Source organism: Spongisporangium articulatum, from assembly GCF_044465595.1.
Taxonomy (GTDB): Bacteria; Actinomycetota; Actinomycetes; order Actinomycetales; family Kineosporiaceae; genus Spongisporangium; species Spongisporangium articulatum.
Genome location: NZ_JBITLV010000005.1, coordinates 228,390 through 448,558, shown reverse-complemented (window position 1 = coordinate 448,558; position 220,169 = coordinate 228,390). Strand labels below are relative to the sequence as shown.

The window sequence follows — 220,169 nt, the reverse complement described above, 5'->3', positions numbered from 1 at the left end:
CACACGCACTGCCCCCCCGCCCTGCCGGTTTTTGGGTTGGTTCCCGACAAGTTGGTTCTCTCGGCCGCGGGGTTTTTGTTTTGGGTTAAACCCCGGGGGGGCGGGGGGGCCCCCCCCCCCCCCCGCCACCACGTCGTGCTGAGAGTTCAGGCGGTCAGGTCAGGAGAGACCCGCGGCCCAGCTGTAACCCTTGAGGTACGGGTCCGGCTTGATCGGCTTGCCCGAGTCCCACACCGAGTAGATGAGCCCGTCGGCGTTGACCTTGCCGATGTAGGCCGTCTTGTAGATGTGCTGGGTGGCGCCGTCGATCGTGACCTTGCCCTCGGGGGCGTCGAAGGTGACGCCGTCGGAGGCGGCCTTGACCTTGGCGACGTCGAACGAACCGGCCTTCTCGACCATGGCCTTCCAGAGGTAGACCGACGTGTAGGCGGCCTCCATCGGGTCGGAGGTCGGGCTGGCCTCGCCGTACTTGGCCTTGTACGCCTCGACGAACTTCTTGTTCTCCGGGGAGTCGATGGTCTGGTAGTAGTTCCAGGCCGTCAGCTGGTCCTTCAGGTACTGGGTACCGATGGCCTTGACCTCCTCCTCCGCGATGGAGACGGAGACGGTCGGCAGCGACGCGGCGGTCAGACCGGCCGACTTGTACTCCTTGAAGAAGGCGACGTTCGAGTCACCGTTCAGGGTGTTGAAGACCGCGTCGGACTTCGAGGCCTTCAGCTTGTTGACGATGGTCCCGAACTCGACCGAACCCAGGGGCTGGTACTCCTCGCCGGTGATCGTCATGCCGTTCGCCTTGGCGTAGGCCTTGATCTCCTTGTTGGCGGTGCGCGGGAAGACGTAGTCCGAGCCCACCAGGAAGATCTTCTTCTTGCCCTGCGACTTCAGGTAGTCGAGGCCCGGGATGATCTGCTGGTTGGTCGTCGCGCCGGTGTAGAAGATGTACGGCGACGTCTCCAGGCCCTCGTACTGGACCGGGTAGAACAGCAGCGCCTTGTTCTTCTCGAAGACCGGCAGCATCTGCTTGCGGCTGGAGGAGGTCCACCCGCCGAACACGGCCGCGACGCGGTCCTGGGTGATGAGCTTCTCGGCCTTCTCGGCGAAGGTCGGCCAGTCGGACGCGCCGTCCTCCTGGATCGGCTCGATCTTCTTGCCGAGGACACCGCCGTCAGCGTTGATCTGGTCGATCGCGAGCTTGAGCGACTTGCTGACGGTCACCTCGCTGATGGCCATGGTGCCGGACAGCGAGTTCAGCAGGCCGACCTTGACGGTCGGACCGGACGTGTCAGCGGTCACCACAGCGGTGGCCGTGTCGTCGCCGGTCTTGCTGCCACACGCAGCAAGGGCCAGGACGGCGACGAGGACGGCTGCGGACGCCCCAAGGCGCCGCCCTCTCGGAATCGACATGGATCCTCCAGGCTCACAGGTATGAGGGCGCACGCCGGTTCGGAGTGCGCCCTCGATGGCCCGGCAACCGTAGGTTTCACGCTTTGCGATCAAGGGCCCGCCGTGTTTCGGCTGTGAGTTGTTGGTGAGTTGGCTGTGACGCGCAGGTAAATCGCGTAATCCGTTCAAAGCGAACAATTTCTGGCGCGATTGTTTGACAACGAGAGACAAGGGGAACTCTCCGCGTGACGTCGCTACGGCACTCGAGCGACCATGCCTCCAAGACCCCCGTACCGAGGAGGCCGCCGTGTCCGTCGATGAGCCCAACGAGACCCCCGTCGAGATCGTGGCCTTCCAATCCGGTGGTGCGTTGAGGGGTTTCGTGGTGAGCGGACGCTGGCCCGACTCGACCCGGGAGTGGACGCAGTTCCTCACCCTCGCCGTCCGCCTGGCGACCGTGCCCGGGCTCGTGCCCACCACCACCGTCTACCGCGCCGTCGAGGACCTGCCCGACGACCCGCGGCCCGACACCGTCGGCCTGGTCACCGCCGCCGGTCCGGTGCTCGGTGAGGGGGCGCCTGGCCCCGGTGCGTTCCAGCTGCCGCCGCCCGCGCTCCTGCTGCTCCACCCGCCGTCCGAGAGCCGGCCCTCGACCCCCGAGGTGCAGGGGGCCGCGTCCGGCTGCGTGCTGCTGCCCGGCGTCCCGCACCTCGGGCTGGAGCACCGCGCCGCGTGGGTCGAGGCCGAACGCGACGGCACGGTCACCCGGCTGGTCAGCCAGGTCGGCATCGACCCGGCGCTCGACCCGGACACCGCCGTCCTGGCGATGCTGCTCGCCGCCTGAAGAGAGGACTGCTCCGGCGCACGGTGTGTGCTCCCGGGGCGGGAGGGGCCGCGCGGTTAGCCTCGGGACGTGCCCGAGCAGTCCGCCGGCGGCTCGCTCGCCCAGAGCGCCGCTACGCCCCGCGCCGCCACGCCCCGCGTCGAGCGCCCGGCGGAGGACTCTGCCCAGGGTGCCCTCGACTCGTGGCGCCGTGCCCTCGCCGGGACCGACCTGCCCGACACGCTCGTGGTCAGCGGTCCGGGCGCGACCAGTTCGTGGCTGGACCTCACCCACGCCCACCCGTCGGGCTTGGCCCAATTGTTCGCGGGCCGGCAGACCCGGTTGTCCAGCCTCTTCCGGGAACAGGCCGCCCACGCCGCCGCCTGGCGTCAGGCCCGCGCGATCCGTAGCTCGGCGGTCGTGCTCTCCGCGCAGCGCGGGGTGCAGGGCTGCTGCCTGTCGGTCGGTGTCGCGTCCTGGCTGCCGGCCGGCGAGAAGGACGGCCCGGTCAAGGCGCCCGTCGTGCTGCGCGGCTGCGCCGTCCGCCCGCGGGGGGCGGGCAACGAGGACTTCGACCTCGAGCTCGACGACGCCGTGCTGATCAACCCGGAACTGGTCCGCTCCCTGGTCGAGACCTACGGGGTGCCGGCCGACGGCACGTACCTGGCCGGGTTGGCCCACGGGGCCAAGGGTTTCGACCCGCGTCCGGTCTACGCCTGGCTCGAGGAGCACTGCGCGGACGTCCCCGGGTTCACGATCGAACGCAGCCTCGTGCTGGCCACCTTCGCCGCCGGTTCGGGCGCGGTGATCGCGGACCTGGAGGCCGCCGTCCCGGCGATCCGCGAGCACCGGCTGCTCGGCCGGGTCGCCCGGTCGCTGGCCCCGGCCGTCGTCGACCTCGCCACGGCTGGTGAGCGGGCCGGTGAGCGGGCCGGTGAGCGGGTCGCTGAGCCCGCCGCCGAGGAGCCGGCCCCGGCTCCGCCCGCCGACCTGACGGTCGAGACGCTCGAGGTGCGCCCGGACGACGAACGCCCGGCTCCCGTCGTCCCCGCGCCCGTCGTCCCCGCGCCCGTCGTCCCCGCGCCCGTCGCCCCCGTGCCGGGGGAGAACCGCCGGCTGGCGATGGTCGGCCGGTTGGGGCCGCGTGGCGTCCTACCGGTCAAACCGCCCGCCGAACCGGACCCGGCCGAAGACCTGCTGGTCCTCGACCTCGACCCGTCGCAGCGGGCGGCGGTCGACGCGGTGCTGCGCGGCGACGACGTGCTGGTCGAGGGCCCGCCCGGGGCCGGGGTCACCCACACGCTGGCCGCGGCGACGGCCCGCCTGGTCGCCGCCGGGCGCAGCGTGCTGGTGCTCAGCCCCCGGCGGGCCAGCACCGAGGCGCTGCTGGCCCGGCTGCGCGCGGCGGGTATCGACGACCTGGTCCTCGACCTGCGCGAGAGTCTCGGCGGCCCGGCCACCCCCCGGCACCTGCTGAGCGCGTTGCAGGCGGTGACCGGGCCGATGGCCGCGCTGCCCCGGCCGGGTCGGGCCGGCGACGACGACGGGGCGGTGGAGACGCTGCGCCGGGTCCGGCGGGCCCTGGACGACGAGGTGGAGGCGCTGCACGAGGTCCGCGACCCGTGGGGCGTCAGTCTGTACGACGCGATGGTGGCCCTCGCCGAACTGTCCGGGCGGCCCGAACCGCCGCAGACGCCGGTGCGGTTGGAGACCGGCCTGCTCAAGGGGCTGGACGGCGTCACCCGCGAGCGCCTGCGCACGCACCTGCAGGCCGCCGCGCAGGCCGGGGCCTTCACGCTGAGCCGGGCCGACACCCGCTGGTTCGACGCGGCCGTGACCACCGCCGTCCAGGCCCGCGCCGCGCTCGAGGCCGCGCTCATCCTGCGCTCGGGGCTCGACCGGGCCCGCACCGCGATGGACGGTGTGACCTCGGCCGCCGGCCTCCACCCCGCCCATCACGCGAGCGGCTGGCTGCCGTTGCTCGACCTGCTGCTCGGCGTCCGGTTGACCGTCGACGTGATGCAGCCGCAGGTCTACGAGCACGACCTCGACCTGCTGGCCGAGGCGCTGGCCCCGCGGGCGGAACGCTCCGAGGCGGGTTCCGACCTGGGCCGCGGTGACCGGCGCCGGTTGCGCAAGGCCGCCCAGGCGCTGGTCCGCCCGGGCGTGCACGTGCCCGACCTGTACAAGGTGCTGTGCGACGCGCGCGACCAGAAGCGGCGCTGGGCGCAGTTCGCCGTCCTGCCCGAGCTGCCCCGCGTCGTGGTCGGCCTCTCGGAGGCGGAAGCCGCTGTCCGGCGGGCCATGTCGGCGCTCGACGTGCTGGCCGACGCGTTCGCCGGCAGCTCCAACGCCGACCCCCGGGTGATCCCGCTCGACGACCTCCAGTACCGCGTGCACGACCTGGCGGGCGACCAGGAGGGCATCCTCGGGCAGCCGCGGCGGGCCACGCTCGTCGACGGGCTGCGCCAGGCCGGGCTCGGTGCGGTGGTCGACGACTTCCGCGAACGCCGGGTCGGCCTCGAGCGGGTCGACGCCGAGCTCGACCAGCTGTGGTGGGCCTCGGTGCGCGAGAGCATCGTGGCCGCCGACCCCCGGCTGAACCGGCGCGACGCCGCGCAGTCGCGGCGGTTCACCGAGGAACTGCGGGTGGCGCAGGCCGAGCAGATCGCCGGTGGGGCCCGGGCGGTCCGTTCCGCGGTGGCCGCGCGGGCCGCGAAAACCGTTGCCCGGCATGCCGATCAGGTGCAGACCCTGCGCACCGAACTGGCCGTCGAGGAGGCCCGGCCGCGGCTGGTCGACCTCGTCCGGGCCTGCGGGGACGTGCTCGGCGGGCTGGCGCCGGTGTGGGTGATGACCCCCGACACGGTGGCCGCCTCGCTCGCGCCGGCCGACCCCGAGCTGGGCCCGCTGGTCGACACCGTGCTGGTCGACGACGCGGGGTACATCGGCATCGCCGAGGTCGTCGCGGCGCTGGCCCGCGGTGCGCAGGTGGTCGTCGGCGGTGACCGGCGGCGGCAGACGACGCCCGCGGGCGGTGGGCCGTCGCTGGCCGAGGCGGTCGGCCGGTTCGCCACGGTCTGCCGGCTGGAGCGCGACCACCGGGCCGCCGACGGCCGGATGCTGCTGCCGTTGGTCGCGCACTACCGCGAAGGGTGGCAGCTCACCCCCGGTATCGAGGCGCTGCCGCCGCTCACGCTCGAACCGGTCACCGACGGGATGGCCGTCCCGCCGCCCGGTGAGGAGCTGCCGATCAGCGCCGACGCCGAGGTGAACCGCGTGGTCGACCTGGTCGAGGAGCACGCGGTGAACCGGCCCGAGGAGTCGCTGGTCGTCGTCACCCTGAGCGAACGGCACGCCGAACGGATCGACGAGGCGCTGCGCGCGCACGTCCTCGAGCGGCCGGCGCTGGCCCGCTGGCTGGAGGCCCGCCGCCGCGGCGACGCGGCGGAGCGGTTCCTCGTCCGTCCGGTCGAGCGGGCGCTGGGGGTGGAACGCGACGCGGCGATCCTGTCGGTGGGCATCGCGCGGACCATGCACGGCCGGGTGCTGCACCGGTTCGGGGTTCTGGACGGCGAGCACGGTGCGGCCGGGCTGATCGCCGGGCTGAGCCGGGCCCGGCTGCGGACGACCGTGGTGTGCTGCTTCACCGCCGCCGACCTGGTGGTCGACCGGTTGCGGACGCCGGGGGCCCGGCTCCTGCGGGACGTCCTGCTGGCCGCGGCGGGCCGGACGTCGGCGCGCTCCGGTCGCTCGACCGCGGGGGTCGACGGCTTGGTCGCCGACCTGCGCTCGCGGTTGTCGGCGGCGGGCCTGCCGGTGCAGTCGCGGGTCGGGGACCGGAGCTGGCCGCTGGACCTGGCTCTGGCCGACCCCCGCGTACCGGGCCGGATGCTGGTCGGCGTCGACGTGGACGGGCCCGCGTTCTCGGGGCGTTCGTGCGGTGAGCGCGAGCGCCTGCGTCCCGACCGCTGGCAGCGCGCGGGCTGGTCGTACCTGAAGGTCAGCTCGATCGACTACTTCACCGACCCGGCGCTGGAGGTGGAGCGGGTCCGCCTCGCCTACGAGGAGGCCCTGGCCCGGCCGGTGGCCGACGACTTCGGCCCGCCGCCGGTGCCGGCCGAGGACGAGGGGGCGCTGGTCGTCCCCGAGGCGCTGGAGGACGAGGACGACGAGGAGCCCGGCCTCGACGACGCGGAACTCCCGGAGCCGGTCGCCGAGGAGCCGGTCGCCGAGGAGCCGGTCGCCGAGGAGCCGGTCGCCGAGGAGCCGGTCGCCGAGGAGCCGGTCGCCGCCCCCGATCCGGGCGACGACCTCGACCTGGGGCCGATGATCGACCCGGATCCCCCGGAGCTGGAACCCGAGCTACCGTCGTCCACCATGAGCACCGGCAGCCCGACCAGTACCGGCCCTGAGGACGAGCAGACTCGCGACGACACCGACGAGGGCTGGGGCGAGGCGCCGCAGGGCGATCGCGACGAGGAACTCCAGCGCGAGCGGCCCCCGCACTGGGAGTAGCCCGAACGACTGGTCCTCGGCGGCTCAAGCCGGGGGCGGCGCCGGACGAAGATCCTTCAGGTTCTCTTCCCGAAACAGCCGGGTCCCGGGACCAGAAGGGCCCCGTCGTGTCTCAGCTCGCTCAGTCTCTGCCGCCGGCTCGTACCGCCCGTTCGGGGCGGCGTTCCTCCGGCCTCGGGTCACTCCTCGACGACCGCATGCACCCGCTGCGCGCAGCGTTGGACAGCCTGAACACCAACTGCTTCATCGCCGACCTCGACCTGAACATCGTGTTCGTCAACGAGTTGGGCCTGCAGACCCTGAAGGGCATCGCCCCGACCATCCGCTCGGTGTTCGGCCTCGAGCTGAAGGACCTGCTCGGCGGCTCGATCCACCGATTCCACCGGGATCCGGCGCGGATCGAGAAGATCCTGGCCGATCCGAACCAGTTGCCGCGGACCTCCGTGTTCACCTTCGGGGACATCACGCTGCGCACGCAGATCAACGCGATCGCCGACGGCGCCGGCGTCCGGCACGGCTACATCGTCACGTGGGACAACGTGAGCGAGCGCAACGTGCGGGCGATGAGCGCGCTGGATATCTCGCGGGATCGGATGGGTTCGCTCGGCGAGGTCGCCAGCCAGATCGAGAACGCGGCCTCCACCACCGCGGGGCAGGCCGACGCCTCGGCGCAGGCCACCAACGAGCTGCGGTCCGCCGTCCAGGAGATCGCCCGGATCTCCAGCGAGGTCTCCGACACCGTGCGGCAGGCGGTGGCCGCGACCGCCCAGGGCGTGGAGCGGCTCGCGCAGCTGCAGACCGCGGGCGCCGAGATCGCCGAGTTCCTGCGCCTGATCACCAGCGTCGCCGCGCAGACCCGGTTGCTGGCGCTGAACGCGACCATCGAGGCCGCGCGCGCCGGTGAGGCGGGCAAGGGCTTCGCGGTCGTCGCCGACGAGGTGAAGCAGCTGGCCGGGACGACGTCCAGCAGCATCGGCGACATCGAGAGCCGGATCGAGGCGATCCAGGACGCTGCGGCGGGCAGCGCCGAGGCGCTGCGCGAGATCGAGCGCCTGGTCGAGGCCGTCAGCTCGTCGCAGGGCACGGTCGCCTCGGCGGTCGAGGAGCAGTCGGCCGTGGTCAGCCAGATCGCCTCGGGCATCGAGGGGATGGCGGGCAACGCGCGGACCACGGCTGAGCAGAGCAACAAGATCGGCCCGGTCGTGGCCGACGTGCTGACCGAGGTCGAGTCGCTCGGTCAGATCATCGCCAACAGCTGAGCGACGGCGTCTACGAGAGCGGCCGGTCGCGCAGCAGGTCGCGGATCTCCTGCAGCAGAGCGATGTCCTCCGGGGTGGCCGCCACCTCGGGGACCTCGCCGCGCTTGCGCAGCTCCATGAGCTTGTTCATCGGCATGACCACCGCGAAGTAGACGACGGCCGCGACGATGACGAAGTTGATGAACGCGGTCAGCGTCGTCCCGATGACGACCTTGCTGCCGTTGATCGTCACGCCGGCGTCGCCGAAATCTGGACTACCGCCGATGGCACCGATCAGACCGCCGATGAAGCCGTCGCTGAACGCCTTCACGACGAGGCCGAACGCTGTGCCGATCACCACGGCGACGGCCAGGTCGACGACGTTGCCTCGCATCAGGAAGTCGCGGAAACCCTTGATCATCTCTACCTCCACATCACGGAGCCGGTGAGGGTGCCCCGCCGAGCGTAGTCGCGATGATCGCCGGGGGCAGCAGTGCGACGCTCAGCAACTGGTCGGCCTGCGCGGCGGCCAACCGGGCCGCGGTGGCCCGGTCGACGGCGAGCAGCAGGACGGCGGATGCGCCCTCAGCGGCGGAGGCACCCGAGGCTCGGGTCAGGCCCAGTACCCCGCCGCCCTCCGCGGCCGAGTCCGACTGCGCCGCAGGGACGTTCAGCACGAGCGCCGCGCTGGCCACCGGGTCGGCGGAGGCGGCGGCCGACTCACCGTCGGCCCGGGCCGCCAGGACGTCGACCCGGTCGCCCGGCCGGACGAGCGCGGCCCCGGCGGCGTCGGCCAGCCGCACCGCCACCGCCACCGACCCGCCGGGCTGGCCGAGCAGCAGCGACCGGCCGACGAGCCGGGCGTCGGTCACCGGTTCCCCCGCGCGCATCGCTCCGGCCAGGACCCGCCCGGTGGTCGCCGGTACGAGGCCGCCGGGTTCCGTTCCCGCGGGCCACGCCACCGGCCGCACGTCGTCCGCCCCGAGCACGGCCCCGGCCGCCAGGTCGTGGGTGACCACCGGCACGAGCACCGTTGCCTCCCCCGGGACCAGCGACCGCAGCACCACCCAGGCCAGCAGGGCCACGGGTACGGCGAGAACCGTGCGCCGGTGCCGCCACCAGGCCAGCTGCAGCGCCCGCCGTCGTTGCGCGTCCACCCCCGTGCCCCGTCGTTCGCGAAGCCGGGCGTCAGGGCAGCTCGAACGGCAGCTCGAGGCCGTCGAGGCTGTGCCGGCAGCTGCACTCGTCGTCGGCGGGCAGGTCGGAGATGACCTGCGCGACGACGGCCTTCAACGCCTCGATGCTCTTGGCGAAGGTCTCCATCACCTCGGCGTGGGTGACCCCGTCACCCGCGTCGACCCCGGCGTCGAGGTCGGTCACGACGGCCAGCGAGGTGTAGCAGACGGCCAGTTCGCGGGCGATCGACGCCTCGGGCACGCCCGTCATGCCGACGATCGAACCGCCGGCCGCGGCGTGCCAGCGCGACTCGGCCCGGCTGGAGAACCGTGGACCGTTGATCACGACCAGCGTGCCGTCGGGCTTCGCCTCCCGTCCGGTGGCCCGCGCGGCCGCGAGGGCGACGGACCGGCCGCGCGGGCAGTACGGGTCGGCGAACGACACGTGCGCGACGCCGACCGGCTCGTCGTACACCGTGTGGGCGCGCCCCCACGTGCGGTCGATGACCTGGTCGGGGACGACGAGCGACCCGGGCCCCCAGTCGGCGCGCAACGAACCGACCGCGCACGGCCCGAGCACCTGCCGCACGCCGAGCGCGCGCAACGCCCAGAGGTTCGCCCGGTAGTTCACCCGGTGCGGCGGGAACCGGTGGTCGCGCCCGTGCCGGGGGATGAACGCGACCCGGCGGCCCGCGACCTCGCCGACGAGCGGCGGTTCGCTGGGCGCGCCGAAGGGGGTCTCGACGGCGACCTCGGTGGGGTTCTCGAGGAACGTGTAGAAGCCGGAGCCGCCGATGACGGCGATCTCGGCGCGGGGTGCATCAGGCATGCGCCAGAAGCTACGAGATCGAGGCCGGGTCCGCTGCGTCGCGGGCCACACCTGTGTACAACCGGCCCGTCCTGCCGGGTGTGGACGACGGGACCGCTGAGTACGGTGTGACACCGTGCTCACCTGGTGGGCGTGGTGTCACACCGTGCTCACCAGGCCGGGCTGAGCGACAGGGTCAGGTGGCGGAGGACGACGTGCTCGCCTTGGATTCGCTCTTGGCCGCGGGCTTCGACTCGGACTTCGATTCCGTCTTGGTCTCGGACTTCGTCTCGGTCTTGCTCTCGGACTTGGTCTCCGACCTGGTCTCCGAGGAGGTCGACGACGAGTTCTTGTCGCGCGAGTCGGTGCGGTAGAAGCCGGACCCCTTGAAGACGATTCCGACCGAGTTGAACACCTTGCGCAGCTTGCCGGAGCAGTTCGGGCACTCGGTCAGCGAGGCGTCGCTGAAGGACTGCACGGCCTCGAACTGGTGACCACACTCGGTGCACGCATAGACGTACGTGGGCACGTCATCCTCCTGAACCTGGCACTCTCTGACGTCGAGTGCCAATGGTAAGGCACGCGAGAGGATGCTCAGCATGACGGCCGTGGACGAGACCCGGGCGGGGCAACGGGCGATGCGGCGGGCGGTCGAGCTGGCCGCCCGCGGGGCGGGCACGGTGCTGCCGAACCCGGTGGTGGGCTGCGTGATCACCGCCGGCGACGGCACCGTGGTCGGCGAGGGCTGGCACGAGCGGGCGGGCGGCCCGCACGCGGAGGTCAACGCGCTGGCCCAGGCGGGGGACCGGGCCCGGGGCGCCACCGCCTACGTCACGCTCGAACCCTGCAACCACACCGGCCGCACGGGGCCCTGCACCGAGGCACTGATCGAGGCGGGGGTGGGCCGGGTGGTGGCCGCCGTGCGCGACCCCTGGGCCCCCGCCGCCGGTGGGCTCGAGCGCCTGGCCGCCGCGGGCGTCGTCACCGAGGCCGGCCTGCTGGCGGCGGAGGCCGAGGGGGTCAACGAGGTCTGGCTGACCGCCACCCGGTTGCGCCGCCCCTTCGTGACGTGGAAGTTCGCCGCCACCCTCGACGGCCGCAGCGCCGCCGCCGACGGCACCAGCCGGTGGATCACCGGCGAGGCGGCCCGCCGCGACGTGCACCGGCTGCGTGCGCAGGTCGACACGATGCTGGTCGGGGTGGGCACCGTGCTCGCCGACGACCCGGCCCTCACCGCGCGGGACGACGCGGGCGGGCTGCTCGAGCGGCAGCCGTTGCGCGTCGTGGCCGACACCCACGGCCGGACGCCGCCGCTCGCCCGGGTGCGCGACGGCCAGGCCCCGCACTGGGTCGCCACCGCGGCGGAGCTCGGGCGGGACGACGCCGGTCACCTCGATCTCGCCGCTCTCCTGGGTGCGCTGTACGAGCGCGACCGGCGGCACGTGATGCTCGAGGGCGGGCCGACGCTGGCGGGCGCGATGATCGCGCAGGGGCTGGTCGACCGGGTCGTGGCCTACCTGGCCCCGGCCCTGCTGGGCGACGGCCCGAACGCGCTGGCCGGCGCCGGCGTCACGACGATCGGCGAGGCGGTTCGGTTGCGGCCACGAGAGGTTGTCCAGCTCGGCGACGACGTCCGCGTGACCGCCGTACCGGAGGCTCGTCGACCAGCCAGCGGGCCAGCTTCCCGCCCGTAGACACGGCCTTCAGCCGGGCCTCGGTCCGGTCGCGGACGGCGGTCGTGGTCACCACGATCAGTGAGTCCTCGTGCCGCAGCATCGTGCGCTGGGTCGGGACCAGCGCCTCCCCGTCGCGCAGCACGAGGGTCACGTTCGCGCCGACCGGCAGCCGCAGCTCGAAGATCTCCACGCCGTGCAACCGCGACTCCGGGCCGACGTGGACCTGCAGCACCTCGGCGCCGTGGGCGCCCAGCGGCGAGCTCTCGACGTCCAGCCCCACCGCCCGCACCCGTTCGGTCAGCCCGAGCCACTTGGCCACCAGCGGCAGCGTCGGCGCCTGGACCAGCGTGAAGATCACGACCAGGACGAACACCAGGTCGAAGGCCTTGCCGCTCGGGTCGACCCCGGCCGCGATCGGGATGGTGGTCAGGACGACGGGCACGGCACCGCGCAACCCCGCCCAGGACAGGAACACCTGGTCGCGCAGGGACACCCCGAACCAGCTGACCGAGGCCAGCACGGACAGCGGCCGGGCCACCAGCAGCAGGACCAGGCCGATGACCAGCGCCGGCCCCAGCTGTTCGGGCAGCCGGGCCGGGTCGGCCAGCAGGCCGAGCAGGACGAACAGGCCGATCTGCGCGATCCAGCCCAGCCCCTCGGCGAACCCGCGGACGGCGGCGCCGTGCGGCAGCCGGGCGTTGCCCAGCACCAGCGAGGCCAGGTACACGGCGATGAACCCCGAACCGTGCAGCTGGGTGGCGGCCCCGTACGCGCCGACGGCCAGGCCGAGCACGGCGATCGGGTAGAGACCGGCCGCGGGCAGCGCGATGCCGCGCATCATCCGGCCGCCGAGCCAGCCGACGCCCAGTCCGATCGCCGACCCGACGACCAGTTCGACCACGGCCTCCAGCAGGAGCCCGTGGACCGAGTAGTGCCCGCCGTGCGCGACCTCGGTCAGCGCGATCACGATGATCACGACCGGCGCGTCGTTGAAGCCCGACTCCGCCTCGAGCATGCCGACCAGCCGCCCAGGCAGCGGCACCCGGCGCAGCACCGAGAAGACGGCCGCCGCGTCGGTGGACGAGATCGCGGCGCCCAGCAGCAGGGCCTCGGGCCAGTCCTGCCCCAGGACGACGTGCGCGGCCGAACCCGCGACGGCCACCGAGACGGCCGTACCCAGGGTGGCGAGCAGGGCGGCGGGTGCGACCGAGGCGCGGACCGTCGTCCACCGGGTCGTGAGCCCGCCCTCGGCGAGGATCAGCACGAGCGCGGCGTAGCCGAGCGCGGCGGTGAGGTCGACGTCGTCGAACTGCACGCCCAGCCCGCGCTCGCCGATGCCGAGCCCGAGGGCCAGGTAGAGCAGGAGGGAGGGAAAGCCGCTGCCGACGGAGACCCGCACGGCGGCGACGGCGGCGAGCAGGACGACGGGGCCCGCGAGCAGCGCGATGTTGAGCTGCTCGACCGTCAACCGTCACCTCTCCCGCACGTCAGACTGTGAATCTTATCGTTCCCCTAACGGTCGACCGGACGTGCACGCCCGAGTGGCTAGAGTCTCCCGCGTGACTCGTCGCCGGGCTGTCCGTGTCACCGCCCTGGTCGCGGTGGCGGTCGTCGTGGCCGCGGTCCTGGTCGTCGGCGGGGGTGCGCTGGTCCTCGTCCGGCGGCCGCTGCCCGACCGCGGCGGCGACGTGAAGCTGCCCGGGATGACGGGCACGGCCACCGTGTACCGCGACGCGCGCGGCGTCCCGCAGGTGTACGCGAGCAACCCGCAGGACCTGTTCCGCGTGCAGGGCTACGTGCAGGCCGAGGACCGGTTCTTCGAGATGGACCTGCGCCGGCACGTCACCGCGGGCCGGCTCAGCGAGTTGGTCGGCAGGAACGACGACGCGCTCAGGGCGGACGCGCTGATCCGGACGATGGGCTGGCGGGACGTCGCCGAGCAGGAGCTGGCCAAGCTGCCGGCCACCACCCGCGGCTACCTGCAGGCGTACTCGGACGGCGTGAACGCCTACATCAAGGACCGCTCGCCGTCGGAGCTGTCGGTCAGCTACACGGTGCTGGCGCGGGCCAACGACCTGGAACCGATCGAGGCCTGGACGCCGCTGGACTCCGTGTCCTGGTTGAAGGCGATGGCCTGGGACCTGCGTAGCAACTACGACGAGGAACTGGCCCGGGCCCGCGCCGTCTCCACCGTGCGGGACATCAAGCGGGTCAACCAGCTGTTCCCCGCGTACGACTACGCGCAGCACTCGCCGATCATCCAGACCGCGGGCTCCGCGGGGACGTCGAGCGGGACCGCGCAGCTGTCGTCGTCCCTCGCCAACCCCGCGCTGGCCGGCCCGACCCTGGCGAGCCACCCCCCGACCTCACCGGCCGAGCCGGCGGACACCTCGGAGTGGAAGACGTCCTCGCTCGAGGACGCCGGGGTGCAGCGGGCGTTCGCCGCCGCGGACGCCGCGGTCGACGCGATCCCTGACCTGCTCGGCGCGAACAGTGACGGGATCGGCTCGAACTCGTGGGTCGTCGGCGGTGCGCTGACCTCGACGGGGCTGCCGCTGCTGGCCAACGACCCGCACCTGGCCACATCGATGCCGGGGGTCTGGGTGCAGGTCGGCCTGCACTGCACCACGGTGACCACGTCCTGTCCGTTCGACGTATCGGGGTACACGTTCGCCGGGCTGCCCGGGGTCGTCATCGGTCACAACGACCGGATCGCCTGGGGGATGACCAATCTCGCGCCGGACGTCACCGACTTCTACCTGGAGAAGGTCACCGGCAACTCGGTCGAGTACGACGGCAAGCTCGAACCGATGAGCGTGCACCAGGAGCAGATCAAGGTGGCCGGCGGCGACCCGGTGACCATCACGGTGCGCAGGACGCGGCACGGGCCGCTGCTGTCCGACGTCCTGACCAGTCTCGGTGACGCGGGGCGGTCCGCGCCCGTGCCCGGGGAGGACGACGACCGGAACACCGACTACGCGGTGAGCCTGGCCTGGACGGCGCTCACGCCGGGGACGTCGATGGAGGGGCTGTTCGCGGTCGACGTCGCGCACGACTTCACCAGCTTCCGCGCCGCCGTCCTGAAACTGCAGGCGCCCGGCCAGAACTTCGTCTACGGCGACGTGGACGGGCACATCGGCTACCAGTCGACCGGCACCGTGCCGGTGCGCGGGCCCGGTCGCGCGTCGTCCACGGTGCCCGTCGACGGCACCTGGCCGCACCCGGGCTGGGACTCCGCCTACGACTGGACCGGCACCGTGCCCGCCAAGAACATGCCGTGGGAGGAGGACCCGCCGCAGAACTACATCGTGGCGGCCAACCAGGCGGTGACCGGCCCGGACGGGACGCCGGTGCTGACCAAGGACTGGGACTACGGCTACCGGTCGCAGCGGATCGAGGACCTGCTGACCACGGCGGCCAAGCGCAGCCCGGGTGGCCTGACCGTGGCGGACATGCAGGCGGTCCAGGGCGACACCCGCAACGGGATCGCCGCCGTGCTCGTGCCGCTCCTGCTGAAGATCAAGGTGACGGACCCCTTCTACCGTGAGGCCGTCGATCTGCTGAAGGGCTGGGACTACACCCAGCCCACGGATTCCGCGGCCGCCGCCTACTTCAACGTGGTCTGGACGAACATCCTCGACCTGGCCTTCGCCGACGAGTTGCCCGAGGGGTTCCGGCCGGACGGCGGGGACCGCTGGTTCGCGGTCGTCTCCTCGTTACTCGACAACCCGCGCAACCAGTGGTGGGACGACCGTAAGACGCCCGACGTCACCGAGACCCGCGACGAGGTGCTGCGCCGGTCCCTGGTGGAGGCCCGGCTGGAGCTGACGGCGACGCTGGGCAAGGAGCCGAAACGGTGGCAGTGGGGGCGGCTGCACCGGCTGGAGCTGAAGCAGACGCCGTTGGGTGCGGACGGGACGCCGGGCCTGCTGCAGAAGCTGGTCAACCGCGGGCCCTACGAGGCGCCGGGCGGGTCGTCGATCGTCGACGCCTTCGCCTGGGACGCGTCGTCCGGCACGTTCGACGTGGTGGCCGCGCCATCGATGCGGATGGTCGTCGACCTGGACAACTTCGACCACTCCCGGTGGGTGAACCAGACGGGCGAGTCGGGTCACCCGGGCGACAAGCACTACGACGACCAGATCGAGACCTGGCTCGCCAACAAGGATTTCGCGTGGCCGGCGAGCCAGCAGGCGGTGCAGGAGGCCAGCCGCGAGGAACAGCGGTTCAGCAAGGGCTGAGCCGCCGGACTACTGCAGGTACAACCAGCGGGTGGGCGTGATCACGGCCTGCACCGGATGGTCGTGCGCCTCCCGGGCGACCGGCGTCGTGGTGGCGTCGAGCAGCTCGTCGTCGTGGATCAGGGCGGCCACCAGTGCGCCCCGGGCCGCGTGCGCCAGGGCCCGGTCGTAGTAGCCCCGCCCGCGCCCGAGCCGGGTCCCGCTGGTGTCGACGGCCTGGGCGGGCACGATGACGACGTCCGCCGCGCCCAGCCCCTCCGGCCCCAGCCGCGGGCCGGAGGGTTCGGCGATCGAGCGCACGCTGTTCACCACGGCGGCGGTGGCCAGCCGCCCGTCGTCCTCGGCCCAGTCGAGCGTGGTCGCGTCGGCGATCACGGGCAGCAGCACGCGGGTGCCGCGCCGGCGCAGCTCGTGGCGCAGCAGGACGGTGTCGGGTTCGTCGCTCATCGAGGCGTACAGCGCGACGCAGGTCGCGGCCCGCAGCCGGGGCAGCTCGAGCGCCACCGCGGTCAGCCGCCGGGCCAGCGCGGCCTGTTCGTCGGCGGTGCGGCGGCTGCGCTGGGCCTGCACGGTCCGGCGCAACGCGAGCTTGCTCGGTGTCAGCTCCGAGTCGGACATTCACGCTACTCTCGGTGTGTAACCGGATACATATGGTTGTCTTCTCTGGTCCGTCGACTGTGGCAGCCCGGGGAGAACGACGGCAAGACCACCGCAAGATCCACGGAAGGAGGCCGCGGGCCGTGCAGAGCGTCGTGCAGAGGGTGAAGTGGGTCGTGGCCGCCGCGATCGTCGTGCCCCTGGTGCTGGCCGCGCTCGCGGTCGGCGTGCTCGGCCCGCGCGCGGCCCGCGACGCCGCGCAGGCGACCGCCCGCCGCGACGCCGACGCGGCCGTCCTGGCCCTGCGGACCAAGTGCGAGGCGGTCGGTGACGCGGTGACCGCGCTGGCCCGCGAGGTGGCCGCCTACGCCACCGCCTACGACGGTGTGAACCAGCTCGGCGCGGACGCCGCCGCCCAGCGCGCCGCCGCCCGCCGCCCCGACAGCGCGGTCGCGGTCTTCGACACCGACGGCACCGAACCCGTCTCCGTCGCCGGAGCCGCGGCCGGCCGGGCCCCCGCCGCGGCGGCCGGCTACGGCGGCTCGTGCTCCCTCGGCCGCGCCGGCCAGCCCGGCAAGCCGTTCGGCCTGACCGAGTCGGCCCCCGTGAACACCGCCGACGACGGCCTGGTCGGCAGCGTCACGGTCTGGGTGCCGCTGGACGACGCGGCGCTGCGGGCACTGCGCTCCGGTATCGGCTCCAGCGGCTCGCTCTCCCTGCTGGACAAGGGTTCCCGGGCCGTCGGAGTCCGCTCCGGGACGGCCTTCGCGGTCCGCCCGCCTGCCGCCGGGGTGCCCTACGCCGTGCGCGCGCAGGACCCGGTCCCCGACCGGCACACCACGGCGCTCGTCCTCGGCCTCCTGGCCCTGGCGCTGCTCGGCGGCACCCTGCCGCTGCTCCTGCGCCGGTCCCGCCGGGGCGACGAGCCCGAGGTCGCGTTGCGCCGGCTGGAACAGCAGGAGGCCGAACTCGCGGCCAGCTTCGACCGGTTCTCACTGGCCCTGGCCAGCACCCACGACCTCGACGGACTGCTCGACACCGTCACCTCGGCGTCCCTGCACGGCACCCGCTCGGCGGCGGCCCTGATCCTGCTGGCCGAGCACCCCGGCGACACGGTCGCCCTGCCGGACGCCGCCACGCTGGTCGAGCGCGGACGTTGCGTCGCAGGGGGAGGAGGCCAGGCTCTGGCCGACGGGTTGGTGCCCTTCGCCACCGCCGCCTACGCCGCCCCGCAGTTCGAGACCGTCGACGTCCAGGAGCTGTCGCTCGCCGACGAGCCCCACGCGGCGGTCGCGGTGCCGCTGCGTGCGGCCGGTGAGCTGGTCGGCGTCCTGGCGCTGGCCCGCCCCGGCCGGGACGGCGGATTCGACGCCCGCGCGCTCGAACGGGTCCGGGCCCTGGCCGAGCACGCGGGGACGGCGATCGCCAACGTGCGCCAGCACGAGGAGGCCCGGCGGCTGTCGGTGACCGACCCCCTGACCGGTGTCGGCAACGTCCGCCTGCTGTCGACCACGCTGTCCCGCGAGGTCGAGCGGGCCACCCGGTTCGACCGCGCACTCACCGTCCTCATGCTCGACCTCGACCACTTCAAGCAGGTCAACGACACCCTCGGGCACGCGTTCGGCGACGCCGTGCTGCGCGAGATCGCGCACCGGCTGCAGCGCTGCGTGCGCGAGGTCGACACCGTGACCCGCTACGGCGGGGAGGAGTTCGCCGTCGTCCTGCCCGAGACCGACACCGACGGCGGGTGCCGGGTCGCGGCCCGGGTGCTGAGCGCCGTCCGGGACGAACCCGTGCGGGTCGGCGACGTGACCCGCCCGGTCACGGTCTCGATCGGGGTGGCCTCGTTCCCGCGGCAGGGCCGCACCGCGGCCGAGGTGCTGGAGGCGGCCGACGCCGCGCTCTACGTGGCCAAGCGCGAGGGCCGCAACCGTTGGGTGGCGGCCGACGCCGTCCCGCCGTCCGCCGCCGGTACGGGGTCGGCCTCCGTGCCCCCCGCGCGCAGATCACACGACACCGACCTGACCACTGGGCCGAGCGGAGTGCCCCAAGCTGGGTAACCTCACTGACATGACCTCCTCGGACATCGCCGCCGACCTCGCCGCCCTGGCCGGGCTCAACCCGGCCGGCGCCGGCGAGGCGGGCCCCCCGGTCACCAAGGCCGTGATCCCGGCCGCCGGGCTGGGCACCCGCTTCCTGCCCGCCACGAAGGCCACGCCGAAGGAGATGCTGCCGGTCGTCGACCGCCCGGCCATCCAGTACGTGGTCGAGGAGGCGGTGCGGGCCGGGCTGGACGACGTCCTGATGATCACCGGCCGGAACAAGCAGTCTCTGGAGAACCACTTCGACCGGGCCTGGGAGCTCGAGGCCGCACTCGAGGCCAAGGGTGACCGGCACCGGCTCGAGAAGGTGCAGGAGAGCAACGTTCTCGCCGACCTGCACTACACCCGGCAGGGCGACCCGCGCGGCCTCGGGCACGCCGTGCTGTGCGGGGCCCTGCACGTCGGTCGGCACCCGTTCGCGGTGCTGCTCGGCGACGACCTCATCGACGAGCGCGACGAGCTGCTGACCCGGATGATCGGCGTCCAGCGGGTCACCGGTGGCAGCGTCGTCGCGCTGATGGAGGTCGACCCCTCGCAGGTGCACATGTACGGGTGCGCGGCGATCGAGCGCACCTCCGTCGACGACGTCGTGCGGATCACCGGCATGGTCGAGAAGCCCGACCCGGCCGACGCGCCCAGCAACCTGGCCGTGATCGGCCGGTACGTGCTGCACCCCCGGGTCTTCGACGTGCTGAAGGAGACGAAGCCCGGCCGGGGCAACGAGATCCAGCTGACGGACGCGCTGCAGGAGCTCGCGCAGGTGCCGCAGGAGGTCGGCGGCGGCATGTTCGGCGTCGTGTTCTCGGGCCGCCGCTACGACACCGGCGACCGGCTCGACTACCTGAAGGCCGTCGTCCAGCTGGCCGCCGAGCGCGAGGACCTCGGGCCCGACCTGCGCAAGTGGTTGCGCGACTTCGTGCCCGGCCTGCCCGACTGACCGTGGTGCAGCCGGGTATGCAGTCGGTCGACGCTCACCTCGAGCAGTGCCTGGCGGCGCTGATGCCGCCGGCCCCGCACGCGCTGCCGCTGCTCGAGGCGGCCGGTTGCGTGCTGGCCGAGGACGTCGAGTCCCCGCTCGACATACCGCTCTTCGACAACTCGTCGATGGACGGGTACGCCGTGCGGCTGGCCGATCTCGGCACCCTGCCGGTGGTTCTGCCGGTGGACGGCGACCTGCCCGCGGGCGCCTCGGCCGCATCGGCGCTGGCGCCGGGGACCGCCGTGCGCATCATGACCGGCGCGCCGGTGCCGGCCGGTGCCGAGGCGATCGTCCCCGTGGAGTGGACCGACCCGGGCGTCGATCACGTGGTGGTGCACCGGGCGCCCACCCCGGGCCAGTACGTCCGGCTGCGCGGGGACGACGTGAGCGCGGGTCAGGTGGTGCTGCGCGCCGGGGCCCGGCTCACCTCCTCGCAGGTCGCGCTGCTGGCCTCCGTGGGCCGCGACCGGGTGCGGGTGCACCCGCGGCCGCGGGTCGTCGTCCTGCCCAGCGGTGATGAACTGGTGCCTCCGGGAAAGCCGTTGGGGCCCGGGCAGATCCACGACTCGAACGGGTACGGGCTGGTCGCCGCGGCCCGGTCGGCCGGCGCCGAGGCCGAGCACGGCGGCATCGTCACGGACTCGGCCCCCGCCGTCCTCGAGGCTCTGCGTTCGGCCGCCGCCCGGGCCGACCTGCTCATCACCAGCGGTGGCGTCTCGGCCGGCGCGTACGACGTGGTCAAGGAGGTCCTGTCGGGCCTGGGCACCGTCTCGTTCCAGAAGGTGGGGATGCAGCCGGGCATGCCGCAGGGCTTCGGAACCGTGGACGGCACACCGATCTTCACGCTGCCCGGCAACCCGGTCAGCTCGCTCGTCTCGTTCGAGCTGTTCGTCCGGCCGGCGCTGCAGGTGCTGTCGGGCGGGGTGCCCCGGCGCCGGGTCGTGACGGCTCGGGCGGCCGGCGCGTGGTCGTCGCCGGCCGGGAAGCGGCAGTTCACCCGCGGCGTGCTGAGTGCCGACGGCGCGCACGGGTACTCGGTGACCCCGGTGGGCGGGCCGGGCTCGCACCTGCTGGCCTCGCTGGCGTCGGCCGACTGCCTCGCCGTGGTGCCCGAGGACGTCACGTCCGTCGAACTCGGTGACGAGCTGGAGTGTTACCTCCTCGAGGGTTCCGATGTCTGAGTTCACGCACCTGGACGCGACCGGGGCGGCCCACATGGTGGACGTGTCGGCGAAACCGGTCACGGCGCGCGAGGCGTCGGCGGCGGGCTTCGTGACCTGCGCGCCCGCGACCGTGGCGTTGCTGCGCTCCGGCGACGTGCCCAAGGGGGACGCGCTGGCGGTGGCCCGGATCGCCGGGCTGCAGGCCGCCAAGAAGACCCCCGACCTCGTGCCGCTCGCGCACCCCGTCGCCGTGCACGCGGCCGCCGTCGACCTCACCGTGTCCGATGCGGGCGTGGCGATCACCGCGACGGTGCGCACCGCCGACCGGACGGGCGTGGAGATGGAGGCGCTGACCTGCGTGGCGGTCGCCGGGCTCGCGCTGATCGACATGATCAAGGGCGTCGATCGGCTCGCGGCGCTCACCGACGTCCGGGTGACGGCCAAGAGCGGCGGCCGGTCGGGGGACTGGACCCGTGACTGAACCGGCTGCGACACCGGCTGAACCCGTGGGCCGGGCGTTGGTGATCACCTCGTCCACCCGCGCGGCGGCGGGCGTCTACCCCGACCGGGGCGGGCCGATCCTGGCCGCGGGGCTGGCCGACCTGGGCTTCACGGTGGACGGTCCGGTCGTCGTCGCGGACGGTGAACCCTTCGCCGAGGCATTGCGCGCGGGCGTCGCGGCAGGGTACGACGTCATACTGACCACGGGCGGCACCGGACTGTCGCCCACCGACTCGACCCCGGAGGCGACCGCAGCAGTGCTCGATCGACCGGTTCCGGGGCTGGCTGACGCCGTCCGGCAGCGTGGCCTCGCCGCGGGAGTCCCGACGGCGGCGCTGTCGCGCGGGCTCGCCGGGGTCGCCGGGTCGTCGCTGATCGTGAACCTGCCCGGGTCGACGGGCGGCTGCCGGGACGGGATGTCCGTGCTGCGTGATGTTCTCGTGCATGCCGTGGCCCAGCTGCGCGGGGTCGACCATGGTTGAGGTCGGCATCGGCGCGGGGTGGCCGGTGGAGCTGCGCGACGGCCCGATGACGCTGCGGCCCCTCGCGCGCCGGGACGGTCGGCCCTGGGCGTCGATCCGCTCGGCCAACGTCGACTGGCTGGCGCCCTGGGAGGCCACCCACCCGGAGGGTGTCGGGCGCTCCCTGACCTTCGGCGCGATGCTGCGCGGCTTCGACCGGGAGGCCCGCGCCGGGCGCATGCTGCCGCTGGCCATCGACGTCGACGGCCGCCTCGTCGGCCAGGTGACGGTGAGCGGAATCGTCTGGGGCTCACTGCGTTCCGGCCAGATCGGGTACTGGATCGACCGGGCCGCGGCCGGGCACGGCTACACCCCGAACGCCGTCGCGATGATGGTCGACCACTGTTTCTTCGGGCTGGGCATGCACCGGCTCGAGGTGAACATCCGGCCCGAGAACACCGCGTCGTTGCGGGTGGTGGAGAAGCTCGGGTTCCGGCCCGAGGGCATCCGGCGGAAGTACCTGCACATCGACGGCGCCTGGCGCGACCACGCCACGTTCGCACTGACTCCCGAGGACGTGCCCGGCGGACTGCTCACGCGCTGGAGACGGGCCCAGAGGGTGATCGCCACGCGGGGAAATCCGGACTCTGCTTGAGTTGTACGTGACTCGTACGCTGCGTGGTCACAATCGTTACGTACGACCCTGGGGCGACACGCCGTGAACGGTGCGTGATCGGTTCCGCCGCTGCTCATACCGTTTACCGTGTGGAGCCGAGCAGCCTTGCCCTGATCGCCATCGTGGGGGTGTGGGCTGCCTATCTCGTGCCGCATTGGGTCCGCCGGCGGGATGTCCTGGCCGACTCGCGCACGGGCGACCGTGACTCCGCGCGCCTGCGGCTGCTCTCGCCTCGCCGCCGAACCGCGCGCCGACCGCACCGGTCCGGCGGTCCGGTGCTCGCCTCGCCGAAGCTCGTCGTCGACACCGACGGGCAGCTGCTGTTCATCCCCGGTGAGCGGCCGCACCTGTCCCGCGCCGCGCGGACGGCGGCCAGCACCTCGCGGGTCTCGCCCGCAGCGACCGCGGTGGTCGAGAAGGCCGAGCCGCCCGCCGTCGACGAGACGCCGGCACCCGTCGAGGCGCCGGCCACGACACCCGTCGTGGAGCGGCCCAAGCCCGAGGCGCTGCCGGTGGCGGCCCGTCCCGCCGCGGCGGCCGCTGAACTGCACTTCGCCATGGCTTCCTCGCACCGCGCCGCCGGTCGCCGGGTCCGCGTGCTCGGCCTCCTCGCTGCGGTCACGGCCGTGGCCGGGTCGCTCTCGCTGACCGGGTACGCGCCGTCCTGGGCCGCCGCCCCCGTGGGGGTGCTCCTCGCCCTGCACCTGATCGCCGGGCGGGTCGCCGCCGTGCGCAGCCACGAGCACATCACCCTGCTGGCCGAGCGCGTCCGCACCGCCGAGGCCCTCGCCGCCCGCCCCTCGCGGGTCCCCGCCAAGCGCCCCGCGGCCAAGCCTGCGGCCGCAACCAAGCCGGCTGTCCGTCGTCCCGCCGCGGCCGCCGCCACCGGCACGTGGGACCCGGTGCCCGTGCCGCCGCCCACCTACACGCTCAAGCCCGCCGTCCGGCGTCCGCTGCCCGCCCCCTACGAGGCCCCGGCGGCCCCCGCCGCGTCCGCCGCGTCCGCCTCGGCCCGGGGCTCGCTGCCGCGCACCGCCGCCGACATCGAGCGCATCCTCGCCATGGAGGAGCCGCGCCGGGTGGTCAACGGCTGAAGCAAGATCGCCGTCGCTGCCGCATCTCAACGAGTTTCACTCGGTCGAATCCGGCACTACCGCCGATCAGCGAGCCGATTCGGTTGCGGTGGAGGGTCGATGGTAGATTCGTCGGGCTTCAAGGGGCTGTAGCGCAGCTGGTAGCGCACCTCGTTCGCAACGAGGGGGTCAGGGGTTCGAGTCCCCTCAGCTCCACAAACTTCCACCGCAGGTCAGGGCCGGTTCCGACGGTCCTGACCTGCGGTGGTTTGGCGGAATCACTCGTCGTTCGTCAGCGGATCGTCAGCGAAAGCATCCCGGACCCGCTCATCGGCCTGCCCCGACTGGTGGGTGTAGAGCGCGAGAGTGGTGCTCGGGTTCTCGTGGCCCATGACCCGCTGGACGTCGTTGACGGGCAGCCCACGGGAGACCAGCCACGTGGCGTAGGAGTGCCGCAGGTCGTGGAACCTGAGCCCTCCGTCGGCTTCCCGGACGACGTGAGCCACGGCCTGCCGCTCGCTCGGGAACGAAGCGGTCCCGGTGCTGCCGTCGGCGCGCGGCCAGGCGGCTGACCAGCTCTCCGCCGTGCCGGTCTGCTCGACGCGGCCGAGGAGCCCGGCCCTCACGAGCGCGGGCCGCCAGGTTCGGCGTCGGAACATCGACCGACGCAGTGGCCCCGCCGCTTGGTTGGTGAACACCTCACCTCCGGGTCCAGGCGGATAAGCGGTCTGGTGCTCGACCAAGGCGTCATAGACGAACCCCGGAATCGGAACCGAACGCCGACCGGCACGGGATTTCGGGTACGGCTTGGCGGTGACGTGTCCGGATACTTCGATCATCACCCGGACCACGGAAATGGTTCGGGATTCCATGTCGATCGCTGACCACCGCAGGCCGAGGCATTCACCCCACCTGAGTCCTGTTCCTCCGGCGACAGCGACTAAGGCTCGATAACGGTGCGGGATTTCCGGAAGCAACGCATTTCGTAGAACGGTGGGGGTGATGATGCTTCCCTCATGGTCCTGCTTGCGGCGCTTGGGAATTCGCACCCCCTCACAGGGATTCTGTCCGATGATCCGGTCCCGAACCGCCGACCGTAGAACGCCGGACAACAAGCGCACGCATTCCGTGACGGTGGCCGGCGCCCGCTTGGTCGCCAATTCACCTGCCCATTGCTGCACGGAAGAGTGGTCGATCTTTCCGAGCGGTGTTTCCTGCCAACGCGGCAGGATGTGCGTACGCATCATGGAAAGGTCACGGTTTGCGGTGGTCATTTCGGTGGAACGTGCGCTCAGCCACTTTTCGGCATACGGGCCGAATAGCTGTCGACCGGCATGTGGGTCGACGTACAGGCCACGGTGAATGGCACTTTCGACCTGGGCGAGAAATCCTGCTGCCTCTTTCTTGGTGCGGAAGTTCTTGGCCTTCTGGCGGCCGGTGTCGTCGCGCCAGTTGGCCCGGAAGGTTCCGGCTGGCGTCTTGACGATGTGCCCCATCAGGCGCCCCGCCCGGTGTGCTTGTCGTCGTCCTCGGCCACCTCGAGAACCTTGATCGGCCGCCGCGCCAGGAACTCGCGCGCGATGTCCTCGAGGCTGGCCTCGGGCAGGTCGTTGAGCCAGGCGTGGAAGCGGGCCTTGGGGATGACCCACCGGGTGCCGATCTTCTTGGCCGGGATCTCGCCGTTCTGGACCATCGCGTAGGCGGCGCCCCGGGCGATCCGGAGCAGGTCCTTGACCTCTTCGACGGTGTACACGGCGCTGTTGTTGTTCATCGGGACGACGTTGGTCATTGCGGGTTCCTTTCGTTGGGGGAGTGAGGTTTTCGAGCTGACCGCTAGGCGGCCGGGAGCTGGTTGACGATGGCGTCGCAGGGCGGGCAGAGGCCGTAGGTCAGGAGCAGGGGGCCGCCCGCGATGGCGCCTGGGTGGAGGCGGTCGGACAGCTGGTGGCAGCGGTCGCAGATGTCGTCCTCGATCGGGTCGGGCATCAGGAGCTCGGGCACGCAGTCGGTGCACGTGATGAGGCCGGGTGCCCACACGGCGGCGTGGACGATGCGCGGGTGGTGGGCGTCGATGTGCGGGCAGTAGGTGGCCGTCCCGGCCCGGACGGCGGTGTAGACGTTGGCGAGCTGGGCGGCGACCCACAGCGGAGCGCGGCCTGAGCTGTAGGTGATGTGCGGGTCGGCGAGCGCGGCGTCTCGCAGGGCCTGGCTGGCCTGCCGGGCGGCGGCCTCGGCCTGGTCCTGGAGAGCGGTCGCGGTGGTGGCCTGGTCGTGGTGGCGCATCGTGGCGGGTCCTTTCCGGAGAGCGGCTGAAACAGTGGGGAGTGGGCGGGCGGTTGGGCCAGTCGGGCCAGTTGGGCCAGTTGGGCAGGGTCGCCAGAGAGGTGGCCTCCCTGGCCCGACTGCTGCGTCACGGAGGCGTCAGGTCACCCGCCGGGAGTCCTCGGGCGGCGCCTGCCGGGCCACGGTTGGGCCGTGCCCTGCCTCCGTGCCCAACTGGCCCGACTGGCCCAACTGGCCCGACTGGATGGGCTGGCCGGACGGCTCGGTGAGGGTGAGCTGACCGTCGCTGACCTCCGAACCCGCCCCGCCAACTCCCGGGTGTTTCAGCCATCGCCAGACCGCGCGGGCGGGGAACCCGGCGACGTCGGAGGCCAGGTCGCCGCGCTGCCCGGCCCGGTTGGCAGCACGCTTCAGCGTTCGTTCAGGGATGCCGTCGGCCTTGGCGGCCCTGATGACGTCGGCGCGGGCGGCCTGCCCGGCCTGGCCGAGGTAGTCGGCCAGCCAGGCGTCGGCCTCACCACCGTCGGAACGGCTGCCACCGGAGGCGGCGGGGTCGTTGGTCTCGGCGAGGATGTCGGCGACGTTGCGGGTCGTTTCGCCGGTGAAGGTGAGGCGGCCGACGTAGGCCGGCCCTTCGTCGGTGGCGACTTCGGCGGTCTCCACTCGGTAGGTCAGGGACGGTAGGTCGAGGCGGCCGAGGTTGTTCTTGGCCTGGGACAGGACGCATGTGCCGTCTTCGGCTTCGGGGTCGCGGGCCACGGCGATGACTGCGCGGGCCACGGCGGAGAACGCCCGGGAGCCGGTGATCAGGGTCAGCGGGTCGGCAGAGCTGGACTTGTTGAAGTGCGCCAGGCCGACGACGGCGCATCCGGTCGAGTCGGCCAGCCGGGCCAGCGGCTCCAGCGCCGACCTGAGCTTGTGGTCGTTGTGGGTGTCGATCGCGCCGTGGATGAGGGACAGCAGCGGGTCGGCCACGAGCAGCGCGACGCCGAGCCGGTGCATCTCGACGGCCAGGGCCTCGCAGTCGGTCGGCAGCGTCAAAGCGGTCTGTCCGGCGACGGTTTCGACCTCGGCCCGATACACCATGTCCAGGTCGGCACCGGCCGCGATAAGGCGGGGCGCGATGGTGTGCGCCCATGAGTCCTCGGTCGCGGCGTAGATGACTGCGCGGGGTCGGCCGAGGTGCGCGCCGGGCAGCTCGCCCCGGGTGATGCAGGCGGCCAGCCATGCCATGAGCAGGCTCTTACCGATGCCCTCCCGGCCGGGGACGACGGTGATCGATCCGGCCGGAATGCGTCCGTCCCAGAACCAGCGAACCGGCCGCAGCTTGACCGCGCTGGCCGGGGTCAACACCACCCGACGACCGGCCGCCACGTCCGCTCCGCTGTCCGGGGCGGTGGCCGAGTTTCTGTCCACCTCGTGACCGGCACGGGTGTCGGCTGTGTCGTGGTCGGCGTGGAGTCGGTCGAGCACGTCCCGGGCGTCCAGGGCGTGCAGGATGTCCGCTCCGGTTGGTGTGCCCGTGGGCAGGTTCGTGGTCCGGTCGCTCACGACCCGCAGCGGCGGAACCTGCGGCCCAGTCGCGTCTTTCGACGTCGCTGCCACGTCGGCTGCGACGGGTCCGGTCTCGGTCCTCATCGGGTCGTAACCTCCTTCGGCCGGGCCGCCTTGCGGCGCCCGCCCTGGTCCGTGGTCTGGTCCGTGGTCTGGTCCGCCGCGACGGCGGTCCGGTCTGGGGCGGCTCCCACCGGTGCGAGCTGCCCGGGCGGTCGGACTGGTGTGCGTTGCGCGGAGGCGGTGACCGAAAGGGCGGGTGCCGGGTGACGACGCGCGTCCGGCGCGGCCCCTAGAGCTAGACCCGTGCCGGGCGCGGGAACCCGTGCCCAGAGCCGGTTTCCGGCGTCAGCGGGGTCGGCGGCTCTAGGTCCTAGGCGCCTGCTCAGGGCACGATCGGTCGTCCTAGACCGGCCTCTATGCCTAGGAGCACACACGGCGGTGATCGGGGCAGCCTCTAGGCCGCCGGGCATCACGGTGTGTGAGCGGTTCCGGCCCTCGGGGCGGGCGGTAGTAGGTGCCGGGCTGGTGTCCACGAAGGAGCCTCCGCAGGGGGTCAGGCGAGTTGAGGGGGTGAGGCCGCTAGCCGCTACAGGCCAGGCCAGGGATGAGGTGGGCTGCTAGCGCGGGTGCTAGCGCTAGCAGTGCCCAGCCGCTAGCCGGACCGGCCTGCTAACGCCGTTGCTAACGACTCGACGCGCTACAGCCAGTGACGGGCTGGCCCGAGGCTTGGGTCAGGCCGGGACGGCGACCGGAGAACGGCGTCGGGACCGACCGGAGCGGGCGTCGTGTCGCGCGGACTCGGGCCGCTGGGGTGCGGGCGGCACGACGGCGGGGACACCGGCCGTCGGCGGTGCGAACCCGAACGCCTCATCGATCCGGGCAGCCACAACCGCGAAGAACTCCACCTCGCCCGGGTCACGGCTAAGCCGGTAGCCGGACCGGAACGCCTCCGTGTCGATCTCCCGGCGGGCAGCTCGGGCCTCGGCCAGCACGGCGCCGACCGCCCACTCCCGAACCTCGTCGTCGCTCATCGCCGCGAACGACTCCGCCGTCTCGCCTCCGGCCTCCACGAAGCACGCCGCGATCAGCACGTCACGCTCGATCGGGACCGCGACCCACGCCGACACGTTCGGGGTCCGGGTCTGCCAGTCCTGGCCCTCGAAATCCATCGTGTGCGACGCCACGTTGCGGCTTGTCGACACGAAGAACCCCGACGACGGGAACCCGGAGCTACGCGCCTCCTGCGGCGCGGGGATAGCCTTGACCTGCATCACTGTCTCCTTCCAGACGGCCGATGCGCTGGCCTCGGCGGGTTGCCGCCCGCCGGGGCCATCAACACACGACCGTACTAACTGAGTTAGTAGAAGGTCAACCGGTGCCGCGTCGTGTCGCCGGAACCCTCGACCTGCCGTCTGGTGTCGATGGAAGTGCCCCGATGCCGTGTGCGGTCAGGGTGAGGCAGACTCGCTCACGAGTCACTCACACTCACGGAGGAGTTCGCCGGGAAATGCAGCGCGACGAAAGCGGAGACGCATTTATCAGCGAGTTCAAATATTGGCGAGACATTCGTGGGCACTCGCAAACCCGGCTCGCTTCGCTCATGGGGTTTGACCGGAGTTACATATCCAAGATCGAGACCGGTGGCGAGAAGGCAACCCGCAGCTTCGCCGAGCGCGCAGAGCAGATCCTGAATTCGGGCGGTGCGTTGATGCGGGCCTGGCGCACGACGTCGCGGACGTCCGGGACGGAGCAGCTGGCAGAACCCCGACGGCCGGCGCCTGCCCTGTCCGACGTCCCTTCCGTCGTCACGGTCGAGCATGACCACGCCGAACTTCGTTACGACGACGGGGTTTACACGGCCACCCAACGTCGCCGCATCCTTAACGGCGGCACGGAGCCTCTGACCCGCTACCTCATCAGGATCAGCGTGGATCGTTTCCCGGGCGACCCTGAGCGTTCAAACGCCCACTACCGGCGCGACCCGCTGACCTGGGATGAGTTGCAGCTCGTGGCGCACAACGCCGACGGCGACCCGATGCGCTGGACGGTGCAGCACGACCGGGACGCCTTCAAAGAAATCTGGCTGCTATTCGAGAATGACTATGGCAAATTCCCTCTCTATCCCGGGGAGTCTGCTGAGATCGTCTACTCGTACAGCGTTGCCGATACGAAATGGGGACAGTGGTTCCAGAGAGCCGTTCGTTTGCCGACTCGGCGGCTAAGCGTCGGGCTCGATTTTCCGGAGGAGCTCTCGCCGGTCGTATGGGGTCAGGAAACGACGATGGCTAGTGCGTCGGTCGCATTCAGAACCGCAATCGTCAGGAACGTCGATGACGGACGTGCGTTGTTCTCGTGGAGCACGGAAGACCCGCCGCTGCACGCTCGGTATCGCTTGGAATGGTCGTTTAAGGCAACACCAACGGAGGCCCCGGTGTCGGCACGGAAATCACCTAGCGAGCAGATGGCGGCGTTAGGGATTGTCCAGGACGGAGATCCCATCCTGGCCGAGCAGTCGACCGATTTCGACTTGCCGCGTGAATCTGAGGACGCCCGTCGGGTTATCGCGCAATTGCGGTCCAGCATGGATCGGGTTGCGGCCGTTCATGAGTTCAAGAAGGGCATGGGTATTGCGGCCCCACAAATAGGCATCGGTCGCTCTGCCGCGATAGTTCAAACGCCCGAGGGTGATCACATCGTCTTGATAAACCCTCGGGTTATTGATGAATCGCGGACCACCGATAAGCAATACGAGGGCTGTCTAAGCTTTTTCGACGTGCGCGGGCTGGTACCTCGTCCGACGTCTATTGAGGTTCAGCATCAGGATTTCGACGGGTCTATGCACATCACGACTTTTGATGCCGGAACCGCACGGCTGGTGATGCACGAGATTGACCACCTGGGCGGCCAGCTCTACCGCGAGCGGATGGACGACGGCGACGCGCCTATTCCGGTCTCCGAGTACAAGGGAACGGGGCAGCCCTGGCGCTACTGATCGGTGCTTGCCTTCTGCCTCGGGCGCGGCCTGGCCGACTGCCACTCCACGATCCGGCCGGGCTTCCACATGTGGGTGCGGCCCACCGTCTGATCCGGCTGAGGCATCTGGTCGCGCCGTCGGTAGCTGCTGACCGTGGCGACACTGACGCCTAGGAACCGCGCGACGTCGGTCGTGGTCCACCACTCGGCAGCGGTATCGGGCTCCATGCCCCACATCCTTCCCTACGACGCTCGCGGCGGCGTCAACGCTACTCGGCGGCGGGGTGTGTCTTCCGTGGCCGCAGAACGGCTCTGAGCGGCTCTGTGGGCTCGCCCGGCTAGCGGCCTAGCATCGCTAGGCCCCTGATGAGGCGGGCTGCGCTCACCCGGGCGCCGGGCTAGCGGAGGGCTATCGCTAGGGGTGCCGCTAGGGGCAGCCCGGCGTCAGTGGATCGTCAGCAGACCCCCCGACCCCGTCCGGCCCCCGGCGGTACCTCATGGCAGCGTTACCGCACTACACGACATCGTCTGAACCTCGGCGGGAAGGGCGCCGAGCGGGATGACGACGTTCGCAACGAGGGGGTCAGGGGTTCGAGTCCCCTCAGCTCCACCATCGACGGAAGACCCGGGCACCTATTCGCCCGGGTCTTCCGTCGTTGGTCGAACAGTGTGATTCGAGGAGTCGCCGGAGCGAGGACGGCGGGTCTTGACGCCGGAACCCCTTGCCGATCCAGTTGTCCCAATTACAACTGCGGGGGGCAATTGTGAGGATCATCCATTTCCCGCGACGCGCTGCCGTCGCTCTGGTGGCCGGTACAAGCTTGCTGGCCGGCCTTCTTGTCGTCGGCGACGGGACCGCGAATGCCGCTGAGCCCACTCCGGCGGCCACTGTGAAGTCTCTAGCCCAGGCCGTCCTTCCCTGCGACTACGTCAAGAAGGATCCGGGCGCGTGGATCGCAACCGATGGAAACGGCAAGACGTTCGCCAACGACCCGTACAACGTGAAGACGCAGTTGGCCGTGGAGCGCCCAGCGGTCGGTGCGGAGGCGGCGGTCGACGCGAACGGGCAGATCACCCTCTCAGGCGTCCTGGCCTTCAAAGCCAAGTTCCTGAATGCTTCGGTCGGCCGCGTCACCGCCGCCAAGGCCGACGTGACCGTTGGCGGACTCGGCTCCACCGGCGACTACCGGGTATGGCTCAAGAGCTGGAAGGCCAAGCTGCGACCTACTCGGCTCGGAACCCAGGATCTGTGCGTACAGGCCCAGGAGACCGACCTCATTCGGGGGCATGTCTACCGGCCCGTGACCGTGGCCGATCACATCGCGCCGGGCAACGTGCGAGGGCTGGGTATATCCGGGGTGACGGACGCCCGAGCGGTCGCCTCGTGGGATGCCGCCACCGACAACTTCGGCCTGGCCGGATACGACGTCAGCATCTCAGTTCCGCACGGACACCGTGACACCGCCGGTTTCCGAGGACACGGCCGAGCAGATCGCCAGTGAGAGCAGACAGTGTGCCGGGGCCGGTGGTTCGGTCTACATTTCGCCTAGTCAGCGAGGGCTGGTGCCGGTACCGGCCGGTTCCCGCACCATTTTCACCGGCTGCTACGAGCCGGCCGACACCCGGTGCGTCGACAAGGTTCTCCCGGCGCAGGAGGACGGCAGAATCGATTGCGAGGACGACGTCACCGACCTGGCCGCCAAGGTTGCGCCACCCGGTCAGGGTCCGCAGATCGACAACGTGACTGGTCGCAAGTCTCTCTCGCCCACCTCGACCTGCCAAGGGGGTGCCTGCACCGTTGCCTTCCTGGCGGCCGGGGAACTCACGGCGTCGACTCCGGCGCTGCTCACAGCCGGCGCGGCGTTGGCGACGTTGGCCTGGGTAGGTGGCGCGCTCCTCCTCGCGGTCGCCGTCTACAACACCGTGAAGTCGATCTTCCTCGGCGAGCCGACGGCGATCCTGGGAATCCTCGAATACAACATCGACTACCGCACCGACTTCACAACCTATGAGGAGTGGTATGACCAGAAGGGGTTGTACTACAACAGTCTTCAGATCTACGCGCAGATCATCACGGCCACGCGCCAGTTCGCGACGAACGCGACGCCGTTCGCCTGGAACGACTCGACCGACGCGGACCTGCGGCGGACCATCGACCAGGCGTGCAACGCCCAGCAGAAGTTGTCGAGCACCAGTACCAGCACGGGCTGCGGCAACGGCTTCGCCATCTACGTGCCCGGAGCCACGAGCGTGTCGAAGAACGGGCTTCGCCTCATGCCCCAGACCGGCAAGCACATCACCGAAACCATCTATCCCACGGTCGGGCTCGATCACCCTGAGCGCGTGCCGTGGTTCTATCCCGCTCGTAGCGCCAAGCATCGGGCGTTGACCGGCGCGGGATTCTCGGCCGCCTGGTACGACGCGCCCCCGTTCGTCCCGAACGAGTGCACAGGACGGGTGCTGCAGGCTTGCGACGAGTTCCCCTTCAAGAGCACGAACCAGGCGGCCAACCTCTCGGGTGCTCGCGCCAGCCTCCGGCCGGTCCCCAACAATGAAGCCTCGGTCCAAGGTACGGACATCTCCAGCTTCTACAGGAAGTGCGAGGTGGACGACAACGACGAGTTCCTGATCATCCCGATACCGTCCTGGGTGGCGGCTGGCGGACCCAGCTTCGGCTTCCGGGTGGGCGACGACAACGCCACCGAGATGTGCCACGGGCCGGGTGTCTGATTAGGCAGGTTAGGCAGGAGGTTTGGGGGATGGGTGACCTGCAGGCTCTACAGGGCGCTGCGGACGGTTGGCGGCGCATCGTGGAGGCCCTGGGGGTGGACTGGCCGGTGCCCGGCTCCGACGATGTCGTCCCCGCCGAGCGCCTGGCGCGCTACTACGATGGCCCGTCGGTGCCGGCCGAGGTCGCCTGGTTGCACTCGTACGTCAGGTCTGGGCAACTTGTACTGCCTGAGGGTACGTACCTGATGGACTGGCCTTCGACAGCCAAGGAGGCCTTCTTCGGCCTGGAACTGGCCTGGCCGGCCCCCTTCCCCTGGCGGGCCCAGATCCCCGTGATCACGAACAATGTGCTGGTCTTCACTGTCGTCCTGGCCGAATCGCACGCGGGGGAAGTGTGGCGCTACGAGATCGGGGAGGAGGCGTTCGCCGCTGTCCGCGCCGCAACCGACTTGGCCACCCTGTTCGAGACCTGGGTCCAGGTGGGCCGGGCCGACGGGCTGATGCTCAACGAGGTGAACCGCTTCGTCCAGCTGAAGGCCGACCGCTTCCAGGAGCAGTACGTGCGCGGGCTCGGGGTTGACCCGTTCGCCTACCCCACGGCGCCTCTCGATGAGGAGGCGACGCGGCGACGACAGCGCGAGTGCGGCGTGGACATGGACCTCGTCGAGGACGTCGATGCCTGGGTGGACCTCTTCGACGAGGTCGACGCGACGGCGGAGCGACTCGACGCCCAGCATCGCCGGGCGCGCCGTTGACTGGGTCCATGCAGACGTCGGACGGGTACTCCCTCACGACGGATCCGCAGCGGGTCGACGTCGATCTCCTGCACGAATGGCTCTCCACCGACGCCTACTGGGCCCTGGGCCGCACCCGGGACAAGGTCGAGGCGGCGATCGCGGGGTCGCTGAACTTCACGGTGCTGGGGCCGGACGGCGGGCCGGCGGCGTACGCCCGGATCGTCACCGACCGCGCGACGTTCGCCTGGCTGTGCGACGTGTACGTGGGCCGGGCGCACCGTGGCCGGGGCGTCGGCACCTGGCTGGTCGCGGCCGTGCTGGACGAGCTGCGCCCCTACGGCCTGAATCGCGTGCTCCTGGCCACCGGCGACGCGCACGAGGTCTACCGCCGGGTGGGGTTCACCGAACTGACGAACCCCGGGGCGGTTCATGATCGCCGAAGGCTGATCTGCACCCGCTTGGCGCCTCAACAACGAAGAACCACAACCGACAGGCGTGTCGACAGGCCTGCACGTGTGGGCACGGACGGGTCGGAAGCGGGCGGATCGGGTGATGGCGGCTACGGCACGGCGGGTGCGCCCGGCGCTGGTGCTGTGCCTGGTCAGTGCCCTTTTCGCCACCGTCGTCCCCATGGCCAACCTGGCCGACCACCGCCCCGACCGGCTGATCGCCCTGCTGACGCTGCCGATGGCGGGTGCCGTCGCGGTGGTGGCCGTCCGGCTCCTGCGGGACCTGCGGGGAGCCGACGGCGAGGCCGGCGTGTGGCGGTTCCAGCTGACGGGCGTCCTGGTCATCCTGGCCGGGGTTTTCGGATCGCTCGTCCCGGTCGGGCTGCTCGGGGCCACCCCGTCGGTCCTGCGGGCCGGCGTGCTCGTCTTCGGCGCCAGCACCCTGGTGGCGGCGCATTTCGTCTACCAGGGCATCTGTCGCTGGAGCAAGATCCACACCACCGGTTTCAATGCCGACGACTGGCTCAACGGCCTGAGCGCCGTGCTGGTGCTGATGGCGATCATCGACCTGGCCCTACCGGACGGGCGCCGTGCCGAGACCCTCATCGACCAGCTCCAGCACCAGGCGGCCGTCGGAGGCTTCTCCGTGGCCATCATCCTCGTGCTCAGCCTGCTCACCGTCGCCAACCTGGCGGACCTGTTCGGCGACGCGCGCATGTGGCTCCTCCTCACGGGCCTGCTGCTGATGTTCGGGCCGATCAGTGCGTGCCTGTTCGGCCCGGCCGGCACCCACGTCCCGGCCGCGTCCACCGCCCTCCTGGCGGTCTCGCTGATGGTGCTGGCCGCGGCGAGGCCGATCCGCGTCCACCGGACGCAGCAGGCGGCGCGGAACACGCCCACGGATGCGGCGCTCGGTGTGGTCGCGCTCGCCGTCGGGCTCCTCGTCCTGGCCGGCTTCGGGTCGGGTGGCCATCGCCTGACCACCGCCTACGCGGCACTGGCGGTGATCGGGTCGAGTTCCCGGATGTTCCGCACCGTGCGCGACCTCGAGCAGTTGCAGACCACGCGCACGCAGGCGATGACCGACGAGCTGACGGGTATCGCCAACCGTCGCGCCCTCCTGGCCGACCTGGAACGGGTCGTCGGCCGCGGTACCCCGGCCAGCCTGATGATCATCGATCTCGACGACTTCAAGCTGATCAACGACCGGTTCGGACATTCGGTGGGCGACGAACTGCTGCGCCAGGTCACGCAGATCTTCCGGGCCGCCCTGCCGAAGCAGGCCCGGCTGGCCCGGCTGGGCGGTGACGAGTTCGCCGTCCTGCTGCCGGGTTCCAGCGGGGAACGCGCGCTGGAGGTGGGGCGCCGGCTGGTCGTGGCCTCGGCCCCCTACCGGGACTTCGAGGGGCGACCGCTGCGGGTGCGGGCCTCCGTGGGCATCGCCGCCTCCGACGGTGCCCGGCTCGACCCGACGGAGCTGATGCGGCGCGCGGACACTGCGATGTACCGGGCCAAGTCGTCGGGCGAGGGGGTGGCCCGCTTCGACGAGAGCGTCGACGCGCTCGCCCAGGAGCAGCTGCAGCTGCTGGAGGACCTGCGCGAGGTGCTCGACCTCGACTCACCGCTGCTGGAGCAGATGCAGGTGTACTTCCAGCCGCAGGTCGAGCTCGGCTCGGGTGCGGTGGTCGGCGCCGAGGCGCTGGTCCGCTGGCTGCACCCGCGGCACGGGCTGATCCCGCCCGACCGGTTCCTCGACCTGGTCGAGCGCAACGGCCTGATGGGGGCGCTCACCACCCGGGTGGTGCACGAGTCGGCCCGGCGCTGGTACGCCCTGCGGGAAGCCGGTCTCTCGCTGCGGATCTCGGTGAACCTGTCGACCAGCTGCCTCGCCCAACCGGGGTTGCTGAACCTGCTGGACGACGTGGTGGCGCAGGGCGTCGACCCGGCCTCGTTCGTCCTGGAGATCACCGAGACGTCGGTGATGGCCGATCCGGAACTGGCCATCGCCACGATGCGGGCCATGCGGGCCCGCGGCTTCGCGATCAGCATCGACGACTACGGCACCGGCTACTCGTCGTTGAGCTACCTGAACGACCTGCCCGCCTGCGAGCTGAAGCTCGACAAGTCCTTCGTGGCCAGGCTTCTCGCGGACGACCGGACGACGGCGATCGTGGCCGGGACCGTCGAGCTCGCCCACCGGCTCGGCATGCGGCTCGTCGCGGAGGGCGTCGAGGACGTCGCCACACTGGCCATCCTGCGCGACCTCGGCTGCGACGAGTCGCAGGGTTACCTGCACGCGCGACCGATGCCCGCCGCCGACTTCGAGTCCTGGTTGAGTGCCGGGAGCGGGACGACGGTGCTCGCCCACGCGTCCTGAACGTCAGGCCAGACCCTCGGGCAGGAGCCCGAACTGGTCGTACACGTCGAGCCCGTCCCACATCGACCAGCACTCGACGATCCGTTCCCCCTCGACCCGGAACACGTCGACGCCGCGCATCGTGATCCGCTTGCCGCTGGCCGGGACGTCGCCGTAGGGGCCGACGTGGTCGCCGGCGGTGGCCCAGCGCAGCGCCACCTTGTCGCCGTCGCCGAGCAGGTCCTCGATGGACGTGTCGATGTTGGTGAAGGCGCCGAAGTAGCGGGTGACGTCCTCGTGCACGACATCGACGGCGGTGCCCTCGAAGCCGGTCATGTGCACCTTCGCGTCGGGGGCCCAGAAGCGTTCGACGGCGCCGAGGTCGCCGTCGCGCCACAGCGCCTCGTGGTAGCTGCGGACGACGTCCTTCGGGCTCACTGCGTGGCCTCCTCGAAGACTTCCCGGTCGACGCCGAGCAGATCGCCCACCTCGTCGACCAGGGTGTGGAACTCGGGCGAGTGCAGATGCGCTGCGCGCCGGGGCCTCTCGATCGGCACCGACACCCGGGCCGCGACCCGACCGGGCCGGTCGCTCATCACGACGACCTCGTCGGCGAGCAGCACGGCCTCCGGGATCGAGTGCGTGACGAGCAGCGCCGTGGTCGGGCTCCTCGCCCACAGCGGCGGCAGCTCGACGTTCAGCCGCCGCCGGGTCAGCTCGTCCACCGCCCCGAATGGTTCGTCGAGCAGCAGCAGCTTCGGTTCCGTGACCAGGGCGCGGGCGATCGCCGCCCGCTGCCGCATGCCACCGGAAAGCTCTGCGGGCCGGGCGGTCTCGAACCCGGCCAGACCGACGGTCCGGATCAGCTCGTCGACCCGGTCGGGTGCCGCCGGTCGCCGGGCCAGTTTGAGGGCCAGGGCGACGTTCGAGCGCACGCTGCGCCAGGGCAGCAGCGACGCGTCCTGGAAGGCCACCGCGATGTCCCCGCGGGCCCGTAGTGCCTCGGGCTCGGCGCCGTCGATACGTACCGTGCCACTGGTCACGTCCTCCAGGCCGGCGATCATCCGCAGCAGCGTCGACTTGCCGCAGCCCGACGGACCGACCAGGGCCGTCAGCGTGCCCGGACGCAGGGTGAGGCTGACGTCGTCCAGGGCCCGGACCCGTCCGTACGTCTTTCCGACTCCGGACACGACCACCTCGGGTGCCGTCACCTGACCTCCTGAATGTTGATGTGCTCAACACTGAGGGATGGTTGTTTCGGTGCCGTGAAGTGAGCCGTGACGTCAGTCGTGCGGCTCGCTCGGACCGCCGCCCTGCTGCACGAACAGGGCCCGGACCTGCTCCTCGCCGACGCCACGCCACCGGTGCGCCAGTGAGCCCGGGTAGTAGAGCGTGTCCCCGGTGGCGACGGTGAACAGGCCTTGCCCCTCGACCTCGACCTCGATCGTGCCGGCCAACACGTAGATCAGTTCGTCGCCCTCGTGCGCGTAGCTCGGTCCGAACGTGCCCAGTGCCCCTTCGAAGAGGATCGGGTACATCGCGCGCGATCCCGCCACCAGCGAACGGGCCGAGCCGCCGGGGTTCTCGACCGGGATGCCTTCACCCGCCGGCACCAGCCCGACCTGGGCGCCCGTCCCGCCCAGGGTGAGGGACATCAGGGCCGGTTGCGTCGTCCCGAGGGCCTGGGCGATGCGGTGCAGCGAGGCCATGCTCGGCCGGGCCAGCCCCCGCTCCAGCTGGGACAGGAACGGGTGCGAGAGGGCGGCCGCCGCGGCCAGCTGGACCAGGGTCAGCCCGTGCTGCTTGCGCCGGGCGCGGATCACCGCGCCGAGGCGCCGGCGCAGCTCGGTCTCGTCCACCCGCGGCTCCCTGTCTGCCTGATTCGGTCCGCTCCGAGTTTCTACGGACGTAACCCCAGCCACATTCCTGTGCAATGGACCAGGTCGATGTTGCTGTCATCAACATTATCTGGTCTCCGGGAAAGGTCGTCCCGCCATGGCACCGCAGCTGAGTTCACTGTCCCGCTCCGGCCGCCTGCGCCGGACCGCCACGGCTGCGGCGTTGGCCACAGCCGTCGCCCTGGTCGCCGCCTGCGGTGGGGGGAGTGCCGACGAGCCGGCCGCTTCCGGCGGCACCACGACGGTCCGGTTCGGCTTCAACTGGGTGGACGACGTCGAGTGGGCCGGCTACTACCTCGCCGACCAGAAGGGCTACTTCGCGGCCAACGGGGTCAAGGCCGAACTCGTGCCTGGTGGTGAGAACACCCCCGCCGTCACACAACTCATCGCGGCCGGCAAGGTCGACATGGGCGTCTCCAGCGACGAGCTGCAGATCATCAACGCCAACAAGGAGGGTGGCGACTACGTCGTGATCGCGGCCACCTACGCCAAGTCCCCGTACGGCCTGACCTGGCTGGCCAAGACCCCGATCAACTCCCCGGCCGACCTGAAGGGCAAGAAGATCGGCGGCCACCAGGGCGAACAGCCCCGCTTGGACGCCGTTTTCACCGCCAACGGGATGAAGCCCGACTACACGTTCGTGCCGATGAGCTACGACCCCCAGCCGTTGGTGAAGGGCGACATGGACGTCATCACGTCCTACTCGACCAACCAGCCGATCTCCCTGGGGCAGGAGGGCGTCCAGACGAAGGCCGTCACGTTCTCGGACTTCGGCCTGCCCTCGTACGGTGACCTGATCTTCGCCAGCCGGTCCTACCTCGACTCCCATCAGGAGGCCGTCAGCGGGTTCCTGAAGGCGCTGTTGCAGGGCATCGACGACAACGTCGCCGACCCGGCGGCCGGGGTGTCGGCCACCGTGAAGGGCGCCGGTCCGGACGCGAAGATCGATGAGAAGTACGCCACCGCGGCCAATCCTGCGTACATCGAGCTGCTCGCCCCCGAGGCCGACCGGCTGGCCGTGGACCCGACGTTCATGCAGGACAAGGTGTTCAAGGGGTACGAGGCGGCCGGGGAGAAGGACCTGCCGCCGGTGAGCGAGTTCGTCGACATGTCCTTCCTGCAGGCGGCCAAGGCCTGATGGTGTCGTCCCGGTCGACCACGATCGCCGCGGTGGAGCCCGTCATCCTGGGCTACCGCAAGAGCGACCCGCCGATGCAGCGCTCGTTCGCGCTGGTCCGGGTCACCACCGAGGGCGGCCTGGTCGGCTGGGGCGAGGCCAGCACCAACTGGGGGTACAGCTACCCGACCGTGTTCGCCGCCGTGGTGCGGGACGTCGTGGCCGGCGCCCTGATCGGGGCGGACGCGCGGGACATCCGGGCCCGCACCCTCGACCTGCACACGCACCTCGACGGCTACCTCGGCCGCGACGGCCTGAGCGCCCAGGCCGTGGGGGCCGTGGAGATCGCGCTGTGGGACCTGGCCGGGAAGGCCCTCGACGCGCCGGTCTGCGAACTGCTCGGTGCCGTGGCCCGCCCGATCGAGCTGTACGGCACCGGCACCACGATGTTCGAGGCCACCCCGCAGTGGCACGCGCACTACTTCGGCCAGGCGGTCGCGGCCGGCTTCCGGGGCGTCAAAGTGCGCCTCGGACGTTCGGTTCCGGACGACGTCGCCACCGTGGAGGCGGTCCGGGACCACCTCGGGGAGGGGGTCGCGATCGGCGTCGACTCCTACTGGTTCCACGACGCCCGCACCGCGCTGCGGGTGGCCGAGGCGCTGGCCCCGCTCGGGGTCTGGTTCTTCGAGGAGCCGCTGCCGCAGCACCGCGAGGACGACCTGGTGTGGCTGAACGCGCGCAGCCCGGTCCCCGTGGCCGTCGGCGAACGCGTGTACACCCCCGAGACCTTCGCCCGTCTGGCCCGCACCCGCGCCGCCTCGATCTTCCAGCCCGACGCCACCATCTGCGGCGGGCTGCGCGCCTGCCTCGACGTGGCCGCCGGCGCGGACGGGTTCGGGGTGCGGGTCGTACCCCACGTCGGCGGGCCCACGGCGGTCGGCCTGGCCGCCAACCTGCACTGGACCACGGCCGCCGGACTGGACCTGATGGAGTGGGACATCGACCCGCACCAGCCGCTCATCGATGCCGTGGAACCCGCGCTGGCCCTGGCCGCGATCACCGACGGCACCGCGAGGGTGCCCGACGGCCCGGGCCTCGGCGTCGACGTCCCGGACGACCTGGCCGAGCGGTTCCCCTACGTGGCCGGTGAGACCTACGCCGACGTGTTCCCCGAGCACGAGCGCGGCAAGGCGGTGGTCGCGTGAGGTTCGCGGGCGAGAAGCCCACCCGACAGCGGTTTTCCGTGCTGGCCGGCGTCATGCTGCTGCTGACCCTGTGGGAGCTGGCCGGGCGGGCGCACCTGGCCGACGGGTTCGTCCTGACCCCGGCCGAGGCGGTGCGGCCGTTGCTGGACGATCCCCGGGTGTACCGGCGCGCGGCCGAGGCCACGTTCACGGCGGCGGCCAAGGGACTGCTGTACGGCGGGGGACTCGCGGTGCTCGCGGCGCTGATCGCCGACCAGGTGCCGCCGTTGCGGGCCTCCGCGGATCGCGTTGCGGCCCTGGCCAACTCGGCTCCGTGGGTGGCGGTCGGGCCGGTCGTCCTGCTCGTGGCCGGCAGCGGGGCCGGGCCGGTGGCGATCGCGGCCATCGCCGTCTTCTTCCTCATCTTCGTCGGAACGGCCCGCGGACTGGCCGCCTCGCCGCGGGCCGCGCACGAGTGGTTCACGTCCCTGGGGGCCGGGCGCTTCCGGCGCCTGCTGACGCTCCAGGTGCCCCGGTCGCTGCCGCTCGTGGTCGAGGGGCTGAAGCTCGCGGCGCCCGCCGCCCTGGCCGGGGCCGTGTTCGGCGAGTGGTACGGCGCCGAGCGCGGTCTCGGCGTGCTGCTGGTCGGCGGCATGCGCAACGCCCGTCCGGAGCCGCTCTGGGCCGCCGCCCTCCTCTGCGCGGCCGGTGGCCTCGCGGCCTACGGCGCCCTCGCCCTGATCGGTCTCCTGCTGCGCCGGTGGTTCGGCTCGACCATCGCCGGTCACGAGCCGCCCTCGCGCCCCCACCCGGTCCGGACGGTCGTGGAGGCGACCCTCTTCGTCGTCGTGCTGGTCGGCGCGTGGCAGGCCTGGATCACCCTGGGCGAGGTCTCGCCCCTGGTCGCGCCGGGCCCGCAGCGCGTGTTCGACGACCTGCGCGGCGACCCCGGTGCGTACCTCGCCGCCGTCGGGCACACCGGCGTCACCGCCGGGCTCGGGCTGGCGATCGGTGGCGGCCTGGCCGTCCTGCTCGCCGTGCTGTGCTGGTGGTCGGCGGTCGTCGCCGGGATCGCGGTACCCGGCCTGGTGCTGATGGCCGCGACCCCGCTGGTCGCGCTGTTCCCCCTCTTCGCACGGGTCTTCGGCTACTCCGGTGGCACCGTGGTGGTGATCACCTCGGTGATGGTGCTGCTGCCCGGGTTCGTCTACACCCGGGCCGGGTTGGCGGCCGCGGTGGCCGGGCACCGCGACATGGCCCGCGCCTTCGGCGCCGACCGGCGCAGCCTGTTCACCTCCGTCGTCGTGCCGAGCGCGTTGCCGCACCTGGCGACCGGACTGCGGATCGCCGCGGGCTCCTCGGTCGTGGCCGCCGTCGTCGCCGAGTCGCTCATCGGTCGCGCCGGTCTGGGCGTCGACTTCACCTACGCCTACTCGCTGCTGAAGATGCCGCGCGCCTTCGGGTCGGCGCTGGTGATCGTCGCCGTCTCGCTCGTGGTCTTCGCCCTGTTCGGTCGCCTCGAGCGGCTCGTCCACCGCCGGTTCTCGCCCGCCCCCTGACGCCGTCCATGACCCGAGGAGGCCGCCCATGCCCGCCACCGTCCCTCTGATCGACCTCACCGGCTGGTACTCCGGCGACGAGGCCGCCCGCGCCGGGGTCGTGGCCGCCGTCGACCGGGCGCTGAGCGAGATCGGCTTCCTGCTGGTCACCGGCCACCGGGTCCCGGCCGAGGTGCTCAGAGGACTGCGGGCGGCCGGGAAGGCGTTCTTCCGGGCGGACGACGACGCCAAGCGGCCGTACGCCGCGCCGGTCGGGGTCCGCGGGTGGTCGCCGCCCGGGAACGAGTCGCACGCCGGGGCGACCGGGGTCGAGGCACCACCGGACCTGAAGGAGGTCTACCGCTTCGGGGCCACGTTCGAACCGCCGGTCCCGGGTCACGACGAGTGGTACGGCCCGAACGTCTGGCCGGCCGAGGTGCCCGAGTTCGAGCGCTACGGCGAGGCTTTCGCCGCGGCGGCCCGGGAGCTGTCCGACGACCTGCTGGAGATCTTCGCGCTGGCCGCCGGTCTCGAACCGGGCTTCTTCACGGAACGCTCGGCCTGTCCGCCCTACTCGGTGGTGGTGAACTGGTACCCCTCCCTGGCCGCCGTGGGCGAGCCCGCCGAGGGCCAGTTCCGGATCGGCCAGCACACCGACTTCGGGTCCCTGACCGTGCTCGACCGCGAACCCGGGTACGGCGGCCTGCAGGTGCAGACCCTGGACGGCGAGTGGATCGACGCGCCCTACGTACCCGGTGCGCTGACCGTCAACACCGGTGACCTTCTGGCCCGCTGGTCCGGCGACCGCTGGCGTTCGACCATGCACCGGGTGCTGCCGCCCGATCCCCGCGACGCCGACGAGGAACTCGTCTCCCTGGTCTTCTTCCACGAGGCCGACCCGTGGACCGTCGTCGAGACGCTCCCGTCGGAGCTGGCCGGCCCCACCGTGTACCCGCCGGTCGGTGCGGGTGACTTCCTCAAGGAGCGGCTCGCCTCGATCACGGTCTGAACTCAGGCCCGGCGTGCGACGAGCGCTCCGTGCGGGCGCTGCCCGGCGTCGTCCCGCCGGTGCTTCTCCAGGACGGCGAAGCCGGCCTCCTCGAGGCGGCCGGCCAGCTCGTCGGGCGGCCAGAACCAGGCCTCGGTCACCTTGTGGGCGAACGGTTCCAGCCGCTCGCCGCGACAGAAACCGACGACGAGCCCACCACCCGGCGCGAGCGCCGCGCGGAACCCGGCCAGGACGTCGGGCAGCTCGGGCGGGGGCAGGTGGATCAGGCTGTACCAGGCCAGCACGCCGGCCAACGACCCGGGCGGGACGCCGGGCGCCTGCAGGGTGCCGAGCCGGAACCTGGTGTCGGGGTGGGCCTTCCGGGCGTGGCGCAGGAAGTCCGAGACCTGGTCCAGTCCCTCGACGTCGACGCCCAGCCCCTGCAGGTGGGCGGTCCAGTGACCGGGCCCGCACCCGGCGTCCAGCACCGGCCCGTCGAGCTCGGTGGCCCAGCGGGTGATGAGCGCACGGTCGTCGTCGTGCACGGCATCCATCGAACCCAGGAGCGCCACGTATTCGGCCGCGCGCTGTGAGTAGGCGAGGAGCGCGTCGTCGGGCACGGAACGACCTTAGATCGTGGAACTTTCGCACCAAATGGCGACACGTAACCTCCCCATAGGGAATGCTGTGCCGCCATGCGGACTCGTGAGCTCCAGACACCCCCGGCCTCGACCATCGTCGGCCTGGTCCTGGTCGTCCTCCTGGTCCTGCCGCACCTGCTGGAACTGCTGACCCTGGTGCTCGGCCTCGGCTCGTTCCTGCACTTCGTGATGGTCGTCCTCTTCGCCGCTGCCGGGGCGTTCCACCTGTGGGCGGCCCGCAACCTGTGGTGGGACCCGGCGCCGCGGTCCTGGCTGCTGGTCGTCGCGCTGCTCGCCGTGTGGCCGTTGGCCGCCTGGGAGAACGCCGCGATCGACGGCGGCACGACGAGCCTCATGGGCGCGCTGCTGATCCCGGTCGCGGCGGCCGGGCTGTTCCTCACCACACCGTCGCGCCGGTTCGCGAACGTGGCTCCGCCCACGGGTACCCGCGTGGCGTGACGTCCGGCCCGGCCTGAGCCGAGTCCGAGGCCGGGCTCAGCCCGTCAGGGCCTCGCTCACCAGCCGGGCGGCGGCCGCCACGAGGGCGTCGTCGTAGCCGGCGTCCGCGTCGGGCTTGCGGGTCATCACCGCCAGGACGACGGGCGCCCCGGACGGCGGCCGCAGCACGGCCACGTCGTTGCGGGTGCCGTACCGACCGGCACCGGTCTTGTCCTCGACGCGCCAGCCCTCGGGCGCTCCGGCCCGGATCAGTGCGTCACCGGTCGTGTTCCGAGCCATCCAGTCGTTGAGCAGGGCCCGCCGGTCGGCGGGTAGGGCGTCGTCGACGGCGAAGGCCCGCAGAGACGCAGCTAGCGCGCGGGGCGTCGTCGTGTCCCGGATGTCGCCCGGCCGCGCCTCGTTCAACTCCGTTTCGCGGCGGTCGACGTGCGTCACGTCGTCGCCGATCGCCCGGAGCCCCGCCTGTACCGCCGCCGGCCCGCCCAGCTGGTCGAAGAGCAGGTTGGCGGCCGTGTTGTCGCTGAACCGCAGTGCCGCGTCGAGGGTCTCGCGCACCGTCAGGCCCGTACGGACACGCTTCTCGGTGACCGGTGAGTAGTCGACGAGGTCCGCGCGCCGGTACCGGAGGCGCCGGTCGAGTGGCAGGTCCGCTCGTTGCAGCACCAGCCCGGCCAGCAACGACTTGAGCGTCGAGCAGTAGGCGAACCGCTCGTCGGCCCGATACGCCAGATCGACCCCCGACGCGGTGTTCACGGCGTACACGCCGAGCCGGGCGTCGTGCTTCTGCTCCAGGTCGGCGAAGCCCGTCGGGTCGAGCGACGGCCCGGTCGACGACGCGACGCTGCCCGTCGGGCCGGTCGACTTCCGGGTCGAGGGGGCGGCGCACGCTGCGAGCGGAGCCGAGGAGAGGAGCGCGAGGGCGGCGCGGCGGGTCAGGGTGTGGGCCACCCATCGATCCAACCGGTCCTGCCGGGACCCGCATCCGGAAACCTCAGGGCGTCTCCGGCACGCCCCCGACGCGACCGCCGTCGGCGTCACGCGGGCCGGGCACGTTGCGGAATGCGAAGGGGGCCGGGGCACGCCCCGGCTGGACGAACCACGCCTCGCCCGTGCCTTCTCCGGCCAGGATCGCCTCGACCGCGGCGGCCACGTCGTCGGGGGTCAGCAGCGGGATGCCCGCCGCCGCGATCATCCCCTCGATCGGGCCGATGATCGCCGTCTCCGCGTATCCCGGGCACACGGCGTTGACCCGAACGCCGTCCTTGGCCAGCACCGGCCCGAGGGCCCGTACGAGCCCGACCACCGCGTGCTTGTTCGCGCAGTACACCGGGTCGGCCGGTGCCGCGGTCAGCCCGGCCAGGCTCGCGGTCGCGACGATCGCGCCGCCGCGCCGCTTCAGGGCGGGCAGGGCTGCGTGCACGCCGAACACCACGCCGTCGATGTTGACGGACATCGCCCGGCGGTAGGCGAGCAGGTCGAAGCCCTCGCCGAGGTCGCTGCCCAGCGCGACGCCCGCGTTCAGGAAGGCCACGTCCAGCCCGCCGAACCGTTCCTCGGCGGCCGCGACCGCGGCCGTGCACGAGTCCAGATCGGTCACGTCGCAGGCTACGAACGCGCCCCCGACCGCCCCCGCCACCTCGGCACCGGCGCGAGCGTCGACGTCCGCCACCAGCACGTGCGCGCCCGCCCGCGCGAACCGCTCGGCGCTGGCCCGGCCGATGCCGTTGGCGCCGCCGGTGACCAGGACGACCTTGTCGCGCAGCTCCACCTGGCGGAGGCTACTCAGGAACCGGCGATGTTGACCATCCACTCGATGCCGAACCGGTCGGTGACCGAGCCGAACTGGTCGCCCCACGGCGCCTTGGCCAGCGGCACGGCGACCGTGCCGCCCTCGGACAGCTTCTCGAAGTAGCCCGCCAGCTCCGCCTCGTCGGACGCCGGGCCGCTCAGGGACACCGCGATGTTGCTGGCCTCGGGCAGTTCCATGTAGTTCGGCCGGTCCGACGCCATCAGCGTGAAGCCGCTCGGCGTCTCCAGCTGCGAGTGCATGACCTTGCCCGACTCGGCCTCGTCGACCGGCATGCCGAAGTCGCCGAACGTGTTGACGGTCAGCTCGCCGCCGAAGACCGACTGGTAGAACTCGATGGCCTCGCGGGCGTTGTCCCGGAAGCCCAGGTACGGGTTGAGAGTGCTCATGACATTCCCCTCTGACGATGAGGCCCCCGAGTAGACCACCGGCCCCCGACAAAGTCAGCGCGCTGCGTAGGGGCCGCAGTGCCGAGCCTCCTGCGCGATGCTGTGCGGGTGCTGATCTCACTGCTGGCCGCGGCCGGTGCCCTGGCCTTGTTGACGCTCGCTCCGGGGCCCGACGTAGCCATGGTCACCCGGGCCGTCGTGACCGGGGGCCGGCGGACGGCCTTCGCGGCCTCCCTGGGCATCGTCACCGGGTGCCTGACCTGGGGAGCGCTGACCGTGGTCGGCCTGGCCGGGCTGCTCGCCGCGTCGGACCGGGCGTACCAGGTGGTGAAGCTGGCCGGCGCGGCGTACCTGATCGCTCTCGGCCTGCAGGCGTTCTGGCACGCCTACCGCGGGCACCCCGCCGACGTCCCCACTGATGTCGTCGTTACCCAGCCGACCGGTAGGGCCGCGCACCCGTTCCCGACCGCCTACGTGGGCAACCTCCTGAACCCGAAGATCGGCGTCTTCTACACCAGCCCCCTGCCGCAGCTGGTGCCGCCCGGAGCGCCGGCCACGGCGACGCTGATTGGGTTGATCCTGCTGCACGCCGTGTTCGGCATCGCGTGGCTGAACAGCTACGCCGCCCTGCTCGGCAGCGCCGGGCGGCTGCTCGCGAAACGCTGGTTCCGGGCCATGCTCGACAGCCTGACCGGCGTCGCTCTGATCGGGTTCGGGGTTCGGGTGGCGACCGAGCGCGGTTGATCCTGCGTTTGCGCATGATCGGCGGCCCGATGCTGCGTTTGCGCATGATCAACGGGGGGGGTGGGCGTCAGACCGTCGTATGACAGCGGTCGCCCAGCGGGTCCGCAGGATCGGACCGCAGGCTGATGCCCACCTGACACCCGAACCGGTTCCATGGGCGGTGCCCGGGTCGAGGAGGGTCGACCCGGGCGCCAAGGCTCGTCGGACGAGGTACGTCGGACAGGCACATCGGAGGGGACCGCCATGACCGTCACCGCGCACCTCGCGCCGGCCCCGCCGGAACCACGCAGCCGCGGGGCCGGTCATGGCGGCAGGTGGCTGGTGCTGGCGACTGTGGTGGTCGTGGGCGGGCTCGGCGGCGGGGCGTTCACGCAGCTGGTCCGGGACACCCTCGGCTACAACTGGATGTTCTGGATCAACAGCGTCGCCGGCTGGTGTCTGCCCGCCTTCGCGGTCGGGGTGCTCGCGGCCTGGGCCAGCGGTCGCCGGTTCCCGGTGGAACTGGCCGCCGTGCTGGCGGGCGTCACGATCGAGCTGCTGATGGTGGCCGCCTACTACGTGGTGCGGCACGAGCAGGGTCTGCACGTGAACGCGCTCGTCGTGACGCTCTGGTCGATGACGGCGGTGGCCGCCGGGGTCGTGTTCGGCGTCGGGGGCGCCTGGTGGTTCGCCGCCTCCGGCTGGCGGCAGGGCGTCGGGCTGGCCGTGATCGCGGCCATGCTGATCGGGCAGGGCGTGCGGGACGCCGTCCTCTCACCCGGGCGGCCCGGTCACCCCGGTCTCGTGATGGCTCTCGTCGGTCTGGCCGCCGCGGTGGTGCTGGCCCGCACGTGGTGGCAGCGGATCGCGGTGCCGACGCTGGCCGTCGCGCTGCTGCCCGTGGTGGCCGTCGGCTGGCTGTTCACCTACAGCGCGCGCTACGGCAGCCTCGCCGACGTCCTGCACCGCGTGTACGCGCTGGTGCAGTAGCTCACTCGGCGAACAGCTCGACGAAGTTCGCGACCAGCCGGGCCGGGTGCACGACCTCGGCCGCGCTCACCGCCTCGATCAGCACGTCGATCGTCTCGGGGACGAAGTAGCCCAGGTGCTGGTAGGCGAGGATGCGCTCGACGATGCCCGGCACGTCGAGCTCGGGGTGGAACTGGGTCGCGTACTGCCGGGTGCCGACCCGGAACATCTGCACCGGGCAGGCGGCGCCGGTGGCGAGAAGCGTCGCCCCGGGCGGGGTCTCACGCAACGCCTCCTTGTGCCCCACGTAGGCGAGAAACGTCTCGGGCAGGCCCGCCAGCAGCGGGTCGCGCCGCCCGTCCTCCGTGAGGGTGATCTCGACCGCGCTGGCCTCCTCGGGGTAGGTCGTGTCGACCACCCCGCCCTGGTGCAGCCCGAGCGTCGCGATGCCGTAACAGGCGCCCAGGAAAGGGATGTCGAGCTTCAGGATGTCGTCCAGCAGCGCCGCCAACTCGCGCTCCACCCGGTGCTGCACGGGCGACTTCTCGGCGGCCGGGTCGGACGACGTGAACGGGCTGCCGCCCACGATCACCCCGCTGTAGCGGGTCAGGTCGAGCCCGGGCAGCAGGTCGCCGAGCGGCGCCGACTCCAGCCGGACCCGGACCAGCTGCTCGGGCTCCAGCGAACCGAAGCGCAGGAACTGCCGGTACTCGGAGTCGGCGACGGCGTCCTCGGCGCGGGTGGCCAGCAGCAGGAACGGTTTCACCCGCCCAAGCATGCTCCTGAATACGCTCTGGTGGCATGACCTTGGTGCGCTCGGTTCCCCTGTTCGCCCTCGCCGCGCTCGCCGAGATCGGCGGCTGCTGGTTGATCTGGCAGGGCGTGCGCGAGCACCGGGGGCTCGTCTGGACGGGTGCGGGGGCGGTGGCGCTCGGGTTGTACGGGTTCGTCGCCACGCTGCAGCCCGATCCGCACTTCGGGCGGGTGCTGGCCGCGTACGGCGGGGTGTTCGTGGCCGGGTCGCTGGCCTGGGGGATGGTCGCCGACGGGTTCCGGCCCGGGCGCTACGACTACCTCGGTGCGGCGATCTGCCTGGTCGGGGTGGCCGTGATCATGTACGCGCCGCGCGGCGGGTGAGGGTCTCCGCTCACCCGTACCCGCCGCGCGACGCGAGTTCGAGGGCTACCAGTCGGACCCTTCGCGCTCGACCGACGTCAGCTCGATGCCGGACGGCGTGCGGGCGTAGCGGCGCATCACGCTCAGCGTGGGGGAGTAGACGTGCAGGGTCGCGGCCGGGCCCTCGCCCGCCCCGACCACGTCGTGGACGTGCTCGGGCCCGAAGGCGCGCAGGTCGGGCGCGTTCAGGGTGCGGCCCACCGGGTCGTGCGGGGTCTCCTCGCGGACGGTGCCGAGCAGCACGGTGAATGCGCCGGCCGAGCCGCCGTGGTCGTGCAGGCCGGTGCGCTGCCCGGGTAGCCAGGTCAGCAGCCAGGCCTCCCAGCCCTCGCCGCCACCGAACCGGGTGAACCACCGGTTCTGCGCGTCGAACTGCAGCAGCGGCCCCCACAGGTCGCTGCGGCTGGCCAGGACCGTCGCCAGCTTGCCCAGCTCGGCGGGGGTGGACAGGGGCTGCACGGGAGGCAGCGCGGGGTAGGTGACGCTCATGGTGACTCCTTGCGAGATCTGCGGGACGACGAGTGCTCGGGTCTCGGCCGCAGGCTCGGTGCCGCGCTAGGGGAGCGTGGGCGCGACGGGGCCTGCGGCCCGGCTACAGCCGGCCCACCGCATCCGCATCGCTGTTCTCACCATGTCGATTAGTTTGCCACAGAAACCGGGCGAGCGGTACCCACCTCTTCGTGGCCGACATCGTGTTCTTCGCCTACGGGTCCCGGGGGGACGTCCAGCCGCCGGCCGCCCTGGGTGCGGAGTTGGTGGCCCGCGGACACACCGTGCGCATGCTCGCGCCCGCCCGGTACGCCGGTCTCGTCGAGGCGGCCGGGCTGCGGGTGGAGCCGCTGCGGTTCGACCCGATCGAGGTCCTGGCCAGCGACGCCGGCCAGCGGTGGCAGGCGGCGCGCGACCCCTTCACGTTCTACCGGCGGTTCCGCGAGGTCACCGACCCGCTGCTGCGCGGGGTGCTGGACGACGCAGCGGCCGCCGGTGAGGGCGCCGACCTGGTGCTCGCGCCGGTGATGGGCGGCGTGGGAGCGCACGTGGCCGAGGCGGTCGGCGCGGCGAACATCGTGTTCCACCTCCAACCCGGGGAGCGGACGACGGCCTTCTGCGACCCGCTGCTCGGGTCCGGCCGCCGGTTGGGGCCTTTCGTGAACGCGGCTACCCATGACGTGTATGCGCAGGCGTCCTGGGCCCTGTTCCGGCCCACCGTGACCGCCTGGCGGCGCGAACGGCTCGGCCTGCCCGACCTGCCTCGCGGAGTCGTGAACCGTTATCTGGAGAGGGTTTCCGGACCGATGCTGGGTGGGTTCAGCCCGTCGGTGGTCCCGCCGCCGCGGGACTGGGCCGGGCGGCTCGACGTCACCGGCTTCTGGTTCGACGCCGAGAACCCGGCGCCGGCGCCAGAACTCGTGTCGTTCGTGGCGGGTGGCCCGCCGCCGGTCTACGTCGGGTTCGGCAGCATGGTGCCCGCGCAGGTGCGCGCCGTGGCCCGGGCCGTGGGGGTCGCGCTGTCCCGGTTGCGCCGGCGGGTGGTGATGCTGCGCCCGCCCACCGCGACGGACGCGGACCTCGAATGGCTGGGGGTGCTGGGCGACGACGTGCTCGTCGTGGACGAGGCACCGCACGCCTGGTTGTTCCCCCGGTGCGTCGCGGCCGTCCACCACGGCGGCGCCGGCACGCTCGCGCAGGCGGTGCGGGGCGGCGTCCCCCAGGTCCTGTGCCCGCAGGGCGCGGACCAGTGGTTCTGGGCGCGCGCGCTGGAGCGGCTCGGGGTCGCCGTCGGCGGGATGCCGCTGGCCCGGATCTCGAGCGAGGGCCTGGCGGCCCGGCTGCGCCTGCTGCTGGACGACGACCGCCCGGCCCGGCTGGCCCGGCACCTGGCGGTACGGGTCGGCTCGGAGGACGGCGTGCGCGTGGCGGCCGACCGGGTCGAGCGGGACCTGGCCGGACGGCGTACCCCAGCGCGCCGCGGGTAACCCCCTTCTTACGGTGGGTTACCGTGGAGGAACCGGGTACGTGACGGGGGAGTTCGTCCCGGTTCTTCCGACAGAGGTGACCCGTGCTGACCGACTACCCAGCGGCCGTCGACGCCGCGCGCGCCGGCGCGGTGGGCCGACCCCGGTTCACCCCGCCCCGGGAGACGCTGCTGCTGGCCGCGGTCGCGCTGGGCTACGGGCTCGCGCAGATCGGCTCGTGGCGGCTCGATCTCGGCTGGGACGAGACGATCTACGTCAGCCAGGTCGACCCCGACGTGCCGACCGCGTTCTTCAGTGCGCCCCGGGCCCGCGGCGTCACCCTGCTGGCCGCGCCCGTCGCGTCGGTCACCTCCGACGTCACGGCGCTGCGGATCTGGTTCACCCTGCTGTCGGCCGTCGCGCTGTTCTGCGTGTTCCGGCTCTGGTTCCGGGTGATCGCCCCGGCCGCCGCCGTGGTGGCCGGGCTGCTGTTCGCCTGCCTGTGGGTGGCCGTCTACTACGGCCCGCAGGTGATGCCCAACCTGTGGGTCGCGTTCAGCGCCGTGGCGGCCGTCGCCGGACTGCTGCGGGTCACGGCCGGTTCCGAGAGACACGACCTGGACCGGACCGGCCTGCTCGCGCTCGTCCTCGGCGCGGCGACCATGACCCTGATGCGGCCCAGCGACGCCGCCTGGCTGTCGCTGCCGCTGGTGCTCGGCGTGCTGGTCGTGCGGTCGTGGCGGACGTGGACCGCCGCCGCCGGGTTGTTCGGCGGGCTGGCGCTCGGGGCGTTGCCGTGGGTCGTCGAGGCGTACGTCCGGTTCGGCGGGATGCTGGAGCGGCTGCACCAGGCGTCGGAGATCCAGGGGGGTACGGGGTTCAACCCGTGGTTGCTGCGGCGCACCGTGCAGACGCTCGACGGGCCGCTGCTGTGCCGGCCGTGCGCGCCGGACCCGGTGTCGCCGCTGCACGTGTGGTGGGTCTTCGTGCTGCCGGTCGCGGTGCTCGTCGGGGTCTTCGTCGCGGTCCGGCACGGGCGCACCGGGGCCGCCCTGCTGCCCACCCTCGCGGCGGCGTCCATCGCCCTGCCCTACCTCTTCCTGCTGGAGTACACCGCGCCGCGGTTCCTGCTGCCGAGCTACGCGCTGGCCGCCGTCCCGTCGGGCCTCGCCGCGCATCACCTGCTGGTGAGGGCCGGGCGCTGGCGACCCGTCGCGATCGGGGTCGTCGCGGCCCTGCTGGTGGTGCACGTCGCGAGCCAGGGGGCGGTGCTGCGCAACCGGGTCGACGCCGCGGCGCGCAACGGGAACGGGTACACCGCCGTCGCCGAGCGGTTGCACGCGCTCGGGATCGACGGCGACTGCGTGGTCAGCGGGTACCGGGCCGCGCCCATCGCGTTCTACGCGCGGTGCCGGTCCCGGATGGTCGGCGGGCACGACGGGTCCATCGATGCGGCCGGGTTGGTGGCCCTGTCGCGTCGGCAGCCCACGGTGGTGATCGTGCGCGGCTCCCGGACGCCGCCGCCCTACGCGCAGTCGTGGGCCGAGCATCCGTTGCCGCGGGTCGGGCACACCCGGCTGCGCGCGTTCGTGGCGCCGCGGAGCTGAATTCGCGCGACGGTGTCGGCCCTCCTCAGTAGGTTCTTCGGCATGGTCGATGTGTTGCCCTCCACCGCCGTCCGTCTGCTCGCCCGTGTCGCCCGCGCGCAGCGCGACGGGCGCATCCCGTCGGTGGTGGCCGGCGTGTTCCGGGACGGCGCCCTGGCCTGGTCGGGCGCCCGCGGCGCCGTGCCGGGCCGTGAGTCGGGGCATCCGGCCGTCGACGTGCAGTACCGGCTCGGGTCGATCTCCAAGACGGTGACGGCGATCGCCGTGCTGCGACTGCGCGACGAGGGCCTCGTCTCGCTCACCGACCGGCTGGAGCAGCACCTGCCCGGGACGCCGCTGGGCGAGCGCACCCTGGCCGAGCTGCTGACCCACCTCGGTGGGCTCGCGTCGGAGACCCCGGTCCCGTGGTGGGAGCGGATCCCGGGTGGCGACCTGGCCGAGCTGGGGCTGTCCGACGCCGAGGCCGTGCTGCCCGCGGGCCGCCGGTTCCACTACTCCAACCTGGGTTTCGGGCTCCTCGGCACCATGGTGGCCCGGCTGCGCGGCGCGGCCTGGATCGACGTCGTCACGGCGGAGGTGTTGCAACCGCTCGGCATGACCCGCACGACCGCACGGCCGTCGGGGGTCGCCGCCCAGGGTTGGGCCCGGCACCCGTGGGCCGACGTGCTGCAGCCGGAGCCCGAGTACGACGCCGGTGACCTGGCCCCGGCCGGTCAGCTATGGGCGACCGCCGCGGACCTGTCCGCGCTCGGCCGGTTCCTCTTGGGGGACACCGGTTCCGTCCTGTCGCCCGACACGGTCGAGGAGATGGTGACGCCGTTCGACGGGGACTCCCGGGACGCCGGGTGGTCGTCGTACGGCTTGGGCGTGCAGGTGTCGCACGCCGGCGGCGTCACGCTGGTGGGGCACGGCGGGTCGATGCCTGGCTTCCTGGCCGGGCTGTGGGTCGACCGGTCGGCGCAGGCCGGGGCGCTCGTGCTCGCGAATGTGACCCAGGGTCTGGACCATTCGATCACCCGCGACCTGCTGGCCACCCTCGCCGAGTGCGAGCCGCACGTCGGCGACGAGTGGGTGCCCGCCGAACCGCCCGTACCGTTGTCGTTGCTCGGCCCCTGGTACTGGGGGCCCGCGCCGTTCGTGCTGAAGGCGTTGCCCGGTGGGCTGCTCGCCCTCGACGCGATCGGCCCCAGCGGTCGCGAGTCGCGGTTCGGGCCGCACCCGACGATCGAGGGCGCCTGGATCGGCCTGGACGCCTACTACGCCGGGGAGACCCTGCGGTTCAGCGAGAACTCCTTCAACCTGTCCAGTTTCATCTTCACCCGCGAGCCGTACGACCCGGCCGCCCCTGTCCCCGGCGGGGTGTCCGACGCGGGTTGGACCGTCTGACCCGTCAGCTGCGATCGGGCCTGCAGGGCGATCTCGTAGTGCCCCGGCCTCGTGTACGGCGATGACCCTCCCGGTCTCCCCACGCATCAACGATCGTTGAGGTGCGTCGCACGGACCCCGGCCCAGCCGGGATCACGACCAGCCGGGCAACCAGAGCCGCTCGGACCACGACGTCCGCGGGATCAACTCCGCCGTGTAGATCGGGTACATGAACCAGAACACGAGCACGGCCAGCACCACGAACGTCCCGACGGCGATCACCCCGTACCGGTGTCGCCGCACCGAGACCGACTCCGGCCCCACCACGAGCCCGAGCGCGTAGGTCAACCCGAGCACCACCCAGGGCAGGAACGCGATCGAGTAGAAGTCGAAGATCGTGCGGTGCTGGTAGTGGAACCACGGGAGATACCCGGCGGCCAGCCCGCACAGGATCGCCCCGGCCCGCCAGTCGCGCGACAGCGCCCACCGGAACAGCAGGACGAACACGGCGAGCAGCCCGCCCCACCAGATCAGCGGGTTGCCGATCGGGTTGATGATCCGCCCGCAGCCACCGGCGACGGTGCAGCCGCCCTTCCCGAAGTCGAGCCACTCGTAGTAGAAGGCGGTCGGCCGGCCCAGCACCATCCACGACCACGGGTTCGACTGGAACGGGTGCGGGGTGTCCAGGCCGACGTGGAACGAGTACATCTCGGAGTGGTAGTGCCACAGCGACCGCAACGCGTCGGGCACGAAACCGAAATGCCGGGAGGGGTTGTCGGCGCCCCACTGCCGGTCGTAGCCGCCCGAGCTGACGAACCAGCCGGTCCACGAGGCCAGGTAGACCACGACGATGGTCGGGACGAAGATCAGGACCCCGAGCACGCCGTCCCGCAGCACCGCCCCGCCGAACGGGTTCCAGACCCCGGCCCGGCGCCGCGCTCCGGCGTCCCAGCACGTCATCAGCACGCCGAACGCGAAGGCGACGAAGATGCCCGACCACTTGGTGCCGGTGCACAGCCCCAGGCAGACCGCCGCGGCCCAGCGCCAGGGTCGGAACCCGAGGCCCGGCCCCAACCCGTCCAGGGACGCCCCGGCGGCGATCCGTTCCACCAACCGGATCCGGCCCCACTCGCGGTCGAGCAGCAGACAACCGAAAGCGGCCAGCGCCCAGAACATCACGAACGTGTCCAGCAGCCCGGTCCGCGACATCACGAACTGCACGCCGTCCACGCTGAACAGCAGACCGGCGGTCACGCCGAGCACGGTCGAACCGAGCAGCCGCCGCGCGATCAGGCACATCATCAGGATCGACAGCGTCCCGACGACGGCCACCGAGAACCGCCAGCCCCACGAACTCTCGGGCCCGAAGATCCACTCCCCGAACGCGATCATCCACTTGCCGACCGGCGGGTGGACGACGTAGTCGGGGCTGTCCTTGAAGACGTTCATGTCCCCGGCGGCGAACTTCGGGTCGATGTCCTTCGCCTCGCCGATCCAGGCCAGCTCGTAGCCCGCGCGCAGGTAGGAGACGCCCTGCTTGACGTAGTAGGTCTCGTCGAAGACCAGGGTGTGCGGCTGGTCGAGTCGCCAGAACCGCAGCAGCCCGCCGAGCGTGGTCACGGCGAGGACCGCCGTCCACGCCCAGCGGGTGAGGGGTTCCAGCGGGCTCAGCAGCCCGGCGTCCACGGCCGCCTGCCGCCGGTCCGAACGCTGCGGCGCCGAGGCCGTCGCGGGTGGAGCATCCTCGGCCGTGGCGGTCACGCGGGTCATCGTAGGTGCAGCCGCTGTGCCCCACGGGCCGACCGGCAGACGCGCGACCTGCAAGACTCCGGTGGTGCTCGACGACATCCGACGCCGGAAGCCGCGCCTGCTGTCCCGACCCGGCCTGCCGGTGGTGGTCGTCGCGAGCCTGGCCCTGCTCATCGGGCTGGCGGCCTCGGCGGGGCTGTGGCTCGACCCCGCGGCGCGGGTGTTCGCGGGCAACGTCCCCGACGCCACGCACTACCAGTGGTGGCTCGGGCACACGCCGCACGCGCTCGGCGAGGGTCGGTCGCCGCTGTTCACCACGGACATGAACTGGCCCACCGGCGTCAGCGCGATGAACAACACCACCCTGATGCTGCCCGCCGTCCTGCTCTGGCCGGTGACCGCGGCCTGGGGTTCGCTGGCCGCGCTGAACGTGCTCAACCTGCTCTCCGTGCCGACCTGCGCACTGGCCGCGTACTGGTCGCTGCGCCGCCTGCCCGGCCCGCCGCTGAGCCGGCCGGCGTCGCTGGCGGGCGCGACGGCGTTCGCGATCAGCCCGGCCGTCGTGAACTCCCTCGTGGGCCACGTGACCATGTCCTTCGCCCCGGCCCTGCCGGTGCTCGTGCTGCTCTCGGTGCGCGCGTGGTCCGGGCCCGACGAGCAGGAGCAGGGGGACGACGCCGCTCCCGCGGGTGCCGCGCGCGGGCTCCGTGCGTGGGCGTCGTGGCGCGTCGGGGTGGCCCTCGGACTGGTGGCGGCCGTCCAGGTGCTGGTCGGCGAGGAGGTGCTGTTCCAGTCGGCGATGGGTGGGCTGTTCGTGCTGATCGTCGCCGCGGCCTCGCGCCCGGCCCAGCTCGTGGCGGGCGCCCGACGGCTGGCGGTGTCGGTCGCGGTGGCGCTGCTGGTGTTCCTGCCGCTCACGGTCTACCCGCTGTACCAGCAGTTCTTCGGTCGGCTGCACCAGCACGGCAACCCCTTCCTGGACGACTACTACGGCACCGACCTGCTGTCCTTCCTCGTCCCGACCGACCAGCTGCTGGTGCACTTCTCGTGGAGCTCGCCGATCGCGGCCCGGTTCCCCGGCGGCATCGAGGAGCACCTGGCCTACATCGGGCTGCCCCTGCTCGTGACCGCCCTGGTGCTGGTGGTCGTGCAACGCCGGTCGCTGCCGGTGCGGGCCGCGTTCGTCGGGCTCGTCGTGGCGGCGGTGCTGGCCGTAGGCGGCCGGGTCTGGATCAACGGCGACTGGACGACGACCCGCGGCCCCTACGCCCTGCTGCACAAGCTCCCGGTCACCGAGGCGTCGCTGGCCACCCGGTTCGGCATGCTGGTGGCCCTCTTCGGCGCCTCGTTGCTGGCCTTCGCGGTGCACGCGCTGCTCGCCGTCCCGCGCCGGGAGCGTCGCCCGTGGCGGCCGGTCCTGGCCACGCTCGTGGCCCTGGCCTGCCTGGCGTCGTGGGCGCCGCGGCCGCTCGCGGTGACGCCGGCCGCCGCGATCCCCAGCTACTTCACGAAGAACGTGCCGTCGCAGCCGGCCGGTGAGGTGCTGATGGTGCTGCCCTACCCGGTGCCGATCGAACCCGTGGCGATGCGCTGGCAGTCGGCGGCCGGGTACCGGTTCGCTATGCCGGGCGGGTACTTCCTCGGCCCGGCCGGTGACGGGCACGCCTACGTGGGCGGCGACGCCGACCCGGTGACGGCGCAGCTGCTCAGCCAGGTCTACGCCGAGAACCGTTCCGCCACGGTGAACGTCGCCGAGCGGCAGCAGGCCCGCGAGGATCTCCAGACGCTCGGGATCGACAAGATCGTCCTCGGGCCGAACTTCTCGTTCGACGCGCTGAGCCGCACGGTGCGCGACCTGCTCGGCTACTCGCCCGTCGTCCAGGGCGGCGTGTACGTCTGGGACGACCCGTTGGCGAACGGGGTGTGGCCCGCCGATGGTTGATCCCACCGCCGGTCGGCTCGTCCTGGCCGCCACCCCGATCGGGGACCCGCAGGACGCCTCGCTGCGGCTCGTGCACCTGCTGACCACGGCCGACCTGATCGCCGCCGAGGACACCCGCCGGTTGCGGCGCCTCGCCGCGGCGCTGGGCGTCGAACCACGCGGCCGGATCGTGGCCCACCACGAGTACAACGAGGTCGCCGGCGCCGCCGGGCTCGTCGACGTGATCCGCACCGGCGGAACGGTTCTGCTGGTCACGGACGCCGGGACGCCGGGGGTCGCCGACCCGGGCTGGCGTGCGGCGTCCGCGGTGCTCGAGGCCGGTCTGCCGGTCACCGCGTTGCCCGGCCCGTCGGCCGCGCTGACCGGACTGCTGCTGTCGGGGCTGCCGTCGGACCGGTTCTGTTTCGAGGGCTTCCTGCCCCGCACCGGCGGCAAACTGGCCTCGGCCCTGGCCGCGCTGGCCACCGAGCCGCGCACGATGATCTTCTTCGAGTCCCCCCGCCGTACGGCCGCCACGCTGGCCGCGATGGCCGCCGCGTTCGGCGCCGAGCGGCCCGCCGCGCTGTGCCGCGAGCTGACCAAGACCTACGAGCAGGTCCTGCGGGAACCATTGGGGGAGTTGGCCCGTCACGCCGCGGAGACCGAGGTGCTCGGCGAGGTCACCATCGTCGTCGGCGGTGCGGTCGGCGGGGACGTGCCCGTCGAGTCGCTCGTCGGGGCCGTCCAGGAGCTGGTGGCCGACGGTGCGCGGCTCAAGGATGCGGTGGCGCAGGTCGCCACGGCCGCCGGGGTGTCGAAGCGCGAGTTGTACGAGGCGACGCTGCGCGCGCGGTGACCTGTGACCGTGTGGCATCGGTGGCTTCATACGTCACCAAAGCCACACGGCAACGGATAGCTGGAGTTATCCACAGGCGGTCAGCGCATGGTTCGGTGATCGTTGCCATGCTGCGCTCGTGTTCGTGCCCGGCACCCACCTCAGCGAGTTGATCTCCCTGCAGGAAGGGTTGATCAGTCGATCTCAGTTATTGGCGACGGGTCTGAGTGTCGCCCAGGCCAGGCAGAACGCGCGGACCGGTCGATGGACCATCGTTTCTCCCGGGGTGTATTCGACGTTCACCGGCCCGTTGAGCGATCGCATGAGGGTATGGGCAGCCCTTCTGGCGGTGGGCGCTCCGGTGGCGGCGAGTCATCGCACGGCCTTGTGGCTCGACGGCCTGCTCGAGAGCCCGCCGGATGCAGTGCGTCTGGCGGTGCCGGCCCGTCGCACCGTCACCGCGCTGCCGGGAGCGAAGGTGATGAGGCGTCGTGACTTCGAGAGGCTGATCAGGCGTGCGGCGAACCCACCGCGCCTTCGTCTGGAGGTCAGTGTGCTCGATGCAGCGGACGAGGTGACCTCTGCGGACGCCGTGCTGCGCCTGGTCTTCGCGGCCACCCACGGTCGGTTCACGACCGTCGAGCGGCTGCGGTCCGAGTTGGCGTCGCGTCCGAGACACCGCTGGCGACGGCTGCTCGAGGAAGTCATGTGCGACGTGGAGGTGGGAGTCGCCTCCACTCTCGAACTCCGTTATGCCCGTGACGTCGAGAGACCTCACGGACTCCCGCGAGGTGAGCGCAACCGGACCGAGAGATCGGGCGCGACGTCTCGCTACCGCGATGTCCGGTACAAGGAGTGGCACGTCTTGGTCGAGCTGGACGGTCGCGGTGCACACCCGGACGATCTGCGGTTCCGCGACTGGCGGCGGGACAACCTCTCGACCCTGGCCGACGACGACACGCTGCGCTACGGGTGGCACGACGTCACGACCGTGCCCTGCGAGGTGGCGCACCAGGTCGTGACTCTCCTCAGACGGAACGGATGGCCCGGCTCGTTCCGGACCTGCGGTCGGTGCCGGCGATGATCGTGTGGCATCGGTGGCTTATGACGTCACCGATCCCACACGATCAGGTCGTAGATGGCGCACGCAGGCGGTAGAGGACCGAGAAACGTTCCGGCCAGTCGGCGGGCACCCGGGTGCTGACGAAGTCGCCGTCCGGGTCGCGGGTCATCCCGATCCGCCGCATCACCGCCTGGGAGCGCTCGTTCTTGAACGTCGTGAACGACACCAGCTCGTCGAGACCGGCCTCCTCGAAGGCGAACTCCACCACCCGGAGCGCGCCTTCGGTCGCGTAGCCGTGACCCCAGGCGAAAGAGGCCAGGCGCCAGCCGATCTCGGTGGCCGGGGCGCACGGGTACTCGGCGGGCGCCGGGTTCAGGCCGATGAAGCCGATGAAACGGCCGTCCAACGGCCCGCCGTCGCGGACCTCGGTGGCCCACAGGCCCCAGCCGTTGGTCACCCAACGCTCCTGGATCGTGTCGACCAGCGCGTCGCTCTCGGCCCGGGACAGCGCGGCCGGGAAGTGGTGCATCACGTCAGGATCGGCATTCAGCGCCGCGAACGCCTCACGGTCCGCGTCGGTCCACCCGCGCAGCAGGAGGCGGGAAGTGCGCAACGACGGGATGTTCACCGGGGTGAGAGTACGCAGAACTCGTTGTCCTCGGGGTCGGCCAGGACGACCCAGGTGATGTCCTCGACGGCCTGTCCGACGTCCACGGCCCGCGCCCCGAGCGCGTGCAGCCGGGCCACCTCCACGCCCTGGTCGTCGTCCGGGCCCGGCGCGACGTCCAGGTGCAGGCGGTTCTTGGCCAGCCGGGGCCGGTCCGACGCCACGAAGGCCAGCCACGGGCCGAGCCCGTCGGGCCGGATCAGCGCCGTGGTCCGGTCCGACTGATGGCCGACCTTCCAGCCTGAGGCGGACACCCAAAACCGGCCGAGCGACGCCGGGTCGCTCGCCTCCACGACGATGCCGGCCACGGCACCGGTGGACTCGGACGCCGCGCGCGGCTCGAGCACGCAGAACACGTTGCCCTCCGGGTCCTCCAGGACCTCCCACGGCACGTCACCCTGGCCGATGTCGGCACGCTTCGCCCCGGCGTCCAGGAGGCGGGCGACCAGGGCCGGCTGTTCTTCCGGCGACGACGTCCGCAGATCCAGGTGCACCCGGTTGCGCTCCACCCGCGGGTCGTCGACCTTCACGAAGACCAGGTCGATGCCGGGTTCACCGGCCGGCGGTGTGGCCTCGCTCTCGCCGTCCTCGTGCGAGACGGGCCAGCCGAGGGCCGCGCCCCACCACGCGGCGAGCCCGGCCGGGTCGGGGGTGTCGATGACGACGCTCACGAGTCGGGTGGCCACCGGCCAATTGTCCCCGAATGGCTACCGACCGCGCGAGCACGCGATGGTTACGCTCGGGCGGGTGGAATTCCGACGCATCCCCGGCCTGCCGCCCTACGTCTTCACGATCATCGACACCTTGAAGCTCGAGGCCCGCCGAGCCGGTCGGGACATCGTCGACCTGGGGTTCGGCAACCCCGACATCCCCAGCCCCGCGGTCGCCGTGGAGAAGCTCGCCGAGGCCGCCCACAACGAGCGCAACCACCGGTACTCCTCCAGCCGCGGCATCCCCAACCTGCGCGCGGCGATCGCCCGCCGCTACGCCGAGCAGTACAAGGTCGAGCTCGACCCCGACAGGAACGTGATCACCACGATCGGTGCGAAGGAGGGTTTCAGCCACCTGATGTGGGTGCTGCTGCAGCCCGGGGACGTGGCGCTGGTGCCCTCGCCCTCGTACCCGATCCACATCTGGGGCCCGTACTTCGCGGGCGCCGACGCCCGCCAGGTCCCCGTCGGGCCGGGCGTCGACTACATCGAGAACGTGATGGCGGCCTGGGACTACGGCTGGCCGAAGCCGCGGGTCGTCGTCCTGTCGTTCCCGCACAACCCGACGACGGCGACGGTCGAGAAGGAGGACCTGCAGCGTCTGGTCGACTGGGCTCGCGAGCGCGACGTCGTCCTGGTGCACGACTTCGCCTACGCAGACGTGAGTTTCGACGGGTGGCGACCGCCGTCCATCCTTGAATGTGAAGGCGCTCTCGAGGTAGCGGTCGAGCTGTACTCGATGACCAAGAGCTTCTCGATGGCGGGCTGGCGGATGGCCTTCATGCTCGGCAACGCCGAGGTCGTCGCCGCGCTGGCCAAGCTCAAGAGCTACCTCGACTACGGCGCCTTCCAGCCGGTCCAGATCGCGGCCACGGTGACCCTGAACGAGGCGAGCGACTACCCGCTGGAGATCAACGAGATCTACGAGCGCCGGCGCAACGCCCTGATCGACGGGCTGAACCGGATCGGCTGGGAGGTCCCGCATCCGAAGGGGACGATGTTCGTCTGGGCGCCCATCCCGCCCGCCTACCGGCACCTCGGCTCGATCGACTTCGCCAAGAAGCTCGTCACCGACTGCGACGTGGCGGTCAGCCCCGGCGTCGGGTTCGGGCCCGACGGTGACGGTTTCGTGCGGTTCGCGCTGATCGAGAACGAGCACCGGATCGCCCAGGCGGTGCGCCAGATCCGCCGCGGGCTGCCCGAACTGGGCTGAGCCGCACCGCGCAGCCCGCGCTCGTCGAAACCCGGTTTGCCGCCGGGGCTCAACCTCGGGGCCTCTTCCTGCCGAGAAGCAGCACGGGAGGTCCGATGAAGTCCGAGGCACGCGCGCCGATCACGCCACTGACGTACGTGGCGCTCCTCGGCCTGCCCGTAGGGACCCTGCTCGCGGCCGTCTCGGCCTTTCTGCCCGGCGTCTACCGGCCGGAGGGGCGGCCGTGGCTGGTGGGTGCGTGCGTCCTGCTGATGCTGCCGGTGCCGGTGATCCACCGGCGCCGCGAGGCCGACTCCACGGCGCCGATCTACCTGACCGTGGCCCTGGTGACGCTGGCCCTGTGCGGGTACTTCGCCGTGGACGAGTCCTACGCGGTCGCTCTCCTGAACGTCTTCGGGATCATCGGCCTGACCGCGGCCGTGCGCCTGTCGGTGCGTTCGACCTGGAAGTTCCTGGTGCTCGCGGTGGGCCTGGCCACCCCGGTCACCGTGATCCGGGTGGGCGTCGACACGGCCGGGCTCACGCTCCTGGCGCTGATCGTGACCATGACCGTCCTGCCGGGGCTCACGGTCCTCTACTTCCGACGTCAGCTCGAAAGCGCCGTGCAGGCCGCCCAGCGGGCCGCCGAGACCGACCCGCTCACCGGGCTGCTGAACCGGCGCGGCCTGGCCGAACGCGTCCCCGCCCTGCTGGACCAGGCCACCGCGGCCGGCGGGAACGTCGCCGTCCTGGCCATCGACCTGGACCACTTCAAGCGTGTGAACGACGCCTACGGGCATGCCGTGGGCGACGACGTGCTGCGCCGGGTCGCCCACACGGTCCGGGGCTCCGTGCGGGACGGCGACGTGGTGGCCCGGATCGGCGGTGAGGAGTTCTGCGTCCTGGCCGTGCTGCCCACCACCGAGGGTGCCGACCACCTGGCCGAGCGGATCCGGCGGACCGTCGAGCACGACGCCGGGGCCTGGGGCATGACCGTGAGCGCCGGGGGCGTGCAGGTCCGGCCCGACCGGCTGGGGCCCGCCCCGGGTGGCGATCCGGTGGAACGGATCTGGACGTTGCTCGACCGGGCCGACGTGCTGCTCTACGAGGCGAAGGACGCCGGTCGTAACGTGGCCCGGGTCGTGGTGGCCGTATGAGCGAGCCGGCCGGCGACCGGTTCCGGGCCGGCACGCTCGAGGAACTGGTGCCCCTGATCGTGTGGGGCAGTTCGGTCGCCGCGGTGATGCTGGCCGTGCAGGCGCTCGTCCCGGGGCTGTTCGGGCCCGGCCGCGCGCTGTGGGTACTGGCCCTGATCCCGGCCCACGTGCTCTTCGTCGGCCTGACCCTGGCCCGTCGCACGGCGACGCCGTTCCAGGTGCTGGTGATGAACACGTACGGCATCGCGGTCGGTCTCGTCCTGGCGGTGCTGGCCGTGAACCAGCTCGTGCTGCTGCTGAGTGTGATCTCCGTGGTGCTGGTGCCGCTCAGCACCGCGATGACCCAGTCCCGCGCGGCCGTGCACCTGATGGTCGGGGCGTCGTCGGCCGGGGTGGCCGGGCTGGCCCTGCTGCTCGAGGGGTCGTGGGCCTGGCGGATGCCGGCCGCGCTGCTGCTGGCCGGGATGTGCGCCGCCCCGGGCATGACGGTGCTGGACTACCGCACCCGGTTGGAGGAGGCCCGCCGCGAGGCCGAGGCTCTGGCCACCAGCGACCCCCTCACGGGTCTGGCCAACCGTCGCGGGTTGGCCGAGAAGGCCCCGCTGCTGATCGCCCGCGCGGCCCGCGACGGCCGGGCGCTCGCCGTCCTGGTGGCCGACCTGGACCACTTCAAGCGCACGAACGACGGCTACGGGCACAAGGTCGGCGACGAGGTGCTGTGCCAGGTCGCCGCGGTCGTGGCGGGCACGGTCCGGCTCACCGACGTGGCCGCCCGCATCGGCGGCGAGGAGTTCTGCGTGCTCGCCGTGATGGAGCGGGCCGAGGACCTGGACGTCCTGGCCGAGCGGCTGCGGGCCGCCGTGGAGGACGCGCTCGTCTCGTGGGGGACGACGGTGAGCGTCGGCGGGGTGACGCTGGCCCCCGAGGCGCTGTACGGGGTCGACGCGTCGTCGACCGAGCTGGTGTGGTCGATGATCGACCGGGCCGACGGCCTGATGTACGAGGCGAAGAGCGCGGGCCGCAACGCCGTCCGCGTGCTCGCGGCCTGAGGTGCGCGCCGGGGGAAAAGCCCCTGGCGGTCCGTGACAGGATCGGACCCATGACGCACGTTCTCTCCGCGGTGGCCTGGCCCTACGCCAACGGCCCACGGCACATCGGTCACGTCGCCGGCTTCGGCGTCCCCTCCGACGTGTACTCCCGCTACATGCGGATGGCGGGTCACGACGTGCTCATGGTCAGCGGCACGGACGAGCACGGGACGCCGATCCTGGTCCAGGCCGAGCAGGAGGGCGTCACGCCGCGCCAGCTCGCCGACCGGTACAACCGGGTCATCGTCGAGGACCTCGCGGGCCTGGGGCTCAGCTACGACCTCTTCACCCGGACGACGACCCGTAACCACTACGCGGTCGCGCAGGAGCTGTTCCGCACCATCCACAAGAACGGCTACATGATCGAGCAGACGACCACGGGCGCGATCTCGCCGTCCACCGGTCGCACGCTGCCCGACCGCTACATCGAGGGCACCTGCCCGATCTGCGGGTACGGACAGGCCCGCGGCGACCAGTGCGACAACTGCGGCAACCAGCTCGACGCGGCCGACCTGATCGAACCGCGCAGCCGGATCAACGGCGAGACACCAGTGTTCGTCGAGACCGAGCACTTCTTCCTCGACCTGCCGGCGCTGGTCGAGACGCTCGGCAGCTGGCTGCAGACGCGCACCGACTGGCGTCCGAACGTGCTGAAGTTCAGCCTCAACCTGCTGGACGACGTCCGCCCGCGGGCCATGACGCGCGACATCGACTGGGGCATCCCCGTCCCCCTGGACGGCTGGTCCGACAACCCGAACAAGCGCCTGTACGTGTGGTTCGACGCGGTCGTGGGCTACCTGTCGGCCTCCATCGAGTGGGCCCGGCGCAGCGGCGACCCGGACGCCTGGCGCCGCTGGTGGAACGACCCGGCCGCTCTGTCGTCCTACTTCATGGGCAAGGACAACATCACCTTCCACTCCCAGATCTGGCCGGCCGAGCTGCTGGCCTACGCCGGGAAGGGCGACAAGGGCGGCGCCCCAGGCGTTTACGGCGAACTGAACCTGCCCACCGAGGTGGTCAGCTCGGAGTTCCTGACGATGGAGGGCAAGCAGTTCTCGTCGTCGCGGGGCGTCGTCATCTACGTGCGGGACATGTTGGCCCGCTACCAGCCCGACGCCCTGCGGTACTTCATCGCGACCGCGGGTCCGGAGAACCAGGACACGGACTTCACCTGGTCGGAGTTCGTCCGCCGCACCAACGACGAGCTGGTCGCCGGCTGGGGCAACCTGGTGAACCGCACCGCGTCGCTGATCCACAAGAACGTCGGTGCCATCCCGGAGAAGGGCGACCTGCTGCCGATCGACCACGAGCTGCTGGCCACGACCCGCACCGGGTTCGAGACGGTCGGCGACCTGCTGCGCACGCACCGGCAGAAGGCCGCCGTGACCGAGGCGATGCGGGTCGTCGGCGAGGCGAACAAGTACCTGTCCGACACGGCACCCTGGAAGCTGAAGAACGAGGACCCGGAGCGGATGAGGACCGTCCTGCACGTCGCCGCCCAGGCGATCAGCGACTGCCGCACCCAGCTGTCGCCGTTCCTGCCGCACTCCGCGCAGGCCGTGCACGAGACCTTCGGCGGGACGGGCACGGTCTCGCCGTTGCCGGAGATCCGGGAGGTCGACGACCTGGACGGCGGTCCGGGCTACCCGATCCTTGCGGGTGACTACCGGGTCGGGTCGACGGTCGCGGCCTGGGAGTCGACGCCCGTCGTCCCCGGGACGCCGGTCGGCGCTCCGACGCCGGTCTTCCGCAAGCTCGACGACGCGATCGTCGAGGAGGAGTTGGAGCGCCTGCGCTCGTAGGGCTCGACACGGGTGCTCCTGTCAAGAGCACTTCTGCAGGGGAGATCCCGACCGGTTGTCTTCCGCCCGGCATTCACGACCGGGAGGTTTCGACGATGAAGCGGTTCGCCCTGTCCCGCACCGCCTGCCTGCTCACCGTCGCCGCACTCACGGCGGCCTCCGCCGTCGTCGCTGCTCCCGCCCAGGCGGCCGCGGTGTGTGCGGCCGACGGCAGTTGCCTGCAGAGCGCCACCCTCGACCGCGGCACCGTCGACCTCACCGCCAACGCCTACGTGCCCGTCAAGGTCTCGGTGCGGGTGACCTCGCCGCGGACCCTGATCAGCGTGAGCGCCGGGTTGTCGGTGACGTCGGCGACCCAGGGGACCATCGAACTGTCCGCCGCGCTCGTGCGGGTCTCGGGCACCGCGCAGGACGGCGTGTGGGAGGGCACCTTCCGCCTGCGGCCCGGCGTGATCGGCACCTGGCGCCTCACGGACGTCGGCGGCGCCGACGGCGTGACGGACGGCTGGCACGTGACGCCGGGGGCTCTGGCGCCCGGCGTGCAGAGCGTGGTCACCGCCGCACCGGCCAAGCCGACGGGTCTGAGAGCCACCACGGTCTGGTCGCCGCTGTCGGGGGTGAACGCCGTGTTCACCTGGAAGGGGATCCCGGCCACGGCGGTCGCGGCCCTCTACCAGCTGCAGCTCGGCGGGGTGTGCTCGGGGACGTCGTCGGCCGCCCCGGGCAGCCCCGAGCAGCCGAACAGCCTGAACGCGCTGCGCCGGGCGCCTCTGCCCGGCCCGTGCACCGGCAAGCTGCGGGCGGTCAACGACCGGGGCGCGTCGGAGTGGACCGCCCAGGCGATGGCCGTCATCTGAGGACTCGGCAGACACGCTCTACAGCGCGGGAGGTTTCGATGGGAAGGCGTTTCATCAGGACGACGGCGGCCGCCGCGGCTCTGATCCTGACCGGTGGCGTGGGGGTGGCCGTGGCCGGCCCGGCCGCCGCGGCCGACGGCCCGCTCCTGACCGGGCTGTCCTTCCCGACCGCGACGCAGGACGTCACCTACAAGGCCGGATCGGTCACGCTGACCGCTACGGCCCGCAACACCGACCAGATCACGGTGAGCTTCGAGGTCGTCCGCGACCCGTCGGCACCGGTCGGGCCGGTGGGCACGGACACCCTGATGCTGCCCGCGATGCAGCGCACCGCGGGCACGGCCGCCGACGGCACCTACTCGCTGACCGTCCCGCTGACCGGCGGCACCCGCTCGACGTGGAGGTTCAGCCTCGTGCTCACCCACGTCGTCGACGGCGACAACGCGGTGTCGGAGGTCTGGCCGACGTCCCGGCTGGTCGGGGCGGGCCTGCCGAGCCAGGTGAGCACCTCGACCGCGCCCGGCGTCGTCCCGCCGGCCCCCCGGGGCCTGAGCGTGCGCAGCGAGTGGTTCGTCGGCGGGGAGCTGAGCGCCTACCAGCGCTGGCGGGCGACCTGGTCGCAGTCGGCGACCGGGCGGCCGGTGGCCGCGGACTGGGTGACGACGTCCACCGGCAAGTGCCGTCCCACGACGGGGGACGTCTGGTGGTCCGTGACGGCCTTCGGCGTTCACCAGGGCGGGACGGGCACCTGCACGATCACCGTCCGGGCCCGGAACGCCAACGGCACCTCGGCCGCCGTCACCGGCAGCACGTTCTTCATCGGCTGAGGCGCCCTGAGCCGCCCGCTCCTACAGTTCGGGGCATGGTCGGGCTCAGGGTGCTGGTGGACGGTCGGGACGCGACGGCCGAGGAGCTGGCCGGCGCGGCGGTCACCAACTACGGCCACTACACGACGATGCAGGTGCGCGACGGCGCCGTCCGCGGGCTGGACTCGCACTTCGAGCGGCTGCGCCGCCAGCAGGCCGAGCTGTTCGACGAGCCGCTCGACGAGGCACGGCTGCGGGCCTGGATGCGCGCCGCCGTCGCCGAGCAGCCGGACGGTCAGCTGCGGGTCACGGTCGTCGGCCCCGCGCCGGGCGAGGTCCGGGTGCTGATCTCGCTGCGCCCGCCGTCCGAGCCGTCCCGCGACGCGCTGGCCCTCCTGCCCGTCGACTACGCGCGCCCGCTCGCGCACGTCAAGCACGTCGGGTCGTTCGCCCAGAGCTTCCACGCGCGCGAGGCCCGCCGCCGGGGGTTCGACGACGCGCTGCTGATCACGCCCGGCGGCCTGGTCACCGAGACCAGCATCGCCAACGTCGGGTTCCTGGACGACGCGGGGCGGGTCGTCTGGCCCGACGCGCCGGTGCTGCGGGGGACGACCTGGCAACTGCTGGACGCGCGGCTCGTCGCGACCGGGCACCCGGCCGTGCAGCGACCGGTGCCCCTGGCCGACGTCGGGCGCCATCCGGTCGCGTTCGTGGCCAACTCCACGGGCCTGGCGCCGGTGGGCCGGATCGGCGAGGTCGGGTTCGACGCCGCGGCCGGGCCGGTCGGCGAACTCGCGGCCCTCCTGGACGACGTCGCCTGGGACCGCATCTAGGCACGCCCTAGAGTGCCGAGCGTGGTGATCCGCGACTACCGAGATGACGACTGGGCGCCGGTCTGGGGGTTCCTGCGGCGCATCGTCGCTGCGGGGGCCACCTACTGCTGGCCCGTCGACACGACCGAGGCCGCCGCCCGCGTGTGGTGGACGGGCAAGCCCGGCGGTCGGGTGTTCGTGGCCGAGGCGGACGGCGTCGTGCTGGGGACGGCCGAGCTGCACCCCAACCAGCCGGCCGCCGGATCGCACGTGGCGAACGCGGGCTTCATGGTGGCTCCCGAGGCCGCCGGCCGGGGAACGGGTCGCGCGCTGGCCGAGCACGTCCTCGCCGCCGCCCGGGACCAGGGGTTCCGGGCGATGCAGTTCAATGCGGTGGTCGAGACCAACGTGCACGCCGTGAAACTCTGGCAATCAATGGGTTTCGACATCATGACGACGATCCCCGAGGCCTTCGACCATCCGACCCACGGCCCGGTCGGCCTGCACGTGATGTGGCGGAACCTGTCATGAACGAGCTCTTGTCCGCGTATCCGCCTGCCCCGGAACGGCTTCCGTCGCCAGTCACGGACAATCACACCCACCTCGACCACGTGCGAGGCGAGGGGGAGGGTGTGTTCCCCGACGAGTCGACCGTGGCCGAGCTGATCGAACGGGCGAAGTCCGTCAACGTGCACCGCATGGTGCAGATCGGCTGCGACCTGGCCGCGGCCCGCTGGACGGTGCAGGCCGTCGACCGGCACGAGGAGCTGCTCGGTGGGGTCGCCCTGCACCCTACGGAGGCCACGAAACACCACGAGGCAGGCACTTTCGAGTCGGCCTGGCAGGAGATCGAGGAACTCGCTGGGCACGAGCGGGTCCGCGTCGTCGGTGAGACCGGGCTCGACCACTACTGGGTCGATGACGCGAAAGGCCGCCTGGCTCAGGAGGAGTCGTTCCGAAGGCATATCGACCTGGCCAAGCGGACCGGCAAGGTGCTGCAGATCCACGACCGCGACGCGCATGACGACGTCATCCGTATCCTCAACGACGAGAAGGCGCCCGAGAAAACGGTTTTCCACTGCTTCTCCGGTGACGAGCCGATGGCCCGGTACTGCGTGGAACAGGGGTGGTACCTGAGTTTCGCCGGGACCGTCACGTTCAAGAACGCTCACGCGTCGCGGGCGGCGCTCGCCGCCGTCCCGCCGGAGTTCGTGCTGATCGAGACCGATGCGCCGTACCTCACGCCGGTGCCGTTCCGTGGAAAACCCAATGCCAGCTACCTGATTCCGCATTCCTTACGCGTCGTAGCCGATGTCACGCAGCGCGACGTGGCTCAGGTGTGCGCGCAACTCGAGGCCACCACGCAGGCTGTGTACGGAGCGTGGTGAGTCTTAAGCGGATGCTTGACTCGTGTGCGAGGTGTGCTAACGGTGACGCCCGAAACGCCTGATACGTCAGAGGTGACCGGCTCCACACTCACTTCGCTGACCTGCTGAAACGAGACACTTTTCAAGATCCACGACGCGCCGGACACGGATCAAAACTTTGTGACCGATCTCGATTCGGTTACGGTCGTTCGTCGACAGCCGGGATCGGAGAGATTCCGGGAGGTACGCAGGCAACCAGGACGGCACGGCCCGCAGTAGTGCGCGCAACTCCGCAGTCGCGGCGCGACGAACTGCCAGGGTGAAGCAGAGGCCGTCCTCGACGCTGGTGCGCACAGCACCGCGTCGGCCCGAGCAGGGATGCCGGGCAGGTCGAAGCCACCCGAGCACGATGCGACCTTCCGAGCCGTGCCCGGGTATCTCGAGGTCAGGAGCGCAGTGCGCGCACTCGTCATGGGCACGCCCGGCAGAATCGCCGTACAGGCCGCCCTGTTGACCGCCGTGATCGGCGGCAGCGTGATCTACGCATCAGCCCACAAGGACGTCACCCTCACCGTCGACGGCCGCGTCACGCATGTACGGTCGATGTCCGGGACCGTCGGAGACTTCCTCCGCGACCAGGACATCCGCGTCGGCGCCCGGGACATCGTCGCCCCCGCCCAGAACACTCCGCTCGGTGACGGCGGCACCGTCGTCGTCCGGTACGCCCGCCCGCTGACCCTCACGGTCGACGGCAAGAAGCAGACGTTCTGGACGACCGACCTGAACGTCGACTCGGCCCTCAACTCGCTGGGCGTGCGCGCCCTCGGGGCGCAGATGTCGGCCTCGCGCTCGCAGCCGATCGGTCGCGGCGGCCTCACGATGTGGGTCTCCACGCCGAAGAAGGTCAAGCTGGTCGTCGGCGGCAAGAAGCAGTGGCTCACCACCACCGCCCCGAACGTCAGCGCGCTGCTGACCCAGAAGGCCGTCGTGGTCAACCCGCTGGACAAGCTCTCCGCCGTCCCGTCGGCGCCGCTGGTCGAGGGGCAGACGGTCTCGTTGACCCGGATCGAGCGCAAGCGCGTCACCCGCGCCGAGACGGTCGCGTTCCCGGTCGTGAAGAAGAAGAACAACAAGCTCTACACCGACCAGACCAAGATCCTGAAAAAGGGCAAGGCCGGTAAGCGGACCGCGACCTACATCGTGGTCACCGCCAACGGCAAGGTCGACAAGAAGACCCTCGTGACGGCCAAGGTGCTGAAGAAGCCGGTCACCCAGGTGATGCAGGTCGGCACCAAGTCCCGTCCGTTCAGCGGGGGCAGCGTCGGTGGCGACGTCGACTCGCTGAACTGGAAGGCCCTGGCCAAGTGCGAGTCGGGCGGCAACCCGAAGGCGGTCAACCCGGCCGGCTACTACGGGCTGTACCAGTTCTCGCTGTCCACCTGGCGGTCGGTCGGCGGCTCCGGCAACCCGGTCGACGCCGGCTCCGACGAGCAGACCTACCGCGCCAAGCTGCTCTACAAGAAGGCCGGCTCCGGGCAGTGGGGTTGCGGCGCCCACCTGTACGACTGAGGTGTCCGCGCCGACATACTGAACATCGTGACCAAGCTGCTGGAGTGGACCCACCCCCGCCGATGTGCGGGTTGGGGAGCACTCCGGTGACCACCCGACTGCTGGGGCCCGCCGATGTGCGGGCCCTAGCGGCATCTCTGGGGGTCCGCCCGACCAAGCAGCTGGGCCAGAACTTCGTCCACGACGCGAACACGGTGCGCCGCATCGCCCGCCTCGCCGAGGTCGGCTCCGGGGACACGGTGCTCGAGGTCGGCCCGGGGCTCGGCTCGCTCACGCTCGCCCTGCTGGAGACGGGGGCGAGCGTGGTCGCCGTCGAGATCGACCCCGTTCTGGCCGCGGCCCTGCCGGGCACGCTGCAGGACCGGGTGGACGACGGGAGCCCGGCCTTCCGGGTCGTCGGCGCCGACGCGCTGCGCGTCACCGGGGCCGACCTGCCCGAGCGCCCGGTCTCCCTGGTCGCCAACCTGCCCTACAACGTCGCCGTCCCGGTGCTGCTGACCCTGCTGGAGCGGCTGCCGTCGCTGCAGCGGGGGCTGGTCATGGTCCAGGCCGAGGTGGCCGAGCGGTTGGCGGCCCGCGCCGGTGAGCCCGCGTACGGCGTCCCGTCGGCGAAGGCCGCCTGGTACGCGGACGTGCGACGCGCGGGCGCCGTCCCTCGACAGGTGTTCTGGCCCGTCCCGCAGGTGGAGTCGGGGCTCGTGCAGTTCACCGTGCGGGAGGCCCCGGTCACGAGCGCGTCGCGCGAGCAGGTGTTCGCCTGCATCGACGCGGCCTTCGCGCAGCGCCGCAAGACCCTGCGGGCGGCGCTGGCCGGCTGGGCCGGCTCTCCCGTCGAGGCCGAACGCGCGCTGCGGGCCGCAGGCGTCGACCCCCAGGCCCGGGGCGAAACTCTCGACGTCACGCAGTTCGCCGCGGTCGCCGCAGCCCGAGGCTGAGGCGAATTCCCGAAACGGGCTGTGCAGGTGTGGCGGGCTGCGCAGGACCGACAACACCTGCGCACTTCCTGATCGCTCCGGTGCAGAACCCTTCCGGTGCGGCGTCCGGTGTCGCCTACCCTGCGCCGAGCCTCGCACGGTGGCGGGGCCCGACCAGGGGGTTCCCGCGTGCCTGACCGAACTGTCCTCCGGACGTTGGCGACCGCCGTGCTCGGCGCGGTCCTGATCGGGCCGGCGCTGAGCGCGGTCCCGGCCGGCGCCGCCAGCCAGGCCTGCACGGACGACGCCGTGGTGTGCTTCGACAGCGTGACGATCACCCCGTCGTCGGTGGCCAACACCGCGGCCGCCACGGTGACGATCTCGGTGCACGTGGCCAAGGGCAGCCCCGGCTGCGTGTACGTGTACATGAACGACCTGCGCACCACCCCCGTCGTGGGCGCCACACAGATGAGCAAGAAGTCCGGTGGGAACTACTCGTACTCGTTCTCGGTCAACGCCTTCAACCCGCCGGGCCAGTACCCGTTCCTGTCCCTCAACACGTGCAACCACGGCTACGTCCAAGCCCCCACGCTGACCGCGGCCGGGCTGCCGTTCGCGGTGACCGTCACCGGGACGCCGGACACCACGGCGCCGGTGGCGCAGTCGTTCGGCCTGGGCGCCACCTCCGTCGACGTGACCACCCAGAACGCCGCCGTTCCCGTGACCGTGACGGCGACCGACGACGTCACGGGGGTGGCCGGTGTCTCGGTGGCCGGGTTCCCGGCGGGTCGGCCGACGAACCTCGACGGCGGCCTCGGGTACAACACGACCGGCGGCACGCTGACCCGCACCGGCGGGACCGGCGTGAACGGCACCTGGACCGGCACGGTCGTGATTCCGGGCGGCACGAACACCACCTGGGGAATGACCGTGACGGTGAAGGACCAGATGGGGAATGCGAGGACGTACACCACCGCCGACCTGACCGCCCGCGGCTTCACCGCGCAGGTGCAGAGCCGGACCACGGCCGCCCCACCCACCCCGACGGGCGTGCGGGCCGTCACCGGCAATGCCCTCCTCTTCGGTGCCTATGTGGCGATCACGGGCCCGGCCCAGGTGTCCGGCCGAGCGATGGCCACCGACTGGGTGGTCGACGTCCCGGCCGGCTGTGGGGAGCAGGGCTGGGCGTTGCCCGGGCGGGCGCTCGTGTACGACGGCGCCCCTGGCCTGAAGCTGTGCACGTACACGGTGCGGGCGGTCAACGCCTTCGGATCATCGGCGGGCGCGAAGGTCTCGGCCCTGATCTGATCGGCCCGGACCATCGGCGAGGGGTCACTCCTCGCCGATGTCCTCGTTCCACAGCGCCGGGAACTCGGCGACGAAGTCGCCCAGCAGCTGCACGCACGCCTCGTCGTCCAGGACCGTGACGCGCACCCCGAGCTCGGCCAGCCAGTCGTGCCCGCCGGTGAAGGTGCGGGTCTCGCCGACGACGACGTTCGAGATGCCGAACTGACGGACCAGCCCCGAGCAGTACCAGCACGGCGAGAGCGTGGTGACCATCGTCGTCCCGCGGTAGCTGCGCTGCCGCCCGGCCGCCCGGAAGGCGTCGGTCTCGGCGTGCACCGAGGGGTCGCCGTCCTGCACCCGGCGGTTGTGCCCGCGACCGAGCAGGGTGCCGTCCGCCCCGAACAGGGCCGCCCCGATGGGGATGCCGCCCTCGGCCAGCCCGGCGCGGGCCTCGGCGAGCGCGACGGTGAGCATGTCGGCCGGTTCGAGGGTCGGGGGCAAGATCAGCGACTCGGTCATGGCACCACTCTGCGGGCCGGGCGCGGCCCGCGGCAACGGACGATCCAGCCGCCTGGACCGGGTGTGAGACGTGCAGAACGTCTGTCGTCGTTTGTTGGGTCAGTGGACAATGAGGCCCGTGGCCTTCACCCTGCGCGACCTCCTCGCCTTCGAGGAGCTGCGCGCCGCGGGCCCCGAGGTGCTGACCGGTGGGGCCGGTCTGGACCGGCCGGTCCGCTGGGTGCACTCCAGCGAGATCTACGAGATCTGGCCGCTGCTTTCGGGTGGAGAGCTGCTGCTCACCACGGGGTTGGGCCTGGCGGGCCCGGACGCCGGGGCGCGGCGCCACTACGTGCGGCGCCTCGCCGAGGTGGGGGTCGCCGGGCTCGCGCTGGAGCTGGGGCGCACCTTCTCGGAGCCGCCGGTCGAGCTGGTCGAGGAGGCTCGGACGCACGGGTTGCCGCTGATCGGGCTGACCCGGGTGGTGCCGTTCATCCGGATCAGCCAGGCCGCGAACACCGCGATCGTGGACGCCGAGTCGGCCCGGATGCGGCTCGGCGAACGCACCAGCCGGGCCCTGAACGCCTCGCTGACCGCGGGCGCCGGGCTCAGCGGGGTGCTGTCGACCGCGGGTGACCTGGTCGGGTGCCCGCTGGTGGTGCTGTCGGCCGCGGGGGCGCTGGTGGCGGTGAACGGGGTGCGTGACCACCGGGCGGCGTGGACGGTGGTCGACGCGGCCCGGTTGATCACGCCGATCGTGGTGCACGGCCAGGTCTGGGGCCGGGTCCTGGCGGGGGCCGGGTCGCCGCTGCCCGAGGCCGACCTCACCGACGTGTTGGAGCGGGTCGCGGTGGCGCTCGGGTTGGCCGTCCTCATGACCGGCAGTCCGCCCAGCCAGCAGGACCGGCAGGCCGGGGCGCTGCTCGCCGACCTGCTCGAGGGCAAGCCCGGTGACGCCGACTTCCGGCTGCGGGCGGGCATGCTCGGCTTCCACCCGCGGGTCGGGCAGTCGGTGCTGGCCGCGGCGGTGGACGGGCCCGAGACCGGGCCGGCGCAGGCCGTGCTGGAGCGCGCGGGCCGGGAGCTGGACGGGCCCCGACTGGTGGGTCGGGTCGGGGGCGGGGTGCACGGGCTGCTCGTGGTGCCCGCGCCCGAGGACGGCGACCCGCGGCACGACGCGGTCGGCCGGGCGGCCGCCGTGCTCGAGTCGGTCCGCAGCCGGTTCGGCGTCCCGGAGCTGACGGTCGCGCTGGGGCACGCGGTGCCGGCCGAGGCGGGCGCGAGGCCGGTGTCGTCGTCGTTGCGGGCCGCGCGGGCGGCGTTGCGGCTGGCGGTGGGGGAGCGGGCCGGACGTCCGGGAGGTGCGCCCGCGGTGGTGACCGCGCGCGAGCTGGCCCTCGAGCTGCAGCTGACCGGCAGCACCGACACCGACGCCCTGCGCGCGATGGCCCGTTCGACGCTGGCGGCCCTGATCGACTGGGACGCCGCGCACCGCAGTGAACTGGTGCACACGTTGGAAGTGCTTCTGCAGAATGGGAACTCACCGACGAAGACGGCCGCCGCCCTGCACCTGGGCCGGCAGTCGCTGTACCAGCGGATCGAGCGGATCGAGGCCCTGCTCGGCCACGACGTCGACGAACCCCGCCTGCACGCGGCCCTGCTCATGGCCGCGATCGCCCACCGGTTGACGCGCTAGCGGCAACCCCGTTCGTGATCAAGGAATTCTTTGCTTCGTCGGTCGGCGAGGTCACCGCCCACGCCCGCAGAGAATTCCTTGATCACGAATTACTCACTCGGGGGCGTGGTGGGCGGGGACGTAGTGCTCCTTCGGGGCGGCCGGCTTCAGCAGCTTGAACAGGACGTAGTAGATGCCGGCGGCCAGGGCGATGCCCACCAGCGGGGTGATGTCGCCGACGCTCCCGCCGGCCAGCGGGCCCGAGTACTCCGTCTGATAGGAGAACAGGTAGATCGAGACCACCATGCTGACCAGCATCGCGATGGGCCCGGCCCAGTTCGTGTACCTCGTGTCCTCGATGATGTCGTCGATCACCGTGCCGCGGCGCAGCCAGCGGTCGACCAGGACGACGCCGAGCCAGGGGGCGATCCAGTAGGCGATCACCAGCAGGAAGTTCTCATACTTCTCACCGGCGTCGGCCAGCGACGTCCAGGCCAGGATGAAACCGATCAGGCCGAAACCGATGGCGACGATCGCGCGGCGCAGATTCAACGGCAGCTTGACGCCCAGGGCGAGGAACGACATGGCCGCGGAGTAGACGTTCACGGCGTTCGCCGATACGGCGCCGAGAGCGATGCCGAACAGCACCAGGTTACCGATCCACGTAGGCATCGGCCCGGTGAAGTTCTCCGTCGGGTTTTCGCCGATTGCGGGGATGGTGGCCGAGGCGGCGCCCACGACGGTCAGCACGGCGCAGGAGAAGAAATTGCCGAAGCCCGCGTAGAAGCCGGTGAGCGTGGGGCTGGTGTCTTCGGGGAGGTAGCGCGTGTAGTCGGTGCCGTAGGGGTTCCACCCGGCCGCGTAGCCGAAGGCCGTGCTGAAGGTCACGGTGAAGCCGGCCAGGACGCTGCCGTCACCCGTGGCCGCGGCGCCCAGGTTGGCACTGCTGAAGACCGAGACGGCGCCGAGGGCGAACGCGACCACCAGGACCGGCAGGGCGATCCGCTCGAAGGCGTGCACCAGGTTGTGCCCCATGAAGCCGATGGCGAGTTCGGCGATCACAATGATCACGAGGCAGAGCTTGCCGGACAGCCCGGTCAACGCCGAGAGGGCGAGGGCGCCGCTCACGCTGTTGACCGCGAACCAACCGGCGCCGGCCATGACGGCGTTCAGCCCGGCGGGCAGCAGGTTCCCGAGGAAACCGAACCCGGTGCGCGAGAGCACCATCTGCGGCAGTCCGGCCCTCGGCCCCCACGAGGAGAGGACGCCGTGGGTCAGGCCGCCGACGGCGGAGCCGAGTACCAGGGCGGCGGCGGCCTGCCAGAAGGACAGGCCGAAGACCGCCACTCCGAGGACGCCGACGAAGACGGTGGCGAACTCGAGGTTCGGAGAGGACCAGGTCCAGAGGAGCTGGATCGGCGAACCGTGCCGCTCGGAGGCCGGCACGCGTTCGATGCCACCCGGCTCCACAGCGGTGACGCTGGAGCCGTAGTGGGATGCGGAGGAGGAGCCCAGGGTCGCTTCGGCGGTCATGCCTCCACTGTCCGGTGCGGCCCGCCGCGCGACAACGGACGGACAGTCCGCTGCACCGGGGGCCTCGACGTGCAATGCGTCCGCACCCTGCGAGTGCACAAGGAAGACCCTGAGTCGTGCCGTCCGGGTGCGCTGCGTACTGTGACCCCGATGAGCACGCCAGGAGCGACGAACCTGATCACGGTGCGCGTGCCCGCGAAGGTCAACCTGGAGCTGCGGGTCGGCCCTCCGCGCGAGGACGGCTTCCACGAGCTGGCCACGGTCTTCCACGCCGTCGCCCTGTTCGACGACCTCACGGTCGAGCTCGCGGACGACGTCAGCATCGTGGTCGACGGCCCCGAGGCCGAACTCGTCCCGACCGACGGGACCAACCTGGCGGTCCGGGCCGCGCACCTGCTGGCCGAACGCGCCGGGGTGACCGACGGCGTCCGGATGCACCTGGTCAAGGGCATCCCGGTGGCCGGCGGGATGGCCGGCGGCTCGGCCGACGCCGCGGCCGCGCTGGTCGCCTGCGACCACCTGTGGAACACCGGGCTCGACCGCGAGGAGCTGCACGCGCTGGCCGCGGAGCTGGGCTCCGACGTCCCGTTCGCCCTGCTGGGCGGCACGGCGATCGGCACCGGCCGCGGCGAGGTGCTGAGCCCGGCGCTGGCCCGGGGCGAGTACCACTGGGTGGTCGCGATGGCCGGGCGCGGCCTGTCCACCCCCGAGGTCTACCGCGAGATCGACCGCCTGCGGGACGCCGGGCAGGCGCCCGAGCCGCCCACCGACCTGTCGGTCTCGCCGCAGCTCATGCAGGCCCTGCGGGCCGGGGACGCCGACGGGCTGGGGGCCGCGCTCAGCAACGACCTGCAGGCGGCGGCCGTCTCGCTCGACCCGGCCCTGGAGCGCACCCTCTCGATCGGCCGCAAGGTCGGGGCGCTGGGCGCACTGGTCTCCGGGTCGGGCCCCACGGTCGTCTTCCTGGCCCGGGACAACGGCCACGCCCTCGACATCGCCGTCGCGTTGACCGCCTCGGGCGGGGTGTCCGAGGTGCGCCGCACCATCGGTCCGGTCGGCGGGGCCCGGCTGGTCGAGCCGGTCCGCGGCTGAGACCTCCGGACGACGCGATGGCGCACCTGCTCGGGGCCGAGGCCCTGCACCTGGAGTTCCCGACGAAGGTCGTGTTCGACTCCGTCTCGCTCGGGGTGAACGAGGGCGACCGGATCGGCATCGTCGGGCGTAACGGCGACGGCAAGTCCAGTCTGCTCGCGATGCTCGCCGGGCGGCTCGAACCGGACGGCGGACGCGTCACCGTCCGCAGCGGGGTGCGGGTCGGCGTCCTGGACCAGGCCGACACCCTGCTCGACGCGCACACGGTGCGCGAGGCGGTGGTCGCAGACGCGGCCGACCACGAGTGGGCGGGCGACGCGAAGGTCCGGGACGTGATCGCCGGGCTGCTCGGCGACCTGCCGTTCGAGGCGGTCGTCGGTGAGCTGTCGGGTGGGCAGCGGCGGCGGGTGGCGCTCGCGGCGCTGCTGGCCGGCGATCACGACGTCCTGGCGCTGGACGAGCCGACCAACCACCTGGACGTCGAGGCCATCACCTGGCTGGCGGCCCACCTGAAGCGGCGCTGGCCGGCGAACTCCGCTGGCCTGCTGGTGGTCACGCACGACCGGTGGTTCCTCGACGAGGTCTGCACCACCACGTGGGAGGTGCACGACCGGATCGTCGAACCCTTCGAGGGCGGCTACGCCGCGTACATCCTGCAGCGGGTCGAGCGGGACCGGCAGGCCGCGGTACGCGAGGAGCGGCGGCAGAACCTGGCCCGCAAGGAGCTGGCCTGGCTGCGGCGGGGCCCGCCCGCGCGCACGTCGAAGCCCCGGTTCCGGATCGACGCCGCCAACGCGCTGATCGCCGACGTGCCGCCGCTGCGGGACCCGACGACGCTGCAGTCGCTGGCCGTCGGGCGACTGGGCAAGGACGTCGTGGACCTGGAGGACGCCTCGGTCTCCTACGGCGACAAGCAGGTGCTGCGCGACGTCGAGTGGCGGATCGCCCCCGGCGAGCGGACCGGCATCCTCGGCGTGAACGGGTCGGGCAAGTCGACGCTGCTCGGGCTGGTCGCGGGCACGGTGACGCCGACCGGCGGACGGGTGAAGCGCGGGAAGACCGTGCAGGTGGCGACCCTCTCGCAGCGGATGGACGACCTCGAGCCGTTCCTCGGTGACCCGGTGCGGGTCGTGCTGGCCGGGTTGCGCACGACGTACACGATGGGCACCGGCTCGAAGGCGCGTGACATGACGCCGGGCCAGCTGCTGGAGCGGCTCGGGTTCTCGAACGCCCAGCTCTCGACCCCGGTGAAGGATCTGTCCGGTGGCCAGAAACGGCGCCTGCAGCTGCTTCTCGTGCTGCTCTCGCAGCCGAACGTGCTGATCCTCGACGAGCCGACCAACGACGTCGACACCGACATGCTGGCCGCGATGGAGGACCTGCTCGACTCCTGGCCCGGCACGCTGGTGGTGGTCTCGCACGACCGGTACTTCCTGGAGCGCGTCACCGACCAGCAGTACGCGATCCTCGGCGGCCGGCTGCGGCACCTGCCCGGCGGGGTCGACGAGTACCTGCGCCTGCGCGCCCAATCCCCCGTCGATCATGCACGAACGCAGACTTCTCCCGTCGACTTGGGAGGAGGCGCCTCCGGCGCCGACGGAGCGCAAACGCAGCAACCGGCGGCCAGCGCGGCCGACGTGCGCGCGGCCCGCAAGGACATGCAGCGGATCGAACGCCAGATGGCGAAACTCAGCGCGGCGGAGGAGAAGCTGCACGCCCGGATGGCCGAGCAGGCCACCGATCACGAGGCCGTCCTGAAACTCGACGCCGAACTGCGCGACACCGTCGCCCAGCGCGAGCAGCTCGAGGAGGAGTGGCTGGCCGCCGCCGAGCTGGCGGACTAGTACCCGTCGGTGGCCACGGGGTACTGGACCCCGAAGTGGCCGGCGATGATCTCCATCGTCTCGCAGCCCCAGCCGACGGGCACGGACTCGCCGTCGTACTCCTCGACGTCGTCACACTCGCCGACCCCGGACCCGCAGTCGATGTGCAGGCGGACCAGCCGGCGGGCGAGCGGGTCCTCGATGCGGTTGAGCCGACGCATCGCCTCGACCCACGTGGAGCGCGACGGCGGTGCGTCGACCTCGTGCACGACGTCCATGTGCAGGGCCGCGCTGGCCTCTTCGTCGTAGACGTACTCGGTCATCGCTACCCCCAGAACACAGTCGGTGTGGTTCTGGTTTTGCCCACGCGACAGTCGGGTCAAACGTGTTCCCCGTCGGTCACGCGAAGGCCGACCAGGGCGACGAGCGCCGCGACCACGGTGAGGGCCGACGTCGTCCACCAGGCCCGGTGGAAGCCGGTGACCGGCGCCGCGGCCGACGCGAGGATCGCGACGACGATCGCGACACCCAGGGCCATCCCGGTCTGCCGGATCATGTTGACGACGGCGGAACCGGTCGAGAATGCCGACGGCGGAAGGGATCCCGCGGCGGCGGCCATGATGGTCGGCAGGGAGAGACCGACGCCGACCCCGGTGGCCAGCATGCCGGGCAGGATCGCGGTCGCATAGTGCGGCTCGGCCGTGACGTGCAGGGCGAACCAGGCCGTGCCTGCGCCGATGCTCAGGCAGCCGGCCGCAATCACCGGGCCGGGACCGAAGCGGGCGATCAGCCGGCCGGCCACGCCGAACGCCACGATCGGCACCATCAGCGGGCCGACCGCCACGGCGAACCCGGTGCGCAGCGGGCTCCAGCCCCAGACCTCCTGGGGGACCAGGACGGCCGAGAAGATCATCGCCGCGAACGCCGTGCCGTGCAGCAGGGTGATCACCGAGGCGACCGAGAACCCTTGTGTCGAGAACAGTTCCGGGGTCACCAGGGGTGACCGGGCGCGCAGGCAGTGGGCGACGAACCCGGCCAGCAGCAGGGCCGCGGCGGCCAGCGCGCCGAGCGTGGCGGCGTCCGACCAGCCCCAGGTCGAGCCCTCGACGAGGGCGAGCGTCAGCGCCCCCACGCCGCCCGTGACGAGCACGGCGCCGAGGGCGTCGGGGGCCTCGATGTCGTGCCCCGGGACGGCGGGCAGCCGCCGCCACCCGACGGCCAGGGCCAGCAGGCCGATCGGGACGTTGACCAGGAAGACCCAGCGCCAGTCCACCGAGACCAGCAGGCCGCCCACGACCGGGCCGAGCGCGGCCGCGGCGCCGCCGGTCGCCGTCCAGGCGCGGACCGCCCCGGCGCGGCGTTCGGCCGGGAAGCTCGCCAGCACGAGCCCCAGCGACGTCGGGGTGAGCAGGGCCGCCCCCGCGGCCTGGAGAACCCGCAGCCCGACGAGCATCTCGAGGTTCACCGAGAGGGCGCAGCCGGCCGAGGCGGCCGTGAAGATCGCGACGCCGAGCAGGAAGCCGCGGTCGCGCCGGTAGCGGTCGGCCAACCGCCCGAAGAAGACCAGGAGCGCGGCGTAGACGATCGCGTAGGCATTCAGCACCCAGGACAGCCGCCCCAGGTCGGGTTCGTGCAGGTCGACCGCGATCCGCGGCAGGGCCACGTTGACGATGAACAGGTCGAGGCTGGCCAGGACGACGCCCGCACAGACGATGACCAGGACCTCACCGGGGGCGGCCGTCGCCCGGGGCGTCTGCGCCAGCTGACTAGTGGATGCCATAGCCAGGGAGGGTGGCGGGCTGGCTTCTGCTTTGTCAAGCCAGCTAGGCTGACGGGTATGAGTGAGGCGACCATCCACCTGACCGGGGCTCTCGACCCGCGCAGCGGCTGGGAGGCGACGGACTGCCCGGTGGCCTCCGCGCTGGGCCTGGTCGGTAACCGGTCCGCGTTCCTGCTGCTGCGCGAGGCCTTCTACGGCACCACCCGGTTCGACGACTTCGCCCACCGCGTCGGCGTGAGCGAGTCGGTCGCCGCGGCGCGGCTGAAGGACCTGGTGGACGCCGGTCTCCTCGCCCGCCGCCCCTACCGCGAGCCGGGCGCGCGCACCCGCTACGAGTACGGCCTGACCGAGATGGGCCGCGAGTTCTTCCCGGTGCTGGCCGCGTTGATGACGTGGGGCGACCGGTGGGTCCGCCCGGCGCGCGTTGAGCTGCGCCACCACGACTGCGGTGCACCGGTGCACGTCGAACTGCTCTGCGCGGCAGGCCATCCGGTCGAGGACGTCGACCTCGGCGCCCGGGGGAAGGTCAGCTGAGCCGCGGGTCGACCAGCACCTTGCGCCCGATGCCCCGTCGGACCTGGTCGAGCGCGGCGGGGTAGGCGGCCAGCGGGTAGCGGTCGCTGATGAAGACGTCGGGGTCGAGCAGGCCGCCGAAGAACAACGCGGCGGCCCGCTCGTAGCTGCGCTGCACCGCGAAGGAACCGACGATCGTGATCTCCTCGCGGAACACCCGGTACGGGTTGAACCGGGCCACGGCCTGCATGTCGGCGACGCCGAACTGCAGGAAATGGCCGCCCTGGGCCACTCTCGACAGCCCGTCCTCGATCGCGGCGACCACGCCCGTGCAGTCGATCACGACGTCCCAGCCGCGCGGCCGCTCCAGCTCGGCCGCGTCGGTCGCGGCGCTCGAGCAACCGAGCAGGCGGGCGGTACCGAGACGTTCGCCGTTGGGCTCGACGACGTCGACGGACCCCGCCCCGGCCCGCTTGGCCAGCTCGAGGTTCATCAGGCCCATCGTGCCCGCGCCGTAGATCAGGTACGAGGCCCCGAGGTCGCGGGGCAGGACGTCGAAACCGTGCACCGAGCAGGACAGGGGCTCGATCAGTGCCGCGTCCGAGACTGCCAGCCCCTCGGGCAGTTTCACGCAGTTCGCGGCGGCCGCCACGACGTACTCGGCGGCCGCCCCGGGCAGGGTGACGCCTACCGCGGCGAAGTTCTCGCACAGGTTCCCCCGCCCGCGCCGGCACTGGTAGCACTCACCGCAGTACTGGTTCGGGTCGGCGGCCACCCGGTCACCGACTGCCAGCCCGAACCGGGCCCGCACCTCGGCACCGACGGCCACGATCTCCCCGGCGAACTCGTGGCCGGGCACGATCGGCAGCGACGGGGCGAACTGCCCACCCAGGATGTGCAGGTCGGTCCCGCAGATGCCGCACCCCGCGACGGAGATGACGACGTCCCGCGGGCCCGGGGTGGGGTCGGGCACCGTCTCGACCGAGACGGTCCCGACCCCCGTGACGACAGCGGCGCGCACCCGTCGTCCCCTGGCTCCTACTTGACCGCGCCGAGCGAGAGGCCGCGGACCAGCTTGTCCTGGGCCGCGAACCCGGCGATCAGCACCGGCAGCGACAGCAGGGTCGCGGCCGCGCAGAGCTTGGCCAGGAACAACCCCTCGCTGGTGATGAACCCGACCAGGAACACGGGTGCCGTGGAACTGACCGTCGCCGTGAGGTTCACGGCGAACATGAACTCGTTCCAACTGAAGATGAAGCAGATCAGCGCCGTGGCGGCCAGGCCCGGGGTGGCGATCGGCCGGACGATGTACCACAGCGACCGGAACAGCCCGGCGCCGTCGACCTCGGCGGCCTCGAGGATCTCCTTCGGCACCTCGGCCAGGAACGACTGCATCATCCAGACCGCAATGGGCAGGTTCATCGCCGTGTAGAGGATGACCAGCGTGTAGATGTTGTCGAGCATCCCGATCCGCTTGACGATCAGGTAGATCGGCAGCAGGGCACCGATGGCGGGCAGGAACTTGGTGGACAGGAAGAAGAACATCACGTCGGTCCACTTCTCCACCGGCTTGATGGAGAGGGCGTAGGCGGCCGGGACGGCCAGCACCAGGACGAGGATCGTCGAGACGATGCTCGCCGTGGCCGAGTTGATCAGATAGGGCGTCACGCCCCGGTCGAACAGCTCGCGGTAGTTCGAGAACGTGATGCCGGCGAACGGGGACGGCGGGTTGGTGGCCGCGTCGGCCTCCTGGTGGAAGGAGGTCAGCACCATCCAGCCCACCGGGAAGAAGAACAGGATGGTCAGCGACCACGCGAGCAGGGTCCAGATCGGCCCGCCGCGCTGGGCGATGTCCTCGTCGACCTTGGGCTTGCGCCGCCGGCCCCGGACCCGCGACGGGGCCGGATCGGTGACGGCGGTGGGTGTCTCGCGATCTGAGCTGGTGGTGGTCATCGGCCGACCTCCTCGCGGAACAGGGACGAGACGACGCGCAGGGCGAAGGTGGCCACGATGATCGTGCCGACCACGACCACCACCCCGGCCGCCGCGGCCTGCCCGTACTCGTACTTGCGGAACATGGTCAGGTAGATCTCGTACGGCAGGTTCGTCGTCGCCGAGCCGGGACCGCCCTGGGTGATGGAGAAGACCGCGTCGAAGGTCTGCACGATGTAGATCGAACCGAGCAGCGTCGACAGCTCCAGGTACTGCCGCATGTGCGGCAGCGTGATGAACCGGAAGGTCTGCACCCCGCCGGCCCCGTCCACCTTGGCGGCTTCGAGGATGTCGGTCGGCTGGGACTGCAGGCCCGCCAGCAGGATCAGCATCATGAACGGCGTCCACTGCCACACCAACGCCACGATGACGGCGGCCATCGGGGTGTTGGAGATCCAGTCGACCGCCGGGCCCTGATCGGCCCCGAACAGCTGCCAGATCCAGTTCAGGACGCCGTCGAAGAGGCCGTAGGTCGGGTTGTAGAGCACGTGTTTCCAGACCAGCGCCGAGGCGACGGGCATGATCAGGAACGGCGCGATCAGCAGCGTGCGGGCCACGCCCCGGCCCGGGAACTTGCGGTCCAGCAGGACGGCCAGGAGCAGCCCGATCAGGACGCTGATGATGACCGTGCCCGCGGTGAGGACCACCGTGTTGATCACGGCGGCCCGCAGCCGGCTGTCGGTGAAGACGGTCTTGTAGTTGTCGATCCCGGCGAAGCTGGAGTAGTTGCCCAGCCCCAGGAAGTCCTTGTCACCGGGTTGCAGCACGTTCCAGTTCAGGGACGAGACCACCAGTGTGACCAGGAACGGGATCTGGGTGACGACGATCGTGAAGATCAGGGCGGGCAGCAGGGGTGCGCGGCGCACCCAGCGGGCGCGGCTCGAGGGCTTGGGCGGTGTGCGGGACTCCGTCTCCGGCGCCGCCTCGGCGAGTGTGGTCATGGCCTCTCCTGGGTGGATCGAGGTCCGTCAGTGCTCGAAAGATGACCCGGCGAAGGGTTTCGAGCCGGGCGGCCCGGCGGCGGATCACCGCCGGGCCGCCCGGTGGAGGCGTTACTTGTACTTGGCTGCGACCTTCTCGGCCGCCGCCTGTCCTGCGTCCAGCGCTTCCTTGACGCTCTTCTTGCCCGTCAGAGCGGCGCTGAGGTCCTGGGTGACCGTGGTCCCCAGGTCCTGGAACTCAGGGATGGCGACGAACTGGACGCCGGTCGTCGGCCGGGGCTGGACGCCCGGGTTGGCCGGGTCGGTGCCCTCGATCGACTGCAGGGTCAGCGGCCCGAACGCGCTGGCCACCTTCGTGTAGTCGGGGTTGCTGTAGGTGCTCTCCCGCTTGCCGGCGGGAACCCGCGACCAGCCGAGCTTCGAGCCGACCAGGTTCTCGTAGTCCTTGCTCGAGGCCCACAGCATGAACTTCGAGGCCGCGTCGGCCTTCTTGGTGGTCTTGGGCATCGCCCACGCCCAGGCCCACAGCCAGCCGCTCGACTTCGTCTCCTTGACCGGCGCCAGCGCGTAGCCGACCTTGCCGGACACCTTGCTCGCCGACGGGTCCTCGAGCGAGCCCGCGGCCGACGTGGCGTCGTACCACATGGCGACCTTGCTCTGGCTCATCGCGTTGAGGCACTCGGTGAAACCGGCCTGCGCCGCGCCGGGCTCACCGTGCTTGCGGACCAGGTTCACGTAGAAGTTCGTCGCGTCGACGAACGGCTGCGAGTTCACCTGCGCCTGCCAGTCCTTCGTGAACCAGGTGCCGCCGAACGTGTTCACCACCGTGGTCAGCGGGGCACCCATCTCGCCCCAGCCCGGCAGGCCACGCAGGCAGATGCCCTTCATGCCCGGCTGGGCGCCGTCGAGCTTCGCGGCCAGCGAGGCGACCTGGTCCCACGTCGGGTTGTCCGGCATGGTCAGGCCCTCCTTCTTGAAGATGTCCTTGCGGTACATCAGGAAGGAGGACTCGCCGTAGAACGGCAGCGCGTAGAGCTTGCCGTCCTCACCCGACAGGCCGGTGACGATCGGCTTGATCAGGTCGTTGTAGTCGAACTTGCTGTCGGCCTGCGCGTAGCTGCCCACCTCGTGCAGCCAGCTGTTCTTGGCCCAGATCGGCACCTCGTACATCCCGATGGTGGCCACGTCGTACTGGCCGGCCTGGGTCGCGATGTCCTGAGTCACCTTGTCCCGCAACTCGTTCTCGGGAAGGATCGTGTAGTTGACCTTGATGCCGGTGTCCTTCGTGAAGGAGTCGGCGGTCAGCTTCTGGATGTCCTGCATCTGCGGGTTGTTGACCATCAGCACGTTGATGGACTGCGCGTCCGAATCGCCGCCACCGCCCCCGCCGCCGGCGCCGGCGCACGCGGTCGTGACCATGACCGCCGCGGCCATGCCGAGGACGAGAAGCTTGCGACCTCTCAGATTGGCTTGGGGCACCGTTCCTCCTCGAACGTGAAGCGGACCCACCTCGGCCCGCTCTGCCTCGACTGCCCACTTCAGGCAGTCGGTGGAACCTGCTCCGGCGGTGAGACTCTCACCGTCGAATGTCTGTAACCGTTTTCAGGGCAACGGTTTTCGCCCGCATTCACGAGTCATGCCGTCAGTACCTCGACACCGAGCGAGCGCACGCGCGCCAGCGAGGTCTCGTCGGCCCCCCGGTCGGTGACCACCACGTGCAGGTCCCGGACCCGGGCGAACCGGTAGGAGGAGTCGACGCCGAACTTCGCGGAGTCGGTGAGCAGGACGCGGCGCCGGCTGGCCGCGACCGCGCGGGCCTTCAGGGCCCCCACACCGGGGTGCGGGCAGCTGAGGCCCCGTTCGGCGGTGATGCCGTTGGCGCCCAGGAAGCAGATGTCGAACACGAAGTCCTCGAGCATCCGCCCGGCCCACGAGTCGGTGGTCGACAGCGTGGCGGTGCGGATCCGCCCGCCGACCATGATCACGTTGACGTGCTGGCGCTGGGCCATCATCAGCGCGATCGGCAGGGCGTTGGTGACGACGGTCAGCTCGCGGTGCGGGTGCAGCTGCTCGGCGAACTCCTGCGTGGTGGAGCCCTCGTCGATGTAGATGATCTCGGCCGAGCCCAGCAGGCCCAGCGCGGCGCGGGCGATGCGCGACTTCTCCGCCTGGCGGTCGCCGCTGCGCAACGTGAGGGCGCCTTCGAACCCGGCCCGCTCGATCGGGACGGCGCCGCCGTGAACCCGGCGCAGCAGCCCCTCGGCCTCCAGGGCGCTGAGGTCCCGGCGGACGGTCTCCTTGGCGACGGTCAGCTCGCGGGCGACCTCGCTGACCTCGATCCGACCGGCGGATCGTGCCTGGTCAACCAGCCAGCGGCGACGTTCGATCGCGTAGAGCTCCATCGCTCCGCCTCCACCCGTTATCAGCCGGGTCGGTCCGCATTGACCGATGACATCGTTGTACGCGGCGCCCGAGGCGGACACAAGAGGGGCACAGAAACGGACATGCGGAAGGCGGCAGTCGGACGGAAGCGGGCGCCCGTCGTTATCGAACCGTGTCTCAACCCTGGCGCTTGTCGATCATGCGCAAACGCATGGTCAGCGCCGTTGAGCTGGCCGCTCGGCACGTATCGATCCTGCGTTTGTGCATGATCAACGCGGGGGTTAGAAGCGGGCGAGCAGGTCCCGCAGAAGAGAACTGAGCGACGAGCGCTCGGGGGCACTCAGCCCGGACAGCAGGTCACGCTCCACGGCCACCAGGTCGGCGATGGCCGCGTCGACCAGCTCGCGCCCCGCCCCGGCGAGCTCCACGATCACCCCGCGCCCGTCGTCCGGGTCCGGAAGGCGGCGCAGCAGCGCCCGCGCCTCCAGCCGGTCGAGCCGGTTGGTCATCGTCCCGCTGGTGACCAGGGTCAGCGCGACCAGCCGGCCGGGGGAGAGGCGGTAGGGGGTGCCGGCCCGGCGCAACGCGGCCAGCACGTCGAACTCCCACAGCTCCAGGCCGTGCGCGGCGAACGTGGCGGCCCGGGTGCGGTCGAGGTGCCGGGCCAGGCGGGACACCCGGGAGAGCACCTCGAGCGGGCTCGCGTCGAGGTCGGGCAGCTCGCGCCGCCAGGCGTCGACGATCGCGTCGACCTCGTCGGGACCGCCCGGCCGAGAAGCCGTCTCAGCGGGCACGCCGCGCCTTCGCGTCGGCGACGTAGGTCTTCGCGGCGTCGGTCAGCTGCGGGTCGCTCTCCAGCCCGGTCAACCCGTTCCAGGCCAGGTTCACGATGTGGGCGGCCACGTCGGCCTTGTCCGGACGGCGGGTGTCGAGCCAGTACTGGCCGGTCAGTGCGACGCTGCCGACCAGCATCTGCGCGTAGAGCGGCGCGACCCCCGCGTCGAGGCCACGGGCGGTGAACGCGGCGGCCAGGATGTGCTCGACCCGGCCCGCGGCGTCGCTCATCAGGCTGGCGAACCCCCCGTCGGAGCCGCCCTCGACGGGGGAGTCGCGGACCAGGATGCGGAACCCGTCGGTCGAGCTCTCGATGTAGTCGAGCAAGGTGAGGGCCGCGATCTCGAGGATCTCGCGGGGGTGCGCGGGGGTGGTGAGCGCGCCGGTCATGGCGGCCTGCAGGGTCTGCATCTCCCGGTCGACGACGACCGCGTACAGCCCTTCCTTGCCGCCGAAGTGCTCGTAGACCACGGGTTTCGAGACTCCGGCCGAGGCTGCGATCTCCTCGACACTGGTGCCCTCGACGCCTTTCTCGGCGAAGAGGGAGCGACCGACGTCCAGCAGCTGCTCACGGCGCTGCTGTCCGGTCATGCGTGCCCGCGCCCGGCGCCCCGCCGAGGCCGGGGTCGCCGTCGCGGTCGAGCCGACTGACGGGCCTTCACTGCTCACCCCTCCATCATGCCGAACATCAGGCGGACTCGGGCCCGGTCCGTGGGGGCGCTGATGGATGGCAGACTGATCCGCCCGTGCCGATCCGCCTTGGTGTAACGGCAGCACGCAGGCCTTTGGAGCCTTGAGGTCCCGGTTCGAATCCGGGGGGCGGAGCACTCGCGGCGACGATTCTGGGAGGAATCACGTGTCCGACCGACCCTCCGCCCCCTCCGGCGCCCTGGCCGTCGTCCTGCTGGCCGCCGGTGAGGGCAAACGGATGCGCTCGTCGTTACCCAAGGTCCTGCACGAGATCGGCGGGCGCAGCCTGGTCGGGCACGCCCTGGCCGCCGCCCGGGGCCTGTCGCCCGACCACCTGGCGGTCGTCGTCCGGCACGGCCGCGACCAGGTCGTCGAGCGGGTCACCCGGCTCGACCCGGCCGCGGTGATCGCCGACCAGGACGACGTGCCCGGTACCGGCCGGGCCGTGGCCTGCGGGCTGGCCGCGCTGCCCGCCGCGGCGCTGGCCGGCGGCACCGTCGTGGTCACCTACGGGGACGTGCCCCTGCTGACCACGGCGACGCTGAAGCGGCTGGTCGCGGTGCACGGGCAGGAGCGCAACGCGGTCACCGTGCTGACCGCGCACGTGGCCGACCCGACCGGCTACGGGCGCGTGCTGCGCGACCCCGAGGGCCTGGTCCGGGGCATCGTCGAGCACCGGGACGCCGCCCCGCACGAGCTGGAGATCACCGAGATCAACTCCGGCATCTACGTGTTCGCCGCCGACGTGCTGACCTCGGCGCTGAAGCGGGTGGGCTCGGCGAACGACCAGGGCGAGGTGTACCTGACCGACACCATCGGCATCGCCCGGGCCGACGGGCACCGGGTCGGGGCGGTGGTGACCGACGACGTCGCGCAGGTCGAGGGGGTCAACGACCGGGTACAGCTGGCCGCCCTGGGGGCGGAGCTGAACCGGCGGGTCGTCGAGGGCTGGATGCGCTCCGGGGTCACCGTGGTCGACCCGGCCACGACCTGGGTGGACGTCGACGCGCGGCTCGCGCCGGACGTCACCCTCCGGCCGGGGACCCAGGTGCTGGCCGGGACGACGGTCGCCACCGGGGCCGTGGTCGGCCCCGACACCACGTTGGAGGCCTGCGAGGTCGGGGCCGGGGCCGAGGTGGTCCGCAGCCACGGCCGGTCCGCCGTGATCGGGGCGGGGGCCGACGTGGGGCCGTTCAGCTACCTGCGGCCCGGCACCGTGCTCGGCGCGGAGGGCAAGATCGGTGCCTTCGTGGAGACGAAGAACGTCACGATCGGCGAGCGCTCGAAGGTGCCGCACCTGTCCTACGTCGGCGACGCGACCATCGGTCGGGACGCGAACATCGGTGCCGCAACGGTTTTCGTCAACTACGACGGCGTGGCCAAGCATCGCACCACGGTCGGGGACGGCGCCCGGGTGGGTAGCGACACGATGCTGGTCGCACCCGTGGTGATCGGCGACGGCGCCTACACCGCGGCGGGGTCCGTGATCACCGAGGACGTGCCGTCGGGAGCGCTCGGGGTGGCCCGCGGGCGGCAGCGGAACATCCCCGGGTGGGTGGGCGCCCGCCGTCCGGGCAGTGTGTCCGCGAAGGCCGCCGAGGCGGCCGGCGACGCGGGAGAAGGACCCGCCGGGCCCTGACCCGCCGGTCGATTTCGTCGGGCACAGCGTCGCGGACTACCATTGCGCAGTTGCCTCGGCGAGGACCGCTCACGCGGTCGTGATCGACGCGGACCTCTCTCACGTGCCTTCGGGCCCGTCGCGGAGGGTCGGTGAGTCCCGTCCTGGCCGCAGACGCACGAAGTGACCTTTTGAGTACTGAGATCTGAAGGAGTTCCACCGTGTCCGAGGTAAAGCTCAGCGCCCAGCCGCGTTCGGAGTTCGGCAAGGGTGCTGCGCGCCGGCTGCGCCAGGCCAACCAGGTGCCCGCCGTGCTCTACGGCCACGGCACCGACCCCGTCCACGTCGCCCTGCCGGGCCACGACACGATGCTCGCGCTGAAGCAGTCGAACGTGCTGCTGAGCATCGACCTGGCCGGCAAGAGCACCCTGGCCCTGGCCAAGGACGTGCAGCGCAACGCGCTGAAGGGCTGGATCGAGCACGTCGACCTGCTGATCGTGCGCCGCGGCGAGAAGGTGACGGTCGAGGTCCCGCTGACCGTGGTCGGTGACGCCGCCCCCGGCACGCTGGTGACCAGCGAGCTGAACACGCTGAGCGTCGAGGCCGAGGCGACCCACATCCCGCAGGGCTTCGAGGTCAACGTCGAGGGTCTGGAGGCCGGCCAGCACGTGACCGCCGGCCAGATCGAGCTGCCCCAGGGCGCGACGCTGGTGACCGACGCCGACGCGATCGTCGTCGTGGTCGCCGAGCCGCGCGCCACGGTCGCCGAGGAGGCCGCCGAGGGTGAGGGCGGCGAGGCCGCCGCCGAGGCCCCGGCCGAGGAGTCCTGACCCTCCTCCAGGGGACCGTTCTCCCGTGAGTGACGCCTGGTTGGTGGTCGGCCTGGGTAACCCCGGGCCGACCTACGCCCGCAACCGGCACAACGCCGGGTTCCAGGTCGCCGACCGGCTCGCCGAGACCCTCGGCGAGCGATTCGGCAGCCGGTCGCGGGCGCAGGTCGCCGAGACGCGCCTGCCTCCCCTCGGTGGGGTGCCCGGGCCGCGGCTGGTGATCGCCAAGCCCGCCGTGTTCATGAACGAGTCCGGGGGGCCGGTGGCCGCGCTGACCCAGTTCTTCGGGGTCGAGCCGGCCCGCCTGCTGGTGGTCCACGACGAACTGGAACTGCCCCTGGGGGAGATCCGGTTGAAGTTCGGCGGCGGCGAGGGCGGGCACAACGGCCTGCGGTCGATCAGCAAATCCGTGAAGACTCGCGACTACCTTCGGTTACGGCTCGGCATCGGCCGTCCGCCGGGCCGGCAGGACCCGGCCGATTTCGTGCTGCGGGATGTCCCGAACGCGGAGAAGGCCGACTGGGGCGTGATGATCGAGTCCGCGGTCGACGACGTCGAACGCGTGGTTCGGGGGGAATTGTCCGCTCTGTGAAGGGGTGACCGGCGCGTAGGGTCACCGTGGGGTACGGATCGTATTCAATTCCGCCCGAACCGGCGGGACCTCACTGTGGGTCATCGTTGATTCGGGCAATCAACGCCTGTGCTCCGCCGGACGGGTTTACTGTGGAGCAGCGCTCCACCCCTGAGACCCGGTACGGTGACTCTTCGTAGAAGCTGCGTCGCTGGTCGTGCGGGGGTTCGCTACCCGGGCGACCCGGGTCTACCACCTGCTGGATACCGACGTCGGGAGGCCTCGTGACCCTCTCCACCGAGCGCGGGCACGACGGAGGCACCGCCCCCGCCGTGCTGCCGGTGGCCCCGGTCGGCGAGCCCACGCAGAACCCGCACGCGCCCCGGCACGTCGGCACCGGCGGCGACCCGCGCAGCCTGTTGCGGCGCTACCAGCGGCTGGCCCTCGTCGGCGACTCGGGGTCGGCCCTGATCGCGGCGACCACCGCCCTGCTGTTCCGCTTCGGTCCGGAGCCCCCCGGCTCCTACCTGGCCATCACGCTCGGCCTGCCTGTCCTGTGGCTGCTGGTCGTCGGCCTGCAGCGAGGCTACGAGCAGCGCTTCCTGGGCACCGGGCCCGAGGAGTACCGGCGCATCGCCGACGCAGGCCTGCTGATGTTCGCGGGCATCGCCGTCGTCTCCTACGCCCTGCGCAGCGAGCTGGCCCGCGGCTACGTCTTCGTGGCCATCCCCGCGACGCTCGTCCTGAGCCTCCTGGCCCGGCGCCAGCTGCGCTCCTGGATCTACCGGCTGCGCCGCCGGGGCATCGGCCTGCAGCGGGTGCTGGTCGTGGGTCGCGCCGACGCCGTCGTCTCGGTCATCGAGAAGCTCGACCACGAGCCGCAGCACGGCCTGGTCCCGGTCGGGGCCTGTGTGCCCTTCGTCGGGGTCGCCGTCTCCCACGTGCACGACGTCCCGGTGGTCGGTGATCCGAGCCGGGTGCTGCAGGCCGTCGACGAGACCGGCGCGCACGTCGTCGCCGTGGTCTCGCACCCCGACATGTCCGGCCAGGCGCTGCGCCGGCTGTCCTGGGCGCTGGAGGAGCGCGGCGTCGAGCTGATCGTCTCGCCGGGCATCATCGAGGTGGCCGGCCCCCGGTTGTCGATCCGCCCGGTCGCCGGCCTGTCCCTGCTGCACCTGGAGCGTCCGTCGGCCAGCGGCGGCCGGATGCTCGGCAAGACGCTGCTGGACAAGGTCGCCGGCCTGACGATGCTGGCCCTGGCCTCCCCGCTGTTCCTGGCCATCGGGGCCGCCGTCCGGCTGACCTCGACGGGGCCGGCGCTGTACCGCCAGACCCGGGTCGGCGTCGACGGCAAGACGTTCACGATGCTGAAGTTCCGCTCGATGGTGGCCGACGCGGACGCCCAGCGGGCCGCTCTGCTGGCCTCGAGCGACGGCAACGGCGTCCTGTTCAAGATGAAGGACGACCCGCGCGTCACCCGGGTCGGGGCCTTCATCCGCCGGTTCTCCCTCGACGAGCTGCCCCAACTGATCAACGTCGTGCGCGGCGACATGTCGCTCGTCGGCCCGCGTCCGCCGCTGCCGGAGGAGGTGGCCGGCTACAACGACGACGCGGTGCGCCGGCTCAAGGTCAAGCCCGGCGTCACCGGTCTCTGGCAGGTCAGCGGGCGCAGCGACCTGAGCTGGGAGGAGTCGCTGCGGCTCGACCTGCGCTACACCGACAACTGGTCGCTCGCCCTCGACCTGTCGATCCTGTGGCGCACCCTGCGGGCCGTCACCCGCGGTTCCGGGGCGTACTGACCTCCTGACCAGCAGCAAGATCGTTCCGCCGGGTAGGGGTTGTCGGGTGACCGTGCGCACACCTGCGGTTCGAAGTCGACCGCGCGGGTGAGGTACGGTCGGGGGGCTCCGCGAGGCACGCCCCGAAAGGCCCCTGATGACCCCCTCGACCGACCACGCGCTGGCGCGTGCCCTGGCCGAACAGGCCGGTCGGGCGCTGCTGGAGGTCCGGGCGTCCGCCGCCTCGACCGGGCTCGCGGGCAAGGACCTGAAGGACGCCGGTGACGCGCGGGCCCAGGAGGTCCTCGCGGTCCTGCTCGCGCAGCACCGTCCCGGTGACGCCGTGCTCAGCGAAGAGGCCGCCGACTCCGCCGCCCGCCTCTCGGCCGACCGGGTCTGGATCATCGACCCCCTCGACGGCACCCGCGAGTTCTCCGAACCGCCGCGCGACGACTGGGCCGTGCACGTCGCCCTCTGGGAGCGGGGCTCGTCGGACGACGGGAGCCTGGTTGCCGGGGCCGTCGCCCTTCCGGCGCGTGGGGTGACGTACGCGACCGACGCCGCGCCCGTCGTCCCGGCGAAGCCCGAAGGTCCCCTGCGCCTGGCGGTCAGCCGCACGCGCCCGCCGTCCTTCGTGGTCGCCCTCGCCGAAGCGCTCGGTGCCGAGTTGGTGCCGATGGGTTCGGCCGGTGTGAAGTGCGCGAGCGTGTGGCGCGGCGAGGCCGACGCCTACGTGCACGGCGGCGGCCAGTACGAGTGGGACTCGGCCGCCCCGGTGGCCGTGGCCCGCGCGGCGGGTCTCCACACGAGCCGGCTGGACGGCGCCCCGCTGGTCTACAACCGGCCCGACCCGAAGCTGCCTGACCTGGTGGTCTGCCGCCCTGACCTGGCGACCACCCTGCTGACGGCCATCGCGGCCCAGCTCGAGCAAGAGGTGAGTGCTCCATGACCGACAACACCGGGACCTACCGGCTGTCGCAGCTGGCGACGCTGGAGGCCGAGTCGATCCACATCATCCGCGAGGTGGTCGCGGAGCTGGAACGGCCGGTGCTGCTGTTCAGTGGCGGCAAGGACTCGATCGTCATGCTGCGGCTGGCGGAGAAGGCGTTCTGGCCCGCGCGCATCCCGTTCCCGGTGCTGCACGTCGACACGGGCCACAACTTCGCCGAGGTCCTCGACTACCGCGACCGCCGGGTGGTCGAGCTGGGCATCCAGCTGCTGGTGGCCAGCGTCCCCGAGGCGATCGACAGTGGGCTGGTGCAGGAGCTGCCCGACGGCACCCGCAACCGGATCCAGACCCCGGTTCTGCTCGACGCGCTCGAGAAGTACCGGTTCACGGCCGCTTTCGGCGGGGCCCGGCGCGACGAGGACAAGGCGCGGGCCAAGGAGCGGGTGTTCAGCTTCCGCGACGACTTCGGCCAGTGGGACCCGAAGAACCAGCGCCCCGAGTTGTGGAACCTCTACAACGGGCGCATCCACAGCGGCGAGAGCATCCGCGTGTTCCCGCTCTCGAACTGGACCGAGCTCGACATCTGGCAGTACGTCGAGCGCGAGGGCATCGAGCTGCCCAGCATCTACTTCGCCCACGACCGTGAGGTCTTCGACCGCGACGGCATGCTCTACGCGGTGCACGAGTACTGCCGCCCGCGCGAGGGCGAGACCGTCTTCACCGAGCGGGTCCGCTACCGGACGGTCGGCGACGCCAGCCTGACGGCCGCCGTCCGCAGCGACGCCGACACCGTCGCGAAGATCATCGACGAGGTCGCCTCCACCCGGATCACCGAGCGCGGGGCCACCCGCGGTGACGACAAGTTCAGCGAGGCGGCCATGGAAGACCGCAAGCGCGAGGGGTACTTCTGATGGACATCCTGCGGTTCGCCACCGCCGGTTCGGTGGACGACGGGAAGAGCACCCTCATCGGGCGGCTGCTGTACGACTCGAAGTCGATCTTCAGTGACCAGCTGGAGGCGGTCGAGGCGGCCAGCCAGGCCAAGGGCGACGAGTACGTGAACCTCGCGCTGCTCACCGACGGCCTGCGGGCCGAGCGCGAGCAGGGCATCACGATCGACGTCGCGTACCGCTACTTCGCCACCCCCAAGCGGAAATTCATCATCGCCGACACCCCGGGGCACATCCAGTACACCCGGAACATGGTCACCGGTGCCTCCACCGCCGACCTGGCCATCGTGCTGGTCGACGCGCGCAAGGGCCTGGTCGAGCAGAGCCGGCGGCACGCCTTCATCGCCACCCTGCTGCGGGTGCCGCACGTCGTGCTGGCCGTCAACAAGATGGACCTCGTCGACTACTCGCAGGAGGTCTTCGAGTCCATCAAGGACGAGTTCGTCCAGTTCGCCACCAAGCTGGAACTGCCCGACCTGACGGTCATCCCGATCGCCGCGCTGCACGGCGACAACATCGTCAGCCGCTCGGAGAACACGCCCTGGTACGACGGCCCGTCGCTGCTGCACCACCTGGAGAACGTGCACGTCTCCAGCGACCGGAACCTGATCGACGTCCGGTTCCCCGTGCAGTACGTGATCCGCCCGCAGTCGTCCGAGTACCCCGACTACCGCGGCTACGCGGGCACGGTGGCGGGTGGTGTGCTGAAGCCCGGGGACGACGTCCTGGTGCTGCCCTCGGGCCTGCCGAGCCGGATCGAGGCCATCGAGACCGCCGACGGGCCCGTGGCCGAGGCGTTCCCGCCCATGTCCGTGACCGTGCGGCTGACCGACGAGATCGACATCTCGCGCGGCGACCTGATCTGCCGCCCGCACAACGCGCCCAAGGTCACCCAGGACCTCGACGCGACGATCTGCTGGATGACCGACCAGCCGCTGACCACCGGCCGCAAGCTGGCCATCAAGCACACCACCCGCACGGCGCGCGTGCTGGTCAAGGAGCTGCAGTACCGGCTCGACATCAACACGCTGCACCGCGACGAGGCCGCGACGTCGCTGGGGCTGAACGACATCGGCCGGGTGCGGCTGCGCTCGACCCAGCCGCTGCTGGCCGACGAGTACCGGCGCAACCGGGCCACGGGCGCGTTCATCCTGGTCGACGAAGCGACGAACGCGACGGTGGCCGCGGGCATCATCACCGGAACCGCTTGAGCCCGTAGGGCTCTCGGGTCAGGCCTCCGTGGAGGCCAGGTACGCGCCGAACTCCTCGAGGGTGATCTGACCGTCGCCGTCGGCGTCAAGGACCTCGAAGGCGTGCTCGACGCCCTCCGGCGTCCGGGCCCCGCCCAGGGCCTCGAGGAGGTTCGTGAACTCCTCGTGGCTGATCCGGCCGTCGTGGTCGGTGTCGATCAGGTCGAACGTGGCCGCGTACTCGCTCAGGTCAGCCATGGTGTCCTCCGTGTCGTCGGGCCCCACCCTCCGGATCGTGCGGAGCAGCCCGCAACGTAGCAAGGGGGACGGCGGTCCGCGCGTCGGTCCGGCCCGCCCCGCTACGGCCTACACCCCGGCGGTCTCACGCTCCGGCCGGGGTTCCTGCGGCTCGCGCCACGGGAGCGGGGTGAAGCCGTGCCGGTGCCGGATCAGCATCCAGATCAGCGGGGTGATCAGCAGGGCGGCGATCAGGATGATGCCGGTGGTGGCGTTGTCGACGTCCAGCAGCTTCAGCGCCGAGGCGCAGAGCACGAAAGCCAGGGCGCGGCGGATCAGACCGCCCGGGGCGCGGGACGAGAGCTGGGCCCCCAACCAGGTGCCGGGCACGGCGCCGACCACCAGCGCCGTGGTCAGGTCGAGCTGGAAGTCGCCGAACAGGATGTGGCCGACCGCGGCCGAGAAGACCAGGGGTACGGCCTGCAGCAGGTCGGTGCCGACCAGGCGGGACGCCGTCAGCCCGGGGTAGAGGGCCATCAACGCGATGATGATCAGGGAGCCCGAACCGACCGAGGTGACCCCGACGACCAGGCCGCCGACCGCGCCGACCAGCACCGTCGGCAGGGGCCGGACGGCGACGTCCGGGCGGTCCTGCGGCAGCGGCTCGAGGCGGCCGTCGCGCACGCGGGCCCGTTCGAGGAGTCGGGTGTAGCCCCGGATCGCCAGGCCGGCGGCGGCGATCAGCAGGGCGATGCCCAGGGCCACCTTGATGCCCGACTGCACGGCCTCGTCGTTGCCGAGGGCGCGGGCTATGAGCACCCCGGCGAACGCCGAGGGTACCGAGCCGATGCACAGCCACTTCACCAGCGGCAGGGCGACCGTGCCCCGGCGCAGGTGGACGAACGAGCCCACCGGCTTCATGACGGCGCTCGCGACCAGGTCGGACGAGACGGCGGTCAGCGGGGCCACGCCGAAGAACAGGACGAGTACGGGGGTCATCAGGGCACCGCCACCCATGCCGGTCAGACCGACGACGATGCCGATGCCGAAGGCGGCCAGCGCCAGCGTCGGGTCGAAATGCACCGAACGAGTCTAGGTGGTCGACATGGTCAGGGATAGAGCCCGGACGTGCGGGTTTCGCGGACCGGACGGAAGCTGGCGGCATGGCCTCCTCCACCACCACCGCCTACGTCAGCGGGCAGGGATCCTTCGAGCGCGACACCCGGTACATCACGACGCGGATCACCCGGGACGGTGCCGACGGTTACCCCGTGGAACCGGGGCGTTACCGGTTGATCGCCGCCCGGGCCTGCCCGTGGGCCAACCGGGCGATCATTGTCCGCCGGCTCCTCGGCCTGGAGGGCGTCATCTCGATGGGGCTGTGCGGGCCGACCCACGACGAGCGGTCGTGGACCTTCGACCTCGACCCGGGCGGCGTCGACCCGGTGCTCGGCATCGAGCGGCTGCAGGAGGCGTACTTCAGGCGCGTCCCCGACTATCCGCGCGGCATCACCGTGCCGGCGATCGTCGACGTGCCGTCCGGGGCCGTGGTGACCAACGACTTCGCGCAGATGACGATCGACCTGTCGCTGGAGTGGGGCGAGTACCACCGGGACGGGGCGCCCGAGCTCTACCCGCAACGGCTGCGCGACGAGATCGACGCCATCAACGCGGTCGTCTACAAGGACGTCAACAACGGCGTCTACCGGTGCGGCTTCGCCGGTGATCAGCGCGCCTACGAGCGTTCGTACGAGCGGCTCTTCGCGCGGCTGGACGAGCTGGAGGAGCGGTTGACGACCAGGCGGTACCTGGTGGGGGACACCATCACCGAGGCCGACGTCCGGCTGTTCACCACGCTGGCCCGCTTCGACCCCGTCTACCACGGGCACTTCAAGTGCAACCGGCAGAAGCTCACGGAGTTCCCGGCCTTGTGGGCCTATGCGCGAGACCTGTTCCAGACCCCCGGTTTCGGCGACACGGTCGACTTCGCACAGATCAAGAGGCACTACTACGTGGTGCACCGCGACATCAACCCGACGCAGATCGTGCCGGCCGGGCCGGCCCTCGCGAACTGGCTCACGCCGCACCACCGCGAGCAGTTGGGCGGGCGTCCCTTCGGCGACGGCACCCCGCCCGGTCCGGTCGCGGCCGGTGAAGAGGTGGCCGCGACCGGGCGCGCTACTTCGACGTGATCGAGAACCCGCTGCCCGGCGCGAAGGTCGTGACGTTCGGCGGGATGGTCTTAGGCTCGCCGATCCGCACAGGCCGGGCCGCCCGCAGGCGAACCCGTCAGACGGTGCCGGGCGAACGGCTCAGACCGTGAACCGCCCGACGACCTCCCGCAGTTCCGAGGCCAGCCCGGCGAGCTCGGTGCTCGCCTGCCGGGCCCGTTCGATCCCCGCGCTGGACGCCTGCGCCGCGCGGGCGACGTCGTCGATGTTCTCGGCGATCTGCCGCGAGCCGTCGGCGGCCCCGGTCACGTTGCGCGAGATCTCCGACGTGGTCGCCGACTGCTCCTCGACCGCCGCGGAGATCGTCGTCTGGAACGTGTTGACGTCCACGATGGTCTGGGAGATGCGTTCGATGGCGGCCATCGCGGCGGTGGTGTCGCCCTGGATGGCTTCGACCCGCTGGGAGATGTCCTCGGTCGCGCGGGCGGTCTCCTGCGCCAGCTGCTTGACCTCCTCGGCGACGACGGCGAAGCCCTTGCCGGCCTCCCCGGCCCGCGCCGCCTCGATCGTGGCGTTCAGCGCCAGCAGGTTCGTCTGCTCCGCGATCGAGGTGATCACCTTGACCACGTTGCCGATCTCCGCGCTCGAGGCGCCCAGCTTCCCGACCGTCTGGGTGGCGGTCCCGGCCTCCTCGACGGCGGCCGCGGCGACCCGCAGCGCATCGGTGGACGAGGCCGAGATCTCCTGGATGCTGGAGCCCATCTGCTCGGTGGCGGCCGCGACGGTCTGCACGTTGCGGGACACCTCGTCGGCGGCCGAGGCCGCGGTCGTCGAACGCCCGGTGGTCTGCTCGGCGCTGGAGGCCACCTCGGCGCTCACCGCGGCCAACTCCTCGGAGCTGGCGGACAGGGCCGAGGTCGACGACGTGATGACCGCGAACGCCTGGCGGAGGGAGTCCTGGGCGGCGCGCAGGGAGGAGGCCATGCGGCCCACCTCGCTGCGTCCGTGCACCTCGATGGTGGCGCGCAGGTCGCCGCGGGCCAGCGCGTCGAGGCTGGTCTGCACCTGGCGGATGGGGTGCACGATGCCGCGCGCGGTCCACAGCGCGAAACCGAGCAGCAGCGCCAGGAGTGCGACCAGGGTGATCGAGATGTCCCGCACCGACGCGCGGTAGGCGGCCCGCCCGTCCGCGGCGGTGTCCACGGCGTCCTTCTTCTCCGCCTGGGTGAGCGCCGTGAGCCGGGTGTCCATCTGACTGACGAGCGGCCCGAGGTCCCCGATGGGCGGCGTCTTGACGCCCTGGAGGGGCGACTCCTGGAGCAGGTAGACCCGCAGCCCGGCGTAGAAACTGCGCCAGGTCCCCCGCAGCTGCTCGAAGGGGCCGTCGGCCGACGTGCCGTGGACCAGCTCCTCGTAGGCCGCCATCTCGGCGTCCTGACGGGCCGCGGCCTGCGAGGTCGTCTTCACGGCGTCGGCCACGGCCTTCTTCGTCGCGCCCGGCACGAAGATCCCGATCACGCCGCCGTTCACCTGGGACTGGGTGCCGCGCATGTCGGCCAGGGCGCTGAGGCGGGCCACGTTCTGCGAGCTCAACCGGTCGAGCTCGTCGTTCAGGCTGGCCACCCGGGCCAGGGCGAGACCGGCCACGAGCACCGCGACGACGGCGGCCCCGGCGACGAGGGCGAAGATCTTGGTCCGGATGCTGAGGTTCTGAGCCCACGTGCTCACTGCGGTGTCCGACACGACAGATGCGTCTCCGTACTCGTGGTCCGCGGACCCGGTCCCCGGGCCTCGGGGCGTTTCATCGGCACCTTCCGGGGGCGGGTTGAGGGCCTCGGGACGGTTCGGCGGCGGCTGTCGGTGCCCCCGCATAGACTCGGGACCGTCATGAGCCTGACCGGAATCCTCGAATCCCTCCTGCGTGACCCGGCCCTCACGGGCCTGGTCGAAGCTGCCCGTGAGGGCCACGAACCCCTGGTGGAGGTCACCGCTCCCGCGGGCCTGCGGGCCCCGCTGCTGGCGGCCCTGGCCTCGCCGGCGCACGGGGCCCGGCCGGTCCTGGCCGTCACCGCCACCGGCCGCGAGGCGGAGGACCTGGCCCAGGCCCTCGCCTGCTTCCTCCCGGCCGAGCGGATCGCCGAGTTCCCGGCCTGGGAGACGCTGCCGCACGAGCGGCTGAGCCCGCGCAGCGACACCGTCGGCCGCCGGCTGGCCGTGCTGCGCCGGCTCGCCCACCCCGAGGCCGACGGGCAGGGGGGGCCGGTGGACGTCGTCGTCGCGCCGGTGCGGGCGGTCATGCAGCCGCTGGTCCGGGGGCTGGCCGACCTGGAGCCGGTCGCGCTGCACGCGGGTGACGAGGTCGACCTGGAGGACGTCGTCCGCCGGTTGGCCGCCGCGGCCTACAGCCGGGTGGATCTCGTGGAGCGCCGGGGCGAGTTCGCCGTCCGCGGTGGCATCCTCGACGTGTTCCCGGCCACCGAGGAGCACCCGCTGCGGGTGGAGTTCTGGGGCGACACGGTCGAGGAGATCCGCTGGTTCGCGGTCGCCGACCAGCGCAGCCTGGAGATCGCGGGCGAGGGGCTGTGGGCGCCGCCGTGTCGTGAGTTGCTGCTCACCGACGAGGTCCGGGCGCGGGCCGCCGAGCTGGCCGAGCGCCTGCCCGGGGTCGCCGACATGCTCGGCAAGGTCGCCGCCGGGGTCGCGGTCGAGGGCATGGAGTCACTCACTCCGGCCCTGGTCGACGGCATGCAGCCGGTGCTGGACGTCCTGCCGAAGGGGGCCCACGTCGTCCTGTGCGACCCCGAGCGGGTCCGGGCCCGGGCGCACGACCTGGTCGAGACCAGCCGCGAGTTCCTGGAGGCGAGCTGGGCGGGGGCCGCCGCGGGCGCCGCCGTCCCCGTCGACCTGGAGTCGGTGCTGGGTACGGCGTCCTTCTGGTCGCTCGCGCAGGTGCGCGAGCACGCGCTCACGCACGGGGTGCCGTGGTGGTCGGTCTCACCGTTCGGCGCGGACGAGGAGCTGGCCCAGTTCACCGAGGGGGACGACGACGCCCGCGTCTTCACGCCGACCGCGCGCGAACCGGAGGCCTACCGGGGCGACACCGAGCGGGCGGTCAAGGACGTCGCGGCCTGGCTGACCGAGGGCTGGCAGGTCGCGGTCATCACCGACGGGGCCGGCCTGGCCCGGCGCGTGGTCGAGGTGCTGGGCGAGAACGACGTCGCGTCGCGGCTGGTCGAGGGCCTGCCGGAACCGCCGGAACCCGGCGTTGCGGCCGTCGGGACCGGTTGCCTGCTCACGGGTTTCGTGTCCAGCGAGCTGAAGCTGGCGGTGCTCACCGAGACCGACCTGACCGGCGGCACGGGCACCGGCTCCACCACCCGGGACATGCGCCGGATGCCGGCCAAGCGGCGCAACGTCGTCGACCCGCTGCAGCTGCGCACGGGCGACCTGGTGGTGCACGAGCAGCACGGGGTGGGCCGCTACGTCGAGATGGTGCAGCGGACCATCGGCGGGGCGACCCGCGAGTACCTGGTGATCGAGTACGCGCCGAGCAAGCGCGGCCAGCCGGGCGACCGGCTGTTCGTGCCCAGCGACGCGCTCGACCAGGTGACCCGCTACGTGGGTGGCGAGCAGCCGACGCTGAACAAGCTCGGCGGCTCCGACTGGGCCAAGACGAAGGGCCGGGCGCGCAAGGCGGTCAAGGAGATCGCCGCCGAGCTGATCCAGCTGTACTCGGCGCGAATGGCCACGAAGGGGCACGCGTTCGCGCCCGACACCCCGTGGCAGCGCGAACTGGAGGATGCGTTCGCCTACGTCGAGACGCCCGACCAGCTGGCCAGCATCGACGAGGTCAAGGCCGACATGGAGAAGCCGATCCCGATGGACCGGCTGATCTGCGGCGACGTCGGCTACGGCAAGACGGAGATCGCGGTGCGGGCCGCCTTCAAGGCCGTGCAGGACGGCAAGCAGGTGGCCGTGCTGGTGCCGACCACGCTGCTCGTCCAGCAGCACCTCGACACGTTCACCGAGCGGTACGCGAACTTCCCGGTCACCGTGAAGCCGCTGTCCCGGTTCTCCACCGACAAGGAGGCCGAGGCGGTCAAGGCGGGCATCACCGACGGCTCGGTCGACGTGGTGATCGGTACGCACCGCCTGCTGACCGGCGAGGTCCGGTTCAAGGATCTCGGGCTGGTCGTCGTCGACGAGGAGCAGCGGTTCGGCGTCGAGCACAAGGAACGCCTGAAGCAGCTGCGCACCGACGTCGACGTGCTCTCGATGAGCGCCACGCCGATCCCGCGCACGCTGGAGCTGGCCGTCACCGGCATCCGCGAGATGTCCACGCTCGCAACGCCTCCCGAGGAGCGGCACCCGGTCCTGACGTTCGTCGGCGGGTACGAGGAGAAGCAGATCACCGCGGCGATCCGGCGGGAGTTGCTGCGCGAGGGCCAGGTCTTCTACGTGCACAACCGGGTCGAGTCGATCGAACGGGCGGCGAGCCGCATCCGCGAGCTGGTGCCCGAAGCCCGGGTGGCCACCGCGCACGGGAAGATGGGCGAGCACCAGCTGGAGCAGGTCATCGTCGACTTCTGGGAGAAGCGCTTCGACGTCCTGGTCTGCACCACGATCGTGGAGACCGGGCTCGACATCTCCAACGCCAACACGTTGATCCTGGAACGGGCCGACCTGATGGGCCTCTCACAGCTGCACCAGCTGCGGGGCCGGGTCGGGCGCGGTCGCGAACGGGCCTACGCCTACTTCCTCTACCCGCCCGAGAAGCCGCTCACCGAGACGGCGCACGACCGGCTCCAGACCATCGCCGCCAACACCGACCTGGGCGCCGGCATGGCCGTGGCGATGAAGGACCTCGAGATCCGCGGGGCCGGAAACCTGTTGGGCGGTGAGCAGTCCGGGCACATCGCGGGGGTCGGGTTCGACCTCTACGTACGGCTGGTCGGGGAGGCCGTGGCCGACTTCCGCGGTGAGACGGGCGAGCAGTTGCAGGAGGTCAAGATCGACCTGCCGGTCGACGCGCACCTGCCGCACGACTACGTCCCGGGGGAGCGGTTGCGGCTCGAGGCGTACCGGAAGATCGCCGAGGCGGCCTCGGACGAGGCGATCGAGGAGGTGCGGGCCGAACTCGTCGACCGCTACGGCCCGCTGCCGCAGCCCGTCGAGAACCTGCTCGCCGTGGCCCGGTTCCGGGTGCTGGCGCGCCAGGCCGGGCTGCGCGAGATGTCGGCGCAGGGGAACGTCATCCGGGTGTCGCCGGTCGAACTGCGCGACTCGCAGACCGTGCGGCTCAACCGGCTGTACCCGAAGACGACCGCGAAGCCCGCCACCTCCGCCCTGCTCGTGCCGCGACCGATGACCGCCCGGATCGGCGGCCAGCCCCTGCGCGACCAGGAGGTCCTCGCCTGGGCCTCGGAGTTCGTCCGCAGCGTGCTGCTCGACGACATCGGCACGGCCGCCTCCGTGGGCACCCGTCGGTGACCCGGTCGTAAGGACTACGATGCCGCGCGTGGGTCTCAGCACGCGCACCTCGAGCGCGCTCACCAGCCTTGCCGCCCTGCTCGTCGCGGGTCTCGTCCTGTCCGGGTGCTCCGGGCAGGAGGCGGGCGCCGCGGCCGTCGTCGGCGACCGGCGCATCACCATCGCGCAGGTCCAGTCCGCGTACACCGACGTCGTCCCGCTCGTCGGGCAGGACGCGCAGTTCACCCAGTCCGACATCCTGAACTGGCTGATCCTCGAGCCGTACCTGACGCAGGAGGCGGCGCACGAGGGCAAGGGCGTCTCCGTGCAGGACGCGAAGCTGGAGTTCACCAAGGTCGAGGGTGCCCCGCGCGACCCCAGCCCGGCCGCGCTGGCGGTGGTCCGGGCGATCCTCGCGCGTGGCGCGGTCTTCGCCAACGACAAGAGCACCGAGGAACTGACCGCCCTGCTCAACCAGATCACGGGCCGGCTGAAGGCCGACGGGGTCAAGCTCAACCCGCGCTACGGCTCCTCGATGGACTACACGCAGGCGAACATCGTCAAGGGTCAGCCGAACTGGCTGAAGCCGGTGGCCACGCCGTCGGCCACGCCCGCCCAGTGAGTGGAACCGTCCCCGAAGAAGCTGCGACTCCTGGGACGGGGCGGGTCACCCTCGTACTGACGAGCCCGCGCGTGGCCGCGGGTCTGCTGTCGGCGTCCGCCTGGCAGCGCCTCCAGGCGGCCGACGTGCTGCTGGCCGTGGCCCCCGAACCCGAGTGGCTCGAGGCGTTCGAGATCGTCGGCGTCGAACCCCGCGACGTCGCCGACCTGCCGGTCGGCCAGCGGGCCGGGCTCCTCGTCGAGGAGGCGGCCGCCGGTCGGGAGGTGGTCTGGTGGGGCAGCCCGGACGGCGACCCCGGGCTGACCGACGCCCTCGCCGAGCACCTCTCCCGCCGGGCGGTGGCGGGGTACCCGCCCGAGGTCGAGGTGATCACCGCCTCGCACGACGTCCCCGGGGCCCGGCTGATCGATCTGGTCCGGGTGATGGACGTGCTGCGCTCACCCGGCGGCTGCCCGTGGGACGCCGAGCAGACCCACGAGTCGTTGCTGCCCTTCCTGCTGGAGGAGGCCCACGAGGTGATCGAGGCCGTCGAGCATCTCGACGGCCCCGGCGGCCGGGACCACCTGCAGGAGGAGCTCGGAGACCTGTTGCTGCAGGTGGCCTTTCACGCCCGGGTCGCCGAGGAGCACACGGGCGAACCGTTCGACATCGACGACGTGGCCGCGGGCATCGTCGCCAAGCTGGTCCGCCGGCACCCGCACGTGTTCGGCGACGCGCAGGTCGACAGCGTCGCGGAGCAGGAGGCGGCGTGGGAACAGCTGAAGGCGCAGGAGAAGCCCACCCGAGCCGGTTTCGAGGGCATCCCCACCACGCTGCCGGCGCTGGCCCGGGCCCAGAAGATGCTCGGCCGGGTGGTGAAGGCGGGCGACGACCCCGCGCTCGCCGTCCCGGCCGCTGCGCAGGGCGACGAGGTCGCGGAGGCGCTGCTGGCCGCCGTCCTGGCCGCCCGCGAGGCCGGGGTCGACGCCGAGGCCACCCTGCGCGCCGCGCTCTCCCGCCTCGAGCCGCCTACCTGATCGTCGTCGCTGCCGGGTCTCGCCGAGTTCCACTCGCAAGACCCCGGCTGCGACAGTGATCTTGATCAGGGACGGGCGGCGTGGAAGGCCACCGTGGGATCGGTCGGTAGCGGGACGTGCCGGTGCCGGGTCGCCACTCTGAAGGCCGCGACCAGGAGGGGCAGACCCCACGTCAGGAGTATCGGGACGAAGATCAGTCGCCACCACCGCCCGTCCACGGGCGCACCCTGCCCTCGCGGGCGCGCCCGTGAGGCACCATTGACCGGGTGAGTGACCTGTTCGGTGACCCCGGGACGACCCACCGCTTCCGTGGGGTGGCCGAGAACGTGCTCGACGCGCTGCTGAGCGCCCGCCCCGAGTGGGCCACCGACCTCGGTGACCACCGGTTCGACGACCGGCTCACCGACTGGTCACCGGACGCCGTCGCGACCCACACCGGCACGCTGGCCGACGCGCTGTCGGCGCTGGACGACGTCGACGACACCGCGCTGGCCCCGGACGACCGCGTCGACCTCGAGATCCTCCGCACCGCCGTCACCCGCGAGGTGTGGGAGCTGGCCGAGCTGCGCGCGCACGAGTGGGATCCGCTGTTGCACCTGCCCGGTGACGCGCTCTACCCGCTGATCGCCAAGGAGACGGGCACCCCGGCCGAACGGCTGCGGGCTCTCGGCGCCCGGCTGACCGCCGTCCCCGAAGTCCTCGAGGTCGCTCGCGACACCTTGCGGAACATGCCGAGAGTGCATGTGGAGACGGCGATCTCACGCACCACCGGGGTACTGAACCTGATCGACGCCGACCTCGAACCCCTCCTGGCGGCCGACCCGGCCGCGGCGCGGACCGTCGTGGCGGCCCGCGAACCGGCCGCCGCGGCGCTGCTGGAGCACCGCGCCTGGCTGGAGGACCGGCTGCCGCGCAGCGACCGGGACCCGGCGCTCGGCGAGCAGGCCTACGCGGCCCGGCTCTGGTACACGCTCGACACCGAGACCGGCCCCGACGCGTTGCTCACCCGGGCGGAGTCGGACCTGCAGGCGATCGAGGAGCGCATCGCCGAGGAGGCCGCGACGTTCGCCCGCGTCCCGCCGCGGCCCGGGCTCGTCCGCGAGGTGCTCGACGGGCTCGCGCACGGGGCGCCGGTGACCGACGCCAGCATCCTCGACCTGTGCCGCGACGCGCTGGCCGCGGCCACGGCCCGGGTCCGCGAGCTCGACCTGGTCACGGTGCCGGACGTCGGGGTGGTCGTCGAGGAGATGCCCGAGATCCGGCGCGGGGTGGCCGTCGCCTACTGCGACGCGCCGGGCCCGCTGGAACCCCGGGCGGCCGACGTCCCGATGATCTTCGCGGTGTCACCGACCCCGGCGGGCTGGTCGCCCGAGCGGGTCGGGTCGTTCTACCGCGAGTACAACGGCCACATGCTGCGCGACCTGTCCGTGCACGAGGGTGTGCCCGGGCACGTGCTGCAGCTGGCCCACGCCGCGCGGCACCGGGCCGGCACCCGGGTGCGGGCCGCGTTCCGGTCCGGCCCGTTCGTCGAGGGCTGGGCCGTCTACGCCGAGGAGATGCTGGCCGAGGCCGGGCTCGGCCTGGGCCCGGAGGTGGACGCCGGGCTGCGCATGCAGCAGCTGAAGATGCAGCTGCGCAGCACGATCAACGCGATCCTGGACATCCGGGTGCACGCCCACGGCATGACCGAGGAGGAGGCGCGGCGGCTGATGGTCGAACGCGGCCACCAGGAGGAGGGCGAGGCCGCCGGCAAGTGGCGGCGGGCCCAGCTCACCTCGGCGCAACTGGCCACCTACTACGTCGGCTACCGCGAGGTGAGCGAGTTGGCGGTCGACCTGGCCCAGGCGCGACCGGGCTGCGACCGCCGCCAGGTGCACGACGAGATGCTCTCGCACGGCTCGCCACCGCCCCGCCACCTTCGAGGGCTGCTGGCGCTCGACTAGGTTTGTCCCGACATCCCTGAGCGGCCGGGACCCGGCTGACCAGGCACCCGACGGCAGGAGCGAACTGATGGCAAGCATCGAGGCGGTAGCGGGTCGGGAGATCCTCGACTCGCGGGGCAACCCCACCGTCGAGGTCGAGGTGGCGCTGGACGACGGCACGATCGCCCGCGCGGCGGTCCCGTCGGGTGCGTCCACGGGTGCGTTCGAGGCGGTCGAGCGCCGCGACGGCGGCTCCCGCTACCTGGGCAAGGGCGTGCAGGACGCGGCCCAGGCCGTGACCGAGCAGATCATGCCCGAGATCATCGGCTTCGACGCCGCCGACCAGCGGCTGATCGACCAGGCGATGCTGGACCTGGACGGCACCGACAACAAGGGCAGCCTGGGCGCGAACGCGATCCTCGGCGTCAGCCTCGCCGTGGCCAAGGCCGCCGCCGACAGCGCCGACCTTCCCCTGTTCCGCTACGTCGGCGGCCCGAACGCGCACGTGCTGCCGGTGCCGATGATGAACATCCTCAACGGTGGCGCCCACGCCGACAGCGGCGTCGACGTCCAGGAGTTCATGATCGCGCCGCTCGGCGCGCCCTCCTTCAAGGAGGCGCTGCGCTCCGGCGCCGAGATCTACCACTCGCTGAAGTCGGTGCTGAAGGCCCAGGGCCTGTCGACCGGGCTCGGCGACGAGGGCGGGTTCGCCCCGAGCGTGGCCGGTACCAAGGAGGCGCTCGAGCTGATCGCCACCGCCATCGACAAGGCCGGCTACAGCCTCGGCTCCGACGTGGCGCTCGCGCTGGACGTCGCGGCCACCGAGTTCTACGCCGACGGCTCCTACTCGTTCGAGGGCAGCAAGCGCAGCTCCGGCGAGATGATCGACTTCTACACGCAGCTGGTCAGCGACTTCCCGCTGGTCTCCATCGAGGACCCGCTGTCCGAGGACGACTGGGAGGGCTGGACCGGCCTGACCGCCGCCGTCGGCAACCGGGTGCAGATCGTCGGCGACGACCTGTTCGTGACCAACCCGACCCGCCTGGCCCGCGGCATCGCCGAGGGCGCGGCCAACGCGCTGCTGGTCAAGGTCAACCAGATCGGCACGCTGACCGAGACCCTCGACGCCGTCGCCCTGGCCCACCGCAACGGCTACCGCTGCATGATGAGCCACCGCTCGGGCGAGACCGAGGACACCACGATCGCCGACCTCGCGGTCGCGACCGACTGCGGCCAGATCAAGACCGGCGCCCCGGCCCGGTCCGACCGGGTGGCCAAGTACAACCAGCTGCTGCGCATCGAGGAGGAGCTGGACGACGCCGCGGTGTACGCGGGCGCCGGCGCCTTCCCGCGGTTCACGCGGAGCTGATGTCCAGGTGAGCCCTCGTCGACCTCCGGCCCCCGGTCGCGCTCCCGGTTCGGGAGACGACCGGGAGCCGGGCGTCGGCATGCGCCCGACTCAAGGGACGACCCCCGCCACCGCGGCGGGTTCACGGGCGGTCACGCGGGGCGCACCCGGGACGACACCCAGGACGGCACCCAAGGCGCCGGCGAAGAGTCCGACCGCGCGCCCGTCGTCCGGGGGCCGTTCGCGACCCGCGCGCCAGCGGTCGGTGACCGCCCCGGCGAACCGGCAGGCGTCGTCCCGCCCGCCGTCGGCCGCTCCCGGCCGCGGGGAGGGACGCGCGGGGGTCCGGGCCGGGACGGGCCGGCCGCTGTGGGTGGTCGGGGCGGTCGCGATCCTGCTGGCGGTGCTCATCCTCCCGTACTTCCAGAAGTGGCTGGTGCAGCGCTCGCAGATCGAGACCGCGCGCAGCCAGGTCGCGCAGGCCCAGAAGGACGTCGCGTCGCTGGAGGCGCAGCGTCGCCGCTGGCAGGACGACGACTACGTGAAGGCGCAGGCCCGGTTGCGGCTGCACTACGTGCTGCCCGGGGAGACCGCCTACGTGGTGCAGGACCGGGCCGCGGACGAGAAGGCGAGCGACCCGAAGTCGCAGGCGGCCGACGTCCCGCAGGCCCGGTCGCCCTGGTACGCGAACGTGTGGACGTCGGCGCAGGTCGCCGGGGGCACCCCGGGTGGCTGAACCGCAGGATCTGGAGGCCGTCCACCGGCAGCTCGGCCGGCCCCCGCGGGGGGTGCACGCGGTGGCCCACCGCTGCCCGTGCGGCAACCCCGACGTGGTGGCCACCGAGCCGCGGCTGGACGACGGCACGCCGTTCCCGACGACGTACTACCTGACCTGCCCGAAGGCGGCGGGGGCGATCGGCACCCTCGAGGCGTCGGGGCTGATGCGCGAGATGACTCAGCGCCTCGAGTCGGACGAGGAGCTCGCCGCGGCGTACCGGGCGGCGCACGAGGACTACCTGGCCCGGCGGGCGGCGATCGGGGCCGAGGTCGGCGCCCAGGTGCCGGAGATCGAGGGGGTCTCGGCCGGGGGGATGCCGACGCGGGTCAAGTGCCTGCACGTCCTCGTCGGGCACGCGCTGGCCGCCGGTCGGGGCGTGAACCCGCTGGGCGACGAGGCCCTGGACGCGCTGCCCGACTGGTGGGCGTCCGGACCCTGCGTCTGACCTGGCATATCAGTCCTACACCAGGAAGGCGTACGCGTGAGTGTGCAACGTGTGGCGGCGGTCGACTGCGGGACCAACTCGATCCGGCTGCTGATCGCCGACGTCGACGCGGACGCCGGGACGCTCGTCGACGTCGAGCGCACGATGGAGGTCGTGCGACTCGGGCAGGGGGTCGACCGCACCGGGCGGCTCGCCCCCGAGGCGCTGGAGCGCACCCTCGAGGTGGCCCGCCGCTACGGGGCCGCGTGCACGGCCGCCGGGGTCACGGCGCTGCGGTTCGTGGCGACCTCGGCGACCCGCGATGCGTCGAACCGCGACGAGTTCGTGGCGGGGGTGCACGACGCGCTCGGCGTCACGCCTGAGGTGATCCCGGGGGCGGAGGAGGCGGCGCTCTCCTTCGCCGGGGCCGTCGGTGAGCTGCGGGGCAGGCACCCGGCGCCCTACTGCGTCGTCGACCTCGGCGGCGGCTCGACCGAGGTGGTGCTGGGGACGGACGGCGTGAGCGCGGCGTTGTCGGTCGACATCGGGTGCGTCCGGTTGACCGAGCGCCACGACCTCGCCGGCCCCGGTGCGGACTGGGCCGCGGCCACCGCGGACGTCGAGGCCGCGCTCGAGAAGGTGGCGGGCGTCGTCCCGCTGGAGTCGTCCCGGAGTCTGGTCGGCCTGGCCGGTTCGGTCACGACCATCACGGCGCACGCGCTGGGGTTGCCCTCGTATCAGCCGGAGCGGATCCACGCCTCCGTGCTGCCCGTGGCGGACGTGCGGGCCGCGGCCGACTCGCTGATCGCGATGTCGCGGGACGAGCGGGCGGCGCTGCCCTACATGCACCCGGGCCGGGTCGACGTGATCGGCGCCGGCGCGCTGATCTGGCGGACGCTCGTCGCCCGGGTCGCGTCGGAGGCCGGGGTGGACAGCGTCGTGACGTCCGAGCGGGACATCCTCGACGGCATCGCCTGGTCCCTGGTGCCTACCTCGTGAACAGCTGATTCCCGCCGGGTTCGGGAAGCGGGATCCCGACGTCGCTGGTCTCGTACCAGGTGCCCTGGGCGTTCGCGGCGACCACGCGGTAACGCTCGGCGAGCAGGTCGAACACCGGAGCCCCCGCGCCCTGGCGGACGGAACTCCAGTCGCGGGCGTCCACGTAGACGAACCGCGGCCGGGTGCGGTTCAGCTCGCGCCCCAGTTCGGCCCAGACGCCGTCCGGCAGGCCGATCGTCCAGCCGCTGATCTCGGTCGCCGGAACGGTCTGCAGGAGGGTCGCGATCCGGGGGTCGCCGAGGATGAAGACCGGCGTGCCCGGGGGGATCCGGCCGGCCATCAGGGCGGCGGCGGCCACGGGGCGGGTGGCCATCGGCGGCAGGCCCTGGCCGCGCACGATGCGGGCCCGTTCGCTCACGCCGAACCGGTCGCCGGCCGGCGCGTTCAGGATGTCGAGCGGGACGTGCGCCGTCGGGACGATCAGCGCCAGAGCGCCGAGCCCGGCCAGCGCCCGCACGAAAAGCCTTCTCTGCGAGGGGGTCCGGTCCAGGAAGGTGAGAACGCGCTCCAGGCCGAGCGCCGCCAGCAGCCCGAGCGGGACCGCCTCCATCAGCCAGCGGTACGGCGTGGGCACCTGGGGGAGGGCGAGCGCGAACTCGAGGACCGCCGTCCCGGCCAGTGGGAGCACGAGCAGGCGCCCGTCGTCCCGGCGCAGGCCGCTGAGGAACCCGACGAGGGCGAGGGGCCCGACCAGGGCGAACATCGTCACGAGGGCGGTCGCCACGGTGTGCACGCTGCCCGGGGCGGTCGGGTCGGCGGTGACCTGGGCGGGCAGCTGGAAGGTGGTCCGCAGCGCCAGGTCGAGCGCGCCGTGGGCGGCGAAGTAGGCCAGCGTGACGAGGCCCGGCAGCACCGCCCCGAGGACACCCCAGCCGACGCGGCCGCGCGTCCGGCGGGCGTCGATGCGGTGGCTGAGCAGCAGCGCCGGGACGACGAGCAGCAACGGCACCGGCCCGTACACCGTCTTCAGAACCGGTACGGCGCCGACGGCCAGGCCGCCGACGAACCAGGCCCACCCCGGGCGCAACACTCCGCCGACCGGCAGGGTGGCGGCGAGCGCGACGACGAGCAGCAGGTTCAGCAGGCCCTCCACCTGCCCGACCCCGCCGACGTGGGCGTAGACCAGGTACGGGCCGAGGACCAGCGTCGGCGCGGTCAGCCGGACGGTGCGCCGCAGACCCCAGTCGGTGGTGATCGTCAGGACCAGCCGGGCGGCGACCAGGGCGAGCGCGCCCTCGAGCAGCCGGGCGCCGGTCCCGCCGGGTCCGAGGAGGTCGCCGAGCTCGTAGAACCAGTACACGCCCGGCTGCTTGATGTCCCAGAAGTCGCGGTAGTAGACGACGCCGTCCCGCATCCGGCTCGCGGTCTGGGCGAACAGGGCCTGGTCGCCGTTCTCGGGCCACCACTGCAGCGCCGCGGCGAGCGCGGCCACCGGGAGCAGGGCGAGGACGACGTCCCGCCGGGCCGGGCGGGCCGGCGCCGGGCGCGTCGGGGCAGGCCGGTCGACCGTGTTCAGGTCCACGTGGAGATCCCCCATTCAGCTGTCCGCACCATAGGTCCGCAGCGGGTGGGGGAGCGGCCGAAGGCGGAAGTCCACAGGAAGATCCGGACCGTTACAACGATCGGTGTAATCAATTCGCCGGACGTCTCCTACGAACGGCTACCGCGCGGTAGTGTGCCCAGGTGATCCGGGTCACCTGACCGGGCCATTCGTAGGGGGCGCAACAGCAAGGAGGCTGCCATGGCGGAGAGCGCGCGGTCGAAGACCGACGTCGACGTCGTCGTCATCGGGTCGGGGTTCGGCGGCAGCGTCAGCGCGCTGCGCCTGGCCGAGAAGGGTTACACGGTCACCGTGCTGGAGGCCGGCCGCCGGTTCAAGGACGACGAGTTCGCCAAGACCTCGTGGCGGCTGCGCTCGTACCTGTGGGCGCCGCGGCTGGGTTGCTACGGCATCCAGCGCATCCACTTCCTGAAGAACGTGATGATCCTGGCCGGCGCGGGCGTGGGCGGCGGGTCGCTGGTCTACGCGAACACGCTGTACCGGCCGCTGCCGCCGTTCTTCGCGGACCTGCAGTGGGCCCACATCACCGACTGGGCCGACGAGCTCGACCCGTACTACGACCAGGCCAGCCGGATGCTCGGCGTCACGCCGAACCCGACGATGACCCCGGCCGACAAGGTGATCAAGAAGGTCGCCGACAAGATGGGCGTCGGGGACACGTTCCACGCGACGCCTGTCGGGGTGTTCTTCGACAAGCCGGGTGTCGAGTCGCCCGACCCGTTCTTCGGTGGCGCCGGGCCGGCGCGCACGGGTTGCACCGAGTGCGGCGCCTGCATGTCGGGCTGCCGGGTCGGCGCCAAGAACACGCTGGTCAAGAACTACCTGTACCTGGCCGAGCGGGCCGGGGTCTCGGTCCAGCCGCTCACCACGGTGACCGGCCTGAAGCAGTTGTACGACGGCACGTGGGAGGTCTCGACCGCCCGCACCGGGGCGTGGGTCCGGAAGCGCCGCAGCACCATTCGCGCGCAGCACGTCGTGCTGGCCGCCGGGACCTGGGGTACGCAGAACCTGCTGCACCGGGTGAAGCAGCGGGGCGACCTGCCGGGCCTGTCGGACAAGCTGGGCGAGCTGACCCGGACGAACTCCGAGGCGATCATCGGCAGCGGCCGGCTCACGATCGACAAGGACAACGACTACTCGTTCGGTACGGCGATCACCTCGTCGTTCCACCCCGACGAGAACACGCACATCGAGCCCTGCCGGTACGGGCACGGGTCGAACGCGATGGGCCTGCTGCAGACGGTGGCCACCGACGGGTCGCCGGGGCGCTCGCGGGTCGGGCAGCTGCTGAAGACGCTGGTCACGCAGCCGAAGGCCGCGCTGTTGCTGAACCTGCGGCACTGGAGCCAGCGGACGATGATCCTGCTGGTCATGCAGACCCTCGACAACTCGCTGACCACGTACCTGAAGCGGGGCTGGACGGGCCGGGTGAAGCTCACGTCGAGGCAGGGTCACGGCGAGCCGAACCCGACGTTCATCAAGGCGGGGTACGACGCGAACGCGCTGGTGGCCGAGGAGATCGGGGCCATCCAGGGCAGCACGTGGAACGAGATGGCGAACATCCCGACCACCGCGCACTTCCTGGGCGGCTGCGCCATCGGCGACTCGCCCGAGAACGGTGTGGTCGACGCCTACCACCGGGCGTTCGGGCTGCCGAACCTGCACATCGTCGACGGTTCCACGGTGTCGGCGAACCTCGGGGTCAACCCGTCGCTCACCATCACCGCGCAGGCCGAGCGGGCCATCTCGTTCTGGCCGAACCGCGGCGAGGTCGACCCGCGCCCGGCGCTGGGGGCGGCGTACGAGCGGCTGGCCCCCGTGGCGCCGAAGCACCCCGTCGTGCCGGAGTCGGCGCCCGCGGCGCTGCGGTTGCCGTTCGTGAGCATCGAGGCCGTCGTCCGGCGCACCGCCGAGGCCCCGGCGGCCCAGAACTAGGCGGCCCCCGAACTGAGCGCACCCCCTCCGCGCTCAAAACCGTTTACGAGGGAATTCTCGACTGCTGATAGCAGCTGAGAATCCCTCGTAAACGTGTATTTGCAGCCTCGGCATTGCGCGCTACTGCGGATTGTGGAGTAGTGTGCGGTGCGTGGATACGACGCAGCTGCTGAAGGGTGTGCTCGACCTGGCCGTCCTCGCAGTGGTGGCCGAGGAGGACGGCTACGGCTACGAGGTGGTGCGCCGGTTGCGGGCCGCGGGTCTGGAGGAGGTCGGTGACGCCTCGGTGTACGGCACGCTGCGGCGGCTGTACTCGGCCGGCGCGCTGACCTCGTACGTGGTGCCCTCCGACGAGGGGCCACACCGCAAGTACTACGGCATCAACGAGGCCGGCCGCGTGCAACTGGCCGAGCAGGGCAAGACCTGGACGGAGTTCGCAGGGGTCATGAGTGCACTGGTGGAGGGGCGATGAGCACACCGACGCAGCCGATGCTGTCCACTGAGATCCGCGCTGAGATAGCGGATTTCGTGGCGGCGGTCGAGCACGAGCTGGACGACCTGCCGCGCGACGACGTGGCGGAGCTGACCGGTGGCCTGGAGGCCGACCTGATCGAGGCGTGGGCCGCGGAGGGGACGACGCCCACGCAGCGGTTCGGGTCACCGCAGGCCTACGCGGCGGAACTGCGCTCCGCAGCGGGGCTTTCCGAACGGGGGCGACGAGCGCCCCGGTTCGACCCGAACCTGCGCCGGATGTCTGCCCACCTGCGCGATGCGGTGCGCTCGATGCCCGGTGGGGAGGCGATCCTGCGGACCGCTGACGACCTTCAGCCGGCCTGGTGGGTGGTGCGCGCCCTGCTCCTGCTGGTCTTTCCATCCCTCGTCCTCGGGTTCAGCACCCTCACTCCGGTGCCGTTCCTGGCCCTGCTCCTGGGGGGAGCGTTCCTCGCGGTCTGGAGTCTGCGCTGGCGGGGGGCCGGGCAGGCCGTGGCGCCGGTGCGCGGCATCCTGCTGGCGTGGAACGTCGCGGCACTGGTCGGCGTTCTGCTGCTGCCGTCCGCGGTGAGCAGCTACTACCTGATGCAGAACCTTCAGTCGGACGTCTACACCGATGGCGAGGGGGCGACCGGGCTGTACCTGGACGGGGCGCCGGTCAGCAACGTCTTCGCCTACGACGAGGACGGCAAGCCTCTCATGCGGGTGCGTCTCTACGACCAGGCCGGGCATCCGTTGACCATCGATCCCGCCCTCTCCTACCAGCCCGACGGCGGGGACACCTCATACCTCATGGCGCCGGACATGATCGGGCCGAAGGTGTTCAACGTCTTCCCCATGCTGCTCCGGGTGGACAGCTACGACCCTGGCATCGTCAATCCGGAGCAGGCCGCTCCGCTGCCGTTCCCGAACGTGGGCCCGCTGCCCGAAGGGGTGAAGCTGACTGCGCCCGCAATCTCGGCCACGCCGCAACCAGAGCAGACCGAGGACGGGCAGTAGCAGCGGGACGTACCCGTAGCCCGACCCGAAGTGCGACCACACGGTCGCGTCCGGGAAGCGCTCCGGGAATGCGTAACTCGCGATGCCGACCAGGAGCACGCCGGTCAGCTCCACAACGCACAGCGCGGTCGCCCAGCGAGTCCGTGAGTTGTGCTCTGAATCCGACACATTCGTGTCGGATTCAGAGCGCAATCGCGCCGCCCGGGCCAACAGGACGGTGGCGGCGATGTACGTGACGGCGGCCAGCGTCGACAGTGCGTAGGCGACCGGGGCGTGGGAGGCCTTCGTGGCCAGCTGCACGCCGCTGCGTCCGGTGGCGGCCAGGGCGAAGAACCCGTAGACCAAGGTCAGGAGTCGGCCCGGGCCGACCGCGCCGTCCGGTCGCTCAGGCATGACTCGTTCCCAGGGTGACGTGCAGGCGCACCGACACGACGGCGACCAGCAGGCAGCCGACGGCCAGCGCCGCGTTGCCCCAGCGCCCGTCGTCCCACCGCACCCCGGTCGCGCAGATCGGGAGCACCGCCACCGAGGTGAGCAGGTAGCCGACGTTGGTGGCCACCTCCGGCCCGTGGTCGCCGCTGACCAGCGCGACACCGTCCAGGACGCCCTGGACGACGACCGCCAGCTCGAGCATCCCCAACCCCGCGACCAGGGCGGGCGGGCGCGGACGCCCGCGGACCGCCGTCCCGGCGAGTGCCGCCCCCAGGCCCAGTGCGTACAGGAGCGTGGTCAGGCCGAGGGAATCCCTCACGCCGGCACCGGTTCCGGCTCGTCACCCAGATCGATCGCCGTCTCGTCGGCCGCGGCCGCGCGCTCGGCCCGGGCCCTCTCCCGGCGCTTGCGCACCGACCGCTTGGCCAGCCAGGTCGAGACGCCGGTGATCGCCAGCAGGATCGGGGTCAGGCCGAACAGGAACCAGATGATGCGCCACCAGCCGTTGACGCTCTGGCCGTAGTGGAAGAGCGCGCCGGACCAGTTGTCCAGCACCTGGTTCGACAGCGTGGCGGCACTGCCGAGGTCGGTGACGTGCACCCGGCTCGGGTCGTGCCGGTCGACGTCCACGCCGTACTCGCCGGGGTAGGCGCCGTGCTCGTACTGGTCGAAGTTCTTGCTGAAGTAGAACGAGTAGGTGGCCGTCGCGTCGTCCTCGGCCGGCAGGGAGGCGTAGACGAGTGGTGCGTCGCCCGCCTGCCCGGCGGTGCGGGCGGCGGCCACGGCGGCGTCCAACCCGATGTCAGGGCGCTTGTCGTCCTTCACCTCGTTCGACGTGAAAGGCGTTTCGTCGGGCGGAGTCTGGCCGCCCGTGGCCGCGTACCAGGCCGGGGCGACCCAGTTGAACTCGAAGCCGGCGCCGGTCAGCCCCCACATCAGCAGGAACGGCACGGCCGCCATGCCGACCACCTGGTGCAGGTCGTAGTCGCGCGCGTACCGGCCCTTACGCATGCGGACCCGGAACCCGTGACTGAACTTCTTCAGTGTCGGCCACCACAGCCAGATGCCGGACAGGGCCAGGAACATCAGGATCACGGCGAACGAGCCGAGGAAGAATCCGGCCCAGGTCAGGTCGGTGCGCGGGCTGGCCCACTGCAGCCACTGCGGCAGGTACTTCCCGTACTGCGGCACGGTCTCGTCGAACCACGGCACGTAGCCCGGGTAGTCGTCGCAGGTGAAGAAGCACTCGTGGATCTGGTTCATGAACGCCATGAAGCCGCGGTCCGGGTCGGCGTGGCCGGTGATCCGGCCCGAGCCGGCGTCGACGCCCCAGAACCCCGGGTTCCTGTCGTCGTCGGCCGCGAAGACCTCGATCACTCCCTCGTACAGGTTCACCGAACCCGCCTCGAAGCCCGGGTGCGCGGCCTCGACGGTGGCGATCGCCTGACTGAAGGACGTCGGGTGGTCGGACTGCGTGGTGGCGAAGACGTCGCCGTTCGTCCACTTGAGCCACTCGGGCGAGTAGACGACGACCGCGCCCGTCGTGGTGATCAGCAGCAGGACGAGGCCGAGAGCCAGGGACAGCCAGCGGTGCAGCCAGATCACGGGCTTCTTGATCGGCTTCTTCCGGCGCCGCCACTTGTCGAGCCGGCGGAGCCGCGCCGTCACGTCGAGAACCATCGACCGTCCCTGTTCGTTAGGTATGCCTTAGTAAGGCTGGCCTAACTTAGGGCACGGTCGGTGGGGGCGTCGAGGGCGGGGGCGCGTAAATCGTGTGGGGCCGTCTTCCCGCTGGCCTACGCTGAGTGGGGTCGGGGCCACGCCTCGCCCCCGTAGCCCAACGGCAGAGGCAGGCGCCTTAAAAGCGCTCGAGTGCGGGTTCGAATCCCGCCGGGGGCACCAGAAAGGCCTGGCTCGCTCCGGGTCCACCAGGCGAGGGCTGCGGCTACTCCGTCGGCTTCGCCCGCCGGCGGCCCCGGGCGGCAGCCGATCGCGGCGGCGTCCGGCGCATGTGGTCGCGGGCGCGCCCCAGGATCTCGGCGAGGGTCTCGACGTCGGCGCGCGACAGGGGCGCGAACAGCAGGTCCTGCAGAACCGCGATGTGGCCCGGGAACACGGCCGCGAGCACTTCGCGGCCCGCGGCGGTGACCGTCACGGTGACGCTGCGCTCGTCGTCGGCCGACGGTGCGCGCGTGACCAGTCCTCGCTTCTCGAGGACCTGGGCCTGGTAGGTGAGCCCGCTGCGGCTGTAGACGACGCCGTCCGCGAGGTCGGTCATGCGGCGGCTCCCGTCCGGGGCGTCCCCGAGCGTGGCCAGGAGTTGGAACTGCACGTAGCTGAGGTCCCCGACCTCCTGCAGCTGCTGCTCCACCGCGTGCCGCAGCAGGCTGCTCGCCTCGATGAGCGCGAAGTACGCGCCCAGCTGCGTGGCGTCCAGCGGCGGCGGCGATGAGGTCACCGCACGATCCTATCGACTGTTTCGAATCCAAAGCACTTGCTTCTAATTCGAAGCAGCGTTACCGTCAACGCAGTTGCTTCGAATCCGAAGCGGTTGAGGAGAAGGTGAGCATCATGAAGGCAGTGCGGTTCCACGAGACGGGCGGTCCGGAGGTCCTGCGGTACGAGGAGGCGGACGACCCGGTTCCCGGGGCCGGCGAGGTGCGCATCCGGGTGGCCGGGTCCGCGTTCAACCCGGCCGACGGTGGCCTGCGCGGCGGTGTCCTGCCGATCCCGATCACCCTCCCGCACGTCCCGGGCTACGACGTCTCCGGCACCGTCGACGCGTTGGGCGACGGCGTCGAGGGGCTCACCATGGGTCAGGAGGTCATCGGCTTCATCCCGATGACCGGGGACGGCGGGGCGGCGCAGTTCGTGGTCGCCCCGGCGGAGGCCTTCGTCGCGGCGCCCACCTCGATCCCGCTCGAGGACGCCGCCGGGTTGCCCTCCGTGGGCCTCACCGCCTGGCAGGCCCTGTTCGAGGCCGGCCGGTTGCAGGCGGGTCAGCGGGTGCTGATCAACGGTGCGGGCGGGCCGGTCGGCGGCTACGCGGTACAGCTGGCCAAGCGCGCCGGGGCCCACGTCGTCGCCACGGTGAGCCCGCGCAGCGTCGAGGCCGTAACCGCCCACGGCGCCGACGAACTGGTCGACCACACGACGTCCGACGTGCTCGACGCGCTCACCGAACCGGTCGACGTCCTGCTGAACCTCGCGCCCATCACCCCGGAACGGTTCGTCGCCCTGGCTGCGCGGGTCCGGGACGGCGGGGTGGTCGTGTCCACCACACCGCGCGTCCCCACGCCGGGCGACGAGCAGCGGCAGGTGCGGGCGGAGACGGTCTTCGTCCACCCGGACGCCGAGGTGCTCACCGAGCTGGTGTCCCTCGTCGACGCCGGAGCTCTGCGCGTGGAGATCGCCGGGCGCGTCCCGCTGAGCGAGCTGCCGGAGCTGCACCGCCGGGCCGAGGCCGGACAGGCGTACGGCAAGATGGTGATCGTCCCGCCGGCGCTGTGATCCGGGCCGGGGCCACCTCGGGCCAGTCCCGAGTGGCCCCGGAAACGTGATTTTCCGCTCAGACCCGGACATCGGTGTCATAACGTCTCGCGCTGCTAGCGTCCGGCGCCATGCTTCCCGAGGCCGGACACCGATCCCATGGCTGACTACACCGACATGGCCGGGCACTACGACCTGATCATGGAGTCGGGCTACTACGACTACGAGGCCATCGTCGATGCGCTCGACCGGGTCGACTCGGTGGCGCCCGGCAGTTCGGTCCTGGAACTCGGGGCCGGCACCGGCCTCATCCTGCAGCGGCTCGCGGCCCGGCGTCCCGACCTGCGGTTGACCGGCGTCGACTTCACCCAGGCGATGCTCGACATCGCCGAGGTCCGGCTGGCCACGGTGCCGGGGCTGAGCCTGAGCCGGCAGAACGTCGTCACGATGGCCATGGACACGCTCTACGACACGGCCTTCTCCTACGGCGGCGTCTGGTACTTCGTGCGCGGCGACGGTGAACGGTGCTCCTCGATGATCAGCCACCTGCGCTCCGACGCCGACAACGAGTCAGGGCTGCAGCAGGTCGCCGCTCACCTGCCGCCGGGCGGCACGTTGCTGTTGGGCATCCAGTCCCCGCACCACGACTACACCGACCGGGTGTCCAACGGGATGCGCTACGAACAGCGGATCACCCCCATCGACAACGGTTTCCGCAAGGTCTACTCGCTGCACGACGACGACCTGCGGCTGATGGAGCAGACCACCGACTACCGCGTGTACGACGTCGACGAGGCCCTCGCGCTGCTCGACAAGCTCGGCTTCGACCACGTGCCCGGGGCGCCGTCCCGGCTGTTCGAGGAGTTCCGCAAGCGATGAGGATCGGGTTCGTCGGGACCGGGTCGATGGGCGCGCCCGTAGCCCGCAACCTGGTGCGCGCAGGGCACGACGTCCGGCTGTTCGACTCCCGGCCCGAGGCGATGGCCTCGGTGGCCGGGGCGCCGGGGTGCGCGGATGCCGTCCCGTGCGCCAGCGCGCGGGAGGCCTCCGCCGGGGCGGAGGTCGTGTTCCTGTCCCTGCCCAGCCACGTCGAGGTCGCCGAGGTGTGCCTGGGGGACGACGGGCTGCTCGCCTCGGCCGCGCCCGGCAGCTACCTGATCGACCTGACGACGGTCTCGGTGGCCCTGGTCCCGCGGCTGGTCGAGGCGGCGTCGGCGCGGGGCGTGCACTACCTGACCTCCCCGGTGTCGCAGGGGGTCGACAACGCGGAGATCGGCAAGCTGTCCCTGTTCGTCGGGGGCGACGCGGCCGACGTCGAGGCGTGCATGCCGCTGTACAAGACGATCGGTGAGGTGGTCATCCACACCGGGGACCACGTCTCCGCGATGGCGGCCAAGCTGCTGACCAACCTGCTCTGGTTCGTCAACGCGGCCGCGATCGGCGAGGCGCTGCTGCTGGGCGCCCGGGCCGGCATCGACCTGCCCGTGCTGCAGCAGGTCGTGCTGAACAGCTGCGGCACGAGCTGGGTCGCCGAGCACGACATCCCCTCGATCTACGACGGCAGCTTCGACGAGACCTTCACCACCCGGCTGTGTACCAAGGACCTGGGGCTGATCGCGGAACTGGCCTCCGGCCTGGGGGTTCCGCTGGAGGTGGGTGGAGTGGCGCGAGCCAGCTTCCAGCGCGCCGAGGAACGGTACGGGCCCGACTCCCCGGAGCTGTCCGTCGTCCGGTACCTGCAGGAACAGACCGGGACCGGTCTGCAGCTGTAGGGCCGGTGTCTGCCAGGGTGGAGCCCGTGAGTTCCACGGCGACGGGCGATTCCAGCGGCAAGGGCGACCTGGCCCGCGACGTCGGCGGTCTGGTGCGCGCTCGGCGCCTCGAGGCCGGCCTGTCGGTGGCCGAACTGGCCCGCCGGACCGGCGTTTCCGGCCCGTTCATCAGCCAGCTCGAGGCCGGGCGGTCGTCGTTGAGCATCCCGACGCTGTACCGCATCGCGGACGCCTTGGACGTCTCGCCGAACGCCCTGCTGCCCGGCGCCGGGGCCGACCGGCCCGACCAGCTGGTCACCCGGGCGGGGCACGGGACGGTCCTGGCCGCCACGGAGTCGCCGTCGCCGCAGCAGCCGCGGTTGATCACGCGGACCGGACCGGGCGTGGCGCTCGAGGGTTACGTGTACTTGATCCACCCCACCGACGACGAACAGCAGTGGTGGCGGCACCCCGGCGAGGACCTCGTGCACGTGACGCGCGGCCGCATCGTGATCGAGTTCGAGGACGGCCGAGAGGTCGAGCTCGGGCCAGGCGACAGTCTGCACCACGACGGCGACGTCGCCCACCGCTGGCGGCTCGTCGGCGACGACGACGCGGAGGCGGTCACCGTCGTCACCCGGCCCGCTCGGGAGCCGCAGACCTAGGCGAGTCAGGTGATCTCAACCGGGCACGGCCGTACGGATCCGCTCGGCCTCGCGCGTGGCCGTCGTGTTCAGCACCCCGCCGCGCGAGCCGTTCAGCTTGGCCTCGATGTGCTCGTCCACCCGGATCGGCTCGTACGCGACCCCGTCGGCCGAGGGCAACGTGCGGATCAGCGCGTCGCTGTTGCCGTCGTGGAAGAGGGCTGCGGAGCGGCGCCTCTCGATCCGCCCGTCGACCACGGGCGGCTTGACCCGGTGCAGCGTCGACAGCCAGCGGTCACCCGTCCATCGCGCCATCAGGTCGCCGAGATTGACCAGCAGGGCGCCCGGTTCGGGCATCACGTCGTGCCAGGCCCCGTCGTGACCCAGCACCTGGAGGCCGGCCACGCGGTCGGCCCACAGCACGGTGACGATGCCGAAGTCGGTGTGCTCGCCCATCCCGGTCAGGTCGGCGTCGAGCTCGATCTCGCCCGGCGGCAGGGCGTAGTTGTTCATCCGCAGCACATCGATCGAGTGGTCGGTGAACGACTCGAAGAAGTCCCCGGGCAGGCCGAGCGCGTCGGCGAAACCCGTCGTCAGGGCGCGGGCCACGCGCCGGGCTTCGTGGAAGTAGCGCTGCACCTGCTCCTCGAACCCCGGGACGTCCGGCCACAGGTTTTGCGCGTAGTGGTCGGCGGGCAGGGCCAACTCGGGATGGTCGTCGGTGGTGACCCCGATGTTGAACGCCTCGAAGAAGTCGTTCATCCGGTCGGCGGGCGCCACCCCGGCGCTGAGACTGAGCGCCTCGCTCTTCGGCGGCGTGTAGCCGCGATTGACGCCGCTGGTTCGGGCGGCCTTCTTGGTCTCGAGATCCTGACCGAAGAACGAGTCCATGGCGGCGGCGAGGCCGGCGCTCACGTCGTCCGGCACGCCGTGCCCCACGATCTGGATGAAGCCCACCTCGCGGCAGGCCGCGTCGAGCGCGGCGGCCGTGGCCGGGCGCCCGAACGGGTCGGCGAGGCCGGTGTAGCTGCTGATGTCGACGGTCGGAACGTGGAAGCTCATGGCGCCACTGTAAGTGTCACTTACGGTCGGTGGGTTCCAGGCATGTTAAGACGGCCCCCGGGTGACCCTTCCGGTCCCGATATCGATGTTCTACCATGTAGCACATGACTGAAGTGGGGATTCGGGCGCTCAAGCAGAACGCCTCGGCCGTGGTCGCGCAGGTCGCCCGGGGTGAGCGCGTGACCATCACCGACCGGGGACGCCCCGTGGCTCGTCTGGTGCCGATCGCCGAATCCCCGCTCGAGCGCTGGATTGAGAGCGGGCTCGCCCGCCCGCCTCGCCGCTCGCTGGCCGATCTCCCGCTGCCGGAGCCGATGTCCGAGCCCGGGCCGACGCTGAGCGAAGTGCTGGCGGCGATGCGGGACGACGAGCGGTACTGACCGGGTACCGGAGGTGGCCTTCTACGCGGACACGTCCGCGCTGGTGAAACTCGTCCTCGACGAGGCGGGGACCGTCGCTCTGCATGGCTGGGTGTCGGCCGCCAATCATGCCGTGGTCTCGTGCGACCTGACTCGGACCGAGTTGGTCCGGGCCGTTCGCCAGACCTTTCCTGACCGCGCGATCCATGCTCGAGCGGTTCTGGACGCGATCGTCCTGCTCCGGGTAACGGCGGCCGTCTTCGACGAGGCGGCCCGGCTAGAACCGGTCGGCTTGCGAAGCCTCGACGCCCTTCACCTGGCCGCGGCTCTCTCGTTGGGTGACGACCTGGAGGGGCTGCTCACCTACGACGAACGACTTGCCGAGGCTGCCACGCGCCACGGCGTGACGGTCGTGGCGCCGCGCTGAACTCAGGCTCGCCCGCCGCCTATCGTTCATGAGTGCGCGCGCAACCGTTCGACGCCCCGCTCACCGGGGCGCCACGCCGGGTGCTGGTAGCGGGCGCGTCCGGGGCGGGCAAGACCACGCTGGCCGTGGCGGTCGCGGCCGCCCTCGACATCCCGCATGTCGAGATCGATGCGCTGTACCACGGGCCGGGCTGGACGCCGCGCGCCTCGTTCGCGGCGGACGTCGCCGGGTTCTCGGCTCGGCCCGAGTGGGTGACGGAGTGGCAGTACTCGACCGTGCGCCCGTTGCTGGCGGAGCGGGCCGACCTGCTGGTGTGGCTCGACCTGCCCCGCCGGGTCGTGATGCGACAGGTCGTCCGCCGGACCGTGCGCCGGCGCCTGCGTCGCGAGGTGCTGTGGAACGGCAACCGCGAGGGGCCGCTGTGGATGTTCGTCACCGACGACGACCACATCGTGCGCTGGGCGTGGCGTACGCACGCCAGGACCGCCGGGCGGGTCGAGGCGGTGAGTCGCGAGCGGCCCGAGCTGCCCGTCGTCCGGCTGCGGTCCCGGCGGGAGGTGCGGGCCTGGGTCCAGGGCCCGCTCAGCGCCGCCGCTCTTGCGCGGCGTACGACGTGACGAGGCGCTCGAGATTGACGCAGTACTGCGGGTTTCCCCGCGCCCGGTGGTGCACCACGACCGGTTCGATCTTCGCCCAGACCAGCGGCGGCGACCACGAGAAGATCGAGTAGGCGACGTCGAAGTCGACCAGCCGCCGGTTCACGAGCGCGGCCAGGAACTCCAGCTTGTCGACCATCTGCCAGAGCCGGTGGTCGTCCTCGGGGGCCAGCGCGTGCCGGGAGTCGATCAGCTCCGCCGGGCCGCCGAGCTCGCCGGACAAGAGCCGGCCCCGAACGTCGCGCACCGGCAGCGAGTGGTAGTAGTCGTGGAACTCCATGAGCGCCGCCACGTTTCGCGCCCGGCGCAGCTCGCCCAGCTGGAAGTGCCCGTACACGGCGGCCGCCACCACGATCAGGGTCGCGACGACGGAGCTCAGTGAGCTGACGATGTACCAGGGGTAGGGCATCCCGGTTCCCGTCAGAGGCCGGCGCAGCGCAGGACGGCGGCCACCGAGGCGTCGACGTCGGCCTCGTCCGTCGACCAGTTGCTGACCGAGACCCGCATCGCCGGGCGGCCCTGCCACGACGTCCCACCCATCCAGCACGTCCCGTCGGACTGCACGGAAGCGATGGTGGCGGAGGTGTTCTCGTCCGACCCGAAGCGCACCAGCACCTGGTTCAGTACGACGTCGTTCAGCACCTGCGCACCGCCGGCCCGCAATCCGTCGGCGAACCGCCGGGCCAGGGCGCAGCATCGGTCGACCAGCTCGCCCACCCCGTCGGCGCCCAGCGACCGGATCGCCGCGTGCACCGCGAAACCCCGGCAGCGGCGCGACGACTCGGGCACGAAGTCCATCGAGTCACGGAACCCCTCGGCCTGCGGGAGGTAACCGGCGCGCATGCCCATCGTCGCCGCGTGGTCCTCCGGGTGGGCGCAGAACACCAGGCCCGAGTCGTAGGGCACGTTGAGCCACTTGTGCGCGTCGGTGGCCCACGAGTCGGCCCGCTCCACGCCCGCCACCGAGTGCCGCAGTGTCGGGCTGGCCGCGGCCCAGAGCCCGAACGCACCGTCCACGTGCACCCAGGCGCCGAATCGGTGCGCCACGTCGCAGATCTCGCCGACCGGGTCGAGCGCACCGGTGTTCACGTTGCCGAGCTGCGCGGCCACGATCACGGGCACGGAGCTGCCGGCCAGGCTGAGCTCCAGTGCGTCGGGCCGCAGTCGCCCCTCGTCGTCCATGGCCACCGGGACGATCGCCTTCGAGCCCAGCCCGAGCAGTCGCAGCGCCCGGTCGACCGTGCTGTGCCGCCCCTCGCCGACCACGACCCGCACCGGCGGGGCGCCGAAGAGACCGTCGGCGTCGACGTCCCAGCCCGCGTCCAGCAGCACCCGGCGCAATCCGATGGCCAGCCCCGTCACGTTGGCCATCTGCGCGCCCGTCACGAAGCCGACGCTCGAATGCCCCGGCAGCCCGAGCAGTTCGGTCAGCCAGCGCCCGGCGACCTCCTCGGCGACGCCGGCCAGCGGGCTCATCACGTGCAGCGTCGAGTTCTGGTCCCACGTCGCGGTCAGCCAGTCGGCGGCCATCGCGGCGGGCATCGCGCCGCCGGTCACGAACCCGAAGTACCGGCCGCCGCCGCTGGGCACGGCGGCCGCATCGCCCAGCGCGGCCAGTTCGGCCACCACCTGGCGCGGGTCGGTGCCCGAGCGGGGGAGCGGCCCACCGAGCCGTTCGCGCAGCTCGTCGGTGGGGACGGCGGGCCGCACCGGGCGCTCGGGCAGGGCGGCCAGGTAGGTGAGCGCGCCCGTGTACGCCTCGCTCAGCGGGCCGTCCCAGTCCGGTGTGCGCATGAGGCTCCTCCCTCGTAATGAACCTGAGAAGGTCATGGTCGCAGGCAGGCCGGTGCCACCTGGCTCGGAGCGTCGGTCGTGGTCGACGCTCTCGAGGGTGGTCGACTGCGCCGAGAGCTCGGCGTGCACAGTCTCCTGCGCCCTGCCCCGACCTCTGAGCTCGGTACGCGCTCAGCGACGCCGACGGCCGAGTCGGTCACGCCAGGCCTGCGGGCCGGTGGCCTGCACCCGTTCCCCCGCCAGGGCGATCGACCGCCGGATGCGCTGCTCCAGGTCGAGCTCGCGGTGGAAGGCGTAGGCACCGTGGAAGACGTCTCCGGCGCCGAGGGTGTCGCGCACGGCGACGGCCGGGACGACGACCGCCCCCGCACGCTCGCCCTGCCACCAGCGCACGGGGTCACCTCCGGCGGTGACCACGACGGTCGGCGCCAGGCCCGGCCCGGCCGGGCTCCCGTCGTCCAGGCGGAAGGCGGGCGAGCACACGACGTCCGTGGCGAGCGGGAACACCTGCGCGAAGACGGGTTTCCAGCGACCCGCGTCGACGACCACGTCCACTCCGGCCGGGCGGGCGGCCTCGCAGGCGGCCCGGGCGAGGGTCGGGTGGTGCCCGTCGACCAGGACGACGTCGGCTCCGGCCACGAGGGGGCCGAGCCCGGAGGGGGGTTCGAACCCGGTCGCGATCGCGTCGACCGAGGCCACCGAGCGTTCCCCCGTGCCGTCGAGCACGGTGACCGCGGCGACCGGAGGTCCGCGGTCGTCGTCCGGAGCCACGTCCAGCACCTCGACCCCGGCGGCGCGCAGGTCCTCGGCCACGACGCGCGCGACCGGGCCGCGCCCGAGCGCGGTGACGAGGGTCGCCGTCCCGCCCAGGGCCGCGTAGGTGACGGCCGCGTTGGCCGCCGGGCCGCCGGCGGTGACCGACTGGGCCAGCGCGGTCACCTTCTCGTCGGCCGCGGGCCGCCGGGCGACGCGGTGGACGACGTCGAGTGTGGCCAACCCGACGAAGACCCCGGCGCGCACGCGCTCAGCGCACGAGCAGCAGCGGCATGAGGTCGCGGACCTGGCCCGCGAGGCGTTCGGGCGCGTCGTCGTCCCCGCTGCCGAAGGCGAGCAGAGCCTGCTGGAACACGCCGTCCAGCAGCCCGTAGGCCGCATTCGATGTGGGCAGCACCTGCGTGCCGGACAGTTCGGCGTAGGTCGAGACCACCCGCCAGATCATGTCTTCCAACGTGCGGTCGATCTGGGTGACCGCCTCGCGCAGCGACGCCTCGAACATGCTCTGGGCCCGCAGGTCGTACCAGAGTCGGTGCATCGGGGCTTCCTCGCGCAGCGTCTCGACGAGCTTGTCGCCGAAGGCCTCGACCAGCTCCTCGGGGGTGCGGGAGTCGGCGACCACCGCGTCGTAACGGTGCACGCAGCGCGACTTGTAGTGCCGCACGCAGAAGATGATCAGCTCGAGTTTGTCGTGGAAGTAGTAGTGCACGACGCCGTGCGAGAAGGGCGAGTTGGCGGCGATCTCGCGCAGGCTCGAGCGCGCGTACCCGAGATCGCCGAGCGTCTTCAGCGCTGATTCGGCCAGCTGGACCCGGCGGTCGTCGTGCCGGTCCGCCGGAGCCTGGCGGGCGTACGGACGACGGACCTCGGGGCTCGCCTCGGTGCTCGCGCTGGCGGACATGGGGTTTCTCCTGCGGCGACGCGCTCGGACCGTTCCGGGCGACCTGGGGTCGATCATACGGCCGGCGGCTCGACCGGCCATTTCTCTTGACGAGTGTCAAGAAAAGTCTTGACACTCGTCAAGACGCGATGTGTGATGGGCGCCACACCGTGAGCGGGGTCTGAGGCAAAGGAGCCGACGGATGACGACGTTCGATCTGAGCGGGCGCAAGGCGCTCGTGACTGGGGCGGGGCAGGGACTGGGCGAGGGGATGGCACAGGCGCTGGCCGCCGCGGGCGCCACCGTGGTGGTCGCCGACATCCAGGCCGACACGGGCCGCAAGGTGGCCGAGAGCCTGGGCGAGGGGCACGGGTTCGTGCACCTCGACGTCACCGACGACGCGAACTGGGAATCGGCCGTCGCCGAGGCCGTGGGCCTGCTGGGCGGGCTCGACATCCTCGTCAACAACGCCGGCGTCGAGATCACCAGCCTGATCACGGAACTCGACGCCGACGACGTGAAGACGATGCTGAACGTGAACCTGCTCGGCACCGCGCTGGGCCTCAAGCACGCCCTGCGGACCATGCGCCCCGGCGGCGCGGCCGGTCACGGCGGGGCCGTCATCAACGTGGCGAGCGTGGCCGCGACCATCGCCTTCCCCGGCATCGCCGTCTACTCGGCGACCAAGTCGGGCGTCGACCGGCTCACCCGGGTCGCCGCGATGGAGTCGGGCAAGCTCGGGTACGGCGTCCGGGTCAACTGCATCTACCCGGGCCTGGTGCCCACCGCGATGGGTGCGGGCCTGGCCAACGACGTGGCCGAGCTGGGGCTGTTCGGCTCGCCCGAGGAGGCCGTGGGTGCCGTCATCGAGCTGACCCCGTCCGGGCGGCTCGGCGAGGTGTCGGACATGGCCGACGCGGTGGTCTTCCTGGCCTCCGACGCGGCCCGCTTCATCACCGGCGCGGGCCTGCCCGTCGACGGCGGAATGGGGATGTGAGCGCGATGACCGACAAGCCCGTCGTCGTCTACGGCGCCTCCGGCTACACCGGCCGCCTCGTCTGCGAGTACCTGCGCCAGTACGGCGTCCCGTTCGTGGCCGCCGGTCGCGACAAGTCCAAGCTCGACGACTCGATGGCCGCCAACGTCCCCGGCATCGAGACCGCCGAGTACGAGGTGCAGGAGGTCGAGCACACCGTCGAGGCGCTGACGTCGCTGTTCCAGGGCGCGAAGGTCGTGCTCAACACCGTCGGGCCGTTCAGCCTGCTCGGCCCCGAGGTGGTACAGGCCTGCCTGGCGGTGGGCGCGCACTACACCGACACCACCGGCGAGCAGGACTGGCTGATCACCTGCGACGAGCAGTACGGCGCCGACTTCGCCGCCGCCGGCCTGTTGCTCGCGCCCGGCATCGCGCAGATGTACACCACCGGGGAGATCGCGGCGCAGCTGTGCCTCGAGACGCCCGGCCTGGACACCCTCGACATCGCGGTGTTCTGGGGCGGCAGCCCGACCATCGCCTCGACCCGCACGATCCTGGTCAACGCGGCCGGCTCGGCGGCGCACTACCTGGAGCAGAACCAGTACGTGGCCTTCGATCCCACGCAGGGGCTGCTGCCGTTGGTCGTCCCCGGGCAGCACGAGCTGGCGCTGTCGCTCCCCTGGGGCGGGACGTCGCACCCGGTCTGGTTCAAGCGCGACCCGCGGGTGGCCAACTGCAAGGCGCAGGGCGGGGTGTTCAACGCGGCCCTCATGCACGGCGTCCCGCAGATCGTGGCGGCCGCGCTGGAGGCGACCAAGGACATGTCGCCCGAGGATCGCGATGCGGCCCTGACGGCGACCGCCCGCCAGGTGATGGACCAGATGCCACCGCGCGAGAACCCGCGCGTGAACAAGTCTCTCGACTCGGTGCACGCCTCCGGCCCGCTGGGGCGCGCGCACTGCGTGATCCACGGCAACAGCAACTACCAGCAGACCGGTCTGTTGCAGGCCTACGCGGCGTACGCGCTGCTGCAGCAACCGCCGCTGCGGGTCGGGTTCGCCTCCGGGTGCCAGGCGTTCGGGCATCGCGAACTGCTCGGCGTGCTGCGCAGTTTCGGGCTCGTCTCCGAGCCGGTCCTCACCGTGGCGCGGTGAGACCGTGCGGCTCGTCGACTACCTGGACAAGGGGCTCTCGCTCGCCCCGGACGCCCCCTGCCTGACCACCGACGGCCGGACGAGCACGTACGCCGAGGTCCGCTCCCTCGCCGGGCGGATCGCGGCGGCGCTCGTCCGGCAGGGGGTGCGACCCGGTGACAAGGTGGCCATCCTCTCGGCCAACGACCCGGTCGCGTTCACGGCGGTGTTCGGGATCAGCCTGGCCGGGGCCGTCTGGTGCCCGATCAACCCGCGCAGCGAGGCGTCGGAGAACCGTGAGCTGCTCGACCTGTTCGAGTGCCGAGCGCTGATCTTCCAGTCGACGTTCGGCTCGTTGGTCGCGAAGATCCGCGACGACCTGCCCGGGCTGACCACCCTGGTCTGCCTGGACGGGACCTTCGAGGACACCCTCGACTGGGCCGAGTTCCTCGGCCCGGAGGGCCTTCCCGGCGTCGAGGTGCGACCGGTGGACGACGTCGCGATGATCGTCGGCACCGGCGGGACGACGGGGCGCCCCAAGGGCGTGATGCTCACCGGTACCAACCTCGAGACCATGTCGGCGGCCACGCTCATCGGGTACCCGTTCGCCGGTCGGCCCGTGTACCTGGCGCTGGCGCCGCTCACCCACGCCGCCGGGGTGTTGTGCTTCCCGGTGCTGGCCCTCGGGGGCGAGATCGTCGTGATGCGCCGGCCGGATGTCGGCACGTTCCTGTCGCTGATCGAGTCGGCCCGGGTGACGCACACGTTCCTGCCGCCCACCCTCATCTACATGGTGCTCGGGCACGAGAAGCTGGATTCGACGGATCTCTCGTCGTTGCAGTGCTTCTGGTACGGCGCGGCGCCGATGTCGACGGCCCGGCTGGAGGAGGCTCTCGAGCGCATCGGGCCGGTGATGGCCCAGCTGTTCGGGCAGACCGAGGCGCCGATGATGGTCTCGACGCTGGCCCCGGCCGAGCACTTCCTCGCCGACGGTCGCGTGGCCCGGTCCCGGCTGGCGTCGGCCGGGCGGCCCTCGCCGCTCGTGACCGTGGCCATCATGGCGCCCGACGGCACCGTGCTGCCGCGCGGCGAGCGGGGCGAGATCGTCGTCCGGTCGTCGCTGGTGATGGCCGGCTACTACCGCAATCCCGAGGCCACCGCCGAGGCGTCGCGGTTCGGCTGGCACCACACCGGCGATGTCGGCTACCTCGATTCGGAGGGGTATCTCTTCATCGTCGACCGGATCAAGGACATGGTGATCACCGGCGGCTTCAACGTGTACTCCACGGAGGTCGAGCAGGCGGTGATGGCCCACCCGGCGGTGCAGGACTGCGCGGTGATCGGGTTGCCCGACGAGAAGTGGGGCGAGCGGGTGGTTGCGGTCCTGCAGTTACGGCCCGGGGCGAGCGCCGACGTCGACGAGGTGCAGGCGTTCGTCAAGGAGCGGCTGGGGAGCGTGAAAACCCCCAAGCAGGTGGAGTTCTGGGAGGACCTACCGCGGTCGAAGGTGGGCAAGGTGCTGAAGACCGAGATCAAGCAGACGCTGGAAGAAGGCCCCAAGCCACGAGTGGAACGTTCTGCCCCGTAAGACCGGGTGACCGGCGCCCTTACGGGGCAGAACGTTCCGCTCGACGCCTCAGCACGACCGAGACTCCGCTCAGGGGGCTCACATAACGGACAAATCGTTGCTACGGTCGTGCGACCGACGCCGGCACGCGGCGCCGTCCGGCCCAGGCCGGGACGCCGAGGGGGCGCCATGCGGGTAGTGCGAGCCGGTCTGATGGTGGCGGGGCTGGCGGCGACGGTGCTGACCGTCCCGGCGTCCACGAGTGCGCTCGCGGTGGCCCCGGAGGCGAAGCCGACGCCGGTCGCCTGCGGGGGCGCCGTTCAGGACCGGGTGATGCGCGGCGTGAAGTCCGGGGCCGACCCGAACGACCGCAGCCTCGCGGAGGTCCGGGCCGCCGAGAAGCGGATGACGGCGAAGCTGAGGTCGAAGGGCCTGGACTGGCAGTCGACCATCGCCAAGGGCCTGGTCACCGTGAACATCCGGTATCACGTCATCACGAAGGCCGACGGCACCGGCGGCGTCACGCGCAAGCAGCTCGACGACCAGACCGCGGTGATGAACGCGGCCTACGGCGGTCGCAGCGCCAAGGGAGACTTCCCCACGGTCTTCCGGTTCAAGACCAAGAGCGTCGACTACACGAAGAACGACGACTGGTACGACTGGTCGGATCCCGACTCCGACCCGGCCGACGACAACGAGGCGAAAGCGGCTCTGCACAAGGGCGGTTGGGGCGACCTGAACGTCTACATCGCCGGCCTCGGCGACGGGTTGCTCGGCTACGCGTACTTCCCCGACGAGGCCACGCTCACCCAGGACGGCGTCGTCATCCTGAACGACAGCCTGCCGGGGGGCAGCGCCGAGCCGTACAACGAGGGCGACACCCTGACGCACGAGGCGGGGCACTGGCTGGGGCTGTACCACACGTTCGAGAACGGCTGCACGAGCCCGGGGGACATGGTGGCCGACACCCCGTACCAGGCGGACGGCGACAACATCTTCTTCTGCGAGGAGTCCGACGACACCTGCTCGCAGCCCGGCAAGGACCCGGTGCACAACTTCATGAGTTACGGCGACGACCCGTGCCTCGACCGGTTCACGCTCGGGCAGGGCATCCGGATGGCACTCGTCTGGCTCGCCTACCGCGCGTGAGGCACGGTAGGAGTCGTGGACGCCGTCTCCAGACACCTCAGTGAACTGATCGACCGGCCGGCCGCCGAGGTCTACGCCTTCGCGGCCGAGCCGGCCAACCTGCCGCGCTGGGCCGCCGGGCTCAGCGGTTCGATCGAGTTCGTCGACGGGCGCTGGCGCGCCGACTCGCCGATGGGCGCGGTCACCGTGGAGTTCGCGCCGCGCAACGACTTCGGCGTACTCGACCATTGGGTCACGTTGCCCACGGGCGAGACCAACTACAACCCCCTGCGGGTGCTGGCCGCCGGTGACGGCTCGGAGGTCGTGTTCACCCTGCGCCGCCGCGCCGGCGTCGGGGACGACGACTTCGAGGCGGACGCGGCCGCGATCCGGGCCGACCTGGCCACCCTGAAGAAGGTCCTGGAGAGATGAAGGCCTTCGCGGTCACCGTCCCGATCGCCGCCCCGCCCGGCGTCGTGTGGGAGGTGCTGGCCGACGTCGAGGGGCTGCCCGAGCTGACGCCGTCCATGACCGCGGTGGTCCTCGACCCGCCCGGCGCGCTCGCCGAGGGATCGACCGCGACCATCACGCAGCCGCGCCTGGGTACCTCGACCTGGACGGTGACCGAGTTCGTGCCCGGCCGGGCCTTCTGCTGGCGGGCTTCGCGGCCCGGGCTGACGACGGTCGCCGAGCACATCGTCGACGCCGACCCGGCCCGCGGGGGCAGCGTGCTGCACCTGCGGCTCACCCAGCTGGGCCCGCTCGGCTGGCTGATCGGCACGGTCTACGCCGGCCTCACCCGGCGCTACATCGCCCTCGAGGCCGCCGGCATCAAGGGGGCCGCGGAGCGGAACGGCGCACCGCGCGGTGCAGACTGGGCCGGTGACTGAACAGAGCACGGGACTGCAGCTGGGGCTGGACACCTTCGGCGACGTGACGGTCGACGACGACGGTCGCCCGGTCCCGCAGCCGCAGGTCCTGCGCGACCTGGTGGAACAGGGAGTGCTGGCCGACCGGGTCGGCGTCGACCACATCGGCCTCGGCGAGCACCACCGGGCCGACTTCGCGGTGTCCGCGCCCGACGTCGTCCTGGCCGGGATCGCCACCCGCACCGAGCGCATCCTGCTCGGTTCCTCGGTGACGGTGCTCAGCTCCGACGACCCGCTGCGCGTCTTCCAGCGGTTCTCCACCGTCGACGCGCTCAGCGACGGCCGGGCCACGGTGACCGTGGGCCGCGGCTCGTTCGTGGAGTCGTTCGGGCTGTTCGGGTTCGACCTGGCCGACTACGAGAAGCTGTTCGAGGAGAAGCTCGACCTGCTGGCCGCCGCCCGCACCGGCGGCCCCTTCGACTGGGCCGGCACGATCCGCCCGCCGCTGACCGGCCAGAGGGTCTACCCCGCACCGGCTTCCGGCCGGTTGCCCGTCTGGGTCGGCGTCGGCGGCAGCCCCGAGTCCGTGGTCCGGACCGCGCGGCACGGCCTGCCGATGGTGCTGGCGATCATCGGGGGCTCCTCGGCCCGGTTCGCGCCCTACGCCGACCTGTTCCGGCGCGCGACCGCGGAGTTCGGGGTCGGCGAGCTGCCCGTCGGCGTGCACTCGCCCGGGTTCGTCGCCGAGACCGACGACGAGGCGCGGGAACTGCTGTTCCCGCACTTCAAGGCCAACCGGGACCGGATCGGTGCCGAGCGGGGCTGGGGGCCGATGACCCGCGCGCAGTACGACGACGAGATCGAGAACGGTGCGCTCTACGTGGGCAGCCCCGAGACGGTGGCGGCGAAGCTGGTCGAGACGCTGAAGGTGCTGGGCGCCAGGCGGTTCGACCTCAAGTACGCCAACGGCCCGATGCCGCACCGACAGTTGATGCGCTGCATCGAGCTGTACGGCACCGAGGTGGTCCCGAGGGTCCGGGCCGCGCTCGGCGAGTGAACGCTCAGCGCGGCGGGCGGTGCCACAGGGTCATCCGCAGCAGCCGCAGGTAACCCATCCGCTCGTAGACCGGCTGCCCGTCGTCCGAGGCGATCAACATCGCCGGGTCACCCGGGGAGGCCAGCGTGGCCGCCCAGGTGAGCGCCGCACCGTACCCGCGCCCGCGGAAGCGCGGATAGGTGGACACCCACTCGACGTCCACGATCCCGTGCCCGAGCCGGGCGCCCGCCGTCCCGACGGGTTCGTCGCCCACGTAGCCGATGAACAGCTTCAGATCGTCGGCCAGCCAGGCCGGCGCGACCTGCGCGACGGGGGCCGACGGCACCGGGTAGGCCTCGACCAGCGTGGTCAGGAAGACCTCGACGTTGGCCGCGTCGACCGGCTCCAGCCGCAGCTCCGGCGGGGGCGGTGGCGCGGAACCGCCTGCGGGGCGAAGCATCACGGGCGGGTGGCCCATCAGGTGCCAGCCGTAGTCGCGCAGGTCCGGGGTCGGGAACGGGGACAGGAAGCAGTAGTGCCGCTCGGGCGGGTAGAACGCCTCGAGCCGGGCCACCACCGACGGCAGGTCGACGTACTCGGGCGGCTGCAGCAGCACGGCCATGTTGTCGAACACGAACGGCGAGCGCGGGTCGGCCGCCGTCACCTCGTCCCACCGGGCCGCGCGGCCGCCGCCGCGTTCGGCCATCGCGCACGTGCGGACGGCGTTGCCGCGCACGTAGGCCCGCAGTAGGGAGTCGTCGTCGGCGAGGTCCGGCTCCCACCCGTGCGTGAGGTGCTCGCTCATGATCGCGACGCTACTCCCGTCGGCGGCGACGGCCCAGAGTTCATCCAGCCACAACATTGGGCGCCTAGCGTGCGACGACATGACCATCGACCTGACCCGATCCCTGCTCGTCGACCCGGGCGTGTTCACGATCGACCGCGTCGCCGAGGCCGTCGAGCACTACCGCACCTACGGTTTCGTCGTCCTGCGCGACCTGTTCGACGAGTCGCTCATGGCCAGCATGGAGGCCGAGTGCGTCGGCGCCCAGCAGCAGGTGGTCGCGGGGGAGCTGCCCGAGCGCTACGGCTCGACCGTGTTCCTCGACGAGGAGGCGAAGGCCGAGAAGTTCGCCAACTACGTCGAGTACGTCAACGAGCTGTCGCCGACCGTGCTGGCGGCGGCCACCGACCCGCGGCTGGTCGCGCTGGTCCGGGAACTGATCGGCGAGGGCTGCTGGCTGAACGACGACACCCGGTTCGGCGTGGTCTACCAGGACAGCCGGCCGGGCAAGGAGTCCGGGTACACGCGCATCGGCTGGCACTCCGACTGGCAGTCCGCGCCGAACCTCGACCTCTGGCCGTCGACCGCGTTCACGTTCCACATCGACGGCACCAGCCCGGCCAACGGGTTCCTGCGGGTGGTGCCGGGCAGCCATCGCTGGGCGACGCCCGCGCCCTACCGGAACATCAACAACGCGCCCGTACCGGACGACGCGCGCCCGACCGGCGGCTGGACCGACGAGGCGCCCCCGTTCGCGATGCCGCTCGGGTTCGAGAAGATCCGCGGCGAGATCCCGGTCTACACCGAACGCGGCGACGTGATCCTGCACGACGCCTTCCTGTGGCACAGCGCGGCCCGGGCCACGGACGACGTGGCCACCCGCCGGCACGTGCGCGGCGGCTACTTCACCGGCGACCGGGAGGGTGACGGCCGGCGCGAGGTGTTCGTGAAGAACGCCGCCCGCTGACCTGTCGCGGTTACGCGCTGGTACAGCCGACTTTCCGCTCGTACCAGCGCGTAACCGCGGGCGGGGCCGCCGGTACCCGGCTCGGCGGCCGGCCGGTGGTGCGCTACCCTGGGCAATTCATCCTACGAATTGCGTGAGAGGCCCGCGCCCGGTGACAGCCGCCCCGACCCCCGCGCTCAGCTCCCGCTGGGCGGTCCACAGCGATACCCGCGGGCTGGTCAGCGCCTGGCCGATCTGGGTGATCGGCCTGGCCGGCTACGCCTTCGCGATCTTCAACCGCTCGTCCCTGGCCGTCGCCGGCCTGGCCGCCGCCGACCGGTTCCACATCTCGGCCTCCCAGCTGGCCACCTTCACGATGGTCCAGCTGGTGCTCTACGCGGGCCTCCAGGTGCCGGTCGGCCTGATGGTCGACCGGTTCGGGCCGCGGGCCGTGCTCACTACCGGGTTGTGCCTGCTGATCGTCGGGCAGGCCGGGTTCGCCCTGGCCGGCAGCTACCCGGCCGCGCTCGGCGCCCGGGTCCTGGTCGGCGCGGGCGACGCGATGACCTTCATCAGCGTCCTGCGCCTGGTGAACTCGTGGTTCGCCCCTCGCCGCGTGCCCCTCCTGCTGCAGGTGACCGGCGTCGTCGGCCAGTTCGGGGCGATCGGCGCCGCGATCCCGATGGCCTGGGCCCTGGACGAACTCGGCTGGACCCACGCCTACCTCGCCGCCACCGTCCCCGGCCTGGTCTTCCTGGCCGCCCTGCTGCTCGTCGTCCACGACGAACCGGGCCGGCGGTACCGCCGTGGCCCGGCGCTGTCGGCGACCGCGGCCCAGCGCAGCCTGGCCACCTCGTGGCGGCAGCCCGGCACGAGACTCGGCTTCTGGGTGCACTTCACGACCGGGTTCAGCCCGACCATGTTCGCGCTCCTGTGGGGTTACCCGTTCCTCGTGCGCGGCGAGGGGGTGGCCCCCTCGACCGCCGCCGCGCTGGCCACCTGCCTCGTGATCAGCCAGCTGGTCGCCGGGCCCGCCCTGGGCTGGCTCATGGCGGTGCGGCCCTACCACCGCTCGACCACGGCGCTCGTCATCGTCGCCGCGATCGTCCTGGCCTGGACGACGGTGCTCGTCTGGCCGGGTGACGCGCCGCTGCCGCTGCTGGTCGCCTTCGCGCTGGTGATCGGCATCGGCGGTCCGGCCTCGCTGATCGGGATGGACCTGGCCCGCACCTCCAACCCGGCCGAGCGGCTGGCCAGCGCCACCGGCATCGTGAACCAGGCGAACTTCACGGCGACGCTGAGCGTGGTCGTCGTGATCGGCATCCTGCTCGACGCGCTCTCCCCGGGCGGGTCCGGCGCCTACACCCCCGAGGCCTTCCGCTGGGCGATGGCCGCGCAGTACGTGCTGTGGGCGTTCGGGGTGGCGCAGATCGTGCGGTACCGGCGGCGGGTCCGGGCCGCCCGGGCGGCCGGGGTCACGGCTGGAAGCGGTAGCCCATCCCCGGTTCGGTGATCAGGTGCCGGGGCCGCGCCGGTTCCGGTTCCAGCTTCTGCCGTAGGTGTTTCAGGTACTGCCGCAGGTAGTGCGTCTCGGTCAGGTACGTCGGCCCCCAGACCTCCTGGAGCAGCTGGCGCTGCGCGACCAGCCGCCCGGGGTTGCGGGCCAGGACCTCCAGCAGGTGCCACTCGGTCGGGGTCAGGTGGACGTCGCCGGCCCCCTCCTCGGCCGCCGTCACCTTCCGCTCGGTGAAGTCGACCAGGTGCCGGCCCACGCGCACCGGCGCCTCGGGCGGGGCGCTCGCCGTGCGGCGCGTCACGGCCCGTACCCGGGCCAGCAGCTCGTCGACGCTGAACGGCTTGGTCACGTAGTCGTCGGCGCCCGCGTCGAGGGCCTGCACCTTGGCGCCGCTGTCCAGGCGGCCCGACAGGATCAGCACCGGGACGTCGGTCCAGGCCCTCAGCTGCTTCACGACGTCCACGCCGTCGGCGTCGGGCAGGCCGAGGTCGAGCACCACCAGGTCCGGACGTTCGGCGCGGGCCAGCCGCAGTGCCTCGGAAGCGGTTGCGGCGGTGAGGACCTCGTACTGGCGGGCCAGCAGGTTGATCCGCAGGGCCCGCACGATCTGCGGCTCGTCGTCGACGATCAGCACCTTCACGGCCGCGCCTCCTCGATCCGCTCGTCGGGGGTGGCCGGCGCCGGCACACCGGACAGCCGCAGCACCATGGTCAGGCCGCCGCCGGGGGTGGTCTCGGGTTCCAGCGAGCCGCCCATCGCCTCCAGCAGTCCGCGCGAGAGGGCCAGTCCGAGGCCGACTCCCGTGGTGTTGTCGCGGTCGCCGAGACGCTGGAACGGCTGGAAGATCCGCTCCCGGTCGGGCTCCGGCACCCCCGGCCCGTGGTCGACGACCCGGATCTCGACGGTGCCGCCCAGGCCGCTGGCCGTGACCAGTGGCGGCCGGCCCGGGGCGCTGTAGCGCAGGGCGTTCGCCAGCACGTTGACCAGCGCCCGCTGCAGCAGCCCCGGATCGGCGCTCACGTCGTCCAGGTCGGCCGGGACGGCGATCGTCACCGGCCGCGCGGCCGCGCCGAGTTCCGCGACGGCGGTCCCGACGGCCTCGGCGACGTCGAGCGGCTGCGGGGTCATGGCCAGGGCCCCCGCCTGCAGCCGGCTCAGGTCCAGCAGGTTCTCGACCAGTGCGCGCAGCCGGTCCAGCGACTCCTCGGCCGTGGCCAGCAGTTCCGCGCGATCGTCCGGGGAGAACTCGATGTCGGTGCTGCGCAGGCTGCTCACGGCCGCTGTGGCCGAGGCCAGCGGGGTGCGCAGGTCGTGGCCGACAGCGTTGAGCAGGGCCGTGCGCAGCTTGTCCACCTCGGTCATGGTGGTGGCGCGGGCCGCCTCGGCGCTGAGCCGTTGCTGCTGCAAGGCCAGCGCGGCCTGGGCACCGAACGCCTCGAGGACGCGCCGGTCGGCGGCGGCGAGCGGGCCTCCGCGGACGGCGAGGGTCACGTCGTCCGTCGCCCGCACCTCGGCGTCGCCCTCACTGGGCGTCGCGCAGGGTGTTCCGCCCACGCATTCGACCAGCTGCCAGCCGTTCTCGCCCCGCTCCAGCAGGGAGACGGAGTCCAGCCCGAAGCTCTCGCGCAGCTGGGCGAGCAGGGCGGTCAACGGCTGGTCGCCGCCCAGGACGCTGCCGGCCAGGGTGAACAGGGTGGCCGCCTCGGCCCGGGCCCGCGCGGCCTCACGGGTGCGTCGGGCGGCGAGGTCGACGACCGCGCTGACGGCGGCCGCGACCAGCACGAAACCGGCCAGCGCGAAGAGGTTCTCCGCCTCGGAGATGGTGAACCGGTGCACTGGCGGTGTGAAGAACCAGTTCAGCAGGCCGAAACCCAGTACGGCACTGAGCAGGGCCGGCAGCAGGCCGCCGACCAGGGCCACGGCCACCACCAGCATCAGGAACGCCAGGATGTCGGTCGACAGCGCCAGGTGCTCGTGGAGCGGCAGCAGGGCCGCCGTGAGCAGCGGCAGCCCGAGAGCCGCCACCACGAAACCGGCCGCCCGGCGGCGGGAACTGAGTCCACCGCCCGGCCGGGTCGGCCGCCGCCGGGCCCGGACGTTCTCGTGGGTGACCATGTGGACGTCGATCGCGCCCGACTCGGCCGTGGTGTTCACGCCGACGCCGGGTGAGAACAGTTGAGCCAGTCGCCCCCGGCGGCTGGCGCCGAGCACGAGCTGCGTGGCGTTCACGCCCCGCGCGAAATCAAGCAGAGCAGAAGGGATATCGGTGCCGACCACCTGGTGGTAGGTGCCGCCGAGGTTCTCGACCAGGTTGCGCTGGCGGGCCAGGTTCACGGCCTCGCCGCCGAGTTCTCCCGCGCGCAGCCCGTCGGAGCGCGTGACGTGCACGGCGTGCAGGTCGGAGCCCTTGGTGCGGTCGGCGATCCGGCTGGCCCGGCGGACCAGGGTGTCGCCCTCCGGACCGCCGGTCAGGGCCACCACGACCCGTTCGCGGGCCTCCCACTTCTGCCCGATCCGGTGCTCGGCGCGGTAGGCGTCGAGCTGGTCGTCGACCTTGTCGGCCAGCCACAGCAGGGCGAGTTCGCGCAGCGCGGTGAGGTTTCCGGTGCGGAAGTAGTTGCCGAGCGCGGCATCGACCTTCTCCGGTGGGTAGATGTTGCCGTGCGCCATCCGGCGGCGCAGGGCCTCGGGCGTCATGTCGACGAGCTCGATCTGTTCCGCCGCCCGGACCACCGAGTCGGGCACGGTCTCCCGCTGCGGGACGCCGGTGATCTCCTCGACCACGTCGTTGAGCGACTCCAGGTGCTGCACGTTGACCGTGCTGATCACGTCGATTCCCGCGGCCAGCAGTTCCTGGACGTCCTGCCAGCGCTTCTCGTGCCGCCCGCCGGGCACGTCGGTGTGCGCCAGTTCGTCGACCAGGGCCACCTCGGGGCGCCGGGCCAGGACGGCGTCGACGTCCAGCTCCTCGAACGCGACGCCCCGGTGGTGCCGGGTCAGGCGCGGGACGACCTCCAGGCCGTCGACCAGCGCCTCGGTTCTGCGCCGACCGTGCGTCTCGACGTAGGCCACGACGACGTCGGTGCCCCGGGCCTGTCGTCGGTGCCCCTCGTCCAGCATGCGGAAGGTCTTCCCGACGCCCGGGGCGGCGCCGAGATAGACCCGCAGCTTCCCCGCCATCTCACACCCAACCGTCCATGATCACGAGAAGTCAGAGCTGGTCGAGGGCCAGGTTGAGCTCGACCACGTTCACCACCGGCTCCCCGAGGAAACCTAGTGTGCGCCCGGTCGTGTGCTCCTCCACCAACCGGCGGACGGTGTCCACCGGAAGGCCGCGCGCCGCGGCCACCCGGCGCTCCTGCAGCCGGGCGTAGGCGGGGCTGATGTCCGGGTCCAGGCCGCTGCCGCTCGCGGTCACCGCATCGGCCGGGACGGCGGGGTCGGCGGGCGCCCCACCGCGGGCCCGGGTGCCCGCCCCGTCGGCGCAGTACGGCCGGGCCCCGCTGACCCCTTCCAGCGCGCCCACGGCGGCGCTGCGGGCGCACACCTGGGAGAGCAGGTCGGGGCTCTCGGGGCCGAGGTTGGACGCCCCGCTGGCCGTGGGGTCGTACCCGCCGGCGCTGGGACGGGACTGGAAGTACCGCATCAGCGGCTGCCCGGCGGCGTCGGTGAAGGACTGGCCGATCAGCGAGCTGCCGACCGGCCGCCCGTGGTCCGTGAGCAGCGAGCCGTCGGCCCGGGGCTTCAGCCCGGGCAGCTGCGCGAGGCCGAGAACGACCGCCGGGTAGAGGATCCCGCAGATCACGGTGAAGACGAGCAGGGCCCGCAGCCCGGCCACGGTCTGGGCCACGACGGGCCGGCGAACGCTGAGCATCACGAGACTCCCGGGATGAACTGGACCAGCAGGTCGATGAGTTTGATGCCGACGAAGGGGGCGACGACCCCGCCGACCCCGTAGATCAGCAGGTTCCGACGCAGCATCGCCTCGGCGCCCCCGGGGGTGAACCGGACGCCGCGCAGGGCCAGGGGGATGAGCGCCACGATGACCAGCGCGTTGAAGATGACGGCCGACAGGATCGCCGACGTCGGGCTGTGCAGCCGCATGACGTTCAGCGTCTGCAGGCCCGGGTACACGGAGACGAACATGGCCGGGATGATCGCGAAGTACTTGGCGATGTCGTTGGCGATCGAGAACGTGGTCAGCGCGCCGCGGGTGATGAGCAGTTGCTTGCCGATCTCGACGATCTCGATGAGCTTCGTCGGGTCGGAGTCGAGGTCGACCATGTTCCCGGCCTCCTTGGCGGCCGAGGTGCCGGTGTTCATCGCGACACCGACGTCGGCCTGCGCGAGCGCGGGCGCGTCGTTGGTGCCGTCGCCGGTCATCGCGACCAGCTTCCCGCCCTCCTGCTCGCGCCGGATGAGGGCCATCTTGTCCTCGGGCGTGGCCTCGGCGAGGAAGTCGTCGACGCCCGCCTCCTGCGCGATGGCCCGCGCCGTGAGCGGATTGTCACCCGTGATCATGACCGTGCGGATGCCCATCCGGCGCATCTGCTCGAAGCGCTCGCGCATCCCGGGTTTGACGACGTCCTTGAGGTGGATGACGCCGAGCGCCCGGGCGACGCCGTCGGCCCCGACCTCGGCCACGACGAGTGGCGTGCCACCCGCGGCGCTGATGCCGTCGACGATCGGGCCGACCTCGGACGACGGGTGGCCGCCGTTCGCCCGGACCCAGGCCATCACCGCGGCGGCGGCCCCCTTGCGCACCTGGCGACCTCCCACGTCGACCCCCGACATCCGGGTCTGTGCGGTGAACGGCACCCAGGTGGCGCCCTCGAGCTCGCCCGCGTGCCGCTCGCGCAGCCCGAACCGCTCCTTGGCGAACACCACGATCGAGCGGCCCTCCGGGGTCTCGTCGGCCAGGCTCGACAGTTGCGCCGCGTCGGCCAGATCGGTCTCGGAAACCCGGGTCACCGGTACGAATTCGCCGGCCTGCCGGTTGCCCAGGGTGACCGTGCCGGTCTTGTCCAGCAGCAGGGTGTTCACGTCACCGGCCGCCTCGACCGCGCGCCCGGACATGGCCAGCACGTTGCGCTGGACCAGCCGGTCCATCCCGGCGATGCCGATGGCCGACAGCAGGGCGCCGATCGTGGTCGGGATCAGGCAGACCAGGAGGCTGACCAGCACGATCCCGGTCACCCCGTTCCGGTCGAGGGCGAGCGTGTCGGGTGCGGCCTGGGTCGCCTTCGCGTAGATCGCCAACGGCTGCAGGGTGGCGACGGCCAGCAGGAAGACGATCGTGAGGGCCGCCAGCAGGATGTTCAGGGCGATCTCGTTGGGTGTCTTCTGCCGGTCGGCGCCCTCGACCAGGGCGATCATCCGGTCCACGAAGCTCTCGCCGGGTTTGGCGGTGATCCGCACGACGATCCGGTCGGACAGCACCTTCGTGCCACCGGTCACGGCGCTCCGGTCGCCGCCGGACTCCCTGATCACGGGTGCCGACTCGCCGGTGATGGCCGACTCGTCGACGCTGGCGATGCCCCGCACCACGTCCCCGTCGCCGGGGATCACCTCGCCGGCCTCGACCACGACCTCGTCACCCGGCCGCAGTTGCGTGGCCGGGACGCGTTCCTCGCCCGCCTCGGCGCGGATCCGGCGGGCGACCGTCGTGCGCCGGGTGTTGCGCAGCGTGGCGGCCTGGGCCTTGCCACGGCCCTCGGCCACCGCCTCGGCCAGGTTGGCGAACAGGACGGTCAGCCACAGCCAGGCCGTGGTGAGCCAGGCGAAGACGCTGGGGTCGGCGATCGCCAGCACGGTGCTGAACACCGAACCGACCTCGACGATGAACATGACCGGGTTGCGCCACAAGGTCCTCGGGTCGAGTTTGACCAGCGCGTCGGGCAGCGAGCGGGCCAGCTGGCGCGGGTCGAACAGGCCGGCCCGCGCGGACGACGGGTGCGGCGTCGGGGCCGGAACCGCCTGCGGCGGTTCGAGACTCGTGATGCTCATCAGGACACTCCTTCAGCGAGCGGGCCGAGCGCCAGGGCCGGCAGGAAGGTCAGGGCCACGACGATCACGGCGACGCCGGTGACCATCCCCACGAAGAGCGGCTGGTAGGTACGCAGCGTCCCGGCGGAGGCGGGGACGGGCTTCTGTCGGGCCAGGGAACCGGCCAGCGCCAGCACGAGGACGACGGGCAGCAGCCGGCCGAGCAGCATCACGACGCCGAGGGACGTGTTGTACCAGGGGGTGTTCGCGGAGATCCCGGCGAACGCCGAGCCGTTGTTGTTGGCCGCCGACGTGTAGGCGTAGAGCACCTCCGAGAAGCCGTGCGCCTCAGCATTGAGCATCGAGTCACGCGCCGTGCGCAGGGCCATCGCCGACGCCGTGCCGATCAGCAGCAGCGCCGGGGTGGTCAGCAGGTACAGCGACGCGAAGGTCATCTCCCGGCCGCGGATCTTCTTACCGAGGTACTCCGGCGTGCGCCCGACCATCAGGCCGGCCACGAAGACCGTGATGACGGCCAGGACGAGCAGCCCGTACAGCCCGGAACCCGTCCCGCCGGGGGCGATCTCGCCCAGCATCATGTCGACCAGGGCGACCCCGCCGCCCAGCGACGTGTACGAGTCGTGGAAGGAGTCGACGGCCCCGGTCGACGTGAGGGTCGTGGCGGCGGCGAAGGTCGCGGACTGGCTGACGCCGAACCGGGCCTCGGTGCCCTCCGTCGCCGCGCCGACCGCCTCGGGCACCGTGCCGCCCGCGTGCAGCTGGGCGACGTTGAGCGCCACGACGCCGGCCACCGCCAGCGTCGCCATCACGGCGGCGATCGCGTAGCCCTGGCGGCGGTCGCCCACCATCCGGCCGAACATCCGGGGGAGGCTGAACGGGATCAGGAGGAGCAGGAAGACCTGCACCCAGTTGGTCCACGCGGTCGGGTTCTCGAACGGGTGGGCGCTGTTGGCGTTGTAGAAGCCGCCACCGTTGGTGCCGAGCTCCTTGATCGCCTCCTGGCTTGCGACCGGGCCACCGGTCAGGTGCTGGGCGCCCCCGGCGATCGTCGTGACATCCGTTCCGGCGGAGAGATTCTGGATCACCCCGCCGGCGATCAGGGCCAGCGCGACAGCCACGCTCAGCGGTAGCAGGACCCGCAGCACGACGCGGGTCAGGTCGACCCAGAAGTTGCCCAGCCGGTCGGTGCCGCTGCGGGCGAAGCCGCGGACCAGTGCGACGGCGACGGCGATGCCGACGGCCGCGGAGACGAAGTTCTGCACCGCCAGGCCGGCGGCCTGCACGAGGTGACCGGTCGCCGACTCGCCCGAGTACGACTGCCAGTTCGTGTTGGTCACGAAGCTGACCGCGGTGTTCCAGGCCTGGTCCGGTTTCATCGCGTCGAACCCGAGGCTGAGCCACAGGCGGTCCTGCAGTCGGAGGAAGGCGTAGAGGAAGACCACGCCCACCGCCGAGAACAGGACGACGCTGCGCGCGTACACGCCCCACGTCTGTTCGGCCTCGGGGTCGACGCCCACCAGCCGGTACACGAGTCGCTCGGGACGGGTGTGACGCCGGGTCCCGGGTTCGACGACGCGGTACAGGTAGTCGCCGAACGGCCGGTGCACCAGCACCAGGGCGGCGATCAGCGAGAGCACGAACAACGCTCCCGCGAGGGACTGCGACATCAGAACCTCTCAGGGAAGATCAGGGCCACGACGAGCAGCACCAGCAGCCCGGTGGCGATCACGAGGGCGGCGGCGTTCTCGGCGGTCACAGCCGCTCCGCCCCGCGGACGACCAGCAGCAGGAGGCCGGTCAGGGCGATGGTCAGCGACAGGAAGATCAGATCGGTCACGTCCCGAGCAGACCTCCGCGCGGGGCCCCGCGGGAGGGGCGTTCACGGCATCGCTACGGTTCCGCCGTGCCTGTTCACGCGTTTTCTACGGACCTGAGCGCCTTCGTGGCCGGCCTGCCCAAGGCGGAGCTGCACGTCCACCACGTCGGCTCGGCCTCGCCCCGGATCGTGGCCGAGCTGGCCGCCCGGCACGAGGGCGACACCCCCGTCCCGGCCGACGAGGCGAAGCTGGCCGAGTACTTCACGTTCACCGACTTCGCCCACTTCATCGAGGTCTACCTGGCCGTCTCCGACCTGGTCCGCACCCCCGAGGACCTGTGGACGCTGACCTACGAGGTCGCGCGCGAGATGGCCGGGCAGAACATCCGTTACGCCGAGCTGACCTGCTCGCCGTACAACCAGACGCGGCGGGACCTGTCCGCCGAGACGTTCGTCGAGGTGATCGAGGACGCGCGGCGCCGGGCCCGCACCGACTTCGGCGTCGAGCTGGTGTGGTGCTTCGACATCCCGGGGGAGTCCGGCATCCCGGCCGCGGACGTCACGCTGGACGCCGCCCTGCGGCTGCGGCCCGACGGCCTGGTCAGCTTCGGGCTGGGCGGCCCGGAGATCGGCGTCCCGCGGCCGCAGTTCGCCCCCCACTTCGAGGCGGCCCGCGCCGCCGGGCTGCGCAGCGTTCCGCACGCCGGGGAGACCACCGGTTCGCAGACGATCTGGGACGCGCTGAACCACCTGGGTGCCGAGCGGATCGGGCACGGGATCGCCGCCGCGCAGGATCCGGCCCTGATGGCTCACCTGGCCGAACGCGGCATCACCCTCGAGGTGTGCCCGACGTCGAACGTGTGCACCCGCGCCGTCGCCTCGATCGAGGAGCACCCGCTGCCCACCCTGGTCGCCGCGGGCGTCCCGGTGACGATCAACTCCGACGACCCGCCGATGTTCTCGACCACGCTGAACCACGACTACGAGGTGGCCGCCCAGCTGCTCGGGCTCGACACCGCCGGGGTGGCCGACCTCGCCCGGGCCGCCGTCCGGGCGTCGTTCCTCGGCGACGCCGGAAAGCGCGCGTTGCTGGCCGAGATCGACTCGTACACGGCTGGTCTGACCGCGTGAGCGAGTTCGCCGGACTGTACGAGACGATCCACGCCCGCCGCGACGTGCGCGGCCAGTTCACCGGCGGGGACCTGCCGGACGACGTCCTGCTGCGGGTCCTCGAGGCGGCCCATGCGGCGCCCAGCGTCGGGCTGTCGCAGCCGTGGGACTTCGTGCTCGTCCGGGACGACACGCTGCGCAAGGCGTTCTACGAGCACGTGCAGACCGAACGCGACACGTTCGCCGCGACCCTGGACGCCGAGGCGGCGGAACGCTTCTCGCGGATCAAGATCGACGGCGTGCTCGAGTCGACCCTGTCGGTCGTCGTCACCTACGACGCCGCACGCGGTGGCCCGGCGGTGCTCGGCCGCCACGCGATCGCCGACGCCGGGCTGTACTCGACCTGCCTGGCCATCCAGAACCTGTGGCTGGCGGCCACGGCGGAAGGTCTGGGCGTCGGCTGGGTCTCGTTCTACCGCGAGCCGTTCCTGAGCGGACTGCTGGGCCTCCCCGACGGCCTGCGGCCCGTGGCGTGGCTGTGCCTGGGGCCGGTCACCCACCTGGAGGCCGTGCCCGACCTCGAACGGCACGGGTGGCGGCGCCGCCGCCCGCTGGCGGAGGCGCTGCACACCGACGGCTGGTGACTACACGTACGACTTGGTCAGCGGGACCCCGTCGTCGCCCGAGGTGACCAGGCACGTGACCTTGCGGTCGCCGGTGTCCCAGGTCTCCTTGACCGGGTACAGGAAGGACAGACCGATGCTGTCGTCCTGCAGGATCGACTGCGGAAGCCGCTTCAGGCACCCCTTCTGCGCCGCTCCCGCGACCTTCGCGTCGCCGGCGTAGACGTACGTGCTCGGGTACTTGGTGCGGTCGAACTCGAACTCCAGCACCGCCTGCGCGCCGTGCGGCTGGGAACAGGGGATGGCGTCCAGCGACGTCACCGTGCCCTCGCCGAACGACTTCAGGCAGTCGCCGACCTTCAGGTCCAGGACGCCGATCGAACCCGGGTCGGTGACGGTGCCGTCGTCCGCGCGGGTCGCGCTGGTCGAGGCCACGTAGGCGATCAGTCCGGCGAAGGCCAGCACGTACAACCCGCTGAGCACGAGACCGGCGATGGCCATGCCGCGGCCCCGCTTGCCGGTGCGCTTGATGTCGCGCAGGGCCACGATCGCGAAGATCACGGAGAGCAGTACGCCGCCGATGATGCCGAACACCAGCGCCGCGATCGCGAAGCCGCTGCGGCCCGGGTCGCCCCCGGGCTGCGCGTACGCCGGGGCGTAGCCGTACTGCTGCGCGTACGGCTGGGCCGGCTGGCCGTACTGCGGCCCGGTCGGCCCGGTCGTCGGCCCGTTCGCCGGCCCGGTCTCCTGGGCCGGAGGCGCCCCCGGGGCCGCGTAGGGCTGGCCGTACTGCGGCTGCGCGTACGGCTCGGGCTGCTCAGCGGGGCGCGCGAACGGGTCGCGCGGCGCATAGGGGTCGGTGGCCTGCGTGTACGGGTCCTGCCCGCCCGAACCGCTCGGAGTGCTCCGCGGCGTGTAACCGCCCTGGTCGTCCATGACTTTCCTTCCCCCGGAGGTGGTCCTCGGCGACCACAGCGGTCGCACAGGGAGTCGATTCTGCATTCCCACGCGGGGCGGCGACAGGGGGTTAGGAGATTTGCTCGGGTTATGTGGCGCGTCGGCTCGAGCGGACCGTCGCGGTGACGGCGATGGCCACCAGTAACGCCCCGAGGCCCAGCCCCCAGGGCCCGGGCAGCGGCGCGACCAGGCCCACCCCGCCGCCGGCGACCCAGGCCAGCTGGAGCACCGTCTCCGACCGGGCGAACGCCCCCGTGCGTACCGACTCGGGCACGTCCGACTGGATCAGCGCGTCCAGGCACAGTTTGGCCAGCCCCTGGGCCAGACCGGCGGCGAACGCACCGGCCACCACGGTCGCCGTCCCGTAGAACACGGCGGCCACCCCGCAGACCGCGGCGGCCACGCCGGTGGCCACCACGACCACGACGTCCGGCCGCACCCGGCGCAGCAGCCCGCCGACCGCCGTCCCCAGGCCGTTGCCCACGCCGAACACGGCGATCACCAGCGCGACCGACGTCCCCGGGCTGAGCCCGCCGAGTGGGTCGGTGCGCAGTCGGAAGGCCAGGAAGAGCGTGAGGAATCCGGTGAAGGCGCGCAGGGCCGCGTTGCCGCGCAGGGCCGTCGTCCCCCTGTGGCCGAGCCCGCGCCGGGCGGGCCCGGCCGCCATCGGCCGGGTCGGGGGGACGTCGTCCGCGCGTCCGGCGGCCGGCTCGCCGGGGCCCCGGGGGGCGTCCACCCAGGCGGGCAGCATCAGCGCGAGCGCGGTGCCGCCGGCGAACACGGCGAAGGCGAGGCGCAGCGTCCAGGTCGGTCCGGCGGTGGCGGTCAGCCCGGCGCCCAGCGGGGCGGCCACGATCATCGCCACCACCCCCGACAGCGACAGCCGGGCGTTGGCGGCCACGAGTTCGGTCCCGGCCGGCAGCACGCTCGGCACGGCGGCCGCCCGGGTCACCAGGTACACCTTCTGGCAGACCAGGAATCCGCACGCGGCGAGGTAGAAGCCGATGTCGACCCCGGTGTCGTTCACGCCGCCGGCCATCACCCAGGCCAGGAACGCGCGGACCACCATCGAGGCGGCCAGCGCGTACCGGCGCCCGTGCGGGGCGCGGTCGAGCAGCGGCCCGATCAGCGGGGCCAGCAGCGCGAACGGGACGACGGTCACGGCCAGGGAGAGCGCCACCCGCCCGCGGGCCGCGTCGGTGGTGACGGAGAAGAAGATCGTGCCGGCCAGTGCGGTGACCACGAGCGTGTCGGCGACGGTGGCCGCGAGGTGCAGGTAGGTCATCCGGCCCAGGCCCGACTCGCCGGCCCCGCGGGCGTTCACGACGTCCCGGAAGCCGCGGCCGGTGGCCCTTCCGGCCGCGCTCAGGCCGCGCCCGGTGGCCCGCAACGCGCGACCGGCCGCCGAGCCGGTCTTCGGGGTGAACCCGGGACCGATCGGCGGGCGGGCTGACGCGCCGCTCTGGGGTGGGCCGGGATGCACGGACCCATCTTCCCCGACCGCGCCGAGTGCGATGCGCAGGCACCGCACTCGGCGTTCAGACGGCCTCCCGAGTGCCTGGAGCCCGCACTCGGCGAGCGGTCGAGCGGCTACAGGCGCTCGAGGATGGTCGCGTTGGCCGTACCACCGGCCTCGCACATCACCTGCAGCCCGTACCGGCCGCCGGTCTGCTCCAGGACGCCGAGCAGCGTGGTGGCGATCCGGGCGCCGCTGCCGCCCAGCGGGTGCCCGATGGAGATGGCACCGCCGTTGATGTTCACCTTCGCCGGGTCGGCGCCGGTCTCCTTCTGCCAGGCCAGCACGACCGACGAGAAGGCCTCGTTGACCTCGAAGGCGTCGATGTCGGCGAGGGTCAGCCCGGCCTTGCGCAGCACCTTCTCGGTGGCCGGGATGATGGCCGTGAGCATGAAGATCGGGTCGTCACCGACCGCGGTCGCGGTGTGCACCCGGGCGCGCGGCCGCCAGCCCCGGGCAGCCGCCAGCTCGGAACTCGTGACCAGCAGGGCGGCCGACCCGTCGTTCAGCGGCGACGAGTTGCCGGCCGTGACCTTCCAGTCGAGCGGCCCGAACCGCTGTTCCCAGTGCTCACCGACGAAGGCCGGTCGCAATCCGGCCAACCCGTCGAGAGTGGTCGCGGGCCGGATGGTCTCGTCGATCTCCAGCTGGCCGACCGTGCCGTCCTCGGCGGTCACCTTGAGCGGGGCGACCTCAGCGGCGAACCGCCCGTCGCGCCACGCCGCGGCCGCCTTGGCGTGACTGGCGTGGGCGAACTCGTCGAGCTCGGCGCGGGACAGCTCCCACCGCCGGGCGATCAGCTCGGCCGCGACCCCCTGCGGGATCACCCCGCCGTCGAAGCGGGCCTTCACGCTCGGGCCGGGCACGTCCACCCACTGGCCGAGCAGGTTGCCGGAGCTGCCGATCGGCACCCGGCTCATCGACTCCACGCCGCTGGCGATCGCGATGTCGTAGGCGCCCGAGATCACGCCCTGGGCCGCGAAACTCAGCGCCTGCTGGCTGCTGCCGCACTGCCGGTCGACGGTGGTCCCGGGCACGGACTCGGGGAAGCCGGCCGCCAGTAGCGCGAACCGCGTCGTGTTGCCGCCCTGCTCGCCGACCTGGGCCACGGCGCCGCCGATCACGTCGTCGACCTCCGCCGCGTCCAGCCCGTCGACGCGCTCGACCAGGCTGCGCAGCGCGTGCGCGTGCAGGTCGACGGCGTGCACGCCCGAGTAGGCGCCTCCTGGCTTGCCCTTGGCGACCGGCGTCCTGACCGCGTCGACGATGACTGCGTCCCGCATGGTGAACCACCCCTCTAAGGTACGGACCGATCGGTCCGGGACTGATTGGTCCGATGATGCTCCCCTCGCCCGGCGGGGACAACCGGTCCGGGACCGATCGGTCCGTTACGCTGATCACGTCGGAACGGCTGGTGGTCGAGGAGGTCGAGGTGGCACGTACGGCGGCGCCCAACGCGCGGGAGCGCGTCCTGCTGGCGGCGGGTGGGTTGTTCTACGCGCACGGAATCCGCGCGGTGGGGATGCAGCAGATCATCGACGCGGCCGGCTGCGGCAAGAACCTCGTCTACGGGCACTTCCCGAGCAAGAACGACCTGGTCGCCGGGTACCTGGAGGCGGTGGCCACGTCGCGGGTCCGCTCGGCCGGCCGGGCTGTGCGGCAGGCGGGTGACGACCCGCGCGAGCAGCTGGTGGCGATGGTCGCCCAGATCGCGGCCGACGTGCGGGGCGAGGCGCAGCGCGGCTGCGCGGTGCGCAACTACCTGGTCGAGTTCCCCGACGCGGACGCGGAGACCGACCCGGCGGCCCGGGTGGCGCGGCACTTCATCACCACGACGCACGCCGAGGTCGACAAGCTCGCCGAGCGGGTCGTCGTCCAGCACGAGAGTGCCGGCCCCGCCCGGGATCTCGCCGACGCCGTGATGCTCCTGATCGACGGGCTGTACGGCAGCGCCGGGCGGCCCGACGCGGTGCGGGCCGGCGCGGCCGCGGTCTCGATGTCCCGGAAGCTCGTGGGGTTGGCCGACGAGTAGGGCATCCTGTGCGCGTGCCCAGGATGCTGACGGTCGTGACCCTCGCGGCGCTCGCGCTCGCCGGCTGCGGGGGTGGTTCCTCGGGCGGGGCCGCCGTGGCGCCGTCCGCCGTCTCGAGCCCCTCGCTCACCGCGTCCCCGTCCCCGTCCCCGACCGGGGGCGGCGGCACGATCGCCACCGGCGAGCCGGCGCCGACGAAGGCCGGCTCGGCGAACCCGCCCGCCGCGCACGTCGAGGTCCGCGACGGCAGCGACGACGAGTACCTGAGCTTCCTGACCCCGAGCGGCAACATCCACTGCGCGATCTACCCGGGCGACGACGACTTCCGCAAGGGTCTGGTGCGCTGCGACGTGTACAAGGCGACCTGGACGTTGCCGCCCAAGCCGAAGGACTGCGAGTTCGACTGGGGCACCGTGATGACCCTGGAGAAGACGCCCAAGGCAGGCCTGTGCGTGTCCGACGCGGTCGACGTCCAGGGCGCCGAGACCGTCGCCTACGGGCACGGGCTGAAATGGCACAACATCACCTGCGTCAGCCAGAAGACGGGCCTGACCTGCACGAACACCGACAACAAGAAGGGCTTCACGGTCTCCCGCTCGGCGTACACGCTGTTCTGAGGAACACCCGCGCGCTGAGAACGGTTCTCGTGGCCATGAGCGAGCGCGACTACGACGGCTACGAGGTGTTCGACCTGTACCGGCTCGGCTCGCTCTTCCTCGACATCGACGACCCGCGCAGCGCCGTCGGTCACCTCGAGGCGGCGCTCGAGCGCGAGCCCGGCGACCCGGCCATCGAGCGGCTGCTGGCCCGGGCGCTCTACCGGTTCGCGGCGCTCGGCCGGGCCGAGGAGCTGTTGCGGCGCATCGTCGAGCGCGACCCGGCCGACGTCGAGTCGACGTTCCTGCTGGGCCGCACGCTGCAGCGTCGCGGCCGGCCCGTCGAGGCCCGCACCTACCTGCGACTGGCCGCCGCGATGGACCCGAGTTACCTCTAGTAGGTCCCGGTGTGCCCCGCTTGTGGGGGTGATTCGGCCTCTGCGGAGGGTGTTTTCACCCCCACTGGCGGGGCACACCGCGGATAGGGTCGGTCGGGTGGAGTGGGTGCGGTCGACGGCTGACTTCGGTGACGTGCCGTCGTGGCTCACGCTCCTGGCCGCGCTCGTCGCCGCCGGGTACGCCCGCCGCGCCCACCGGCTGAACCGGGAGCTGGCGGAGGCCCGCGTCGAGGAACTCGTGGCCGCGGACATCGAACGTCGCGACGCCGCCCTGCGCGCCCAGGCCGAGCGGGTCGCGCTCTGGCTCGCCGAGACCGACGTGCAGGGGCGCGCCCGACTGGGGGTCGTCGTCCGCAACGACAGCGAACTGCCCATCACGCACCTGAAGGTGTTCCTCGGCCGCCGGAGCGAGGACAGCCTGAACACCGACGTCGGCGGGCCGGTCACCGTCCCCCCGCGCGAGGACGTCGTCTTCACCCTGCCGCAACTCGGTGTCGACGACCTGGAGCTCTACCAGGCCGACGCGCTCTACACCGATGCCGCCGGAAACCCCTGGCGGCGCAACACCTCAGGCGCCCTGCGCCGGGCCCCCGGCTGACCCGCCCGCCGCGCCGGAGGTGTAGGCACGCGCCTCGGGCCGAGCCCACAGACCGACCCCGATGCCGACCACCAGGGCCAGCTGCAAGCCGCCCTGGATGTTGTCCCGGTGGACCGCGACCAGGACGAACGCGACGGCGGCCGCGGCGCTCAGGGCGAGCGCGGCGTTCGACCTCCCGCGCCGGACCATCGGGACGACGACCAGCACCACTGCGGCCAGCGCGCCGGACAGCACGGCGAAGACGACGCTGCTGGTCTCGTACTGCGTCCAGACCAGCTGGTAGATCGCGGTGATCGCGAGCAGGACGCCCAGCAGGTACCCGGCGGCCTGCGCGGCCCGGACGTCGACCGGTCCGTCGCCCGTGACGTGTTCGGCCCGGCCCCGGCCGCCGTCGGCGAACCACTCCTTGACCGCCGGGAGCAGAGCCAACCCGACCGACCAGGCCAGGGCGGCGAGCACCGACAGCGCGGTGCCGGCGTCCGCCCCGGAGCTGAACCGGGTCGAGTAGTACATCGTCCAGAAGAGCAGGGCCGCGGCCAGCCCCCAGGCCAGCACCCGGCCCAGCGGGTCGCCCCGGCGGACCAGCCAGGCCACGGCGGCCGCGGCCCCCGCGACCGCCAGGAAGCCGAGCGTGCCGGTGATCCCGGCCAGGGTCGTGACCAGGCCGTTGCCCAGGGTGTCGGCCAGGCTGCGCAGGGCAGAGATGACGAAGACGAGCGCGGGAACCCCGATCAGGGCCACGACGCCCCACAGCTCCACCGGGGCGCCCCGGTAGGTCGCCTCGGAGCGCCACGGGATGGCGAGCTCGACCGGTTCCTGCGGGCCCGGCGGCGGAGGCGGCGGGAAACCCGGACCGTAGCCGGGCGGCGGACCGTAGCCGGGCTGCTGGTACCCCGGTGGCGGGTAGTTCGGCGGCTGCTGACCCGGCTGTTGAGGGTGCGGCGGCTGGTAGCTCGGCGGCACGGGCGGCATCGCCGGGGGCACCGTGGGCCCGGCCGGGCGGAACGGCGGGGGCGGCTGGTGCGGGGACGGCGGTTGCTGGGGTGCCTGGGGCGCCCCGCCCAGAGGGGCGCCGCACCGGGCGCAGAAGTTCGCCCCCGGCGTCGCAGGGGTCCCGCAGTTGGTGCAGTAGGCCGCCACGGCGCAGACCCTAGTGCACCCACCCGGGTGGGGCCCGTGCTGCATTTGCGCATGATCACGGACAGGATGAGGACCCCCGGGAACTCTCCTGGGGTGGACACAGTTGATCAGGGGAGCGGTACCTGACCAACACCCGGCTCGGAGGGCCCCACGATGGAGAGCAGCAACCCCGTTCTGTCGCGCAAGGAGTTCTCGCGCGGGGGGTACGCCACGTTCAACCCGGCGACCCCGTCGCCCGCCGACCTGCAGGCGCAGTACGACGCCCCGCCCGCCGGTCCGCTCCAGACCGGCCGGATGACCCTCGACGACGTGGTGATGCGCACCGCACTCACCCTGGGCACCGTCGTCGCGACGGCCGCGGCGACGTTCCTGTACGTGAAGCCGGGCCTGGGCATCGTCATCGGCGCGGCGATCGTCGGGCTGGTGCTGGGCCTGGTGATCTCGTTCAGCAAGACCATCCGCCCCGCGCTGATCCTCGCCTACGCGGCCATTGAGGGCGTCTTCGTCGGTGGCATCAGCTACTGGTACAACCAGTACCAGCCCGGCATCGTCGTGCAGGCCGTGCTCGGCACCCTGTGCGCGTTCGGCGTGATGCTGTTCCTGTACAAGACGGGCGTCATCCGGGCCACCCCGAAGTTCACCAAGATCCTGCTGATCGCGGCCGGCGGCTACCTCGTCTTCGGTCTGCTGAACTTCGTGCTGGCGATGGTCACCTCGGGCCGGGGCGCCTACGACATCACCGGGCTCGGACTGCTGCTGGCCGCCGCGGGCGTCGTCCTGGCCTCGCTGTTCCTGGTCCTCGACTTCGACCAGATCGAGCAGGGCGTGCGCAACGGCCTGCCGCAGCAGTACTCGTGGCTGTGCGCCTTCGGCCTCACGGTCACGCTGGTCTGGCTCTACCTGGAGATCCTGCGCCTGATCTCGATCATCCGCGGCGACTGAGCACGGCACCGCACCTCACGACGCCCGGTCGACCGCCGTTCACCACGGCATCGGCCGGGCGTCTGCGTCTGGTCGCCGTACGGCCATCCGGGTGAACGAGCCTCGCAGCGCCCGGTGATCATCGCCCCGGGTGTCCGCGACCCGCCCAGGAGGCTCACCCGTGTCACGTACCCAGGCCCGCGCGCTCGCCGTCCCGCTGATGGTGGCGGCGATCGTCGTCCCGCTCGTGACGGCCGGCCCCGCGCACGCCGGCACCCCGTTCCGGCCCACCCGGGCCAACGCCGACGGGTACGCCGTCAAGGCGGGCCGGACGCTCACCGTTGGTGGCCACGGCGTGCTGGCCAACGACTTCGGCGACCTGACCACCGTCGTGCGCAGCAGCGCGACCGCCCACGGCACGGTGAGGGTGAACGCCGACGGCTCGTTCAGCTACACCCCCGCCGCGGGCTACACCGGGCCCGACTCGTTCACGTACACGACCAGCGACGCGGTCGACCTGTACAAGACACACCTGCCGCCGCTGGCCACCGTGGGCGGAGTGCAGATCACCGGCGGGGCGTTCGGTTCGGCGTTCACCCAGGTGCCCGGCAGCCGGACGCTCTTCTACGGGCTGACCGACCGAGGGCCGAACGTCGACGGCCCGAACGGTACCAAGGTCGAGCCGATCCCCGACTTCGCCCCGGCCATCGGCCTGTTCGCGCTCGTCGACGGCCGGTCGGTGCTGCTGAAGAAGATCACCCTGAAGGCCGCCGACGGCACCCCGTACAACGGTCAGGTCAACTGCTCGGCCAGCACGGGGGAGACCATCACCGACCTGAACGGCACCGTCCTGCCCTGCACCGCGACGGGCTACGACCCCGAGGGCATCGTCGCGCTGAAGGACGGCACGTTCTGGGTCTCCGACGAGTACGGCCCGCTGATCACCCACTTCGACCGCAACGGCCGGCAGCTCGGGCGGCTCTCGCCCTTCGACGGCAGCCTGCCTCAGGAGCTGTCGAAGCGGCTGGCCAACCGCGGCATGGAGGGCCTGACCATCACCCCCGACGGCAAGACTCTGGTCGGGCTCATGCAGTCGGCGTTGAACCAGACCGGCAGCGGCGCGATCAAGCCCGCCAACGTCGTCCCGCTGCGGCTGGTCACGGTGGACCTGAGGACCGGTGCCCTGCACGAGTACCTGTACCCGCTCAGCGACCCCAAGGTGAACTCCGGGGCGGCCAGCGAGATCACCGCGGTCTCCGCGACGACGTTCCTGGTCGTCGAGCGGGACGGCAAGCTGGAACCGGGCGCGTACAAGCGGATCTACACGGTCGACATCAGCGGGGCCACCGACGTCGGGCCGGCCGCCGCGGTACCCGGCGCGGTCTACGACGGGGCGAACGGCGGCCTGCTGGTCGGTGGTCGCACCCTCGAGCAGCTGGTCGGCGACACCGACACGGCCACGGCGACCGCCACACTGGCCGGGGCCGGCATCACGCTCGGCACGAAGACCCTCACCCTCGACGTGGCCGGCCTGGTCTCGACGCTCAACCCCGACGGGGCGTTCTTCGGCCACGACAAGGTCGAGGGCGTCGCGGCGCTGAACGGGGGCACCAAGCTGGTGATCAGCAACGACAACGACTTCGGGCTGGGCGGGCTCGACACCAAGACCAACCCGTGGACCCTCCAGCCGAAGATCCTCCCCGACGGCACGCAGGACGACGGCGAGGTACTGAGCGTCGACCTCACCAGGGTCAGCGGGGCGAGCACGGCCACGACCTACACGGCCACGGTGAACCTCAAGGTCATCAAGTAACCGCGTCGGGGCGGTGTGCCAGGATCGTCCGGTGTCCGACACCGTCACCTGGCACCCGCCCCGCGCCGTCCTGGAGCTCGCCGAGCTGGTGCTGACCGGCGTCCTGCCGGAGCTGCCCGCGCCGATCGAGCTTCCCGACGAGGCCGCGGGCGCGGCCGAGGTGGTCCTGGAGGACGCCGAGGGGACGCCGGTCGCGGTCTACCGCCCGGAGACGGGGCTCCTCGAGGCGCGAAAGCCCTTCAGCCACGGGCCGGTCCGTTCCGAGCGCCGGACCCCGGCCGAGGTCGGCCTGGAGAAGCCCGTGGCGGTCGCCGTCTCGGGGTCGCTGACCTCCGCCACGGTGGAGGCCGCGCTGGCCGACGCCGGCGACACCCCCGTTCTCTGGCTCGCCCTGGTCGGCGCCGGGCGCCGCGTCGACCTCCCGGCGGCCGCGCTGCTGCGGGCGGTGCGTGAGCTGCCCGGCGCGGGTGCCGTCGTGCCGGTGGCCGTGCCCGTGCTGGCGGACGACGGCGGCCTGCTCGAGCGGGTGGCCGCCGCCTACGGGGCCGCCCGCCTCGTCGTCCCCGACCCCCACACCCAGCTGGCGGGTGAGCCGCTGCACCCGGCGTTCGTCGTCGAGCGGGAGCGCACCCTGCCGCCGCCGGACCGGCGCGGGGTGACCGTCTTCTTCACCGGGCTGTCCGGCTCCGGCAAGTCGACCGTGGCCAAGCGCCTGGTCGAGCGGTTGGAGCAGGTCCGGACGGTCTCGATGCTGGACGGCGACGAGGTGCGCCGGCTGCTGTCCGCCGGGCTCGGGTTCGGCCGGGCCGACCGTGACCTGAACATCCGCCGGATCGGGTTCGTCGCCGCCGAGGTGACCCGGCACGGCGGGCTGGCCGTGTGCGCGCCGATCGCGCCGTTCGCGCAGACCCGGGCCGTGGTGCGGGAGTGGGTCGAGGAGAACGGCGACTTCGTACTCATCCACGTCTCCACGCCGCTGGCCGAGTGCGAGCGCCGCGACCGCAAGGGTCTGTACGCGAAGGCCCGGGCGGGGGAGATCCCCGAGTTCACCGGAATCTCGTCGCCCTACGAGGTGCCCCTCGACGCCGACCTGCGTCTCGACACGTCCCGGATGAGCGTCGAAGACGCCGTGGCCGCCGTCTACGACCTCCTACTGCACCGGGGCTACCTGGGCTGACACACTGCGGGGACGTTCGTCGAAAGGATTCGGCATGGCACCTCGAGAGGGTTCCCCGCTGTCCCTGACCGCGCTCGGTCAGGCCGTCGAGGCCGGCGACGTCGACACGGTCGTCGTGGTGTTCACCGACATGCAGGGCCGGTTGCAGGGCAAGCGCGTGCACGCCCGGTTCTTCCTCGAGGAGGTGGCGCCCCACGGCATGGAGGGCTGCAACTACCTGCTGGCCGTGGACGTCGAGATGAACACCGTCGCGGGGTACCGGAACTCCTCCTGGGAGACCGGCTACGGCGACTTCTTCATCCGCCCCGACCTGGCCACGTTGCGCCGCACACCGTGGATGCCGGGCTCGGCGATGGTGCAGTGCGACCTGCTCGTGCACGGCCCCGACGGCGAGCAGGAGCTGAACATCTCGCCGCGCGCCGTGCTGCGGGGGCAGCTGGCGGCGGCCGAGGCGGCCGGGTTCGGCTGCTTCGCCGGGACCGAACTCGAGTTCCTCATGTTCCGGGACTCGTTCCAGCAGGCCGCCGACGCGGGGTACGCCGGGCTGCGCGGGTCGACCCGGTACAACGTCGACTACTCGATCCTCGGCACCGAGGACGACGAGCCGGTGATCCGGGACATCCGCAACGCCATGTACGCCGCCGGGCTGACCGTCGAGTCGTCCAAGGGGGAGTGCAATCTCGGCCAGCACGAGATCGCGTTCAAGTACGACCAGGCGCTGGTCACCGCTGACAACCATGTCGTGTTCAAGACGGCCTCGAAGCAGATCGCCTCGGCGCACGGGAAGTCGCTGACCTTCATGGCCAAGTACGACGAGCGCGAGGGCAACTCGTCGCACATCCACATGAGCCTGCGGGGGCTCGACGGTTCGCTGGCCTTCGCCGCCGGCGAGGGCGGCCGGTCCTCGGTGTTCACGAGCTTCGTGGCCGGTGTGCAGGCCACGCTGCGTGAGTTCACCCTGCTGTACGCGCCGAACATCAACTCGTACAAGCGTTTCCAGGCGGGTTCGTTCGCGCCGACGGCGATCGCCTGGGGCGAGGACAACCGGACCTGCGCGTTGCGGGTGGTCGGTCACGGCGCCGGTCTACGGGTCGAGAACCGGGTGCCGGGCGCCGACGTGAACCCGTACCTGGCCCTGGCCGGGATGCTGGCCGCCGGCCTGTGGGGCATCCGGACGCAGCGCGAGCTGGAGCCACCGCTGACCGGGAACGCCTACGAGCGTGACGATGTCGAGCGGGTACCCACGACGTTGCGTGAGGCCCGGGACCTGTTCGCCGGGTCGGGCCTGGCCCGTGAACTGTTCGGCGACGAGGTGGTCGACCACTACGTGCACGCCGCGACCATCGAACTCGAGGCGTTCGACGCGGCCGTGACCGACTGGGAGAAGCGGAGAGGGTTCGAACGTCTGTGAGCACGGAACACTCGGCAGTGCATGAGGTCCTGAACCCCGCGACCGAGGAGGTCGTCGCCTCCGTCCCGTCCCTGGGGGTCGAGGAGACCGACGAGGCGGTGGCCCGGGCCGTCGCCGCCGCTCCCGCCTGGGCGGCCGTCACGCCCGCCGAACGGGCCGGGCTGCTGCGTCGTTTCGCCGCGCTGGTCGACGAGCACCTGGAGGAGCTGGCCCAGCTCGAGGTGCGCAGCGCCGGGCACACCGTCGGCAACGCACGGTGGGAGGCCGGAAACGTCCGGGACGTGCTGCAGTACTACTCGGCGGCGCCGGAAAGGCTCTCGGGGCGGCAGATCCCGGTGGCCGGGGGGACCGCCGTCACGTTCCACGAACCGGTGGGCGTGGTCGGCATCATCGTGCCGTGGAACTTCCCGATGCCGATCGCCGGCTGGGGGTTCGCACCCGCGCTCGCCGCGGGCAACGTCGTCCTGCTCAAACCGGCCGAGCTGACCCCGTTGACGGCGATCCGGCTGGCCGAGCTGGGCCGCGAGGCCGGCCTTCCGGAGGGCGTTTTCACGGTCCTGCCCGGCCCGGGGCGGCTGATCGGTGAGCGGCTCGTCGACCACCCGGACGTCGGCAAGATCGTGTTCACCGGCTCGACCGCGGTCGGCACCCGGATCATGGCCCGGGCGGCCGCGCACGTGAAGCAGGTGACCCTGGAGCTGGGCGGCAAGAGCGCGAACATCGTGTTCGCCGACGCCGACCTGGAGAAGGCCGCCGCCACCGCGCCCTACGGCGTGTTCGACAACGCGGGTCAGGACTGCTGCGCCCGGTCGCGGATCCTGGTGCAGCGCAGCGTGTACGAGCGGTTCCTCGAGCTACTCGAGCCCGCTGTGGCCGGCGTGGCGGTCGGCCCGCCGGGCGACGAGGGCACCGAGATGGGCCCGTTGATCAGCGCCGAGCACCGGGCCCGTGTGCGCGGTTTCGTCGAGGACGCGCCAGCCCCCGTCGACGTGGCCTTCCGTGGCAAAGCGCCCGAGGGGAAGGGCTTCTGGTACCCGCCGACCGTCGTCCTGCCGCGCTCGGCGGCCGACCCGGTGTGGCGTGAGGAGGTGTTCGGGCCCGTGGTGGCGGTGATGCCGTTCGAGGACGAGGCCGAGGCGCTGAGCATGGCCAACGACTCCGAGTACGGGTTGTCCGGCTCCATCTGGACCCGGGACGTCGGGCGCGCCCTGCGGGTGGCCCGCGGCGTGGCCGCGGGGAACCTGTCCGTGAACTCGCACTCCTCGGTGCGGTACAACACCCCCTTCGGGGGGTTCAAGCGGTCGGGCATCGGCCGCGAGCTGGGCCCGGACGCCGTCCTCGCCTTCACGGAGGAGAAGACCGTCTTCATCTCGCACGAGTGAGAACCTGCGTTTGTGCATGATCGACAACGAGTTTGTGCATGATCACCAAGGAGAAGCTGTGGAGCGTTTCACCGACCGCGTCGCCGTGATCACCGGCGGCGCCGGGGGTATCGGCCTGGCCACCGGCCGCCGGCTCGCCTCGGAGGGGGCCCGGGTCGTCGTCGTGGACACCAACGCCGAGGCGGGGGAGGCGGCCGCCCAGGAGCTGGACGGCCTGTTCGTGGCCGCCGACGTGACCAGCCCCGAGGACAACGAGCGGATCTACGCCACCGCCTTCGACACCTACGGCCGGATCGACGTCGCCTTCCACAACGCCGGCATCTCCCCACCCGACGACGACTCGATCCTGGACACCGGTCTGGAGGCGTGGCAGCGGGTCCAGGACGTCAACCTGAAGTCGGTGTTCCTGGGCTGCAAGGCCGTGCTGCCGTACATGCAGCGGGCCGGCAAGGGGTCGATCGTCAACACGGCCTCCTTCGTCGCCACGCTCGGCGCGGCCACCTCCCAGATCTCCTACACGGCGAGCAAGGGCGGCGTGCTGGCCATGACCCGCGAGCTGGGGGTCCAGTTCGCCCGGGAGGGCATCCGGGTCAACGCGCTGTCACCGGGACCGGTGGCCACGCCGCTGCTGATCGAGCTGTTCGCCAAGGACCCGGAGCGGGCCGCCCGCCGTCTCGTGCACGTGCCGCTGGGCCGGTTCGCCGAGCCGGAGGAGATCGCCGGGGCGGTGGCCTTCCTGGCCAGCGACGACGCCTCGTTCATCACGGCCAGCAACTTCCTGGTGGACGGCGGCATCACCGGCGCCTACGTCACCCCGCTGTAGGACGGACCACCGCCATGGCCGCACCGCTGATCGGCATCACCACCTACCGTGAGCCCGCGCACTGGGGTGTCTGGCACGGGGTCACGACCGACCTGCTACCCGCCGCCTACGCCGACTCCGTGCGGGCGGCGGGCGGGCTGCCGGTGCTGCTGCCGTCGGTCCCGGGGGTGGAGGCCGCGCTCGCGCGGCTCGACGGGCTCGTGCTCGCCGGCGGGGCGGATGTCGACCCGGCCCGGTACGGCGCGGACGCCCACGAGCGCACGGGGGCGCCCCGGGCGCAGCGGGACGACGCCGAGCTGGCCCTGCTGGCGGCCGCCGAGGCGGCCGACGTCCCGGTGCTCGCGGTGTGCCGCGGCGTCCAGGTGCTCAACGTCGCCCGCGGCGGGACCCTGACCCAGCACGTGCCGGAACTCGTCGGGCACGAGGACCACAACCCGGCGCCCGGCGTGTACGGGCACCCCGAGGTGCACGTGCACTCCGGCACCCGGCTCGAGGCGCTGCTCGGGGCCTCGGCCGCCGGTGGGCTGAAGGTCGCCTGCCACCACCACCAGGCGGTGGAACGGCTGGGCCGCGGACTCGTGGTCGTGGCCCGCAGCTCGGACGGCGTGGTGGAGGCCGTCGAGGACCCGGGCCGGGACTTCCTGCTGGGCGTGCAGTGGCACCCGGAGGAGGGTGAGGACGGCGGGATCTTCGCCGGCCTGGTCGAGGCGGCGTCCCGGCGTCCGGTCTGAGCGGCACCGACGTGACCGAGCAACCCGAGCGAGCCGAGCGGCTGAGCCCCACGCCGGACGACGCGCAGCGCCACCTCGACCGGCTCGCCGGTCGGCTGCGGGTGATGGGCCCGCGCCTGGCCGGGCGCTCCGGCCCCGAGGCCGCCGAGCACCTGGCCGCGGTGCGCGCGGCGCTGCAGGCGGTCGCCGACCTGGCCGCCGACGGGGAGGGGCAGCCGCACCGCCCGGTGCCGGAGCTGGCCCCGCACGCCCTGGCCGACCAGGCCCTCGTCCTCGGTCACGATCTGTTGACGGCGGCCCGGGACCGGGGCGATCTGTTCCGTTCGCGCGCCGTCGAGGCCCTCGATCGCGTGTACGCGTTGTTATAGAGGGCTTGGAAGGCTGAGCCGGCCGGGTGGTGTCGGCGCCCCGCGTTCACAACCTACGCGCGTGGCGGATGCCCTCACTCGCTTGCTGTGTGTCCCGTTCGGGGTAGTTCGGCATGGTCGCCCTCGTGCGGAAAAGCGCCGATGTGTCGGGCTTTCCGGTCGCTCAGGGTCAGCGTTCCGGAGTGGGGCGCCGGCCGGGGTCCCCCGCGCGGAGCATTCGCTTTCGCTACTGCCTGCCGTCAGTCTTCTACGGAAGGTGAACGTGGACACGGAGCGGTCTGCGGGTGCAAAACGCCACGGAGGCTAAACAGATGCGTCGCCATTTCTTCAAGCTCGTGCCGCTGGCCGGCCTGTTGGCCGTCGGTGGCCTGAGCATCAGCAGTGGGCAACTGCCGTTCCTCGGCGGCTCTCAACAGGTCGCCGCCACGTCGTACCGGACGATGAGCGTCACGCTCAAGGACGGCAGCACCTCCCAGGTGCGCTGGAACGCCTGCCAGAAGACCATCACCTACGCGGTGAACCTGGCCGGTGTGAAGTCCGGCGCCAAGGCCGACACGCTGCGGATGGTGCGCAAGGGCTTCGCCAAACTGGCGGCGATCAACGGCATCTCGTACACCTACAAGGGCACCACCTCGTTCGTCCCGACCAAGGAGAACCTGGCCGCCTCGCCGGCCGAGATCGTCGTCGCCGTGGTGAACAAGGGCCGGACCGACTTCTCCTTCGCCAAGGACACCCTGGGCGTCGGCGGCGTGCTCTGGAACAGCTGGACCACGTCGAGCGGCGGCACCGGGGTGGCCGCCGTGCGCGGGTACGCGATCCTGAACGCCAGTTCCCTGCCCGGCCTGAAGAAGGGCTTCGGCGAGGGAACCACCCAGGGCAACCTGCTGCTGCACGAACTGGGCCACGTCATGGGGCTGGAGCACGTCCAGACCACGAAGAACCTGATGGACCCCGAGCTCACGAAGTACGCGCCGAACGCCTACGGCCCCGGTGACAAGGCCGGTCTGGTCGCGCTCGCCGACGGCTGCATCGACGTCCCGGGCAACCTGGCGGTCAAGGATCTCAACTGACCCGTCCGGCTGAACCGTCCCGCCGGACGGTTCAGTCGAGCAGGGACGGCGGGGCGCCCGCCCACGAGGCGCTCGCCCGCAGGTCGCGGCGTTCGAGGGGGGTCGTCGTCGCCCGAAGCCCGCCGCGGGCCAGCGCCTCCGCCGTCTCCGGGGTGGCCCCCAGCCACAGGCGCTCGACCTGCGCCGCGGCGAGGGCCCGGTCGAGCCGGCACAGCACCTGCGGGCCCTGCTCGTCACCCAGCCAGAGCTTGTTCAGCAGCATCCGCACCGTGCGGGTCCGGTCCGGCAGGGTGGCCGGCAACCGCGTGACCAGGGCCTCGTCGTCCACCCCCAGGGCGCCCAGCAGGACCACCCGTTGCACGGAGCCGGCGGGAACCCGCCTGACCAGGATCATCTCTCGCCAACGCCCCCTTCGCGGGGCGGCCGGATCCCATTGTTCGAATCGGCCCCCGTACCCCGCAGGAACATCATCCTGCCCGTTCCGCGCTGTGTCGCACGAGTCGGGGTCGGGCGGACGCGGTGCCCGGTGGCTACCGTGGGGTACGCGCAGGGAGGTGTGCGGTGAGTCGAGAAGGTCGGGCCCGTCGGGTCGCGGCGGCGGCCGTCTACGGCGGCAGCGGTCTGGGGATGCTGGGCGCGGCGATGGTCGGGCTGATCGCGGGGGAGATCAAGCTGGCCCGGCGGTGGATCGGCCAACCCTTCGGGACCGCCGGGCCCGGCGCGGACGGGGTGTACGGCGCCGGCCGGGGTGAGCCGCTGGTGCTCGCCATGCTGGGCGACTCCACGTCCGTCGGCCTGGGTGCGAACCTGCCCGGCGAGACGCCCGGGGCGGTGATGGCCACCGGGCTGGCGGCCCTGTCCGGGCGGTCCGTCGTCCTGCGGGAGGCCGGTCGGGTCGGCGGGCGTTCCGAGGAACTGGCCGGCCAGGTGGAGCGGCTGCTGACCGAGGGGCCGAAGCCCACGGTCGCGGTGATCATGATCGGCGCCAACGACGTCACCCGGCGCACCCGTCCGTCGGTCGCGGTCCGCTGGCTGGAGGGAGCGGTGCGTCGCCTGGTCGAGGAGGGGGTGGAGGTCGTCGTCGGCACCTGCCCCGACCTGGGCACGATCGAACCGATCGCCTACCCGCTGCGTTACCTGGCCCGGCGCTGGAGCCGTCAGCTGGCCGCGGCCCAGACCATCGCCGCGGTGGAGGCGGGTGGGCGCACCGTCTCCCTCGGTGACCTGCTCGGCCCCCAGTTCTCCGCCCACCCCAAGGAACTGTTCAGCTCCGACCGGTTCCACCCCTCGGCGGCCGGCTACGCCCGCGCCGCCGCGGCGATGCTGCCCGCGGTCGCGTCGGCCACCGGCTACTGGCCGACCGACGACCGCCGTCCCGACACGCGTGCCGGTGACCGGATCGACGACATCGCGACGGCCGCCGTCCACGCGGTCGACACGGCCGGCACCGAGGTCACCGGTGCCGAGGTCTCGGGCTCCGACCGGGGCCCGCAGGGCCGTTGGGTCCTGCTGCGCCGCCGCCGGCAGCCGGTGGCCCAGCCCGGGCCGGCGCCCGCCGTCCGGCCGGTCGAGGAAGCCGCCGCGAGTCCACAAGCCCGCCCGACTGTGTCCACGACCACCCCGCGGAGTGCAGCGGAGACCGGTTAGCAGGCGCTTAGCTGGGCAGAACAGTTGTGGCACCACGAACGAAGGAGTCCTCCCGTGCCCGAGGCAGTCATCGTCTCCACCGCCCGTTCGCCCATCGGTCGCGCTTTCAAGGGCTCGCTGACCAGCATCCGGCCGGACGACCTGCTCGCCCAGATGATCAAGGCCGCCCTGGACAAGGTGCCGTCGCTGGACACCAAGCAGATCGACGACATCTACGCCGGGGCGGGTGACAACTCCGGCAAGCAGGGCAACAACATCGCCCGCGTCGCCGCGGTGCTGCTCGGCCTGGAGACCGTGCCGGGTACCTCGGTGAACCGGTACTGCGCGTCCAGCGTGCAGACCCAGCGGATGGCCTTCCACGCCATCAAGGCCGGCGAGGGTGACGTGTTCATCGCCGCCGGCGTCGAGATGGTGTCCCACTACATGGGGCTGATCAACGGCGACGAGGCGCTCAACCCGATCTTCGACGAGGCTCGCGCCCGGACCGCCGCCACCTCGGCCAGCAACGCGCCGTGGACGGACCCGCGCGCCGACGGCAAGATCCCCGACGTCTACATCGCGATGGGCGAGACGGCCGAGAACGTGGCCACTCTGCGCGGCGTCAGCCGGCTCGAGCAGGACCAGTGGGGCGTCGAGAGCCAGAACCGTGCCGAGAAGGCCATCGCCGACGGCTTCTTCGCCAAGGAGATCACCCCGGTCACGCTGCCCGACGGCACCGTGGTCAGCACGGACGACGGCCCCCGGGCCGGCACCACGCTGGAGAAGCTGCAGGGCCTCAAGCCGGTGTTCCGCGCGACCGGCACCGTGACGGCCGGCAACGCCTGCCCGCTGAACGACGGCGCCGCCGCCCTGGTGATCATGAGCGACACCAAGGCCGCCGAACTCGGCCTGAAGCCGCTGGCCCGGATCGTCTCCACCGGCGTCTCCGCGCTCTCGCCCGAGATCATGGGTCTCGGGCCGGTCGAGGCCTCGCAGCAGGCCATGGCCCGGGCCGGTCTCAGCGCCAAGGACATCGACCTGTTCGAGATCAACGAGGCCTTCGCGGCGCAGGTCCTGCCCAGTGCCGAGGACCTGGGCATCGACCACGACAAGCTGAACGTGCACGGTGGCGCGATCGCGCTGGGCCACCCGTTCGGCATGACCGGCGCCCGCATCGCCACCACGCTGATCAACGGCCTGCAGACCCGGGACAAGCAGTTCGGGCTGGAGACCATGTGCGTGGCCGGCGGCCAGGGCATGGCCATCATCTACGAACGCCTCAGCTGAGGCTCCGCCTCACTGAGGCGAGGTTCGTGATCATGGAAACTTCTACTCTGGGCGGGCAGGCGCCTCGCCTCTGAGACCAGTAGAAGTTTCCATGATCACGAACGGGGAGACACAGAGGCGGCGCGCCGGTTGGGCTCGACCCGGGTGATGGGTACCGGCACGCCGCCGGTCTGTGCGGGCGCAGGTCGATGCGCTCCCGGGGCGATGTCCGGTGCGACGCGGACACATCAAGATTGTTCGGCACGCGCCTGGGCTGTATCAGGGGTCGATCAGGTGACGCGACCGGGCCGGAAGGCACGCAGGGTCACGAACGGGACCGGCGAGACGTCCGTTCGTAGTGTTCGCGCCACAGCAGGTCAAGCAGGGCCACGAGCTGCGCGTCGCTGAGGTCCTGGATCTCGGCGTTCAGCGTGTGCACCGCATCGTCCAGCCGGCCGGGCGGGCGCTCGGGCGCGTAGCCCGCCGAGCGGAACAGCTGGTCGGCATCCACCTGCAGGATGCGGGCCAGCGAGGCCATCACCCCTCGCCGGGGCATGGCGCCGCCGGACTCCCAGCGGGAGATGGTCTGTTGCGTGACGCCGACCGCCGCCGCGACGGTCTGCTGGTCTAGGCCGAGGGCTGCGCGACGTGCGGCAGCCAACCGGCCGAAGGTCTGGTCCCCGGACATTCACTCTCCGTCGCTCGACGGAGAGGCCACGGGCCCCCACCGGACCGCGGCTCGATCTCCGCTGAGAAGTGCGACGACCGGGCCGGAAGGACCACGGTCGTACGACCGAGAGCCCCCCAAGAGGCTGGCGCGCTGTTCGGCCGATCGGTTTCACCCGAACGAGCACCGCGTGCGGAACAGGTCACGCATCGTCACGTAGACCTGGGCCACCGGTGGTACCGCGTTCAAGCTTCCCGACGGCCAGACGATATCCCATGTGGGACTCGACCCTCTCACCCGACACTTGGATGAAGAGGCGACATGAAGCGTGTACACGGTGTTCGGACGCTGGCCCTGCGGGGGTCGTCCGCCCTCGTCCTGGCGACACTGGCTCTGACCGGAGGTGTGGCCGGCTCCGCCCACGCCCTGTCCGTCAAGGTGCCCGGCGTCGCCGACGTCGGTGTCGCGGAGGGCGGCAAGCTCGTCGACGCGAAGGTGGGTTCCGGCGGGTCGGCCGCCACCGCCACCGTCGACCTCGGCGGGAGCGGCTCGGGCACCACGGCCAGCGTGAAGGTCGGGGGCGACACCGCCACGGTCGACGCCAAACTCGGTGGCGGCGACGGCGTGAAGGCGGACGTGAGCCTCGGTGGTGGCAGCTCCGGTGGTGGGGGAACCTCGACGGGTGGCGGTGGCACCCCGACCGGCGGCGGTGGCACCCCGTCCGGTGGTGGCGGCACCGGGGGCACGCCCACCGGCGGGGGCAGCGGCACCGACGGCAGCCCGGATCCGACCAATGAGGGTGGAGGCTCGGGCGGTGGGACCGGCGGTGGGACCGGCGGTGGGACGGGCGGCCGGACCGGCGGCGGGACCGGCGGCACGGCCTCGACCGGGGGCACCATCGGCCTCGGCGGTTCGGGCGGCGTGACCGCGGGGGTCAACGGCTCGGCCACCAAGGCCGGTACCTCGACCTCCGACGGCTCGACGGCCGGTGACGGCTCCTCCGCCGGCGGCACCACCGCCGACGATCTGACGGCGGCCGGGCACTCCGGCTGGTTCTGGGCGCTGTGGCTGCTGCTGGCCGCGGTTACCGGGGGCGCCCTCGCCTGGTTCGTGGGTGCGTGGCGCCGCCGTCGTGAGGACGACGCGGCCGTCGCAGCCCGCGCCAAGCACGGCGCGGGGGCTGCCGAGGGCGAGGAGCCGTTCCCGTCGGACGGCTTCGACGTGGACGAGGAGCCGGACGGTCTGCGCGAGCACGAGCGGGACCTGGTGGGCGCCGTTCGCTGAGGCGACTCGCCCAGCCCGGGCCCGCCTGAGAACAGGCACGCCCCGCGACCCGCCCGGGGCGCGGGGCGTGCCTGTCCGCCGGTTCCGGGTTCCCGACCGATCCCGTGCCGCCCGACCGTCCCCTAGGTGGCACGATTGACGTCGTGCGCTACGCGGATTCGATCGTCGACCTGATGGGCAACACGCCACTGGTCCGGCTGACCCGGGTCACCGAGGGCCTGCAGGCCACGGTGCTGGCGAAGGTCGAGTACCTCAACCCCGGCGGTTCGGTGAAGGACCGGATCGCGTTGCGGATGATCGAGGCGGCCGAGGCCGACGGCCGGCTGAAGCCCGGCGGCACGATCGTCGAGCCGACGTCGGGCAACACCGGCGTGGGGCTCGCGCTCGTCGCCCAGCGCAAGGGCTACGACTGCGTGTTCGTCTGCCCCGACAAGGTCTCCGAGGACAAGCGCAACGTGCTGAAGGCGTACGGCGCGCGCGTCGTCGTCTGCCCGACCGCGGTGCCGCCCGACCACCCCGACTCCTACTACTCGGTCAGCGACCGGTTGGTCGGCGAGATCGAGGGGGCGTGGAAGCCCGACCAGTACTCCAACCCGGAGGGCCCGGCCAGCCACTACGCCACCACCGGTCCCGAGATCTGGAAGGACACCGAGGGCCGGCTCACGCACTTCGTCGCCGGGGTCGGCACGGGCGGCACCATCACGGGCACGGGCCGCTACCTGAAGGACGCGTCGGCCCAGCGTCGGCAGGGCCCGGTGCGGATCGTCGGCGCCGACCCCGAGGGGTCCGTCTACTCGGGCGGCACCGGACGTCCGTACCTGGTCGAGGGGGTCGGCGAGGACTTCTGGCCCTCGGCCTACGACCCGGCGGTGCCCGACGAGATCGTCGCGGTGAGCGACGCCGACTCCTTCGCGATGACTCGCCGCCTGGCCCGCGAGGAGGGGCTGCTGGTCGGCGGCTCGTGCGGGATGGCGGTCGTGGCCGCCCTGCGGGTCGCGGAGCGGCTCGGCCCGGACGACGTGGTCGTGGTGCTGCTGCCCGACGGCGGCCGGGGCTACCTGGGCAAGATCTTCAACGACCGGTGGATGGCCTCGTACGGCTTCCTGCGCGACGACGCCGGACTGACGGTGGGCGACGTCCTGCGGGCGAAGGAGGGCGACCTGCCCGCGCTCGTGCACACCCACCCCACGGAGACGGTCCGGGACGCGATCACGATCCTGCGCGAGTACCACGTCTCGCAGATGCCTGTCGTGAACGCTGAACCACCCGTGATGGCGGGAGAGGTCTCCGGCAGCGTCAGCGAACGCGACCTGCTGGAGGCCGTGTTCACGGGTCGGGCGGCGCTGGCCGACCGGGTCGAGCAGCACATGTCGGCGCCCCTGCCCCTGGTCGGCGCGGGTGAACCGCTGGAGGTCGCGCGGCACGCGCTGGAGACGGCCGATGCCCTCATGGTCGTGACCGACGGTAAGCCGACCGGCGTACTCACGCGCCACGACCTGCTGGGTGTCGTCGCCGGATAGGTCCCGCTACGGCCCGATTTGGTAACGCACAGTGCGTGACACGGCACTCTCCGAATGAGTGCTTGCCGGGTTCTGGGCGCAGCACGAGTCATGATTCTGCCGATGAGACATACCTGCTCTCGTCGACTGTAGGAGGATCCTTGGCCAGGCTGCTCGTAGTAGAGGACGACCCGGACGTCCGTGACCTGATCGCCATGCGCCTCGTCATGGTCGGGCACCGGGTGATCGCCATGCCCGACGGTGACCTCGCGATCGATTCCGTGGAACAGTTCGGTGCCCCCGACGCCTACGTCCTCGACGTGGGCCTGCCGGGCATGGACGGCTTCACCCTGCTGGACCGGCTGCGCGCCGACCAGCCCGGCGTCCCGGCCATCTTCGTCTCGGCGTCGGCCCGCGAGAGCGACGTGCGACGCGGCCGGTCGCTCGGGGCGGCCTACCTGACCAAGCCGTTCGCGACCTACGCGCTGCTGGACGCGGTGGACGAGGCGGTCACCGGCCGGCCGAACCCGCCGGTCACGGAGCACGCCTGGTAGTCCCGGCTCCAACGCACCAGAGACCCGGGGGGGCGTGATGGTGAACGGTGAGGTGGACGGCCACCACGCCGGTCAGGTCGCCGTGGCGGCCGCTCCGCTGGACGACTTCGCCCACTTGCGGGAGCTGATCGACCCGGACGACGCCACCCTGCTGGACGTGCTCTGGAACGAGAGCGTGGAGCCCATGCAGCTGATGGCCTCCGCGGTCACGTCGCTGGCCCGTAACCGCGCGGCCCAGGCCGCGTTCGGCGACCGGCAGGCCCTCGCCGAGCAGGCGCGGGTCGTCGTCCGGGACCGGGACGGCGTGGAGCTGCCGGAGTCGCAGTGGCCGGCGAACCTCGCGCTCGCCGGGCAGCGGGTCCGGCGTCAGATCCTCTACGTCGACCTGGACAACGGCCACCCGGTCCGCCAGCTCCTGGTCTCGGCCCACCCGGTGCGGCTGCGCGACGGCCGGCGAGTGGCGCTGGTGATCTGGCACGACATCACCGACAGCTGGCAGCCCGCCGCCCAGACCAACGCGGAACTGACCCGGCTGCGGCAGCTGCTGGAAGGCGCGACCGACTACGCGCTGATCCTGATGGACGTCAACGGCCGCATCCGGACCTGGAGCCCGGCGGCCGAGCGGCTGTACGGCTACCCCGAGTCGGAGATCCTCAGCCGGCACTACGCCACCTTCTTCGAGGAGGAGGAACAGGCGGCGGGGCTGCCCGCCGACGTACTGCGGCAGGCCAACGGCGCCGGCCGGGCCGTCATCGAGGGCAAGCGGGTCCGCGGTGACGGGTCGCGGTTCTGGGCGCACTGCGTGATCACCGCCAGCCGCGGTCAGGACGGTGTACTGATCGGCTACGTGATGGTGGCCCACGACGTCTCCGACCGGCACGCCACCGAGCGGGCCGTCGTCCAGCTGAACCAGCAGTTGCGGGACCTGAACGAGCAGCTGGAGCAGCGGGTCGCCGAGCGCACCCGGCAGCTGGAGCAGCAGACGGCCCAGCTCACCGCCGCCAACGCCGAGCTGGAAGCCTTCTCCTACAGCGTGTCCCACGACCTGCGCGCCCCGCTGCGCTCGATGGCGGGGTTCACCACCCTGCTGGAGGAGGACTTCGCGGCCGACCTGCCCGACCAGGCCCAGCACTACCTGCGCATGGTGAACGAGTCGGCCGTGCAGATGGGCAGCCTGATCGACGCGCTGCTGGCCTTCTCCCGGATGCAGCGGCAGTCGATGACCAGCGGCCGGGTCGACATGACCGCGATCGCCCGCCGCTGCTGGGAGGCGCTGGCCCCGGCCCGTGAGGGCCGCGACGTCGAGTTCGTACTGGGCGAGCTGCCCCCCGCGACCGGTGACCCGCGGCTGCTGCAGCAGGTCTGGTCGAACCTGTTGGACAACGCGCTCAAGTACACGTCCGGGCGTACCGACGCCCGGATCGAGGTCAGTGCCCGGGTCGAGGACGACGGCTCCGTGCGCTACCTGGTCAGCGACAACGGAGCGGGCTTCGACGAGCGCTTCGCGGAGAAGCTCGGCCAGGTCTTCCAGCGGCTGCACCGGGCCGAGGACTTCCCCGGCAACGGGGTGGGGCTCGCGCTGGTGCAGCGGATCGTCCTGCGGCACGGCGGCACCCTGACGGCCACCGGTCGGGTGGGCGAGGGTGCCACCTTCGCCTTCACTGTCCAGGGGGCGGGGTGATCCGAGGATGAGCGGCACGGACGACTGGCAGGGCATGGACGACGAGAGCTGGCTCCTGCTCGTCGAGGACAGCTCGCACGACCGGGAACTCACGTTGCACGCGCTGCGCCGCGGCCGGTTCGCCGGCCGGATCGAGACCGCGCGGGACGGCGTGGAGGCCCTCGACCTGCTGGCCGGGCGCGGCTCCTGGGCCGGACGCGACCCCGCCGACCTGCCCTCGGCCATCCTGCTCGACATCAAGATGCCGATGCTGGGCGGCATCGAGGTGCTGCGGGAACTCAAGCGCGACGACCTGTGGCGCGACATCCCGGTGGTGATGCTGACGTCGTCCGCCGAGGACCGCGACCTGGCCACCTGTTACGCGCTGGGCGCCAACAGCTACATCGTCAAGCCGGTGGAGATCGACAAGTTCTTCCAAGCAGTGCTGGACATCGGCCGCTACTGGCTGGTGCTGAACCGACCCCCCAGGGAGGCGCGCCATGGAATCGACGCAGGAGCCGGGCAGCACCGATCGGCAGACCGAGCGACCGGCCGAGCCGCCGGCGAGCCGGGCGTTGCGCCTGCTGATCGTTGAGGACCGCCCCGAGGACGCCGAGCTGGCGGTCATCGAGCTGCTGCGGGCCGGGTACCGCCCCGAGTGGAACCGGGTCGAGACGCTCGAGGACTTCGTCGCCGCGCTCGACGACGCCCCGGAGGTGGTGCTGTGCGACTACTCGCTGCCGACCATGACGGCGCCGGACGCACTCACGGCGCTGGCCGAGCGTGAGCTCGACATCCCGCTCATCGTCCTCTCGGGGGTGATGGACGAGGACACCTGTGTCACGTCGATCCGGTTGGGGGCCGTCGACTACCTGCTGAAGGACCGGATGGTGCGGCTCGGGCCCGCCGTCGAGCACGCGCTCACCACCCGCCGGCTCGACCGCGAGGCGCGCGAGGCGCAGCGCCAGCGCCGGGCCACCGAGGCGATCCTGCAGGGCGTCCTCGACCACGCGCCCGCCGCGATCGCCGTCCGCGATCTCCTCGGTCGGCCGCTGCTGACCAACGCCCGGTTCGACATGCTCTCCCGGGAGGGATCGGCCGATCCGCTGCGCCCCGGCGCCGGAGACCGGGCCCCCTCGCGCACCGAGGAGGTGTTCGACGTGGACGGCGTCGAGCGCACCTTCCTGGTCGCCAACTACCCGATCTCCGACGCCTCCGGACAGCCGGTCGCGATCGGCACCATCGGCGTCGACATCAGCGAGCAGAAGGAGGTCGAGGCGCAGCTGCGCGAGGTGGACCGGTTGAAGGGGGAGTTCGTCGCCTCGGTCAGCCACGAGCTGCGCACGCCGTTGACCAGCATCTGCGGGTACGCCGAGATGCTGCTCGGCGACCCGAACCTCGCCATGTCGCCCTCGCACGAGCAGGCGCCCGAGCGCCGGATGATCGAGGTGATCGAACGCAACGGGCGCCGGTTGCTCGGGCTGGTGGACGACCTGCTCACGCTGTCGCGGGTGGACGCCGGCAGCTTCGGGAAGATGGAGCAGCCGGTCGATCTGGCCGAGGTCGTGAAGGCGGCGGTCGCCGTCGTCACACCGTCCCTCAAGGAGGCCGACGTGACGCTCGAGATCGACGCGCCGGACGGCCTGCCGGCCGTCGGCGGCGACCGGTCGCAGCTGGAGCGGGTCGTGCTGAACCTGCTCACCAACGCCGTGAAGTTCTCCGAGAAGCGGGGCACGGTGACGGTCCGGATCGGGCCCACCGTGCCGGTCGAGGCGGACCGGCCGGACGCCGGGCAGCGGCTGCAGCTGCAGGTCGCCGACACGGGCATCGGCATCCGCTCCGACGAGATCCCGCAGTTGTTCACCCGGTTCTTCCGGACCAGCGAGGCCCGGCGCCGGGTGATCCAGGGCACCGGCCTCGGGCTGGCCGTGGTGAAGGAGATCGTCGACCGGCACGGCGGCAAGGTCTCGGTGCAGTCCGAGCCCGGCGTCGGGACGACGATGACGGTGCTGCTGCCGGTGGCCGGCTCCGAGCCCGGTCGGGGTGCGGCCGACGGGCCCGGTGGGGCCGAGGGAGCTCGGACGGCGGTCAGCGCACCGTCTTTCCCAGCGCCGCGTCGGGGTGCGCAGCCAGCCACTCGCTGACCGTGTCGTCCTTGTAGGCCTTCCACAGCGACTTGTTGCCGGCCTTGTTCAGCTTCACGATCGACTGCTTGCCGTCGGGGCTCCAGCCGGTGCCGTCCAGCGGCGCGGTCATGAAGGTGATGTCCTTGACCTTCACGTCGCGCAGGGACAGTGCGGTGGAACGCATCTCGCCGATCGAGAAGCCGTCGTCGACCGACGCGGCCTTGGTGATCGAGCCGAGCACCGAGGTCAGCGTCATCGGGTTGGTCAGCGTGTCCTTGGACAGGGTCTTGGTGGCGATCGCGCGGATCCAGTTCTGCTGACGCTTCACCCGGTCGAAGTCACCGCCGGGCAGGCCGTGCCGCTGCCGCACGTAGGTCAGGGCGGTCTCGCCGTCCATCGTGTACGTCCCGGCCTTCCAGTGCTTCCTGCGCGCGCTGTCGTAGCTGTCGTCCGGGATCGTGATCCTCACACCGCCGAGGTCGTCGGTGACCTGCTGGAAGCCGTCGAAGTCGAGCACCACGACGTGGTCGATGCGCACGCCGGTGTACGCCTCGATCGTCTTCACCTCCAGCGCCGGGCCGCCGAAGCTGAACCCCGCGTTGATCTTGTTCATGCCGTGGCCGGGGATGTTCACCCAGCTGTCCCGGGGGATCGACGTGACGGTCACGTTCTGCCGGTCGGCCGGGATGTGCACGAGCATGATCGCGTCGGTGCGCTGGGCGCCGCGGACCCAGGCCGAGGCGTCCCCGGCGGAGATCCGGCTGTCCGAACCGAGCAGCAGGATGTTCTGCGCGTCCTTGGCGACCACCACCGGGCGGTCCTTGTCCTCCAGGCCCTGGAAGGCGTCGAACCGCTCGATGTTCGAGTCGTACTTGTGCTGCAGGTACAGGAACCCGCCGACCAGCACGGCCGCGAGCACCAGGGCGATGATGCCGATGATCGCGACCAGGCGCAGCCACAGCCGGCCCGTGCGCCGGCGGGGTTCGGGGGCGCGGTCGCCGGGCCGGAACCCTGGCACGGGGTGGCCGCCGCCGGGGTGACCCGGGTGCGGGGTCGGGCGCTCGTCGACCTGCGGACCCGCACCGGCGCCGGGCACTCGCGGGAAGGTGGTTGTCGACTCGTCGCCGTCCACGACTGACTCCTCTGGGTGACCTGCGCTTCCTGCCTGCTCATCCATCATGCAGGAAACGTGCTCACCCAGGGTGGGAGTCGGCGAGTAATCACCCGCCTAGGTTACGCAGAGCGACGGCGACCTCGCCGAGCGCGAAGGTAGTCGCTGACGACGTATTCGCCCAGAGTGTCCGGTTCGGCGGTGAAGACCCGGCCGCCGTTGCGCCGGGCGATCGCGTCGACGAACCGGCGCAGCCCGGGGTCCTCGCCGAGCATGAACACGTTGATCGCCGCGCCGTAACGGGTCAGCGCGTCCACCTCCCGCACGGTGGCCCGGATCGTCTCCGGCGCCGGCGGGTAGTCGAACCAGGCCTCGCCGTCGGGTTCCAGGTGGGCGGTCGGCTCGCCGTCGGTCACCACCATCACCACCGGTTCGCCGCCCGGGTGGCGGCGCAGGTGCCGCCCAGCCAGGGCCAGCGCGTGGTGCAGGTTGGTGCCCTGCACGTAGTCCGGTTCGACGCCCGCCAGCTCCTCCATGCTCAACCGCTGCGCGTAGCGGCCGAACCCGATGATCTGCAGCGCGTCCTGCGGGAATTGGGTCGCCACGAGGTGGGCCAGGGCCAGCCCGGTCTGCTTCATCGGGCCCCACCGCCCCTCGCTGACCATCGAGAACGACAGGTCCACGCACAACGCCACCACGGCCGTCGAGCGCCGCTCGGTCTCGACCACCTCGAAGTCCTCGGCCAGCAGGGTGAGGCTGCCGTCGGCGTGCGGGTCCAAGCCCTCACCCGCTCGCCGCCGGACGGCGTTCGCGACCGAGCGGACGACGTCCAGCGGCTGTTCGTCCCCGAACTCCCACAGGCGCGCCGCGCCCGTGATCTCCCCGGCCGCCCCGGCGTCCCGCACGTCGTGCTGACCCTTGCGCCCCGAACTGAGGTGCGCGAAGACCTGCTTCAGGGCCGTCTGGCCCAACCGGCGCAGCGCCTTCGGCGCCAGCTCCAGCCCACCCCGCTCGCGGTTCACCCAGCCCTGGCGCTCCAGCTCGCGTTCGAGCTGCTGCAGGGCCCGGACGTCGGTCGCGGCCTGGGCGCCGAGGGCTCGCTCCACCGCGTCGACGTCCACGTCGTCCAGCGTGGCGCCCGCGTGCTCCTGGCCGAGCTGTTCGATCAGGTCGTCGAGGTCGGCCAGCTCGCCCAGTGCCCCGGCGGCCTCGCCGTACCCCAGAGGTTCGCCGCCGCGCTGATTGCCCGCCTGCCGGCTGCCCGGGGTGCGGCCCCAGGCCAGGTCGGGGCGCAGGCCCCGCAGGTTGTCGGTCAACCGGCCCATCTGCTGGGCGAGGGCACCGTCACCCAGCGCCTGCTGCATGAGCTGGGCGAGCTGGTCGCGCTGCTGCGAGCTGAGACTGGCCAGCAGGCGCTCCCCGGCCGCGGCCCGGCGGGCCAGCGCATCGATGAGTTCCTCGACGTCCTGCGGGTTCTCGGGGAACAGGTCGCCGTGTTTCGCCATGAAGTCGTCGAAGTCCTGCGGGGTGTCCTGGCCGCGGGCGTGCTTCTCCAGCAGGTCGTTCAGGTCGTTCATCATGTCGGCCATGGCCTGCTCGGCCTCGGGGCCCATGCCCTGCAGCGCGTCGCGCAGTCCCTCGAACTGCTGGTCGACGATCTCGCCCTTGAGGTCGTCGAGGATCGACCGGTAGAGCTGCTCGGCCTCCGGGCTGGCCCAGTCGTAGTTCGCGAGCTCCTGCACGGCCTGGGCCGTCGAGCGGGGGAGGGCGTCGAGCTGCGCCTCCGCGAACCGGGCGTCGTCGCCGTCCTGCCCGGCCAGCTCCTCGCGTTCGGCGGCCAGGGCCTGGTCGAGCTTGGCCTGCGCCTTGGTGACGGCCCCGTCGAGCTGCCCGCGGCGCAGCGCCTCCTGGCGCATTCGGCGGGCCCGGGCCAGCAACTCGTCGAGCCCCCGCCGACGCCCGTTCTCGTCGGGCAGGCCACGGCGCAGCAGGTCGCGCAGCGCGTCCCGGACGCTCTCGCCCTGCAACACCCCCTCGCCCATGGCGTCGAGCGCCTTGCGGACGTCGTACGGCGGGGCCAGGGGGTCGGGGCCGCCGCGCCACGGGCCGTACCGGTACCGCGGGTCGCGCCTGCGTGAGCTCACCCCTCGACGCTACGTCCGGGGTCCCGGTTCGCGCATCACCGGGCCTGTATCCGGCCGTCGTTCAGGCTCCGGGCCGACCCAGGACCGTGCCGAATCGCAGGGAGGAGACGTCGCCGCCCAGGGGGCGTACGGTGCTCACCGTCCCGGTCGGGTGCCGCACGAGCACTCGACCGACGCCGCCTACCGTCCCGACGGACTCCCCGGGGACGCCGATCAGCAGGTCCTCAGACCCGTCGGCGCCCGTGGCGTCGCTCAAGACGGCGCCGAACCGGTCGCCCGTCTCCGAGGCGCCCGGGGCGCCCTGGCCCTGGGCGACCCCGACCGTACCGCAGCTCTTCCCGGCCCGGGCGGCGTCGACAAGCGTGACCGTCCCGGCGTCGGCCGCCCCGCCGAGATCCTCACCGGGGGAACCGATCGCCGCGGAAACGACGTCGTCGCAGATCAGGCGACCCACGGCGACGCTGGCCCCGAACCGGTCGCCCGACTCGGCCTTGCCCGGTACACCCGCGGAGTCCTGGGAGACCGCGCGCAACGGGGCGATCCCCGGTTCGTCCGTCGCGACGGACAACTGCACGGTTCCCGCGTCGGTCAACCCGCCGATGTCCTCGCCGGGCACCCCGATGGCCAGCGCCTCCGCGCTCACCGACTCGCCGAACTTGTCGCCCGCCTCGGCGGTCCCGGCGAAGTGGGCCCGGTTCTGGGTGTACACCGACGCCGTCGTGAGAGTGCCCGTCACGGAGTTCTCACGGATCCGGTAGACGGCCCCCGCGTCCTGCGCCCCGTCGACGTCCTCGAGCGGGACGCCCACGATCACGCCGTCGTGCGCGTTCGCCAGGACCGAGCCGAACCGGTCGCCCGCATCCGGTGAGCCGGGGATCATCAGGCTGCCCTCGGTGCGCTGGAACTCGCCCGCCAGGTCGGTCACGGCGGGCAGGTCCGGCATGCGCAGCGCGTGCACGTCGAGCTGGAAGAGCTTGCCGGCCTCTGCGTGCCCGTCGACGGTCGCGTACGGAGCCCCGATCCAGACCCCGGTGCTGCGCTCATCGCTGCGCCTGTTGATCGCCACCGCGGTGCCGAAACCGTCCCCGGGGTGGCCGGTCTCGACGAACCGGCGGACGCCGTCGGCGGTGAAACCTTCCGCACCACCGAAGACGAGGAAGACCGACTTCTCGTCGTCCCGTTCGGGGCCCTGCGGCGCACCGACCACCAGGTCGACGTAGCCGTCGTGGTCGAGGTCGCCGGAGGCGACGCTGGTGCCGAACCGGATCTTTGCGGAACCCGTGCCCAGGTCCAGGCTCTCGGGGGTGAGACGGTCCGTCGTCCCGTCGGTCCGGTGCAGGTCGACCACCCCCCGGCCACCGTCGGCGGTGGGCACACCAACGGCGATGAACCCGGTCTCGGTGGGCTCGGCGTTTGCCGTGGAGGGCAGAACCACCAGGGCTGCGGTGGCCAGGACCGTGGCGAGAAGGGCCCCTCCGGCCCGGTTCATAGCACGCTGCCGAAGTGGTCGAACTCCCCGTCCAGGCCGATGCGGCCGAACGCGAAGCCCGAGGCTCCCGGCGTCCAGCCGATCACGATCCCCGCCTCGTTCGCATTGCCCATCTGCTCGCCCGGGGCGCCGATCAGCAACTGGTCGGTTCCGGCGACGTCCGCCCGCGCGACCGTGCCGAGACTGCGACCGGTCTGCTCGTTGCCCGCCCCGATGCTTCCCGGCAGGCCGGCTTCCTGGGCCAGCGACCGGGTCGGGCAGGTCCCCTGTTCGCCAGGCAGGGTGGTGACCGCGACCGTCCCGCCGTACGCCCAGGAGCCGCCGAGCGTCTCGTACGGAGAGCCGACGGCCATCGACCGGACTCCCGGGCACTCGAAGACGCCGGTGGTGACGGCATACCCGAAAAGATCGCCCTTCTCGGCCGTCCCGGGGACACCGGCCGAGTTCTGGCTCAGCGCCGGGCCGGCTGCGACGGCCCGCGATTCACCCGTCCCCGAGATCCGGAAGGTCTGGACACCGCCTGCGTCCTTGGTCGACCCCACATCCTCCCAGGGGGCCCCGACGACCTCACCACCCGCAGAGACCGACCAACCGAACATGTCGCCGGTCTCGGCGACCCCGGGAACGCCGGGCGAGTCCTGGCTGAGCCCAATCCCTTCCAGCCCGCGACCGCCCTGCCAGATCCACTCGACCATGCCGGCGTCGGTGTGCTTGCCGATGGCCTCGTCGGGGACGCCCACGACCACACCCTCCGAGGCGGGCGCCAGAACGCTGCCGAACCAGTCCCCGGGCTCGGCGGAGCCGGGGACGCCCGAGGTGTTCTGGGACACCGCTTTCGGCGTTCCCACAGACCCCGAGGACGAGACCGTGAATCGCCACACGACGCCGGCGGCGGGCACGCCGGACACGGTGCGGCCAGGCGCCCCGACCCAGACGTCCTTCCGCCCACCCGAGCGGGACGTGATGGCGACCGCCGCCCCGAAGTAGTCGCCACCAATGCGGTTGGGGGTCAGCTCGACATGCTTGCCCGCCGCATAGCCGGTGGGAGAGTTGAACAGGATCCAGGTCCGGCCGCCGTAGTTGTTGGCAAACCAGGCGCCGACGACCAGGTCGTCCAGACCGTCGGAGTCGAGGTCGCCGACCGCGACGGCATCGCCGAACTCCGTCCCCGCCCGTCCTGTGGTGAAGCCCAGCGAGTTCGTGGTGAGCAGCTCCGACGTTCCGTCGGGACGGAAGACGTCGACGCGCCCGTCGCTGCCGCCGCCGAAGGGGGACCCCACGACGATCGCCCGTGCGAGGCCCGTCGCGGGCGCCGGGTCGTCGCCGTCGGCAGCCAGCACGGGAGCCTCGGTACTTCCGAGAGCGGCGACCGCCAGGACGACGGCAGCGATCAGTCCGCGCCTCACTGGGCGTCCAGGCCGAGGATGTGGCCATAGAAGGCACCCGGCTGGTCGCCGCCGGTCAGCGGCCCGAGGCTGGTCGCCGTCCGGCTCGGGAACCGGACCAGCAGGACGCGGCCCGACTGGGACAACGTGCCGATGCTCTCGGCCGGGACGCCGACCAGCAGGGCGTCGTAGCGGTCCTCCTCGGCCTCCGGGTCGCCATTGGCGACGGCCAGCGTCGAGCCGGTCGCCTCGCCCGTCTCGGCGGTACCGGGCAGCCCGGAGCCCTGGCTCAGGGCCACCGACTTGCACTCGGAGTTGGCCACCGCGCCGGGGACCAGCGTGACGCTGCCGGCGCGGGCCGCTTTGCCGATTCCCTCGCCCGGGGCGGAGACCGCGATCTGGGACTGCTCCTGGCAGGTGAAGGTTCCCGCCGTGACGACGGCGCCGAACCGGTCGCCCGCCTCGGCGGTGCCGGGCACGCCCTTGCTGTCCTGGGTCACGGACCGGTCGGGCCGCAGTTGTCCGGGGACGCCACTGCTGCGGAACAGCTGGACGGAGCCCGCGTCCTTGAGCTTCCCGACGTCCTCGCCGGGGGCGCCGACGGCCTGCCCGCCGGGGGCGATCGAGGCACCGAACAGGTCGCCGGCCTCGGCGCTGCCGGGCACGCCCTTGGTGTCCTGGCTGAACGCGGACGCCCCGGTGACCACGCCGTTGTCGCCGTCGGTGGTCACCGCGTACACGGAGCCGGCGTTCTTCTGCGTGCCGATCGCCTCGCCGGGCGAGCCGACCACGACGCCGGCGGACGACGAGGCGAGGGCCGCGCCGAAGAGGTCGCCGGCCTCGGCGGTGCCGGGCACGCCCGCGGTGTCCTGATCCAGCGCCGTGGCGGCGCTGAGGGTGCCGGTTCCGCTGCCGTCGCCCGGGCCCGTGAAGGTGAACCGGTAGACCCGGCCGGCCATCGCGTGCCCACCGACCGTCGCGCTCGGGTCGGCCACCCAGATGTCGCTGACCGTGTCGTTCAGGACGCTGATCGCCACCGCCGAGCCGTAGGTCCGGAAACCCTCGGCGGGAGACCCGTGCGTCACGTTCAGGTCCCGCACGCCGGCGGCGGTGAACCCGTTGGCTCCGCCCAGCACCAGCCACGCGCGCCCGGCCGTGTGGTCGCCGTAGTACCCGTTGGCTCCGATGACGAGATCGCTCAGGCCGTCGGCGTTCACGTCGCCGATCGCCACCGAGGCACCGAACCCGTCGCTGCCCGCCGGGGCGGGCGGCAGCCCGAGGCCGGCGGCGGTCAGCCGCTGCGTGTCACCGTCGGGGAACCGGACGTCGACGTACCCCTGGCTGTCGGGGGAGCCGTCGTCGGCGTTGGTGCCGGCGCCCACCACGACCAGGTCGTGGGTGCCCGTCGGGGTGGCGGCCAGGGCCGGGGCCGCGGGCCCGCACGTGAGCGCCGCGGCGCAGGTCAGGAGGAGTACCCGCCGTACTCGTTGTGCGCCACTACGTGCCCCGTGCCCCGTCATGTCCCGCTCCTGTGCAGTTCGCCGGAAAGTCGCCGAACGGTAACAGGAGCCCCGCAGGTGCGGTAGCGATCGGGATGAGTGGGCGGTCTCCTGTCAGGCGGTGTCGACGGCCACGGCGAACCCGAACGACATGTGCGGGTCGGCGATCGGGCGGATGATCGACGTGGCCGCCTTCGACCCCTGCCAGACGAGCACCCGCCCGGTCGTGCCGTCGGTCCCGGTCTCGCCGGGGGCCGCGATCAGCAGCCGGTCCGGTGTCGAACCCCCGTGAACGACGCTCAGCCGCTCCCCGGTCAGGTCGTAGGGCTCGGGAGCCCCGGGCAGGTTCGCGGCCTGGGCCAGCGCCTTGGTCGGGCAGGAGCCCTTCGCCCCGGGCACTTTCGTGACCAGGACCGAGCCGGTGTCCCGGTTCGCGCCGATGTCCTCGTCGGGCACGCCGACAGCCAGACTGGTCACCCCCGAACAGGCGAAGGGCCCGACGGCCACGGCCGCGCCGAACCGGTCGAAGGCCTCCGCGCTGCCCGGCACGCCGGGGCTCGCCTGGGTGAGGGAGCCGGCCGGGACGATCGAGTCCTTCGGTCCGGCGGCCGTCCCGAACAGCTGCACCAGACCGGCGTCCGTGCGCCCGTCCGAGAGATTCTCGCCCGGCGCACCCACTGCGACCGTCCCCGAGCCGAGATCGGCCGCCACGGCGCTACCGAACTCGTCGTTCTTCTCGGCCGCTCCCGGCACGCCGCGGCTGTTCTGCGTGAAGACCTGCGCCTGCGTCAGGTGGTCGGTCGTCCGGTCGGTGCGCATCCGGTACACCGCACCGGCCCGGGTCTTCGTCCCCACCGACTCCTCGGGGACCCCGACGACGACACCGTTGGCCGCGGGCGCCAGATAGCGACCGAACTGGTCGTCCTGCTCGGCCGCGCCGGGCACGAGCGGACTGTCCTGGTCGATCGTGTCGGCCAGACTGGGCGTGGCGTCGGAGGTGACCGAGAACCGGTACAGCACACCGGCCTCCGGGTGGCCGGCGACGGTCAGGCCGGGGGCGCCGACCCACACGTCGTGCCCGACCGACCCGTACCGGGTGCCGACCGCCACGGACATCCCGAGCAGGTCACCGACCCGGTTCGGGCCCTCCAGCTTCACGACCCCGTCGGCGGTGAACCCGTCCGCACTGTTCAGCAGGATCCACGCCCGTCCCGAATCGCCTGGCGCCGCGTCGGTTCCCGGCGGCGTGATCCACGTGTCGGAGTTCTCGTCCTCACCGTCGCCCAACCCGTTGCCCTGCGCGCCGACGACCAGGTCGGTCAGGCCGTCGTTGTCGAGATCGGCTGTCGCGACCGAGCTTCCGAACCAGGTCTGGGTGCCGGCCGGGACCAGGCCCAGCTCGACCGGGCCGACCCGCTGCCGCCGCCCGTCGGCGAAGAACACGTCGACCGCGCCGGTGCCGTCGTCGACGTAGGGCACGCCGACCGCCGTCAGCCGGGGCAGACCGCTCGGCCCGCCACCGGGCAGGACCGCCGCCTGTGCGCCGGCGGCCACCGTCGCGACGGCGACCGTCGTCGCCAGTGTCGCGAGCGCGCACACGGTGCGGGGACGTCGTCCGCCGGGGTTCCTCATCGAATTCACCTCTGGTCGGGCTTCGGTCGGATGTCGTAGTGCAGCGCGAGAATCGGCAGCCCGTACAGCCAGAAGGCGTGCTCGGCGCGGAGCCTACCGGCGCCGTCCATGAAGACGTCGAGCTCCTCGGCGAACCCGGGCACGGCCAACGTGGTCAGCTCGCGGGTCGCCGGGTCCACGTAGGAGAGGTAGTGCCCGGCGTGCGGCACCGGGCTGCGGCTGGTCAGGACCAGCCCACCGCCGGGGCGGGCGCGCGGGGCGAGGGTGGCGGTGAAACTGCCCTGCGGGACGGGGAACCCGACACTGACGTAACCGCGTTCGGTGCCGCCGGTCGCGTCGCGGTACGTCGTGTAGACGCCGACGTAGATGGGTTCGTCGTCGTCGGCGTAGGAGCGGATCCAGCCCCGCACGGCGATCGTGGCCGGGTCGTCGGGCGCCGTGATCGTGTCGATCCGGCTGTGCACGCCCCGCTGGGCGTCGCGCTGGTTGACCGGCACGTTGGCCTGCCCGAGGGGGCGGGCCAGCAGGGCGCGGTAGAGCAGGTAGCCGGGCAGGACCCACGGCTGCCAGCGCGGTTCGATGTCCAGCACGTAGCGCGTCGTGTGCTCGTAGAAGTGCCGGATGCGCGGGTCGACGCCCGCCGGGTCGAGGTCGGGCCCGGCCAGCCCGTCGAGGTCGGCGACGATGCCGGCGTCGGGCGCGCCCCGGGTGTACTCGCCACCGAGCGTCGCGGCCAGCTCGCGTACGAAATCGACACCCACATGCCCGGTCCGGGCCTCGAACGGGACGACGAACGGCAGGTCGCCCGCGTCGACCTGCGCGGCCAGCAGGCTCACCTGCGGGTCGCGGAACAGCGCCGCCGACAGGGTGCGGAACCCGACCACGGCGGCCGTGGCGGTCAGCGCCGGTGACCAGGCCCGGCGTCGTCCGACCGCGCCGACGGCCGCCCCGACCAGGGGGCCGAGCGCGACCTTCTGCGGCCGCAGGCCGAGCGCCCCGGCGGCGGCCCCGGCTGCCGTTCCGGTCAGCAGGGCGTCGCCCCCGGCCCGACCCGCCAGCCGACCCACCGGTGCAGCCAACGCCCCGCTGGCCGCGATTCGCGACCACAGGGCGGGGATCTCGTGGGGGCGCTGGTTCCTCCGCGCCACCGTGTCGACGGCGGCCAGGGCCACGGCGCCCAGCGCAGCGTTCCGGAGCCCGGCGCGCCGGCCTTCGCCGAGCGCCGCCCCGGCCAGCGCGCCCATGACTGCGGCCGAGACCGCGGAGTCGACGCGGACCCGTCGTCCCCCGCCCGCCCTGGTCATGAATCGATCACGTGTACATCGGGGTGGCGAGTACCGATCCGTAGGCCAGGTTCTGCGTGTCGCCACCCGGGTAGCCGTACGACCTCGAGCCCTGCACCGCGCGACCGGTGTTCGAACCGGCGTCCCTCGTGCCGATGTCCTCGCCCGGAACCCCGACGAAAGGCTTTCCGGTGCCGAAGTTCTCGGGGTCCGAGGGGGACGGGTCCCGCGATCCGGCCGCGAGGGCGGTGCCGAACCGGTCGCCCTTCTCCGAGACCCCCGGGGCGCCGTGGCCCTGGGCGAAGGTCGTCGCCGGGCAATCCTCGGGGAACTTCTCGCTCGGGGCCGGGACGATCGTCACGGACCCCGCGCCGGTGGCCGCGCCGATGCCCTCGCCGGGGGCACCGATCGCGATCGAGCCGAAGTCGAGGCACGTCGAGACGCCGGTGAGGGAGGCGCCGAACTCGTCGCCGGCCTCCGCCGTGCCCGGGATGCCCTTGCTGTTCTGGGTGAGGGCCTGACCGATCGGGTGGTCCTCACCGAACATCAGCTGGACCAGCCCGGCGTCCTTCGCCTTCCCGACGTCCTCGCCCGGTACGCCGATGGCCGTGCCGCCGTAGGCCAGCGCCGCCCCGAACCGGTCGCCGGCCTCCGCGGTGCCGGGGACGCCGGGTGTGTCCTGGGTGTAGTCGAGGCTGGTGCCGGTCAGGGTGCCCGCGTCGTTCACGGTGAGGATCTGGACGCCGCCCGCGTCCTTCGCGGCCCCGACGTCCTCGTGCGGGACGCCGATCACCACGCCCAGCGAACTGGGCGCCAGCACCTCGCCGAAGCGGTCGTCCTGCTCCGCGGTGCCGCCGACGCCCGGCGTGTTCTGGGTGATCTTCGAGACCAGGGTCGCGGAACCCTCGGTGTCGACCGCGTAGTGGTAGACCGCCCCGGCGTCCGTGACGCCGTCCACGTCGGCGCCCGGCGCTCCGACCCACAGGTCGAGCGGCCCGTTCTCGATGTTCCGGCCGGTGACGGCCACGGCCGCGCCGAACCGGTCGCCCTTGTCGCCGGGGGAGTCGAGCCTCACGGCGCGGGCCGCGGTGAGGCCCGTGCTGGTGCCGAACGCGAGGTCGACGTGGCCGGCCAGGAAGCTCGCGTCGACACCGAAGGGGAGGATCGGCGCGCCGATGACCAGGTCGCTGTAGCCGTCGTGGTCGAGGTCGGTGATGGCCACGGCGCTGCCGAAGGACGCGGGGTCGGCGTCGTCCTCGTTCACCACACCGAGGTTCAACTCGTTCAGCAGCTGGTGGGTGCCGTCGCTCAGGTAGACGTCGACCGCACCGGCGTGGTTGGCGCCGAAGCGGTCCTTGTTCGGGATGCCGACGGCCGCCCTGATGTACACGTGGTCGACGGGGGGCGCGGCCGAGGCGCCGCCGGCGACGGCGGTCGAACCGGCCGCCATCGCGCTGAGAAGGACGAGCTTGCGCCAGTGCCCCTCGATCAAGGTGGTCCCCGTCCGTGGCAGGTGGTCGACCGTCGGACTCTACTCGGCGTCGGCGACGGGGCGCCCGCCGTCCAGCAATTCGCGCACGCACCCGGCCAGGCGCATCGCCGCCTCGATCTCGATCCTCCGGCTGGACACGCTCTCGACGTTGAACCCGTAGGGCAGGCCGAGCTGCCCGCAGAAGTCGCGCAGCTCCCGCGCGCCGGTGAGGCTCTGCGCGAACGACCGTTCGAGCGGGTCGGGCTCGAACCGCAGCGTGTTCTCGAACCAGCGGGGCACGTCGACGCCCAGCCACTTCAGGAAGTCCAGGGTGGTGAGCGAGCCGCAGACCGACAGCGTGAAGACGACCGGCCGGGGCGCCTCGCCCGCCTCGCGACACAGGTAGTGGTATTCGGACAGCAGGCTCTTGGTGGCGTCGGTGTCGTAGACGACCTGGGAGACGAAGAAGTCGCAGCCCTGTCGCTGCTTGGCCAGCATGCGCACGTGCTCGTCGCCGCGCCGCTTGTACCGCTCGGTGATCACCACGCTGCCGGTGAGCAGGCCGGGGGCCACGGCGCGGCGCAGCTCGTGGGCCCGGGCCAGCGTCGTGCGCACCTGCTTGTCCCCGGACGAGGCCCCGACGAACACCGTCGCCGTCCGCTCGACGTCGGCCTTGGCGAGCCACTCCTCGAGCTCACGTTCGTCATACTTGCCGACGCAGCGGTAGACGACCGACGGGTGGGGCAGCGCCGAGAAGTAGCGGTCCCGGAAGACGGCCGGGTCGAGCGTCGGCAGGTACGGGAACGGGCGCTCGGTGTCGATCCGGTCGCTCTCGTCGTCGATGTCGTAGAGCACGACGCCGTCGAGGTCGAGCGGCCTCAACCGGGCCATCGTCCGGTCCGCGATCTCCGCGACCTTCTCGGGGGCGGTGCTGCGCCGCGGCGGGGTGAGGCCCACAAGCAGCGCACCGCTGCGCCTTTCGCCCAGCAGCTCCAGCAGGGATCCCCGGTCGGCCACCGCCCCACCCTACGGCGTGCCGGCCCTACTCCCCGCCGTACACCGTCCGCCCGTCGGCCAGCTCGTCCTTGGCCAGCCGCCGGGTCAGGTGCAGGCCCTCGAGGGCGAACTCGATCGCGCTCGCCGCCTCGGCCGGGCCGGGGACCTCGCCCAGACCGGTCGCCTCGAGGATCGCGGAAAGCCCCGGCACGGAACCGAGCTGGGACAGCAGGTCGGCCGAGGTGACCCCCTCCCCGGTGGCCACCGCGCCCGCCTCCTCGACGGCGTCCACCAACCCCGACAGGTCCACCCCACCCAGTCGCGACCGCCACGTCTCGGCGATCGAGCGGCGCAGCAGGTGCTCGAGGATCTCGACCTCGCGCCCCTCGCCGTCCTGCTCGAACTCGACCTTGCCGCGCAGCGTGGCGGTGATCGCCTCGGTGTCGCCGACCCGCGCGACCACGGGGTCGTCGTCCCCGGCCAGCACTGCCCGGCGCACCGCCGCGGCCGACACGGTCTCGGCCGCGGCGATCGAGAACCGCGCCGACACACCGGACCGCTGGTCGACGGCCGTCGACTCGCGGACCGCGCGGGTGAACCGGGCCAACGCCTCCAGCAGGTGCTCGGGGACCGTGGCCACGGTCGCCGCCTCCTGCCGGACCAGGTCGACCTCGAGCTCCAGGTCGATCGGGTAGTGCGTGCGGATCTCGGCGCCGAACCGGTCCTTCAGCGGGGTGATGATCCGGCCGCGGTTCGTGTAGTCCTCGGGGTTGGCGCTGGCCAGCAGCAGGATGTCGAGGTCGAGCCGCAGCACGTAGCCGCGCACCTGGACGTCGCGCTCCTCCAGCACGTTCAGCAGGGCGACCTGGATGCGTTCGGCCAGGTCGGGCAGCTCGTTGACGGCCACGATGCCGCGGTGCATGCGCGGCACCAGCCCGAAGTGGATGGTCTCCGGATCGCCCAGCGTGCGACCCGCGGCCACCTTCATCGGGTCGACGTCGCCGATCAGGTCACCGACGCTGGTGTCGGGCGTGGCCAGCTTCTCGGCGTAGCGCTGCTCCCGGTGGACCCAGGCCACCGGCAGGTCGTCCCCGAGCTCGGCCGCCCGACGCTGCTGGCCCGGGGTGATCGGCGCGTACGGGTGCTCGTGCAGTTCGGCCCCGGAGATCACCGGCGTCCACTCGTCGAGCAGGCCGACCAGCGTGCGGATCAGCCGGGTCTTGCCCTGCCCGCGCTCGCCGAGCAGGACGACGTCGTGCCCGGCCAGCAGGGCCCGCTCCAGGTCGGGCAGCACGGTCTCGTCGAACCCGACGATGCCGGGGAAGCGCGGCTTGCCGGCCCGCATCAGCTCCAGCAGGTTCTCCCGGATCTCCGCCTTCACGCTGCGGTGCCGGTGACCGGAGGCGCGCAGGGCGCCGAGCGTCGTCGGGAGGTTCTCGGGCCAGGGATGGGTGAGGTTCGCGGAGGTGGGTTCGCTCACTGAACGACCGTACGTCGCGCGATCACGCCCGCGCACCTCGGGTGGCTCTTCAGGTGGCGATCGGGTCGAAGAAGCGCAGGCCGTCGAAGCGGGCCATACCCCGGTCACGGGTGGCCAGCCGGGCCCCGTGCGAGATCGCCAGGGCGGCCAGGAAGGCATCCGTGACCTGACTTCCACGGAGAGCTGCATCGGTTTCGCACAGGCCCCGTAGCCGGGCCCACGTGGCGTCGTCGGGAGCGAGGAAGTGCACCGTACGGGCGGCGCGAAGCACGTCCACGAAGTCGAAGACCCTGGCGGACTGCGGTTTCTGGAAGATCCGTGGGTTCGTCGCCACCCGGACCAGGCCGCTCAGAACCGTCTCGCAAACCGCCAGGGGCTCACGGTCGCGGATCGCTTGAGTCAGCCACGACCGGACCGCGGTGTGCTCAGGCATCTCGGCGCGGACCGCGTACACCAGCACGTTCACGTCGAGAAGGATCACTGCAGGTGCCGCTCGTCGCCCTCGCTGTAGGCGTAGTGCTTCAGCAGGTCCTGGTCTTCCAGGTCGACGAGTGGTCGGTCGCCGGGGTCGCCGGCGACCGGGAGATCGGCCAGACCCTCCGCTCGGGCCACGTACTCCTCCAGATAACTGCGCAGAGCCGCCTCGACCACGCTCGTGACGGTGCGCCCCTCAGAGCTGGCCCGCTGCTTGACCTGCGCCATCAGGCTGTCCGGCAGGTTCATCGTGGTGCGCATGCATACGAGCATACGAGGCGGTATGCCGGTATGACCAGTGATGACCGTGATGGGTTCAGGGTCGGGTCGGAGGGCCGGCGAACCATGCGGACGCCGGCTCGGGGGCCTTGCCGCACGAGCCCGGCCGCTCGGGCAGCGCCTCCCGGCGCACCGGGACGACCCAGGCCCCGGTGGACGACGTCCAGCGGGTGAGAACGGTTGCGTCGCCGAGCGTCTCGCTCGACTCCCAGGTCGTGGCCCGCAGTTCGCGCCCGGCGGTGCCGAGGAAGAGCCGCAGCGCGACGTCCGCCGCCTGCTCGGGCTCGCCCAGCCAGGACGAACCGCGCAGCAGCTCGGGCAGCACCTCGCCCGACGCCCGGGCCGCCGCCAGGCCCACGACGTGCCGGCCCTCGACCCGGCCGTAGACCTGTCCCTCGGGCAGCGCCAGCACCACCCCGGCCATCCGGTGCCCACCGGAATGACTTATCTCCCAGGTGTTCTCGGGATCGAGGTCGTTCAGGGTCGCGGCCACGGGGCGCCCCAGCCGGGCGCAGCACTGGTCGCGGACGCCGTGCGTGCAGACCCCCCACACGCCGGGGACGTCCGACCAGCCCACGGGCCGCCGTCCGGCCGCGACGTCGTCCAGCGGCAGCTTCTCCAGCTCGGGCAGCGGCACCCGCGCGCCCACGACCCAGCCCTGCGGGCCCACGTGGGCGAGGGTCACCCACGGCTCGGGCGGGACGCCGTCCGCCGGGCGCGTGCGGTGCCGGCGGGCGAGCAGCACCTTGACCCCCGAGCTGTCGGCGAGCGGCTCCAGCCGGGCGCCCTCGCCGTCCGGCCAGGGGGAGTCGAGGAGGGCGTCGCGACCCCACGGGCCCGGGTGCTCGACCAGCGCCCAGGCCCGGCGGACCGGCGCGCTGCCGGCCAGCGGCTCACCGGCTGCGGCCGACAGGGCGCTGCAGGTGGGCGCGGGTTCGGCGAAGGTCACGGGAGTAGTGCATCAGACCGATGGTGCGGGGGCGTGCGGGGGCGGCCTCACCGTCGGTCGAGCCGTTCGGTCAGGAGGTCTCCAGCCCGAGCACGGTGCCGTAGCGGGCGCCCGGCTCGTCGTCGCCCGTCCCGTCCGGCAGCCCGTACGCCGACGACGTTTCCAGGTACCACGTCATGACCCGGCCGGTGTCGACGACGCCCTTGGCCTCGATGTCCTCACCCGGGACGCCGACCGCGAGGAGGTCGTGCCGGTTCTCCTCGGCCTCCGGGTCACCGTTCATCGTGCCCAGCGTCGCGCCCGTGCGGTCGCCCGGCTCGGCCCGGCCGGTCAGGCCGTGCCCCTGCCACAGCATGCGGGTGGAGCACGGGGGGCCGCCGTCACCGGCCCGGAAGAGGGTTACGGCCCCGGCGTTGGTGCGTGAACCGAGGTCCTCGCCGGGGGCGCCCACGGCGGCCAGGGTGACCTCGTCGCAGTCGTAGATGCCGGTGGCCACCGCAGCCCCGAACTGGTCGCCCGCCTCGGCCTTGCCGGGCTGGTCCGGGCTGTCCTGGGTGCGGTAGTGCAGAGGCTTCAGCATGTTGCTCAGGCCGTTGTTCGCCGTGAAGGTCTGTACGGCGCCGGCGTTCTCGAGGGTGCTGCCGTCGGGAGCGGTCACGTCCTCGCCGGGGATGCCGACCAGCAGGCCGTCCTCCGAAACAGCCGCGCCGAACCGGTCACCCGCCTCGGCCTTACCGGGCACACCCTTGATGTCCTGGTTGAAGATCTGGCCGGTCAGCAGGTCCCCGGTGTCCGGGTCGATCCGGATGCGCTGCATCGCCCCCGCGTCGGTCGCGGTGCCGATGTCCTCGTCGGGCACGCCCACGACGACCCCGCTGGTGGCCGGGGCCAGCACGCTGCCGAACCGGTCGTCCGGCTCCAGCACGCCGCCGACCTCGGTCGTGTCCTGGGTCAGGGTCTGCGCGAGAACGACCGTCGGCTGGTCGTTCTCGACCTGCGTGACGATGTAGTGGTAGACCGCCCCGGCGTCCGGGACGCCGTCCACGTCGGTACCGGGGGCCCCGACCCAGAGGTCGGTGACCGGGCCGTACTCGTCACCGCGGCGACTGAGGGCGACGGCGGCGCCGAACCGGTCGTGGGCCGTGCCGTCCGGGCGGACCACCTGGAACGACGTGGCCGGGAACCGGGCGTTCTCCTGGAAGAAGAGGTCGACCTCGCCGTCCTGGCCCGAGGCGCTCGTGTTCGGGTCGCCGACCGCCACGTCCATCTCGCCGTTGCCGTCCAGGTCGCCGATCGCCACCGCGGCGCCGAAGGCGGTGTTGCTGCGCTGCTGGAGCCCGGGGAAGGCGGCGCGGGTCAGCGTCTGCCGGAACCCGCCCTGCTCACGGGTGTGCACCTCGCCGCCGCCGATCCCGGGCAGGCCGACCGCGGTGATCCGGTCGAACGCGACGGCCTGTCCCGCGGCGATCGTCGTCAGCCCGATGGTCGCGGCCGCGACCAGGCTGCCGCGCCGACAACGCTGTCGCACAAGGTGTCGCTGCATCTACCGAATGTAACCGGCCGGGTGAACATGCGGTGCCGGTTGAGCGGCGATACACCGGTGACCTGGTACGTCGTCGAGCCATGGAGGTTGGCCATGCCGAGTCGGAAGACGCCGGGGCCCAGCGTGAAGGACCCGGAGCTCTACGAGAAGCTGCGCGACGAGGGCAACAGCAAGCAGAAGTCCGCCCGCATCGCGAACGCCGCGGCGAACACGTCCCGCAAGGCGGTCGGCGCGAAGGGCGGCCACTCGCCGGCCTACGACGAGTGGACCGTGAAGGAGCTGCGCTCGCGGGCCGCCGAGATCGGGGTGTCCGGTCGGTCGTCGATGAGCAAGTCCGAGCTCGTGAAGGCCCTGCGCAACAGCTGACTCAGCACCCGCCGTATGTGCCGACGCGGCCGTGCGGGTGCCCGTTCCCGTCGACGGTGACGACGTGGCGCCGGGTCGGGTCGCTGGTCATGACCACGATGTGCCCGGCGTCCAGCCATTCGGCCGAGGTGAACGCGTTGTAGGCGTCGTCGCCGAGCAGGCAGCCGAACACCCATTCGCGGGAGGTCGGTCCGGACCCGCTGCGGATCGACAGCTGCCACACCTGGTCCAGCACGTAGTCGCCCTCGTAGACGCGCAGCGTGTACGGCCGGTGGGGGGCCGGCGACGTACGGGCCAGGTGGAAGTGCCCGCCGAGCCATGACAGGCACAGGGCGCCGTAGAGGCCGAACACCAGCGCGAGACCGGACAGGGTGAGCCCGACGACCTTGAGGGACGTCGTCCACCAGCGTGCCGTCTTCCGGAGCCCGACCGCGGGGATCGCCAGGACTCCCGCGAGGGCCAGGTCGGCGTATCCGTGTCCGAACGCCCACCGCCAGGCGATGTAGCCGCCCGGTGCGAGCTGCCCGAGCGCGGCCGCCAGCACGACGGTGCCGGTGGCGATCGCGAAAGGCCGTGGGCGCCGGTCGGACCGGACGGCCGGTTCCCCCAGGTCGGTCATCGGGGCAGCATGTCAGCGAGCGGTCGCGGGTGGGCCCGGATCGGGGTAGTTCTGAGTCGCTGGGAGGGCCCGGAAATGCCCCGTTAGCGGTGTCAGTCGCCCAGCCAGGCCAGGTCGGTGATCACGCCGGGGCCGTGCAGGTCGAGTGCGGGCTTCTCGGTGAAGTGGTCCACCCGCGGCGGCCTGGCGAGGAACGGCTGCGCCGGCGCCCAGCAACGGTCGAACCGGCCCGACTCGCCGTGCTCCAGCAGCTCGTCCGGGGTCTCCCACAGGACGTCGACCAGGTACACGTCCGGTCGCTCGACGCCCTGGCGCACCGTGAACCCACGGAAGCCGGGCGAGGAGAACACCCGCTGGCGGACCTCGATCAGCGCGGACTCGAGACCGGCCGCCTGCCCGGGGGAGGCCGCCAGTTCGATCCGCTGCAACAACACCTCGCCAGCCTAGGCCCGACCGTCCTCGGGGCTTGACCTTGACGCAGCGTCAGGGTCCGACAGTCTTCTCATGATGCTCACCATCGGCCAGCTGGCGTCCTACGCCGGAGTCACGGTGCGCGCCGTCCGGCACTACCACGCCAAGGGGCTGCTGCCCGAGCCGGAACGCGACCACTCCGGGTACCGCCGCTACGGCGCGGCGGCCGTCGTCGAGCTGATCCGGATCCGCACGCTGGCCGAGGCCGGCGTGCCGCTGTCGCGCGTGGAGGAGCTGCTGGACGCCGACCCAGCCGACTTCGCCGCCGCCGTCCACGACATCGACCGGCGCCTGCGGCAGGAGATCGACGACCGGCAGCAGCACCGCGAACGCATCGCCCAGCTGGCGGCCGGCGACAGCCTGGCGCTCGCCCCCGAGGCCGTCGCCTACTTCGAACGGCTGCGCGAGCTCGGTTTCCGGGAGCGGTTCGTCGATGTCGAGCGGGACAGCTGGATCCTCATCTCGGCGGCGGTCCCGGACCTGGTGCCCGAACTCATGGCCGTGAAGCGGCAGCAGATCGAGGACGAGGTGGTCCGGGCGTTCTTCCACGAACTGGAGGAGGCGGTCGACGTCGCCCCCGACGATCCGCGGATGGACGAGATCGCCGACCGGGTGGCCGCTTTCCTCGAGACGGCGAGCGCCGCGGCGGCCGACGTCGAGACCCACCGACCGCTCGACCCGGACCTGATCGACCTGCTCGACGCCGCGTTCCTCGAGTCGTTCCCGTGCGCCCCGCGACTCCTGGAACTCCTCGAGGATCGTGGCTGGACCGGCTGGACGATGATCGAACGTCGGCGGCCATGAGCGGGCGCAAGATGCCGTCCGCCCACCCGTCGCCGGCCGTGCTGGACGCCTTCGGTGCCGCCGGGCCCGCACGGCGACTACCTGGTGGCCAGGGCAGTTCCTGGGCTGCGGGTGACCTGGTCTTCAAGCCCGTCCAGGGCCCGACGCACGCATGGCTCGCCGAAGCGTTCGCGGACGTCGTGCCGGACGGCTTCCGACTCGCCGCGCCGGCTCGCACTCGCACCGGCGCCTGGACCTGTGCGGGATGGTCGGCCACGCATCGGGTCGAGGGCCACGAACCCGACTTCTCCGACGGGACGACCTGGTCCGCGATCCTGGCCGCGGCCCGCGCCTTTCACCGGGCCGTCGGACACGTCGAGCGTCCCGGGTTCCTCGCATCACGCGAGGATTCCTGGGCGCGTGCCGACCGGGTGGCGTGGGGTGAGGCCGACGCAGGCTTCCGCCCGGAGTTCGACGACTTGGTTCGGCGGTTGCGCCCGGCCCTGGCGCCCCTGGGACGATCGCAGCTCGTGCATGGCGACCTGACCGGGAACGTCCTCTTCGCCGTCGGGATGCCTCCGGCCATCATCGATATCTCGCCCTACTGGCGACCGCCCGCGTACGCCGAGGGCGTCGTCGTCGCGGACGCGCTGTGTTGGCACGCGGCTCCTGCGTCGCTGCTGGAAACCCTGGACGTACCGGTAGCGGCCGTTGCCCGTGCCCTGTTGTTCCGCATGGCCACCACGAACGATCGCGTCCTGTCCGGCACCCCTGGGCTGGACGTGGGGGACGAGGCTGAGCGCTACGGGCGCGCGGTGGCGCTCATCGGCCTCTAGTACCCCGTGTGATCCGAAGCGGTTCGACCCCACCAACAGGGGCCGAACCGCTTCGGATCGGATGTCGGGGACTACTCGGCCCGCACGCCCAGGCCGACCGGGCACGAGACGCCCGTGCCGTGGTCGGGGCAGTACCCGTTCGGCACCTTGTACAGGTACTGCTGGTGATAACCCTCGGCGTAGAAGAACTCTCCGGCCTCGGAGGCCGGGCGCCCCTCGGTCGTGATCGACCCGTACCGGTACCGGGTCAGCTCGTCCTGGAACGCGGCCCGGGTCGCCTCGTAGGCGGCCTTCTGCTCGTCCGTCGTCCAGAACACGGCCGAGCGGTACTGGGTGCCGAGGTCGTTGCCCTGCCGGAAGCCCTGGGTCGGGTCGTGGTGCTCCCAGAAGACCTTCATCAGGTCCGCCGCCGTCACCACGGACGGGTCGTAGGCCACGAGAACCGTCTCCGTGTGCCCGGTCAGACCGGTGCACGTCTCCTCGTACGTCGGGTTGGCGGTGAACCCGCCCTGGTACCCGACGGCCGTCGTCACGACGCCCGGCACCGACCAGAACGCCTTCTCGGCGCCCCAGAAACAGCCCATCGCGACGTACAGCACCTCGGTGCCCTCGGGCCACGGGCCGGCCAACGGGGTACCGAGCACCGCATGGGTCTGCGGCACCGCGTACTCCCGCGAAGAACGACCCCGCAGGGCCCTCTCCGGAGCCACCATCGTCGTCTTCATCGCACTGCCGAACAGCATTCTCACTACCTCCCTAACTGGTTACGCCCTCGTCAACCACGCAGGTGACCCGGACGTTCCCGGCGGGAATCAGACGGTGGTGAGCTCGTCGTCGTCCACCAGGTCCAGCCCGCCCGTCGAACCCCACGCCCGCGCGAGCAACCCGACCATCGGCAGCAGGTCCTCGACGGGCCGCGCGAACGGCAGCCGCAGCCGCGACTCGAACGCGCCGTCCAGCCCGAAGTGCGGGCCGGGAGCCAGCCGGACGCCGAGCGCGCGGGCCGACGCCGCGACCTGGGTCGAGCGGGGCTCGGGCAGGTGCGCCCACAGGGACATGCCGCCGTCGGGCAGGGGGACGTCCCACTCGGGCAGGGCCGAGGCCAGCGCGTCGCGCAGGGCCAGGCAGCGCCGGGCCAGCTCGAGGCGCCGGGCCGTCACCACCGGCTCCAGGTTGTCGATCAGGTGGGCACAGGCCAGCTGCTCGAGCACCGGCGACCCGAGGTCGGCGTTCGAGCGGGCCATGGCCAGGCGCCGGATCAACGGTTTCGACGCCCGGATCCAGCCGATCCGCAGGCCGCCCCACAGCGTCTTCGACGCCGAGCCGAGGCAGATCACCTGCTCGCTCGACACGTACGAGGCCATCGGCCGCGGCGTCTCGAACGGCCGCCCGTGCAGGGCTTCCCGCAGGTCGAGGTCGACCATCGTCTCGTCGACGATCGCCGTGCACCCGGTCTCGGCGAGCACGGCACCCAGCCGGCGCCGTCCGGCCGCGTCCAGCAACGCCCCGGTCGGGTTGTGGAAGTCGAGCATCAGGTAGGCGAGCTGGGCGCCGGTCTGGCGCAGCAGGGTGCGCGCGCGGTCGACGTCCCACCCGGTCTCGACCGGGAACGGCACCGGCCGCCCGCCGCGGGCCTTGATCGCCTCGGCGGCCGCCGGGTAGGTCGGGTGCTCCACGAGCACCCGGTCGCCGCGCTGGGCCACGACGTCGAGCACGAGGTGCAGGGCCTGCAGGGCGCCGTTGGTGATCAGGATCTGGTCGGCCGTGGTGGGCAGCCCGCGCTCGGTGTACCGCGCGGCGATGCGCTCGCGCAGCACCGGCAGGCCGCTGGTCACGTACCCGTTGCCGGGCAGGTAGCGCGGCATCTCGGCGAGCGCGGCCTGGTAGGCGACGTACAGCTGGGGCGGCGCCTCGGTGGCCGCCGACGAGAAGTCGCCGCGGCCCCCGCCCGGGCCGGGTTCGCCGTCCGAGTTGATCGGCCACGTCGGGGTGACGACGTCGGGGTCGGAGGCGGGCAGCGTCGTCCACGTGCCGGCGCCCTGCGAGCCGACCGCGAACCCCTCCTCGCGCAGCTGCCGGTAGGCCGAGGTCGTGGTGGTGCGGCTCGTGTCGAGGGCGGTGGCCAGGGTGCGCTCCGAGGGCAGCACCGTGCCGACGGGCAGCCGGCCCTCGAGGACCAGCAGGCGCAGGCGGTCGGCGAGGGCCCGGTAGCCCGGCACCCCGGAGCCGGCCGTGCGCCACTCGCCCAGCAAAGGGACCAATTCGCGGGTGCCAATGCGGCTCTGAGGGCGAATTGGCCTCTTGTTCGGGTCTTCGAAGGGTCCAATGAGGGCGGCCACCAGGCCAGTGTCCGCTAATTGGCTATGGATGGCAATGCCAAAGTCACTAGGATGGAGTCATGGCTATCGCATTGATCCTCTTCATCCTGGCAATCGCAGCGCTCGCGCCGTTCTTCGGCGCCGACTCCCGCAAGCTCAGCTCCGCTGAGCGGGACCACTGGTACCCGACGCTCCCGAACACCCGCGCGTGACTCTCGGAAGTCCCGGTACCGACGACCCTTACCGCTGAGCCCGGCCCGATCGACACCCGACGGGCCGGGCTCCTGATTTTTGTCCTCGCCCAGCGGGCATAGGCTCAGGAGCATGAGCACCGATCCAGTCGGCTTCTCCACCCGCGCCATCCACGCCGGCAGTGAACCCGACCCGGCGACCGGCGCGGTGATCACACCGATCTACCAGACCTCCACCTACGCCCAGGACGGCGTCGGCGGCCTGCGCACCGGCCTCGGCATCGGCTACGAGTACTCGCGTTCGGCGAACCCGACGCGCACCGCGCTGGAGGAGTGCCTGGCGGCCCTCGAGCAGAAGCAGGTGGACGGCGCCGGGCCCGCGGGTGCGACCCGCGCCTTCGCGTTCGCCTCGGGGCTGGCCGCGGAGGACACCCTGCTCCGGGCCCTGCTGCGGCCGGGGGACCACATCGTCGTGCCGGACGACGCCTACGGTGGCACGTTCCGCCTCATCGCCCGGGTCGCCGGGCCGTGGGGCGTCGAGCACAGCCCCGCCCACCTGACCGACCTCGACGCGGTGCGGGCCGCCGTCCGGCCGGGGGCCACGAAGTTGATCTGGGTCGAGACCCCGACCAACCCGCTGCTGTCCGTGGCCGACATCGCCGCCCTGGCCGACATCGCGCACTCCGCCGGTGCCCTCCTGGTCGTGGACAACACCTTCGCGACCCCGTACCTGCAGCAGCCGCTCGCGCTGGGGGCGGACGTCGTCGTCCACTCGACCACGAAGTACTGCGGAGGCCACTCCGACGTGGTCGGCGGCGCCCTCGTCGTCGCGCCCGGCGTCGAGGCGCCCTGGATGGACGGCGTGGGTGCGGTCGGCGCGTCCGTCGCCGAGCGGATCGGCTTCCACCAGAACGCGATGGGTGCCGTGGCCGGCCCGTTCGACGCCTGGCTCGTGCAGCGCGGGCTGAAGACCCTGGCCGTCCGGATGGAGCGGCACTGCGACAACGCCGAGCAGGTCGTGGCCATGCTGGCCGAGCATCCGCGGGTGGCGTCGGTGCTCTACCCGGGCCTGTCCTCGCACCCGGGCCACGCCGCGGCGGCCGCGCAGATGCGCCGGTTCGGCGGGATGGTCTCGTTCCGGGTGCGGGGTGGCATCGAGGAGGCGCTCGCCGTCTGCAAGCGGACCCGGCTGTTCACGCTGGCCGAGTCGCTGGGCGGGGTCGAGTCACTGATCGAGCACCCGGGCCAGATGACGCACGGGTCGGTCGCCGGTACGGCCCTCGAGGTGCCGGACGACCTGATCCGGCTGTCCGTGGGCCTGGAGGACGCGCCCGACCTGCTCGCCGACCTGGCCCAGGCGCTGGACTAGAACTCAGGCGAGGCTGACGCCGTTGAAGGTCAGGTGGGGGAGGGCCGGGACGATCAGCGCCAGGATGATCAGCATGAACAGGGCCGGGATCCCGCAGACGAGCCCCAGCACCAGCATCTGGGTGCGATCCGCACCGTTGCGGGCCGCAAGCCAGGCCAGCAACACGCCGATACCCCCGGTGAGCGGGACCGCCAGGACCTGGACCATCAGGAACAGCGCGGTCACGACGGTGGCCACCACGGCCGCGATCTTGTAGTTGCGCGCCTTCTTCCACGTGGCGGGGCGTGCGCTCAGCTGGGTCTCGGTGGACACCGGGGCCTCCTTGCTCCGTGGTGTGCTGCGTGGTCAGGGTGACCTGGCGTGGATCATACGGCTAGGCCGGGTCGTGAGCACATGCCCGGAATCGATAACCAGGGGAGCATGAGTCCGTGACGACCGGCAGTGAAGTCTCCGCGGAACGACCCGTCCGGGTGCCGTGGCTGCTGCGTGCGACCGCCGCCTGGTCGTGGCGGCTCCTGCTCGTGGGGATCATGCTCTACCTGTTCGGGCGCGGTTTCACGATCTTCCAGGTGCTCGTCGTCCCGGTGCTGATCGCTCTGTTGATCGTCGCCCTGGTCAAGCCGATCCACGAGCGGCTGGCCGGCGGCGACGACGCCCCGCAGTGGCGCAACACCACGGCGGCCGTGGGAACGATCGTGATCACCCTGGCCATCATCGCCGGCCTGATGACCCTCATCGGCCAGCAGATCGCCACCGGGTTCCCCAACCTGCAGAAACAGGCCGCGGCCGGCCTGACCGACCTGCAGCAGCGACTGGCGGACAGCCCCCTGCACCTGACGGCCGACCAGATCAGCGCCTACACGGACCAGTTCTCGAACGCCCTGCAGGGCAACAGCAGCACGCTGGTCAGCGGGGCCCTGCAGGTCACGTCGACCGCCGGGCACGTGGCCACCGGGTTCTTCCTGGTGCTCTTCTCCTCGTACTTCTTCCTCTCCGGCGGGCGCCAGATCTGGGAGTTCCTGGTCGGGATGTTCCCGCCGGCCAACCGGCCCCGGGTCACCGGTGCGGCGCTGCGCGCGTGGGCGACGCTCACCGCGTTCATCCGCGCGACCCTCGTGGTGGCGCTCGTGGACGGCGTCGGCGTGGGCGTCGGGGCCGCGATCATCGGAGTGCCGCTGGCCGTGCCGCTCGGGGTGCTGGTGTTCCTGGCCGCGTTCGTGCCGATCGTCGGGGCCCTGGTCAGCGGGGCCGTGGCCGTGCTGGTCGCCCTCGTCGCGGTCGGGGTCGTGAAGGCCGTCATCATGCTCGGCGTCGTCATCCTCGTGCAGCAGGTCGAGGCCCACCTGCTGCAGCCCTTCCTGCTCGGCCGGGCCGTGCAGCTGCACCCGCTGGCCGTGATCCTGGTGATCGGCGCGGGGGTCCTGCTCGCAGGCATCGTGGGTGCGCTGTTCGCCGTCCCGCTGCTGGCGGTCGTCAACTCGGTGACCCGCTACCTGCTCGGGGACGACGGCGAGGGGTCGGGCGAAGTCGAACCCGACGACGAGGAGGTCGGCCCGCTGGCCGACATCCCCGACGGTGAGGCCCCCGAGGCCGAGCCCGTCAGCAGTTCGTGATCATGGAAGAAATTGGCGGCCCGTACGAGTCGCCAATTTTCTTCCATGATCACGAACAATGTCAGTCGAGGCCTATGGGGCCGTCGCTGGGCCCCTCCTCCGTGGCCGGCTGGACGGCTAACGACGGGAAGTCGGCCAGCTCGCCCTCGGGTTCGGCGTCCCACTCGGGGAAGACCAGCTCGCTCTGCAGGTACAACGACACCAGCTGGGCCAGGTTGTGCAGGCCCGTCAGGTGGGTGCGCTCGTGCCCGTGGGTCGCGTCCACCCCGAACCCGAGCAGCGCCACGCGCGCGTGCACCCCGGCCTCCAGCGCGGCGGCCACGTCGGAGCGGTAGAAGTCGAACACGTCGCGCCGGACGTCGACCCCGTGCTCCGCGGCCAGGCCGGCCAGCTTGCGGGTCAGGTGGTAGTCGAACGGCCCGGTCCCGTCGCCCATCGCGACGGTCGCGGCCCGCTCGTCCGACTGCTGCCCGGGCGCGCAGACCGCCGCGTCGACGGAGACGATCTCGGCGACGTCCTGGTCGAGCCCGTGGCTGGCGCCGTGCCCGACCTCCTCGGTCGTCGTGACCAGCAGGTGCGCGGTGACGGGCGGGGTGATCCCGGCGTCGATCACCGCCTTGAACGCGGCCAGCACGGCGGCCACCCCGGCCTTGTCGTCCAGGTGCCGTGACTTCACGTACCCCGACGGCGTCACCTGGGGCGAGGGCAGCAGGGCCACGAAGTCGCCGACGTCGATGCCGAGCTTGCGCAGCCCCGCCGCGTCCGTGACGTCCTCGTCGACCCGGGCCTCGACCAGGCCCCAGCCGACGCCCTGCAGGTCGACGCCGTCGTTGTACCGGTGACCGCTGGCCTTCAGCGGCAGCACCTGACCGGTGATCACCCGGTCGAGCTCGTCGGTGAAGATCCACACGTGCGCGCCCTCGGAGAACCGGGCGCTGTGCGTTCCGACCGGCGTCAGCTCCAGCCGGCCGTTGGGCTTCAACGACTTCACCAGGCAACCGATCGTGTCCGTGTGGACGACGACCGCCCGGTCCGCGCCGTCGTCGCGCGGGCCGGCGAGGCGCGCGTTGATCGCTCCGCGCCGGGTCACGCTGAACGGCACCCCGAGCGCGTCGAGCCGCTCCCCGACGTACTGCTGCACGTGGTCCGTCCGCCCGGACGGGCTGGGGATCTCGAGCAGCTCGACCAGGACCTGCTGCAGGTACTCCATATCGATGGGCAGGAGACGGGGGGAGGCGACCATGTCCGGCACCGTACCGGCCGGGCCGGGCGGCGGCAGGGCGCGGTCAGCCGATGAGCGGTGCGTGTGTTTCGGTGACCCGGAACCGCCGGCCGCTGACCTCCAACGGCGTGATCCGGACGAACCGGTTCTTCTCCGTCGACGACCACGGGTAGAGCGGCAGGGTGGCCAGGTCCTCCAGCTCGTCGGGGTCGGTGACCTCGCTGGCCCGCCCGTGGACGACGACGCTCCAGGCCCGCCCGGACAGGTCGTCGTAGGCGTCGGTCTCCAGGGCCACCTCGTGGTCCAGCACGGTCGCGGCCAGCTTGGTGCCCTCCGCGGTGCGGAACAGCACCGACTCCCCGTCGATCGCGAAGTTGACCGGGAAGATCTCGATCCGGTCGCCGACCCCGAAGGCCAGCCGGCCGACCTCGACCGTGCACATCAGGTGCCAGCACGTGCTCACGCTCAGCTCTTCCATGACCTGAGCCTGTCGCGGTGGGGGCCCGGCGGTGTAGGGCCGATGGTCCCGACGCCCTCAGGCCGTGCGCCGCGCCGCCTGTCCGGCCTGCCAGGTGCGGTACCCGCCGTCGAGGTTGACCGCGTCGAAGCCGTGCTGGCGCAGGAGTCGCGCGGCCACGTGGCCCCGTTGCCCGACCGCGCAGTGCACCACGAGACGCCGGCGCGGCAGCTCGTCGAGCCGGCCGCGCAGTTCGTCCAGCGGCACGTTGCGCGCCCCCGGAATGCCCCCCGCGGCGTGCTCGGCCGCCGTCCGGACGTCGAGCAGCTCGGCCCCGGAGGCCAGTTCGGACTCGAGCTCGTGCCACTGCAGGGTGCACTCGCTGCCGGCCGCCAGGTTGTCGGCGATCATCCCGAGCATGTTGACCGGGTCCTTGGCCGAGCCGTACTGAGGGGCGTAGGCGAGCTCAAGATCGGCGAGCTGGGAGGCCCGCAGGCCGCCGCGCATCGCCGTGGCGATCACGTCGATGCGCTTGTCCACCCCGCGGCCGCCGACGGCCTGCGCGCCGAGGATGGCGTCATTGTCCGCGTCGACCAGCAGCTTCAGCGACATGGGTTCCGCGCCCGGGTAGTAGCCGGCGTGGTCGCTCGGGTGCGTGTGGATGGCGCGGTACGGCCGGCCGGCGGCCCGCAGGCGCTTCTCGTTCCACCCGGTCGAGGCCACCGTCATCCCGAACAGCCCGACCACGGCCGTGCCCAGGACGGGGGTCGCCGCCGTCGAGCGTCCGGTGATCACGTCCGCCACGAGGCGACCGTGCCGGTTGGCGGTCTGGGCCAGCGGGACGGACGTCGCCCCTCCCGTCACGACGTCCTGCTTGCAGGCGACGTCGCCGACGGCGTAGACGCGCGGCGCGCTGGTGCACTGCCGGGCGTCCACGAGCACGCACCCGTTCGGCCCCAGCGCCAGCCCCGCCGCCCGGGCGACACCCGAGTTCGGGCTCACCCCGACGGCCAGGATCACGACGTCGGCGCCGAGCGTGCTGCCGTCGCTCAGGACGACGTCGTCGTCGCCGATCTTGTCCAGGGCCGTCCCGACGCGCACCGCCACCCCGTGCGACTCCAGACGGGCCTGGACGGGCGCCGCCATCTCGGGGTCAAGCGGGGCCAGCAGCTGGGGAGCCGCCTCCACCACCGTTACGGAAAGCCCTCGCTGGTGAAGGTTCTCGGCCAACTCGAGGCCCACGAAACCCCCGCCGACGATGACGGCCGTGCGCGGCGCCGTCCCGTCGTGGCCCGGCGCGAGCGCCGCGACCAGGGCGTCCACGTCGTCCAGGTCGCGCAGGGTGTAGGCCCGCTCGGCGCCGGGCAGGGGCGGCCGGACCGGGTCCGCGCCGGTGGCCAGGATCAGGTCGTCGTACCGCTCGACCGCAGACGTGCCGTGCTCCAGGTCGCGCACCGTCACGGTCTGCCCGACCGGGTCGAGCGCCACCACTTCGTGCCGGACACGCACGTCGAGGGCGAACCGGGCGTGCAGGCTCTCCGGCGTCTGGAGCAGGAGAGCCTCGCGGTCGGAGATGACCTCGCCGACGTAGTAGGGCAGGCCGCAGTTGGCGAAGGAGACCGCGGGCCCGCGTTCCAGGACCACGATCCGCAGGGACTCGTCGTCCCGGCGCAGGCGGGTGGCGGCCGACATGCCGGCGGCCACGCCGCCCACGACGATCACGGTGCGCGGTTGCGAACTCATCGCCGGAACCACTTGAGCGGTGAGCGGTCTCGGGACGGCGACGGCGCGTTGCGCTCGCAGGTGCACCGCTGCGACGCCGGGACGTTGCGCATCACGGCGTCGACGTGCTGCCCGCACCCGGCCCAGGTGGTCTTCCCGCAGCGGCGGCAGGTGACGGCTCGACACATGGTTTGAACCTCCTTTCGGATACCCCCCTGGGTATCGCGGCACCTTGAGGATCACATACCCCAGGGGGTATCTTCAAGTCATGCAGCTGCCTGACGAAGCGACCCGCCCCGTGCTCGCCCGGCTGCGCCGTGCGCACGGGCAACTGGCCGGGGTCATCCGGATGGTCGAGGAGGGGCGCGACTGCGAGGACGTCGTCACGCAGCTCGCGGCGGTGAGCAAGGCGCTCGACCGGGCCGGGTTCGGTCTGGTCGCCGCCGGCATGAAGGAGTGCCTCACCCAGGAGGAGGGGGAGGCGGCGCTCGACGTGGGGAAGCTGGAGAAGCTCTTCCTGGCTCTGGCCTGAGGCGGCGACCGCGGCGACCGCGGCGACTCAGCCGCCGGTGGCGCCGCCCGGCGTCCAGAGCTTCGGCGGGGCACTGGTGCCCGGGAACAGCAGGTCGACGAAACGCTCGGCGGTGGGCTGCGGTTCGTGGTTGGCCAGCCCCGGCCGCTCGTTGGCCTCGATGAAGACGTAGTCGGGCCCGTCGGGCACGGGAACCATCAGGTCGAGCCCGGTGACCGGGATGTTCAGGGCCTCGCTGGCCCGGATGCAGGCGTCGGCCAGCACCGGGTGCAGGTGCGCCGTGACGTCGTGGATGGTGCCGCCCGTGTGCAGGTTGGCGGTGCGCCGCACGGCGAGCACCTCACCCTCGGGCAGCACCTCCTCGAGTTCGTGCCCGGCGTCGCGCACCACGTCCCGGGTGTTGGCGTCGAGCGGGATGCTGGACTCACCGCCGGTGGCGGCCTCGCGGCGCCGGCTCTGCCGTTCGATCAGCTCCTCGACCGTGTGCACGCCGTCGCCGGTGACGGACGCCGGGCGCCGCACCGCCGCGGCCACCACCTGGTGATCGATGACGATCACCCGCAGGTCGTCGCCCGGGGCCAGCTCCTCGATCAGGACCTCCGAGCTGTACCGGCGCGCCTCGGCCACCGCGTCGGACAACCGGACCGGGTCGCTGACGCCGACTGTGATGCCTTGCCCCTGTTCACCTCTCGTGGGTTTCACCACCACGGTGCCCACCTCGGCCAGGAACCGCGCGTCGTCCTCGTCGCCGCTCGCGTCGCGGGCCCGCGGCACCCGCAGCCCCGCCGCCGCGAGAATGCGTCGGGTGATCCGCTTGTCGTCGCAGCGGAACATGGCCACGGCCGTGGTCAACTCGGACAGGGACTCCACGGTGACGATCGAGCGGCCCGCGTGGGTCAGGCGTAGCTCGCCGTTGACCGGGTCGATCACCTCGACCCGGATGCCGCGCCGCATGGCCTCGTCGGCGATGATCGTGGCGTAGGGGTTCAGCGACTCGTAGCCCTCGGGCAGCGAGGCCACGAAAAGGCGCTCGTTGATGGGGTTCTTGCGCTTCACGCAGAGCGTCGGCGTACGTTCGAAGCCGAGCCGCTCGTACAGCCGGATGGCGCCGGTGTTGTCGGCCAGCACCGACAGGTCGAGCCACCGACGGCCCCGGTCGGCGAGGCGGTGCGCCAGATCGAGCAGCAGGGCCTGTCCGGTACCGGGCGGGGCCAGGTTCGGGTCGACGGTCAGGCACCACAGCGACGACCCGTCGTCGGCCTGCTCGACCGGGGCGCCGCCGGCCGCGAAGACCGCGACGTGGTCGACCCCGGTGATCGTGCCGACCAGTTGCCCGCCGGCGAGTTCGGCCACCAGGTGCACGAATTCGGGCGTCGCGGCGTTCTCGACCAGCACGTCCACGGGTGCGGTGACCATGCCGTTACGCGCGTAGATGCCGTTCACGACCTCGGCGTCGGCCTCGTCGCGCAGCAGCCGGATGGTCAGGCCCGGCACCTCGCCGTCGTCGGGGTCGGCGGCCAGGGGCAGCGCCAGCCGGTAGGTCAGCGAGGGGTCGATGAACAGCTCGTCGGGGCGGCGGGAGACGAGGACGTGCGGGTCCTCCAGGTACATGCAGATGTCCCGGGAGCCCTCCATCTCGTCCCGCAGGACGTCCGCCGCGTCGCTCGGGTCGGCGAACGTCTGGCCGAAGACCAGTCGCCCCCACCCGCAGTCGAGGACGACGCCCGCCCCCTCCGCCGGCCGTCCCCCGTCGTCGGTGGTCACCACCGGGTCGCCTCCCGGACCGACCCGCTCCCGGCGTCTCGGTACGCGACCGGCGCCGGCGGTCGGATTCTCTTCCGTATCAGTGGATTCCATGGGTCTGCAGCCACATCTCCAGGAGGCCGAGCTGCCACAGCTTGTTCCCCTGCAGCGGGGTCAGCTCGGCGTTCGGGTCGGCGAGCAGGGTGTCGACGTACTCACGCCGGTACAGGTCGCGGGCCCGGGCGGCCGGGTCGCTGAGCGCGTCCCGGACCCGGTCGAGCAGCTTGCCCTCGAGGTGGGTGAGGCCCGGCACCGGGAAGTACCCCTTGGGCCGGTCGATCACCTCCCAGGGCAGCACCCGGCGGCCGATCTCCTTCAGCACGCCCTTTCCACCCTGGGCCAGTTTCAGCTCGGCGGGGCAGCTCGCGGCCAGCTCGACGAACTCGTGGTCCAGGAACGGCACCCGGGCCTCCAGCCCGTGCGCCATCGTCATGTTGTCGACCCGCTTCACGGGGTCGTCGGTCAGCATCACCGTGGTGTCGATGCGCAGCGCCGCGTCGATCGCGGAACCCGCGCCGGGCCGGGCGAAGTGGGCGGTCACGAACTCGCGGGCCGGGTCGCCCGCCGCGACCCAGGCGGGGTTGAGCACCTCGGCCAGCCCGGCGGCGTCCCGGTCGAAGAACGCCCGACCGTACGTGTCGACGGCCGCGTCCGGCGCCGCCGAGGCCATCGGTGGGTACCAGTGGTAGCCGCCGAGGATCTCGTCGGCCCCCTGCCCCGACTGGACGACCTTCAGGTGCTTCGCGACGGCCTCGCTGAGCAGGTAGAACGCGACGCAGTCGTGGCTGACCATCGGCTCGGCCATCGCGTGTACGCACGACTCCAACGGCTCGACCAGGTCGCGGGCGTTGACCTTGATCTGGTGGTGGTCGGTGCCGAACCGCTGCGCGACCAGGTCGGAGTACGAGAACTCGTCGCCCGAGCGGCCACCGACGGCGTCGAACCCGATCGAGAACGTGGCCAGGCCGGTCTGGCCCTGGTTGGCCAGCAATGCCACGACCAGGCTGGAGTCGAGCCCGCCCGAGAGCAGGACGCCGACCGGCACGTCGGCCACCATCCGCCGCTGCACCGCGGTGGTGAGCGATTCGAGAAGTGCGTCCTGCCAGTCCTTCTCGGTCCAGCCGGCGTGGGCCGGGTTCCGCTCGAAGGAGGGCGACCAGTACGTCCGCTCGCGCACCTCGCCGCCGGGCTCGTAGACCCGGACCGTGGCCGGGGGCAGCTTGCGCACCCCGGTCAGGATCGTGCGCGGCGGCGGCACGATCGAGTGGAAGCTCAGGTAGTGGGCCAGCGCCACCCGGTCGATCGAGGTGTCGACGTCACCACCGGCCAGCAGCGCGGGCAGGGTGCTGGCGAACCGGACGGCGGTCGGCGTCTCGGCCAGGTAGAGCGGCTTGATGCCCAGCCGGTCGCGGGCCAGGACGACGCGACCCGAGTCGCGCTCGACCAGGGCGATCGCGAACATCCCGATCAGGTGGTCGACGAAGTCGTCCCCCCACTCGACGTAGGCCTTGACCACGACCTCGCTGTCACCGGTGGAGAAGAACCGGTGGCCCAGGGCGGCCAGCTCCGCCCGGACCTCCTGGTAGTTGTAGATGCAGCCGTTGAACACTCCGGTCACACCCGCGGCCGAGTCGACGATCGGCTGCCCGCTGGCCGCCGACAGATCGATGATCCTCAGCCGCCGGTGAGCGAGCGCCACCCGTCCCTGTGACCAGGCGCCCCCGTCGTCGGGGCCGCGGTCGTTCATCGTGTCCGCCATGCGTTCCACAGCGGCGACATCGGCGCGTGAACCGTCCAGACGGACCTCTCCAGCTAGTCCGCACATGACCATGAATCCTGCCAGAGGGGCCTGAGACCTGCCCGTCGGCGAGGCGCCGGCCGAAAATCGCGTGGCATTGTCGGACCCGGTCAGTAGCTTGTGACCGTGGCCACGACGACGTCCTCCATGACCATCCGAGCCAGCGCGCTGGTCCGCACGTACGGGTCGGTCAAGGCCCTGGACGGGCTCGACCTGGAGGTGGCCGAGGGCACCGTCCTCGGCCTGCTGGGCCCGAACGGCGCGGGCAAGACGACGACCGTGCGGGTGCTGACCACCCTCCTGAAGCCCGACTCGGGCTCCGCCGAGGTGGCCGGGGTCGACGTCCTGAGACAGCCCGGCCGGGTGCGCGAGCTGATCGGCGTCTCGGGCCAGTACGCCGCGGTCGACGAGTACCTGACGGGCCGCGAGAACCTCGAGCTGGTCGGCAACCTCTACCACCTCGGCCGGCGCCGGGCCCGGGAGCGGGCGGGCGAGCTGCTGGCCCAGTTCCGGCTGGAGGACGCGGGCGACCGGCCGGTGAAGACGTACTCGGGCGGCATGCGTCGCCGGCTCGACCTGGCCGGTGCCCTGGTGGCCCGCCCGAAGGTGCTGTTCCTCGATGAGCCGACCACGGGCCTCGACCCGCGCAGCCGCAACGACATGTGGCAGGTCATCGCCGAGCTGGTGGCCGACGGCGCGACCGTGCTGCTCACCACCCAGTACCTGGAGGAGGCCGACCGGCTGGCCGACCTGATCGTCGTCGTCGACCAGGGGCGGGTCATCGCCCGGGGCACGGCCGACGAGTTGAAGGCCCAGGTCGGCGGCGAGGTGATCGAGCTGGTCGTCGGGTCCGCGGACCAGGTGCCGGTGGCCACCGAGGTGCTCGAGCGGGTCGGCCGGGGCGCCGTCACCACCGACCCCCACACGCGCAAGCTGTCCGTCTCGGTGGAGGGGTCCTCGACCGGTGCCGCAGCGCTGGTCGAGGCCCTCACGGCCCTGGGCGAGCGGCAGGTCGACGTGCTCGACGTGGCGGTGCGGCGCCCGACGCTGGACGACGTCTTCCTCACCCTGACCGGGCACGTGGCCGAGGAGTCCCGAGCCGGCTCCCCGCAGAAGGAGGTGGTGGCGTGAACGCGCTGCGACTGGGCCTGGTCGACGGGGTCTCCGTCTTCCGCCGCAACCTGATCAAGATCCGCCGGGTGCCCGACATCCTGGTCTTCGCGACCCTGTCGCCGATCATGTTCATCCTGCTGTTCGGCTACATCTTCGGCAGTGCCATCGATGTGCCGGGGGTCGGCTACCGCGAGTTCCTGGTGCCCGGCATCTTCGTGCAGACGGTTATCTTCGGCGCCACGTTCACCGGGGTCAGCCTCGCAGAGGACCTGCAGAAGGGCATGATCGACCGGTTCCGCACGCTGCCGATGTCCCGTTCGGCGGTCGTCCTCGGGCGCACCGCGGCCGACGTCGGCATCAACGTCGTGACCGTGGTGATCATGGGCCTCACCGGCCTGGTGATCGGCTGGCGCATCCGCACCTCGGTGCTCGAGGCGCTCGGCGGGTTCGTGCTGCTGCTCGCGTTCGCCTACGCCATCTCGTGGGTCATGGCGTCGGTGGGGCTGGCCGCGCGCACGGTCGAGGTGGTGAACAACGCCAGCTTCATGGTGATCTTCCCGCTGACGTTCGTCGCCAACACCTTCGTGCCGCAGAACAACTTCCCGGCCGCGGTGAAGTGGGTCGCCAACTGGAACCCGGTCTCGGCGGTCACCCAGGCCGGGCGTGACCTGTTCGGCAACACCAGCCCGGCGCTACCCACGCCCGACGTCTGGTCGCTGCAGCACCCGGTGCTCTACTCGGCGCTGTGGATCGTCGCGATCCTCGCGGTGTTCGTGCCCCTGTCGATCGCCCAGTACCAGCGGGCGGCGACGCGCTGACGCCGCGCCCGGTCCGCGCTCAGCCCCGGTACGGCTCGGCCTTCAGGATCTTCACCGGTACCTGCTTGCCGTTCGGCGCGGTGAAGCTGACCTCGTCGCCGACCTTGTGGCCGAGGATGGCCGACCCCAGCGGGCTCTTCTCGCTGTAGACGTCGATCTCCGTGCCCTCGGCGGCCTCGCGGCTGCCCAGCAGGAACAGCATTTCGTCGCCGAACATGTCGACGGTGACGACGGACCCCGCAGCGACCGTCCCGTCGTCGGGGGCGGCCTCACCGACCTGGGCGTTCTCGAGCAGCTGCTTGAGCACGCGGATGCGCGCCTCGCGCTTGCCCTGCTCCTCCTTGGCGGCGTGGTACCCGCCGTTCTCGCGCAGGTCGCCTTCCTCGCGAGCGAGCTCGATCTTCTTGGCGATCTCGACCCGGCCCTCACCCGAGAGGTACTCCAACTCGTTCTTCAGCCGGTCGTAGGCCTCGTTGGTCAGCCAGGTGACGGCGTCGCTCGTGTCGGTCACGGCTCGCTCCAATCATTGTGTCGGCGGCCGGTGAACCACCACCGACCGCCGGGTGTTTCGCGTGCTCTGAGGGGATACCCCATGTGACATGCAGAAACGACAAGCCTAGCGGGATCACCGGAAAGGACAAGCCGTCACAACAGCGCACAGCCAGTGACGGTCACGGAGTTGGCCCGTTCGCTCGTCGGCAGCTGGGCGGTCACCTGGACCCGGCGCTCGCGGGCCGGGCCGACCGTCACGTCCTTGCGGCCGATCTCCGTGTGCAGCACGTTCTGCGCCTGCACGGTGCACGCCGCCCGGGTGGCGGCCGGCACTCGGCCGGCGAACCGGACCCGGAAGGTGATCTGGGCCTGGCCGTCGGAGATCACCGAGAACCCGACGTCCTGGTAGGAGATCTCGGGGTCACCGACCCGGACCGCGGTCCAGCCCAGCCAGGCCACCAGGGCCACGGCCAGGACGACGCCGCTCACCACGAGCCGCCGGTAGCCACCCGGGCGGCGGCCGTACCGGGCGCCCAGGTCGGTGGCGGGGGCGGCCGGGGAAGGGGCCGTCGGTGAGTCGGTCACGGGACCATCATCCCCGGCCCGCCGCTCCGCCGTCCCGGCCCCCCACCCCATCCCCGTTGATCATGCGCAAACGCAGCATGACGCCGTTGATCATGCGCAAACGCAGCATGACGCCGTCGATCATGCGCAAACGCAGCACAGGCTCGTCGGCGTCTGAGGAGGCCCGGTGTTTCCGGCCGTCGATCCATGTGGGCACGGTGTGACACCGCGCCCACCGGACGAGCACTGTGTGACACCGTGCCCATGGACGGTCGGACCGTCGAGCGCCCGGACCAGTGGCACCTCGATGAACGTCGCCGGCCCGGCATTTCGCGACCTGGACAGGTGGACCCTGCGTTTGTGCATGATCGACGGGGCGGTGCTGCGTTTGCGCATGATCGACGGGGCGGTGCTGCGTTTGCGCATGATCGACGGGGAATGGGGGCGGGGCACGGGTCGCTGAGTACCCGAGGACGGGGATCGGGAATGATGGTCGGCAGTGGGCGGCCCCGCGGCTGCCATCCGAAGGAGGACGAGCTGGTGGCCCAGCAACTGCGGCTGATGGCGGTGCACGCTCACCCGGACGACGAGTCCAGCAAGGGTGCGGCGACCCTGGCCCGGTACGTGGACGAGGGTGTCGAGGTGCTGGTGGTCAGCTGCACCGGCGGCGAGCGCGGTGACATCCTCAACCCCCGGCTGCAGGGGAACGCCGACATCGAGCGGGACATGGCCGAGGTGCGCCGCAAGGAGATGGCCGCCGCCGCCGAGGCCCTAGGCGTGCAGCACCGGTGGCTGGGCTTCGTGGACTCGGGGCTGCCCGAGGGTGACCCGCTGCCGCCGCTACCGGACGGCTGCTTCGCCCTGGAACCCCTGGAGACCGCCAGCGCCCCTCTGGTCAAGCTCGTCCGTCAGTTCCGCCCGCACGTGATGACCACATACGACGAGAACGGCGGTTACCCGCACCCCGACCACATCATGTGCCACAAGGTCTCGATGGAGGCGTTCGAGGCGGCCGGCGACCCGACCCGCTACCCGGGCCCCGACGAGCCGTGGCAGCCCCAGAAGCTCTACTACGACCGGGGTTTCAGCACCAAGAAGATGTTGACGTTCCACGAGGCGCTCCTGGCCCGGGGGCTGGAGTCGCCGTTCGCCGACTGGATGAAGCGCCGCGAGGAGTGGGCCGAGAAGATGGGCCCCGAGCCGGAGATCACCACCCAGGTGAACGTGGGGGCGTGGTTCGAACGGCGGGACAAGGCGCTGCTGGCCCACGCCACGCAGATCGACCCCGACGGCTGGTTCTTCTCGATCCCGCTGGAGATGCAGCGCGAGCTGTGGCCGACCGAGGACTACCAGCTGGCCCGCAGCCACGTGCAGACGACGCTGCCGGAGGACGACCTGTTCGCCGGCATCCGTGAGGAGGAGTCATGACCGTCGGGCTCAACGCCGCGCTCTGGCTGGCCGACGTCCAGCAGAAGACCCCGCCGGACGACAAGGTGACCCCCGGGCTGATCGGGTTCCTGGTCACGTTCGGGTTGGTGATCGCCGTGATCCTGCTGATCCGCAGCATGGTCACGCACGTGCGCCGGGTGCAGTACAGCCCCGACCCGACCCGGTCGCCCGAAGCCCCGAAGGGCCCGGACGAGCCTCAGTCCTGAGCAGTCTCCCCGGCTGAGGCCAGCGCTCCGTGCCCCTGGAACGAGGCGGGGGAGTCGTCGTCCCCCAGGTCGCCCGCGGCCGCCGCGGCCGACGACCCGCCGTGCGGGTGGGCCATCCCCTGGATCAGCCGGTCGCGCTGGGCGATGACCTCGGAGACGGCGGCCAGGAACCGCTCGGTGCTCTCACCGGGGGCCAGGTCGCCGAAGTAGAACTGGCGCAGCTCCTGCCGTGAACTCAGCCGCTGGTCGCTGTCCAGGCGGGCGGCCACCGTCGCGCCCAGGGTGGCGATCGTGCCCGCGTCGATCACATCGCAGGCCGCGCTGATCGGCGCGTCCACCGCGAGCAGGTCGCGGTCGTTGCGCCGGTCGGCGATGAACAGCGGCTTCTCGGTGCGCAGGTAGAGGAAGTCGAGACCGATGCTGGACACGTCGGTGACCATCGCGTCGGCGTGCCCGAAGAGGGCCAGCGTGTTGCCCTCCATGGACGACGTGTGCCCGGCGCCGGGGTCGCGGCGGTCGGCCGCCTCCAGCAGCCGGAGGATCTCCTGGTGCCCGGCCGCCACACCGGGGTCGGTGCTGGTCAGGACCCGCGGGTGCGGCCGGTAGACGAGCCGGACGTCGGGCAGGTCCAGCAGCTGGGACACGATCGCCGGCCCGTACACGTCGACGGACGTGTAGTTGTTGAAGTCGTTCTCGCCCTCCCACGTGGGCGCGTACATCACGGTGCGCCGGGTGGTCGGCGGCAGCTGCGGCGGGAAGGTCAGGTCGAGCTGGGGGCGCCCGACGCGCACGAGCTTGCGCTGGTCGAAGTCGATCAGTGCGGCCGCGTGCCGGCGCTCGGCGGCCTCACCGGCCACGAACACCCGGTCGTAGGACTTGGCCTGGTTGGAGACCATGCTGACCTTGTCGCTCTCGCCGTGGTTCACGTGCACGTGGAGCATGGTCGAGACGGCCAGCGACTGGAAGTTCGCGACGCCGTTGTTGACGTAGATGGCGACCTTGGGCTCCAGCTCGTCGTACAGCTCGAGCAGGTCGGCCAGCCGGCGCACGTAGACCGACGGGATGAAGGTGCGGGCGCGCAGGTCGAGCAGCGAGTCCATCTTGCGCAGCGCGATCAGCACCTGGTGCCGCTTGTGCAGCTCGGCCAGCACGGGCAGCCACTGGTCGAGCTGGTACAGCTTCCGCGGGTCGTCGGCGAAATAGACGATCACCTCGGCCGCGGGGGCCGGGCCGGGCGGCTCGCGGTCGACGCGGTTGGCCGCGCGGGCCAGCCGGCGCCGGGCCCGCTGCTTGTTCCGCACGGCGTTGGCCATCGCGGCCGCGGTACCCCGGTTGGGGGACCGGAGGAAGTTGGACACCGTCACCGGCACGTACATCGCGCTGTTGCCCTCGCCTGATTCTCGGACTGTCGGTCGGAGGCCCCCGGGTGGAGTTTGCCAGGTCAGCCGTGCAGCTGGTTGGCCCGGGCCAGATCGTCCTCGAAGTCGACCTCGACCACGAAGTGCTCGGAGATGTCGACGGGGAGGATCCTGACCCCGTCACGTTCGATCGCGAGCTCCAGGCCACGCTCGAAGTAGTCCTGGTCGTCGCACTCGGCCAGCCGCTCGACGAACGCGGCCTTGTCCCGTTCGGAGATGTAGTTGATGCCCACGGCCTCGCCCAGCCCGCCGACGACCTGCTTCGACAGGGCGTCGATGAAACCGTCGCCGCCGAGGGTGTACTTGACCTCCTCCTCGGCGACCGAGGCGGTGTTGACGCAGACGAAGCTCTGGTCGCCGCCGATCCGGTCCGCGATGCCCTCCAGGACACCCTTGTCGAACACGACGTCACCGTTCATCCACAGCACGCCGCCCTCCCACGTGCTGCGCAGGCCCTTCAGCAGGCTCTTGGAGGTGTTCGTCTCCGAGTAGACCTCGTTGTAGACGAACAGCGCGTCGGGGTGCGCCTCCATGATCAGGTCCATCTTGAACCCGACGATCACGGTGATCCGCACGTCCGGCCCGAACGCGTCCCGGACGCGCTGGAACTGCTGGGCCATGATCGTCTGGCCCGTCTCCAGCTTGGTGAGCGGCTTCGGGTGCGGCCGGCCGAGGCGCGTCCCCATCCCGGCAGCGAGGATGATCACCTGTGCGGTCACGCGTACTCCTTGAGATCTTTTCTTCGTGTTCACCGGCCCGTCGTCGGGGCCGTTGATGCCATCGTGCCAGCATTGGCACGAGTTATGCGGTGTGCCATGTCTCAGTGACATCAGCCCTCGACAGTATTCGCAGGTCGCGGCGGGCTCCTAACCGCGGTGCTAAATTCCCGTGCGTGGTGGCGGCAGACACACAGACGCGTCCGCTCGACGTGGCCCTGCTGCCGGCGGCGGGCCCGGACAGCTCGGCCGACCTGATGGCCGCGCTGCGCGCACAGGTCCCGCTGGTCGCGCTCACCCCCGAGGGCCCCCTGTCCCAGCGCATCGCCGCCCGTAGCGACCGGCCCCTGGCCCTGATCCCGGCCGACCTGGTGCTGTCCGCGGTCCCGCTCGGCGCCGTCCTGGACGACCCCCGCCTCGGCTCCGCGGCCCTCGCCGCCCCGGGTCCCGAGCCGGCGAGCTGGCAGTTCCTGGACGTGCTCAAGATCGACGGGCCGGACCGGGCCCGCGCCGCGCAGCTGGCGGAGGAGCTCGAGAACGGGGCGGACGACGTCCCCCTGCTCGAGCTGACCCGCGCCTTGGCCGCGGCCGGGGTCGGGGTCACCCCGGTGCCGCTCACCGGGTACGTCTGGGCGCACCCGCTGGACGCGGCCGAGACCCGTTCGGCCCGGGCCGGGGTGGCGGCGCTGGACGAGCGCTACGTGCGGCTGCGGGAGGCCGCCCGCGGCGGGGACGGCGTCTACTCGACCCTCGTCGTCCGGCGGCTGTCCTGGCGGCTGACCGACCTGGCCCTGCGGCTGGGGGTCACCCCGAACCAGGTGACGGTCGCCTCCCTGCTGATCGGCCTGGGCGCCGCGCTCTGCCTGGCCGCGAGCGGGACCGGCGGCCGGGGCTGGGCGGTGCTCGGCGCCGTCCTGCTGCAGCTGTCCCTGCTGGTCGACTGCGTGGACGGCGAACTGGCCCGGTTCCGCCGCCGGTTCTCCCGGTTCGGGGCCTGGCTCGACGCCAGCACCGACCGGGTCAAGGAGTTCGCCGTGATCGGCGCGCTGGCGTTCGCCTCCGACCGGGCCGGGCACCCGGTCTGGCTGCTGGCGGCCGTCGCCGTGGTGCTGCAGACGTTCCGCAACGAGTTCGAGGTCGGCTGGGGCCTGCAGCGCGGGTACCTGCGCGGCGCGACGCGGCCGAACACGTGGGTGCGCAACGCCGAGCCGCTGCGGTTCAACCGCATCGCCCGCCCCGACCCCGGCTTCTCGTGGGTCCGCCGGCTCGGGCACTTCCCGGTGGGGGAGCGGTTCCTGCTGATCAGCGTGGCCGCCGCCGTCTGGACGCCGCGCGGCACGCTGGCCCTGCTGGTCGCGGGCGGGGCCCTGGCCGCCGGGTACATGCTGGCCGCGTTCGCCGTGCGGCGGCGGTCCTCGTCCGTGGACGCCCCGAAGCTGGCCGCGCTGTTCGCGGGCGGTCCCGTCCTCGGCCCGGCGCTGCGCCGGGCCACGGTCGAGGCGACGGCCTTCGCGGCGCTGGCCCCTGCGGTGCTGGCGGTGGCCGAGCTGGTCGCCCTGTGGGTCCTGGTCGAGCGGGTCGACGTCGCCCCCGAGGCGGCCCTCGCGCTGGTGACGGCCACGGCCCTGGCCCACTACCTGCACGTCTACGGGGTCCGGGACGGCGCGGCCGCGGTTCGCCGTGGCACCGGTACTGATGGCAGGCTGCTGCTCGCCCTCGTGCTGGGGGTCGTCAGCACGCTCGCCCCGCGGGTCGCGACGCCCGGTACCTGGCTGCTGGCCGCGCTGGTGCTCGTCGAGGCGGTCGTGGGCAGCCTGCGGGACTGGACAGACGATGACTCACGAGTCACCGTCGAGACACGGACTGTCGAAGGAGCCTCGTGAACCCGGCCACCGAGCCCGCTCCCGGACCGGCCCTGGCGCAGCGGCCCGAGCACCCGACCATCGCGCAGATCCGCGAGATCGGGCAGCCGGAGCACGTGCGCAGCCGGGCCGCCGCCGAGCACTGGGTGGCGCACGCCTACCTGCGGCAGATCTCGCCCTACCTGACCCGGCCCCTGCTGGCCGCGGGGGCGTCGGCGAACGCGGTGACCTGGCTGATGATCGCGGCGGCCGCCGCGTCGGCGGTGGCCACCACGTGGGTCGGCATCGGCGGGGCGGTGCTGGCCGCCCTGCTCGTGCAGCTGCAGATGCTGCTCGACTGCTGCGACGGGGAGGTCGCCCGCTGGCGCCAGACGTCGTCCCCCCTGGGCATCTACCTCGACCGGGTCGGGCACTACGTGGCCGAGTGCGGCATCGCGCTGGCCCTCGGCGTCCGGGTCGCGACCGGTGGCGGGTTCGGCGCCGGGCCGCTCGTGACCGCTTCCGGGACGGGCGCTTTCGAG

General features: G+C 72.0%; 210 protein-coding genes, 3 tRNA genes and 3 pseudogenes (1 of these 216 only partly in view). 123 read left to right on the top strand and 93 right to left on the bottom strand.

Going from position 1 to position 220,169, the window contains the following annotated elements; all coding sequences use genetic code 11:
• Positions 1–159: 159 nt before the first annotated feature.
• The gene (gene urtA, locus ACIB24_RS17180) at positions 160–1,404 is read right to left on the bottom strand and encodes an urea ABC transporter substrate-binding protein (RefSeq protein WP_398282854.1); all 1,245 of its coding nucleotides are present in this window, start codon (positions 1,402–1,404) and stop codon (positions 160–162) included.
• 286 nt (positions 1,405–1,690) lie between these two features.
• Between urtA and ACIB24_RS17175 the strand changes: the two genes are divergently transcribed.
• From ACIB24_RS17175 to ACIB24_RS17165, 3 genes are all read left to right on the top strand, one after another.
• A complete protein-coding gene (locus tag ACIB24_RS17175) occupies positions 1,691–2,227 on the top strand; it encodes a peptidase (RefSeq protein ID WP_398282852.1) in 537 nt (178 codons plus the stop codon).
• Between the two features lie 69 nt (positions 2,228–2,296).
• Positions 2,297–6,724 carry a hypothetical protein gene (locus ACIB24_RS17170; protein ID WP_398282850.1) on the top strand — a complete coding sequence of 1,476 codons (4,428 nt, stop codon included), beginning with the start codon at positions 2,297–2,299 and terminating at the stop codon, positions 6,722–6,724.
• A 107-nt stretch (positions 6,725–6,831) separates the two neighbouring features.
• Entirely contained in the window at positions 6,832–7,983 is a 1,152-nt protein-coding gene (locus tag ACIB24_RS17165) for a methyl-accepting chemotaxis protein (protein WP_398282848.1), read from the top strand.
• Positions 7,984–7,993: 10 nt separating this feature from the next.
• Here ACIB24_RS17165 and mscL read toward each other — a convergent pair whose 3' ends face one another.
• The 4 genes from mscL to ACIB24_RS17145 all read right to left on the bottom strand — a co-directional run bounded on the left by mscL (position 7,994) and on the right by ACIB24_RS17145 (position 10,474).
• Positions 7,994–8,383 (bottom strand): large conductance mechanosensitive channel protein MscL, encoded by a 390-nt coding sequence (gene mscL / locus ACIB24_RS17160; RefSeq protein ID WP_398282846.1) that lies wholly within the window; start codon positions 8,381–8,383, stop codon positions 7,994–7,996.
• Positions 8,384–8,396: 13 nt separating this feature from the next.
• The gene (locus ACIB24_RS17155; RefSeq protein WP_398282844.1) at positions 8,397–9,119 is read right to left on the bottom strand and encodes an RcpC/CpaB family pilus assembly protein; all 723 of its coding nucleotides are present in this window, start codon (positions 9,117–9,119) and stop codon (positions 8,397–8,399) included.
• A gap of 31 nt (positions 9,120–9,150) precedes the next feature.
• Positions 9,151–9,966, bottom strand: coding sequence for an S-methyl-5'-thioadenosine phosphorylase (locus tag ACIB24_RS17150; RefSeq protein WP_398282842.1), 816 nt, complete (start codon positions 9,964–9,966; stop codon positions 9,151–9,153).
• Positions 9,967–10,141: 175 nt separating this feature from the next.
• On the bottom strand, positions 10,142–10,474 hold the full coding sequence (locus ACIB24_RS17145) for an FmdB family zinc ribbon protein (RefSeq protein WP_398282840.1): 333 nt from the start codon (positions 10,472–10,474) through the stop codon (positions 10,142–10,144).
• 70 nt (positions 10,475–10,544) lie between these two features.
• On the opposite strand from ACIB24_RS17145, the gene ribD reads away from it, so the two are divergent.
• Positions 10,545–11,639 carry a bifunctional diaminohydroxyphosphoribosylaminopyrimidine deaminase/5-amino-6-(5-phosphoribosylamino)uracil reductase RibD gene (gene ribD / locus ACIB24_RS17140; protein WP_398282838.1) on the top strand — a complete coding sequence of 365 codons (1,095 nt, stop codon included), beginning with the start codon at positions 10,545–10,547 and terminating at the stop codon, positions 11,637–11,639.
• 28 nt (positions 11,640–11,667) lie between these two features.
• Here ribD and ACIB24_RS17135 read toward each other — a convergent pair.
• A pseudogene (locus ACIB24_RS17135) lies at positions 11,668–13,089 on the bottom strand (potassium/proton antiporter); the annotation flags it as partial.
• A 91-nt stretch (positions 13,090–13,180) separates the two neighbouring features.
• Here ACIB24_RS17135 and ACIB24_RS17130 point away from each other — a divergent pair.
• The gene (locus ACIB24_RS17130) at positions 13,181–15,862 is read left to right on the top strand and encodes a penicillin acylase family protein (protein WP_398282836.1); all 2,682 of its coding nucleotides are present in this window, start codon (positions 13,181–13,183) and stop codon (positions 15,860–15,862) included.
• Between the two features lie 9 nt (positions 15,863–15,871).
• Here ACIB24_RS17130 and ACIB24_RS17125 read toward each other — a convergent pair whose 3' ends face one another.
• Positions 15,872–16,480, bottom strand: coding sequence for a 5-formyltetrahydrofolate cyclo-ligase (locus ACIB24_RS17125; protein WP_398282834.1), 609 nt, complete (start codon positions 16,478–16,480; stop codon positions 15,872–15,874).
• 122 nt (positions 16,481–16,602) lie between these two features.
• Here ACIB24_RS17125 and ACIB24_RS17120 point away from each other — a divergent pair, with 122 nt between their 5' ends.
• From ACIB24_RS17120 to ACIB24_RS17085, 8 genes are all read left to right on the top strand, one after another.
• The gene (locus tag ACIB24_RS17120; RefSeq protein WP_398282832.1) at positions 16,603–18,519 is read left to right on the top strand and encodes a GGDEF domain-containing protein; all 1,917 of its coding nucleotides are present in this window, start codon (positions 16,603–16,605) and stop codon (positions 18,517–18,519) included.
• Positions 18,520–18,529: 10 nt separating this feature from the next.
• Positions 18,530–19,498 carry a UTP--glucose-1-phosphate uridylyltransferase GalU gene (gene galU / locus ACIB24_RS17115; protein ID WP_398282830.1) on the top strand — a complete coding sequence of 323 codons (969 nt, stop codon included), beginning with the start codon at positions 18,530–18,532 and terminating at the stop codon, positions 19,496–19,498.
• 17 nt (positions 19,499–19,515) lie between these two features.
• Positions 19,516–20,721, top strand: a complete 1,206-nt coding sequence (glp, locus tag ACIB24_RS17110) for a molybdotransferase-like divisome protein Glp (RefSeq protein WP_398282828.1) — start codon at positions 19,516–19,518, stop codon at positions 20,719–20,721.
• Positions 20,714–21,184, top strand: coding sequence for a cyclic pyranopterin monophosphate synthase MoaC (moaC, locus tag ACIB24_RS17105; protein ID WP_398282826.1), 471 nt, complete (start codon positions 20,714–20,716; stop codon positions 21,182–21,184). Before glp ends, moaC begins: the two co-directional genes overlap by 8 nt.
• On the top strand, positions 21,177–21,686 hold the full coding sequence (locus ACIB24_RS17100) for a molybdenum cofactor biosynthesis protein B (RefSeq protein WP_398282824.1): 510 nt from the start codon (positions 21,177–21,179) through the stop codon (positions 21,684–21,686). Before moaC ends, ACIB24_RS17100 begins: the two co-directional genes overlap by 8 nt.
• Positions 21,679–22,320, top strand: coding sequence for a GNAT family N-acetyltransferase (locus ACIB24_RS17095; protein ID WP_398282822.1), 642 nt, complete (start codon positions 21,679–21,681; stop codon positions 22,318–22,320). The genes ACIB24_RS17100 and ACIB24_RS17095 overlap by 8 nt, the downstream gene beginning before the upstream one ends.
• Positions 22,321–22,430: 110 nt before the next feature.
• Positions 22,431–23,435 carry a hypothetical protein gene (locus ACIB24_RS17090; protein ID WP_398282820.1) on the top strand — a complete coding sequence of 335 codons (1,005 nt, stop codon included), beginning with the start codon at positions 22,431–22,433 and terminating at the stop codon, positions 23,433–23,435.
• 122 nt (positions 23,436–23,557) lie between these two features.
• A tRNA-Ala gene (locus ACIB24_RS17085) sits at positions 23,558–23,630 on the top strand.
• Between the two features lie 62 nt (positions 23,631–23,692).
• Here the strand turns inward: ACIB24_RS17085 and ACIB24_RS17080 are convergent.
• The 5 genes from ACIB24_RS17080 to ACIB24_RS17060 all read right to left on the bottom strand — a co-directional run bounded on the left by ACIB24_RS17080 (position 23,693) and on the right by ACIB24_RS17060 (position 28,525).
• Positions 23,693–24,910 carry a tyrosine-type recombinase/integrase gene (locus tag ACIB24_RS17080; protein ID WP_398282818.1) on the bottom strand — a complete coding sequence of 406 codons (1,218 nt, stop codon included), beginning with the start codon at positions 24,908–24,910 and terminating at the stop codon, positions 23,693–23,695.
• Positions 24,910–25,203 carry a helix-turn-helix domain-containing protein gene (locus tag ACIB24_RS17075; protein ID WP_398282816.1) on the bottom strand — a complete coding sequence of 98 codons (294 nt, stop codon included), beginning with the start codon at positions 25,201–25,203 and terminating at the stop codon, positions 24,910–24,912. Before ACIB24_RS17075 ends, ACIB24_RS17080 begins: the two co-directional genes overlap by 1 nt.
• 44 nt (positions 25,204–25,247) lie before the next feature.
• Entirely contained in the window at positions 25,248–25,697 is a 450-nt protein-coding gene (locus ACIB24_RS17070; protein WP_398282814.1) for a hypothetical protein, read from the bottom strand.
• A gap of 138 nt (positions 25,698–25,835) precedes the next feature.
• Positions 25,836–27,248 (bottom strand): AAA family ATPase, encoded by a 1,413-nt coding sequence (locus ACIB24_RS17065; protein ID WP_398282812.1) that lies wholly within the window; start codon positions 27,246–27,248, stop codon positions 25,836–25,838.
• A 737-nt stretch (positions 27,249–27,985) separates the two neighbouring features.
• Positions 27,986–28,525, bottom strand: a complete 540-nt coding sequence (locus ACIB24_RS17060) for a hypothetical protein (RefSeq protein ID WP_398282810.1) — start codon at positions 28,523–28,525, stop codon at positions 27,986–27,988.
• Positions 28,526–28,761: 236 nt separating this feature from the next.
• On the opposite strand from ACIB24_RS17060, the gene ACIB24_RS17055 reads away from it, so the two are divergent.
• The 6 genes and pseudogenes from ACIB24_RS17055 to ACIB24_RS17030 all read left to right on the top strand — a co-directional run bounded on the left by ACIB24_RS17055 (position 28,762) and on the right by ACIB24_RS17030 (position 36,520).
• Positions 28,762–30,246 carry a peptide deformylase gene (locus tag ACIB24_RS17055; RefSeq protein ID WP_398282808.1) on the top strand — a complete coding sequence of 495 codons (1,485 nt, stop codon included), beginning with the start codon at positions 28,762–28,764 and terminating at the stop codon, positions 30,244–30,246.
• A 745-nt stretch (positions 30,247–30,991) separates the two neighbouring features.
• Complete coding sequence (locus tag ACIB24_RS17050) at positions 30,992–31,729, top strand: hypothetical protein (RefSeq protein ID WP_398282806.1); 738 nt, start codon at positions 30,992–30,994, stop codon at positions 31,727–31,729.
• Between the two features lie 61 nt (positions 31,730–31,790).
• Positions 31,791–32,957, top strand: coding sequence for a NucA/NucB deoxyribonuclease domain-containing protein (locus ACIB24_RS17045; protein WP_398282804.1), 1,167 nt, complete (start codon positions 31,791–31,793; stop codon positions 32,955–32,957).
• Between the two features lie 29 nt (positions 32,958–32,986).
• Positions 32,987–33,712 carry a hypothetical protein gene (locus tag ACIB24_RS17040; RefSeq protein WP_398282802.1) on the top strand — a complete coding sequence of 242 codons (726 nt, stop codon included), beginning with the start codon at positions 32,987–32,989 and terminating at the stop codon, positions 33,710–33,712.
• Positions 33,713–33,720: 8 nt separating this feature from the next.
• A pseudogene (locus tag ACIB24_RS17035) lies at positions 33,721–34,113 on the top strand (GNAT family N-acetyltransferase); the annotation flags it as partial.
• Between the two features lie 133 nt (positions 34,114–34,246).
• On the top strand, positions 34,247–36,520 hold the full coding sequence (locus ACIB24_RS17030) for a putative bifunctional diguanylate cyclase/phosphodiesterase (RefSeq protein ID WP_398282800.1): 2,274 nt from the start codon (positions 34,247–34,249) through the stop codon (positions 36,518–36,520).
• A 3-nt stretch (positions 36,521–36,523) separates the two neighbouring features.
• Here the strand turns inward: ACIB24_RS17030 and ACIB24_RS17025 are convergent, their stop codons facing one another.
• The 3 genes from ACIB24_RS17025 to ACIB24_RS17015 form a co-directional block, all read right to left on the bottom strand.
• Complete coding sequence (locus ACIB24_RS17025) at positions 36,524–36,937, bottom strand: ester cyclase (protein WP_398282798.1); 414 nt, start codon at positions 36,935–36,937, stop codon at positions 36,524–36,526.
• A complete protein-coding gene (locus tag ACIB24_RS17020; protein WP_398282796.1) occupies positions 36,934–37,710 on the bottom strand; it encodes an ABC transporter ATP-binding protein in 777 nt (258 codons plus the stop codon). The genes ACIB24_RS17025 and ACIB24_RS17020 overlap by 4 nt, the downstream gene beginning before the upstream one ends.
• 72 nt (positions 37,711–37,782) lie before the next feature.
• Complete coding sequence (locus ACIB24_RS17015; RefSeq protein ID WP_398282794.1) at positions 37,783–38,358, bottom strand: helix-turn-helix domain-containing protein; 576 nt, start codon at positions 38,356–38,358, stop codon at positions 37,783–37,785.
• 136 nt (positions 38,359–38,494) lie between these two features.
• On the opposite strand from ACIB24_RS17015, the gene ACIB24_RS17010 reads away from it, so the two are divergent.
• Genes ACIB24_RS17010 through ACIB24_RS16995 form a run of 4 tightly spaced genes read left to right on the top strand, consistent with a single transcriptional unit; the run spans position 38,495 to position 43,245 of the window.
• The gene (locus ACIB24_RS17010; RefSeq protein ID WP_398282792.1) at positions 38,495–39,535 is read left to right on the top strand and encodes an ABC transporter substrate-binding protein; all 1,041 of its coding nucleotides are present in this window, start codon (positions 38,495–38,497) and stop codon (positions 39,533–39,535) included.
• 32 nt (positions 39,536–39,567) lie between these two features.
• Positions 39,568–40,719, top strand: a complete 1,152-nt coding sequence (locus tag ACIB24_RS17005) for a mandelate racemase/muconate lactonizing enzyme family protein (RefSeq protein ID WP_398282790.1) — start codon at positions 39,568–39,570, stop codon at positions 40,717–40,719.
• Positions 40,716–42,257 (top strand): ABC transporter permease, encoded by a 1,542-nt coding sequence (locus ACIB24_RS17000; RefSeq protein ID WP_398282788.1) that lies wholly within the window; start codon positions 40,716–40,718, stop codon positions 42,255–42,257. Before ACIB24_RS17005 ends, ACIB24_RS17000 begins: the two co-directional genes overlap by 4 nt.
• 28 nt (positions 42,258–42,285) lie before the next feature.
• Positions 42,286–43,245, top strand: a complete 960-nt coding sequence (locus tag ACIB24_RS16995) for an isopenicillin N synthase family dioxygenase (RefSeq protein WP_398282786.1) — start codon at positions 42,286–42,288, stop codon at positions 43,243–43,245.
• A 2-nt stretch (positions 43,246–43,247) separates the two neighbouring features.
• On the opposite strand, the gene ACIB24_RS16990 is transcribed toward ACIB24_RS16995, so the two are convergent.
• Positions 43,248–43,844: a class I SAM-dependent methyltransferase gene (locus tag ACIB24_RS16990; RefSeq protein WP_398282784.1), complete on the bottom strand. Its 597-nt coding sequence runs from the start codon at positions 43,842–43,844 to the stop codon at positions 43,248–43,250.
• 75 nt (positions 43,845–43,919) lie between these two features.
• Here ACIB24_RS16990 and ACIB24_RS16985 point away from each other — a divergent pair, with 75 nt between their 5' ends.
• On the top strand, positions 43,920–44,324 hold the full coding sequence (locus ACIB24_RS16985) for a hypothetical protein (RefSeq protein ID WP_398282782.1): 405 nt from the start codon (positions 43,920–43,922) through the stop codon (positions 44,322–44,324).
• Between the two features lie 36 nt (positions 44,325–44,360).
• On the opposite strand, the gene bla is transcribed toward ACIB24_RS16985, so the two are convergent.
• Genes bla through ACIB24_RS16970 form a run of 3 tightly spaced genes read right to left on the bottom strand, consistent with a single transcriptional unit; the run spans position 44,361 to position 46,520 of the window.
• Positions 44,361–45,272, bottom strand: coding sequence for a class A beta-lactamase (gene bla / locus ACIB24_RS16980; protein WP_398282780.1), 912 nt, complete (start codon positions 45,270–45,272; stop codon positions 44,361–44,363).
• Positions 45,273–45,315: 43 nt separating this feature from the next.
• On the bottom strand, positions 45,316–46,092 hold the full coding sequence (locus ACIB24_RS16975) for an SDR family NAD(P)-dependent oxidoreductase (RefSeq protein ID WP_398282778.1): 777 nt from the start codon (positions 46,090–46,092) through the stop codon (positions 45,316–45,318).
• Between the two features lie 14 nt (positions 46,093–46,106).
• A complete protein-coding gene (locus ACIB24_RS16970) occupies positions 46,107–46,520 on the bottom strand; it encodes a VOC family protein (RefSeq protein WP_398282776.1) in 414 nt (137 codons plus the stop codon).
• A 108-nt stretch (positions 46,521–46,628) separates the two neighbouring features.
• Between ACIB24_RS16970 and ACIB24_RS16965 the strand changes: the two genes are divergently transcribed.
• Both ACIB24_RS16965 and ACIB24_RS16960 read left to right on the top strand, forming a co-directional pair.
• Entirely contained in the window at positions 46,629–47,264 is a 636-nt protein-coding gene (locus ACIB24_RS16965) for a LysE family translocator (RefSeq protein WP_398282774.1), read from the top strand.
• 243 nt (positions 47,265–47,507) lie between these two features.
• Positions 47,508–48,233 (top strand): DUF6518 family protein, encoded by a 726-nt coding sequence (locus ACIB24_RS16960; RefSeq protein WP_398282772.1) that lies wholly within the window; start codon positions 47,508–47,510, stop codon positions 48,231–48,233.
• Position 48,234: 1 nt separating this feature from the next.
• On the opposite strand, the gene ACIB24_RS16955 is transcribed toward ACIB24_RS16960, so the two are convergent.
• A complete protein-coding gene (locus ACIB24_RS16955; RefSeq protein ID WP_398282770.1) occupies positions 48,235–48,978 on the bottom strand; it encodes a glutamine amidotransferase in 744 nt (247 codons plus the stop codon).
• A 35-nt stretch (positions 48,979–49,013) separates the two neighbouring features.
• On the opposite strand from ACIB24_RS16955, the gene ACIB24_RS16950 reads away from it, so the two are divergent.
• On the top strand, positions 49,014–49,349 hold the full coding sequence (locus ACIB24_RS16950; protein ID WP_398282768.1) for a YnfA family protein: 336 nt from the start codon (positions 49,014–49,016) through the stop codon (positions 49,347–49,349).
• A gap of 45 nt (positions 49,350–49,394) precedes the next feature.
• Here ACIB24_RS16950 and ACIB24_RS16945 read toward each other — a convergent pair whose 3' ends face one another.
• Positions 49,395–49,877 carry a cysteine dioxygenase gene (locus ACIB24_RS16945; protein WP_398282766.1) on the bottom strand — a complete coding sequence of 161 codons (483 nt, stop codon included), beginning with the start codon at positions 49,875–49,877 and terminating at the stop codon, positions 49,395–49,397.
• Between the two features lie 191 nt (positions 49,878–50,068).
• Between ACIB24_RS16945 and ACIB24_RS16940 the strand changes: the two genes are divergently transcribed.
• The 3 genes from ACIB24_RS16940 to ACIB24_RS16930 all read left to right on the top strand — a co-directional run bounded on the left by ACIB24_RS16940 (position 50,069) and on the right by ACIB24_RS16930 (position 54,336).
• On the top strand, positions 50,069–51,364 hold the full coding sequence (locus ACIB24_RS16940) for a glycosyltransferase (protein ID WP_398282764.1): 1,296 nt from the start codon (positions 50,069–50,071) through the stop codon (positions 51,362–51,364).
• 83 nt (positions 51,365–51,447) lie between these two features.
• Positions 51,448–52,950, top strand: a complete 1,503-nt coding sequence (locus ACIB24_RS16935; RefSeq protein ID WP_398282762.1) for a hypothetical protein — start codon at positions 51,448–51,450, stop codon at positions 52,948–52,950.
• A gap of 42 nt (positions 52,951–52,992) precedes the next feature.
• On the top strand, positions 52,993–54,336 hold the full coding sequence (locus ACIB24_RS16930; protein ID WP_398282760.1) for a serine hydrolase domain-containing protein: 1,344 nt from the start codon (positions 52,993–52,995) through the stop codon (positions 54,334–54,336).
• A gap of 132 nt (positions 54,337–54,468) precedes the next feature.
• On the opposite strand, the gene ACIB24_RS16925 is transcribed toward ACIB24_RS16930, so the two are convergent.
• Positions 54,469–56,085 (bottom strand): dolichyl-phosphate-mannose--protein mannosyltransferase, encoded by a 1,617-nt coding sequence (locus tag ACIB24_RS16925; protein ID WP_398282758.1) that lies wholly within the window; start codon positions 56,083–56,085, stop codon positions 54,469–54,471.
• Positions 56,086–56,149: 64 nt separating this feature from the next.
• On the opposite strand from ACIB24_RS16925, the gene ACIB24_RS16920 reads away from it, so the two are divergent.
• The 3 genes from ACIB24_RS16920 (at position 56,150) to ACIB24_RS16910 (ending at position 59,904) form a co-directional block, all read left to right on the top strand.
• Positions 56,150–58,006, top strand: a complete 1,857-nt coding sequence (locus ACIB24_RS16920) for a hypothetical protein (protein WP_398282756.1) — start codon at positions 56,150–56,152, stop codon at positions 58,004–58,006.
• A complete protein-coding gene (rsmI, locus tag ACIB24_RS16915) occupies positions 57,999–58,841 on the top strand; it encodes a 16S rRNA (cytidine(1402)-2'-O)-methyltransferase (protein WP_398282754.1) in 843 nt (280 codons plus the stop codon). The genes ACIB24_RS16920 and rsmI overlap by 8 nt, the downstream gene beginning before the upstream one ends.
• Positions 58,842–58,959: 118 nt before the next feature.
• On the top strand, positions 58,960–59,904 hold the full coding sequence (locus ACIB24_RS16910; RefSeq protein ID WP_398282752.1) for a hypothetical protein: 945 nt from the start codon (positions 58,960–58,962) through the stop codon (positions 59,902–59,904).
• A 43-nt stretch (positions 59,905–59,947) separates the two neighbouring features.
• On the opposite strand, the gene ACIB24_RS16905 is transcribed toward ACIB24_RS16910, so the two are convergent.
• Entirely contained in the window at positions 59,948–60,511 is a 564-nt protein-coding gene (locus ACIB24_RS16905) for a GNAT family N-acetyltransferase (protein ID WP_398282750.1), read from the bottom strand.
• Positions 60,508–61,236, bottom strand: coding sequence for a VOC family protein (locus ACIB24_RS16900; RefSeq protein WP_398282748.1), 729 nt, complete (start codon positions 61,234–61,236; stop codon positions 60,508–60,510). Before ACIB24_RS16900 ends, ACIB24_RS16905 begins: the two co-directional genes overlap by 4 nt.
• 61 nt (positions 61,237–61,297) lie before the next feature.
• Between ACIB24_RS16900 and ACIB24_RS16895 the strand changes: the two genes are divergently transcribed.
• The 12 genes from ACIB24_RS16895 to ACIB24_RS16840 all read left to right on the top strand — a co-directional run bounded on the left by ACIB24_RS16895 (position 61,298) and on the right by ACIB24_RS16840 (position 74,132).
• On the top strand, positions 61,298–62,473 hold the full coding sequence (locus tag ACIB24_RS16895) for an aminotransferase class I/II-fold pyridoxal phosphate-dependent enzyme (RefSeq protein WP_398282746.1): 1,176 nt from the start codon (positions 61,298–61,300) through the stop codon (positions 62,471–62,473).
• A 95-nt stretch (positions 62,474–62,568) separates the two neighbouring features.
• Positions 62,569–63,609 (top strand): GGDEF domain-containing protein, encoded by a 1,041-nt coding sequence (locus tag ACIB24_RS16890; RefSeq protein ID WP_398282744.1) that lies wholly within the window; start codon positions 62,569–62,571, stop codon positions 63,607–63,609.
• The gene (locus tag ACIB24_RS16885; RefSeq protein ID WP_398282742.1) at positions 63,606–64,658 is read left to right on the top strand and encodes a diguanylate cyclase; all 1,053 of its coding nucleotides are present in this window, start codon (positions 63,606–63,608) and stop codon (positions 64,656–64,658) included. Before ACIB24_RS16890 ends, ACIB24_RS16885 begins: the two co-directional genes overlap by 4 nt.
• Before the next feature lie 50 nt (positions 64,659–64,708).
• The gene (metG, locus tag ACIB24_RS16880) at positions 64,709–66,499 is read left to right on the top strand and encodes a methionine--tRNA ligase (protein ID WP_398282740.1); all 1,791 of its coding nucleotides are present in this window, start codon (positions 64,709–64,711) and stop codon (positions 66,497–66,499) included.
• Positions 66,500–66,594: 95 nt separating this feature from the next.
• Positions 66,595–67,356 (top strand): hypothetical protein, encoded by a 762-nt coding sequence (locus ACIB24_RS16875; RefSeq protein ID WP_398282738.1) that lies wholly within the window; start codon positions 66,595–66,597, stop codon positions 67,354–67,356.
• Between the two features lie 38 nt (positions 67,357–67,394).
• Positions 67,395–68,183, top strand: a complete 789-nt coding sequence (locus ACIB24_RS16870) for a hypothetical protein (RefSeq protein WP_398282736.1) — start codon at positions 67,395–67,397, stop codon at positions 68,181–68,183.
• Positions 68,184–68,218: 35 nt separating this feature from the next.
• Positions 68,219–68,995 (top strand): aminotransferase class IV, encoded by a 777-nt coding sequence (locus ACIB24_RS16865; protein ID WP_398282734.1) that lies wholly within the window; start codon positions 68,219–68,221, stop codon positions 68,993–68,995.
• Between the two features lie 21 nt (positions 68,996–69,016).
• Positions 69,017–69,505, top strand: coding sequence for a GNAT family N-acetyltransferase (locus tag ACIB24_RS16860; RefSeq protein WP_398282732.1), 489 nt, complete (start codon positions 69,017–69,019; stop codon positions 69,503–69,505).
• Positions 69,502–70,362 carry a TatD family hydrolase gene (locus ACIB24_RS16855; protein ID WP_398282730.1) on the top strand — a complete coding sequence of 287 codons (861 nt, stop codon included), beginning with the start codon at positions 69,502–69,504 and terminating at the stop codon, positions 70,360–70,362. The genes ACIB24_RS16860 and ACIB24_RS16855 overlap by 4 nt, the downstream gene beginning before the upstream one ends.
• A 435-nt stretch (positions 70,363–70,797) precedes the next feature.
• Positions 70,798–71,910: a ubiquitin-like domain-containing protein gene (locus ACIB24_RS16850; protein WP_398282728.1), complete on the top strand. Its 1,113-nt coding sequence runs from the start codon at positions 70,798–70,800 to the stop codon at positions 71,908–71,910.
• A gap of 62 nt (positions 71,911–71,972) precedes the next feature.
• Positions 71,973–72,845, top strand: a complete 873-nt coding sequence (gene rsmA, locus ACIB24_RS16845) for a 16S rRNA (adenine(1518)-N(6)/adenine(1519)-N(6))-dimethyltransferase RsmA (protein ID WP_398282890.1) — start codon at positions 71,973–71,975, stop codon at positions 72,843–72,845.
• Between the two features lie 168 nt (positions 72,846–73,013).
• A complete protein-coding gene (locus tag ACIB24_RS16840; RefSeq protein WP_398282726.1) occupies positions 73,014–74,132 on the top strand; it encodes a hypothetical protein in 1,119 nt (372 codons plus the stop codon).
• A 24-nt stretch (positions 74,133–74,156) separates the two neighbouring features.
• Here ACIB24_RS16840 and ACIB24_RS16835 read toward each other — a convergent pair whose 3' ends face one another.
• Positions 74,157–74,630 (bottom strand): nucleoside deaminase, encoded by a 474-nt coding sequence (locus ACIB24_RS16835; RefSeq protein ID WP_398282724.1) that lies wholly within the window; start codon positions 74,628–74,630, stop codon positions 74,157–74,159.
• Between the two features lie 118 nt (positions 74,631–74,748).
• On the opposite strand from ACIB24_RS16835, the gene ACIB24_RS16830 reads away from it, so the two are divergent.
• On the top strand, positions 74,749–76,305 hold the full coding sequence (locus ACIB24_RS16830; protein ID WP_398282722.1) for a PucR family transcriptional regulator: 1,557 nt from the start codon (positions 74,749–74,751) through the stop codon (positions 76,303–76,305).
• 93 nt (positions 76,306–76,398) lie between these two features.
• Here the strand turns inward: ACIB24_RS16830 and ACIB24_RS16825 are convergent, their stop codons facing one another.
• Positions 76,399–77,817: a purine-cytosine permease family protein gene (locus tag ACIB24_RS16825; RefSeq protein ID WP_398282720.1), complete on the bottom strand. Its 1,419-nt coding sequence runs from the start codon at positions 77,815–77,817 to the stop codon at positions 76,399–76,401.
• Positions 77,818–77,967: 150 nt separating this feature from the next.
• Between ACIB24_RS16825 and ACIB24_RS16820 the strand changes: the two genes are divergently transcribed.
• Entirely contained in the window at positions 77,968–78,909 is a 942-nt protein-coding gene (locus ACIB24_RS16820) for a 4-(cytidine 5'-diphospho)-2-C-methyl-D-erythritol kinase (RefSeq protein ID WP_398282718.1), read from the top strand.
• Positions 78,910–78,926: 17 nt separating this feature from the next.
• Positions 78,927–80,753, top strand: coding sequence for an ABC-F family ATP-binding cassette domain-containing protein (locus ACIB24_RS16815; protein WP_398282716.1), 1,827 nt, complete (start codon positions 78,927–78,929; stop codon positions 80,751–80,753).
• Here the strand turns inward: ACIB24_RS16815 and ACIB24_RS16810 are convergent.
• Positions 80,750–81,055 carry a hypothetical protein gene (locus tag ACIB24_RS16810; RefSeq protein WP_398282714.1) on the bottom strand — a complete coding sequence of 102 codons (306 nt, stop codon included), beginning with the start codon at positions 81,053–81,055 and terminating at the stop codon, positions 80,750–80,752. The two genes, ACIB24_RS16815 and ACIB24_RS16810, sit on opposite strands and share 4 nt — an antisense overlap.
• A 56-nt stretch (positions 81,056–81,111) precedes the next feature.
• Positions 81,112–82,512 (bottom strand): MFS transporter, encoded by a 1,401-nt coding sequence (locus tag ACIB24_RS16805; RefSeq protein WP_398282712.1) that lies wholly within the window; start codon positions 82,510–82,512, stop codon positions 81,112–81,114.
• Between the two features lie 57 nt (positions 82,513–82,569).
• Between ACIB24_RS16805 and ACIB24_RS16800 the strand changes: the two genes are divergently transcribed.
• Positions 82,570–83,046: a winged helix-turn-helix transcriptional regulator gene (locus ACIB24_RS16800; protein WP_398282710.1), complete on the top strand. Its 477-nt coding sequence runs from the start codon at positions 82,570–82,572 to the stop codon at positions 83,044–83,046.
• Here the strand turns inward: ACIB24_RS16800 and ACIB24_RS16795 are convergent.
• From ACIB24_RS16795 to ACIB24_RS16765, 7 genes are all read right to left on the bottom strand, one after another.
• A complete protein-coding gene (locus tag ACIB24_RS16795; protein WP_398282708.1) occupies positions 83,039–84,046 on the bottom strand; it encodes a zinc-dependent alcohol dehydrogenase family protein in 1,008 nt (335 codons plus the stop codon). The two genes, ACIB24_RS16800 and ACIB24_RS16795, sit on opposite strands and share 8 nt — an antisense overlap.
• 17 nt (positions 84,047–84,063) lie before the next feature.
• Positions 84,064–84,978 carry a carbohydrate ABC transporter permease gene (locus ACIB24_RS16790; RefSeq protein ID WP_398282706.1) on the bottom strand — a complete coding sequence of 305 codons (915 nt, stop codon included), beginning with the start codon at positions 84,976–84,978 and terminating at the stop codon, positions 84,064–84,066.
• On the bottom strand, positions 84,975–85,958 hold the full coding sequence (locus ACIB24_RS16785) for a carbohydrate ABC transporter permease (RefSeq protein WP_398282704.1): 984 nt from the start codon (positions 85,956–85,958) through the stop codon (positions 84,975–84,977). The genes ACIB24_RS16790 and ACIB24_RS16785 overlap by 4 nt, the downstream gene beginning before the upstream one ends.
• 111 nt (positions 85,959–86,069) lie before the next feature.
• Positions 86,070–87,392 (bottom strand): ABC transporter substrate-binding protein, encoded by a 1,323-nt coding sequence (locus ACIB24_RS16780; RefSeq protein ID WP_398282888.1) that lies wholly within the window; start codon positions 87,390–87,392, stop codon positions 86,070–86,072.
• A gap of 200 nt (positions 87,393–87,592) precedes the next feature.
• Entirely contained in the window at positions 87,593–88,360 is a 768-nt protein-coding gene (locus tag ACIB24_RS16775) for a DeoR/GlpR family DNA-binding transcription regulator (protein WP_398282702.1), read from the bottom strand.
• A gap of 261 nt (positions 88,361–88,621) precedes the next feature.
• Positions 88,622–89,134, bottom strand: a complete 513-nt coding sequence (locus tag ACIB24_RS16770; RefSeq protein ID WP_398282700.1) for a MarR family winged helix-turn-helix transcriptional regulator — start codon at positions 89,132–89,134, stop codon at positions 88,622–88,624.
• Positions 89,124–89,765, bottom strand: coding sequence for a TetR/AcrR family transcriptional regulator (locus ACIB24_RS16765; RefSeq protein WP_398282886.1), 642 nt, complete (start codon positions 89,763–89,765; stop codon positions 89,124–89,126). Before ACIB24_RS16765 ends, ACIB24_RS16770 begins: the two co-directional genes overlap by 11 nt.
• Positions 89,766–89,927: 162 nt before the next feature.
• Between ACIB24_RS16765 and ACIB24_RS16760 the strand changes: the two genes are divergently transcribed.
• From ACIB24_RS16760 to cysN, 8 genes are all read left to right on the top strand, one after another.
• Positions 89,928–89,999: transfer RNA gene (locus tag ACIB24_RS16760), tRNA-Gln, on the top strand.
• A gap of 31 nt (positions 90,000–90,030) precedes the next feature.
• Positions 90,031–91,503, top strand: coding sequence for a bifunctional UDP-N-acetylglucosamine diphosphorylase/glucosamine-1-phosphate N-acetyltransferase GlmU (glmU, locus tag ACIB24_RS16755; protein ID WP_398282698.1), 1,473 nt, complete (start codon positions 90,031–90,033; stop codon positions 91,501–91,503).
• A 200-nt stretch (positions 91,504–91,703) separates the two neighbouring features.
• Positions 91,704–92,312: a 50S ribosomal protein L25/general stress protein Ctc gene (locus ACIB24_RS16750; protein WP_398282696.1), complete on the top strand. Its 609-nt coding sequence runs from the start codon at positions 91,704–91,706 to the stop codon at positions 92,310–92,312.
• 25 nt (positions 92,313–92,337) lie between these two features.
• Positions 92,338–92,904 carry an aminoacyl-tRNA hydrolase gene (gene pth / locus ACIB24_RS16745; RefSeq protein WP_398282694.1) on the top strand — a complete coding sequence of 189 codons (567 nt, stop codon included), beginning with the start codon at positions 92,338–92,340 and terminating at the stop codon, positions 92,902–92,904.
• 263 nt (positions 92,905–93,167) lie between these two features.
• Positions 93,168–94,682 carry a sugar transferase gene (locus tag ACIB24_RS16740; RefSeq protein WP_398282692.1) on the top strand — a complete coding sequence of 505 codons (1,515 nt, stop codon included), beginning with the start codon at positions 93,168–93,170 and terminating at the stop codon, positions 94,680–94,682.
• A 136-nt stretch (positions 94,683–94,818) separates the two neighbouring features.
• Positions 94,819–95,610 (top strand): 3'(2'),5'-bisphosphate nucleotidase CysQ, encoded by a 792-nt coding sequence (locus ACIB24_RS16735; protein ID WP_398282690.1) that lies wholly within the window; start codon positions 94,819–94,821, stop codon positions 95,608–95,610.
• Positions 95,607–96,521, top strand: a complete 915-nt coding sequence (gene cysD, locus ACIB24_RS16730; RefSeq protein WP_398282688.1) for a sulfate adenylyltransferase subunit CysD — start codon at positions 95,607–95,609, stop codon at positions 96,519–96,521. Before ACIB24_RS16735 ends, cysD begins: the two co-directional genes overlap by 4 nt.
• Complete coding sequence (gene cysN / locus ACIB24_RS16725) at positions 96,521–97,771, top strand: sulfate adenylyltransferase subunit CysN (protein ID WP_398282686.1); 1,251 nt, start codon at positions 96,521–96,523, stop codon at positions 97,769–97,771. The genes cysD and cysN overlap by 1 nt, the downstream gene beginning before the upstream one ends.
• An 18-nt stretch (positions 97,772–97,789) precedes the next feature.
• Here the strand turns inward: cysN and ACIB24_RS16720 are convergent, their stop codons facing one another.
• Both ACIB24_RS16720 and ACIB24_RS16715 read right to left on the bottom strand, forming a co-directional pair.
• Positions 97,790–98,008 carry an EF-hand domain-containing protein gene (locus ACIB24_RS16720; protein ID WP_398282684.1) on the bottom strand — a complete coding sequence of 73 codons (219 nt, stop codon included), beginning with the start codon at positions 98,006–98,008 and terminating at the stop codon, positions 97,790–97,792.
• 108 nt (positions 98,009–98,116) lie between these two features.
• On the bottom strand, positions 98,117–99,070 hold the full coding sequence (locus ACIB24_RS16715) for a sulfite exporter TauE/SafE family protein (protein WP_398282682.1): 954 nt from the start codon (positions 99,068–99,070) through the stop codon (positions 98,117–98,119).
• An 80-nt stretch (positions 99,071–99,150) separates the two neighbouring features.
• Between ACIB24_RS16715 and ACIB24_RS16710 the strand changes: the two genes are divergently transcribed.
• On the top strand, positions 99,151–100,179 hold the full coding sequence (locus ACIB24_RS16710) for a glutathione S-transferase family protein (protein WP_398282680.1): 1,029 nt from the start codon (positions 99,151–99,153) through the stop codon (positions 100,177–100,179).
• Positions 100,180–100,299: 120 nt separating this feature from the next.
• On the opposite strand, the gene ACIB24_RS16705 is transcribed toward ACIB24_RS16710, so the two are convergent.
• Positions 100,300–101,901: a methyl-accepting chemotaxis protein gene (locus ACIB24_RS16705; protein ID WP_398282678.1), complete on the bottom strand. Its 1,602-nt coding sequence runs from the start codon at positions 101,899–101,901 to the stop codon at positions 100,300–100,302.
• A gap of 144 nt (positions 101,902–102,045) precedes the next feature.
• Here ACIB24_RS16705 and mfd point away from each other — a divergent pair, with 144 nt between their 5' ends.
• The 3 genes from mfd to ACIB24_RS16690 all read left to right on the top strand — a co-directional run bounded on the left by mfd (position 102,046) and on the right by ACIB24_RS16690 (position 107,265).
• Entirely contained in the window at positions 102,046–105,648 is a 3,603-nt protein-coding gene (gene mfd / locus ACIB24_RS16700) for a transcription-repair coupling factor (RefSeq protein WP_398282676.1), read from the top strand.
• Positions 105,649–105,676: 28 nt separating this feature from the next.
• Complete coding sequence (locus tag ACIB24_RS16695; RefSeq protein WP_398282674.1) at positions 105,677–106,249, top strand: hypothetical protein; 573 nt, start codon at positions 105,677–105,679, stop codon at positions 106,247–106,249.
• A gap of 71 nt (positions 106,250–106,320) precedes the next feature.
• The gene (locus ACIB24_RS16690; protein WP_398282672.1) at positions 106,321–107,265 is read left to right on the top strand and encodes a MazG family protein; all 945 of its coding nucleotides are present in this window, start codon (positions 106,321–106,323) and stop codon (positions 107,263–107,265) included.
• Positions 107,266–107,330: 65 nt separating this feature from the next.
• Here the strand turns inward: ACIB24_RS16690 and ACIB24_RS16685 are convergent, their stop codons facing one another.
• A complete protein-coding gene (locus ACIB24_RS16685) occupies positions 107,331–107,483 on the bottom strand; it encodes a hypothetical protein (RefSeq protein ID WP_398282670.1) in 153 nt (50 codons plus the stop codon).
• Between the two features lie 48 nt (positions 107,484–107,531).
• Between ACIB24_RS16685 and ACIB24_RS16680 the strand changes: the two genes are divergently transcribed.
• Together ACIB24_RS16680 and eno are read left to right on the top strand one after the other, a co-directional pair.
• Positions 107,532–109,208, top strand: coding sequence for a DUF885 domain-containing protein (locus ACIB24_RS16680; protein WP_398282668.1), 1,677 nt, complete (start codon positions 107,532–107,534; stop codon positions 109,206–109,208).
• A 67-nt stretch (positions 109,209–109,275) separates the two neighbouring features.
• Complete coding sequence (gene eno / locus ACIB24_RS16675; RefSeq protein WP_398282666.1) at positions 109,276–110,556, top strand: phosphopyruvate hydratase; 1,281 nt, start codon at positions 109,276–109,278, stop codon at positions 110,554–110,556.
• Between the two features lie 90 nt (positions 110,557–110,646).
• Here the strand turns inward: eno and ACIB24_RS16670 are convergent, their stop codons facing one another.
• Entirely contained in the window at positions 110,647–110,946 is a 300-nt protein-coding gene (locus ACIB24_RS16670; protein ID WP_398282664.1) for a hypothetical protein, read from the bottom strand.
• On the opposite strand from ACIB24_RS16670, the gene ACIB24_RS16665 reads away from it, so the two are divergent.
• Genes ACIB24_RS16665 through ACIB24_RS16655 form a run of 3 tightly spaced genes read left to right on the top strand, consistent with a single transcriptional unit; the run spans position 110,939 to position 112,736 of the window.
• A complete protein-coding gene (locus ACIB24_RS16665) occupies positions 110,939–111,271 on the top strand; it encodes a septum formation initiator family protein (protein ID WP_398282662.1) in 333 nt (110 codons plus the stop codon). The genes ACIB24_RS16670 and ACIB24_RS16665 overlap by 8 nt on opposite strands.
• Entirely contained in the window at positions 111,264–111,758 is a 495-nt protein-coding gene (locus ACIB24_RS16660) for a DUF501 domain-containing protein (protein WP_398282661.1), read from the top strand. The genes ACIB24_RS16665 and ACIB24_RS16660 overlap by 8 nt, the downstream gene beginning before the upstream one ends.
• Positions 111,759–111,800: 42 nt before the next feature.
• Entirely contained in the window at positions 111,801–112,736 is a 936-nt protein-coding gene (locus tag ACIB24_RS16655; protein ID WP_398282884.1) for a Ppx/GppA phosphatase family protein, read from the top strand.
• Here ACIB24_RS16655 and ACIB24_RS16650 read toward each other — a convergent pair.
• A complete protein-coding gene (locus ACIB24_RS16650) occupies positions 112,726–114,318 on the bottom strand; it encodes a hypothetical protein (protein ID WP_398282659.1) in 1,593 nt (530 codons plus the stop codon). The genes ACIB24_RS16655 and ACIB24_RS16650 overlap by 11 nt on opposite strands.
• Positions 114,319–114,537: 219 nt before the next feature.
• On the opposite strand from ACIB24_RS16650, the gene ACIB24_RS16645 reads away from it, so the two are divergent.
• The 3 genes from ACIB24_RS16645 to ACIB24_RS16635 all read left to right on the top strand — a co-directional run bounded on the left by ACIB24_RS16645 (position 114,538) and on the right by ACIB24_RS16635 (position 117,783).
• Positions 114,538–116,292, top strand: a complete 1,755-nt coding sequence (locus ACIB24_RS16645; RefSeq protein WP_398282657.1) for an FAD-dependent oxidoreductase — start codon at positions 114,538–114,540, stop codon at positions 116,290–116,292.
• A gap of 151 nt (positions 116,293–116,443) precedes the next feature.
• Positions 116,444–116,764: a PadR family transcriptional regulator gene (locus ACIB24_RS16640; protein ID WP_398282655.1), complete on the top strand. Its 321-nt coding sequence runs from the start codon at positions 116,444–116,446 to the stop codon at positions 116,762–116,764.
• Entirely contained in the window at positions 116,761–117,783 is a 1,023-nt protein-coding gene (locus ACIB24_RS16635) for a hypothetical protein (protein WP_398282653.1), read from the top strand. Before ACIB24_RS16640 ends, ACIB24_RS16635 begins: the two co-directional genes overlap by 4 nt.
• Here ACIB24_RS16635 and ACIB24_RS16630 read toward each other — a convergent pair.
• The 3 genes and pseudogenes from ACIB24_RS16630 to ACIB24_RS16620 form a co-directional block, all read right to left on the bottom strand.
• Positions 117,742–118,176, bottom strand: a pseudogene (locus ACIB24_RS16630) (hypothetical protein); the annotation flags it as partial. The gene ACIB24_RS16635 and the pseudogene ACIB24_RS16630 sit on opposite strands and share 42 nt — an antisense overlap.
• Positions 118,169–118,534, bottom strand: coding sequence for a hypothetical protein (locus tag ACIB24_RS16625; RefSeq protein ID WP_398282651.1), 366 nt, complete (start codon positions 118,532–118,534; stop codon positions 118,169–118,171). The gene ACIB24_RS16625 and the pseudogene ACIB24_RS16630, both read right to left, overlap by 8 nt.
• Positions 118,531–119,895: a PepSY-associated TM helix domain-containing protein gene (locus ACIB24_RS16620; RefSeq protein WP_398282650.1), complete on the bottom strand. Its 1,365-nt coding sequence runs from the start codon at positions 119,893–119,895 to the stop codon at positions 118,531–118,533. Before ACIB24_RS16620 ends, ACIB24_RS16625 begins: the two co-directional genes overlap by 4 nt.
• Before the next feature lie 146 nt (positions 119,896–120,041).
• Between ACIB24_RS16620 and ACIB24_RS16615 the strand changes: the two genes are divergently transcribed.
• Positions 120,042–120,117, top strand: a tRNA-Leu gene (locus ACIB24_RS16615).
• A gap of 43 nt (positions 120,118–120,160) precedes the next feature.
• On the opposite strand, the gene ACIB24_RS16610 is transcribed toward ACIB24_RS16615, so the two are convergent.
• Positions 120,161–120,673, bottom strand: coding sequence for a MarR family winged helix-turn-helix transcriptional regulator (locus ACIB24_RS16610; RefSeq protein ID WP_398282648.1), 513 nt, complete (start codon positions 120,671–120,673; stop codon positions 120,161–120,163).
• A gap of 113 nt (positions 120,674–120,786) precedes the next feature.
• On the opposite strand from ACIB24_RS16610, the gene ACIB24_RS16605 reads away from it, so the two are divergent.
• The 4 genes from ACIB24_RS16605 to ACIB24_RS16590 all read left to right on the top strand — a co-directional run bounded on the left by ACIB24_RS16605 (position 120,787) and on the right by ACIB24_RS16590 (position 124,120).
• Positions 120,787–121,725 (top strand): NADP-dependent oxidoreductase, encoded by a 939-nt coding sequence (locus ACIB24_RS16605; protein WP_398282646.1) that lies wholly within the window; start codon positions 120,787–120,789, stop codon positions 121,723–121,725.
• A gap of 138 nt (positions 121,726–121,863) precedes the next feature.
• Complete coding sequence (locus ACIB24_RS16600) at positions 121,864–122,583, top strand: class I SAM-dependent methyltransferase (protein WP_398282644.1); 720 nt, start codon at positions 121,864–121,866, stop codon at positions 122,581–122,583.
• Positions 122,580–123,476, top strand: a complete 897-nt coding sequence (locus tag ACIB24_RS16595; RefSeq protein ID WP_398282642.1) for an NAD(P)-dependent oxidoreductase — start codon at positions 122,580–122,582, stop codon at positions 123,474–123,476. The genes ACIB24_RS16600 and ACIB24_RS16595 overlap by 4 nt, the downstream gene beginning before the upstream one ends.
• A 26-nt stretch (positions 123,477–123,502) precedes the next feature.
• A complete protein-coding gene (locus ACIB24_RS16590; protein ID WP_398282640.1) occupies positions 123,503–124,120 on the top strand; it encodes a helix-turn-helix domain-containing protein in 618 nt (205 codons plus the stop codon).
• Between the two features lie 15 nt (positions 124,121–124,135).
• Here the strand turns inward: ACIB24_RS16590 and ACIB24_RS16585 are convergent, their stop codons facing one another.
• Complete coding sequence (locus ACIB24_RS16585; RefSeq protein ID WP_398282638.1) at positions 124,136–125,161, bottom strand: isopenicillin N synthase family dioxygenase; 1,026 nt, start codon at positions 125,159–125,161, stop codon at positions 124,136–124,138.
• 104 nt (positions 125,162–125,265) lie between these two features.
• On the opposite strand from ACIB24_RS16585, the gene ACIB24_RS16580 reads away from it, so the two are divergent.
• From ACIB24_RS16580 to ACIB24_RS16570, 3 genes are read left to right on the top strand one after another with little or no spacing between them, the layout of a single operon-like run.
• Positions 125,266–125,541, top strand: a complete 276-nt coding sequence (locus ACIB24_RS16580) for a type II toxin-antitoxin system Phd/YefM family antitoxin (protein WP_398282636.1) — start codon at positions 125,266–125,268, stop codon at positions 125,539–125,541.
• 13 nt (positions 125,542–125,554) lie between these two features.
• Positions 125,555–125,947 carry a type II toxin-antitoxin system VapC family toxin gene (locus ACIB24_RS16575; RefSeq protein ID WP_398282634.1) on the top strand — a complete coding sequence of 131 codons (393 nt, stop codon included), beginning with the start codon at positions 125,555–125,557 and terminating at the stop codon, positions 125,945–125,947.
• A 32-nt stretch (positions 125,948–125,979) separates the two neighbouring features.
• Positions 125,980–126,564, top strand: coding sequence for an AAA family ATPase (locus ACIB24_RS16570; protein ID WP_398282632.1), 585 nt, complete (start codon positions 125,980–125,982; stop codon positions 126,562–126,564).
• On the opposite strand, the gene ACIB24_RS16565 is transcribed toward ACIB24_RS16570, so the two are convergent.
• From ACIB24_RS16565 to ACIB24_RS16550, 4 genes are all read right to left on the bottom strand, one after another.
• Positions 126,530–127,012 (bottom strand): DUF4760 domain-containing protein, encoded by a 483-nt coding sequence (locus tag ACIB24_RS16565; RefSeq protein WP_398282630.1) that lies wholly within the window; start codon positions 127,010–127,012, stop codon positions 126,530–126,532. The genes ACIB24_RS16570 and ACIB24_RS16565 overlap by 35 nt on opposite strands.
• Positions 127,013–127,023: 11 nt before the next feature.
• Entirely contained in the window at positions 127,024–128,397 is a 1,374-nt protein-coding gene (locus ACIB24_RS16560; protein ID WP_398282628.1) for a pyridoxal phosphate-dependent decarboxylase family protein, read from the bottom strand.
• Positions 128,398–128,568: 171 nt separating this feature from the next.
• Positions 128,569–129,417, bottom strand: coding sequence for a PfkB family carbohydrate kinase (locus ACIB24_RS16555; protein ID WP_398282626.1), 849 nt, complete (start codon positions 129,415–129,417; stop codon positions 128,569–128,571).
• A gap of 4 nt (positions 129,418–129,421) precedes the next feature.
• Positions 129,422–130,072: a TetR/AcrR family transcriptional regulator gene (locus tag ACIB24_RS16550; protein ID WP_398282624.1), complete on the bottom strand. Its 651-nt coding sequence runs from the start codon at positions 130,070–130,072 to the stop codon at positions 129,422–129,424.
• Between the two features lie 181 nt (positions 130,073–130,253).
• Here ACIB24_RS16550 and ACIB24_RS16545 point away from each other — a divergent pair, with 181 nt between their 5' ends.
• From ACIB24_RS16545 to ACIB24_RS16515, 7 genes are all read left to right on the top strand, one after another.
• Positions 130,254–131,048 carry an SDR family NAD(P)-dependent oxidoreductase gene (locus ACIB24_RS16545; RefSeq protein WP_398282622.1) on the top strand — a complete coding sequence of 265 codons (795 nt, stop codon included), beginning with the start codon at positions 130,254–130,256 and terminating at the stop codon, positions 131,046–131,048.
• Between the two features lie 5 nt (positions 131,049–131,053).
• Positions 131,054–132,181 (top strand): DUF5938 domain-containing protein, encoded by a 1,128-nt coding sequence (locus tag ACIB24_RS16540; RefSeq protein WP_398282620.1) that lies wholly within the window; start codon positions 131,054–131,056, stop codon positions 132,179–132,181.
• Positions 132,182–132,185: 4 nt separating this feature from the next.
• Complete coding sequence (locus tag ACIB24_RS16535) at positions 132,186–133,748, top strand: long-chain fatty acid--CoA ligase (RefSeq protein WP_398282618.1); 1,563 nt, start codon at positions 132,186–132,188, stop codon at positions 133,746–133,748.
• A 168-nt stretch (positions 133,749–133,916) separates the two neighbouring features.
• Positions 133,917–134,876, top strand: a complete 960-nt coding sequence (locus ACIB24_RS16530) for a zinc metalloprotease (RefSeq protein WP_398282616.1) — start codon at positions 133,917–133,919, stop codon at positions 134,874–134,876.
• Positions 134,877–134,891: 15 nt separating this feature from the next.
• Positions 134,892–135,287 (top strand): SRPBCC family protein, encoded by a 396-nt coding sequence (locus tag ACIB24_RS16525; RefSeq protein ID WP_398282614.1) that lies wholly within the window; start codon positions 134,892–134,894, stop codon positions 135,285–135,287.
• On the top strand, positions 135,284–135,745 hold the full coding sequence (locus ACIB24_RS16520; protein WP_398282612.1) for an SRPBCC family protein: 462 nt from the start codon (positions 135,284–135,286) through the stop codon (positions 135,743–135,745). The genes ACIB24_RS16525 and ACIB24_RS16520 overlap by 4 nt, the downstream gene beginning before the upstream one ends.
• A complete protein-coding gene (locus tag ACIB24_RS16515; RefSeq protein ID WP_398282610.1) occupies positions 135,738–136,781 on the top strand; it encodes an LLM class flavin-dependent oxidoreductase in 1,044 nt (347 codons plus the stop codon). Before ACIB24_RS16520 ends, ACIB24_RS16515 begins: the two co-directional genes overlap by 8 nt.
• Before the next feature lie 4 nt (positions 136,782–136,785).
• Here ACIB24_RS16515 and ACIB24_RS16510 read toward each other — a convergent pair whose 3' ends face one another.
• On the bottom strand, positions 136,786–137,565 hold the full coding sequence (locus ACIB24_RS16510; RefSeq protein WP_398282608.1) for a GNAT family N-acetyltransferase: 780 nt from the start codon (positions 137,563–137,565) through the stop codon (positions 136,786–136,788).
• Between the two features lie 79 nt (positions 137,566–137,644).
• Between ACIB24_RS16510 and ACIB24_RS16505 the strand changes: the two genes are divergently transcribed.
• Together ACIB24_RS16505 and ACIB24_RS16500 are read left to right on the top strand one after the other, a co-directional pair.
• Positions 137,645–138,511 carry a phytanoyl-CoA dioxygenase family protein gene (locus ACIB24_RS16505; protein ID WP_398282606.1) on the top strand — a complete coding sequence of 289 codons (867 nt, stop codon included), beginning with the start codon at positions 137,645–137,647 and terminating at the stop codon, positions 138,509–138,511.
• Between the two features lie 151 nt (positions 138,512–138,662).
• The gene (locus tag ACIB24_RS16500) at positions 138,663–140,003 is read left to right on the top strand and encodes a nitrate/nitrite transporter (RefSeq protein WP_398282604.1); all 1,341 of its coding nucleotides are present in this window, start codon (positions 138,663–138,665) and stop codon (positions 140,001–140,003) included.
• Here ACIB24_RS16500 and ACIB24_RS16495 read toward each other — a convergent pair.
• The 6 genes from ACIB24_RS16495 to kdpF are packed head-to-tail and all read right to left on the bottom strand — an operon-like array spanning position 139,966 to position 147,768.
• Complete coding sequence (locus ACIB24_RS16495) at positions 139,966–140,646, bottom strand: response regulator (protein WP_398282602.1); 681 nt, start codon at positions 140,644–140,646, stop codon at positions 139,966–139,968. The two genes, ACIB24_RS16500 and ACIB24_RS16495, sit on opposite strands and share 38 nt — an antisense overlap.
• A complete protein-coding gene (locus tag ACIB24_RS16490) occupies positions 140,643–143,186 on the bottom strand; it encodes a sensor histidine kinase (protein ID WP_398282600.1) in 2,544 nt (847 codons plus the stop codon). Before ACIB24_RS16490 ends, ACIB24_RS16495 begins: the two co-directional genes overlap by 4 nt.
• Positions 143,187–143,217: 31 nt before the next feature.
• Positions 143,218–143,880, bottom strand: coding sequence for a potassium-transporting ATPase subunit C (locus tag ACIB24_RS16485; protein WP_398282598.1), 663 nt, complete (start codon positions 143,878–143,880; stop codon positions 143,218–143,220).
• Positions 143,880–146,012, bottom strand: coding sequence for a potassium-transporting ATPase subunit KdpB (gene kdpB, locus ACIB24_RS16480; protein ID WP_398282596.1), 2,133 nt, complete (start codon positions 146,010–146,012; stop codon positions 143,880–143,882). Before kdpB ends, ACIB24_RS16485 begins: the two co-directional genes overlap by 1 nt.
• Positions 146,012–147,679, bottom strand: a complete 1,668-nt coding sequence (gene kdpA, locus ACIB24_RS16475; RefSeq protein ID WP_398282594.1) for a potassium-transporting ATPase subunit KdpA — start codon at positions 147,677–147,679, stop codon at positions 146,012–146,014. Before kdpA ends, kdpB begins: the two co-directional genes overlap by 1 nt.
• On the bottom strand, positions 147,679–147,768 hold the full coding sequence (kdpF, locus tag ACIB24_RS16470) for a K(+)-transporting ATPase subunit F (protein ID WP_398282592.1): 90 nt from the start codon (positions 147,766–147,768) through the stop codon (positions 147,679–147,681). The genes kdpA and kdpF overlap by 1 nt, the downstream gene beginning before the upstream one ends.
• Positions 147,769–147,914: 146 nt before the next feature.
• Here kdpF and ACIB24_RS16465 point away from each other — a divergent pair, with 146 nt between their 5' ends.
• Together ACIB24_RS16465 and bluB are read left to right on the top strand one after the other, a co-directional pair.
• Positions 147,915–148,958, top strand: a complete 1,044-nt coding sequence (locus tag ACIB24_RS16465) for an adenosine deaminase (protein ID WP_398282590.1) — start codon at positions 147,915–147,917, stop codon at positions 148,956–148,958.
• Positions 148,955–149,581 (top strand): 5,6-dimethylbenzimidazole synthase, encoded by a 627-nt coding sequence (gene bluB, locus ACIB24_RS16460; RefSeq protein WP_398282588.1) that lies wholly within the window; start codon positions 148,955–148,957, stop codon positions 149,579–149,581. The genes ACIB24_RS16465 and bluB overlap by 4 nt, the downstream gene beginning before the upstream one ends.
• Here bluB and ACIB24_RS16455 read toward each other — a convergent pair whose 3' ends face one another.
• From ACIB24_RS16455 to ACIB24_RS16445, 3 genes are all read right to left on the bottom strand, one after another.
• Positions 149,582–150,496, bottom strand: coding sequence for a DUF4190 domain-containing protein (locus ACIB24_RS16455; RefSeq protein ID WP_398282586.1), 915 nt, complete (start codon positions 150,494–150,496; stop codon positions 149,582–149,584).
• A gap of 109 nt (positions 150,497–150,605) precedes the next feature.
• Positions 150,606–152,000, bottom strand: coding sequence for an MFS transporter (locus ACIB24_RS16450; protein ID WP_398282584.1), 1,395 nt, complete (start codon positions 151,998–152,000; stop codon positions 150,606–150,608).
• Between the two features lie 107 nt (positions 152,001–152,107).
• Positions 152,108–153,316 (bottom strand): thiolase family protein, encoded by a 1,209-nt coding sequence (locus ACIB24_RS16445; RefSeq protein WP_398282582.1) that lies wholly within the window; start codon positions 153,314–153,316, stop codon positions 152,108–152,110.
• Positions 153,317–153,465: 149 nt separating this feature from the next.
• Between ACIB24_RS16445 and ACIB24_RS16440 the strand changes: the two genes are divergently transcribed.
• The 4 genes from ACIB24_RS16440 to ACIB24_RS16425 all read left to right on the top strand — a co-directional run bounded on the left by ACIB24_RS16440 (position 153,466) and on the right by ACIB24_RS16425 (position 155,657).
• Positions 153,466–154,065, top strand: a complete 600-nt coding sequence (locus tag ACIB24_RS16440; protein WP_398282580.1) for a TetR/AcrR family transcriptional regulator — start codon at positions 153,466–153,468, stop codon at positions 154,063–154,065.
• Between the two features lie 23 nt (positions 154,066–154,088).
• A complete protein-coding gene (locus ACIB24_RS16435; protein ID WP_398282882.1) occupies positions 154,089–154,682 on the top strand; it encodes a DUF6636 domain-containing protein in 594 nt (197 codons plus the stop codon).
• 35 nt (positions 154,683–154,717) lie between these two features.
• Entirely contained in the window at positions 154,718–155,059 is a 342-nt protein-coding gene (locus tag ACIB24_RS16430; RefSeq protein WP_398282578.1) for a tetratricopeptide repeat protein, read from the top strand.
• A 106-nt stretch (positions 155,060–155,165) separates the two neighbouring features.
• Positions 155,166–155,657, top strand: coding sequence for a hypothetical protein (locus ACIB24_RS16425; RefSeq protein ID WP_398282576.1), 492 nt, complete (start codon positions 155,166–155,168; stop codon positions 155,655–155,657).
• Here the strand turns inward: ACIB24_RS16425 and ACIB24_RS16420 are convergent.
• Positions 155,628–156,797, bottom strand: a complete 1,170-nt coding sequence (locus tag ACIB24_RS16420; protein ID WP_398282574.1) for a zinc ribbon domain-containing protein — start codon at positions 156,795–156,797, stop codon at positions 155,628–155,630. The two genes, ACIB24_RS16425 and ACIB24_RS16420, sit on opposite strands and share 30 nt — an antisense overlap.
• 153 nt (positions 156,798–156,950) lie before the next feature.
• Between ACIB24_RS16420 and ACIB24_RS16415 the strand changes: the two genes are divergently transcribed.
• The 9 genes from ACIB24_RS16415 to ACIB24_RS16375 all read left to right on the top strand — a co-directional run bounded on the left by ACIB24_RS16415 (position 156,951) and on the right by ACIB24_RS16375 (position 166,493).
• Positions 156,951–157,739: a Bax inhibitor-1/YccA family protein gene (locus tag ACIB24_RS16415; RefSeq protein WP_398282572.1), complete on the top strand. Its 789-nt coding sequence runs from the start codon at positions 156,951–156,953 to the stop codon at positions 157,737–157,739.
• 160 nt (positions 157,740–157,899) lie between these two features.
• Entirely contained in the window at positions 157,900–159,531 is a 1,632-nt protein-coding gene (locus ACIB24_RS16410) for an esterase-like activity of phytase family protein (protein ID WP_398282570.1), read from the top strand.
• 31 nt (positions 159,532–159,562) lie between these two features.
• On the top strand, positions 159,563–160,708 hold the full coding sequence (cysC, locus tag ACIB24_RS16405; RefSeq protein ID WP_398282568.1) for an adenylyl-sulfate kinase: 1,146 nt from the start codon (positions 159,563–159,565) through the stop codon (positions 160,706–160,708).
• A gap of 34 nt (positions 160,709–160,742) precedes the next feature.
• Positions 160,743–162,119 (top strand): glutamine synthetase family protein, encoded by a 1,377-nt coding sequence (locus ACIB24_RS16400; RefSeq protein ID WP_398282566.1) that lies wholly within the window; start codon positions 160,743–160,745, stop codon positions 162,117–162,119.
• 17 nt (positions 162,120–162,136) lie between these two features.
• On the top strand, positions 162,137–163,501 hold the full coding sequence (locus ACIB24_RS16395; protein ID WP_398282564.1) for an aldehyde dehydrogenase family protein: 1,365 nt from the start codon (positions 162,137–162,139) through the stop codon (positions 163,499–163,501).
• Positions 163,502–163,517: 16 nt separating this feature from the next.
• The gene (locus ACIB24_RS16390; RefSeq protein ID WP_398282562.1) at positions 163,518–164,324 is read left to right on the top strand and encodes a 3-oxoacyl-ACP reductase; all 807 of its coding nucleotides are present in this window, start codon (positions 163,518–163,520) and stop codon (positions 164,322–164,324) included.
• A 14-nt stretch (positions 164,325–164,338) separates the two neighbouring features.
• Positions 164,339–165,055: a gamma-glutamyl-gamma-aminobutyrate hydrolase family protein gene (locus ACIB24_RS16385; RefSeq protein ID WP_398282560.1), complete on the top strand. Its 717-nt coding sequence runs from the start codon at positions 164,339–164,341 to the stop codon at positions 165,053–165,055.
• Between the two features lie 11 nt (positions 165,056–165,066).
• Positions 165,067–165,423: a hypothetical protein gene (locus ACIB24_RS16380; RefSeq protein WP_398282558.1), complete on the top strand. Its 357-nt coding sequence runs from the start codon at positions 165,067–165,069 to the stop codon at positions 165,421–165,423.
• A gap of 311 nt (positions 165,424–165,734) precedes the next feature.
• Complete coding sequence (locus tag ACIB24_RS16375; RefSeq protein WP_398282556.1) at positions 165,735–166,493, top strand: hypothetical protein; 759 nt, start codon at positions 165,735–165,737, stop codon at positions 166,491–166,493.
• 31 nt (positions 166,494–166,524) lie between these two features.
• Here the strand turns inward: ACIB24_RS16375 and ACIB24_RS16370 are convergent, their stop codons facing one another.
• Entirely contained in the window at positions 166,525–166,887 is a 363-nt protein-coding gene (locus tag ACIB24_RS16370; RefSeq protein WP_398282554.1) for a hypothetical protein, read from the bottom strand.
• A 167-nt stretch (positions 166,888–167,054) separates the two neighbouring features.
• Here ACIB24_RS16370 and ACIB24_RS16365 point away from each other — a divergent pair, with 167 nt between their 5' ends.
• Positions 167,055–168,140, top strand: coding sequence for an SGNH/GDSL hydrolase family protein (locus tag ACIB24_RS16365; protein WP_398282552.1), 1,086 nt, complete (start codon positions 167,055–167,057; stop codon positions 168,138–168,140).
• Positions 168,141–168,194: 54 nt separating this feature from the next.
• Positions 168,195–169,406, top strand: a complete 1,212-nt coding sequence (locus ACIB24_RS16360) for an acetyl-CoA C-acetyltransferase (RefSeq protein ID WP_398282550.1) — start codon at positions 168,195–168,197, stop codon at positions 169,404–169,406.
• A 304-nt stretch (positions 169,407–169,710) separates the two neighbouring features.
• Here the strand turns inward: ACIB24_RS16360 and ACIB24_RS16355 are convergent, their stop codons facing one another.
• A complete protein-coding gene (locus ACIB24_RS16355) occupies positions 169,711–170,073 on the bottom strand; it encodes a helix-turn-helix transcriptional regulator (RefSeq protein WP_398282549.1) in 363 nt (120 codons plus the stop codon).
• A 300-nt stretch (positions 170,074–170,373) separates the two neighbouring features.
• Here ACIB24_RS16355 and ACIB24_RS16350 point away from each other — a divergent pair, with 300 nt between their 5' ends.
• The 6 genes from ACIB24_RS16350 to ACIB24_RS16325 all read left to right on the top strand — a co-directional run bounded on the left by ACIB24_RS16350 (position 170,374) and on the right by ACIB24_RS16325 (position 177,193).
• Complete coding sequence (locus ACIB24_RS16350; protein WP_398282547.1) at positions 170,374–171,336, top strand: hypothetical protein; 963 nt, start codon at positions 170,374–170,376, stop codon at positions 171,334–171,336.
• Positions 171,337–171,479: 143 nt separating this feature from the next.
• Entirely contained in the window at positions 171,480–172,856 is a 1,377-nt protein-coding gene (locus ACIB24_RS16345) for a cystathionine beta-synthase (RefSeq protein ID WP_398282545.1), read from the top strand.
• A 140-nt stretch (positions 172,857–172,996) separates the two neighbouring features.
• Entirely contained in the window at positions 172,997–173,389 is a 393-nt protein-coding gene (locus ACIB24_RS16340; protein ID WP_398282543.1) for a response regulator transcription factor, read from the top strand.
• Positions 173,390–173,426: 37 nt separating this feature from the next.
• Positions 173,427–175,070, top strand: coding sequence for a sensor histidine kinase (locus ACIB24_RS16335; protein WP_398282541.1), 1,644 nt, complete (start codon positions 173,427–173,429; stop codon positions 175,068–175,070).
• A gap of 7 nt (positions 175,071–175,077) precedes the next feature.
• The gene (locus ACIB24_RS16330) at positions 175,078–175,644 is read left to right on the top strand and encodes a response regulator (RefSeq protein ID WP_398282539.1); all 567 of its coding nucleotides are present in this window, start codon (positions 175,078–175,080) and stop codon (positions 175,642–175,644) included.
• Entirely contained in the window at positions 175,550–177,193 is a 1,644-nt protein-coding gene (locus tag ACIB24_RS16325) for an ATP-binding response regulator (RefSeq protein ID WP_398282537.1), read from the top strand. The genes ACIB24_RS16330 and ACIB24_RS16325 overlap by 95 nt, the downstream gene beginning before the upstream one ends.
• On the opposite strand, the gene ACIB24_RS16320 is transcribed toward ACIB24_RS16325, so the two are convergent.
• From ACIB24_RS16320 to ACIB24_RS16255, 14 genes are all read right to left on the bottom strand, one after another.
• Positions 177,138–178,307, bottom strand: coding sequence for an LCP family protein (locus ACIB24_RS16320; protein ID WP_398282535.1), 1,170 nt, complete (start codon positions 178,305–178,307; stop codon positions 177,138–177,140). The genes ACIB24_RS16325 and ACIB24_RS16320 overlap by 56 nt on opposite strands.
• Before the next feature lie 101 nt (positions 178,308–178,408).
• A complete protein-coding gene (locus tag ACIB24_RS16315; RefSeq protein WP_398282533.1) occupies positions 178,409–180,430 on the bottom strand; it encodes a hypothetical protein in 2,022 nt (673 codons plus the stop codon).
• Between the two features lie 61 nt (positions 180,431–180,491).
• A complete protein-coding gene (locus ACIB24_RS16310; RefSeq protein WP_398282531.1) occupies positions 180,492–181,919 on the bottom strand; it encodes an integrin alpha in 1,428 nt (475 codons plus the stop codon).
• Positions 181,916–183,325 carry a hypothetical protein gene (locus ACIB24_RS16305; protein ID WP_398282529.1) on the bottom strand — a complete coding sequence of 470 codons (1,410 nt, stop codon included), beginning with the start codon at positions 183,323–183,325 and terminating at the stop codon, positions 181,916–181,918. Before ACIB24_RS16305 ends, ACIB24_RS16310 begins: the two co-directional genes overlap by 4 nt.
• Entirely contained in the window at positions 183,322–184,824 is a 1,503-nt protein-coding gene (locus ACIB24_RS16300) for an FG-GAP repeat protein (RefSeq protein WP_398282527.1), read from the bottom strand. The genes ACIB24_RS16305 and ACIB24_RS16300 overlap by 4 nt, the downstream gene beginning before the upstream one ends.
• A gap of 93 nt (positions 184,825–184,917) precedes the next feature.
• A complete protein-coding gene (locus ACIB24_RS16295) occupies positions 184,918–186,435 on the bottom strand; it encodes an FG-GAP repeat protein (protein ID WP_398282525.1) in 1,518 nt (505 codons plus the stop codon).
• Positions 186,436–186,440: 5 nt separating this feature from the next.
• Entirely contained in the window at positions 186,441–187,739 is a 1,299-nt protein-coding gene (locus ACIB24_RS16290) for a hypothetical protein (RefSeq protein WP_398282523.1), read from the bottom strand.
• Positions 187,740–187,746: 7 nt separating this feature from the next.
• Positions 187,747–189,210: an FG-GAP repeat protein gene (locus ACIB24_RS16285; RefSeq protein ID WP_398282521.1), complete on the bottom strand. Its 1,464-nt coding sequence runs from the start codon at positions 189,208–189,210 to the stop codon at positions 187,747–187,749.
• A gap of 39 nt (positions 189,211–189,249) precedes the next feature.
• Positions 189,250–190,206: a 5,10-methylenetetrahydrofolate reductase gene (locus ACIB24_RS16280; RefSeq protein ID WP_398282519.1), complete on the bottom strand. Its 957-nt coding sequence runs from the start codon at positions 190,204–190,206 to the stop codon at positions 189,250–189,252.
• A gap of 25 nt (positions 190,207–190,231) precedes the next feature.
• A complete protein-coding gene (locus ACIB24_RS16275) occupies positions 190,232–191,665 on the bottom strand; it encodes a magnesium chelatase (protein WP_398282517.1) in 1,434 nt (477 codons plus the stop codon).
• Positions 191,666–191,714: 49 nt separating this feature from the next.
• Entirely contained in the window at positions 191,715–192,131 is a 417-nt protein-coding gene (locus ACIB24_RS16270) for a TA system VapC family ribonuclease toxin (protein WP_398282515.1), read from the bottom strand.
• A gap of 11 nt (positions 192,132–192,142) precedes the next feature.
• Positions 192,143–192,400, bottom strand: coding sequence for a type II toxin-antitoxin system VapB family antitoxin (locus ACIB24_RS16265; RefSeq protein ID WP_398282513.1), 258 nt, complete (start codon positions 192,398–192,400; stop codon positions 192,143–192,145).
• 55 nt (positions 192,401–192,455) lie between these two features.
• Entirely contained in the window at positions 192,456–193,367 is a 912-nt protein-coding gene (locus tag ACIB24_RS16260) for a sucrase ferredoxin (protein WP_398282511.1), read from the bottom strand.
• 70 nt (positions 193,368–193,437) lie between these two features.
• Positions 193,438–194,910, bottom strand: a complete 1,473-nt coding sequence (locus tag ACIB24_RS16255; RefSeq protein ID WP_398282509.1) for a hypothetical protein — start codon at positions 194,908–194,910, stop codon at positions 193,438–193,440.
• Positions 194,911–195,003: 93 nt separating this feature from the next.
• Here ACIB24_RS16255 and ACIB24_RS16250 point away from each other — a divergent pair, with 93 nt between their 5' ends.
• Positions 195,004–195,276, top strand: coding sequence for a DUF7218 family protein (locus tag ACIB24_RS16250; protein WP_398282507.1), 273 nt, complete (start codon positions 195,004–195,006; stop codon positions 195,274–195,276).
• A gap of 1 nt (position 195,277) precedes the next feature.
• On the opposite strand, the gene ACIB24_RS16245 is transcribed toward ACIB24_RS16250, so the two are convergent.
• Entirely contained in the window at positions 195,278–195,895 is a 618-nt protein-coding gene (locus ACIB24_RS16245; protein WP_398282505.1) for a hypothetical protein, read from the bottom strand.
• A gap of 92 nt (positions 195,896–195,987) precedes the next feature.
• Positions 195,988–196,329, bottom strand: coding sequence for a putative quinol monooxygenase (locus ACIB24_RS16240; protein WP_398282503.1), 342 nt, complete (start codon positions 196,327–196,329; stop codon positions 195,988–195,990).
• 73 nt (positions 196,330–196,402) lie between these two features.
• On the opposite strand from ACIB24_RS16240, the gene ACIB24_RS16235 reads away from it, so the two are divergent.
• Together ACIB24_RS16235 and ACIB24_RS16230 are read left to right on the top strand one after the other, a co-directional pair.
• Entirely contained in the window at positions 196,403–197,170 is a 768-nt protein-coding gene (locus ACIB24_RS16235; RefSeq protein ID WP_398282880.1) for a MerR family transcriptional regulator, read from the top strand.
• Positions 197,167–197,985 carry a hypothetical protein gene (locus ACIB24_RS16230; RefSeq protein WP_398282502.1) on the top strand — a complete coding sequence of 273 codons (819 nt, stop codon included), beginning with the start codon at positions 197,167–197,169 and terminating at the stop codon, positions 197,983–197,985. The genes ACIB24_RS16235 and ACIB24_RS16230 overlap by 4 nt, the downstream gene beginning before the upstream one ends.
• A gap of 71 nt (positions 197,986–198,056) precedes the next feature.
• Here ACIB24_RS16230 and msrA read toward each other — a convergent pair whose 3' ends face one another.
• Both msrA and yczR read right to left on the bottom strand, forming a co-directional pair.
• Positions 198,057–198,728: a peptide-methionine (S)-S-oxide reductase MsrA gene (gene msrA, locus ACIB24_RS16225; protein WP_398282500.1), complete on the bottom strand. Its 672-nt coding sequence runs from the start codon at positions 198,726–198,728 to the stop codon at positions 198,057–198,059.
• Between the two features lie 69 nt (positions 198,729–198,797).
• Positions 198,798–200,246 carry a MocR-like transcription factor YczR gene (gene yczR, locus ACIB24_RS16220; protein ID WP_398282498.1) on the bottom strand — a complete coding sequence of 483 codons (1,449 nt, stop codon included), beginning with the start codon at positions 200,244–200,246 and terminating at the stop codon, positions 198,798–198,800.
• A gap of 137 nt (positions 200,247–200,383) precedes the next feature.
• Here yczR and ACIB24_RS16215 point away from each other — a divergent pair, with 137 nt between their 5' ends.
• Both ACIB24_RS16215 and ACIB24_RS16210 read left to right on the top strand, forming a co-directional pair.
• On the top strand, positions 200,384–200,515 hold the full coding sequence (locus ACIB24_RS16215; RefSeq protein WP_398282496.1) for a hypothetical protein: 132 nt from the start codon (positions 200,384–200,386) through the stop codon (positions 200,513–200,515).
• Positions 200,516–200,627: 112 nt separating this feature from the next.
• Positions 200,628–201,863: a cystathionine gamma-synthase gene (locus tag ACIB24_RS16210; protein WP_398282494.1), complete on the top strand. Its 1,236-nt coding sequence runs from the start codon at positions 200,628–200,630 to the stop codon at positions 201,861–201,863.
• 3 nt (positions 201,864–201,866) lie between these two features.
• Here ACIB24_RS16210 and ACIB24_RS16205 read toward each other — a convergent pair whose 3' ends face one another.
• Positions 201,867–202,175, bottom strand: coding sequence for a hypothetical protein (locus ACIB24_RS16205; protein ID WP_398282492.1), 309 nt, complete (start codon positions 202,173–202,175; stop codon positions 201,867–201,869).
• 116 nt (positions 202,176–202,291) lie between these two features.
• Here ACIB24_RS16205 and ACIB24_RS16200 point away from each other — a divergent pair, with 116 nt between their 5' ends.
• Positions 202,292–203,476 (top strand): AI-2E family transporter, encoded by a 1,185-nt coding sequence (locus tag ACIB24_RS16200; protein ID WP_398282490.1) that lies wholly within the window; start codon positions 202,292–202,294, stop codon positions 203,474–203,476.
• Positions 203,477–203,537: 61 nt separating this feature from the next.
• On the opposite strand, the gene ACIB24_RS16195 is transcribed toward ACIB24_RS16200, so the two are convergent.
• The 4 genes from ACIB24_RS16195 to ACIB24_RS16180 are packed head-to-tail and all read right to left on the bottom strand — an operon-like array spanning position 203,538 to position 207,065.
• Positions 203,538–204,719 carry an osmoprotectant NAGGN system M42 family peptidase gene (locus ACIB24_RS16195; RefSeq protein ID WP_398282488.1) on the bottom strand — a complete coding sequence of 394 codons (1,182 nt, stop codon included), beginning with the start codon at positions 204,717–204,719 and terminating at the stop codon, positions 203,538–203,540.
• 43 nt (positions 204,720–204,762) lie between these two features.
• Positions 204,763–205,176: a pyridoxamine 5'-phosphate oxidase family protein gene (locus tag ACIB24_RS16190; protein WP_398282486.1), complete on the bottom strand. Its 414-nt coding sequence runs from the start codon at positions 205,174–205,176 to the stop codon at positions 204,763–204,765.
• Between the two features lie 57 nt (positions 205,177–205,233).
• Positions 205,234–206,898 (bottom strand): FAD-dependent oxidoreductase, encoded by a 1,665-nt coding sequence (locus ACIB24_RS16185; RefSeq protein WP_398282484.1) that lies wholly within the window; start codon positions 206,896–206,898, stop codon positions 205,234–205,236.
• Complete coding sequence (locus ACIB24_RS16180; protein ID WP_398282482.1) at positions 206,895–207,065, bottom strand: hypothetical protein; 171 nt, start codon at positions 207,063–207,065, stop codon at positions 206,895–206,897. Before ACIB24_RS16180 ends, ACIB24_RS16185 begins: the two co-directional genes overlap by 4 nt.
• 80 nt (positions 207,066–207,145) lie before the next feature.
• On the opposite strand from ACIB24_RS16180, the gene ACIB24_RS16175 reads away from it, so the two are divergent.
• The gene (locus ACIB24_RS16175) at positions 207,146–207,409 is read left to right on the top strand and encodes a metal-sensitive transcriptional regulator (RefSeq protein ID WP_398282480.1); all 264 of its coding nucleotides are present in this window, start codon (positions 207,146–207,148) and stop codon (positions 207,407–207,409) included.
• A gap of 27 nt (positions 207,410–207,436) precedes the next feature.
• Here the strand turns inward: ACIB24_RS16175 and ngg are convergent, their stop codons facing one another.
• Together ngg and ACIB24_RS16165 are read right to left on the bottom strand one after the other, a co-directional pair.
• Positions 207,437–209,266, bottom strand: coding sequence for an N-acetylglutaminylglutamine synthetase (gene ngg, locus ACIB24_RS16170; RefSeq protein ID WP_398282478.1), 1,830 nt, complete (start codon positions 209,264–209,266; stop codon positions 207,437–207,439).
• Entirely contained in the window at positions 209,253–211,037 is a 1,785-nt protein-coding gene (locus tag ACIB24_RS16165) for an N-acetylglutaminylglutamine amidotransferase (protein WP_398282476.1), read from the bottom strand. The genes ngg and ACIB24_RS16165 overlap by 14 nt, the downstream gene beginning before the upstream one ends.
• A gap of 120 nt (positions 211,038–211,157) precedes the next feature.
• Here ACIB24_RS16165 and ACIB24_RS16160 point away from each other — a divergent pair, with 120 nt between their 5' ends.
• Together ACIB24_RS16160 and ACIB24_RS16155 are read left to right on the top strand one after the other, a co-directional pair.
• Positions 211,158–212,141, top strand: coding sequence for an ATP-binding cassette domain-containing protein (locus ACIB24_RS16160; protein WP_398282878.1), 984 nt, complete (start codon positions 211,158–211,160; stop codon positions 212,139–212,141).
• Complete coding sequence (locus tag ACIB24_RS16155) at positions 212,138–212,941, top strand: ABC transporter permease (RefSeq protein ID WP_398282474.1); 804 nt, start codon at positions 212,138–212,140, stop codon at positions 212,939–212,941. The genes ACIB24_RS16160 and ACIB24_RS16155 overlap by 4 nt, the downstream gene beginning before the upstream one ends.
• Before the next feature lie 19 nt (positions 212,942–212,960).
• On the opposite strand, the gene greA is transcribed toward ACIB24_RS16155, so the two are convergent.
• The 3 genes from greA to ACIB24_RS16140 form a co-directional block, all read right to left on the bottom strand.
• Positions 212,961–213,452 (bottom strand): transcription elongation factor GreA, encoded by a 492-nt coding sequence (gene greA / locus ACIB24_RS16150; RefSeq protein WP_398282472.1) that lies wholly within the window; start codon positions 213,450–213,452, stop codon positions 212,961–212,963.
• A gap of 134 nt (positions 213,453–213,586) precedes the next feature.
• Positions 213,587–214,018, bottom strand: a complete 432-nt coding sequence (locus tag ACIB24_RS16145) for a DUF4307 domain-containing protein (protein WP_398282470.1) — start codon at positions 214,016–214,018, stop codon at positions 213,587–213,589.
• 7 nt (positions 214,019–214,025) lie between these two features.
• Positions 214,026–214,214 carry a hypothetical protein gene (locus ACIB24_RS16140; RefSeq protein ID WP_398282468.1) on the bottom strand — a complete coding sequence of 63 codons (189 nt, stop codon included), beginning with the start codon at positions 214,212–214,214 and terminating at the stop codon, positions 214,026–214,028.
• Between the two features lie 90 nt (positions 214,215–214,304).
• Between ACIB24_RS16140 and ACIB24_RS16135 the strand changes: the two genes are divergently transcribed.
• The 3 genes from ACIB24_RS16135 (at position 214,305) to ACIB24_RS16125 (ending at position 215,652) form a co-directional block, all read left to right on the top strand.
• Positions 214,305–214,460 (top strand): hypothetical protein, encoded by a 156-nt coding sequence (locus ACIB24_RS16135; protein WP_398282466.1) that lies wholly within the window; start codon positions 214,305–214,307, stop codon positions 214,458–214,460.
• Between the two features lie 77 nt (positions 214,461–214,537).
• Complete coding sequence (gene mca / locus ACIB24_RS16130) at positions 214,538–215,425, top strand: mycothiol conjugate amidase Mca (RefSeq protein WP_398282465.1); 888 nt, start codon at positions 214,538–214,540, stop codon at positions 215,423–215,425.
• Positions 215,422–215,652: a hypothetical protein gene (locus ACIB24_RS16125; RefSeq protein WP_398282463.1), complete on the top strand. Its 231-nt coding sequence runs from the start codon at positions 215,422–215,424 to the stop codon at positions 215,650–215,652. The genes mca and ACIB24_RS16125 overlap by 4 nt, the downstream gene beginning before the upstream one ends.
• On the opposite strand, the gene ACIB24_RS16120 is transcribed toward ACIB24_RS16125, so the two are convergent.
• Positions 215,643–217,028 carry a CDP-glycerol glycerophosphotransferase family protein gene (locus tag ACIB24_RS16120; RefSeq protein WP_398282461.1) on the bottom strand — a complete coding sequence of 462 codons (1,386 nt, stop codon included), beginning with the start codon at positions 217,026–217,028 and terminating at the stop codon, positions 215,643–215,645. The two genes, ACIB24_RS16125 and ACIB24_RS16120, sit on opposite strands and share 10 nt — an antisense overlap.
• 65 nt (positions 217,029–217,093) lie before the next feature.
• Positions 217,094–217,789 (bottom strand): phosphocholine cytidylyltransferase family protein, encoded by a 696-nt coding sequence (locus ACIB24_RS16115; protein ID WP_398282460.1) that lies wholly within the window; start codon positions 217,787–217,789, stop codon positions 217,094–217,096.
• 173 nt (positions 217,790–217,962) lie between these two features.
• On the opposite strand from ACIB24_RS16115, the gene ACIB24_RS16110 reads away from it, so the two are divergent.
• Both ACIB24_RS16110 and ACIB24_RS16105 read left to right on the top strand, forming a co-directional pair.
• Positions 217,963–219,669 carry a CDP-alcohol phosphatidyltransferase family protein gene (locus tag ACIB24_RS16110; protein ID WP_398282458.1) on the top strand — a complete coding sequence of 569 codons (1,707 nt, stop codon included), beginning with the start codon at positions 217,963–217,965 and terminating at the stop codon, positions 219,667–219,669.
• A protein-coding gene (locus tag ACIB24_RS16105; RefSeq protein WP_398282456.1) for a CDP-alcohol phosphatidyltransferase family protein crosses the window boundary here: on the top strand, positions 219,666–220,169 show its 5' portion. The gene runs 384 nt beyond the window's last position; the window shows 504 of its 888 coding nt (coding positions 1–504); its start codon is at positions 219,666–219,668; its stop codon lies beyond the right edge, outside the window. Before ACIB24_RS16110 ends, ACIB24_RS16105 begins: the two co-directional genes overlap by 4 nt.

Coding starts and splice junctions, on each gene's coding strand:
- ACIB24_RS16330 (WP_398282539.1), top strand. CDS start 175,078: ATGAGCGGCACGGACGACTGGCAGGGCATGGACGACGAGAGCTGGCTC.
- ACIB24_RS16560 (WP_398282628.1), bottom strand. CDS start 128,397: ATGCGCACACCGGACTGGGACGGCCCGCTGAGCGAGGCGTACACGGGC.
- ACIB24_RS16230 (WP_398282502.1), top strand. CDS start 197,167: ATGAGCGGGCGCAAGATGCCGTCCGCCCACCCGTCGCCGGCCGTGCTG.
- ACIB24_RS16250 (WP_398282507.1), top strand. CDS start 195,004: ATGCCGAGTCGGAAGACGCCGGGGCCCAGCGTGAAGGACCCGGAGCTC.
- ACIB24_RS16600 (WP_398282644.1), top strand. CDS start 121,864: ATGGCTGACTACACCGACATGGCCGGGCACTACGACCTGATCATGGAG.
- urtA (WP_398282854.1), bottom strand. CDS start 1,404: ATGTCGATTCCGAGAGGGCGGCGCCTTGGGGCGTCCGCAGCCGTCCTC.
- ACIB24_RS16390 (WP_398282562.1), top strand. CDS start 163,518: ATGATCGACAACGAGTTTGTGCATGATCACCAAGGAGAAGCTGTGGAG.
- ACIB24_RS16930 (WP_398282760.1), top strand. CDS start 52,993: ATGGTCGATGTGTTGCCCTCCACCGCCGTCCGTCTGCTCGCCCGTGTC.
- ACIB24_RS17030 (WP_398282800.1), top strand. CDS start 34,247: ATGGCGGCTACGGCACGGCGGGTGCGCCCGGCGCTGGTGCTGTGCCTG.
- ACIB24_RS16290 (WP_398282523.1), bottom strand. CDS start 187,739: ATGACCAGGGCGGGCGGGGGACGACGGGTCCGCGTCGACTCCGCGGTC.
- ACIB24_RS16370 (WP_398282554.1), bottom strand. CDS start 166,887: ATGATCCTGGTCAGGCGGGTTCCCGCCGGCTCCGTGCAACGGGTGGTC.
- msrA (WP_398282500.1), bottom strand. CDS start 198,728: ATGCTGTTCGGCAGTGCGATGAAGACGACGATGGTGGCTCCGGAGAGG.
- ACIB24_RS16530 (WP_398282616.1), top strand. CDS start 133,917: ATGCGGGTAGTGCGAGCCGGTCTGATGGTGGCGGGGCTGGCGGCGACG.
- ACIB24_RS16945 (WP_398282766.1), bottom strand. CDS start 49,877: ATGAGCGTCACCTACCCCGCGCTGCCTCCCGTGCAGCCCCTGTCCACC.
- ACIB24_RS16235 (WP_398282880.1), top strand. CDS start 196,403: ATGCTCACCATCGGCCAGCTGGCGTCCTACGCCGGAGTCACGGTGCGC.
- ACIB24_RS16635 (WP_398282653.1), top strand. CDS start 116,761: ATGAGCACACCGACGCAGCCGATGCTGTCCACTGAGATCCGCGCTGAG.
- ACIB24_RS16545 (WP_398282622.1), top strand. CDS start 130,254: ATGACGACGTTCGATCTGAGCGGGCGCAAGGCGCTCGTGACTGGGGCG.
- ACIB24_RS16485 (WP_398282598.1), bottom strand. CDS start 143,880: ATGCTCAGCGTTCGCCGGCCCGTCGTGGCCCAGACCGTGGCCGGGCTG.
- ACIB24_RS16180 (WP_398282482.1), bottom strand. CDS start 207,065: ATGTGTCGAGCCGTCACCTGCCGCCGCTGCGGGAAGACCACCTGGGCC.
- ACIB24_RS17080 (WP_398282818.1), bottom strand. CDS start 24,910: ATGGGGCACATCGTCAAGACGCCAGCCGGAACCTTCCGGGCCAACTGG.
- ACIB24_RS16505 (WP_398282606.1), top strand. CDS start 137,645: ATGACCATCGACCTGACCCGATCCCTGCTCGTCGACCCGGGCGTGTTC.
- mscL (WP_398282846.1), bottom strand. CDS start 8,383: ATGATCAAGGGTTTCCGCGACTTCCTGATGCGAGGCAACGTCGTCGAC.
- ACIB24_RS16245 (WP_398282505.1), bottom strand. CDS start 195,895: ATGACCGACCTGGGGGAACCGGCCGTCCGGTCCGACCGGCGCCCACGG.
- ACIB24_RS16885 (WP_398282742.1), top strand. CDS start 63,606: ATGAGCGAGCCGGCCGGCGACCGGTTCCGGGCCGGCACGCTCGAGGAA.
- ACIB24_RS16960 (WP_398282772.1), top strand. CDS start 47,508: ATGACCGTCACCGCGCACCTCGCGCCGGCCCCGCCGGAACCACGCAGC.
- ACIB24_RS16435 (WP_398282882.1), top strand. CDS start 154,089: ATGCTGACGGTCGTGACCCTCGCGGCGCTCGCGCTCGCCGGCTGCGGG.
- ACIB24_RS16595 (WP_398282642.1), top strand. CDS start 122,580: ATGAGGATCGGGTTCGTCGGGACCGGGTCGATGGGCGCGCCCGTAGCC.
- ACIB24_RS16870 (WP_398282736.1), top strand. CDS start 67,395: ATGGGAAGGCGTTTCATCAGGACGACGGCGGCCGCCGCGGCTCTGATC.
- ACIB24_RS16670 (WP_398282664.1), bottom strand. CDS start 110,946: ATGAGCACCGCCAGCAGGATCGCGACCGCCCCGACCACCCACAGCGGC.
- ACIB24_RS17055 (WP_398282808.1), top strand. CDS start 28,762: ATGCAGCGCGACGAAAGCGGAGACGCATTTATCAGCGAGTTCAAATAT.
- ACIB24_RS16120 (WP_398282461.1), bottom strand. CDS start 217,028: ATGTACGTGCCGGTGACGGTGTCCAACTTCCTCCGGTCCCCCAACCGG.
- kdpA (WP_398282594.1), bottom strand. CDS start 147,679: ATGTCGCAGTCCCTCGCGGGAGCGTTGTTCGTGCTCTCGCTGATCGCC.
- ACIB24_RS16580 (WP_398282636.1), top strand. CDS start 125,266: ATGACTGAAGTGGGGATTCGGGCGCTCAAGCAGAACGCCTCGGCCGTG.
- cysN (WP_398282686.1), top strand. CDS start 96,521: ATGGACATCCTGCGGTTCGCCACCGCCGGTTCGGTGGACGACGGGAAG.
- ACIB24_RS16355 (WP_398282549.1), bottom strand. CDS start 170,073: ATGTCCGGGGACCAGACCTTCGGCCGGTTGGCTGCCGCACGTCGCGCA.
- ACIB24_RS16780 (WP_398282888.1), bottom strand. CDS start 87,392: ATGGCCGCGGCGGTCATGGTCACGACCGCGTGCGCCGGCGCCGGCGGC.
- ACIB24_RS16720 (WP_398282684.1), bottom strand. CDS start 98,008: ATGGCTGACCTGAGCGAGTACGCGGCCACGTTCGACCTGATCGACACC.
- ACIB24_RS16265 (WP_398282513.1), bottom strand. CDS start 192,400: ATGCGCACCACGATGAACCTGCCGGACAGCCTGATGGCGCAGGTCAAG.
- ACIB24_RS16805 (WP_398282712.1), bottom strand. CDS start 82,512: ATGGCATCCACTAGTCAGCTGGCGCAGACGCCCCGGGCGACGGCCGCC.
- ACIB24_RS16415 (WP_398282572.1), top strand. CDS start 156,951: ATGGAGAGCAGCAACCCCGTTCTGTCGCGCAAGGAGTTCTCGCGCGGG.
- ACIB24_RS17040 (WP_398282802.1), top strand. CDS start 32,987: ATGGGTGACCTGCAGGCTCTACAGGGCGCTGCGGACGGTTGGCGGCGC.
- rsmI (WP_398282754.1), top strand. CDS start 57,999: ATGGTTGATCCCACCGCCGGTCGGCTCGTCCTGGCCGCCACCCCGATC.
- ACIB24_RS16375 (WP_398282556.1), top strand. CDS start 165,735: ATGCGTCGCCATTTCTTCAAGCTCGTGCCGCTGGCCGGCCTGTTGGCC.
- ACIB24_RS16550 (WP_398282624.1), bottom strand. CDS start 130,072: ATGTCCGCCAGCGCGAGCACCGAGGCGAGCCCCGAGGTCCGTCGTCCG.
- ACIB24_RS17075 (WP_398282816.1), bottom strand. CDS start 25,203: ATGACCAACGTCGTCCCGATGAACAACAACAGCGCCGTGTACACCGTC.
- kdpB (WP_398282596.1), bottom strand. CDS start 146,012: ATGAGCATCACGAGTCTCGAACCGCCGCAGGCGGTTCCGGCCCCGACG.
- ACIB24_RS16605 (WP_398282646.1), top strand. CDS start 120,787: ATGAAGGCAGTGCGGTTCCACGAGACGGGCGGTCCGGAGGTCCTGCGG.
- ACIB24_RS16385 (WP_398282560.1), top strand. CDS start 164,339: ATGGCCGCACCGCTGATCGGCATCACCACCTACCGTGAGCCCGCGCAC.
- ACIB24_RS16325 (WP_398282537.1), top strand. CDS start 175,550: ATGGAATCGACGCAGGAGCCGGGCAGCACCGATCGGCAGACCGAGCGA.
- ACIB24_RS16295 (WP_398282525.1), bottom strand. CDS start 186,435: ATGAGGAACCCCGGCGGACGACGTCCCCGCACCGTGTGCGCGCTCGCG.
- ACIB24_RS16520 (WP_398282612.1), top strand. CDS start 135,284: ATGAAGGCCTTCGCGGTCACCGTCCCGATCGCCGCCCCGCCCGGCGTC.
- ACIB24_RS16775 (WP_398282702.1), bottom strand. CDS start 88,360: ATGGAGCTCTACGCGATCGAACGTCGCCGCTGGCTGGTTGACCAGGCA.
- ACIB24_RS16510 (WP_398282608.1), bottom strand. CDS start 137,565: ATGAGCGAGCACCTCACGCACGGGTGGGAGCCGGACCTCGCCGACGAC.
- moaC (WP_398282826.1), top strand. CDS start 20,714: ATGTCTGAGTTCACGCACCTGGACGCGACCGGGGCGGCCCACATGGTG.
- ACIB24_RS16970 (WP_398282776.1), bottom strand. CDS start 46,520: ATGAGCACTCTCAACCCGTACCTGGGCTTCCGGGACAACGCCCGCGAG.
- ACIB24_RS16445 (WP_398282582.1), bottom strand. CDS start 153,316: ATGCGGGACGCAGTCATCGTCGACGCGGTCAGGACGCCGGTCGCCAAG.
- ACIB24_RS16300 (WP_398282527.1), bottom strand. CDS start 184,824: ATGACGGGGCACGGGGCACGTAGTGGCGCACAACGAGTACGGCGGGTA.
- ACIB24_RS17070 (WP_398282814.1), bottom strand. CDS start 25,697: ATGCGCCACCACGACCAGGCCACCACCGCGACCGCTCTCCAGGACCAG.
- ACIB24_RS17125 (WP_398282834.1), bottom strand. CDS start 16,480: ATGTCCGACTCGGAGCTGACACCGAGCAAGCTCGCGTTGCGCCGGACC.
- ACIB24_RS16800 (WP_398282710.1), top strand. CDS start 82,570: ATGAGTGAGGCGACCATCCACCTGACCGGGGCTCTCGACCCGCGCAGC.
- ACIB24_RS16825 (WP_398282720.1), bottom strand. CDS start 77,817: ATGACCGCCGAAGCGACCCTGGGCTCCTCCTCCGCATCCCACTACGGC.
- ACIB24_RS17010 (WP_398282792.1), top strand. CDS start 38,495: ATGGCACCGCAGCTGAGTTCACTGTCCCGCTCCGGCCGCCTGCGCCGG.
- ACIB24_RS16950 (WP_398282768.1), top strand. CDS start 49,014: ATGACCTTGGTGCGCTCGGTTCCCCTGTTCGCCCTCGCCGCGCTCGCC.
- ACIB24_RS16810 (WP_398282714.1), bottom strand. CDS start 81,055: ATGACCGAGTACGTCTACGACGAAGAGGCCAGCGCGGCCCTGCACATG.
- rsmA (WP_398282890.1), top strand. CDS start 71,973: ATGTGCGGGTTGGGGAGCACTCCGGTGACCACCCGACTGCTGGGGCCC.
- ACIB24_RS16785 (WP_398282704.1), bottom strand. CDS start 85,958: ATGACCACACTCGCCGAGGCGGCGCCGGAGACGGAGTCCCGCACACCG.
- ACIB24_RS17150 (WP_398282842.1), bottom strand. CDS start 9,966: ATGCCTGATGCACCCCGCGCCGAGATCGCCGTCATCGGCGGCTCCGGC.
- ACIB24_RS16215 (WP_398282496.1), top strand. CDS start 200,384: ATGGCTATCGCATTGATCCTCTTCATCCTGGCAATCGCAGCGCTCGCG.
- ACIB24_RS16820 (WP_398282718.1), top strand. CDS start 77,968: ATGAGCACGCCAGGAGCGACGAACCTGATCACGGTGCGCGTGCCCGCG.
- ACIB24_RS16540 (WP_398282620.1), top strand. CDS start 131,054: ATGACCGACAAGCCCGTCGTCGTCTACGGCGCCTCCGGCTACACCGGC.
- ACIB24_RS16125 (WP_398282463.1), top strand. CDS start 215,422: ATGACCGTCGGGCTCAACGCCGCGCTCTGGCTGGCCGACGTCCAGCAG.
- ngg (WP_398282478.1), bottom strand. CDS start 209,266: ATGGAATCCACTGATACGGAAGAGAATCCGACCGCCGGCGCCGGTCGC.
- ribD (WP_398282838.1), top strand. CDS start 10,545: ATGACGGCCGTGGACGAGACCCGGGCGGGGCAACGGGCGATGCGGCGG.
- ACIB24_RS16165 (WP_398282476.1), bottom strand. CDS start 211,037: ATGTGCGGACTAGCTGGAGAGGTCCGTCTGGACGGTTCACGCGCCGAT.
- ACIB24_RS16490 (WP_398282600.1), bottom strand. CDS start 143,186: ATGGCGGGGAAGCTGCGGGTCTATCTCGGCGCCGCCCCGGGCGTCGGG.
- ACIB24_RS16185 (WP_398282484.1), bottom strand. CDS start 206,898: ATGAGTTCGCAACCGCGCACCGTGATCGTCGTGGGCGGCGTGGCCGCC.
- ACIB24_RS16210 (WP_398282494.1), top strand. CDS start 200,628: ATGAGCACCGATCCAGTCGGCTTCTCCACCCGCGCCATCCACGCCGGC.
- ACIB24_RS16835 (WP_398282724.1), bottom strand. CDS start 74,630: ATGACCGAGTCGCTGATCTTGCCCCCGACCCTCGAACCGGCCGACATG.
- ACIB24_RS16995 (WP_398282786.1), top strand. CDS start 42,286: ATGCCCGCCACCGTCCCTCTGATCGACCTCACCGGCTGGTACTCCGGC.
- ACIB24_RS16255 (WP_398282509.1), bottom strand. CDS start 194,910: ATGCAGCGACACCTTGTGCGACAGCGTTGTCGGCGCGGCAGCCTGGTC.
- ACIB24_RS16175 (WP_398282480.1), top strand. CDS start 207,146: ATGCAGCTGCCTGACGAAGCGACCCGCCCCGTGCTCGCCCGGCTGCGC.
- ACIB24_RS16865 (WP_398282734.1), top strand. CDS start 68,219: ATGGTCGGGCTCAGGGTGCTGGTGGACGGTCGGGACGCGACGGCCGAG.
- ACIB24_RS16400 (WP_398282566.1), top strand. CDS start 160,743: ATGGCACCTCGAGAGGGTTCCCCGCTGTCCCTGACCGCGCTCGGTCAG.
- ACIB24_RS16875 (WP_398282738.1), top strand. CDS start 66,595: ATGAAGCGGTTCGCCCTGTCCCGCACCGCCTGCCTGCTCACCGTCGCC.
- ACIB24_RS16645 (WP_398282657.1), top strand. CDS start 114,538: ATGGCGGAGAGCGCGCGGTCGAAGACCGACGTCGACGTCGTCGTCATC.
- ACIB24_RS17095 (WP_398282822.1), top strand. CDS start 21,679: ATGGTTGAGGTCGGCATCGGCGCGGGGTGGCCGGTGGAGCTGCGCGAC.
- ACIB24_RS16815 (WP_398282716.1), top strand. CDS start 78,927: ATGGCGCACCTGCTCGGGGCCGAGGCCCTGCACCTGGAGTTCCCGACG.
- ACIB24_RS16430 (WP_398282578.1), top strand. CDS start 154,718: ATGAGCGAGCGCGACTACGACGGCTACGAGGTGTTCGACCTGTACCGG.
- ACIB24_RS16455 (WP_398282586.1), bottom strand. CDS start 150,496: ATGGACGACCAGGGCGGTTACACGCCGCGGAGCACTCCGAGCGGTTCG.
- ACIB24_RS16335 (WP_398282541.1), top strand. CDS start 173,427: ATGGTGAACGGTGAGGTGGACGGCCACCACGCCGGTCAGGTCGCCGTG.
- ACIB24_RS16310 (WP_398282531.1), bottom strand. CDS start 181,919: ATGAACCGGGCCGGAGGGGCCCTTCTCGCCACGGTCCTGGCCACCGCA.
- glp (WP_398282828.1), top strand. CDS start 19,516: ATGCAGTCGGTCGACGCTCACCTCGAGCAGTGCCTGGCGGCGCTGATG.
- ACIB24_RS16190 (WP_398282486.1), bottom strand. CDS start 205,176: ATGGAAGAGCTGAGCGTGAGCACGTGCTGGCACCTGATGTGCACGGTC.
- mfd (WP_398282676.1), top strand. CDS start 102,046: ATGAGCCTGACCGGAATCCTCGAATCCCTCCTGCGTGACCCGGCCCTC.
- ACIB24_RS16765 (WP_398282886.1), bottom strand. CDS start 89,765: ATGACCGGACAGCAGCGCCGTGAGCAGCTGCTGGACGTCGGTCGCTCC.
- eno (WP_398282666.1), top strand. CDS start 109,276: ATGGCAAGCATCGAGGCGGTAGCGGGTCGGGAGATCCTCGACTCGCGG.
- ACIB24_RS16925 (WP_398282758.1), bottom strand. CDS start 56,085: ATGACCCGCGTGACCGCCACGGCCGAGGATGCTCCACCCGCGACGGCC.
- ACIB24_RS16565 (WP_398282630.1), bottom strand. CDS start 127,012: ATGCCCTACCCCTGGTACATCGTCAGCTCACTGAGCTCCGTCGTCGCG.
- cysD (WP_398282688.1), top strand. CDS start 95,607: ATGACCGACAACACCGGGACCTACCGGCTGTCGCAGCTGGCGACGCTG.
- ACIB24_RS16620 (WP_398282650.1), bottom strand. CDS start 119,895: ATGGTTCTCGACGTGACGGCGCGGCTCCGCCGGCTCGACAAGTGGCGG.
- ACIB24_RS16710 (WP_398282680.1), top strand. CDS start 99,151: ATGGCCTCCTCCACCACCACCGCCTACGTCAGCGGGCAGGGATCCTTC.
- ACIB24_RS16160 (WP_398282878.1), top strand. CDS start 211,158: ATGACCATCCGAGCCAGCGCGCTGGTCCGCACGTACGGGTCGGTCAAG.
- ACIB24_RS16585 (WP_398282638.1), bottom strand. CDS start 125,161: ATGAGCTTCCACGTTCCGACCGTCGACATCAGCAGCTACACCGGCCTC.
- ACIB24_RS16350 (WP_398282547.1), top strand. CDS start 170,374: ATGAAGCGTGTACACGGTGTTCGGACGCTGGCCCTGCGGGGGTCGTCC.
- ACIB24_RS16890 (WP_398282744.1), top strand. CDS start 62,569: ATGAAGTCCGAGGCACGCGCGCCGATCACGCCACTGACGTACGTGGCG.
- ACIB24_RS17060 (WP_398282810.1), bottom strand. CDS start 28,525: ATGCAGGTCAAGGCTATCCCCGCGCCGCAGGAGGCGCGTAGCTCCGGG.
- ACIB24_RS16735 (WP_398282690.1), top strand. CDS start 94,819: ATGACCCCCTCGACCGACCACGCGCTGGCGCGTGCCCTGGCCGAACAG.
- galU (WP_398282830.1), top strand. CDS start 18,530: ATGACCTCCTCGGACATCGCCGCCGACCTCGCCGCCCTGGCCGGGCTC.
- ACIB24_RS16135 (WP_398282466.1), top strand. CDS start 214,305: ATGAACGTCGCCGGCCCGGCATTTCGCGACCTGGACAGGTGGACCCTG.
- ACIB24_RS16855 (WP_398282730.1), top strand. CDS start 69,502: ATGAACGAGCTCTTGTCCGCGTATCCGCCTGCCCCGGAACGGCTTCCG.
- ACIB24_RS16985 (WP_398282782.1), top strand. CDS start 43,920: ATGCGGACTCGTGAGCTCCAGACACCCCCGGCCTCGACCATCGTCGGC.
- metG (WP_398282740.1), top strand. CDS start 64,709: ATGACGCACGTTCTCTCCGCGGTGGCCTGGCCCTACGCCAACGGCCCA.
- ACIB24_RS16195 (WP_398282488.1), bottom strand. CDS start 204,719: ATGGTCGCCTCCCCCCGTCTCCTGCCCATCGATATGGAGTACCTGCAG.
- ACIB24_RS16790 (WP_398282706.1), bottom strand. CDS start 84,978: ATGACCACCACCAGCTCAGATCGCGAGACACCCACCGCCGTCACCGAT.